Annotated in this window: 110 protein-coding genes, 3 rRNA genes, 5 pseudogenes and 1 riboswitch (2 of these 119 running past the window's edge); of the genes and pseudogenes, 22 read left to right on the top strand and 96 right to left on the bottom strand. The window is 46.5% G+C overall.

Annotated elements, in window-relative coordinates; genetic code table 11:
• From MKY75_RS12235 to MKY75_RS12190, 10 genes are all read right to left on the bottom strand, one after another.
• On the bottom strand, positions 1-375 hold the 5' portion of the coding sequence (locus MKY75_RS12235; RefSeq protein WP_340885452.1) for a tyrosine-type recombinase/integrase. It extends 660 nt beyond the left edge of the window; 375 of the gene's 1,035 nt are visible here — the first part of the coding sequence; it begins with the start codon at positions 373-375; the stop codon falls past the left edge of the window.
• A 132-nt stretch (positions 376-507) separates the two neighbouring features.
• Positions 508-855, bottom strand: a complete 348-nt coding sequence (locus MKY75_RS12230; protein WP_029515269.1) for a hypothetical protein — start codon at positions 853-855, stop codon at positions 508-510.
• Positions 856-1,173: 318 nt separating this feature from the next.
• Complete coding sequence (locus MKY75_RS12225) at positions 1,174-5,175, bottom strand: GH32 C-terminal domain-containing protein (protein ID WP_340885449.1); 4,002 nt, start codon at positions 5,173-5,175, stop codon at positions 1,174-1,176.
• 189 nt (positions 5,176-5,364) lie between these two features.
• The gene (locus tag MKY75_RS12220) at positions 5,365-7,638 is read right to left on the bottom strand and encodes a GH32 C-terminal domain-containing protein (RefSeq protein WP_069012406.1); all 2,274 of its coding nucleotides are present in this window, start codon (positions 7,636-7,638) and stop codon (positions 5,365-5,367) included.
• On the bottom strand, positions 7,635-10,103 hold the full coding sequence (locus tag MKY75_RS12215) for a PfkB family carbohydrate kinase (protein WP_340885447.1): 2,469 nt from the start codon (positions 10,101-10,103) through the stop codon (positions 7,635-7,637). The genes MKY75_RS12220 and MKY75_RS12215 overlap by 4 nt, the downstream gene beginning before the upstream one ends.
• 25 nt (positions 10,104-10,128) lie before the next feature.
• A complete protein-coding gene (locus MKY75_RS12210) occupies positions 10,129-11,754 on the bottom strand; it encodes an ABC transporter substrate-binding protein (RefSeq protein ID WP_029515274.1) in 1,626 nt (541 codons plus the stop codon).
• A gap of 125 nt (positions 11,755-11,879) precedes the next feature.
• The gene (locus MKY75_RS12205) at positions 11,880-12,776 is read right to left on the bottom strand and encodes a carbohydrate ABC transporter permease (protein WP_029515275.1); all 897 of its coding nucleotides are present in this window, start codon (positions 12,774-12,776) and stop codon (positions 11,880-11,882) included.
• Positions 12,777-12,789: 13 nt separating this feature from the next.
• Positions 12,790-13,743: an ABC transporter permease gene (locus tag MKY75_RS12200; RefSeq protein ID WP_239645119.1), complete on the bottom strand. Its 954-nt coding sequence runs from the start codon at positions 13,741-13,743 to the stop codon at positions 12,790-12,792.
• A 309-nt stretch (positions 13,744-14,052) separates the two neighbouring features.
• Positions 14,053-15,021, bottom strand: coding sequence for a LacI family DNA-binding transcriptional regulator (locus tag MKY75_RS12195; RefSeq protein ID WP_029515279.1), 969 nt, complete (start codon positions 15,019-15,021; stop codon positions 14,053-14,055).
• A 322-nt stretch (positions 15,022-15,343) separates the two neighbouring features.
• Complete coding sequence (locus tag MKY75_RS12190) at positions 15,344-16,237, bottom strand: helix-turn-helix transcriptional regulator (protein ID WP_029515280.1); 894 nt, start codon at positions 16,235-16,237, stop codon at positions 15,344-15,346.
• A 147-nt stretch (positions 16,238-16,384) separates the two neighbouring features.
• On the opposite strand from MKY75_RS12190, the gene MKY75_RS12185 reads away from it, so the two are divergent.
• Entirely contained in the window at positions 16,385-18,580 is a 2,196-nt protein-coding gene (locus MKY75_RS12185) for an alpha-galactosidase (RefSeq protein ID WP_340885445.1), read from the top strand.
• 176 nt (positions 18,581-18,756) lie between these two features.
• On the opposite strand, the gene MKY75_RS12180 is transcribed toward MKY75_RS12185, so the two are convergent.
• The 19 genes and pseudogenes from MKY75_RS12180 to MKY75_RS12090 form a co-directional block, all read right to left on the bottom strand.
• Positions 18,757-18,972: a PTS glucose transporter subunit IIA gene (locus MKY75_RS12180; protein ID WP_340885442.1), complete on the bottom strand. Its 216-nt coding sequence runs from the start codon at positions 18,970-18,972 to the stop codon at positions 18,757-18,759.
• A gap of 9 nt (positions 18,973-18,981) precedes the next feature.
• Entirely contained in the window at positions 18,982-19,578 is a 597-nt protein-coding gene (locus MKY75_RS12175; protein WP_340885441.1) for a hypothetical protein, read from the bottom strand.
• 42 nt (positions 19,579-19,620) lie between these two features.
• Positions 19,621-21,075: a sucrose-specific PTS transporter subunit IIBC gene (locus tag MKY75_RS12170; RefSeq protein ID WP_340885438.1), complete on the bottom strand. Its 1,455-nt coding sequence runs from the start codon at positions 21,073-21,075 to the stop codon at positions 19,621-19,623.
• A 548-nt stretch (positions 21,076-21,623) separates the two neighbouring features.
• The gene (locus MKY75_RS12165; protein ID WP_029515287.1) at positions 21,624-21,848 is read right to left on the bottom strand and encodes a hypothetical protein; all 225 of its coding nucleotides are present in this window, start codon (positions 21,846-21,848) and stop codon (positions 21,624-21,626) included.
• A 258-nt stretch (positions 21,849-22,106) separates the two neighbouring features.
• Positions 22,107-22,235 (bottom strand): annotated as a pseudogene (locus MKY75_RS12160) (tyrosine recombinase XerS); the annotation flags it as partial.
• A gap of 75 nt (positions 22,236-22,310) precedes the next feature.
• A complete protein-coding gene (gene narI, locus MKY75_RS12155) occupies positions 22,311-23,009 on the bottom strand; it encodes a respiratory nitrate reductase subunit gamma (RefSeq protein ID WP_069011446.1) in 699 nt (232 codons plus the stop codon).
• Between the two features lie 2 nt (positions 23,010-23,011).
• Positions 23,012-23,680 carry a nitrate reductase molybdenum cofactor assembly chaperone gene (gene narJ, locus MKY75_RS12150; RefSeq protein WP_165150653.1) on the bottom strand — a complete coding sequence of 223 codons (669 nt, stop codon included), beginning with the start codon at positions 23,678-23,680 and terminating at the stop codon, positions 23,012-23,014.
• Positions 23,667-25,181, bottom strand: a complete 1,515-nt coding sequence (gene narH, locus MKY75_RS12145; RefSeq protein WP_069011448.1) for a nitrate reductase subunit beta — start codon at positions 25,179-25,181, stop codon at positions 23,667-23,669. The genes narJ and narH overlap by 14 nt, the downstream gene beginning before the upstream one ends.
• Positions 25,171-28,857 carry a nitrate reductase subunit alpha gene (locus MKY75_RS12140; protein ID WP_165150651.1) on the bottom strand — a complete coding sequence of 1,229 codons (3,687 nt, stop codon included), beginning with the start codon at positions 28,855-28,857 and terminating at the stop codon, positions 25,171-25,173. Before MKY75_RS12140 ends, narH begins: the two co-directional genes overlap by 11 nt.
• On the bottom strand, positions 28,850-29,131 hold the full coding sequence (locus MKY75_RS12135; protein WP_029515295.1) for a hypothetical protein: 282 nt from the start codon (positions 29,129-29,131) through the stop codon (positions 28,850-28,852). Before MKY75_RS12135 ends, MKY75_RS12140 begins: the two co-directional genes overlap by 8 nt.
• A gap of 52 nt (positions 29,132-29,183) precedes the next feature.
• The gene (locus tag MKY75_RS12130; protein ID WP_039274876.1) at positions 29,184-29,510 is read right to left on the bottom strand and encodes a hypothetical protein; all 327 of its coding nucleotides are present in this window, start codon (positions 29,508-29,510) and stop codon (positions 29,184-29,186) included.
• Positions 29,500-29,940 (bottom strand): hypothetical protein, encoded by a 441-nt coding sequence (locus MKY75_RS12125; protein WP_029515298.1) that lies wholly within the window; start codon positions 29,938-29,940, stop codon positions 29,500-29,502. Before MKY75_RS12125 ends, MKY75_RS12130 begins: the two co-directional genes overlap by 11 nt.
• On the bottom strand, positions 29,922-31,511 hold the full coding sequence (locus MKY75_RS12120; RefSeq protein ID WP_165150649.1) for a nitrate/nitrite transporter: 1,590 nt from the start codon (positions 31,509-31,511) through the stop codon (positions 29,922-29,924). Before MKY75_RS12120 ends, MKY75_RS12125 begins: the two co-directional genes overlap by 19 nt.
• Positions 31,512-32,459: 948 nt before the next feature.
• On the bottom strand, positions 32,460-33,341 hold the full coding sequence (locus MKY75_RS12115; protein ID WP_039274879.1) for an ABC transporter permease subunit: 882 nt from the start codon (positions 33,339-33,341) through the stop codon (positions 32,460-32,462).
• Positions 33,338-34,321 (bottom strand): ABC transporter ATP-binding protein, encoded by a 984-nt coding sequence (locus tag MKY75_RS12110; protein WP_029515303.1) that lies wholly within the window; start codon positions 34,319-34,321, stop codon positions 33,338-33,340. Before MKY75_RS12110 ends, MKY75_RS12115 begins: the two co-directional genes overlap by 4 nt.
• Positions 34,318-35,424, bottom strand: coding sequence for a hypothetical protein (locus MKY75_RS12105; protein WP_165150647.1), 1,107 nt, complete (start codon positions 35,422-35,424; stop codon positions 34,318-34,320). The genes MKY75_RS12110 and MKY75_RS12105 overlap by 4 nt, the downstream gene beginning before the upstream one ends.
• 28 nt (positions 35,425-35,452) lie before the next feature.
• A complete protein-coding gene (locus tag MKY75_RS12100) occupies positions 35,453-35,971 on the bottom strand; it encodes a sigma-70 family RNA polymerase sigma factor (RefSeq protein ID WP_029515305.1) in 519 nt (172 codons plus the stop codon).
• 914 nt (positions 35,972-36,885) lie between these two features.
• On the bottom strand, positions 36,886-37,767 hold the full coding sequence (locus tag MKY75_RS12095; protein ID WP_029515306.1) for a hypothetical protein: 882 nt from the start codon (positions 37,765-37,767) through the stop codon (positions 36,886-36,888).
• A gap of 623 nt (positions 37,768-38,390) precedes the next feature.
• Positions 38,391-38,885 carry a MerR family transcriptional regulator gene (locus MKY75_RS12090; RefSeq protein ID WP_029515307.1) on the bottom strand — a complete coding sequence of 165 codons (495 nt, stop codon included), beginning with the start codon at positions 38,883-38,885 and terminating at the stop codon, positions 38,391-38,393.
• A 175-nt stretch (positions 38,886-39,060) separates the two neighbouring features.
• Here MKY75_RS12090 and MKY75_RS12085 point away from each other — a divergent pair, with 175 nt between their 5' ends.
• A complete protein-coding gene (locus tag MKY75_RS12085; protein WP_029515308.1) occupies positions 39,061-39,912 on the top strand; it encodes an aldo/keto reductase in 852 nt (283 codons plus the stop codon).
• A gap of 596 nt (positions 39,913-40,508) precedes the next feature.
• Positions 40,509-40,793 carry a helix-turn-helix domain-containing protein gene (locus tag MKY75_RS12080; protein ID WP_141695491.1) on the top strand — a complete coding sequence of 95 codons (285 nt, stop codon included), beginning with the start codon at positions 40,509-40,511 and terminating at the stop codon, positions 40,791-40,793.
• Between the two features lie 370 nt (positions 40,794-41,163).
• Here MKY75_RS12080 and MKY75_RS12075 read toward each other — a convergent pair whose 3' ends face one another.
• A complete protein-coding gene (locus MKY75_RS12075) occupies positions 41,164-41,814 on the bottom strand; it encodes an FMN-dependent NADH-azoreductase (RefSeq protein WP_165150645.1) in 651 nt (216 codons plus the stop codon).
• A gap of 587 nt (positions 41,815-42,401) precedes the next feature.
• A complete protein-coding gene (locus MKY75_RS12070) occupies positions 42,402-44,855 on the bottom strand; it encodes an NB-ARC domain-containing protein (RefSeq protein ID WP_340885435.1) in 2,454 nt (817 codons plus the stop codon).
• A 94-nt stretch (positions 44,856-44,949) separates the two neighbouring features.
• On the opposite strand from MKY75_RS12070, the gene MKY75_RS12065 reads away from it, so the two are divergent.
• The 6 genes from MKY75_RS12065 (at position 44,950) to MKY75_RS12040 (ending at position 50,939) form a co-directional block, all read left to right on the top strand.
• Positions 44,950-45,333 (top strand): tautomerase family protein, encoded by a 384-nt coding sequence (locus MKY75_RS12065; RefSeq protein ID WP_340885432.1) that lies wholly within the window; start codon positions 44,950-44,952, stop codon positions 45,331-45,333.
• Between the two features lie 37 nt (positions 45,334-45,370).
• The gene (locus MKY75_RS12060; RefSeq protein ID WP_029515311.1) at positions 45,371-46,006 is read left to right on the top strand and encodes an FMN-dependent NADH-azoreductase; all 636 of its coding nucleotides are present in this window, start codon (positions 45,371-45,373) and stop codon (positions 46,004-46,006) included.
• Positions 46,007-46,117: 111 nt separating this feature from the next.
• Positions 46,118-46,807, top strand: a complete 690-nt coding sequence (locus tag MKY75_RS12055; RefSeq protein ID WP_165150643.1) for a metal-dependent hydrolase — start codon at positions 46,118-46,120, stop codon at positions 46,805-46,807.
• Positions 46,808-46,990: 183 nt separating this feature from the next.
• On the top strand, positions 46,991-48,607 hold the full coding sequence (locus tag MKY75_RS12050) for a spore germination protein (RefSeq protein WP_029515313.1): 1,617 nt from the start codon (positions 46,991-46,993) through the stop codon (positions 48,605-48,607).
• Between the two features lie 9 nt (positions 48,608-48,616).
• The gene (locus tag MKY75_RS12045; protein WP_029515314.1) at positions 48,617-49,819 is read left to right on the top strand and encodes a Ger(x)C family spore germination protein; all 1,203 of its coding nucleotides are present in this window, start codon (positions 48,617-48,619) and stop codon (positions 49,817-49,819) included.
• 28 nt (positions 49,820-49,847) lie between these two features.
• On the top strand, positions 49,848-50,939 hold the full coding sequence (locus MKY75_RS12040; protein WP_029515315.1) for a GerAB/ArcD/ProY family transporter: 1,092 nt from the start codon (positions 49,848-49,850) through the stop codon (positions 50,937-50,939).
• Positions 50,940-50,946: 7 nt separating this feature from the next.
• On the opposite strand, the gene MKY75_RS12035 is transcribed toward MKY75_RS12040, so the two are convergent.
• The 12 genes and pseudogenes from MKY75_RS12035 to MKY75_RS11980 all read right to left on the bottom strand — a co-directional run bounded on the left by MKY75_RS12035 (position 50,947) and on the right by MKY75_RS11980 (position 68,502).
• A complete protein-coding gene (locus MKY75_RS12035; RefSeq protein ID WP_340885429.1) occupies positions 50,947-52,584 on the bottom strand; it encodes a glycoside hydrolase family 13 protein in 1,638 nt (545 codons plus the stop codon).
• Between the two features lie 63 nt (positions 52,585-52,647).
• Positions 52,648-53,541: a carbohydrate ABC transporter permease gene (locus tag MKY75_RS12030; protein ID WP_029515317.1), complete on the bottom strand. Its 894-nt coding sequence runs from the start codon at positions 53,539-53,541 to the stop codon at positions 52,648-52,650.
• Between the two features lie 13 nt (positions 53,542-53,554).
• A complete protein-coding gene (locus tag MKY75_RS12025) occupies positions 53,555-54,469 on the bottom strand; it encodes an ABC transporter permease (RefSeq protein ID WP_039274897.1) in 915 nt (304 codons plus the stop codon).
• A gap of 62 nt (positions 54,470-54,531) precedes the next feature.
• Positions 54,532-56,268: a sugar ABC transporter substrate-binding protein gene (locus MKY75_RS12020; RefSeq protein WP_340885428.1), complete on the bottom strand. Its 1,737-nt coding sequence runs from the start codon at positions 56,266-56,268 to the stop codon at positions 54,532-54,534.
• Positions 56,269-56,591: 323 nt separating this feature from the next.
• On the bottom strand, positions 56,592-58,250 hold the full coding sequence (locus MKY75_RS12015) for an extracellular solute-binding protein (RefSeq protein WP_318628318.1): 1,659 nt from the start codon (positions 58,248-58,250) through the stop codon (positions 56,592-56,594).
• 47 nt (positions 58,251-58,297) lie between these two features.
• A complete protein-coding gene (locus MKY75_RS12010; RefSeq protein ID WP_340885425.1) occupies positions 58,298-59,704 on the bottom strand; it encodes a response regulator transcription factor in 1,407 nt (468 codons plus the stop codon).
• Between the two features lie 2 nt (positions 59,705-59,706).
• Complete coding sequence (locus MKY75_RS12005; protein ID WP_029515322.1) at positions 59,707-61,413, bottom strand: sensor histidine kinase; 1,707 nt, start codon at positions 61,411-61,413, stop codon at positions 59,707-59,709.
• A 388-nt stretch (positions 61,414-61,801) separates the two neighbouring features.
• Positions 61,802-62,134, bottom strand: coding sequence for a hypothetical protein (locus MKY75_RS12000; protein ID WP_029515324.1), 333 nt, complete (start codon positions 62,132-62,134; stop codon positions 61,802-61,804).
• A gap of 259 nt (positions 62,135-62,393) precedes the next feature.
• Entirely contained in the window at positions 62,394-63,101 is a 708-nt protein-coding gene (locus MKY75_RS11995) for a response regulator (protein WP_029515325.1), read from the bottom strand.
• Complete coding sequence (locus MKY75_RS11990) at positions 63,094-65,790, bottom strand: sensor histidine kinase KdpD (protein WP_340885423.1); 2,697 nt, start codon at positions 65,788-65,790, stop codon at positions 63,094-63,096. The genes MKY75_RS11995 and MKY75_RS11990 overlap by 8 nt, the downstream gene beginning before the upstream one ends.
• Positions 65,791-66,105: 315 nt before the next feature.
• Positions 66,106-66,222: pseudogene (locus MKY75_RS11985) on the bottom strand (hypothetical protein); the annotation flags it as partial.
• Between the two features lie 207 nt (positions 66,223-66,429).
• The gene (locus tag MKY75_RS11980) at positions 66,430-68,502 is read right to left on the bottom strand and encodes a starch-binding protein (RefSeq protein ID WP_340885420.1); all 2,073 of its coding nucleotides are present in this window, start codon (positions 68,500-68,502) and stop codon (positions 66,430-66,432) included.
• A gap of 561 nt (positions 68,503-69,063) precedes the next feature.
• On the opposite strand from MKY75_RS11980, the gene MKY75_RS11975 reads away from it, so the two are divergent.
• The gene (locus MKY75_RS11975) at positions 69,064-71,910 is read left to right on the top strand and encodes an alpha-amylase family glycosyl hydrolase (RefSeq protein ID WP_340885417.1); all 2,847 of its coding nucleotides are present in this window, start codon (positions 69,064-69,066) and stop codon (positions 71,908-71,910) included.
• A 324-nt stretch (positions 71,911-72,234) separates the two neighbouring features.
• Here the strand turns inward: MKY75_RS11975 and MKY75_RS11970 are convergent, their stop codons facing one another.
• Positions 72,235-72,459, bottom strand: coding sequence for a hypothetical protein (locus MKY75_RS11970; protein WP_340885416.1), 225 nt, complete (start codon positions 72,457-72,459; stop codon positions 72,235-72,237).
• 308 nt (positions 72,460-72,767) lie between these two features.
• Here MKY75_RS11970 and MKY75_RS11965 point away from each other — a divergent pair, with 308 nt between their 5' ends.
• The gene (locus MKY75_RS11965) at positions 72,768-73,418 is read left to right on the top strand and encodes a helix-turn-helix domain-containing protein (RefSeq protein WP_340885413.1); all 651 of its coding nucleotides are present in this window, start codon (positions 72,768-72,770) and stop codon (positions 73,416-73,418) included.
• Positions 73,419-73,567: 149 nt separating this feature from the next.
• Here MKY75_RS11965 and MKY75_RS11960 read toward each other — a convergent pair.
• The 4 genes and pseudogenes from MKY75_RS11960 to MKY75_RS11945 all read right to left on the bottom strand — a co-directional run bounded on the left by MKY75_RS11960 (position 73,568) and on the right by MKY75_RS11945 (position 75,502).
• Positions 73,568-73,882 (bottom strand): annotated as a pseudogene (locus tag MKY75_RS11960) (DMT family transporter).
• Positions 73,883-73,885: 3 nt separating this feature from the next.
• A complete protein-coding gene (locus MKY75_RS11955) occupies positions 73,886-74,227 on the bottom strand; it encodes a DMT family transporter (protein WP_340885412.1) in 342 nt (113 codons plus the stop codon).
• A gap of 95 nt (positions 74,228-74,322) precedes the next feature.
• Positions 74,323-74,419: riboswitch (guanidine-I (ykkC/yxkD leader) on the bottom strand.
• 85 nt (positions 74,420-74,504) lie between these two features.
• Complete coding sequence (locus MKY75_RS11950; protein ID WP_340885411.1) at positions 74,505-75,023, bottom strand: GNAT family N-acetyltransferase; 519 nt, start codon at positions 75,021-75,023, stop codon at positions 74,505-74,507.
• 26 nt (positions 75,024-75,049) lie between these two features.
• Positions 75,050-75,502, bottom strand: a complete 453-nt coding sequence (locus MKY75_RS11945) for a MarR family winged helix-turn-helix transcriptional regulator (protein ID WP_340885407.1) — start codon at positions 75,500-75,502, stop codon at positions 75,050-75,052.
• Positions 75,503-75,616: 114 nt separating this feature from the next.
• On the opposite strand from MKY75_RS11945, the gene MKY75_RS11940 reads away from it, so the two are divergent.
• Positions 75,617-76,279 (top strand): YczE/YyaS/YitT family protein, encoded by a 663-nt coding sequence (locus MKY75_RS11940; protein WP_340885403.1) that lies wholly within the window; start codon positions 75,617-75,619, stop codon positions 76,277-76,279.
• A gap of 820 nt (positions 76,280-77,099) precedes the next feature.
• On the opposite strand, the gene MKY75_RS11935 is transcribed toward MKY75_RS11940, so the two are convergent.
• The 7 genes from MKY75_RS11935 to MKY75_RS11905 form a co-directional block, all read right to left on the bottom strand.
• A complete protein-coding gene (locus MKY75_RS11935; protein WP_340885401.1) occupies positions 77,100-119,267 on the bottom strand; it encodes a non-ribosomal peptide synthase/polyketide synthase in 42,168 nt (14,055 codons plus the stop codon).
• A 2,030-nt stretch (positions 119,268-121,297) separates the two neighbouring features.
• Complete coding sequence (locus tag MKY75_RS11930) at positions 121,298-121,606, bottom strand: hypothetical protein (RefSeq protein ID WP_039275163.1); 309 nt, start codon at positions 121,604-121,606, stop codon at positions 121,298-121,300.
• Positions 121,607-121,727: 121 nt separating this feature from the next.
• Entirely contained in the window at positions 121,728-123,578 is a 1,851-nt protein-coding gene (locus tag MKY75_RS11925) for an ABC transporter ATP-binding protein (protein WP_029518458.1), read from the bottom strand.
• Positions 123,571-125,334 (bottom strand): ABC transporter ATP-binding protein, encoded by a 1,764-nt coding sequence (locus MKY75_RS11920; RefSeq protein WP_039275165.1) that lies wholly within the window; start codon positions 125,332-125,334, stop codon positions 123,571-123,573. The genes MKY75_RS11925 and MKY75_RS11920 overlap by 8 nt, the downstream gene beginning before the upstream one ends.
• Before the next feature lie 73 nt (positions 125,335-125,407).
• Entirely contained in the window at positions 125,408-125,818 is a 411-nt protein-coding gene (locus MKY75_RS11915) for a MarR family winged helix-turn-helix transcriptional regulator (RefSeq protein WP_340885398.1), read from the bottom strand.
• Between the two features lie 572 nt (positions 125,819-126,390).
• Entirely contained in the window at positions 126,391-127,413 is a 1,023-nt protein-coding gene (locus MKY75_RS11910) for an NADH:flavin oxidoreductase/NADH oxidase (protein ID WP_340885396.1), read from the bottom strand.
• Between the two features lie 380 nt (positions 127,414-127,793).
• A complete protein-coding gene (locus MKY75_RS11905) occupies positions 127,794-128,666 on the bottom strand; it encodes a LysR family transcriptional regulator (RefSeq protein WP_340885394.1) in 873 nt (290 codons plus the stop codon).
• A 111-nt stretch (positions 128,667-128,777) separates the two neighbouring features.
• On the opposite strand from MKY75_RS11905, the gene dapA reads away from it, so the two are divergent.
• Positions 128,778-129,659: a 4-hydroxy-tetrahydrodipicolinate synthase gene (dapA, locus tag MKY75_RS11900; RefSeq protein ID WP_340887089.1), complete on the top strand. Its 882-nt coding sequence runs from the start codon at positions 128,778-128,780 to the stop codon at positions 129,657-129,659.
• 459 nt (positions 129,660-130,118) lie between these two features.
• Here dapA and MKY75_RS11895 read toward each other — a convergent pair whose 3' ends face one another.
• The 3 genes from MKY75_RS11895 to MKY75_RS11885 all read right to left on the bottom strand — a co-directional run bounded on the left by MKY75_RS11895 (position 130,119) and on the right by MKY75_RS11885 (position 134,681).
• Positions 130,119-130,223, bottom strand: coding sequence for a DUF6254 family protein (locus tag MKY75_RS11895; protein WP_023988604.1), 105 nt, complete (start codon positions 130,221-130,223; stop codon positions 130,119-130,121).
• Between the two features lie 235 nt (positions 130,224-130,458).
• On the bottom strand, positions 130,459-132,852 hold the full coding sequence (locus tag MKY75_RS11890) for a cellulase family glycosylhydrolase (RefSeq protein WP_340885391.1): 2,394 nt from the start codon (positions 132,850-132,852) through the stop codon (positions 130,459-130,461).
• Positions 132,853-133,766: 914 nt separating this feature from the next.
• The gene (locus MKY75_RS11885) at positions 133,767-134,681 is read right to left on the bottom strand and encodes an arginase family protein (protein WP_069011336.1); all 915 of its coding nucleotides are present in this window, start codon (positions 134,679-134,681) and stop codon (positions 133,767-133,769) included.
• Positions 134,682-134,787: 106 nt separating this feature from the next.
• On the opposite strand from MKY75_RS11885, the gene MKY75_RS11880 reads away from it, so the two are divergent.
• The gene (locus tag MKY75_RS11880; RefSeq protein WP_029518466.1) at positions 134,788-135,129 is read left to right on the top strand and encodes a winged helix-turn-helix transcriptional regulator; all 342 of its coding nucleotides are present in this window, start codon (positions 134,788-134,790) and stop codon (positions 135,127-135,129) included.
• A 122-nt stretch (positions 135,130-135,251) separates the two neighbouring features.
• On the opposite strand, the pseudogene MKY75_RS11875 reads toward MKY75_RS11880, so the two are convergent.
• Together MKY75_RS11875 and MKY75_RS11870 are read right to left on the bottom strand one after the other, a co-directional pair.
• Positions 135,252-135,763, bottom strand: a pseudogene (locus MKY75_RS11875) (glycoside hydrolase family 2); the annotation flags it as partial.
• Between the two features lie 198 nt (positions 135,764-135,961).
• Positions 135,962-138,022: a beta-galactosidase gene (locus tag MKY75_RS11870; RefSeq protein WP_340885388.1), complete on the bottom strand. Its 2,061-nt coding sequence runs from the start codon at positions 138,020-138,022 to the stop codon at positions 135,962-135,964.
• 149 nt (positions 138,023-138,171) lie between these two features.
• On the opposite strand from MKY75_RS11870, the gene MKY75_RS11865 reads away from it, so the two are divergent.
• On the top strand, positions 138,172-139,014 hold the full coding sequence (locus MKY75_RS11865; RefSeq protein WP_340885386.1) for a helix-turn-helix transcriptional regulator: 843 nt from the start codon (positions 138,172-138,174) through the stop codon (positions 139,012-139,014).
• Between the two features lie 169 nt (positions 139,015-139,183).
• On the opposite strand, the gene MKY75_RS11860 is transcribed toward MKY75_RS11865, so the two are convergent.
• Positions 139,184-140,071, bottom strand: a complete 888-nt coding sequence (locus tag MKY75_RS11860) for a LysR family transcriptional regulator (protein WP_165150619.1) — start codon at positions 140,069-140,071, stop codon at positions 139,184-139,186.
• Positions 140,072-140,181: 110 nt separating this feature from the next.
• Here MKY75_RS11860 and MKY75_RS11855 point away from each other — a divergent pair, with 110 nt between their 5' ends.
• On the top strand, positions 140,182-141,567 hold the full coding sequence (locus MKY75_RS11855; protein WP_340885383.1) for an MFS transporter: 1,386 nt from the start codon (positions 140,182-140,184) through the stop codon (positions 141,565-141,567).
• 165 nt (positions 141,568-141,732) lie between these two features.
• On the opposite strand, the gene MKY75_RS11850 is transcribed toward MKY75_RS11855, so the two are convergent.
• The 12 genes and pseudogenes from MKY75_RS11850 to MKY75_RS11795 form a co-directional block, all read right to left on the bottom strand.
• Complete coding sequence (locus tag MKY75_RS11850) at positions 141,733-162,735, bottom strand: non-ribosomal peptide synthase/polyketide synthase (RefSeq protein WP_340885381.1); 21,003 nt, start codon at positions 162,733-162,735, stop codon at positions 141,733-141,735.
• Positions 162,736-162,767: 32 nt separating this feature from the next.
• Positions 162,768-167,393 carry an amino acid adenylation domain-containing protein gene (locus tag MKY75_RS11845; RefSeq protein WP_340885378.1) on the bottom strand — a complete coding sequence of 1,542 codons (4,626 nt, stop codon included), beginning with the start codon at positions 167,391-167,393 and terminating at the stop codon, positions 162,768-162,770.
• 23 nt (positions 167,394-167,416) lie between these two features.
• Entirely contained in the window at positions 167,417-176,290 is an 8,874-nt protein-coding gene (locus MKY75_RS11840) for an amino acid adenylation domain-containing protein (protein WP_445671528.1), read from the bottom strand.
• A 706-nt stretch (positions 176,291-176,996) separates the two neighbouring features.
• Positions 176,997-183,056, bottom strand: coding sequence for an aminotransferase class III-fold pyridoxal phosphate-dependent enzyme (locus MKY75_RS11835; RefSeq protein ID WP_340885374.1), 6,060 nt, complete (start codon positions 183,054-183,056; stop codon positions 176,997-176,999).
• Positions 183,031-184,251: an ACP S-malonyltransferase gene (gene fabD, locus MKY75_RS11830; RefSeq protein WP_165150600.1), complete on the bottom strand. Its 1,221-nt coding sequence runs from the start codon at positions 184,249-184,251 to the stop codon at positions 183,031-183,033. The genes MKY75_RS11835 and fabD overlap by 26 nt, the downstream gene beginning before the upstream one ends.
• A gap of 1,002 nt (positions 184,252-185,253) precedes the next feature.
• Entirely contained in the window at positions 185,254-186,021 is a 768-nt protein-coding gene (locus MKY75_RS11825; protein ID WP_340885371.1) for an S-layer homology domain-containing protein, read from the bottom strand.
• A gap of 655 nt (positions 186,022-186,676) precedes the next feature.
• A pseudogene (locus MKY75_RS11820) lies at positions 186,677-186,812 on the bottom strand (class I SAM-dependent methyltransferase); the annotation flags it as partial.
• 58 nt (positions 186,813-186,870) lie between these two features.
• On the bottom strand, positions 186,871-187,173 hold the full coding sequence (locus MKY75_RS11815; protein ID WP_165150596.1) for a putative quinol monooxygenase: 303 nt from the start codon (positions 187,171-187,173) through the stop codon (positions 186,871-186,873).
• A gap of 92 nt (positions 187,174-187,265) precedes the next feature.
• Complete coding sequence (locus tag MKY75_RS11810; RefSeq protein WP_165150594.1) at positions 187,266-188,060, bottom strand: SDR family NAD(P)-dependent oxidoreductase; 795 nt, start codon at positions 188,058-188,060, stop codon at positions 187,266-187,268.
• Positions 188,061-188,196: 136 nt separating this feature from the next.
• A complete protein-coding gene (locus MKY75_RS11805) occupies positions 188,197-189,225 on the bottom strand; it encodes a helix-turn-helix transcriptional regulator (protein WP_165150592.1) in 1,029 nt (342 codons plus the stop codon).
• A gap of 679 nt (positions 189,226-189,904) precedes the next feature.
• Positions 189,905-190,969, bottom strand: a complete 1,065-nt coding sequence (locus MKY75_RS11800; protein ID WP_039275006.1) for a Gfo/Idh/MocA family protein — start codon at positions 190,967-190,969, stop codon at positions 189,905-189,907.
• A 117-nt stretch (positions 190,970-191,086) separates the two neighbouring features.
• Positions 191,087-191,995 (bottom strand): AraC family transcriptional regulator, encoded by a 909-nt coding sequence (locus MKY75_RS11795; RefSeq protein ID WP_029518478.1) that lies wholly within the window; start codon positions 191,993-191,995, stop codon positions 191,087-191,089.
• A gap of 510 nt (positions 191,996-192,505) precedes the next feature.
• On the opposite strand from MKY75_RS11795, the gene MKY75_RS11790 reads away from it, so the two are divergent.
• The 4 genes from MKY75_RS11790 to MKY75_RS11775 all read left to right on the top strand — a co-directional run bounded on the left by MKY75_RS11790 (position 192,506) and on the right by MKY75_RS11775 (position 197,044).
• Positions 192,506-193,714 carry an MFS transporter gene (locus MKY75_RS11790; protein WP_029518479.1) on the top strand — a complete coding sequence of 403 codons (1,209 nt, stop codon included), beginning with the start codon at positions 192,506-192,508 and terminating at the stop codon, positions 193,712-193,714.
• Between the two features lie 164 nt (positions 193,715-193,878).
• Positions 193,879-195,147 carry an aspartate aminotransferase family protein gene (locus MKY75_RS11785; protein WP_238438022.1) on the top strand — a complete coding sequence of 423 codons (1,269 nt, stop codon included), beginning with the start codon at positions 193,879-193,881 and terminating at the stop codon, positions 195,145-195,147.
• 34 nt (positions 195,148-195,181) lie between these two features.
• Entirely contained in the window at positions 195,182-196,231 is a 1,050-nt protein-coding gene (gutB1, locus tag MKY75_RS11780) for a 2-amino-2-deoxy-D-mannitol dehydrogenase GutB1 (protein ID WP_029518481.1), read from the top strand.
• 30 nt (positions 196,232-196,261) lie between these two features.
• Positions 196,262-197,044 (top strand): HAD family hydrolase, encoded by a 783-nt coding sequence (locus tag MKY75_RS11775; protein ID WP_029518482.1) that lies wholly within the window; start codon positions 196,262-196,264, stop codon positions 197,042-197,044.
• 243 nt (positions 197,045-197,287) lie between these two features.
• Here MKY75_RS11775 and MKY75_RS11770 read toward each other — a convergent pair whose 3' ends face one another.
• The 16 genes from MKY75_RS11770 to MKY75_RS11695 all read right to left on the bottom strand — a co-directional run bounded on the left by MKY75_RS11770 (position 197,288) and on the right by MKY75_RS11695 (position 216,594).
• Positions 197,288-198,889 (bottom strand): alpha-amylase family glycosyl hydrolase, encoded by a 1,602-nt coding sequence (locus MKY75_RS11770; protein WP_340885370.1) that lies wholly within the window; start codon positions 198,887-198,889, stop codon positions 197,288-197,290.
• Positions 198,890-199,066: 177 nt separating this feature from the next.
• Complete coding sequence (locus tag MKY75_RS11765) at positions 199,067-199,543, bottom strand: RNA polymerase sigma factor (protein WP_029518484.1); 477 nt, start codon at positions 199,541-199,543, stop codon at positions 199,067-199,069.
• 41 nt (positions 199,544-199,584) lie between these two features.
• Positions 199,585-200,526, bottom strand: coding sequence for a polysaccharide deacetylase family protein (locus MKY75_RS11760; RefSeq protein ID WP_340885369.1), 942 nt, complete (start codon positions 200,524-200,526; stop codon positions 199,585-199,587).
• A gap of 66 nt (positions 200,527-200,592) precedes the next feature.
• Positions 200,593-201,807, bottom strand: a complete 1,215-nt coding sequence (locus MKY75_RS11755; protein WP_029518486.1) for an ABC transporter permease — start codon at positions 201,805-201,807, stop codon at positions 200,593-200,595.
• Entirely contained in the window at positions 201,804-202,541 is a 738-nt protein-coding gene (locus MKY75_RS11750) for an ABC transporter ATP-binding protein (RefSeq protein ID WP_029518487.1), read from the bottom strand. The genes MKY75_RS11755 and MKY75_RS11750 overlap by 4 nt, the downstream gene beginning before the upstream one ends.
• Positions 202,538-203,998, bottom strand: a complete 1,461-nt coding sequence (locus MKY75_RS11745; protein WP_165150588.1) for an efflux RND transporter periplasmic adaptor subunit — start codon at positions 203,996-203,998, stop codon at positions 202,538-202,540. Before MKY75_RS11745 ends, MKY75_RS11750 begins: the two co-directional genes overlap by 4 nt.
• Positions 203,999-204,033: 35 nt before the next feature.
• Complete coding sequence (locus tag MKY75_RS11740) at positions 204,034-205,143, bottom strand: TolC family protein (protein ID WP_340885367.1); 1,110 nt, start codon at positions 205,141-205,143, stop codon at positions 204,034-204,036.
• Between the two features lie 184 nt (positions 205,144-205,327).
• On the bottom strand, positions 205,328-207,340 hold the full coding sequence (locus MKY75_RS11735; protein WP_340885364.1) for an ABC transporter permease: 2,013 nt from the start codon (positions 207,338-207,340) through the stop codon (positions 205,328-205,330).
• Positions 207,306-208,085: an ABC transporter ATP-binding protein gene (locus tag MKY75_RS11730; protein ID WP_340885361.1), complete on the bottom strand. Its 780-nt coding sequence runs from the start codon at positions 208,083-208,085 to the stop codon at positions 207,306-207,308. Before MKY75_RS11730 ends, MKY75_RS11735 begins: the two co-directional genes overlap by 35 nt.
• 100 nt (positions 208,086-208,185) lie before the next feature.
• A complete protein-coding gene (locus tag MKY75_RS11725; RefSeq protein WP_340885360.1) occupies positions 208,186-209,172 on the bottom strand; it encodes a sensor histidine kinase in 987 nt (328 codons plus the stop codon).
• Positions 209,169-209,870, bottom strand: a complete 702-nt coding sequence (locus MKY75_RS11720) for a response regulator transcription factor (protein ID WP_340885358.1) — start codon at positions 209,868-209,870, stop codon at positions 209,169-209,171. The genes MKY75_RS11725 and MKY75_RS11720 overlap by 4 nt, the downstream gene beginning before the upstream one ends.
• Before the next feature lie 486 nt (positions 209,871-210,356).
• A complete protein-coding gene (locus MKY75_RS11715) occupies positions 210,357-211,199 on the bottom strand; it encodes a carbohydrate ABC transporter permease (RefSeq protein WP_029518494.1) in 843 nt (280 codons plus the stop codon).
• Between the two features lie 28 nt (positions 211,200-211,227).
• Positions 211,228-212,106, bottom strand: a complete 879-nt coding sequence (locus tag MKY75_RS11710) for a carbohydrate ABC transporter permease (RefSeq protein ID WP_029518495.1) — start codon at positions 212,104-212,106, stop codon at positions 211,228-211,230.
• Between the two features lie 79 nt (positions 212,107-212,185).
• On the bottom strand, positions 212,186-213,487 hold the full coding sequence (locus tag MKY75_RS11705; RefSeq protein WP_069011309.1) for an ABC transporter substrate-binding protein: 1,302 nt from the start codon (positions 213,485-213,487) through the stop codon (positions 212,186-212,188).
• A gap of 199 nt (positions 213,488-213,686) precedes the next feature.
• Positions 213,687-214,793: a response regulator transcription factor gene (locus tag MKY75_RS11700; protein WP_029518497.1), complete on the bottom strand. Its 1,107-nt coding sequence runs from the start codon at positions 214,791-214,793 to the stop codon at positions 213,687-213,689.
• The gene (locus tag MKY75_RS11695; RefSeq protein WP_029518498.1) at positions 214,786-216,594 is read right to left on the bottom strand and encodes a cache domain-containing sensor histidine kinase; all 1,809 of its coding nucleotides are present in this window, start codon (positions 216,592-216,594) and stop codon (positions 214,786-214,788) included. The genes MKY75_RS11700 and MKY75_RS11695 overlap by 8 nt, the downstream gene beginning before the upstream one ends.
• Before the next feature lie 177 nt (positions 216,595-216,771).
• Between MKY75_RS11695 and MKY75_RS11690 the strand changes: the two genes are divergently transcribed.
• Both MKY75_RS11690 and MKY75_RS11685 read left to right on the top strand, forming a co-directional pair.
• On the top strand, positions 216,772-217,758 hold the full coding sequence (locus tag MKY75_RS11690) for a LacI family DNA-binding transcriptional regulator (RefSeq protein WP_340885356.1): 987 nt from the start codon (positions 216,772-216,774) through the stop codon (positions 217,756-217,758).
• Positions 217,759-217,842: 84 nt separating this feature from the next.
• Positions 217,843-220,119: an alpha-galactosidase gene (locus tag MKY75_RS11685; protein ID WP_340885353.1), complete on the top strand. Its 2,277-nt coding sequence runs from the start codon at positions 217,843-217,845 to the stop codon at positions 220,117-220,119.
• Between the two features lie 297 nt (positions 220,120-220,416).
• Here MKY75_RS11685 and MKY75_RS11680 read toward each other — a convergent pair whose 3' ends face one another.
• From MKY75_RS11680 to MKY75_RS11650, 7 genes are all read right to left on the bottom strand, one after another.
• Positions 220,417-221,139: a YjjG family noncanonical pyrimidine nucleotidase gene (locus MKY75_RS11680; protein ID WP_340885350.1), complete on the bottom strand. Its 723-nt coding sequence runs from the start codon at positions 221,137-221,139 to the stop codon at positions 220,417-220,419.
• Between the two features lie 272 nt (positions 221,140-221,411).
• Positions 221,412-222,263, bottom strand: a complete 852-nt coding sequence (locus MKY75_RS11675) for an alpha/beta fold hydrolase (protein WP_340885348.1) — start codon at positions 222,261-222,263, stop codon at positions 221,412-221,414.
• A gap of 279 nt (positions 222,264-222,542) precedes the next feature.
• Positions 222,543-222,659, bottom strand: a 5S ribosomal RNA gene (gene rrf / locus MKY75_RS11670).
• Positions 222,660-222,810: 151 nt separating this feature from the next.
• Positions 222,811-225,735, bottom strand: a 23S ribosomal RNA gene (locus tag MKY75_RS11665).
• A 395-nt stretch (positions 225,736-226,130) separates the two neighbouring features.
• A 16S ribosomal RNA gene (locus tag MKY75_RS11660) occupies positions 226,131-227,686 on the bottom strand.
• Together the 16S, 23S and 5S rRNA genes form the textbook arrangement of a ribosomal RNA operon.
• A gap of 602 nt (positions 227,687-228,288) precedes the next feature.
• Positions 228,289-229,542: an MFS transporter gene (locus MKY75_RS11655; RefSeq protein WP_340885345.1), complete on the bottom strand. Its 1,254-nt coding sequence runs from the start codon at positions 229,540-229,542 to the stop codon at positions 228,289-228,291.
• 12 nt (positions 229,543-229,554) lie between these two features.
• Positions 229,555-230,686 carry the final stretch of an amino acid adenylation domain-containing protein gene (locus MKY75_RS11650; protein WP_340885343.1) on the bottom strand. It continues 8,240 nt past the right edge of the window, so the window shows 1,132 of its 9,372 coding nt (coding positions 8,241-9,372); its start codon lies off the right edge, out of view; it ends in the stop codon at positions 229,555-229,557.

Raw genomic sequence — 230,686 nt, 5'->3', positions numbered from 1 at the left:
CAATTCAAAGAACATGTCTGCTTCGGTCTCACTAAAGACCTTGTCGTGGTTAATGGGAGAGGCTTGCCTGCTCTTCCCTCCTCCAGGTCCTGCAGTACCGGAATCTCGAGCAATATTTTCCACATCAAACACTATCCGCACCCTACTACCCGCAGTACCCGCTATTAATGAATGATTATCTCTTATTTCTTTTCTCGGAACCTGCTCTAATGGCAGGTATTTAAATCTTGTTGTTCTATCACGCAAGAACTTCAGATATGCACATGCAGTATAGATGATCGGAGCAAGTGCACCAGACGGGTACTCACACCAGTTGGTTTTCTTTAAATCGTTATGACTGCTTCGAATTACGGTTGATAGCTTCCCTTCTGCCATTGCATGTTTGTTAAGGGGATATTCTTTAACATAGACCAATGAATCCCGTGAGTCGCCACCTTTAAATCTTCAAATGGCTTGTAACCTTTTGGAATACATCGAAGGTAATCCGCAAATCCCAGTAATATTACTTCAATAGGATACGGTCTTACCTGCTTTTACTTCGATATTATGGATATGTTCAAAATCTTCCTCTAGCCTCCAGAACATCATGTAATCCAAGAACTTTTTCAGATTCTGGGCATGCCCTGTAACCGTATTCATTTTTAGCTTTTCCGTTAATAATAGATTCATTAAAAATGTTGTAGCTTCATGATGAGTACTATGATTTGGTTTAACAATAGCGATCACTTGGGTACCTTCTACTTGATGTATGTAATGTAAACCATCAATGTTAAGGGATTTGTAGTATCGGGCATACCCAACCAATCGCATTGTTTCCCCCATTAGCTGTGCTATGCTCAGAAGCTCTTTATACACACACTCCCCCCCTCTCCCAAGCATTTTTATTCATTCCTCTGTATAAGTTGAGTATAGAGGGACCACCCCCACCTCAATTATGTTTCCATAATTTTCTTTAATTCTACACAATACGTTGCATTCTGACAACAATAATTCACCCCCTATCCATAGATAAGATAAGGGGTTTCGAGATTTACATTATTTACTTCCCATTTATCAAAAGCTCAATTCCAGAATCAGATACAATACCGATGCCATTTCGAATGATAAGCTATTTGACTATTCGATTTGCTTGGAGTGACTACAGGACTCACGGGTATTCTGTATTAACAAGAGTCAGTTGTTAGTTTTCTTCTTTACCTGAACAGGTACATTAAAATCATCGACGTTAATATGTCCAAACCCGCCTTTGGAGTGGTCAACCACCTTTATATAAAGCTCCTCCCCGATATAATCCGTCGCATCCCAAATCTTACGTTGATATTCCTCATAATTGGTCGCTGTCTCTTTAAATAACTCTTTGTCGTCCGACGCCCGAACCAGCGCAACATACAGACGATCTATATCCCGGCCTCCGCTGATAAGGAAGTTGATCTTACCGTTCCCACCAAGGACGAAATTTTGAGATCTTAGCGCTCCTGTTAAGCTGTCGCCGCCGGCTTGCTCGTTGAAGCCCCACAAATGGTAGCTGCCCGGAATTTTATGCGACGGGTTGAAGAAAATGTTGTCCCAGAAGAACTGGGTATTGGTCACATGGACATTCTGGAAGGCGTCTCCTTCCGTCATCCATCCTGTTAAGTCGCCCGTAGCAAAATCATGGTTAGGCAGCTCTGTAATATCCTTATACACAGAATTATCCCACTTATCGGGTACATAGACCGGAGCAGCCGGTTTACCCGTTAAGGCATTCATATCCCATACTTGCATGGATTTGATATTGATATCGCCATCGGCCCAGATCTGTAAGCCTAAGGAGTCGTATCTGCCTACATAGACACGAGTTGTCAGCTTCTTCTTGTAATTTGCAAAGGCTTCAATGACCGAGCGATCAAGAAAGATATGGAGTTTCAAGTTCTCTCCTTCAAGATCTACATATCCTCCTTGAATGCCGTCTACACGCACATCCGGATCAATGCTGCTCTTGGTTCGATCCACATTAAACGTCCCGTTCTTCTTGTCGTAGTAAATGAGCGTCTCTTCTTGGCCTTTTTCCGAGCGTCGCACCTTGAGACCAAATTTCTGGGCTTCACGCGGATCAATCTCCATCACAATCTCTAGCATGTCGCCTTTGACATTCTTAATCAATTGATTGGCACTCTCCAAATTTTTGTCCGAAAAATCAACCCATTTTTCCCCTCGAAGGCTCTGCAGTTCTTTAATCGGTTCGATATGCAATTTATCATGCTTATCGAGGCTTAGGGAAACCGGCAAAGATAAATTATGAGCCCATCCAGATTGATATTCGGCTTGCGGTGTTCTTACATTTTGCACCATAGAGAATACGACCGTTCTTCCGTCGGGTGTGACCAGACCGCTCTCTGCGGTTAAATAGCCGTCACCTACATCCATTTTGGAGGGTGCCTCCTGATCAGGAATAAATTTAAAGTTATCCCGGTCCCAGGTCCCGATCCAGTAAAAGACCTCAACATCTCTTTGCACATCGTTCGCTGGAGGAACATGCTCCGGCTTTTCATGGGGATTAATCATGAAAATATATTTTTGCTTGCCCGTACTATCCGTGCCTAACGGCAATAACACTGGTAGCTCCCATACCGTACCCAACTCCGGATAACGGCTTCTGTCACTAACGTATAACGGCCCCTTATATTTCCAATTGTACATATCATCGGATACATACACCAAAGCTGTGCCGCTGCTGAAGTCTGGAAGACCAGATGTCACTAACTGATACCACTTGTCCACCTCTTTGTCGTACCATACAAACGGATCGCGGAACTCGTTGTGGATGCCTTTTCTGTTCTGCTCCGTTACCGGTTTAGGATATTTCTCCCATTTTTCCAAATAGGGATCGGACAAATCCGCCGGAGTTGCCAACCCTGTTCTTTGGTTCGGCGACAAGGAGTCGTTGCCAGCGGTATAGAACAGAACAGGATTGCCGTTTCGATCATACGCTGCACTGCCTGACCACGTGCCGTCCGGATCTAGGGTGCCCGCTTCGGGCGCAAGAGCAAGTCTTACATTTTCCCAGTTCACCATATCGTCACTCACCCAATGCCCCCAGTGGATTTGATGCCAGAATGGACCTTGCGGGTTATGTTGATAAAATAAATGGTATTTGCCGTTATAGTAAATCGGTGCATGTGCTTCATTCATCCAGTTTTGCGGAGGCATCGCGTGGTACTGGGGTCGGTGCTGATCTCCGTCAAACACACTTGGATCCTCATCAATGTCCGCATTCGGAATTTTCGGAATTGAACCTCCATGAAGCGCCTTCACGCTCTCATATCCAGCAAGTATCTCCTGGTTCGTAAGGGCTTTATTATGCAGCTTCACTTCATCTAGGAGTCCGCTGAACATATTGAAGGAGAACACCCCTGCTAACTCTACAGGTTTATTATTTTTCCCGATGATCAGGCTTTCGGTAGATGGTGTGATCGGAACGTTGACGGGGGTTGCTTGGGAAGCCACTTCCTCACCGTTTAGATATAACTTAATTTTTCCATCTTCTTTACTGAAAGTAGCGGCCACATAATTCCACTTGTATTTTTCCAACGGGTGATCCTTTACCCATACCTGAATCCACTGACCGCCGATGCCTACTTGCATCGACCATGTACCGTGCCGATACATACCAAGAGAAAAGCCTTCCGCTTTATCCTGGTCGGATTGGTTTACGATCGCAGACAGCTTGTTTCCGTCTCCCCACTCATAGCTACGCGGTGCAACCCAAGCTTCGATGGTTAACGCGTCGCTTACAGGCACAGTAACGCTTGCATTGACCTCAATATAATTCGAGTATCCATCGAACAATAAGGCGCCGCCTTTTATTCCACGCGGAGTCCATCTCGGATCCTTCGATGCCATATACCTGGCGTTGTTAAATACATAGTTCACATCGTGCCTAAGATTGTGTACTTTCTCCAACGCTTTCTTTCCTGCGCCTTCATCAAGGTTTAAGTAGAAAATAGTCCCCCTACCACTTGCTTGGAAACTATCAACGGCAATGCTGGCTTCATTGGAATGATCGACAACCTTTACATAGAGCTTCTTGTTGTAGTGTTCTTGCACTTTCCATGAGATTTTCTCGTTCGCACTGACATTCCCGGTTTTCATAAGCAATGTGTTGCTGTTCGCATCGAAAAGTGCAACATATGCATTTTCCGGTTTGAGGATATCCAAAACAGTAAAATTAATTGTTCCTGTTCCCTGAAGCGTGAAAGTATTAGAAGTGATGGAGCCCTTTCCTTGCAGGGAGGATTTGGCATAAAAGTTCCCTTCTTTGCTCGCATGAGCTTCATCAGTCACTTCAAAAGCATCTTCCTCAACCGTCCAGCCATCGAGATTTCCGGTTTCAAAGCTTGGATTATCGATTTCATAGCGCTTGAAATCCGGCTTGATATCCGTCGCAACAATTCCTTCAGCTGGCTCCGACTCATGGTACATGGAGAATGCGTCCGCAAAAATGACTCCCCAATCCGAGGTTGCATTATCGACGACCTCCACATACAGTTTCTTGCCCAATTGTGTGGAAAGATCCGCCTTGTATTGCACCATATTGGCAAGCCGCATGCCCTGCGCAGGATCCGGGAAGCCAACGTCGGCGAATGCGCTATTTCCGTATCGGGCAATAACTTGTCCCGTATCGACTTCCACAATATTTATAAATACCTTGTCTGGGTTCTTTGCACCGCCAAGCTTGAAGCTGATCCAGCCGCTTCCGCCCAGCTCGAAAGTGCTGGAACGAAGTACACCTGTCGCAGATTCGTCATACTTCCAGCCGTTTAAATGATAAGCTCCTTCCTGGTTATACGGTATTTTTTCTGCCCACCAAGTCGTTTCGTCGGTTACGCTATTCGGACCGAACGCATCGCCTTTGATAACGGTCCATCCCGTCAAATCTCCTGTTTCAAATCCAGGATTCCGGATTTGATAGACTGAATCTGTAACTGACAATCCCATGTCATTCTTAGGAATATTCTTGATTTGATAAATCGCATCCGTAACCGATGATTTCACATCATTCTTAGGAATGAGCGTTTCTCCAGCAACAGTTCTATTTTCGGACGCGACAGAGATTCCCGGAACAACAAGCTGGAGCACCATAGCCCATATAACCATTCCCGATATCCAACATTTTCCTCTTTTGACTTTCCTCATTCTCGAGCCTCCTTCGAAACTTGTTATACTTGCGAACATCGATACCTCATTTCGAAATGCTCTCCTTGTACAAAGATGAATAGTCATGAAGAAGGGAGAATATGAATGAAACGTTTCCAAACGGAGGAATGCAAAGTTTCTTGATCATTTGTGCATACCCCATTCGTAAGGAGCGCCTAAACAACCGTCTTACCAAACGGACTGCATATCCCATATATCCAAGGATTTAACAAACGGTTCTCCATCTCCCCAAATCTCGAGTCCCAAAGCATCCATACGGCTCGGATATACCCGGGTTGTCAGGCTTTTCAATCCGCTTGCATAAGCTTCGACCATGGAGCGGTCCAAATAAATGTGAAGCTTCAGATTCTCCCCAAGCAGCTCCAACTTACCGCCTTGAATCCCTCCGCACTTTTCTCCAGGATGCAGGGTCGTTTTCGAGCGGTCGACCATGAGCAACGCTTGATTCCAATCATAATACAGCAGAGTTTCTTCCTCTCCGTCCGGCGTACAACGGACCTTGACTCCAAATTTTTTGGCGCTGCCGGGCTCCAATTCCAATTGAATCTCAAGCATGTCACCATGAACATTCCTAAGCTGCACATTAGTTTCAGCCAATGACTGGTCCCGAAGCGATAGCCGCTTAGGGCCACGCAGCGATTGAAGCTCCTGAATCGGCTCTATTCCCAGACGTCCGTCATCCCTCAAATACACGCTTAACGGCAAGCCTCCGTTATGAGCCCAACCCGACTTATATTCCATCTCGGAGGTCCGGTCGCCTTGGGCTATCGTAAAGACGATATTTCTGCCGGTCTTCGGATCAACCATTCCGCTCGGTCCGGTAAAATGGAAATCCCCGACATCAATCAATTGAGGCTCTTCTTGATCGGGGATGAACGAAAGATTTTGCTTGTCAAGTTGTCCGATCCAATAGAACACCTCGACATCCGCTCCCTTCCCCACAGGGCTGACAAGCAGCAGATGTTTGTTCACTCCCTGCTTGTCACTGCCAAGGGGAAGAAGCACAGGGAGCTCCCAGATGGGTCCAAGGTAAGGAAACTTCTGAATATCCGCTTTAAAAAACGGCCCTTTATACGTCCAATTCAGCATATCCTGTGACGCAAATGCCAGTGCTGCTCCACCTTCAATTCCGGACCCGACCAGAGCATACCAGCCGTCATCGTCCTTCCATACGAATGGATCTCGGAAATCCCCAAATGCGCCCATTCCCTTCTTCTGCACGATCAACGGCTCTGGATGTTTGACCCACTGAACCAGATCCGGGTTTCCGTCAAGGGTATAAGTGCTTCGGGCAAGCGCTACGCTCTGATTCGGAGAAGCGCTGTCATTACCTGCCGTAAAGAACAAGACAGGAAGTCCGTCAGCATCATAGGTTGCGCTTCCCGACCAGATCCCGTCCGGTGCGAGCTGATCCTTTTCGGGCGCCAGGGCCACGGGTAGATCACGCCAATGCACCAAATCCTGACTTACCCAATGTCCCCAATGGATCTGATGAAAGAACGGCCCCTGCGGGTTATGCTGATAGAACAAATGATATTGCCCGTCAAAATAGATCGGTGCATGAGGTTCGTTCATCCAATGGGCCGGCGGGCTAACATGATATTGCGGTCTGTGCCGATCAAGTAGCAGTGGCGTTCGGTCCAGCTTGATCTCGTCATAGTTTAATTGTGGTCGGATACCTTCATGAAAGGTATCCAGCACATGCCGATAAGAAGCGGCCACTTCTTCCGCGCTCAGCGCCCGATTATAAATCTTGAGTTCATCAATGATACCGCTAAACATGTGCAGGCTGAACACTTCCGCCAGCAGGCTGCTATGGTTATTCTTGCCGATAAGAAGATCCGTGTCCGCCGCCTCAGCCAGGCGGGAACCACGAGGCACGGCAGCTGAAGCGATTTCACTGCCGTTTAAATACAGCTTGATTTCCCCTTGGTTCCCATCGAACACAGCATTCACGTATGACCATTCATTCTTGGGCAGTTCATGGCCGTCCGGCGACCAAAGTTCCTTCCAGTCTCCTCCTTCCAGCCCGACTTGGAAGGACCAGGAACCGTGACGGAACATGCCGAGCAGATAACCCTGCTTGCGATCCAGGTTGTAGCGGTTCACGATGGCGGACAATTTGCCATCATCCCCCCATTCATAGGAGCGTGGGGCTACCCATACTCCTATGCTTAACGCTGATCGATACTCTGGCTCGGTGTTCTGATTTCCCTCATCGAACGAATGCGCAATGTAAGTCGAATAACCATCGAACAGAAGCCCATTTCCAATTACCCCCTGTCTCCACCGTGGAGGGCAAGGTTGAGTAAACTCCGCTTGGTTAAACACGTACTGGATATTATCCTGGACTTGGGATACGCTCTCCAGAGCGCTTGTACCGGTTCCTTCATTGAAGGCCCAATACATAATCAATCCCCGATTATCGGTTGCATGGCTCATAATTCAACCCTCCTGGATGTCTGCTCCGTTGGACCATTAGGAATATGAATGGAGTTAAGAGCATGCATATAAAACGAGTTCACTACAACTTCCCCTGATTTCGCACTTATCTCAATACGATCCATCGGAGCATCAGGGAATATTTGATCCGTCAGTGCAACCAAGCCCTCATTCGCGTACACTTCAACCGCGTTGCGATCCAGCCAGATATGCAGCTTGATCTTCCCATTCTCCGAAACCATTCTAGCACCGTGCTTGCACGCAAACGACGGGTGGAAATCACTCAGGCCCGATTTCGAGCGGTCGATGAATAGCCATTGGCGCACAGGGTCGTAACCGATAATAGTCTCACTTTGCCCAGAGGACTTCATTTTAATATGAACCTCGTCTTCGGAACGAATGTCGATATCCGCTTCAATTTCAAGCAGAACATCATTCGTTTTTTGCGTAAACGGCACCTCTGGCGTAACCTTAACCTCATTCCAGCAGAGCGTTCCTTTCCGCAGCTGCTCTATTTCCCGAACAGGCATTTGGGTCAGAACTACGCCCTCGTCTCGACTGGTCAATGACAAGACGCGAGGCAGAGTCATTGTGCCTCTCCAGGCCCCGGTAGGCGTTTGGTTAGCATATTTCCAGTTGCTCATCCATCCGATGATCACACGCCGTCCGTCCTGCTCAGCTATATCCGACCAGGTGAACCCCGCATAATTGTCCCGGCCATAATCCAGCCACAGGATATGATCGGCCGGATGGTCATTGATGAACGTATTTCCGTCGAACTCTCCGATAAAGTATTGCGTGCGTGAGCCTTCTGGACAGTTGGGATTATCTCCGATGCTTATGATAAGTACCCATTTGGAATGTCCGCTGTCATCAACCGGCAATTCAAAGAGATCAGGGCATTCCCAAACTCCGTCATGCGAGCCTTCACTCTTTCCGAATTCGCCTGACAACGACCATTCACGCAAATTGTCGGAACGATAAAACCGAACGTGGTCTCCCGCGACAAGAGCCATAATCCAGGATGCACTTGGCGAATGCCAGAACACCTTGGGGTCCCGGAAGTCGACCAGATCATGCTCGTCGAGTATTGGGTTCTCCTCATATTTGTGCCAAGTTCGGCCTTTATCGCTGCTGTAAGCCAGGCTTTGCCGCTGGCGAGGTTGTTCGGTCTCCGGACAGCTGTCTGCATGAGTGAAGAGTGCGATCAATCCATGGGGACCATCGAACAGTCCGCTGCTATTATTCCAGTCAACCACACAGCAACCGGAGAAAATAGCGCCATGCTCATCCGGGAACAGAGCGATAGGCATATGCTCCCAATGAACCAGGTCTTGGCTTACAGCATGACCCCAGTGCATTGGTCCCCATTGGTTACTATAAGGATGGTGCTGATAAAACAGATGATAGACTCCCTCGTAATAGACTAATCCGTTGGGATCATTCAACCAATGGGAGTGAGGTGAAAAATGAAAACCCGGCCTAAATCTATCATCATCGTGCTGTTTATTTGTCTCGATTATCTGGGTAATTTCATCTGTCGTCGGCATAGATTGAAGAGCCCCTTTCCGTGTGGTTACTAATGCACCGCCGGCATTAGCAAAAGTTAGCATACCGATGATTTGCTGTTTGGTCAGCTGATTCAAATAAACACCGGCTTTCAGTATCTTATATAACAAGCAGCCCAGAAAAGCGTCGCCGGCTCCTGTCGTATCAGTGGCCTCTACTTGAAAACCCGGCACATATCCGTCATGATCAGCTAATCGGTAATAGCAGCCTTTTTCCGCTAAAGTTACGAAGATCCCGGCGATGCCGAATTGCTGTTGCAGCTCTAGCGAGCCTTTTTCCACATCAGTTGTACCCATTATAAAGTGGAGCTCATCTTCCGATATTTTCAGGATATCTGCATACTTCATGCCCCAAAGGATATTCTGTTTCGCTTCCTCTTTACTCTCCCATAAAGCAAACCGGATATTCGGATCGAATGAAAGCAGGACTCCTGCCTCTTTAGCCTTCACAACTGCCGCTCTTGTTGCCGTACGGGCCGGCTCATGGGTCATCGACAAAGAACCAAAGTGCAGTGCATGGCAGTTTTCAATCCTATCGAACGGGACATCCTGCGTGCGCAAGTATGTATCCGCTCCTGGTTTCCGGTAGAAGCTGAACGATCGGTCTCCGTTGTCATCCAGATGAACAAATGCCAGCGTTGTATTGGCTTCATCTGTAAACGTAAGCGCAGACACGTCGATGCCGCCGTTCATCAAGGTATCGTGCAGCAAGGAACCGAATTGATCATCCCCAACTTTGCTAATCAATGTCGCTCTAGCTCCTAAACGGGATAGAGCAGCTGCTACGTTAGCCGGAGCCCCTCCAGGATTGCATTCAAACTGCTCGTTGCCTCCCGTGGTACGACCTGATGGCGTAAAGTCTATCAATACTTCCCCAATGGTTATTACATCAAGCACAGTTTTCTCCCCACCTATCGTTTGATTATTTATTTTTTAAATTTGCATTATATCGATCCAACCCTTTTTGATAGATCTCCATTAATTCGTTCAGCCCCATCTTCTCGAGTGTCTTCACATAGCTGTCCCACTTTTCATCTACCTCGCCATCGACGATGAACTTGCCTCTTTGGGTATTTACATATTTAATAAGTTCTGGCTCAATCCGATTGATTTTATCTAGTTCATCCGGTTCAAAGAAGATGCTCGCATAGTTTTCCTTTTTCATATATGGAGTGTAATATTTCTCCAAATACTCAGCACGCTTCTGAGCTCGGGGTTCCATATCAACAACTTTTCCGAAGTCATCGAAAGTAATGACGCCCGGATTTCCTGTGCCTGGAGCCACTTTTTGACGGAATTCACCTGCGGAGACTCCCTTGGGAAGCGGCAGGTTCACCAATTTTCCTTTTTCGTCCTTCTTGAATACGACATCCAACGGACCCCAGTGAATTTGAGCCGCCATGTAAGGGTCATACTGTTGATCGATCCAACGCATCGTCATTGCCGGATAACGGTTCTCCTTTGTAATCACGAAGCTACCTCGTCCCGGACCGCCGCCGTTGTTGCGACCAATCATTTGATCTCCATTTGGGCCTTTAAGCGGGGGCAGCAGAGCATAATCCTTACTACGCTCCGGTCCGACAACTTCTTCGACTTCCCACCAAACGTAGGAGCCGAGCGTTTCATCTGGTGTTTTGCCTTTTGCTAAATACTGAGCGGCATCCTGGGTGAACGATTCAGGGTCAATCAGCCCCTGCTTATACCAGTTATCATGAATATATTTTAATGCTTCCTTATATTGAGGTTGCGTAGCGGTAAAGATCACTTTACCTTCGCGGACGATCCGATGTTCCAAATTATCCGGAAGACCGAAAGCTCCGAATATGCCAGCAATGTCACTACACCACTGCATGTGCATAAAGCTTAATGGGATTTCATCAGCCTTGCCATTGCCGTTCGGATCCTTCGTTTTAAAGGCAATCAAAGCCTGCGTGTATTCGTCCAGCGTTTGAGGTAATTTTAAGCCCAGTTTATCGAGCCAATTTTTATTGATGACGTGAAAGAAGGGGTTGGTATCGAGCTTATTCTCTTCCCACGACGGCAGCCCATAGATGTGACCGTCTGGCGCTGTGATGGCTAGTTTAATATCAGGCCGTCGATCGAGAAGCATCTTCAAATTAGGCGCATATTTATCAATTAAATTCTCCAGCGGAATAATGGTTCCGTCTTTACCGTAATTGATTAGATCGTAATCTGTGAATCCAGCTCCGTAAAAGGCATCTGGCAAATCTCCGCTGGCCAACAACAAATTTTTCTTCTCTGCAAAGTCAGTGTCTGGAATGTTTTCCCAATCAATTTTTACGTTTGTTTGTTTTTCCAGCCGCTTAAATATTTCCATTTTCGAGTAATCTGGCGCTAAAGCAGCTTTTGGGGATACCATCTTTAATGTCACCGCTTCTTTAACAATCGGAAGACCGGTTTTATTAAAATTTGCATCCTGATCTGGATTCACCGTCTGATTTTTTGACTCGCCTCCGCCTCCCGAACATCCGCTAAGAGCAAACATTCCAGCCAGCATTAGAATTCCAGCCCTTTTGAATAATTTCATCGTACATAACCTCCTTATGTCAGTCCACAAGCTGAGAACTTCCCTTGTCCTTGTTATTTACTTGTCTGAATGCTGAATTTAGGTATTCTGTTGCACATTCCCCCCTTTCAGGCACCATGACAATGTTAGCCTTTGATCGAGCCGATCATCACGCCTTTAACAAAGTATTTTTGCAGGAAAGGATACAAAATCAGCAACGGTAGGCTGGATACCATGATGACACCATATTTGATAAGCTCTGTAACGCGCATCTTCGCTGCATAGGATTCCACGTCTATCATCATGCTCGAGTTGGCCTGATTCTGGACAAGAATGTTGCGAAGGACCAGTTGTAATGGATACTTGCTTTCATCGTTCAAGTAAATCAAAGCGTCAAAGAAACCATTCCAGAACCCGACAACATGATACAGTACCATTACGGCTATAACGGACTTAGACAAAGGTAATACGATGCTCCAAAAAAATCTGGTATTGGAACAACCATCAATGGAAGCGGCCTCCCACATTTCATCCGGGATGGTCGACTGAAAAAAAGTCCTTACGATAATGACATTGAACACACCTCCCGCTCCAGGAATAACAAGTGCCCAGATCGTATTCAGCATGTGAAGATCTTTAATCAGCAAATAGGTCGGGATCAACCCCCCACTAAAAAACATGGAAATCAGTAAAAACCACATTATTACCGACTTTCCTGCCAGTCCTTTACGAGCTAACGGGTAAGCTGCACATACGGTCACGGCAACTCCGATTAATGTTCCTAGACTCGCATATAAGATCGAATTGGCATATCCAATCCATATAGATGAATCGCTGAATATTCGCCCGTATCCATCCAGCGTAAAACCCTTTGGAAAGAACCATACTTCACCTGAGTAGATGAGATTGGGGTCACTGAGTGAAGCAATCAATACAAAATACAGCGGGAATAATACAAGCAACATAACTATGGTCAGCATGACGTAGTTGACGATGTCAAACCACATGTCTCCCTTGCTTTTTCTCTTTAATAATTGATTCAAAATGAACTCCCCCTTACCACAGGCTGGTTTCTGTCAATTTTTTTGCGATCCGGTTGACGGTGACTATCAGGATAATATTTACAACTGAATTAAACAGGCCAACTGCTGTAGAAAAGCTGTATTGTGCTTTTTGAATCCCGATTTCATAAACATAGGTCGGAATAATATTGGAGGTGGCATAATTCAAATCGTTCTGCATAAGGAAAGCCTTTTCAAAACCGATACCCATAATGTTACCGAGTGCGAGAATCAATAAGATGACGATCGTCGGCAAAATGCTTGGAATATCCACATGCATTACGCGCTTCCATTTGCTTGCTCCATCCATGATCGCGGCTTCATGCAATTCTGGATTGACCCCTGCCAGCGCAGCAAGGTAAATGATGGTAGCAAAACCTGTCTCTTGCCAAACCCCTGATAAAATATACAAAGGGCGGAACCACCCTTCGTCGGCCAAGAACATAATGGGGTCCCCTCCAAACCAAGTGATGATGTGATTCACAATTCCGCTGTTTGGAGACAGAAAAACATTAAGCATACCGACGAGCACTACGGTCGAAATAAAGTGTGGTGCATAAATTACAGTTTGTACAATTTTCTTGTATCTCTTGGCCAGCATCTGATTGAGCATAATCGCTATAATAATCGGAGCTGGGAAGCTAAATACAAGCGATAGAACACTGAGTGTAAGCGTATTAGTCATGATCGTCCAGAAGTTATAGGAATCGAAAAAATCAATAAAGTGCTTAAAGCCTACCCACTCGCTTCCCCAGATTCCCCGACTTGGTGAAAAATCCTTAAAAGCAATTTGTATTCCATACATTGGATAGTACTTAAATACGAGATAAATAATAATGATTGGCAGCAAAAACAGATATAGTTCATAGTCACGTTTGATCTGGTTCCATATTTTGCGATTTGGCTTGATCGTAGAATGATCCCACTCACTAGTTCTTGAATCCACCATTACACTCCCTTTCTTGTAAAAGAATATTTTCATTTTTGAAACGTTTCCAATTTATTAAAAGAAAAACGTCAGCCGGTGATCCATACCATAAATCCACCGAATGAGCTAAAGTTTTTCCAAAGTCAAAAACAACCTTGCCTAAGATAGCAGGAGACGATACATTTGCTGATCCAAACTTATTCCTTGGATCTTTTAACAGAGTAGTCTGATTGTCAAATGAAACGTTTCCAATTTATTATAAAAAAAAAGGCGAGTTTGCAGATCCAGACTGAGATCCAACTGAATGAGCTGATATTTATACAATAAAACTCATGTCGTTTCGCCTTGCCTGAAGATAACGGGGAGACGATACACTTGCTGATCTAAAGTTATACCATCCATCTTTTGATACAGTAGTCTGATTGTCAGACGTGCCATCTCCTCCACTGGCTGCCTAATTGTAGACAATATCGGATGAAAATAACGATGATCCTGAATGCCGTCATAACCGATGACCTTTACATCTTCTGGAACTCGAATACCCTGCCTACCTGCTCTTTCTATATATTTGGCGGCAAACATATCGGTAATAGCGAAAATGCCATCCACATCCCGATGCTTAGATAGAAATTCGCCAAAATAGGCTTCGTCGTCCACAATAGGATCTGGTTTCTCGTATACAACATGGTCTACACCCAATTTTTTCGCCTCATCAATGAAACCTTTTCTTCGATTCATGGTTTCACTAAAAATTGAAGTTACACTTCCTATAAAGGCCGGTTTTTGGGCCCCTGCCTTAACAAGTTCCCTCAAAGCTAGACGGCCTCCCTCATAATTATCTGAGGTCACACAAGTGATTTTTTTGTTGAAATGTCTGTCAATACTTAGAATCGGAATGTCATTGCTTACGCTATTTTCTATATCATTGTAAGTAATGCCGACAATACCAGCCACTTTGTTTTGACGTAGCATATCCAGGTAATACAGTTCCTTTTCTGGCTTGCCGCCGCTATTACATAACATGAGCTTAAAGCCTTCCCGATCTAACTCATCCTCAATGTAATAAGCCAGTTCAGAAAAAAAAGGATGCCAGATACTTGGAAGCAGCAAGGCTACCATCTTGGATTTCCTCATTTTAAAATTTCGAGCGACTTCATTAGGAAAATAATTCAGTTCTTGTATAGCTTTCTCCACTTTCCTTCGTGTATCTGGTTTTACAGAGCCCGAGTTATTAATAACGCGGGACACCGTTCCCACAGCAACACCAGCTATCTTAGCTACATCTCTAATACTTGGCATTTAACCCCCCCATATCTCTTATGGGAATTATAATAGCACGAAGTTGGAAACGTTTCAATAATCTTTGAAGCGCTTTTTTTCTGACTTTTTTCATTACCTACTCCGCATATGAATTTGTGTCACCTGATTCAATCGAACCGCTGAGGAGTACCAACTCCATTCCGGCGGGACGGGGATCTTTTTGTCATTGATACTATTGAGTCAATCGACCCCCTAATCATTAACGTAGTGTTTGCGTGACCCTTCTTTTTTCTTTTAAGCCGCTTTAAAACAAGGCTGCCGAAATTTTCGGCAACCTGTTACTATCTTCAAGACCCTATTTTCATTGATCACTCCGGATCAACCGCCGAATTTGATACAAATCGCCCTCCATGCGGAATTCGCCTGGAGCCATTCCTGTATACTTTCGGAACACTTTGCCGAAATAATTCGCATTCGAGAAACCGGACTGTTCCGCCACCTGTTCCAATGTCAGATTTGCGGGCTCCAGCAGAAGAGCAGCCGCTCTTTCCAACCTCATACGAGTTAAATAGCGGCCGGGAGAGAGGCCAAGCTTGCGCTCAAACTCACGGGTGAGATGAAATTTAGAACATCCGGAGACCTCCGCCATGTCCTGAAGGCCAATGCTCCGATGCAGATTACTGTCAATGAAGGTCTTACAGCGTTCTACAATCGGAGGCAATGGGACGCTGCTGGCAAGAGTGACAAGATGACTCGCCAGTGACATGGCCAGTGAATAAGCAGCCCGTGAGCACTGATACATATCGCGGTAGCTGTTCTCAATAGCTTCCCGATAAGTCACCCACAGGAGATGCTCCAAATCGGTCCCCGGCTCAATCCGGAAAATGTAGCCGCTTATGTCCAGCCATTCCTGGAGGAGATGCAGCGCCAAGTGTGACAGTTCGAAGTAAAGCACTTCCCATCTGGGAGAATCAGAGGGGAGACGGTAGATATGGTCGCCCGGAACATCAGCCAGAAAAGCATCCCCCGGCTCGAGGGAATGTCTCCTCCCCCCCGTTTCAATCTCACCGCGACCATTCAATGTATATTGAAGCACACAATGGTCTCCGGTACGGTTCCGTCCATCCCAGATATAATCATGCGAAGTAATCAGCTCATATCCAGCACCTTTTAACAAGATATAGGGCATAGGTGTTATAAAGTGAAAAGATATCGAGGACTGCTTCTCTTTCCCGTTTCCCTCCCCATGATTCACAGCAATATTTCACCCTCCTCAATTTATAAAGTTACTCTTGTTTCGGTTCTTCTGCACCTTTACGCTAATGATGAAGACGAATTTTCTATAATCAGTTGTTTCATACGCTTACTAAATTATAACACTAAAAGGAGCACGATTTCACTTATGGGCATTCATTACGATGAGAAACGCATGGTATTTCACCTGCAAACCCCCGGTTCCAGCTACTGCATTCAGATTGTTCGCGACGGCTACCTTGGGCATTTATACTGGGGACGACGAATCGCCATCTACCAGGATTCTGTACCTTTTGATTTTATCGATCGGGGCTTTTCGCCGAATCCTGACCCTGCTGACCGAAGGTTCTCCTTGGACAACCTTCCGCAGGAGTATCCGGGTTACGGGAACGGCGATTTTGGCATACCCGCCTATCAGGTCGGCCAGTCTAATGGATCTGAAATCTGTGATTTCCGTTACCAGACTCATCGGATATTCGCCGGCAAGCCAAAGCTTCCAGGTCTTCCTGCCACTTACATCGAGAGGGAGGACGAAGCGGATACGCTGGAGCTTGTGCTTGAAGATGCACTGACCGGTCTGCGTGCTACCTTAATTTATACTGTCTTTAACAAATACGACGCCATCGCTCGGTCGGTTCGTTTCGACCATACCGGCTCCGACAATCTGGTCCTTCTTCGCGCGCTCAGCGCCAGTATCGATTTCAGAGATGACGAGTATGACATGTTGACCTTCTACGGTACGCATACCAATGAGCGAAATATTGCGCGGAGACCCCTTATGCCCGGCATCCAGAATGCGGAAAGCCGGCGAGGTGCCAGCAGTCCCCAGCAGAATCCGTTTCTGGCCCTGCTTCGTCCTGGCGCTGATGAAGACAATGGCGAGGTATACGCGCTCAATCTCGTTTACAGCGGAAACTTCATAGCCCAGGCCGAGGTTCAGCAGTACCGGACGACTCGGTTGTCGATCGGCATCAATCCGTTTGGCTTCTCCTGGCAGTTGGCTCCCGGAGAAAGCTTTCAAACGCCCGAGACCGTCATGGTATACTCTGCACAAGGCTTGGGCGGGATGTCCCGCGTCTTTAATAGGCTCTACCGCACGCGGCTCAGTCGCGGCAAATTTCGTGACGCCGAACGGCCGATTCTAATTAATAACTGGGAGGCCACCTACTTTGACTTTAACGCCGACAAGATCGAAGCGATCGCCCGCGAAGGGAAAGAACTTGGTATGGAGCTCTTTGTCCTGGACGACGGTTGGTTCGGCAAGCGGGACAATGATTTGAGTTCCCTGGGCGACTGGACCGTTGACCGTCGCAAGCTTCCGGAGGGGCTGGACAATCTGGCCCGGCGGATAACCGGAATGGGCATGCAGTTCGGTCTGTGGTTCGAACCGGAGATGGTCTCACCGGACAGCGAACTCTACCGGCGCCATCCCGACTGGTGTCTTCATGTGACGGATCGTCCCCACACGGTGGGGCGGAATCAGCTTGTTCTCGATCTGTCGCGGCGGGATGTATGCGACTATATTGTTGGAGCGCTGTCCGATGTTCTGTCTTCCGCACCGATTACTTATGTCAAATGGGACATGAACCGCCATTTGACGGAGATCGGCTCTGCCCTGCTTCCGGCGGAGCGCCAGCGCGAAACGGGACACCGGTATATCCTCGGTCTGTACAGGGTATTGGACGAGCTCACTTCCGTCTTTCCGGATGTACTGTTCGAGAGCTGTTCCAGCGGAGGAGGGCGCTATGATCCCGGCATGCTCTATTACATGCCGCAAACGTGGACAAGCGACAATACCGATGCGATCAGTCGGCTAAAAATCCAGTACGGCAACAGTATGGTCTATCCGGCTGTGTCTATGGGCGCTCATGTTTCGGGTGTACCGAATCATCAAGTCAACCGGGTTACTCCTCTTGACACCCGAGGACATGTCGCGATGTCGGGAAACCTTGGCTACGAACTCGATCTTACCAAGATGTCGCTGCAGGAAAAGATAGCGATCAAGTCCCAAGTTGCGCTATATAAAGCAATTCGCCCCCTTATCCAATTCGGAGAATTTTATCGCATTTTAAGTCCGTTCGAGGGCAACGAGGTGGCCTGGGCCTTTGTTTCTGATGACCAGAGCGAAGCAGTACTTGCTTTCTTCCGAGTGCTGAGCCAGCCGGGTGAAAGGGTGCCTATTCTGAAATGCAAAGGATTGAATTCGCGTTACCTGTACCGCCATCACGAAACTGGAAAGATATACGGAGGTGACGAGCTGATGTACGCCGGTTTGACACTTCCAAGAATAAAAGGGGATTTTATCAGCCTGTTCTGGAGGTTTAGTAAGATCGACGAGCAATGAATGTATTAAAGCAAAAAAATTAGAAGTCCAACAGAAAGCAGGGCCTGAAATCATGAGATTTCAGGCCCTGCTTTCTATGCCCCTTCGCCGTGGTTATATTATTTTGAGAAGCAAAAATCAACTGGCAAATGTGCTGTAACAGCTTGCCGGTTCTCCGATAAATCCAAGCTACACCATCATTTTAAGTGAACGCGAAGCAGTGGGACACCGTCTACCACCCCAGCGCCTTCCATCGGCTCCACCGATTTCACCATTTCCTGGTCGTCCGGGACCAACACTGGTGTGATCACCGGAAAGCCCGCCTGCTCGATTTCGGAAATATCAAATTCCAGCAGCTGTCCTTTCTTGATTTTGTCACCGGTCTGAACTCGTAGAGTAAACCCTCTTCCCATTTGTAAAGATCAATGGAGCGATAGAGCATGGCTCAGCCGGTAAGATTGGAACGTTGCGCTCCAAACGGCATAAAAGCAATCTTTCTGTTTCCATACTTTGGGGTCGCGACAATGATCGGTATACCCGGACGGAGGTCCGCTTATAACCGGGGAGGAGAACTTGTGTATACGTCCATCTCTCTCCATTTGAGCCATACACTGATAAGGCACTCGCTCCCAACTCTTATCATGTGTATTGCCGGTGTACCTGAGGTACAATCGCCCATTGTGTTCGATTGCACTGCCCGAGTATACTCCATGACTGTCAAAATCCCGGTCCGGTTTTAACGCCACTCCCCGGTTCGTCCAGTGAACGAGATCCGGAGAGCTGGTATGATACCAATATTTGAGACCATGCACAGTACCGAGAGGAAAACATTGATAGAACAAATGATACTCTTCATGAAAAAAAGCAAATCCATTCGGGTCGTTCAGCAACCCTGTCTCAGGCTGGATATGATACCCCTGGCGCCAGGGGCACCTTGCCACTCTGGCGGCCAGACCGGAGATTTCCTCCGTATTGGTATCTTCTAATCTTCTGTATCTCTCTTCTTTTGTCCACTCCACAGCAACCTCCTTACTGCAAAATAGTTCCAAGCATGCTTAAACTTACGGTCGATCCGCTGCTTCGCTTGAAGTCTCCCCTGAGGCTGACGCATTTTTCCGCTTGCCCCAGAGCAGGGTGATGAGAAACGTAACCAGAAAGCTGATGCCCATGCCGATACAGAAATCAGCGATGGACTGTGGACGGATTGCGATAATACCGGGTAGCGCCGCCGGTCCCATCGAAATGGACAGCACATGTGCGTAAGCAATATAGGCGGAAGCCAGGCCGGAACCGATCATCGCAGCAATGAACGGGGTGCGAAGCTTCAGGTTGATTCCGAACATTGCAGGTTCGGTAATACCGAGCAGCGCGGATATGCCGGCAGCTGAGGCGATACTCTTCGTCTTGCTGTTGCGTGTGACGAGAAAGACGGCCAGCGTAGCCGCACCCTGAGCGATATTCGCCATCGAGGCAATCGGAAGCAAGAAGGATCCGCCCGTCTTAGCAACGTCCGACAATAGTTGGGTATCCACAGCGAGGAAACTGTGATGCATTCCCGTTATGGCAATCGAAGAATAGAAAAAACCGAAAATACCTCCTCCAATGAAACCCGTCGTATCATAGAGCCAGAAGAGACCATCTGTCAGTCCGTTGCCCGCGGCACGAAGGACCGGTCCAACAACAGCAAAGGTCAAGAGGCTGGTAATGAGGACAGACAGCAAGGGAGTCAACAGATTATCAAGATAAGATGGAATTACCTTTCGCAAATTTTTCTCGATTACCGATAAAATATAGGATACGGCCAGTACTGGCAGAACCGTTCCCTGATAGCCAACCTTTTCAATTGAGAAACCGAACAGTTGCCAGGTGGGTACTGTCCCATCTACAAGTGCCTGGCCGTAGCTGTAACCATTAAGCAGATCGGGATGAACCATAATCATGGCCAGCGCCGCACCCAAATAAGGATTTCCACCAAACTTGCGAGTGGCCGAGAAGCCGATCAGGATGGGAAGGAAAACAAAAGGAGCGTTGGCGAATAAATTAATAATGCTTGCCCAATCGGCAATACCAGGGTACATCTCGACCAGAGACCTGGGACCAAACAGATTGCTGGCAGTCAGAACGTTGTTGATCCCCATTAATAGACCCCCGGCAACAATCGCCGGAATGATCGGAACAAAAATGTCGGAAAGTGCTTTCACAAGTCGTTGAAGCGGATTCATTTTAGCTGCTCCTGCCGTCTTTACATCGCCGGTGGACATTTCTCCGAGACCCGTAAGTTTGGCGAACTCGCCATACACGTTATTTACAATCCCGGCTCCAAGGATAATTTGATATTGCCCTGCTATAGAAAAAGTCCCTTTAACAACGTCCATTTGATCAAGCGCTTTTTGATCAAGCAAAGATTCATCTTCAAGAACGAGCCGCAATCGCGTCGCACAATGAGCAGCTGCCGTTATGTTTTCCTTACCTCCCAGGGCATCCAGGATGTCAGCTGCAACTTGCTTGTAATCCATATTTCTCTCCTCCTAATATTATGAAACCGGTTCCAATTTAATTAAAAAAAATGTTCGTTACCGACATTGGCCGGTAATTTTTGTTCGAAAACAACTGCCCTCCTATTACTTTCTCCGAAGAAGGTTATTGCCCCACTTCACCACTTCTCGCTCCCTTCAATAAGCCCCTTTTGACCACCCGTAGGATTGGATGGACATACAACCCTTGCCATAGGAAAAAAATTGCTCAATTCAAAATGTTTGTTTTATATTAAATTTTGTAAGGGGGCTGTTATTTGATAATAAAACACTATCCATGTCATCCTCAATGGTAAGTTAATGCGATGGCAGGGTAAAAAATTGCCCCTTCATTAACACAAAAATCCACCGCAGAAAATAAAGGGTCGTTGCTGCTTCCAGCCCGGTTTTCCTACACTCTGACCTGAACAGACTGAAACACGAGGATTATTTGCTAAATCCATAAGAGTGCTTGCCTGCCAATCGTCAGGAAAGAATTTAAGCATCTCTTGGCAGAACAATGTGGGTTCTTACGATATTCAGGAATCGGTTTATTGAATACTTAAAGCCTCCGTTTCGTCTCCGGTGAGTCCTTCGTCTTCATCATCTACCATCGTCTCTACCCAATTAATGTCTGCAAAAGCTATCTTCATGTACTCCATCAGTACGCGCTGAGCATTGAATCCTACCTCATCAATCATAGATTCCTTAGTAAAGTTTTCTGCAACTAACCAATCAAAAAACATAATATAGTCATGGCAATAGTTCAGAAGCACTGATAAACCTCCCCACCTATAAGTTCATCACTTTGGTCGTTTGATCAATGATGAAACTGAAATCACCTCTTGCAAGTGGGGAATTATATATTATTATACAATTTTGTCTATGTATTCCATAAAAGAATTCTCCTTGGACGCAAACCATCATTCTGAATCCATTACTATAGAAAAAAGCCGCCATTAAGGGCGACTTTCTACATCCTATGTTCTGTCCTCCAAGAGCTTCAATCTTAATTTGATCGCCCACCATCAATAAAGGTTGTTTTTCAATCTGGGCACATTAATGTTCTCTAGGTGATAACGGGTTGCAAATGAATGTCTCAGAGAATGCACGGATAAAGCTGGTTTTCCAAAAGCTGAAGCATATTTTTCAATCAGTTTCTCATTGGTTAAGCAGAGATGCTCTTCATGAACAGCTATTATTGTCATCAGAAATTTTCGTCCATATCGAAATAGAAATCAGGTTCTCTCCCGTTTCCGGTAACTGTTTCTGGAACGGTACTGCTGCGGAGATCTTGCCGGATAACGTGCGGGAAAAGAAAACATATGGACCAGATGGGTAAACGGTATGGAAGCGAACAGAAGAAACGCCAGGATGATGTGAAGCTGAAACACGAAAGGAACCATGTGCATCAACCCGTATTGCGGATTAAAGGTGAACAGGCTGCGAAACCAAGGCCCGATGGTCGTACGGTATTCATAGGCCACCACAGTCGTATTATACACGATGGTCATATAGGTACCGATGGCTGCGATGATCAGGACTAAAATCACTGCAAAATAATCACCAAAACCCGCATGGGCCCTTACCCGACGGTTAAGGATTTTGCGCATAAGCAGAAGAACCAGACCGATGACGACCATCAGACCGGCAAAGCCGCCCCCCGCGATCGCAAATATATGATAGGTCTCATCGGATATGCCGAAGAAATGATAAACACTGCGCGGGATCAACACACCCATGATATGGCCAACAAACGCGAAAATGATCCCGTAATGGAACACAGTCGAACCGATTCTGAGCCATCTTTTTTCAAAAATCTCCGTGGAAGGCGCCGTCCAGCTGACCTGACGAAAAGCAAACCGATAGAGCAAGCCAAAGATCATCACCGTCAAGGTGAGATAGGGAAACACGACCCACCAAAAGATACCAGTCATCATTATACCTCCATTCCATCGCACGTTTTGTAGACAGGTAAGCCCGAATCGCTACGAGCCGTACCGTCCATGCCAAACAGGATAGGATAAGGCAGTTCATCCAGATCGGCGCTCTCCCGCTTGCTCTCCAGCATGCGAATTTCTTCTTCCGTAGGGACCTCGAAAACATCGGTCATCAGAAAGTTCAACAACCTGGAATAGGGACTGTCTTCAGACAGATGCTTCCGAATCCGCTCTGTGGCTGCGGCCAGCCGGAGTTCAAGCGCGCGTACATGAACATTGTCGGACCTTACGGCCAGTAGCTCGTACAACAGCGGAATGAAGTCGCACAGCTCCCCGCTCGGCATCATAAAGCCCGCATCCCGGACAATATGCTGAAGCAAAATCAGAGCTGCCCCACGTTCCCGACTGTCACCCAATTCATGAGCGGTCAGATAGAGTCCGGTCTTTTCCTTCCAATCGAACGTCCAAACATAAATTTCCTGAAGCTCCTTGGGAGGAACCGAGAAGATAGCCTCGGCCGCCTGGCCAAACCTGCTCGCCAGCTCATTATCTTTCATTTCCTCTTGGACAGCTGCAAGCAGTTCCTCCTTCATTTCCTGAAAATCCTCACAGGGATATCCTAGCAATCTGGCGCAGGCCGCCAGCAAAACGGGCTTATGTTCCATCATCCATGTCCTCCCTTGCGAAAAGATGTGACGTGACCGCGCTTGACGGGGTAATGGATTCAATGCTGCAGGCCCCCTGCTTGTAATGAAGCTCTTTCGCGCCATCCATTTCCCTCCGAGCGGTTGGGATCACAAACCTTTCGTTATATTTGGCAACAGCGAACAATCGGGTCATCTCTTCAATTTCCTCCACTGTAATTCCCGCCTCTCCCAAAAGCTGGCTGTGTCTGAGATCATCCATGCCGCCAACAGCTTGCTGCCGCCTATGTACACGCATGGCGGTCATTTTAAGCAACACTCTACGGATGACGGAGGTATCCCCTGCCGTAAGCAGAGATGCCAGATACTCCATTGGAATCCGCATTTGATCGACGGCGGGAATATAGTGATCGGTCTGAAGCTCGTCTTCTTCAATATGGTTCATAATCGGGCTAAGCGGTGGAACATACCACACCATAGGGAGCGTGCGGTATTCCGGATGAAGTGGCAGAGCAACCTTCCACTTCATGGCAAGCTTGTAGATCGGCGAGCGTTGTGCCGCATCGATCCAGGAATCGTTGATCCCGCTTCTTCTCGCCTCCTTGATCACTTCCGGCTCGAAGGGGTCAAGGAACACCGAAAGCTGGGATTCATACAAATCCTGCGGATTCTCCACGGAAGCTGCCGCCTTGGCTCGATCTGCGTCATAGAAGACGACACCGATATAGCGAATCCGGCCCACACAGGTTTCCGAGCAAATCGTGGCCATGCCCGCTTCTGTCCGCGGGTAGCAGAAATTGCATTTTTCCGCCTTGTGCGTATTCCAGTTGTAGTATACCTTGTGGTAGGGACAGCCATTGGTACAGAATCTCCACCCCCTACAAGCGTCTTGATCTACAAGTACAATGCCATCCTCCTCCCGCTTGTACAGAGCTCCGGATGGACAGGAAGCCACGCAGGAAGGGTTCAGACAGTGCTCGCAAATGCGGGGCAGGTACATCATGAACGTCTTCTCATACTCCATGGCGATCTGTTCCTGAAGCTGCTTGACATTCGGGTCCAGCGGTACGATCTCACTTCCGCCAGCCAGGTCGTCATCCCAGTTCGGGCCCCATTCCGGCTTGTCCATATATTCTCCGGTAATCAGTGATACAGGCCGCGCGACCGGAAGATGCTTCCGCTTGGGGCTATGAATCAAGTTATCGTAATCATAGGTCCACGGCTCATAGAAGTTGTCCAGGCTGGCCATATTCGGATTGTAAAAAATATTCGCCAGTTTGGTGATTGGCCCCCCCGCCCGGAGTGCCAGCTTTCCGTTGCGCAGAACCCACCCGCCTTTAAATTTCCTCAGGTCTTCCCATGCCCGAGGGTAACCGGGACCCGGCCGGGTTTCCACATTGTTGTACCACATGTATTCCGTTCCGGGCCGATTGGTCCACGTGTTCTTGCAGGTCACCGAACAGGTATGGCAGCCGATGCATTTGTCCAAGTTCATGACCATGGCGACTTGCGCTTTAATCCTCAAGCCAGTCAACCTCCTTCAACGGTCGGATGATTGTCATCGTATCTCTCTGACTTCCTGTCGGCCCGTAATAATTGAACCCGTAGCTCAATTGGGCATAACCTCCGATCATATGTGTCGGCTTCATCGTAATCCGGGTCACACTGTTATGGGTACCGCCGCGCTGCTTGGTGATAGAGGTGCCCGGCACGCCAAGCGTGCGATCCTGGGCATGATACATATAAGCGATCCCCTCTGGAATCCGGTAAGTCAGCACCGCTCTTGCTGCGATGACTCCATTCCGGTTATATACCTCAATCCAATCGTTATCCTTGATCCCGATCGAAGCCCCGTCTTTTTCGTTCAGCCAGACGACCTGCCATCCGCGGAACAGCGTCGACATTTGATTGGTGTCGATGAACATCGTATGAATTCCCCATTTTTGGTGCGGGGTCAAATAACGGATCGTCATCGTTTTTCCATTCGCTGGCACTTCTTTCTCACCCTTAAAAAAAGGAACGTGCTCCAGCGGCGGCAAATAAAGCGGCAGCCCTTCACCGAAATCCAAAATCATCTCATGGTCCAGATAAAAGCTTTGTCTGCCTGTTAAAGTGCGCCATGGAATGCTGTACTCCGTATTTAAGGTAAAGGGCGAGTATCTCCGATTGTCCTTCTCCAAGCCACTCCAGACCGGAGTTGAGATCGTATGCCGGGGCTGAGCAGTAATATCCAGAAGCGTGAAAGCCTCTTCTTCCCGAGGTTTTGAGATGTCCTCCAGCTTTTTGCCGGTTTTGGTCTCTAACGAACGCCAGCCTTCCACGGCTCGTTCTCCGTTCGTGGCGCCAGACATCAGCAGAATCGCTTCGATTACCTGTTTATCCCGGAATAGATCCGGCTGTCCTTTGCCAATCCCCTCATGTTTCGATGCCCCCAGCCGCTCCATGAGCTGGCCGTACACCTTGTCGCCGGGAATTTTAATCCCCTTTGTTCCATAACCCTTTTTAATGTTCGGTCCGATGGTAATCATTTTTCCATACACGTTCGGATAGTCACGCTTCACCAATAAAAAATGGGGCATCGTTTTGCCGGGCACTGCCTCCGTCTCTCCCTTGCGCCAATCGCGGATTTTTCCGTGAACTTGGGCGATTTCATCTGGACTGTCATGTCCGAGCGGAGTCATGAGAACATCCTCGCAGGCTGGCAAATGTTTCTCCGCCAATTGGGAGAACGTTTTGGCGATTTCCCGAAAAGCGTCCCAATCGCTTTTGCTTTGCCAAGGTGGTTCAATAGCTGGATTAAACGGATGGACAAACGGATGCATATCGGTCGTGCTTAAATCGTATTTTTCGTACCAGGTCGCTGCTGGCAGCACGATATCCGAAAACAGCCCTGAACTCGTCATTCTAAAATCCATGCTGATGAACAAATCGGTTTTGCCTTCCGGCGGAACATCATCCGTCTTCACCGTCTCCGGCCGCCACGAATGGCTCGGGTCCGTCAACACCTGATTGTCCGTCCCGATCAAATGCTTGGCAAAGTATTCATGCCCTTTACCGCTATCGCCAAGCAGATTGGACCGCCAGTTGAAAAAGACACGCGGGAAATTGTTCGGATCATTGGGGTGCTCCACCGCAAAATCTAGCTCTCCCTCTTTAACCATTCTCGCAATTTCCTGTACGGCCTCCTGATCGTCCGAAAACCCTTTTTCTCGAACCTGTCTGGCCACATCGATGGAGTTCTGGTTGAATTGCGGGAATGAAGGCAGCCACCCGAGCCTTACGGCCAGAGCATTGACATCCGCAGGATGCATATGGTTAAACCGCCCGCCCCAGGATGGTTTCTGCTCCTCATTGACCTTGGCCTCATAGCGGAACTGCTCCGTCGCGAAGTAGAAGAAGGAGGTTCCGTTTTGTAAGCGGGGAGGCTTGATCCAATCTCCTGCAAATGCGATCTGCTGCCACCCCTCCACTGGCCTCACCTTTTCCTGACCTACGTAATGGGCCCATCCGCCGCCATTTACTCCCTGGGAGCCCGTGAGCAGAACCAAATTCAGAATGGAACGGTAGATTTGGTCGCTGTGATACCAATGATTCGTTCCTCCGCCCATGGCGATCATCGATTTTCCACCTGTCTTGGCCGCATTTTCGGCAAACTCCCTCGCTACCTGAATGCAATGAGATTTCTTGACGCCAGTAATCGCCTCCTGCCAAGCCGGAGTGTAAGGCTTCGGATCGTTATAATCGACCGGATAATCGCCTTGCAGTTGCTGTCTGGGTACACCCACATGAGCCATCATAAGGTCATAAACCGTCACGACTTTGAGCGTCCTGCCTTCCACACTCGGCAAATGCTTTACAGGAACTCCACGCCGAACTGTCCCTCCCTCCGATTCCACGAAATAAGGAAAGTCAACGGGAGCCACTTCATCCGCCGCATCAATAAATGACAGCAGAGGATCCACTACTGTCCCGTCAGGATTTTCGAGATCCAGGTTCCACCTGCTGTCCTGATCCCAACGGAAGCCCTGGCTGCCGCTCGGAACCATCGGCGCTCCTGATGCCTCGTCCCAGACTACCGTTTTCCATTCGGCCAACTCCTGGGCATCTCCCAAGTCGGAGGCCCGGAGGAAGCGGCCCGAACGAAACGCATCGGCATGTTTCTCTAGTATCACGAGGAAAGGCAGGTCTGTAAATTTTTTCGCGTAATCCGTAAAATAAGGGACTTGCTGATCCACGTAGAATTCTTTGAGAATGACGTGGGTCATAGCCATGGCAAGCGCGGCATCGGTCCCGGCTTTAGCTGGCAGCCAAATGTCCGCAAACTTTTCATACTCGGCATAATCGGGGCTGACCCCGACCACCTTGGTGCCGTTATAACGGGCTTCCACCATGAAATGCGCATCAGGAGACCGGGTTTGCGGAATGTTGGTCCCCCAGATAATAAAATACTTGGAGTTATACCAATCGCCGCTTTCCGGCACATCTGTTTGTTCTCCCCAAACCTGTGGCGAGGCAGGGGGAAGATCTGCATACCAATCATAAAAACTGAGGATGGTCCCGCCAATCAGCGACAGGAAGCGTGTCCCTGCCGAATAACTCACCATGGACATGGCCGGGATCGGGCTAAAACCAACAACACGATCTGGACCGTATTGTTGAATGGTATGGATAATAGAGCTGGCAATCATCTGACAGGCATCATCCCAATCCGCCCGAACGAAGCCGCCTTTCCCCCTGGCCTTGACGTATCTGTCACGCTTTTTGGGATCGCTGACGATGTTTTTCCAGGCCGTGACCGGGTCCTCAACAACTGCCAGCTCCTCACGCCACATGTCGTACAAATCACCGCGGATATAGGGATACTTCACCCGGATCGGGCTATAGGTATACCAGGAGAAGCTTGCCCCGCGCGGGCAGCCCCGGGGTTCATACTCGGGGAAGTCGGCTCCTGTGGTCGGGTAGTCCGTTTTTTGTGTTTCCCAGGTGATAATGCCGTCCTTGACGAAAACATTCCAACTGCAGGAACCGGTACAGTTTACGCCATGTGTCGACCGAACGACCTTGTCATGCTGCCAGCGGCCACGGTATAGGCTCTCCCAATCCCGGGATCTTGGGCTCTCCTCGGTCCATCCCTCGTTTATGGCCTCTCCGCGTTGCAAATATTTCAACGCATCAAGCAGCTTGTTTTTATGTTCAGCCATTGCACAGATGCTCCTTTCCCTGCTGGTTTACCGGGTTAAACCTTTCCCCCGTCAGTTTGAAGCTGTCTTGTCCCAACTGAAGCTCTTCCATAAACACTTCCCAATCCGCTGCGTTGCAAGCCGCGATAATCAGGCGCTGAAGCTCGTTCAGATCCTGCAGCCGGCAGATTTGTTCTTGCACAGGCTGCGGCACTCCGCCGAATCTCATCTCAAGCAAGGCAAGCAAATCATTCCGATCATCCCGGACAAATTGTTCCGTTTCCACCTGATTCATCTGGTTCGCCTTCTTTCGTATCCATTTTTCCAACTCATTCTGCCGACCTTTGTTAGAATTTCATCATTTTAAAATAATCGGCAATCATCGATTTCTTAATCTTTTCCGCCGACTGTTTAAAAAAGGTCAAGACCTCTTCATCGCCGTCTTCCACCAATGCCCAGGAAAATTTCCTGCTGGTGACCTGCCCCAATTCCTCGCCAAATCGGAGGTAGACGGTGATGCCGTGATCATCGGTCCGGCCACCCGCCTTCACATCATAAGGATGAAGGTGGAGCATCTCGAGCTCTTGTACCAGTAGCCGATACAGTCTCGGCTCCACAGATTGAAGTGGTTTGTCGGGAAGCATCGCCGCCAGTGTATAGGTCTCATTTTTCATGGAGCAGTCCCTCCACTTCTTTTTCCAGCATGTTCATTTCATCCCGGTTATGCAGTTCATCAACGATAATCAAAGCCTGAAAACGAGCAAGAAGCTCGCCACCCACCTTGCTCTGCGCCAGCAGTTCCTTAATCTCAGCGACAATTTCTCGCATTAATTGATGATCGCGAGTCAGGGAAATAATGACGTTCTTCAACTCCGACTTGATGCCCACAGCTTCTACATATAATCCTTCCTCTTCGCTGGCTGCGTGCTGGAGCGTACGCCCCTCCCAATGCTCCACCGTGATGTAGGCAATTTCCTCCGCTTTGTCCAATTCACCTTTTTTTATACTTCTGTCCAACAGCTCGGTAAGTTCTCTTGCTTCGCCTAAGGCCGCCTCATGAATCATCGAATGACTGTCCACATGTCTCAATGCGGGTCCTGACATGAATCCCCCGCCTCCTTTCCTGTTGCTTTTTTTGAGAAATGATTTTGCGCTAGCCCGCCGCCTTCACCTTCCTCGATTACGGAGTCAGCCTGCGAAAGGTCGCTGAATATAGCCACATAATGAGTGACATTCTGCTCGTTCGTAATTGCCGTTACCGAGAGCCACTCTCGAAAAACCTCCCCGCTTGCCTTGCGATTGACGATCTTTCCCTGCCATTTTCCGGTGGTCAGCAAAGTGACCCAAAAGGCATTATAGAAAGAGCGATCTTGGAAGCCGGAGTTGAGTATATTGGGAGTTTTTCCAATCACCGCTTCTTTGGGATATCCGGTGACCTCGGTGAAGGCGGCGTTTACGGTATGGATCACGCCCTTGGCATCAGTGACCATCACGGCATCGGCTGTGGACTTGATAATATCCGACGCAAACTCCAGCTTGTTGCTGAAAAATACCCACAGAACAAGTATCAGGCTGGCCAGCGAGGCCTCGGACAAGGCCATAAAGCCGATTGCGTAGTGGCCTGTCCACCCAAACAGCAGGGTAAGCAGCAGTGGAGGAAAAAAACCGCCCAGACCGCCCGCGGCAGAGACGATCCCGCTGGCGATGCCCCCTTGCTTTGAAAAGTATAGCGGGACCAGCTTGAACACCGCGCCGTTCCCGATACCGGCGCACACGGCTACCATCAAACAACCCAACGTAAAAAGAGGCATGGTCAATCCGAAAGAGAGTAAAACTCCTGACAAGGTTAGGCCGGCAAACACGAACATAAGAACTACAAAAGGATTGGACTTGTCGGACAGTATCCCGCCTACTGGACGGAGAAAGGTAGCCAAGGCGATAAAACCCGCCGTCCTGAGTCCGGCATCCACCTTGCTTAATTCAAAATAGCTGACCAGAAAACTGGGGAGATAGATTGTAAAAGCTACGAAGGAGCCGAAGGTAATGAAGTAAAATATGCTGAAAAACCACAGCTTTTCGTTGCGATAAACCTGCTTGAGTTGATTCTTCCAGGAGCTTCGTACACGCTCTTCGCGCTTATCCCCTAAAAACAGATTCAGCAGAGCGAAAAGGGCAAGCAAAATCAAAAAAAGCTGAAGGGCTCTTGACCAGCCGATCGCATCAGCCACCCACGGTGCGCCAAAGGTAGAGATGGCCGTACCCAGGTTCCCGATCCCGTATATCCCATTGATGGTGCCCTGCTTTTCTTTGGGATAATATTGAGGCAGTGAAGTCACACCGATCGAAAACGTAGCCCCGCCTATCCCAAGAAAGAAGCCCCCAACCGCCAAATCCAGAAAAGTATTGGCCTGGCTCAAATAGTAGACAGGAACAAGCAAAATCAAGAAACTGACTGTATTCATCAGCCTTGCCCCGAAGCGGTTGGTCAGAATCCCCGCCGGAATTCGCAGCAAAGAGCCCAAGATTACCGGGATCGCGGTAGACCACGCTCTTTGCCCAGGCGTCAGCGGAATATCCTGACTTATGTAAGAAATCAGGGAAGAGATCAAGACCCAGGCCATAAAGGAGACAACCAGACTAAGGGTTTGCAATGGCAACTGAATTTTTTTTACCATGTATAGCTCCCCTTTGGAGATTATTCGAATTGCAACTATAGGATATAATATCCATTTTTGACAAACTTCTGGCCTTTCAAACATTTGATTTGGGGAGATAACAAATGACGGCTCACTTGCAACCTGTGATGGAAGGATGCTTGCCATGATCGGCTACGATGTGGAAAAATATTTTCGGAAGATGCTGTAGCTGGCGGGCAAAAATCAGGTCAACTTTTTATGTAGAGCAATTGCATTTGTATTTTATGAAGCTCAAGCGATTAATAGTTTTTCCACGTCCATGACCAGTTCTTCGCCTGTCATATTTAAATACTTTTGGCCACATAGAAATTCTAAACCACTGTCTTTTTCTATTGTACAGGATGAAAAACTCCAACTTGACATGGTTAATCAAATTAGTAGGTTTCTATTGATTGTTACGCTGGAAAGATAAGCATCGTTTGCAGAAATGGGCATATACCCAGGTGATTTTCAAAATAAAAAAACGCTCTAGGTTATCCTAAAACGTCTTTTGAAAATAGAAATATTAGCCATAGAGGTCAACATCAAATGATTAAAGTTTGAGCTTGTACCCGATGCTCTCTAACGGGTAACATCAAACTGAAATTAAGATGCATATTGTCAGAATAGTAACTAGCAGCAGTACATCTTGTTCTGCCCCAATTAAAATATTATTATCGCTGTGTAAATATGGTTGCAATAATGTCTATCACCTTCTATAGACTTGGAGACCTTAGGCCCTTTTTGATCGCTTTAAGCGTGATTATGGCGTAAAGACGAGGCTGAAACTAATGAACGATCGAAATAGATAAACAGACTCATTGATTCATTTATTGGAATAAAGCAAGCAATTTGGCGGTCTTTTTAGACCACCTTTTTTATTCTCAGAAGGTCTTTTAAAACAATTTTTTTGAATGGCTGCTGAAGTCTGAAACTTCAAAGTAGAACCTATAAATCCTTGCGGACAAAGCGGCGCAGCCCGAGTCCAAAGAGCACAGCCGTGTAAAATGCCGCGTATATCAAAAAGGCTGTTGAAGGAATCTCGCCGATACCAAACGGTCCACTTGTGCTTACCGGGATGAGTCCATTAATATTCTCGAAGCTGAACAACACTGCCTGCATTTTACGCTGCAGTCCATCGGCAGGCATGATCAGGGACAGGACACCCGTTATATTGTTCAGGGTCTGCATGGGACCTGGCTCCAGACCCACAGAGCCGATGATTTTTCCAACCATGCCACCGAGCCAACCAGCCCCATAAAGCATCGTCATGACGACACCATTCGCAACCGATGACAAATAGCCGGATCCGAACATGGACACGGTTACAAGCAGGGGAACGACTGAAGCAAATAGCAAAAAAGACTGCACCAGCACTACCGGATCACGCGGGATCGAAGCATGCACATCGGTGATCCACAAAATCAGGCTGTACAATACCAAGGCATAGATTACACCAAGCGAAACATAGCCGAGCCAGCGGCCCGTATACCATTTCCACCTCGGAATCGGCCGTGGCAGCATCGCCTGCATGACCCCCTGCTCCGCCTCACCCGCAATCGTGGAAAATGAGCTAAAAATCGCTAAAAAGGCGAGTACAAAACTTGCGAAGAAAAAACCGAGCATCAAAATGAACATCCCGAGCGTAAATTCCTGGATCATAGTTTCATTATTCGTACCGCCTGTGATCACCCTAGAGGTAGAATCTCCTGCGATGGCGCCGGCAATAAACCAAAATCCCAGCAGGAATACAACAGTTAATAAAAGTGTCAGCAGGAGGACCCGTTTGCGCAGTAGCTCCTTCCAGGTCATGGTCCAAATAATCCTCATTCCTGTTCCCCCCTATGATTCAGCCCTGCAACAGCCTTCATGAACCACTCTTCAAGCCGTTCTCGAACTTTGGTGACTTCATATAACGTCATCCCCTGTCCGATCAGCAACGTATTGATCCAGCCTGCCTGTTCTTCGCTCTCCAGTTCCGCTTCAAGCCAGACGGTATCATCTATGCCCCTCTCTCCTGTAAATCCGCCTTCGGCTTTTCCATCTGTTATTACTCGAAAGCTGAGCTCTGTCGTATCCATAAGCCAGGACAGCAAAAAAGGCGAAAATCCGCCGACTTTAAAACGCCAGCAGACTCGCTTCTGGAGCATTTCGGCTACCCGCCCATGGCGGAGAACCTGTCCGTTATTCAAGAGTGCCATTCTGTCGCATAATACTTCCACATCCTCAAGCAGATGGGAGTTTAAGAAAATCGTTTTCCCCTGCTGCTTCAGTTCCTCAAGTATATTACGTACATGCATTCGTCCAACCGGGTCCATGGCGGAAGAAGGCTCGTCAAGAAAAATCACGGCCGGATCATTCACCAGCGCGCAAGCCAGTCCAAGCCGCTGCTGCATGCCTTTGGAATAATGCTTAACACGGTCTTTCCCCCGCTGACCCACACCTACCATGTGCAATAGCTCAGGAACTCTCTTGTCGATCACCTGCTTGTCCAAACCGCATAATCGCCCATGCAACCGGACGACCTCATCACCTGTAAGCCATTCCTGATACCGGTACAGCTCGGGAAGATACCCGATTTGCCGTTTCGCTTCGAGCGTTCCGATGGGTGCACCCATCAGGGTTGCTCCTCCGGCCGTCGGATGGATGAGCCCGACCAGCATTTTCACAAATGTGCTTTTCCCGGCTCCATTGGGGCCGAGGAAGCCAAAGGCTTCCCCTTTCCCTACGGTGATGGTCACGTTGCGGCAGCCGCGCCCGTTGCTGTATTCCTTGGTTAATCCTTTAGCGTCGATTGTCGGCTTACTCATGCCTCAACCAGCTCCTTAAGCTTGTTCATGAAATCAAACTCTGACTCATAGGCGCTCCCACCTTCAAAGGAAAAGAACTGTCCGTCTTTGATCCAGATAGCGGTACGATTCGTCATTGAGCTGTACTTCATGTTTGTAACCAGAACCTTGGTTCCTCCAACGGTAATCTCAGAAGTTTCAGCACTTTTATTAACCACATATGGCATAGGAATGGAACCTGCCAGAATGCGGCTGCGCTTTACCTTCTCTTTCAGATCGGAAGGCAGAATCGGAAGCTGAAGAACGGCATCCACCGCTTTTTCTGTATCAACGGACGGATCTACCGTAATTTCTGGAGCCTGCATCTGTGTCAGAGTTGCCCAGTGGTCCTGATCGGTACCCAAATCGTAATTTACGCTTTCATGTGTACTAAACGCTATTTCTTTACCGTCCATCGACTCCGGCAGCAGCTTCGTTGCCCCTACACGCTGCATAGCTTTATTGAGCTCATCCACATTCAGCATCATTGTAATTTTTTGCGAAGGAGTAACGTACACACTTTCCTTCGTTCCGGCCACATTTACTGGAAGAAGCTGATATCCGAGCTTAGAGACGGCTTGTTCACGCGTAAAATCCCCCTGTACGTTTCCGCTTTCCGATGTAAACTGGCCAAAGGTGTTTTCTATGTCGGCCGATTTTCCCGGAACCAGCTGATTAAACATACCTTCGAGCGTGCTTTCGTCAACTGTAGCGATATCCTGCACCCGGAATTGATTTAAAAATGCCGCCAGCGCGTTATTTCCCACAGGGGTTGTAAGTACGACGCCAAAGATAACGGCTGCCGCCACCGCTGCGGCCCACTTTCGGCCCTTGCCTGCCCGCCGGCGGAAAGAAGCAACCGGAGCCGGAGCATCAACTTTCAAACTGGATTCCGAATCCTGAATTGCAGCTGAGTCCGCTGGCGGACTAAGGGTATCGGCAAGCCTCAGAACGTCCTCTTTGTTATTTGCGTCCCCGGTCTCCCACTTGGCGTTTACCGGCTCCATGGCCAGCTTCTGTAGCAACCTCTCCCAGGCTTCATGTGTACTTTTGTCAGCTTCTGAATGCTGCAATTTAGTTGTCATATCATTTCAATCCTTTCCGAATATTTGATTAGTCCTGCCTTGCTATAGCCTTGCTGGATGTGGCCTGCAGCTTGCGTGTCGCTCTTTGGAGCAGACTGCCTATTAGCGGCGACCTGACATTAAGCTCTTCCGCGATCTCCGCATAGCTGTAGCCGGAGTAGCGCAGAAGCAGCGCTTGGCGGTCTCGTTCGGGCAGTCTGTCCAGCCAAGCCTGAACCTCTTCCTGATCCAATCGACGCATCAGCGCCTCTTCGCCGGATTCAGAAGCGACTTCCCCTTCATACATTATCTCCTGCTTATTCTGCAGCTTTCTCTCTCTTGCTCTCTTCTCTAAATAATCGTATCCGATTCTTGTCAGTACCCGGTGTAGCCATGCCCCCAGGGTTGCCGGGTTGTCCGGCGGATTTCTGTACAGCCTCAGAAATACTTCCTGCGCCAGATCGTCGGCTGCTGCTTCATCTCGCACAAGCGCAGCCAGTTTTCTGCGTACGGTTGGATAATGCTCATAAAATATGTTGCGGAATGGTGAGGATTCCGGAATACTCATTTTATAATTGCCTCCTTTTAAGCTGCAGCTATTAGGAAGACGAACCTTCTTCCTTTTTTGTATCATGCTCGGGAGATTTTCTTCGAATTTTTTTAGGCTGCACTTAATTGGACAGTCCAATGACATCAGGATTAAGAAATTGTTAGACATTAGAAAACAACTTTATTGTACAAAGAACTATTGTATTTCAGCAAAACCTATGCTCGTCGCTCTAACGAAATTTGTGTATGTACGTCGTACCGACTACATCCATCATTGTATTAATGATTCATTAAACCGGTAAAAAAGCTTTCCATAGCCACCTTTTCGGGTGATTATAAAAAGCTAATCTGCTTTGGAGCGTCTATAACGATCGCTTAAAATTTCCCAGAAAACTGTTTGACAATGCCTTTTGTCAGGTCCGCTAGAACTAAATACTGAACGACACTTAACTTTTCATTATTTAGTATGCATGGGGTTAATTGATATTGAACCTATGACTGGAATAGGAATGGAGGGAATATTATCAGTAACGATTACTAGTCAGTGTTATCACGTTGAGCGCCCTCCATCGTTTTTATTGCAATGTAAAACGCCCAATGTAACCGATATATTTGAATTGACGGCCGAGACATTAAGTCTTTGTGCTGCTGAAATGGCTTTATGAGGGCACGAAGCACCCCCTGCCTCGACACGCCTCTCCTCAATGATAGTGTTCTGTGAATTGAGTGGATATCCTTCAGAAAAATCAGTAGATTTCTAGAAGATTGTTATGATTCTTTGGAACTATTCTACCAAATAAAAACCCCTTCTTTGTAGAAGGGGTTTCAAATATACGAACCTAGCTATTCATGCCATGATTATTAAGTTGTTGGAAGCTATTCATGCCGTGATTGTTAGGTTGGATCGTTGCTGCACCAGTAGGGATGATTACGTTACCTAACAGAAACAATACTACTGCCATCATACCTAATGCCTTTTTCATCTTTTAACACCCTTTCTAGGATAGTTTTGTTCAATACATTATATTCATTCAGCTGTTCTTTAGTTGCATGAACACTAAATGAAACAAATAATGCATTGATTTTTTTATATCCAGTATCATCCTTAAGTTTATCAGACATTCGCAATCCCTTGAGGGATATATTTAATGCATTGTAAATATTACCATTAGTAAAGTGGTAAAGGGACATAAGATATAAATGATCTATATAATAACGAATATTGGCTTCCGTTTCGTACTCTCCATCCAGAGCGTCCAAATTAGGCTCAAATTCTTTTAATGCCCAATCAACGTTACAGTTATGTTTTAAAGCTGACTCCAGTATCGTAATAATCCCCGGCAACAACTCTTCTTCCTCGGCATTGTGTATAAATTGCACATATTCAGGAAGCGTCTCCATATTACCTTCCAGCAAATTCAAAACATATGTATTGGCATTTGCAATCATCCTGAAATGTGCTACATCCTCCTTCCCCTCATCGTCCAATCCAGATATCCATCCCAATTCAGAGTACTTTTCAATACAATCCCTGGCTGCTGAGTAATCGCCCATCTTTTGCAATGCGATACCTTTCGCCACCATAGAATATCCAAAATAAAAAGCAACACTTCGTTTAAGTCTTTTAGTATCAATCCTCGGCTGCCCTTTTGCTTGTCTAAGTTGGTCTTCCTCATAGAATGCGTTGATTGAGTGGTGGAGTTTATCCGCAATATGTACCATAGCATCCCAACCATCTAGTGAAAACTCTGCTTGCAGCATTTCATACAAAAGGTTTATGTCACTTATTGATTCTAAAACTGCCGAGTTAAACATATAGCTGCCTCCTGATTACATTTTTAACCAATAGTATATTATAATTGGGCAATGGTCAATTACGTAGTTAAGTGAGCTATTCACAAGTTGAATCTTCTCTGAATTTTCGCATATGATGTGAGACACTGAATCGGCTTAGCCCAAGTATTTTGGCATACTGTGCCTGTTTAAGTCTTGGACGCAGTTCCATTAAATCTTTCAGTCTGCCCCTTGTTATTTCAGACTTACGTTTCTTTACATTCTAATCTCTGTAGTAGTCAATTCTACCGCTGGCGTGGGGTGCTGCCCTCCTTTTAATCATGTGTACATACGATGCATAGAAAGCTTTCCCGAAAGTGCGTTAGCTGATCGACTGATCCCGCAAAAAGGTAAATACATACATTGGGAAGATCAGTCCGAGAACTAAGTTACCCAGACGGTTCGACTCATGTTTGAAACAACGCTACCATTTTATGATCTTTTACGATGCGTTCAGTGCTGTTATTTAGTGTAAAAACAGAGGATTTGAACGAAGGCAATGGGTCCATTTGGCCTGCTGCCTTCTCATTATGATTAAGTTATCGTCTCTCGTTAGTCCAATCTAGACTGTTCTGAATCTTGTTCATCCTAAGCCAACCAGGAATTTAAAACAGAGGATTTTCTTCGAGTGGTTGTGTCTCACGTAGATCTCTAGCCTTCCGAACAGAGGGCGAGTAAAAAACGTCACTATGCATATGCTGAATTTTATCCCAGTTGCCAGGATTGGTCGTGTCTGGAGAGCGGTGCTCCAGAATGGCCTGATATAGAGCCGTTTTTTGTTCCAAATGGGCAACGTGCTGTTTGGCTTCTTCGAGCTTAATGAGCGCCGCTTCCTTATGCTCCATCATGAGTGTGTAGCGTTGCGGAATGGTCGAATCCCCTTCGAGACAGAAATCGACGTACATTTTAATGACTTCAATCGGCATCCCGGATTGCTTGAGACATTTGACGCCATGCAACCAGTTGATCGATTCTTCGTCGAACATCCGAATGTTGTTTTGATTGCGCTGTACGCTTGGTACCAGGCCTTTATCCGTGTAAAAGCGTACAGCGTGCTCGGTGAGTCCCGTTATCTGGGCAGCTTCTTTGACTGTATGCATGTGGAATCCTCCTTGGAAAAATAAAAATTTTTGAAGATGGCTTGACTTCGTGTAACACGAAGGCGTTAGGCTTATTGTAATGCAAGTCGACCGTAAGCGGAAGCCCACTGAGGTGCCCGATTTCCGAGTTTTGCGGCCGTTTGCGTTTTACATTTGGACAATGGGAGGAAATACAATGCAAACCGTAACATTAAACAATGGTGTGAAAATGCCGATCATCGGCTTTGGTGTCTACCAAGTTCCAGATGCTGAAGAATGCGAGAACGCTGTATATGAAGCGCTGATGGCTGGTTACCGCCTGATCGACACCGCCTCCGGTTATTTGAATGAGGAAGCGGTCGGTCGTGCGATTAACCGCAGCGGCGTACCGCGTGAGCAGCTGTTCATCACGACCAAGCTCTGGGTTCAGGATGCCGGCTACGAGAGTACCAAGCACGCATTTGCCAAATCCCTGAAGAAGCTTCAACTCGACTATCTCGATCTGTACCTTATTCACCAGCCATTTGGCGATTACTACGGTGCATGGCGTGCGATGGAAGACCTGTACCGCGAAGGCAAGATTAGGGCGATCGGTGTCAGCAACTTCCTACCCGACCGCCTGATGGACCTCATCGTTCATAACGAAATCGTACCCGCCGTCAACCAGATCGAAACGCACCCGTTCTACCAGCAAACAGAGAGCGCAGCTTTTATGAAAGAGCACGGAGTTCAACACCAGTCGTGGGCCCCATTCGCTGAGGGACTTAACAACATGTTCAAAAACGAAGTGTTGCTCTCGATCGCAGAAAAATACAACAAGTCCGTCGCTCAGGTCGTATTGCGCTGGCTTGTTCAGCGTGAAGTCGTTGTAATTCCAAAATCGGTGAGAAAAGAGCGGATCGTCGAGAACTTTGACATTTTCGATTTTGAGTTGAGCGCGGATGATATCGAACAAATCTCGGCCCTCGATACGCGGGAAAGTCTTTTCTTATCGTATCGCGACCCGGAAGTCGCCAAGATGATGGGCAACTGGAGAATCGATCTGTAAACCTTGATCGAACCATAAACTTATCACTCGTTTATCCTCATCTATAAAGAAAGGGCAGAGCGGTTTAAAGTGAACCCTGTCCTTTCTTTACTTGAATTGACCCTTGGATTCGCTTTTCCGCTTTATAAGATGCCACCTTTCGCTTAATCATAATCCCCCCTATTAAAGCAATAATTCTAGTCTGTTTCTAATAGAAGATTTAGACTAATTTATTCAACAAGCATCTCTGTTAGCGCAATTCTCAGCTTGTGTTCGTAACTAGATATTTTCGGTTTTGTCAGTTGGAAGCTGGGACACACAAATATCTACGCGAAGTGCCGAGGATTCCAAGGGAATTTTCCAAGCTTGGTGCACGCTGTTTGAGTTTGGCTAAAATGTCATAGTACTGTCTAATTCCCGCATCCAGATTCCTGCGTGTCTCTGTGCAAATTGTTGGAAGGAGACAGGCGCCTTCCCAGTCACCCTCATTACAGTATCAGTACTTAGATCTTCCGCTCCTTCCTCGCGAATTTTACGGTCGAGTCCGGTCATGATCTCAGCATAATCCTTGCTTATCCCTGCTGCTAACCAGCTGCGGGTGAATTCATCATCTGATATTGATTAGTCAAATTGAGAAAGGAAATGCGATGCCCTCTTTTGAGATCATTAGCAAGCTTGCGGAGCGATTAAATTGCTCTATTACTTTTCTCTTAGAAGAAGTGGCCTCGGAAACCGTTTCTCCTCCTCCCTCCATTCCTACTCAATTGGTAAGGGCGGAACAATATCTTGAAAGCAATTTGTTAAATGAGTTTCTAAACATAATAAAGAGTATAGAAATCACAGAGGAAGAAGCTGATTTAAAAGCCCAACTCAATAACAAAAGCAAGCGCACAAAAAAATGAGTGAATTGTATATTCTTATAGCTGAAGCTTATTATCACCAAAAAGATTTTGAGACCGCTTCGTATTACTACAGGCAAGACCTCCCTGCTCAATAACAAAAAACCTCAGGGCTTCTTCCAGATGGATAAGGTCCCTGGGGTTTAACCATTATATTTCCACTTATGGCTCATAGCGCTCCATAATGATGACCGCATTGTGGCCGCCAAAACAAAGGAATTGCCTTAAGTATCAAGGATTGTAATAATGCAACTTATTTGGGTAACGTACATCAGGTGTAACAACAATACATTCCCCCATCATGGTCAAAAAAGAGAAAGAAAAACCAGAAAAAAATCCTGGAATTTTTCCGCTTTTTCTTTAGGCTGTCACATCAAAACGCTTTGGCTGCCAATATGGCTTGCCGGATTGCTGATTCCTTTATGCTCTGCGCTTGGTCCGGCTGCTCACTGATACCTTCAACAAAGATAGCCTGCACATCGTCAATGCCCAGTAAATTCATGATAGCTTTTACATAACTATGGCTGTACTCTACATCTTTGAACTTCCCATGGGAGAGAACCGTGCCGGAAGCCTGAATGTGCATCACTTTTTTGTCCTGCTGCGTCCCAATCAAACCGGACAAACCCCGCAGCCCATTATCGGCTCGCTTAATAGTCTTTCCCGGAACTATAACCGCGTCAATGTACGCTTTCAGAACCGACGGGAAAGAATAATTCCATACCGGATTGACAATGACGATTTTATCCGCAGTCATGAATTGGTCCGCAATCTCGCGCATTCGCACCGCTTTGCCCTTCGATCCCTCGCTCAGTTCATCGAAAGAAAGACCACTTGGTGGCTGCCCCCAGCGTCTTAGAAGATCGGCGTCGATTTGCGGAAGATCCATGCGATACAGGTCCAAATGAATGACCTCATCTCCTGGATTGGCCTCCTGATAGATTTCGATAAACTGTTTGCCGACTGATAAGCTGTATGTACCGTCTTTTAAAGGATGCGCGGTTACGTACAATACAGTTGCCATGATAAATCCACTCCTATGTTATGATTAAAATAATTGAGGATACAATGCTATTAATAGCAATTCTAGCTATGCTGTTCGTGGATATGAAAGAGCTTCCCCTACTCCATGACTTCCACTGTCTGGTAAACATTCAGCAGTGGAACTTTTTCGAGTCCTATTGAAAATCCGCTGAATATTATCATTACTAACTCCCTTCTTAATGTAATCATTATAGTTACAGAAAAAAATGAGTGTCAAGAGGGATCTTGAAATGCAGACACCAATTTTTTGACTTTTATTGGTCGTTCATAAACTGCATACCCCACAGGAAGACCGCTTTTCTCAAAGATGTAAAACAAAAAGAAACCGTCTGGGAAAATGGAAGTGCGACCCACCATTTACGAAAGGAACGGTTTCTTTGTACTATCAACCTTGTTCGTGCTGTCAATGAGGCCGTCCATCGTTTGGACGATCAGATTTTCAGGGAGGCTTTCACACCTAAGTTTCTAAAGAATATGCGAGAATCTGGTCTTTCGTTAGACTCTTTCCTTTGTTCCAAATATCGCGCATTTCCTGTTCAATTAAAACATGTTGAAGATCAAGAAGCACTACATTATATGCTCCACGGGAAAATTCGGAACGGCAGCACCTCCGAAGCTTTCGCGACATTTCTCAGCAGCACTCAGAAGGATGACCGCTTCTGGATAAGCCTTCTTTGCCCATAAAGCTATAGCCAACCCTTCTATTCCGCGAGAGAGAATCCATGTCCCTTTGTAAATTTGGCTGATCGCAATGCTTTTTTTGAAGCATTCAATGGATTGATCGGTCTGCCCAAGTTTCAAGGCAGCATAACCGAGGCATTCGTACGGACCGGATACTTCCCATTTATCCTGAACCGATTCGAAGAAGTACACGCTCTCTTTTAGAAGCATGGATGCTTCATGATACTCCTTTTGTTCCAGCTTTAGCTTTCCGTAAGCATGCAACGAAGCCGCCAAATTCCACATGTCCTTCGTTTTCCTGGCAATATCAACGCTCTCCTTAACGAGAGGCTCGGCATCTTTCAAAAGTAGCTGGTTGATATAAATAAATGCCATGAGACGAAGAGAAGAGGCTAATTGTGCAGAATGATTCAGATCACGGGCCAGCTCAACGCTGCGTGCAGCTGAAACCGGGGCTTCTTCAACGTTTCCTTGAACCAATTGAATGACGCCCCGCCCATGCAATGCTTTGGAAAAATCTCCACCAGGCAGTTCTTTATGAACGGTACTTTCCAGAAAACGGTTAAGCCAAAAAATCCCCTCCTTTAATCTGCCTTCATGAAGCCAGAACCAGTAAAGGTTTGAAACCATATGAAATCCGATTGAGTTGGTATGTGCATCATTCTGATAACACCATTGCATGGCTGAGCGCAGGTTTGCATATTCTTGTCTCACTTCATCAAGGCAGGCATCACGCTCTCGAGTCCTGAACTTGGCCTCGGCACGATTCAAAATTTGGCTGTAATATTGAGCATGACGTTCAAGAAGAACATGTCTGTTACGGCCGTCAGTTTCTTCCCGCATCTTCTCGCCAGCATATTCCTTAATGGCTTCCAGCATGAAATAACGGATGTAGCGGTAGTCATCACTGGTTTCGATTGAGACGAGTGACTTGTTGACCAGTCCGGATAACAGATCAAGCATATCTTCCCGAGCAAGTTTATCATCACGGGTGGGCAATGTGGGTTCGCAGCTACAGATCCGCTCCACTGCCTCCAACGTAAACCCTCCCGAAAATACACTGAGCCTTCTCAGAAGCAGTTGCTCCTTGCCGGTTAGTAGATCGTAGCTCCAATCGATTGTAGATTTCAGCGTTTTTTGCCGAGGCACAGCATTTCGTTTTCCAGCAGTCAATAATGTCAGCAGACTCGCCAGACGTTCTTCCATCTGTTCTAATGTCAACATACTCATTCTGGAAGCCGCAAGCTCAATGGCTAACGGAATCCCTTCTAATTTTTTGCATATGGCACCTACAAGCTGCAAGTTTGCCAGCGTGGGTTGAAGCTTAGGAGCAACCAAAAGCGCACGTTCCATAAACAGTTGCACGGCTTCAAATTCCTTGATTTCTTCTTCGGAAAGCACCTCCAGCGAATACTCCTCACCTGGAAAGGATAACGGGGGAATCCGATAGACGTATTCCCCCGAAATGTTCAAGGCTTCTCGGCTCGTGACCATGATGCTTAGTGTTGGCGCAGCCATCAGGAGTGATTCAGCTAAAGCCGCGCATGCATCAATGATGTGTTCGCAGTTGTCGAAAATAAACATCATTCTTTTCTCGGAGATTACATCTAATATGGTTTGGAGATCAGTTCGATTCCCTTGATTTTGCAGTCCCATAGTGGATAACAGATACTGGCCCAAAAAATGATGATCCTTTACGGCGCCGAATTCGAACATCCAAATACCGTCCGGATACGTTTCAGCAAGCGTTGAAGCGACTCGAACAGCAAGTGATGTTTTCCCTATCCCTCCGGGTCCTACGATTGACACAAGGGAATGGAACTTCAGCTGTTCTTTCAGGTCAGCCATGGATTGGTTTCTTCCTATAAAGAGAGAAGGAGGCTTCGGTAACTGACTTTGCCTTGCAAGTGAAACGGCTTGCGTGGCAACCCGACCTTCCTGCGCGGAACCTTCGAACGAAGCAACGGTTTCAAACCAAGTGACATCAAAATCCGGAAACTCCCGTTTTGTTGCAAAGCGCACTTCCGAAAAGCGTTTTACTGCAAGCCAAAGCTCCTCAGCCTCTTTCCGCTGGGCTCCCTCCAGGAAGAGTCCTTCCTCCAAAAAGACTTGAATCAAACGTTTGAGGCTGCCAACGCTGGGAAGACGATCTCCGTTCTCCCACTGTTGAACGGTTCGTGGATCGACGCCAACTTGCCTTGCCAAGTCAACTTGCCGTGTTCGTTTGGAAAGGTTATGTCTAGCGGGCCTGGAACGAATTTTTTTAATCCAATCATGGGGCCAATCTTTCAAAGATTTTTCGTCTTCCATCTTATCACCTGGCTTCAATAGTTTGAGCATCTCTGACACGAACTAACACGAACTCATGTACATTCGTGTTCTGGATTTTAACAGATAGAATAAAGCATATCAACAAAAAGAGGAGGTAATCTACATGCCTTTAACGCGTATCGTCACGTTGGAAGGACGTTCGAGCGAAGCTAAAGCCCGTATTAAAGAGGCCGTCTCGCAAACGATCGTGGACAAGCTGCAAGTGCCTGAAAATGATCGTTTTTTGATTATCGAGGAACACAACCGAGAGAACTTCAACTTTGATCCAAACTGTCTGGACATTGAAAGAAGCGATGGATTTCTCATCGTTCAAATCATTTTGAATGTCGGCAGATCGTCTGAAGTAAAAAAAGAGTTCTATGCGGCATTTGCTGAACAACTGCATGAGCAGTGCAACATTAGAACCGAGGATGTTTTTATCAATTTAATTGAAGTCACGAAAGACAACTGGTCTTATGGCAACGGCATCGCCCCTTTTATTGTTTAAATCGTAATTTTATATAAGAAGGAGAGAAAATATAATTATGTCGACTATTCTTTATATCACTGCGCATCCTGGTAATCCTGAAGCATCTTACAGCCTTTCCGTTGGCGAGCAATTTGTACAAGCCTATCAAGAAAGTCACCCAGAAGATAAGATTGTGCACGTAGATCTGTATCAACGAGACATTCCGCATATCGATGCAGATGTATTGGAGGCATGGGGCAAGCTTCAAACGGGAGCATCGTTTGATCAATTGACTGCCGCGCATCAAGAAAAAATAACCCAACTGAATCATTTGCTCGAAGAGTTTGTCACTGCGGACAAGTACGTGTTCGTTACACCCATGTGGAACTTTTCTTACCCTCCGGTATTGAAGGCATACATTGATTCCTTTTGCGTCAGAGCCAAAACATTCAAATACACGGAGAATGGCCCCGTTGGACTGCTGCATAACAAAAAAGCATTCCACATTCAAGCTAGCGGCGGCATCTATTCGGAAGGTCCTGTGGCGGAACGCGAGAATGGAAGCCGTCATTTGAAGACGGTTTTGAATTTTGTCGGCGTAACAGACTTTGATAGCCTATTTGTGGAAGGTCTGTCCACGGCGGGAGACCGCGCTCCCCAAATCAAAGCCGAAGCAATTGAAAAAGCGCGCAATGCTGCGAAGAATTTCTAAGAGTATGTTTCGATAGCGATTGGAGATTAGTCAATATCGTGGCAATGGTTTGTTACATCACATTAATCTGAATAAACCCGGCACCGCCGATTTGACCAAGGGGGAAGAAAAATGAAAGTATCTTATCATGGACATTCCGTTGTAAAAATCGAAACCCATGGCACAATTATTCTTATTGATCCTTTTATTACAGGCAACTCCAACACCGATCTGGAAGCAACCGACGTGCAGGCTGATGTAATCCTTCTGACCCATGGCCACGGGGATCATGTTGGAGATACTGTGGAAATTGCAAAACGAAATGACGCGCTGGTAATCGCATCGGCAGAGCTAGCGGATGTTCTCAGTTGGCAAGGTGTACGAACCCACGCCATGAGCATTGGGGGAGCTTATCAATTCGAATTTGGAAAAGTGAAATTAACCCAGGCTTTTCATAGCTCAAGCCTCGTTAATCTGGAGACTAAAACAATCATCTATACGGGAATGCCTACAGGGATTCTGTTCACAGCAGAGGGCAGAACGATTTACCACGCAGGAGACACAGGTTTGTTCTACGATATGAAGGTGATTGGAGAACTCAGCAATATCGATTTGGCATTTCTGCCGATCGGAGACAACCATACTATGGGTCCAGAAGATGCTGCGCTGGCAACTGAATGGCTTCAAGCGAAACAAGTTGTGCCGATCCATTTCAATACGTTCCCTCATATCAAACAAGACCCTCACTACTTCGCCTCGCTTCTAAAGGAAGGGGTAGGGAAAGTGTTGGAACCGGGAGAAGGGCTCGAGTTGATTCCCTGACCTGCTAGTTGAATTTAGTTATTTCCAAAAAATCAAAAGCGGGCGCTCTCCTCTGTTGGACGGCGCTCGCTTTTGATTTTTTAGATTTTAATGGTTAACTTTGGAATCAACTGCTCTTAAGAAGTATATTTTAGGTCTTAGAGGATAAAATATGCTTTATCAATAAAGCAAGGGGGTTAACTTGTGTTGTTAGGTTGGTTTAGAAACGTTCTGAGACCTGAAAGAAGGCGTAGACAAGATAGTGAAAAGTCCAATCAGCAAACAACTGACCCCATTAATCCGTCATTGCCCCAAACTCTGTCTTTACTCAAATCGAAACTCGGACAAGGTCCTGATTTTATCATTCGTAATTTTTCCGAAAATCCTGCCCATGCCGGTCATCTCGCAGTATGTTATATCGAGGGATTAATTGATCAAAACTTACTTTCCGATTTAATGGAAGGTTTAATTACAGAAAAACTCTCTGAATCTTCCTCTAAGCTTGGTGAAAATAGCACGGTCTCTCTATTAAAGAAGACAATTCCAGCAGGAAATATTCAAATGATACATTCGCAAAATGAGGTATATCAAGCCATTCTCTCCGGGAATGCTGTCATTGTCATCAACGGAAACAACTATGCTTTGGCAGTTTCCATCGCAGGCGGAGTAAGACGGGCTATTCAGGAACCCAGTACTCAGACCGTAGTACGGGGTCCTAAAGAAGGATTTACAGAGGATGTCTCAACTAACATTACACTGATCAGAAGAAAATTGCGGACACCTGACCTTAAATTTGAAAGTCACGTTATTGGACGATATACACAAACTAAAGTCATATTAGCTTACATTGAAAATGTCGCTAATCCAGAAGTAATACGGGAAATTACAAAACGGCTTCAATCCATTGATACAGACAGCATACTTGAAAGTGGCTATATCGAAGAATTCATACAGGATGAACCACTTAGTCTCTTTCCCACCATGCTAAACTCAGAGCGTCCGGATACTGTCGCAGGTAGCCTTTTAGACGGACAAGTAGCTGTTCTGGTTGATGGGACGCCATTCGCTCTGATTGCACCTGTAACTTTCTTCAATTTCTTTCAAACGGCCGAAGACTACTACCAGAGATATGACATTTCAACTTTTTTAAGGGCTCTTCGTGTGGTATCTTTTCTAGTCTCATTGTTGCTTCCCTCTCTATTTATAGCCTTGACGACTTTCCAACAGGAAATGATCCCCACCACGCTGTTAATTACGCTGATGGCTCAACGGGAAGGAACTCCTTTTCCTGCATTAATTGAAGCATTAATGATGGAATTGATGTTTGAAGTGATTCGTGAAGCAGGTGTGCGAATGCCTCGGGTCATCGGACCAGCCGTTTCCATTGTAGGAGCTCTGGTTATCGGGCAGGCAGCGGTGCAAGCCGGACTGGTCTCAGGTGCAATGGTTATCGTTGTTGCCTTCACTGCTATATCGAACTTTGTCATCCCGTATTTTGGTATGGCTTCAGCAGTCAGGTTGTTGCGTTTTGCACTTATGCTACTGGCGGGGGCTCTGGGCTTATTCGGTATTCTGATAGGAATTATCCCCCTTCTTGTTCATCTTGTATCTCTCAAATCATTCGGAGTTGATTATTTTGTGCCCTACAGCCCCACCTTTAAATCTAATATGAAGGACCTTATCATCAGAGCTCCGTGGTGGGCTATGAAAACCAGACCTAGCGAAAAATCAGGCCATAACCAGACAAGACAGGCAGCTCACCAATACCCTGCTAGTTCGGATGAAATCAAAAATAATGACAAGTCTGATACCCAAAAATAGGAGAGATCAATGGTGCGGCAATTAAGAGTTAGTTATGTTCTGTTTATTGCAGGGTTATTACTTACAGGGTGCGTAGATCGTACAGAATTGAACGAATTAGCCATCACAACAGCAACTGGAATTGATGGCCATAAGGGCGACTGGATCAATACCTATCAAATCATAATTCCATCAGCTATGACGACTGGATCAGGTGGTTCTTCCACCGGGGCATCGCAAAGCGCTGTACATACCTTTTCTACACATGGAAAAACATTGAGAGAAACCGTTACGAAGAGTAGCCTGGAATACCCGCGTAAACTATATTTTGCCCAAAATAATATACTCGTTATTGGAAAAAAAGCAGCAGAACAAGGCATTGAAGAGATTATTGATATTTACCTCCGCAACCTTGATTCACGAGAAACTGTAAAAGTATTCATTGCCAACGGAGAGGCTCGTGATTTTTTAAAAAAGCTTGTACCACCAGAGAAAATTCCTGGTCAAGCTTTAGAAAAGATTATAGAAAGAGATAGCAAATTAGGATCAATCTACCCCGCAATATCCATGTATGAATTTATTTCGAAAATTAGCTCCGATAGTGGCGCAGCCGGAGTTCCAGAAATATCTCTTGAGGGTTCAGAGCCGGAGAAACTAAACTCTGTTGATGTTTTCAAGGAAACCTCCGCCAAAAGTAAACTCAAGTTATCGGGTTTAAGCATTTTTCAGAAAGACAAGAGAGTCGGCTTCCTAAATGAAAAGGAAAGTATGGGGGTTTCATGGTTAAACAACCAGATTAAAAACACTACTGTAAACTATGTGGATGGAAATGTTACGTCCGCTTTCCTCATCCGGAAAGCCAAGATTAAGGCTACGCCAATCAAGAATTTAAATCATTATTACCTAAACGTTGACGTTAAAGCTACCGGTGATCTTCTGTCAGCCTCTTCCCAAAGAGAAATGAAAAATATGCAAAGTACACATCAATTGCAGATGCAAGCAGCAGAAACGATCAAATCGCAAATTCAGGAAGGCTGGAAAGCCTTACAGCAAAAGAATATCGACCTTATCGGTATTGGAAATAAAATTCATCACAAGTATCCAAAAGACTGGAAAAAAATAAAAGAGACGTGGCCTGGAGAGTTAGCAAACATGGATATAAAAATAGATGTAAAAATGAAGCTTGCACGTCCAGGATTATTCGAAAAATCTTTTAACGAACTGTTGAAATGAGATAAACAGGGAGAGGTGAATTGAAGCCATGCGTCAAAATAAAATCCGAGTATCCGAGTTGATCATTTGTATGTCTTTATTTGAAGTTGGAAGTACAACTTTGTTTTTAATGGGGGCTGAAGCAAATCAAGATGCTTGGTTAGTCATGTTGATAGGAGCTTTAGCAGGACTACTTCTGCTAAAGCTCCATCTTGTTATTCACTATCAAGATCCTGAATTAGATTTGTTCATGTTGTTTCGCCGTTACACTGGGAAATATGTGGGCACACTCATCAATTTACTTTTTGTGATGTATTTTACATATGAAGCTTCTCGGAACATACGCGATTTAGGCGAGGTGACAGTAATGACTTTGCTCCGCCAAACCCCTTTGTGGATCATCATCTTGATCACAATCGTGGTTGTATCCAACACGGTTCGTTACGGCTACAAAGCATTTTTCTTATTTTGCTTGTTCCTTTTCCCTTTTTTTGTACTTGGATACGCCATAATTAGTATATTAATTCCGGCAACTGGTCTCTTTCACTTGGAAAATTCCCTTCCAGTTTTAGAGGAAGGATGGAAACCCATATTTAAAGCCGCTATTCCTGAGCTTATCTCCTTTCCATTCGGACAAACTGTGTTATTTCTTGTATTTTATCCGCTTGTACATAAAGGCCGGAATCTCACAAAACCCGTTTTCTTTGCCTATATAATGACCGCACTTGCTCTAACATTTGTTAATCAATTGGATATTTTTGTTCTCGGACCCAAGATCGCCGCCAATAGCACACTTCCTCTTTTGGAAACCGTTCAGTTGATTGAATTAGCAGATCTGTTCGAACGAATGGATGCCCTTTTCACCTTGCTTCTTTTTCTTGGCTTGATCATCAAAATGTGTTTATTTTTTAACGGTGCAGTGATAGGACTTGAAAAAATAACCGGAGTCGGATTTAAAAAATGGATTCTTCCCCTTGCTGCACTTATTTACGGGCTTTCTTTTCTGTCGCCTAACTATACTCATCACATGGTAATCGGTCGAAAATTTGTTCTTAATTCCTGGTTTCCTATTTTTCAAATTCTTCTCCCTTTGTTACTATTTGTGGTTATTGTCATCAAAAAAAGAAATCTAAAAAGCTGAGACCTTTTCATTTATGGAGTGTATCGATAAGGTACATTCTCGCTTCATAAGGGCGCATTTCTATTTCAAACATGTTACTTGGATAATTGGATATTAGCAGCTGCTTAGTCTCTGCCAGCTCTTTCTGAAGTGGGAGATGGGTTGTGTATTTTTGAAAATTACATACTACAAGTAGTTTGGCTCCTTTCAGCGTTCGAGTGTACGCGAACAAATCTTTATTCTTGGGATATATCAGCTCATAATCCCCATATATGATCACTTCATGATCTTTCCTTAATCGGATTAGTTTCCGATAATAATGGAATATGGATTCAGGGTTATTTAAACTTTCTTGTGCATGGATGTCCTTATAATTCGGGTTTACTTTAATCCAAGGATTCCCTAATGTAAAACCAGCGTTGTTGGAAGCGTCCCACTGCATTGGTGTTCGAGCGTTATCACGACCCTTTGCAAAGACTGACTCCATAACTTTGTCTTCAGGGTATCCTTTCTCAATTCTATCTTTGTAGAAATTTAGTAACTCAATATCCCGATAGTCTTCAATTGGATATTGAACATTCGTCATTCCTAATTCTTCCCCCTGATAAATGTATGGTGTGCCTCGCATGCCATGAAGAAGGGTTGCCAACATTTTAGCCGATTCTATCCTGTATTCTCCGTCATCTCCCCAACGAGAAACGATTCGGGGTAAGTCGTGATTATTCCAAAACAAACTGTTCCAGGCATCCCCCTTCAGCTCTGTCTGCCATTTAGACAACACTTTTTTTAATTCTAGAAAATCTAGAGGCTTAAGATCCCACTTCCCTTTCCCCGCTTGTTCGTCCAAACTAATATGTTCAAATTGAAATACCATTGAGAACTCACTGCCGTCCGGGTTGCTATACAATTTGGCGATCTCTGGCGTAGCGCCCCATGTTTCTCCAACCGTCAGCAGGTCTCCAGCTTTTTGAAACGTCTCCTTGCTGAGTTCCCTGATATACTTATGCAGATTCGGCCCGTTGCTGGTAATTTTCAAATCTGGCTCTTTTCCGATTAAGTCAATTACGTCAAGTCGAAAACCGCCTACACCCTTGCTTATCCACCAATTGATCATTTCGTAAATCTCTTGTCGGACTTTTGGGTTTTCCCAGTTGAGATCCGACTGTTTTACAGAAAAAAGATGTAAATAGTATTGTCCTATCTCGGGTACCCATTCCCATGCTGAACCACCAAAGATGGAACCCAAATCGTTTGGTGGCATTCCTTCAACGCCATCTCTCCAGACATAGTAGTCATGGTACGGATTTTCTTTACTTTTTTTTGCTTCTTGAAACCATGGATGCTCATCGGAAGTATGGTTTAACACCAAATCCATTATGATTCGAATGTCACGTTTCCCAGCCTCATGAATTAACATCCCCATATCATCCAAAGACCCGAACATCGGATCAATATCCCGATAGTCCGAAATATCATAACCAAAATCATCCTGAGGGGATTTACAAACTGGTGATAGCCAAATTGCACCGACACCGAGTTGCTGCAAATAGTCTAGACGGGAAACAATTCCTTTCAAATCGCCGATTCCATCACCATTACTATCTTGAAAACTCCGTGGATATATCTGGTATACAACGATTTCTTTCCACCAATTTTTATTTTCCATTGTTCATTACAACCCTTCCAATCACAAATAGTATTTTTATCTTAATCAAGTCACATCATACAATTACTCTTTTACCGATCCTACAACAATTCCAGTCACAAAATATTTTTGAAGCAGCGGATAAATGAGCAGTAGCGGGATGACAGCGACTACGATTTTTGCCGCATTTAGATTTTTGTTTGAAATTTCAGTCAGGTTGCTGAGTTGTGCTGAGTTGGTGCCGGATTGAAGAAGTTCGGCAATATTCACGTTAAGGGACTGAATATAAGTCATTAGCGGATAATTGCTGACTTGGGTCATATAGATCAAACCGCTAAAGAAATCATTCCACGTTCCCACGATACTGAATAGTGCTACCGTCGCCAGCGCAGGGATGGACACGGGAACATACACTTTGAACAGGACCTGGAGCGGATTCGCCCCATCGATGAATGCTGCTTCTTCTAGCGCCTTAGGTACAGCAGAGAAGAAGTTCATGACAAGGATGACACTGAATATAGGGACAGCTCCCGGTAGAACAAGCGACCAAATTGTATTAAGCATATCGAGGTTTTTGATCAGTAGATAACTCGGGATCATCCCGCCGCTGAACAGCATGGCAAAAATCATGACATTCATATAAATGTTTCTACCCCTAAATTCCCTTTTCGACTTGGAGAGCGGGTATGCCATTAAAATAATAAGAATCATGTTGAGAATAAGTGTGAGCACAACACGTAGAACAGATATGCCAAAGGAACGCCAGAACTGAGCATCATCGATAATTTTCGTATACGCTGCTGTTGTAAAATTGACCGGTACGAGACCTACAGCATTAGCTGACACGGCCTCGCTGCTGCTGAATGAAATCGCAACGATATTCCATAACGGAAGAAGGCAGATCAATGCCAGAAATATGACGATGGCATTGATGACAAACCGGCCAATTCGATCTTTTAGGCTTACAGAATATGACATAGGCTTTGCCTCCTTAGAATATTTTTCGGTCGGTGTATTTCTTGGCCAAATGGTTGGCGGACAATAGCAAAACAATACCGATCACTGACTTGAACAGGCCAACAGCCGTACCGAAGCTATACTGTCGCCCAACGAGTCCAATCCGATATACATAAGTATCCAGAATATCTCCCGACTCATAGACAACCGGATTATACAGATTATAAATTTGATCGAAGCCGGCACTCAAAATATTGGTCAGACTCATCACTCCCATGAGCAGGATAATAGGCAGCATACCTGGCAATGTAATATGCCATACTTTTCTCCACCAGCTGGCTCCATCCATTCCTGCCGCTTCATACAGACCCGGATCAATCGAAGTAATTGCAGCCAAATAGACGATGGAACTGTAACCGAACTCCTTCCACACGTCTGTCCCAATAATCAGCGGCTGGAACCAGGTGTTGCTGCCGAGAAAATTAATATTCTCCAGACCGAAAAAAGCCAAAATTTGATTCACAATTCCATCCAAACTGAACATGTTAACAACCACGGATGCTAGAACTACCCAGGATAAAAAGTGTGGCAAATAAACAATTGTCTGTACGGATTTTTTAACGAATTTGATGCGGATCTCATTTAACAAGATGGAAAAAATGATAGCCATCATTGTTCCCAATAGAATCTTGGCAATGGCAATCACCAACGTATTACTAAAAACCTGTGCGATGTCCGGCAGCTTAAACATATAAATAAAATGCTTCAGCCCTACAAATTTGGAGCCAAACATCCCCTTGGCTGGTATATAATCCTGAAACGCCGTAATGACACCGACCATCGGAACATAGCTGAATACCAGTAAAAATAAAATCCCCGGAAGCATCATCAAATGATACATGGCACCCGTGCCCAACCGACCTTTTGCTCTCTCATTTCCCTGTTTCATGGATGGACCCCTTTCCTGAAGAAAGGCTGCTTATCGCAGCCCTTCTAGCAGTTCATGATTGTTTATTTTTCGGATGCAGCCTCGTCTTCAATTTCCTGAATTACCTGGTCACCACCTTGTTTCTTCCAATTGCTAACGAAAGTATCGAAGTAATCCAGAGATTCTGCACCAGTCACGATTTTGATGAAAGATTCCTGCTCCATCTTAGTCAGATTAGCCCATGTCTGTTTCATGCTTGGTGTAGTGCCAGAGAAAGCGGGTGTCATCCAAACGAATTTGTTTTCCCGTGTCAGTTTGTCGATGAGTCCCACTCCGTTGATACGCGAGTGATATTTCGCCCAGGCTGTTACGTTATCCGTATCCATATCGCTCAAGTAGGCTTGAATACTTTTAATATTGTTCTTTGATTCTGTCGTCCGGACCTGATCCAAACTAATCTCCCCTTTAATCCCGCGAACAATGTCAGAGTAATCATCCAGCAGCGAGGTAGCCGAGTTGACTTCAATATTAAAAGGTCTGGTAGAACCGTCTACGCCGTTCTCTTGATACTTGGCGGCTTCTGGCATAGATGTTTCCACATTTTTATCATTTGCCAATTTATCGTAGAAAAGGTTTACTATTTTAACGGCGAGTTCCGGGTGTTCATATCCTTTTCTCACAACGATAAACTGATTAGCTGGATTGGCGTGTGCCACGTTTACCTTTCCGTCTGCATCCTCCAAAGTGTAAGCCGTGAATTTCGCATTCTTATCCATCTGCTTCACGCTGCTCAGACCCCAGTCAGGAATATGCCATGGTCCAAAAGCAATACCGCTTTGGCCGTTGGTGTACAGTGCCGTAATATCATCAAATGTGCGTGTTCCAAATTGCGGGTCGATGAGGCCTCTCTTGAACCAATCTGCCATGACGCCTAACATCTGCTTGGTTTCCTTAGTTGTCGAGCCATAAACAATGCTGCCGTCCTTCCCCTTCAACCAGTATTGAGGGAATGCACCCTTGGTGGAGGCAACTCCGAGCATGGTATAGGCAGAACCATTATAGTCACTTGTATTCAGGGTGTTCACAAAGGGAATACCTACCGGTTTCCCGGATTGTCCAGGATCTCTTTTCAAGAATTCCTCGGCCGTTTTCTCCACATCATCCAGTTTGATGGCCCCGTCTCCGTCTGCGTCAAGTTGGATTCCCAGTAGATCCAGCCAATCCTGACGAACCCAGACCATGGTTGGCGCGGAATCTAGGGAAGTAGCCGGAAGTCCCATTAAACGTCCATCTATCGTCGCACTGTCCAATGCACGGCCCTCATAAGAGTCGTATATGTTCTTGATGTTATCTGTGGCATACTGCTTGTAAATTTCCGTCATATCTTCAATCAGATCATTATCAACCAGTTCTTTGAGTTCATCCTTGGAATCAACACGCATCATGTCAGGCAGTTCTCCAGAGGCGATGGCGAGAGAAACCTGACGGCTGTAATCTTCTCCGTTGGCTTCAAATTGGTCTTTAATCTTAGCGTTAAACTTTTCTTTGACCAGCCGAGTATACGCGTTGTTCTCATACGTATCTCCAGCCGGCAGTTTCGGGTTGGCTGTAGTCACACGCCCCATCGTTACGGTTATTTCGTCTTTATAGGCACTGAATGGGTCTCCCGGTGTTGCCTCATACTTGCCCGCTTCCTCCGCAGTGGGAGGGTTGGAGGAGCCCCCACAGGCTGCAAGGGTTGAAATCACCAGGGCAGACATCGACAGCGCAGCCAGACGTCTCGTCAACAATTTGCTTTTTATGAACCATTTAGTTCTCATCACATTCGATTCCCCTTCGTTCTGAATATTTCTCTATCATTGTTGTTTGCGCTTTCATTATAAAGCTCGGAGAAGACAAATCGAGATAGGGATTGAACGTCTGTTTGGATAGAGAAATGTATGCGGTTTCATTCGGGATCAAAAAGCCAAAGTTGGCTTGTAAGCATTTATCCTACCTACCGACATACATTTGTCTATCCTTACTTACTAATCAAAGTGAAGAACAAAAAAACCGGCAGCTCCTGAAACAGGAATCGTCGGCTTGATTAATGGAATTATAAAAGTGTCTTATAGAATTTATCGTATCACATTCATGATGGTCTTCAGCGATGGTTATGGAGTGCAGTCACCTCCACAGTCACTTGATCGCCCCCTTGTTTCTTCCATTCCTCGACAAATTGATCAAATGAATCGGTCGGTTCAGCGCCTAAAATAATTTTTAAAAATGTATCATGTTCCAGTTTTGATAGTTCACCCCAAGCCTTCTCCATCGTTGGAGTTCGTATATAGGTAAGGCTTCGAACTTTATGGATGTTTGGATCGAAAAAATTTCTTCCGCCTACTAGAAGCGAATAACCCCGCATAAAGCTGTTGCTGTGTTCATTCCAATAGGAAATACCATATTGATCATAAGGCTTCAATTTGGTTTGTTTTATTGTCGAAACCAAATTTTCCAGCAATTTGTATTCAGACTTGTCCTTGAAATCGGCGGGTGTTTTGGTTCCCATCAGAATATCCTGCGCGGCCTTTGTTTCAAATCGTGCTTCATCTGTCGGAGCTAAGAAATTGCGGCCCAGCATAAAACGCGTACCGTACTTGAACTCATCACGAAGGTACAGATTGTTAATTTTTATGATCGCTTCGGGATGAGCATATCCTTTTCGTACCACCAAGAATGAACTTGACGGATTATCCACCTTCACATGGTATGCACCGTTTGCATCCAGTGGGAGTGCGTATGCTTGCCAGTTCGCCTCCGGCTCGTTCTGCCAAGCGCTCGGAAGGGGCCAGTACCCAGCATAAAAACCTTGAAAGAACATCCCCGCCTGACCGTTAATAACTGTTTCTTCCGCTTCTTTGCGGAGACCCAGTTCTGGATCGAGAAGGCCTTTGGCGTACATTTCACGCAGTTTGACCAAGGCGTCCTTCGTTTCCGGTAGAACCGAACCGTATACAGGTTTTCCATCTTTGCTCAGCCAATATCCCGGAAAAGATCCATATGCTGCGAAGATTGGCGTTAGATCAAAAGAAAAAGCACTGTTGTTGAAATCGTTATACAGTCCAGTGCTTGAAGCAAGGCCAATCGTATCCCGCTTACTGTTTCCATCTGGGTCATTCTCCACAAAGGCCTTGGCGATAGCTTCCAGATCATCTACCGTTTTCGGCGGTTTCAGTCCAAGACGGTCCAGCCAATCCTGTCGAATCCAGAGCATGCTGAAGTCTTCCGCTGTCACAGAAGGAACAGCCATTATCTTGCCAGCGAAGGTCACTTGTTCCATAGCCAATCCGTTTGTGCTATCAATAATTTTTTTTATTTCCGGTGATGCGCTGCTATTGTATGCCTCGGTTAGATCTTCAATTTCACCAGCCTTGATCATCTCGTTCAGCTGCAGCTGATTTACAATCATGGCATCCGGCAGATCATTGCTGGCGATAGCCAGGTCGATTTTCTGACTCAGATTTTCCTTCGATACCTGCCATAATACCTGGACATCAATGTTAAGGTTTTGTTTAATCACCGTTTTCCATATATTCTTCTCAAGTGTTTCTCCTCCAGAGAGATCCGCGCCTGTTGGGTCTACCGCATATCCCAGTCGGATGGAAACGGGATGTTCATATTTCCCAAATGGATCGGCAGCGGCAGTGTCCGAGATTGTTTTCGTTGGTCCCATTGGCGATTCCCGGAAGTATGGTTTGCTGAAATATACGGTCACTGCAATTAAGCTGACGACAAGAACACATGCAGCCATCTTCTTAATCATCGCTTTCCCCTCTTTCGCCCGGTTTATTGGTCATCTGGGAGAGTACGCTATTTATCCCCTCTGCCGAGGTGTCGATATTCGCTTGGTAGCAGACCTGTCAATTCGCGAAAAATTCGGCTGAAATATTTTTCATCCGTATAACCCACTCGCTCCGCAATCCAGAAAATCGTGTTGTTTGTATTCAATAAATACTCTTTAGACTTCTCTATTCGTATAAATCGGGAGTACTCATTAAAGGTTTTCCCCATCAGATCCTTGAAGCATTGACTGAAATAGCTTCGGCTGATGTTCAGTTGCTGGGACAGACCTGAAGCTGTAAAAGCTTGGTCCAAATCATTGTGCATGATCATAATCGCTTTTTTCACGGCGTCTACAATTTCCTGTGAATACGAAGTCTGTTCATCTGACTTACGAATGCCCTCAGAGGTCTGCTTGATCCACTCTTCTACCTCGTACCAGGATTGAAAAGAATGGATCATTGAGATTCTACCCAGCGTAGTCTGGGCAAAAAGGTGATTCCATTCCATAACTATAGAGTATAGCAATCCCATCAGCTGGCCTTTATGCAGTCTTAGTGATTTGAGCTGTTCAATCAGTTGGTTGTAGTAACTATCGTTGTGGGTCCATGGTGATAGGAACCAACTTTGCTTAATACGATCCATGTCTTCATCCTTCGGTTCTATTGGAAAAGAGTCCTCCACATCCATCGAAACGGCAATGACAGGATCAAAAGGGTTGTATGCATAGAATAAGGACGTTTCTGTATAATTCATAATCCAAATTTGGATTTGCGACCATGTTCGGTCTTGTACATCGGATATAACCAGTAAGGCGCCTTGGGGAACTTGATCCAGGGATTCCTTCAGTTTATGGAACAGCTGATCCTCTACGTCCATGGGTGCCGTCCACATCCAGCAGTTCCGTTCAACCTCCCATCGGATCTCGTCTACATTGGATGTCAGTTCAATCGGCCAGCTCTGTCCTGACTTGCGATCCAGTGAAACAAGTGCATACACATGGCGATAATGGACATTGGTCTCACTTAGCAGAGGCAGCTTTCGTCTTGTATTCGCCAGTTCGTCAATCCGAGCATGTATTCGATGCAGCACGTGTTCGAATTGCTCCTTCTCGAGCTGAACTTTGGCTATATAGTCGATGGCTCCAAGTCTGAGCGCTTCTTGGATATAATCGAAATCTTGATGCAGTGTTAATACGACAATATGTAGTTCTGGATAGAGCTGCCTTGCAGCTCGCATCAGTTCAATACCTGACATCACCGGCATCGCGAGATCGGTCAACATCAGATCGACCGGTTGGGCTTTCAGAAAATCCAGTGCTTTCAACCCGTTACTTGCTTCTCCTACAACCTCCATATTGAACTCGTTCCACGGCATCGCAGAGCTTATTCCTTTTCGTACTAATTTATCGTCATCCACTATCAATACCTTAATCATCCTCAGACATCTTCTCCTTTGATAGGAAGTATGAGCAGTATACTTGTCCCTGTACCCAATTCACTTTCGATCACCAGTTGTGCTTGATCTCCGTACTGTGCCCTCAACATGCGGTGGACATAATTGAGTCCAATGCCCATCCCTACTTTTTTATGTTCAGTTATACGATTATTCAGAAGTCTTTGAATCGCTTCCTCGGTCATGCCTGCTCCATTATCCTGTATTAAAATATTCAGCGTTTTAGCAAGTGTAACTTCAATTTGAATAAAACCTTCGTCACTCAGTCCATGATAAAGTGAATTTTCAACCAACGGTTGCAAAATAAAACGAGGCACAGGTATTTGAAGCACTTGATCATCCGCTGAAATACGTACGTCAAATTCAAAGTCATATCGAATTTGCTGCAGGATTAGGTACTGTCTTAGCGCATCAATTTCCTCTTCCATCGTGGATACTTGCCCTAATTTACCCAAATTGTAATACAACAGCTTGTTTAAGGATTGCACCAACTTGTCAATCTCCCCTTGTCCGTTCATGACGGCCAGCCAGTGCACAGTATCCAGCGTATTCATCAGAAAGTGAGGATTGATCTGATATAACAATTTTTCCACTTCCAAATCTGCACGAATCTTCTCTTTCTGCTGCACTTCCTTGAACAGGTCGCCGATTTGATGCTGCATATTTGAGAATTCCCCCAATAGAAAATCAAACTCGGGAATTTGAGTGCGGGTCTGGCTGCCTGCCTTTTGTGGATTCTGAGACATTCCGTTAATTTCCGAATGGAACAGACCTAATGGTTTGTAAACCATCTTCCACAGAAGCCAAGCCAGAAATACGGTAAAGCCGAGAAAGAATAAAGCGACCAGTAATATTTGAAGCAACCACTGGTTTTTCTCCTGTTGATACTTAGCCTGCGAAATTACCGATATGACGCTCCAATTCTGACTGGAGTCCTCCTTAAACCAATGGTAATCACGGGATATTCCATCTTTTGCAGTACCTTTCGATATGCTGGAAAAATTCTCTCCGACCTTCATCGCTTCTGGAATTTCACTGTAAACAATGTTGCCCTCACCATTCAGGATTAAATGCGATAAAGCTCCTTTGTATTGATTGTAACCCAGTATATCCTGTGTAAGACGAAAGCCGGATTCGATGTAAATATATACATCGTCCCTTTGAGGCAGCTGTACCTTTCGCATAGCAGATAAAACAAGCTGATCATCAAATCGGTTCATACTCATATGGGGACCATAGTACGCAATGCCATATGATTTGGAAAGCACAGGCAAAGACTCGGGAGAAAAACGATCTTTGATGGGAAAGTTAGCGAACTGTGTAGTGCCTTCTTTCTGGAAATAGTATAAGGTCAGACCTATATTCGGATTAGTAAACGTTACGACATTTAACTCATTCTTTAATTCATCTCTAGCCTCAATCAATTCAAATATATTGGAGGAAGGCTTCAAGACTTCATCCAGTTTTTTGCCTAATGTACCACTATAGGATAATTGCTGAGTAACATGATTCAGATTGGTAATTGAATTTTCCAGTGATGAAGTTACCTGCTGTAGATTGCTCCTAATTCCATCATTGATTTTATTCGCAAAAATGGAATCAATAGTATAGTAAGAAATTGCAAATATACTGATAAAGGGAATAAACGCGCTGAGAAAAAACAATAAAAAGATTCTTTTTTTAAGTGTCATTCCGACCCATTCTCCTTAGGTAAATGAAAGAGCAAGCTCCTGGTTATGAAGCTTGCTGTTTATGAACAACAGCTCTATCAATTATCGTCTTCCTCATAGGCAGCGACCTATTTGAAAATTGGCGACATCTTAATCCGATTCAGATTGAAAAAATCAGGATACCTCCATCTCGGGGAGGTCCAATTCTGTTCATAATTATAGATTGATATTCAAATATGTCAAACGCTTTCATGGAATTCATAGAACTTATTCTCTCTTCCTCTTTGCATACAGCAACAAATAATTTCTCTCCTTCACTAAGCACTTGTAGAAATTGTTCTCTGGCCAAATTGGGAGCAAACACCAGTAACGCGGCCTAACGATTCATATTTTTCCTTCTTACTAACGTTTAGCTGTAAACCTCTTGTTCCAGCACCCGATTTACAGCCTTGATAAAGGCAAGATAACCACCATCGGTATCGTGCCGATGAGGAAGAGCCAAAAGCATTGTCTCTTCAACCTGGTTATCGTCTAACTCATAGCTGTTTGTCAGGATTTCTCTGATCTCATCGACGGGTGTACCGAGAGCAAACTTCTGAGCTGCTTTATAGATATCATAGTTCTCATAGATATCCTTCCGTGTCACCTTCTGCAAATCGATAAAATCATATATTTTTTTAACGAAATACAGCACCGCCAGCACAATTGAGATCAGACCCGCAATTGTTAAAATTTCATTCATTCCCCATACCTCTTTCCCTTTCCACTCAGTTGACAGCTTAGCCGATGAAACAGACGAACATGGGAGTGCCCATCTCACATGCCAAACCTCTTTATCCTCTCTACTTCCGAATTCAGCGTAACATTTTCACCATTAGTTTAGGATTAGGGTTTTCATATAGGTATAAAGATCACCTTAAGATTTAGATGACAGATGAAAAATAAAGAGACCATGCTCCAAAAGAGCATGATCTCTAATTACATCATTATAATATGATTACCTAGCCATCATCTCCAACCTGAAGCATACGATAACCAACTCCGATATGTGTTTGAATAAACTTAGTTTGTGATGATGTTTTTTCTATTTTTTTTCTCAGCGTTGCCATAAACACACGCAGGGCAGGAATGTCATAGCTGTGGCTGCCCCAGATTTCATGCAGAATAAAATTATGGGTCAGTACTTTGCCTACATGTTTTGCCAGCAGGCAAAGCAGTTTATATTCGCTTGGGGTCAGATGAATTTCTTCTTCACCAATCCATACGCATCCTGCTGCATAATCAATTCTCAAATTTCCATTAATAAAGCTGGAAGCATCCTTCAGGAGCTTATCACTGTCATTTCGAATTCTTCGTAAACTGACTCGAAGTCTGGCCAGCAGTTCTTCTACACTGAAGGGCTTTGTTAGATAATCGTCCGCTCCAGCATCCAGCGCATCTATTTTATCCCGATCTTCGCTGCGTGCGCTGACCACGATAATAGGCATATTCGACCATGCACGAAGCTTTTTTATGATATCTACACCGTCCATATCCGGCAGCCCCAAATCCAGAATCATTAGGTCCGGCTGCTTGGATACTGCTTCTAAAATCGATGCTTCCCCTGTTTCAGCCGTATGGTATTTATAACCCTGTGTCTCTAGGGTTGTCGTAATCAGCTTGCGGATGGGTTTATCGTCCTCCACAACAAGGATAAAAGGTTTATTCATGAACATTCACTTCCTCAGCTTGCAGGGTAAAATAAAAAGCCGTCCCTTTAGGGACATTATCCTTAACACCAATAGTACCTCCATGAGCATTCACAATTGATTTGCACAGAGAAAGCCCCAGCCCTAATCCACGGCGTCCGTCCCCATGAATGTTGTCTGCCGTATAAAACATCTCAAACAGTCTGACCTTGACTTCTTCTGAAGAAATACCGGGGCCATCATCTGAGATTTCTACAACGACTATATGTCTTTCGTGTCTTGCGGAAATCGTGATGTGAGAGCCATCTTGGGTATATTTGATTGCATTATCAATCATATTGATCAATACCTGAACAATAAGTCGGGAGTCCATTCGAGCCATCATCAATTCATCATCCAATTCCGTCTGAATGACATGCTTCACACTGTTGCGATTCACATGAAGCAGAGCCTCCGAAATGACTTCCTCCATTAATTCTGCCTGAAAATTAAGATTTAGAGTACCACCTTCGATTCGACTAATGGACAGCAAATTTTCTACTAAATTGATCAGCCACATGGAATCGTCATATATATCCGTATATAGGCCTTTTTTTTGTTCCTCGTTTAGTACCTCTGAGTTTCCAAGAAGAATCCCCGCATTGCCTGAGATGCTGGTAAGAGGAGTGCGTAAATCATGAGAAATGGACCGAAGCAGACTGGCACGGAGTTGCTCCTGCTGGATTTGCATGGAGATCTCTTGTTGTCTTTCGTTCAGTTTTTCTTTCTCCAGCGCCAGCGCGCATTCTCCCAGCATGGCAAGCATTAGGCTATTTTCAAAAACTTCTAAAGGTTCTTCCTCATCCATTACAATAGCTGCCACCGCAAGAACCTGATCTCCTCCACGCACCGCATGATATAGACACTTAGCGCCAAAAAAAGTATCCGTCGTAGCTCCTGCACGCTTGTTGTTTTTATATACCCACTCTGCAACTGCACGTTCGTAGCCTCCTGTGTAGACCCCTGGATCAACTGCAGATTCTTTCTTTGGAAAAAACTGCGGCGCCAACAGTACCCCTTGGTCAACTGAATAGAAAATGACCATTCTGTCCAACAACTTCACCATTTGATGCGCCATTTCATTAATAATAGCCGGAGAGTCTTTGGCCTGTTGCAATTTCCGGCTTGTTTCCAGAAGCACCTCGGTACGGTAAGCTTTTTGAGCGGATTGCCGAGCCTGCTCTCTTACTCGCATAGTTAGTGTACTCGTCATGAAAGAAGCAGCCAGCATGACCAGAAAGGTGACCGGATAGCCTGAATCATAAGCCTGTAAAGAATAATAAGGCTCGGTAAAGAAATAATTAAACACAAGTACACTCATAACCGAAGAAATGGCGCTATACATTCTGCCCTTGGTCACAATTGCATTTAACAATACCCCTAGAATGTACACGGTGATAATGTTAGCTTCTCGGAATTCCAAATACTTAAACCACAAGCCAATAATTGTGCACACAGCCAAGATAACAATGGTCTTGATAGTATCTGCCAACGACAGCATTGGGTATTTTTCGTAAAAAGGCAATCTTTTATATAAGAAGGACTGAGTATAGGGGATAATATAGATTTCAATATTAGGAAGCAAGGCCGTTAGTTTATCCATTACATTGGATTTTGCAAGCCCTCTCCTCTTGTAAGGGGAGCGTCCTAGGACAATTTTCGATACATGGATTGTTTTGACATATTCGGCAATCTGTCCTGGAATATCGTCTCCATACATCGTTGCGATTTGTGCACCCATTTGCTCAGCCAGCCTAAGGTTTTCCCTTAACTCCGCTTTATTTTTTGATGTCAATTCTCTCGCTTCTGGTGTTTCCACAAACAACGCGGTGAAATGACCATGAAAAGCTGCCGCCATTCTTGCTGCTGTTCGGATCACTTTCTTATTGGAAGCAGCCGAAGACAGGCAGACCAGAATATGTTCTTTCGTATCAGATTCATTTGTTATCGCCTGCTCACTGATTTGCTCCGCAATTCGGTTTAACTGACTTGCTGTATTACGCAAAGCAATTTCACGTAGAGCCGTCAGCTTCTCCTTGGTAAATAAATGAGCCTGTGTATTCTCCCCCTCAGGATAAATCTTTCCCCTATTCAAACGTCCTATTAAATCATCCGGTTCAATATCGACTAATTCCACCTGATCAGCACTGTCAAATACACTGTCCGGTATGCGTTCGTCAACGGAAATGCCAGTAATGGAGTAAACAATATCCGTTAGGCTTTCGAGCTGTTGAACATTCATCGTCGTATATACATGAATTCCTGCGCGAAGAAGCTCCTCGACATCTTGATATCTTTTTTTATGTCGGCATCCTGCCGCGTTGGTATGGGCCAAATCGTCCAATAATATAAGGTCAGGGCTTCTCTGGAGCGCTTGGTCCAGATCAAATTCCTTAGTTGAGGATTCTTTATTTGAAATTTTGATGTAAGGAAGAAGTTCAAGTCCTTCCAACAGCGCCGCAGTGTATGGCCGGGCATAATGTTCAATATATCCAACTACGATATCTATACCCTCTTTTCGCTCTTCGTGGGCGTCGCTAAGCATCGCACAGGTCTTCCCAACACCTGGTGCATATCCAACATAAACCTTCAATCTTCCTCTTCTTTTCCTTAGCGGCAAGTCAGTAATTTGATCAAATATGGACTCGGCATCGTTCTGTTTTGCTGCCATCCTGTGCCCACCCTCTATTATATATCTCTCAATCCTTAGTATATCATGGGCAAAATCAGTACCGTATTACGAATTTGCCTACAGCATTAAGATTGTATTAAGATCCGTTCTTATGTAATAACATCCTTAAAGAAGCCTCAAAATCCTGATTCTATACTAGCTTTCTCAGTGGAAGGATAGCAGCAAAATAATATAAAAAACTTTCTAAAGCTGGCTAAGTGCGAACTTAAATAAGTTTCAGTTTTTTTGAAAAGCCTATACAACAAAAAAAGCCGCCAAAATAGCGACTTTTAATAGGACTATGTTCTTGTCCCTCGACAAATGCTGATCTGAACCGCCAAGCTCAATATTGCATTCCAAAACGACCGAGCCGCAACCTTGCATTAGCGGGTAAAAGAATTCATGCAATGAGATAGGTTTCCCAAAAGCCATTCATACAAGCCGCTCCCCTGGACCTCCCGACCCAGCTGTATTTTCTTTCTTGGAAGTCAACATCTTCTCGCTTGGGCTTTGTGCTTTGGCGAAAGTATAGCTATTGTTCGTTTTCCCTATAGCGTTGCTTGCTGTCACTTTCAGCGTATAGCGGGCACCGGGCAGATCGCCCGTGCCTATCGTTAGTAAAAAACCGCCGTTCAGTCTCTAAGTACCACTGTCGACATCGGTGTAATTGAGCGTGATTTCCTGACTATCCCCTTGGAATGTTCCTTCCGGTTTATCGATCGTAACCGTCGGTTTTGTCCCATCGGGATTTTGCGGAGTAATCCGTCCTTCCTTGATCCATCTCTCGCCACTTACGGCATATCCAGGCATTTGCGATCCGGGTATCTGATTTCCACTTGAGTTGAATATGACCTTCGCCTGCGTCCAGTCCGGGGCTCTATACACATACCAGCCGTTGCCTTCATTCTGCATGGCCACGCCCGGCCAAGCTGAGCCTTCCCTGAGCGGAGTCACGGAATCATCGTAGTAGTAGATGTTCGGTACTCCCCAGCCGGAAGGCTTGTAGAAATGAACGGTCATGCCCGAGCGCGGTTCCTCCTTTGTATACCTGAACATCTTCTCTGTTTGACCAGACAAATTCGCGGCGACTATTTTCAGAACAAACGTCGATCCGATTGGAGTTCCAGCGCCAATGCTGACCATATCTCCCGAACTGAACGGAGTCACCGGCCCCCCGTTCAAAGTGTACGTTGCCGAGTCTGCATTGGAATAGTTCATTCTCACGTTAACAGAATCTGTGAAAAAGGCTCCTTCCCCAGGATCGACGGATACTGACGGAGTTTGTTGCGCTGCGCTATACAGTACGGCGATCCTGCCTCCGTCCAGATGGCCGGTAATTCTGCCGTTCGACACCGTAAACGATCCACCGCCATTGGCCTTGTTCTGGTAAACGCCGTCCTCCAGTCTGGTAGGGGAGTTGATTTGAGCATTGCCTCCAAGATTCACAATCGTCATGCCTTTGGTTCCGCGTTCAACCTGCATAATTTGATTCCCTTGCGTCCTAATGTATTCGTCTTGACCTACCATAGCATTGTGGAACTTGTTAATGGCAACGACGTCCGGGTCCTTCCAGAGCGTATTCCCCGCATCGCCGAGCCGATTCGCAAATTTCCCACCTCCTGTCGGTCTGTTGAAGAACAGAGAGGTCGTCTCCGCCCGGGAGGCGATGATTGCCCATCCCATTTTGATTTGCCAATCGTTCAACCCCGTCGATTCGCTGTTGTCGTTGGCATAAGTGTCATGCGATTCGACCCAGGTAACTAATTTGGAGGGGCTTACATTATTAGCGTTAAAAGATTTGGCCGCATCAACATTGATGCCACCGTGATAACCAACGGCGCTTCTGACACTGTCCCCATAGCTGGAGGCGGCCAAGCTGAGGTAATTGGCATAGCCGGCAAAGTTGTCAGCTCCACCTTGAAGCACTTCTCCGTAATTAAACAGTCTATCTTTATTGTTTAACGAACCCAGTACCCGGGGCCAGAAGTTGGAGCCCCCCGGATCGTTGGGTAACTCAATATGCTTGGCGGCGTCGAATCTGAAGCCGTCGGCGCCCAAGGAAATGGCGTCATTCAGGAAGCCGATAATGATATCTTGCAATTCCTGATTAGACGTGTTGAGGTCGGGCAGACCAATTCCCCACTGTGTGACTTGCCAACGGTCATTCCAGTTTTCCACACCTCTAGCCTCATGCCAGAAATAGCTGTTATTCTTGATTGCCGAATCAACATTATGCGCCGGCTGATACTGCTGATTTCCACCGCCCGCATTCCCCGTATGATTGGCGACAACATCAACAATGATACTTATGCCGTATTTATCCGCTTCCTGGCAAAGCTGTCTGAAATCATCCCTGCTTCCCAATTGAGAGTTGCCGATTTTAAAGTTGATGGGCTGGTACAAAATCCACCACTTGCTGCCTTCTGTCAACCCTTCCTTGCTGGCTTGGATTGGCGAAGTTTGCACCGCTTTAAATCCCGCCTGAGCCAGTTCCGGAAGGTTCCTGGTGATGTTGTCAAAAGACCAGTTCCACGCATGAAAAATAAGACCATCCTTCGTTCTTTCCGGGAGTTCGTAGTTTGCGACAGCCGATAGCTTCGCATCCGAACCTCCTAACTGCCGAACATCGGCATTCGCCTGTGCTTCGGGAGTAAAGCCATTCGTTTGCAACAACAATACGACAAAGAGAACGATACTCCAGGTACGCCTCAAGATGGGGCTTGTCTTCCTCCTCATACTAAACTCTCCTTTTAAATTTTATTTTACAACCAACCTCTCTTGAGAGATTAGGAGTAAATAAAAGAGGGCAAAACAACATGTATACGCTTCCAAAAAGGGCAATCGTTTGCACATAATTGAGCTCAACGACATGATTTCATTTATTTGACAATTTGTCAATGCTTATATTAAAGATAAATTTCCAACGGCCTTTTTTCCCCCTCATTATTATTCACTGTGCCTTCAAGACTTTTTGGACGTTGACTTCAATTACGAACTGGTTTTCTTAGATTTGAATAATGTCCCTGCAATTGCATTGACTAGTAAAAGTATGGTTGATATAATCATAAAAGGAAAAATCATTGGCATAGTGCCCTGTGGATGTTTTTTTCATATTTTCTTTTGTAAGCGCGTACAATGATTTATTTCCCTACATACCATGGAGGAGGCGATCAATGAATCTATTTTATCCAAATAAATGCCTTTCTTTTTTTTACTTTTAATGCAACCGGTTGCAAAATCCATTCCACTAAATATTATCAGGAGGTTGTTAACTTGCTAAGAAAAAAAACTGGGCGTTTTATTTCTTGGTTGATTATTTTATCGCTTTGCTTCAACTTCTTCGGCTTACCCGGCGTAGCTTCGAGTAACAACGATTATACAGCCACCTACACGAATTCCACAGCGACTGCTCTTCCATCGACAACCGCTTCGATCACGTCTACCGTTACCGCAACGTATGCACCTACCACAACAACTAAATCAACTCAAACTGGGTTAACGGTTCACTTTAAGAAACCTTCAAGCTGGAATTCAGCGATTCGAATCCATTACTGGAATCTGAATCCGGCAACCGTTCCGATAAGCGGGGCGTGGCCGGGAATCCTGATGAAGTCGGATGGAAATGACTGGTACAGCTACACCATTGCCGATGCCACAGGCTCAAGCCTCATTTTCAATGACAGTAGCGGCAAACAAACGGCCGACTTGTCCCGCAGTGTGAAAGAGGGCTGGTATTACACAGATAACACATGGTATGATGTCAGCCCGGAAATGCCTAAAATTCCGGCGATTTCCGCCTCTCCTGTACCCAAAACATATGATTCGTCCCAAACGGTGACGCTTTCCAGCACCAACAGTGACGATAAGATTTACTATACGATAGATGGTTCGACACCTACGACATCCTCGACCTTGTATACCTCTCCAATCCAAGTTGCTTCCTCTTTGACCATTAAGGCCTTCGGTATCAACTCAATCGGTCAAACTGGAAATGCATCCTCTTTTGATTATGTAATTGACCTGAATGCAGATCTGCAAGCTCCGACAATCACAGCGAATTTGCCTGCCGGGCATTCTGATTCCTCGGTGACTGTATCCTTTAACCTGAAAGATAACAAGGCGGCAACGACCAAGGCATACTATACGGAGGATGGTACAGAACCAACCACAAGCTCAAAAGTCTATATTCTCGGCAACGCACTGACCGGATTGACTGGACCGTCTATTCTTATCTCCAAGACTACGACATTAAAATTTCTCGTTATAGACGGCGCTGGTAATCAAACCAAGCAGAGCTTTGTTTATAATATTGGAAATAAGAAGGATTTTCGGGAAGACACCATCTATTTCGTGATTACTTCTCGGTTCTATGACGGTGATCCGAGCAACAACGTGCACGCATGGGATGATGGAAAGGCGCGCAATCCAGATTCGGACCCGGCTTGGAGAGGAGACTTTAAGGGGCTGATTCAAAAGCTCGATTATATCAAAGCCCTCGGATTCAGCGCCATCTGGATTACACCTGTTGTGCAAAATGCCAGCGGTTATGATTACCATGGTTACCATGCTTTAAATTTTGCCAAAGTAGACCCACGGTATGAATCGGCGGGAGCTTCTTATCAGGATTTGATCAATGCAGCCCATGCCAAAGGGCTGAAGGTTATTCAGGACATCGTCGTCAATCATACGGGTAATTTCGGTGAAGAGAATCTGTACCCCATGTTCAAGAAAGATCCGGCTAAACCGGATACTGCTAACAACTTGGTGAAAACTACGGATAAGCTGCCACCAAACTATGATACTATGACACCCGATCAGCAGTATCAGGCAAGGCTCGCCTTAATGAAGAACGAGGGAACGAACAATAACATTTACCATACAGAGAAAAGTCTTTCCTGGGAATCCTATACGGTTCAGACTGGTCAGATAGCGGGAGATTGCGTGGATTTGAACACGGAAAACCCTGCAGTTAACAAATATTTAATTGATACCTACAATCACTATATTGACATGGGTGTTGACGCTTTCCGTGTCGATACGGTGAAGCATGTGAGCCGGTATATTTTCAATAAATACTATATTCCTGCCTGGAAAACAAGAGGCGGCTCGGATTTCTATATTTTTGGAGAAGTAGCCACACGTTACAGAGATGTTTGGAACAGTGGAATTCCGGCGATCTCGACGCCATTCTATACTTGGAAAAGCTCGAAATCGTATCCGGGCGATGGAAAGAATGACTACGCCTCCAATAAAGCGTCAGTTGAACAAGAGTGGACGGACAACTCTACTACAGCAGGACAGCCAACCTCGAACAATGCTCTCTTAAACGGAAATACCTATCATACGCCTGACTATTCGATGAAATCGGGCATGGATGTGATTGATTTTCCAATGCATTGGGCATTCAAGACCGCGCATGAAGCATTCAATATGAGAAGTGGCGACCAATACTATAATGATGCTACGTGGAATGTAACCTATGTCGACTCGCATGACTATGCTCCTGACCAGGCTCCGGAAAATCAAAGATTCGCGGGCACACAGGACACTTGGGCTGAGAATCTCGATCTGATGTTCACCTTCCGCGGAATACCCGCTATCTTCTACGGCTCCGAAATCGAGTTTCAAAAAGGGGCAACTATTGATACAGGTCCAAACGCACCGCTAAGCAAAACGGGACGAGCATATTTCGGCGATCACGTGGAAGGCAATGTTACGGTACAAGATTATGGCAAATACACAAATGCTACTGGCACGCTTGCGGAATCGCTCAACCATCCTCTGGCGAAACATATCAGACAGCTTAATTTAATCAGAAGAGCTGTTCCCGCCTTGCAAAAAGGCCAGTATTCCACAGAGAATGTGTCGGGCAATCTGGCGTTTAAGAGAAGATATACCGACAGTGCCAAAGGCATTGACAGCTTTGCATTGGTCACGATTTCAGGAAACGCCACGTTTACCGGAATTCCGAACGGAACCTATGTGGATGCGGTGACCGGTGATTCCAAAACCGTTACTGATGGCAAGATTACCCTGACATGCTCCGGCAAAGGAAATGCAAGGGTATATGTATTGAATGGTAGAGGTGGAATTGGAGAAACGGGAACCTATCTGAAGTAAACGGTAGTATGTCTTAGATAACTGAAGCAACCTCAGTTCGGTATTGCACTGTGCTAAGGTTGCTTCCAATTAAAAAGTATATCTAAGAGAGAGAGTCAGGATATTGCTCTGAACTAAATTTTTAATGGATGGGAGTGAACCAAGATGCCCCAACGACAGCTTCTATGTGCGTAAATTCTTCCGTATATTTAATGACCAACAACCATCAAGTATTAGCGGTTATCCCGCCCCTAGAACTGATAAAGCGTGAGCACGTACCCTGCTCTCTTGTCCATTCCGTTGTTGTTTATCCCCCCTGCATTGCTCCCCGAAGGATAGAGGCTATCAGACGCTTAATGTATGAAAAAAATGATTTAGATGGTCGGCAAACAATTTAGGATTTTCCATAGCGGCGAAATGACCGCCTTTATTCGCTTTCTCCCAGTACGTAATATTATAGACGCGTTCTACCCAGCTTCGGGGAGGCGTGGGCAGCTCCTTGGGAAATAAGGAAACCCCTGTTGGAACAGTAACACGCTGACCTTCGGTGAAATGCAGTTTATTATTCACGCGATCCCGAGACCAACGACTGTTGGATAACAGCTTTGGTGTACGTACATGGTATAGAATTCGCGCAGGTCAGTGTTATGGAACTGGATCGTAAATTTACAGATATTGATTTTGAACTGAGTGCAATTTCTTTGTGAGCTGGTTTCGGTAGAATTGCAAAAGAACGACTTTTATAATTGTAGTCAAGGAATGATGCATAGCTTTTTGCTTTCCGAACTGCTCACAGGCGAGCTCAATGATGCTAATGTCATCGCAATGCGACTGGCTCATCTGGACTGGACGCTTACACCTACCTAAGAGTGATGACCTTGACAGACCTGAAGAACAGCTTTTTTGACGGGAAAGTTCAGTTAGTTGCACAGCATATGATCCAATTGCTACCGGATAGCCGCTGGATCGTATATCAGGGACGCATTGTATTTCTCATTTCCCTCGTTGATTCATCCTGTAAAATCATTGCTGAAGACAAACGATTTCTGGAATTTCTCCAAGTAAACGATCTAACTGCTTCGCTGAGTGACTGCTTTAGTCATTTAACTTTTTTGCGAAAATATTATAAGCAATGCCTAACCGCCGTCGAGATTGGTTTCCAACTTAATTCAAACAAGTCAGTGTATATGTATGAGGACTATCTCTTCGAGCATATTGGAAAGATCATATCGGAACAGAACGATCTCGCTGACTTCTGCCATCCAGTTATCCAAAAGTTAATTGCTTATGACAATGGCCACAAAACAAGTTTACTGCCCACCCTTGAAGCCTATCTTCAATATGTGGACACTCCAAATCTTGCTGCTAAAACATTTTTTATTCATAGAAATACTTTGTTCTATCGAATCAACAGGATACGTGAACTTTTCGAGATTGATCTAAGCGATGGTGATATTCACCTGAAGCTTCAAATGACTCTTCATTTTCTAAAACTGAAAACACAACGCGGCGATCCTCAAGATCAGTGATAGAAGGCTAAGAATATGCAAAAAAACATGCAGACAAAATTTCTTGTCGATACTTTGTCTGCACGCTGGTCTTTTCTAGCTACCATAAGCATTCAGATAGTTCGCTGCTGTTCTAAGATGAGCAGCAGTTTTTCTAATTCCATCATTATTCAGCTTACCAGCTTTAGGCCAACTGCTGAACCGAGTACCATCGCGATGAACAGAATTCTCGCGGTATTACGCGGCTCACTGTAGAAGATCATGCCCAATATGGCTCCTCCAGAAGCTCCAATACCGGTCCAGACAGCGTAGGCCGTTCACATTGGTAGTGTTTCCATGGCAAGGGATAGAAACAAAAAGCTCAATCCAAAGCCTGCAAGCAAGTAAAAAGCAGACAGGAAATTCCGGTCTTTATGGAGTTTATTAATCATGAGAACTCCCATCATCTCAAATACGCCTGCCAAAATAAGAAATACCCAGTTCATACGTCAGTGCACCTCTTTTCCTTGTTTCTTCTCTTTGCTCTGTATTTTGAGCCCTACAACTCCGAGCAGAAGCACCCCAATTAGCAACAATTTAGATCCCTGTACCTCAGCACCAAACAACAAAATTTCTGCTAATACAGTGCCGGCCGTTCCCAATCCGACAAATACTGCATACACCGTACCTACCGGAAGCGTACGGGAAGTCATAATCATGAGTATGAAACTTACTAAAATGGCAACTAAAGTGCCCCCCCACTCTAACCAGCCGCTGGCATGTTTCAGGCCGATGACCCATCCAACTTCGAATAATGCCGCAACTACAACAGATAACCATGTCTTGTTCATTCTGTGCTTCCTCCTTTTAGATAATGCTGCAAATGTAGTATGAATTTATAGCAGCAATAAAAAAAAGCCTGAGAGAATACTGCATACAGCAGTTTTTCTCCCAGGCTTTTATCCCTCCGTGGCACAGTACGACGACTGTGAGTTTTCTCTCGGACCAGCCGATATTATCGCGGAACCCTAGAAAACATTTTTGAATTCAATTTTATAGTTAACATTATACATATTAGTGAATAAAACACAATATAAAATCAATAAAAATTCGTATATCTCCCTAAACTTATATCATTGTTTTGGTCATTATGAAATCAATTTGTTCTTCATCACCCATATAAAAAGAGTGTGCGCCAGTTTGAACAAACCCCATTTTCTTATAAAAAGCAATGGCGTTTTCATTTTTTTCCCATACACCGAGCCAGATTTTCTTTTTATTATGTTCCATTGCAATTCCCATAGCTTTATTTAGCAGATATTTACCAAGCCCATGTTTTTGAGATCTGTTTTTTATATAAACCCTCTCAATTTCGAGCGACTCATTACCCATTTTTTCGGATTGGGCATTGTTCATATTTACCTTTAAATATCCAGCAAGTTCTTCATTGAAATAGATGAAAAAGAATTCTGAAGAGACGTTGGACAATTCCTCCTCCAACTGTTTAAAGTTAAATGCTCTTTCCAGATAGGCCTTCATATTTTCAGGTGAATTCAGATCCTTAAAAGTATCGTTGAATGTTTCAATACTTATTTTTTGGAGTATTTGTAGATCTTCACGGCTGCACTTTATTATTTTTACAGTCACTTTAAATTATCGCTCCTTCATGTAAATCAATAATTTCTCTTGTTCCCTTTTTTTACAAATTCCCATTCATCACCTATATTTTTTCTTACTCTTTGAAGAAGATTAAAAATGGTGTTTACTTCACTTTCCGAAAATCCCGCTAATGCAACATTATCCGAATAATCATGTTCTCTTTTTATAAAAGGATAGACTTTATTCCCTTTTTCTGTTGGAAAGAGTTTATTAATTTTTTTGTTATGCTGATCCTCTTCCTTTTCAATAAATCCGTTAATAACAAGTTTTTTTATAGCACGAGATGCGGTTGTTCGATCTACTTTTATCATCTCAACTAACTTTTCTTGAATGATTCCTGGGTTTTCACATATTCGTACAAGGTATAAATATTGTCCTTTTGTAAGGTCATATTCTTTGAATTCAATATTGCTTATAGAATCTAATGCTCTTGCGATCATTCCAATTTCACGAAGTACTTCCTTCATAATGGACTCCTTTACCCCTGTTTTGTTGCAAATGCAATAAAAATGATATATATTGAATTTACCTTATTTTTATTGCATTTGCAACAAAAAAATATATTAAAGAGGTCGAGTAAATTGAAATATATTTTTTTCGTATTAGGAATTTTTATATTATCCCTTGGAATTTCGTTCACTATACAATCAGACCTTGGGGCTTCACCTTTTGATGCACTTTTAGTAGGACTGTCTATAAATGTGGGGCTTACTGTGGGAAGTTGGGAAATCATAATAGCTATAATATTGATAGGTTGTAATTCGCTTTTAAAAAGACAAACACCAGAAGTTTTGGGGTTGTTAACAGCATTTATAACGGGTATTGGTATTGATATGTGGCTTTTTTTACTGCACAATTTGATAACACCTGAACTATGGTACAGCAAAGTTGTTTGTTTTGGAATTGGTTTAGTTGTTGTAGGATTAGGAACTGCAACATATTTACAGACAAATTTTGCACCCATTCCAGTTGATCGATTAACATTAATCATAAAGGAATTAACTAAAACAAATCTATTTTTTTCGAGAACATTCATCTACCTTATATTCTTGATCATAGCAGTCCTTTTAAACGGACCCATTGGCATTGGAACCTTGTTAACCGTTTGTTTAGGGGGGCTAATACTCAATTACTTTATGCCATTTACTAAAAAAATACTTGACCGCATATTAACACACTCTGCTACATCACCAAATCATGAGAAAGATAAAAGATGTAATATCCAAGTTGAGACTGAAGCTTGATGCTCATATCTCTTTGTTTCGATCTTAAGTTTCTCTTGGTCGAGCTTCAGTCATAGCATTTTTTCGGGACTAACGCCTGTGCTTGTTATCCTGCCTAGCTGCTTTGTTTTGGGAAGAGACGCCGTTTTAGTGCAGCTAGTCGGATTCTGCATCATTATCCTCTCTTAGCGTCGTTAGATACAAGCGAGATCTGCAAGTAGGACAGTATCAAGACTGGCAATGGGGCATACTGGCCATCTTGTTTTATAGCCTTTGTAATTAAGATTAGACAAGTTCCTTCTTCAACAGATGTAACTTTTAATGAGCAAAACAAAAAATCAAAAAAATGAAGGGACACTTTTAGAACGTGTCTCAATTCTATCTAAAAGAAAAAATGAGTCGTCAAGAGATATTCGGCTTAATTCTTGCATTGATTGGAATTATCGTAATTAAAATGATGGTTTAATCAAATTGGTCTTTAAACTGCATATGAATCAAACCAGCAATTTCTAACAAAAGAAGACCCGCGTTATTGAAACGCGGGTCTTCTTTTGTTAGAGTTCATTGAGCTTATTCAAAGTGGTACCTTTTAAATAATCTAAACAATTCGGAGCATAAAATGGAGCTAATCCATCTTATACTCTTCCCCTAATATATAATGTGCATAATCAACCTAAACTCGACGAATTGTTTTATAATACTTAAATTTTCAAATGGAATTGTTTTTGCTATTTTTTTAATGTTAGTAGATGATCATTGTGTCGGAAAAAGAATACTTTGCAGGCAAGGGCAGTCGGACAAGCCGCCACCCTCTGCACTCGCAAAGTGAAATCATTGCATTTTAGAAAACAAAGTCGATGGAATCCGGTGAGAAGCCTTCCGGCTGCTCGTCCGAGTTCACCTGAATATCGCTTAACAGCAAATCTGGATCGATTCCAATCTGGGACAGGATCGCTATCAAATCTCTGGTTAATCTCTCAATAGCGTCAGCCCCAAATAGCTTCGTGCAATATTCAAACGAACCCTTCATCTCCCCATCTTCATCACTCATAGACAAAGTCAAATCGAATTTGGAAATACGATGCTCCCGAACATACGGGCTGAAGGACAACGTTTCAAGCTGCGCTTCCGGCGACTCTGTGTTTTCCAGTACAAACATGGTGTCGAATAACGGGTTACGGCTTGCATCCCGTGTTACATCCAGCTTTTCCACCAACTCTTCCAGTGGATAATCCTGATGCTCGAAGGCTTGCAGCGTACGATCTCTGGCTTCCTGCAAGTAGCTGTGGAACGTTTGGTTGCCCCTCGGCTGATGCCGGATGGCTAGCGTGTTGACGAACATTCCGATCAGTGGCTCCAGCTCAGGCAACAAGCGGCCTGCTACTGGCGTACCGATGATCAAATCGTCCTGACCGCTGTATTTGGACAGCAGAACGGTGTAGGCGCTCAACAGCACCATGTACAGTGTACTTCCGGTTTGTGTCGCAATTCGGTGCAGTTGCTCGGATACATTCGCGTCCACTGTAAATTCATACATCGCACCTTCGAAGCTGCGAACAGCAGGTCTAGGATAAGCAATTGGCAAATTCAGTACCGGCAACTCTCCAGCTAAATGCTCCAGCCAGAAGTGTTCCCGGCGTTGGTATGATTCACGCTGCATCTCCTGCTGTTGCCACACGGCGTAGTCTTTGTACTGAATTTGCAGCGGCTCCAATGCCTGTCCTTCGTACAGTTGTACCAACTCCTGCACGATATTGTTCGACGATACACCGTCTGAAATAATATGGTGCATGTCGTACATCAGGAGATGGCGCTCTGGTCCGGTTTGAATAAGACGGACACGCAGCAGTGGTGCCTGGCGAAGGTCAAAGCTGCGTACAAAGGACTCGATATAGGCATCGGCTTCGGACTCCCTGGCTTGCAGGTGCTCTACTGCAAACTCCACTTGATCGTACACCCGCTGTACGACCTCGCCTTCCAGCATTTCAAAGGAAGTCCGCAGCGTTTCATGACGAGCTATTAACTGACGGAACGCATCCTCCAGCCGATCGGCCTGAAGCGGTCCCTCCACGGTTAGTACACCCGGCATATTGTAGCTGAGATCCCCACCTTCCAGATGGCTCAAAATGTACAGTCTTTTTTGAGCCGAGGAAACCGGGTAGTATGCCTGTTTCGCCGCCGCAGGAATCACCGTATAGGTGTCTGTGCCGTGCGTTGCGATGAGCTGGGCTTGCTGCTCAATCGTAAAGTGTTGGAACACCTCACGCAGCGTAATCCGGCTGTCCAGTTCCTGATGGATTTTGGCCACCAGCGTCGTTGCCCGCAGGGAGTGCCCACCCACGTCAAAGAATGAGTCGGTGACTCCTACGCTGGACAGCTTCAAGACATCCTGCCAGATTTGGGCTAGCTTGGCTTCCAGCGGCGTCCGCGGTGCAACATACTCCAGGCCTCCTTCGAGACGTGCTTCCGGTGCCGGCAACGCCTTGCGGTCGATTTTCCCGTTCGGTGTCAGCGGGAAACGATCCAGTTGTACCACATACGTCGGGATCATGTAATCCGGCAGCTTCGGCTGCAGCGCATTACGCAGCTCCGGCAAACTCAGGGACGATGAAGCTATGATGTAGGCACACAGGTCCTTGTGTCCGTCTTCGTTTTCCCATGCTGTGACGATGGCTTTCTGAATGCCGTCCACGGTCAGCAGCTGCGCTTCCACCTCACCCAGCTCGATCCGGTACCCCCGGATTTTCACTTGGTGGTCAATCCGGCCCAAATACTCAATGCTGCCGTCTGGCAACCACCGGGCCAGGTCGCCCGTTCGGTACATTCGGTGTGCGTAAGTGCTGTCCGCTGGATCGGTTGCTGCCGCAACAGCGAACGGATTCAGGACAAACTTCTCTGCCGTCAGCTCTGGCAGATTCAGGTATCCTCGTCCGACACCTGCACCCCCGATATAGAGTTCACCTGCGATACCGATCGGTACCAGCTGTTGCTGGCTGTTCAGGATGTACACCGACTGGTTCGCGATCGGCGTTCCGATAGATACCGTATGCTCCCCTTTTTCCAGTAGTGCGTTCAGGGACTCCACATCTTCAATCGTATAAGCGGTCGCATCTACCGTCGTTTCGGTCGGACCGTACACGTTCGTAATCACCGGACGATACCCGGACCACTTGTGCAGGAACACTTGTACCAGCTGCACGGATAATGCTTCGCCACCGATCAGGTAATGCTTCACTTCCGGCGCTTCCGTCACACTGACGCTTTCATTCAAAATATGCAGATGCGCAGGTGTGCCGTCCGACAGATCAATCCGGTGCGTGCGGTAGTAGGCGATCAAATGCTCTCCGCTCAGACTGACGTCACGGGACACCACATGCAGAGTGTGGCCTAACAGCAAGCTGGCAAAGATTTGCTTCACCGAAGCATCAAATACAAATGCTGACAGCCATGCGACATGAAGCGGCTGTTCGTAACGGCTGTATACTCGTTTCCATAAAGCATCTACCAGATTGCTAACACTGCCCTGCTCGATCATGACCCCTTTCGGCTGACCGGTGGTGCCTGACGTGTAAATCATATAGGCCAGGTTATGCGGGCCGGCGATAGGGATCAGGTTGCTCGCATCCTGTGCTCCCAATTGAGCTTGAATGTCCTCGTCATCCAAGACTACAGCTCGAACTGTGGATGGCAAGCTGAGTGACAGATGGGCAACTCTGCTTGTAATCACGACCTTGGCCCCACTGTCTTGGAGCATGTAGTCGATGCGCTCCTGTGGATACATCGTATCCATCGGCACATACGCGCCTCCGGCCTTCAGTACCCCCAGAATGCTCACCAGAATATCCGCAGAACGTTCCAGCAATACGCCAACCGGTTGATCTGCTTCGACCCCTTCCGCTCGTAACACACGAGCCAATTGGTTCGCACGCTCATTCAGCTCAGTGTAGGTCAGCGCGGTGGCCCCAGACACAACGGCTATCCGCTCAGGGTTGCGCTCAGCTTGCTCTTCAAAGCGTTCGCTAAGCGAACGGCCTTGTAATGCTCCAAGCACGCTATGCGCATTCGGATCATTGAATACCTTCAGAATCTGCTCGGTTTCTTCCGCCGTAATCAACTCCAGCTCTCCCAGCTTCGCATCCGGATTCGCCGCCACGGCTTCGACCAAGCGAACAAAGTGACGCGTCATCCGTTCTACCGTTTCGCGCTCGTACAACGCAGTTGCATACTGCAATCCAAACTGGATGCCTGCCTCTTCCTCTCTAGCTTCCATCATCAAATCAAACTTGACTGGCGTTTGTTCCAGGCCGTATGGACGGAAGCTCAGGTTTGCCAGTTGCAGTTCGCCTTCCTCAGTCGTTTGCAGCGTAAACATCGTATCGAACAGCGGATGGCGGCTCATATCCCGCTTCACGTTCAGCTTTTCCACTAGCTCCTCAAACGGATAGTCCTGGTGCTCGTAAGCTTGCAGGGCACGCGTCTTCACATCCTCCACATAGCTTCGGAAGCTTTGCTCTGACGTCGGATAGTTCCGCAATGCCAGCGTTCCGACGAACATCCCAATCATCGGCTCCAGATCGGCATGCGGTCGTCCGGCAATTGGTGTGCCGACTACGATATCTTCTTGCCCGCTGTATTGGTGTAGGAGTGCAGTGTACGCTGCCAGCAGCACCATATACAGCGTGGAGCCTGTGTACGCCGCCAGTTCTTTCAGCCGTTCGCTGACTTCACGTTCCAATCCGAACACCACCGTATCGCCTGCCGTACTTCGCACCGCCGGACGGGCAAAGTCCGTAGGTACATCCAGCACTGGCAGCTCACCCTGGAAGGTGCCCAGCCAGTACGCTTCCTGACGTTGCATCCACTCTTGATGGGCTTCGCTTTGCTGCCATACCGCATAATCCTTGTATTGTATCCGCAATGGTAATAGCTCTTCACCGTCGTACAAGCGGACAAATTCATCGGTCAGTACACCCATGGACACGCCATCCGAAACGATGTGGTGCATATCGAGCATGAGTAAATGCTGCGGTTCCTGCTCGGTTCCTTGTACGCCCAAATCTACCAAGCCTACTCGCAGCAGCGGAGCAGCTTGCAGATCGAACGGTCGTACAAACTGCCGCACCCGTTCTTGTACTTCCTGGCTGACCATCGTGTCCGCATCCGTGGTTGTGTCCTGGTCTGTACCCATAGTCGCAGCTTCTGCCTGTACCTTTGTATATTCCAATTCAAACGGCACAGTGTCCTCAATCCATTGCATTGGCTCACTGTCCACTAGTGCAAAGCGGGTACGCAAGGTCGCATGACGGGCGATTAATTGATGGAACGCGTTTTCTACCCGCTTCACATCCAGGGGTCCGCTCACTTGCAGCACCGACGGCATGTTGTAGTTCACATCATACGGGTCGAACTGATGCAGCACATACAGTCGTTTTTGCGCCGACGATAACGGGTAGAAGTTGCGTTCTTCCGTTACTGGAATGGACGCATATGTTACTTGATCCAGATATTCCAGTACGACTGCCAATTGCTCAATCGTTGGTGCTTCAAAAATACTGCGCAATGGAAGCGGCTTGTTCAGCTCCTTGTGAATCCTCGAGGCGAGCGTCGTCGCCCGCAGTGAATGTCCACCAATCTCGAAGAAGTTTTCCTTCACGCCGACCTGCGCCAGGCCCAGCACATCCTGCCAGATTTGCGCCAACTTCACTTCCACCCACGTCCGCGGTGCGACATAGTCGGCTACGCTTTGCAGGCTGTCTTCTGGTGCTGGTAGAGCCTTGCGGTCGATTTTACCGTTCGGTGTCAGCGGCATTTGTTCCAGCTGTACCAGATAGGAAGGGATCATGTAACCCGGCAGCTTCTGGCTCAAATCGCTGCGTAGCTCACTTGCGACAACTTCCTCATCGGCGACCACATAAGCGCAGAGCTGCTTCTGCCCTTGCTCATCTTCCCGTGCGATGACCACAGCTTCTCGCACTGCCTCCAGCTTCAACAGCTGCGTTTCTACCTCGCCCAGTTCGATCCGGTAGCCCCGAATTTTCACCTGCGCATCGATCCGCCCCTTATATTCAAGCGTACCGTCCACATTTAAGCGTACCGTGTCACCTGTGCGATAGCAGCGTTCTCCGCTGCGGAACGGGCTATCAATGAACTTTTCGGATGTCAGGTCCGGACGGTTGCGGTATCCACGTGCCACCCCGTCACCGCCTACCAGCAGTTCACCCCATACCCCGACGGGTTGAAGCCGCATCGAACGGTCCACGACGTACGCTGTTGAATTATGGATCGGTCTACCAATTGGCACCGATTCCGATTGCACACCGGTGATCGCATGCACTGTGGAAAAAGTCGTATTTTCAGTCGGGCCATAGATGTTACTGATTCGAAGGGACGGATGGGCCTCCAGCACCCGGTTCATATGTGGTACGGACATCACATCACCGCCGACCAGCAGTTCCCGTATCCCCTCGAACAGCGCCAAATCCTGCTGAGACAACTGGTTAAAGAGCGGTGTGGTCAGAAACATCGTGGTAATACCGTGACTGCGCACTGCTTCCTTAAGCTTGAGCACGTCCAAAATGATATCCTGACTCACTAGCACCAGCTGTCCACCGTTTAATAGAGCGCCCCAAATTTCGAAGGTGGATGCGTCGAAAACAATAGCCCCTGTCTGCAAAATGCGCGTGTCAGCATCCAACTGCGCGTAGTTTGTATTTTTCACCAAACGTACGACATTACGATGCTCTACCATGACACCCTTCGGCTGCCCCGTCGTACCTGACGTATAAATGACATACGTTAGATCGTTCGGACCGGACAACGGCTCCAGGTTGGAACCATCCTCGTGATACACACTTTGTGCTCCATTCAGCACCAGTAACTGACCATCAAAAGCTACTTTGTCCACCAGATGGCTTTGCGTTAACAACAGCTCTACTCCCGAGTCGTCCAGCATGTAGCGGATACGCTCCTCCGGATACGTCGGATCGATGGGGACATATGCGCCCCCAGCTTTCAAAATGCCTAAGATCCCCACGATCAAGTCTACCGAACGCTCGGTCATCAGTCCCACCAAACGATCCTTCGTCACACCTTGACTACGCAAGGTGCGCGCCAGACGATTCGCACGTTCATTCAGCTCGCGATAGGTCAGCTGTTCTCCTTCAAAGAACAATGCTGGCTGTTCCGGTGTGTGTGCCGTTTGTGTCTCGAACAGGCCATGGATCGTTTGCTCGCTCGGATACTCGGCGGCTGTATTGCCCCATACGCGGAGAATTTGCTCGCGCTCCTGCGTACTTACCATATCCAGCTCCTGCACCCGAGTGTCCGGCTTCGCTACCACCTGCTCCAATAGCTGTATCAGATGGCCCTGAGTCCGCTTCACGGCTTCACGATCATATAACTTCGCATTGTATTCAAATCGGATTTTCATCGCTTCCTGCGGCATGACAACCAGATTGAAATCATAGTTGGTTTGTTCAATCATGCCGGCATTGCGAATTTCAAAATCCGACGCTGCACCTTCCCCAAGTTGCTCGACCTGCTCCTCCACCGGATAGTTTTCAAACACGATAATGTGGTTGATCAGGTCTTGCTTTTGCTCGGTCAAGGCTTGAATTTCATACAGCGGATACGTTTCATAATCTTGAGAAGTCAGCGCCTGTTTCTGATTCGTTCTGATCAGGTCGGCAAAGGTATCGTCAGCCCCACTGCGGATACGTATTGGAATGGTGTTAATGAACAAGCCCACCATGTTTTCGATCCCCGAAATCTCCGCTGGACGACCCGACACTACACCGCCAAAAACAGCGTCGTCACTACCGTTGTACTTTTGGAGCAGCAATCCCCAAGCTGTTTGCAGCAATGTATTCGGGGTCACGTGATGCTGCTTGGCCACCATCTCCATACGCCCGGTCAAGTCTTTGCCCAGATCGCACAGCACATGCTCAAATTGTGCACCGTCCGCTTTCACGCCGACTTTTCCGGTCGGAATCGAAGTTTGCTGCTCATAGCCGAGCAAATAATCCTTCCAGTAGGAAGCTGCTGCTTCTTCATCCTGTGCTTCAAGCCACTCAATATACTGACTGTATGGAGTCACGGGGGCAAGCTTCGGCTGTCTATGCTCCACGGCTGCAAAATAAGCCTCAAACACCTCATCCGTGACTAAAGCCACACACCAGCCATCCATCAAGATGTGATGAGAGCTCCACACAAAATAATAATCCTCATCACCTGTTCGTAAAATCGCCACGCGCATCAACGCATCCCGGGACAAATCAAATCCGGCTGCCTTGTCCTTGCGAATAAATTCCTTCACATACGCGTCACGTTCCTGCTCATCCAAATGACGCAAATCTTCATATCTGAAACCAACCTCCTTGCGGCGGAAAATCACCTGCACAGGCTCATCCTGCCAACCGCTGATGAAATTAGCTCTAAAGATCTCATGCCGCTGCGCCAAATGATTCAAGCTATCTTGGAAAATATCCGCTTGGAAGCGTCCGTGCAAATCAAAGGTCGTTTGTTCAAAATAAGCCCCGGATTCTGCATCCATCAGACTATGGAACAACATGCCTTTTTGCATCGGCGTCAACGCATAGACATTTTCCAGTTCCCCGATGTCACGAGTCCGTTCTACCAATTGATCCAGCTCGGCCATCGTTACATGTTTAAGCATGACATCGCTTGGCGTCAGTTCTTGCTGTTTGCGGCCTACGCAATGCGTAATGATTTCCTGCAAGCTGGTTCTGAACTGTTCAGCTAACTGCTCCATCGTTTCATGGCGATATTCCTGCTTGCTGTAGCTGATTGTCAATTGCAGCTTGCCTTCCGAAATCAGTCCGTTCATATCCAGCGTGTGCGATCTGGCTGCATGGGCGCTAAGCTCTACACCGCTAGAGTAAGAAGAGTAAGGAGATACATCCATGGACTGGCTTTGCATATCTTGATCAAATTGTCCCAAATAGTTAAAACTGATTTCAGGTTCGGTCACAAAACGCTCTGGCTCACGTGCTGCGGACAGGTATCTCAACATCCCGTAGCCAATGCCCTTTTGCGGAATGCGGCGGAGTCCTTCTTTCACCTGTTTGATGCGCTGTGAAAGGTCTTGCCCCACGCTCATATCCAGCACCACCGGGAATTGGGTCGTAAACCAGCCCACGGTGCGCGTAATATCCAGTTCTGGCAAAATGGATTCCCGTCCATGGCCTTCCAGGCTCACGAGTACTCGTTCCAGGCCCGCCCAGCGATGAATCGTCAGTCCTAAGGCGGTAAGCAGTAAATCATTCATCTCCGTGTTGTAGGCACGATGCGCCTGTTTTAACAACTGCTCCGTTTCCTGAGCTGTCCACGTAACTGTCATGTTCTCGCTGTCCCTATTCAAGGAATGAGAAGGGGACTCGTCTTTTGGAAGCGGCTGATATACGCCATGTTCCATTTCCTTCCAGAATTCAAGTTCTGCTGCCATAGCCGGACTATTCGCATATCGAGACTGCCCATCCGCCCAGGTGCGGAACGAATCCGTTTTGTGCGGAAGGCGAGCCGTTTGTCCGTTCAATGCCTGCTCGTAGGCGGTTGTAATATCCTCGAACAAAATGCGCCAAGATACGGTATCCACCACCAAGTGATGAATCGCCATCAGCAAATGATCACCATCTGGGCAATGGAACAGCCCCAGTTTCACCAGCGGTCCTTCGCTTAACTGAATACCCGCCTGAATTTCATTCACTTTAGCCTCGATCGCCGCTGACACCTCAGTCTCATGGCTGAGGTCTATACGTTCCAGCGTATACAGCTCGCCCTCCCCAATTGCGCGATTCCAGGCTTCATATCCGTGCTCCGTAGGACGGAAAACGATCCGCAGTGCGTCGTGATGGCTAACGATTTGATCCATCGCCGTGCGCAGGGCCGGTTCATCAAAACCGTCCTTGCTATGCAGCATGATGGACTGGTTATGATGATGAGCATCCGTCAGGTTTTGCTCAAAGAACCAGTGTTGAACAGGTGTCAGCTTCACAGCGCCCACCACTTCGCTCTGATCCGCCAATCGGGTCACCGATTGAACTTTCAGTGCCAATGCAGACACGGTTGGATGACTGAACAGGTCTTTCATCTCCAGTCGATAACCTGCTTGCAGCAATCGGGAGGATACTTGCAAGGCCTTGATCGAATCGCCACCCAGTTCAAAGAAGTTATCCTGCGCACCTACCGCTTCCACGCCGAGCACCCCGGCCCATACCGCAGCCAGTACTTGCTCCACCGTGGTACGCGGTGCCACATAGGCTGCACCCGTATGGATGCTTCCTTCCGGTTCCGGCAAGGCCTTACGGTCGATTTTACCGTTGCTGGTCAGCGGGATCGTCTCCAGTCGCATCAAACGTGCAGGCACCATGTGCGCTGGCAGTCCGGCTTCCAGTTCGGCCTGTACCTCCTCGATCCGCAGCTCAGCTTCTCCTGTGATGTATCCGCACAAGTACTTGTGTCCACGCTCATCCGTCCGGTCGATGACTACCGCTTGACGTACACCCGGCACCCGCTGGATCGCCGTTTCGATCTCGCCCAGCTCGATCCGATAGCCCCGGATTTTCACTTGATAGTCCATCCGGCCGATAAAGTCCACATTGCCGTCCGGCATCCATCGCGCCAAGTCACCTGTGCGGTATAATCGTTCACCTGGCACGAACGGATTGGCTACGAATTTCTCGGCCGTCAGGTCCGCAAGGTTCAGGTATCCCCGTGCTACCCCAATTCCACCGATGCACAACTCGCCCAGTACGCCGATCGGCACCGGATTCAGCTGGCTGTCCAAGATGTAAAACCGTGCATTCAGCCACGCCTGACCAATCGGTACACTGCCACTGTCCGGCAGCTTCAACAGTTCTTCGTCGTAGAAGCTAGAGTCGATCGCCGCTTCCGTAACGCCGTAGCTGTTCATAACGCGAATATCTGCGCCAAATCGTTCTTGCAGCACCCGGTAATCCGTCACGCTGCAGCTATCCGAGCTGGTAATCAGCAATTCCAGACTGCTCATGTCCAGTCCCTGCTCATATACATGCTGCATAAACGGTACGATCAAGGCCGGTGTCGATTCGAACACCGTAATCTGATAGTCGTGAATCCAGCCATACAGACGGCTTGGGTCAATCCGGTCGTCTTTCGGACAGATAACCATTGTGCCGCCGTTATAAAGCGTCCGCGCGATATCACCGACGAACACGTCGAAGGAGAAGCTCGCCAGTTGCAGCAGTCGTACCGGGAACTGGTTCAGACGGTAATCCCGGCGATAGGCCGCAGCCGTATTCACCAAGCTGCGATGCTCGATCATGACGCCCTTCGGACGTCCCGTTGTTCCCGACGTGTAGATCACATACGCCAGATCCTGCGGTTCGTTGATGTGATTGACGTCTGTGGTATCTCCGGTGTACAGCGACTCATCGTCCAGTGCCAGTACGGTGTGCAGACGCAGCCCTGTTGCGGGTTCGGATGTAGGTTGGCTTTCCTCGAGCCATGCCTGTGCACGCTCCTGCAAGCCGATTTGGGTCAACAGTACCGTCGCACCACTGTCCTCCAGCATGAAACGAATACGTTCGGACGGATAATCTGCATCCAGCGGCACATAGGCGCCACCAGCTTTCCATACTGCCAATACACCGACCAGCATGTCCACCGAACGTTCACTCAAAATGCCAACAATCGACTCGCGTCCAATGCCTTCATTTCGCAGTCTACGGGCTAATTGGTTCGCACGCTCGTTCAGTGTGCGGTACGTCAGTTGTTGTTCCTCGTACACCACCGCCACGTGATCTGGTACAAGCTGCGCCTGTTCTTCCACATAGGTATGGAATAAGGCTCCTGCTTCAGCAGTAACATCCGATACTCCCACATCTCCAAAACCGTAGATGATTTGTGCTTTTTCCTCGACAGTTACCATTTCCAAAGCTGCCAGTGATTGCTGCGGATGAAGAGTAATGGCACGTACGAGCTCGGTAAAATGCTGTGCCAATCGCGCGATGGTCTCAGGCTTGTACAGCGCCGTGCTGTATTCCAGACTGCACAGAATGCCTTCCGGCTGCTCCACGGCATCCAAGGTCAGATCAAATTTGGCCGTATGATTGTCTGTCGGATACGTTTTAAAGGTCAGACCTTCCAGCTCGAACTCCTGCTGCTCAAATGTTTTCAACTCAAACATCGTGTCAAACAGCGCATTCCGGCTCGTATCCCGCGTTAAATTCAGCTTTTCAACCAGCTCTTCAAAAGGATATTCCTGATGTTCGTAAGCACTGAGCGCATGCTCTTTGACCTCTTGCAAGTAATCTAGGAACGTTTTGTCGCCAGCCGGATAATTGCGGATCGCCAGCGTGTTCAGGAATACGCCTACCAAGCCCTCCAGCTCCGCATGCGGTCTTCCGGCAATCGGCGTGCCGACGATAATGTCTTCCTGTCCCGAATATTTATGCAAAAGCGTGCTATACGCGGCCAGCAATACCATGTACAAGGTGGAGCCGGTTTGCGCGGACAGCTGTTTCAACTGTTCGCTGTCCTCCAGGCTGATCGCAAATTCCAATCGCGCTCCTTCCAGACGCTGTACGACTGGTCTTGCAAAATCCGTTGGCATATCCAGCGCTGGAATGTCACCAGCCATCGTGTTTAGCCAATAGCTTTCCTGCTCACGAAGCCGCTCACTTTGCATATCTGCATGCTGCCAAACCGCATAGTCCTTGTACTGAATACGGAGTGGCGGCAGTTCCTTGCCTTCATACAATTGAGAGAACTCCTGCACGATAATTCCTTCCGTGACGCCATCCGAAATAATATGGTGCATGTCATAGAGCATGACGTGACGCTCCGGTCCGGTTTCCACCAGCTGAACCCGCAGCAATGGTGCTTGTGCGAGATCAAATGCGCGTACAAAGTCTTGGGCATACTGCTGGGTCTCTTCTTCGCTTGCCTGCACATGCTCCACGCTGAATGCGACGCCCGATTCAATCCGTTGAATCACCTCACCATCCACCATCTCGAATCGGGTTCGCAGGGCTTCATGACGGGCAATCAGCTGGCGGAAGGCTTGTTCCAGTCGCATTTTATCCAAGGAACCTTCGATAATCAACGCTCCTGGCATGTTGTAGCTAACCTCTCCACCTTCCAGGTGACTCAGCACGTACATCCGTTTTTGCGCCGAGGAAACAGGATAATATTCACGCTCCTCCGCCACAGGAATAGATACATACGTTTGCTGGGTCTGATCTTCACCCATCACCTGCACCAATTGTTCAATCGTCGGATATTGGAAAATATCTCGCAGAGCCAGCTTGTAATTCAGCTCCTGATGGATTTTCGCCATCAGTGTTGTCGCGCGCAAAGAATGTCCTCCGACTTCAAAGAAATGGTCCTTAATACCGATCTGCGGATGATTCAGAACACTTTGCCAAATACGTACCAACTGCTCTTCCAGCGGTGTGCGCGGTGCCACGTACGCCGTGCCTCCTTCGAGGCGCGCTTCTGGCGCAGGCAACGCTTTGCGGTCAATTTTTCCGTTCGGTGTCAGCGGGAAACGATCCAGTTGTACGACATAGGTCGGGATCATATAGCCCGGCAGTTTGGGCTGGAGTGTGCTGCGCAGATCCGGCAAATTCAGCGCCTCCGAGGCTACGACATACGCACACAGATCCTTGTCTCCGTCTTCGTTTTCCCAGGCGGTGACGATGGCTTTCTGAATGCCGTCCACGGTCAGCAGCTGCGCTTCCACCTCGCCCAGTTCAATCCGGAAGCCCCGGATTTTGACTTGATCATCCATCCGGCCGATAAAGTCTACATTGCCGTCCGGCATCCATCGCGCCAAATCGCCTGTACGGTACAACCGTTCACCTGGTACATACGGATTCGCTACGAATTTCTCGGCTGTCAGGTCTGCACGATTCAGGTAGCCTCGTGCCACCCCGGCTCCGCCAATGCACAGCTCACCCAGTACGCCGATCGGCACCGGATTCAGCTGGCTGTCCACAATGTAGAAGCGTGCGTTCAGCCACGCCTGACCAATCGGCACATGGCCGCTGCTTGGCAGCTTCGACAGCTCTTCATCGTAGAAGCTGGAGTCAATCGCCGCTTCGGTGACGCCGTAGCTGTTCATAATGCGGATATCCGCACCAAACCGCTCTTGCAGCACTCGGTAGTCCGTCACGCTGCAACTATCCGAGCTCGTGATCAGCAGCTCCAGACTGCTCATGTCCAGCCCCTGTTCATGCACATGCTGCATAAACGGTACGATCAGGGCCGGAGTCGATTCGAACACGGTAATCTGGACATCGCGAATCCATCCGTGCAGACGGCTAAAATCAATCCGGTCGTCTTTCGGACAAATGACCATCGTGCCGCCGTTATAGAGCGTCCGCGCGATATCCCCGACGAATACGTCGAAAGAGAAGCTCGCCAGTTGCAGCAGTCGGACTGGGAATTGGTTCAGGCGATAATCCCTGCGATACGCCGCAGCCGTATTCACCAAGCTGTGATGCTCGATCATGACGCCCTTCGGCCGTCCGGTTGTCCCGGATGTATAGATCACATACGCCAAATCGTGCGGTTCGTTGATGTGATCGACGTCTGTCGTATCTCCGGTGTACAGTGACTCATCGTCCAATGCCAATACGGTATGCAGACGCAGCCCTGTTGCCGGTTCGGATGCTGCTTCGCTGTCAGACTTCGAATCTGATTTTGAGCCTAAGTTTTCATTTAGGCTGTCTCTTTCCATCGTTTCAGCACCAGCCGCTGTTTCCAACTCACCCTCAGTCTGCCCTCCGGCCAAGGCCTGTCGGCTTTCCCCAAGCCATATCTGTGCTTGCTCCTGTAAGCCGATTTGGGTCAACAATACCGTCGCACCACTGTCCTCCAGCATGAAACGAATCCGTTCAGACGGATAGTCTGCATCCAGCGGCACATAGGCGCCTCCCGCTTTCCACACCGCCAGTACGCCGACCAGCATGTCTACCGAGCGTTCACTCAAAATGCCGACAATCGACTCGCGTCCAACGCCTTCATTCCGCAATCTCCGCGCCAATTGGTTCGCGCGCTCGTTCAGTTTCCGGTAAGTGAGCTGCTCCTCCTCGTACACCACCGCCACATGATCTGGTACAAGCTGTGCCTGTTCTTCCACATAGGTATGGAACAGGGCTCCTGCTTCAACTGCGGCACCATCCGTTACTCCCACTTCTCCAAAACCGTAGATGAGTTGCTCCTTTTCCTCAACGGTTACCATATTCAAAGTTGCCAGGGGCTGTTGTGGATGGTATGCAATAGCTCGAACGATTTCCGCAAAATGCTGTGCCAATCGCGTCATGGTCTCAGGCTTGTACAACGCCGTGCTATATTCCAGACTGCACAGAATGCCTTCTGGCTGCTCCACTGCATCTAAAGTCAGATCAAACTTGGCCGTATGATTTTCCAGTGGATAGGAGCTCAAGGTCAAACCTTCCAGCAGTAACTCCTGTTGCTCCAAGGTTTTCAACTCAAACATCGTGTCAAACAGCGCATTTCGGCTCGTATCTCTCGTCAAATTCAGCTGTTCAACCAGTTCTTCAAAAGGATAGTCCTGATGCTCATAAGCACTGAGCGCATGCTCCTTCACCTCTTGCAGATAATCCAGGAACGTTTTGTCGCTGGACGGATAATTGCGAATCGCCAGCGTGTTAATGAAGATACCCACCAGATTACTGAGCTCCGCATGCGGTCGTCCTGCAATCGGCGTGCCGACAACAATGTCCTCTTGGCCCGTGTATTTGTGCAAGAGCGTAGTGTACGCCGCCAGCAGCACCATGTATAGGGTAGCGCCTGTTTGCGAAGCCAGTTCTTTCAGGCGTTCACTAACCTCACGCTCCAATGCAAATTCGATCGTATCCCCTGCCGTACTCTGCACCGCCGGACGGGCAAAGTCGGTTGACAGATCCAGTACAGGCACTCCGCCCCGGAAGGTGCCCAGCCAGTACGCTTCCTGACGCTGCATCCACTCCTGATGGGTTTCGCTTTGCTGCCATACGGCATAGTCTTTGTACTGAATCCGCAATGGCAACAGCTCTTCACCGCCATACAAGCGGACAAACTCATCGGTCAGTACCTCCATCGACACGCCATCCGAAACGATATGGTGCATGTCGAGCATGAGTAAATGCTGGGATTCTTGCTCTACTCCTTGGACACCCAGATCCACCAAGCCTACCCGCAGCAGCGGTGCAGCTTTTAGATCAAACGGACGGATAAACTGCCGGACCCGTTCTTGTGCTTCCTCGCTAATCCTCGTGTACGTAGCCGTAGTCGTACTCTCTACCTGTACCTTCGTATATTCCACCTCGAATGGCACGGTATCCTCAATCCATTGCATCGGCTCATTGTCTACCAGCTCAAAGCGGGTACGCAAGGTTGCATGACGATCAATTAGTTGACGGAACACGTCTTCTACTCGTTTCACATCCAGCGGACCGCTCACTTGCAGCACTGACGGCATGTTGTAGTTCACATCACTTGGATCAAACTGATGCAGTACATACAGTCGTTTTTGTGCTGAAGATAACGGGTAGAAGCTGCGTTCTTCTGTTACCGGAATGGACGCGTACACCACTTGATCCAGACCTTCCAGAACGGCTGCCAGTTGTTCAATCGTGGGTGCTTCAAAAATACTGCGCAGGGGAAGCGGCTTGTTCAACTCCTTGTGAATCTTCGAGGCCAGTGTCGTCGCCCGCAGCGAGTGTCCGCCAATCTCGAAGAAGTTTTCCTTCACACCGACCTGCGTGAGGCCCAGCACCTCCTGCCAAATGTGTGCCAGTTTCACTTCCACCCACGTTCGCGGTGCGACATAATCGGCTCCGCTTTGCAGGCTGCCTTCCGGTGCTGGTAGGGCCTTGCGGTCAATTTTTCCATTTGGACTCAGCGGCATTTGCTCCAGTTGTACAAAGTAGGACGGCACCATGTAGCTTGGCAGTTCCCGGCCCAGCTCACTTCTCAGCTCGCTGGCTCCTAGCTCTTGCCCCGCGACATAGTAGGCCACCATGTGTTTTTGGCCCGTTTCGTCTGCACGAGCCATGACAACCGCTTCTCGCACGGACGCTACTTGGAGCAGCTGCGTTTCGACCTCGCCCAGCTCAATCCGGTACCCCCGGATTTTCACCTGATGGTCGATCCGGCCCAAATATTCAATGTTGCCGTCCGGCATCCATCTCGCCAAATCGCCGGTGCGGTACATCCGCTCATACCCGGCTTCCCCGCCGGCAAACGGATCTTTCACAAATTTCTCGGCCGTCAGCTCCGGACGGTTCAGATACCCACGTGCCACACCGACACCACCGATGCACAACTCCCCTGCAACCCCAATCGGCTGCAATTGCTCCGTGCCTTCCTTCACGATGTACAGGCGAATGTTTTGAATCGGTTTTCCGATCGGAATGACTGCATATTCTTCCGTCGGCTCGCAATCAAAGTACGATACGTCCACCGTCGCTTCGGTTGGACCGTACAGGTTGATCAGCTTCGCTCCGGTCAGGCTCGACACGAGCCGCTGGAAGCGAGCCACATGCTGTGGCGGCAAGGCTTCACCACTGGCAAAGACATGACGCAGCGTTGCCAGTTTCGCTTGCATTACTTCCCGTGGCTGCTGCTCCACATACTCCAGGAACGCATGCAGCATGGCAGGTACAAAGTGCATCGTGCTCACGCCATCGCGGACAATGGCGTCGACGATCTCTTCCGGGTTCTTTTCCCCGCCCACGGACAACAGGCTCACCTTCGAGCCGACCAGCGACCACCAGAACAGCTCCCACACCGACACGTCGAAGGTGAAGGCGGTCTTTTGCAGGATCGTATCTTCCGCACTCAAGCCGTACCGATCATGCATCCACAAAATCCGGTTCAGAACGGAATGGTGCTCAACCATCACGCCCTTCGGTTTTCCCGTGGAGCCAGACGTATAGATGACATAGGCGACATGATGCGGCCCGGCCAGTGGCTCCAGATTCGAACCGTCTTCGTGGTAAATGTCCTTGCCAGCCTGCTCCTGACGATCCAGCACCAGCACCTTGCCGTCGAAGCTCAAGGATGCTTGCTCTGCCAGATGCGATTGCGTCAGCACCAGCTTCGCTCCCGAATCCTCCAGCATGAAGCGGATGCGGTCGGCCGGATATTCTGGATCAATTGGCACGTAGGCTCCGCCTGCCTTGAGGATCGCGTAGATGCCTACGATCATCTCTAGCGAGCGCTGAACCAGTATGCCTACCGGCTGATCCGGTTCAACACCTTCCGCACGCAACGTCCGAGCCAAACGGTTCGCGCGCTCATTCAGCTCCGCGTAGGTCAACGATTCCGCTCCACACAGCACTGCCACTTGCTCCGGTGTGCTCGCTACCTGCTGCTCGAACAGTGAACTTAACGTCTGATCTTGCGGATAATCTGCCGCCGTATCTCCCCACACCTGAACGATCTGCGCCTGCTCTTCCGGTGTCACCAATTCCAGCTCATTCACACGGATATGCGGATTATTCACGATTTGCTCGATGACATGCAGTACATGTCCCTGCATCCGCTCGATCGTAGACCGATCGTATACATTGGCGTTATATCTGAACATGATGCGGAAAAGCTCATCTGGCATCACAATCAAGTCCAGATCATAATTCGTTTGCTCAACAACCTCTACATTCGTAATTTCAAAAGCGGATGGACGAACTTCACCCAACTGCTCGACTTGCTCCTCAACCGGATAATTCTCAAATACCATAATGTGGTTAATCAGATGCTGCTTCTGCTCGGTCAGCGCCTGAATTTCATACAGCGGGAAGCTGTCATAGGCTCCTGAGGCCAGTGCCTGCTCCTGCGTTTTGCGCATGATGTCCACAAACGTGGCATTCTGTTCACTTTGAATCCGCACTGGGATCGTATTAATGAACAGACCGATCATATGCTCTACACCCGCAATATCCGTCGGACGTCCAGATACCACACTGCCGAATACAACATCCTCATTGTTGTTATATTTCTGCAAAATAAGGCCCCACACGCTCTGCATCAGCGTATTAATCGTGACCTGCTGCTGCTTTGCAATCCGGTACATCGCTTCGCTCCACGCTGGATCCAGATCTACCGTTATTTTTTCAGAAACATATTCCCTGGTTTCGTTTGCTGTAGCGAATACAGTATTAGCCGCTTGGTCTTTCGATGAAGTATCCAATCCAGGTAACAAGGTTTGCTGTTCAAAGCCTGCCAAATAGCTGCTCCAATACTCTTTTGCCGCACGTTCATCCTGACGCTCTAGCCATTCGATATATTGGCCATATGGTGTGATATGAGCAAGCTCCGGCTGTTTCTGCTCCAGCAGCGCAAAGTACGTACCAAACACTTCGCCTGTAACGAGCGATAAGCACCAGCCATCCATGACAATGTGATGGAAGCTCCAGACCAAATGATACGTTTCTTCATCGGTTTGCAATACCTGTACGCGCATAAGTGCATCCGTACCGAGATCAAAGCCTCTAGCCTGGTCTTCCTGCTTAAACGTCTGGATATACGCCTGTTGCTCCGCTTCCTGCATTTCGCGTATATCCTTGAAGGACAGATCGCTATCTTTGTGACGGAACACGATTTGCAATGGCTCCGGACCATGTCCTGTTTCAAATCGATGGAAATTCGTCCGCAGTGCTTCATGACGCTGTGTCAGTACATCTAGACTCTTGCGGAAAATTTCAACATCAAAGCTGCCTTTTTGATCAAACGACGCTTGCTGGAAGTATGCACCTGAGTCCGGCTCCATCAGACTATGGAACAGCATCCCCTTCTGCATCGGCGAAAGAGCATACACATTTTCCAGTTCGCCCACAGAAGCCGTTTGCTCCGTCAATTGCTCCAGTTGTTCCAACGACAAGCCTTTGAACAAGACATCGCTTGGGGTTAGTTCGCTCCGCTCTTGGGAGGCACAATGCGCGATCACTTCCTGCAGGCTTTCCTGCAGCAACTGCGCAAAGTTCTCTACATTTTGCTGTTGATATACCTTACTGTCATAGCGAATGTCCAGTGTCAGCCCGCCTGCTGTAATCATGCCGTTCACATTCAGCGGCTGCTCCAGAACGGTATGATCACTCATCGGCTCTCCACCTGGATGCGAAGACAGCCTGATATCCCCATTTTCCAAGTCCTGATCAAATTGTCCCAAATAGTTAAAGCTAATTTCAGGCTGCAAGGTCAAGGAAGGATGGACATCATGCTGAGACATATATTTCAAAATGCCGTAGCCAATGCCCTTATGCGGTACATGGCGCAGGTCTTCCTTCACCCGCTTGATTCGCTGCCCTACTTCTGCCTTCCCATCCACATCAAGCAGCACCGGATATTGGCTCGTAAACCAGCCCACGGTACGTGTGATGTCGATATCTGGAACAATGGCTTCCCGGCCATGGCCCTCCAGATTGACCAGTACGCGCTCCTGACCGCTCCAGTTATATAACGCGGTGCCGAGTGCAGTTAACAGCAGATCATTGACCTCGGTGTTGTACGCACGATGCGATTCCTGAAGCAGTAGCCGGGTTTCCTGTTCGCTCCAAGCCACGCTCACCGTCGCAGTGTCTCTGATTAGAGAATGTTGTCCCTCCGCTCTCTCTTGATCCTTAGGCAACGATGCAACTTCCATTTGGGCAAGATGCTGCCAATATTCGCGTTCGTTGTCGATCGCCGGACTGTTCGCATATTGAGACAACTGCTCTGCCCAAGCAGAGAAAGAGTCCGTTTTATATGGCAAGCGAATCGCTTCTCCCCGCACGGCCTGCTCATACCCAGTGGCAAAATCCTCAAACACAATCCGCCATGAAATCCCGTCTACGACCAAATGGTGGATCGCAATCAGTAAATGATCTCCATCCATGCAGCGGAAAAGTCCCAGCTTCACCAGCGGTCCTTCATCTAGACGAATAGAGCTTTGGATGGCATTGGCTTTCGTTTCAATCGCCATCGCCACCTCTGCCGTGTCTTCGACGCCTGTCAAATCAACAACGTCCAGACTGTACAGCTCGCCTTCGTTCACACCGCGATTCCACGCTTCATAGCCCTGTTCGGTCTGACGGAAGACCATACGCAATGCATCATGATGCTCCGTCACCTGGGTCACCGTTTGATGCAATGCGGCTTCAGCGAATCCTTGTGCTCTATACAGCATCACCGATTGGTTGAAATAATGTGGCTCTGCTGAGGATTGTCCAAAGAACCATTGCTGTATTGGGGTCAATTTAACTGCTCCCGAGACCACCCGCTGATCGGCTGTGCGGCTAACTTTGTGTACATGACTGCTCAGCAGTGAAATGGACGGATATTGGAACAAATCCTTCATCTCCAGCTTGTAGCCCGCTTGCAGCAAGCGGGACGATACCTGGATCGCTTTGATCGAATCGCCGCCCAGATCAAAGAAATTATCCAAAATGCCGACTCTCTTTGCTCCTAATACAGACTGCCAAATGGACACTAACGTCTGCTCCAGTGCTGTGCGCGGCTCTACATAATCCGCTCCGCTTTGCAAGCTGCCCTCCGGTGCTGGCAGTGCCTTGCGGTCGATTTTACCGTTCGGTGTCAGTGGCATCTGCTCCAGCTGGATGAAATACGAAGGCACCATATAGTTGGGCAGATCCTCACCCAGTAAGCTACGCAGCTCCCCAGCGCTTACGTCTCTTTCAGCGACATAGTACGCCACCAGTTGGTTTTGCCCCTGTTCGTCCGCTTGGGCCAGTACGATGACCTCTTGCACGTCTTCCACTTTCAAGATTTGTGCCTCGACCTCACCCAGCTCGATCCGGTAGCCCCGGATTTTCACCTGATGGTCAATCCGGCCCAAATATTCGATGTTGCCGTCTGGCATCCATCTCGCCAAGTCCCCCGTACGGTACATTCGTTCATAGCCTGCTTCACCAACCGCAAACGGGTTCGCTACAAATTTCTCCGCCGTCAGCTCTGGACGATCCAGATATCCACGCGCCAGACCTGGACCAGACACGCACAGCTCACCTGCTACGCCTACCGGAGCCAAATGTCCATGCCCATCCACCATGTATACCCGATGATTCGGCACAGGACGTCCAATGGAAATGAGTTGTCCAGCCCTTGCATCCTCGGACACCGGCCAGATGGACGTTGCAACTGAGTTTTCAGTTGGACCGTAGCCGTTGTAGTACGCCACTTGATCCTTCCACTTGTATACCAGTTCGGTGGAAGATGCTGAACCCGCAGTGAACAGAATACGCAGGTGTGGCATCCGCTCTGGCTCCAGATACACCGCATAGGTCGGCGGCAAAGCGGCCACCGTAATCCGGTGATTCGCCATATATTGCTCAAACCGCTCGTAGTTCAAAATCGTCTCTGTCGTTGGCACATATAACGTGGCTCCGCAGAACAGCGCTTGGAAGATTTCCCAGCAAGCCGCATCAAACGAATAGCTAGCGAACAGCAACGCATGATCCGACGTGCGGATTCGAAGCGTCTGATCAAAATACGTTTTCAGATTGCACAGCCCGTGATGCTCCAGCATTACACCCTTCGGCTGCCCCGTCGTCCCCGATGTATAAATCACATACGCCAAATCATTTGGACCAGACCATGGCTCCAGATTAGAATCATCCTCGTGGTACACCGTTTGCTCCCCGTCCAACACCAGCACATGACCGTCGATAGCGGCTTTGTCCACCAGATGGCTTTGCGTCAACAGCAGCTTCGCCCCCGAGTCGTCCAGCATGTAGCGGATACGCTCCTCCGGATAGGTTGGATCGATGGGGACATATGCACCCCCGGCTTTTAAAATCCCGAAGATACCTACGATCATGTCCACCGACCGCTCAGTCATCAGACCCACCAAACGATCCTTCGTCACGCCTTGACTGCGCAAGGTACGAGCCAGGCGATTGGCGCGTTCATTCAGCTCGCGATAAGTCAGCGTTTCTCCTTCAAAGAACAAGGCTGTCTGCTCCGGCGTCTGCGCGCTTTGCGCCTCGAACAAGGCATGGATCGTTTGCTCGCTTGGATAGGCTGCCGCTGTATTCCCCCAAGCCTCGACGATTTGCTCACGCTCCTGCATGGTAACCATATCCAGCTCATGTACACGGATGTCCGGATTCGCTGTCACCTGCTCCAGCAGCTGTACCAGATGACCTCGGATTTGCTCTACACTTTCCCGTTCAAAGGCCAGGGCATTATAACCAAAGCTCATGTGAATAGTGTTGCCCGGCAGCACCACCAAGTTAAAGTCATAGTTGGTCTGCTCGACAGACTCGGCTCCGGTGATCGTGAAGCTGGACTCTTCACCGCTGCCTAATTGCTCAATTTGCTCCTCTACCGGATAGTTCTCAAAAATAAGAATATGATTGATCAAATCCTGCTTAAGCTCCGACAGCCCCTGAATTTCATATAACGGATACGTATCATAGACATGGGAATCGATCGATTGCTCCTGGGTTTGCTTCATCACGTCTGAGAATAAACTGTCCACTTGACTGCGGATGCGTACAGGAATGGTATTGATAAACAGACCAATGATGTGCTCCACATTCGGAATGTCTGCCGGACGTCCAGATACCACGCTGCCAAACACCACATCATCTGTGCCATTATATTTTTGCAGCAAAAGGCCCCAAACCGTCTGCATCAACGTATTGATCGTCACCTGATAACGCTTGGCTATGCGCTGAATGCCTGCCGTTAGATCCTCGCCTAAGTCAAAGTCCAGACGATCCGCCTGATACCCCGTCTTACCCTGGATTTTTGCCTGTGGCAAGCGGGACTGTTCCTCATATCCTTCCAGAACCTTGCTCCAGTAACCTGATGCGGCCTGACGATCCTGCTGTTCCAGCCATTCGATATATTGACTGTACGGCGTGACAGGGGCCAGTTCCGGCTGCTTATGAGCCAGGATCGCAAAATAACTCGCAAACACTTCGTTTGTCACCAGCGACAAGCACCAGCCATCCATCACGATATGGTGGAAGCTCCACACAAAACGGTACGCTTCCTCACCTGTGCGCAACACAGCCACACGCATCAAAGCATCTTGCGCCAGATCAAAGCCTCTTTGCTTGTCTTGGCGCGTAAATTCGAGGATGTACTCGTATTGCTTCACTTCCTCCATATCCCGCAAATCTTCCACATACAGTTCACTGCGCTTATTGCGGTACACAACCTGAAGCGGTTCATCCTGCCAGCCGCTGTAGAAATTCGTGCGCAGTACCGTATGCCGCTGCATTAATACATCCAAACTGGCCGCAAACGCATCGATATTAAAGTGCCCTTGCAAATCAAAGGATGCCTGTTCAAAATAAGCTCCTGATTGCGAATCCATCAGATTGTAAAAGAGCATCCCCTTTTGCATCGGCGTCAGTGCGTATACATTTTCCAGCTCACCGGTATGTGCCGCCTGTTCCGCAATTTGTTCCAGTTCTCTAGTCGTCAGACCTTTGAAGGACACATCACTCGGGGTCAGTTCCGGCTGTTCCTGAGCGACGCAATGCGCAATCACCTCTTGCAAAGCGGATTGCAGCAGTCCTGCCACACGTTCCAGCGTTTCTTGGCGATACTGCTTACGGCTGTAAGCAATCGTCAAGCGCAGCGTGCCTTCCGAGATCATCGCGTTTAAATCCAGCGTATATTGCAGCGGTGAATGTGCATCCTCTGTCTCTCCTGCGCTATAGGAAGACAATGTGATTCCACTGTTTTGTAGATCCTGATCGACCTGACCCAAATAGTTAAAGCTGATTTCCGGTTCTGCTGCAATCGCATGCGCTTTACCCGATTCTGATGCATGGGACAAGTAGCGCCAAGTTCCATAGGTTAGCCCTTTATGCGGAATCCGGCGTAGGCCTTCCTTCGTTTCTTTAATCCGCTCTGCCAGCGTCAGATTTGCACCCGTATCCAGCAGTACCGGATACAAGCTTGTGAACCAGCCTACGGTACGTGTCATATCCACCTCGGGCAGGATCGCTTCCCGGCCATGGCCCTCCAGGTTCACCAGCACCTGTCCTGCGCCTGTCCAGTTGTGCATCGCCAATCCTAATGCGGTCAGCAGCAAATCATTGACCTCGGTGTTATAGGCGCGATGGGCCTGTTTTAACAACTGCTGGGTTTCTGCTTCGGTCCACTCTACCGTCAGCACTTCTCTGTCTGCATTCAAAGAGCCCTCATAGGCAAAATCCTTAGGCAGCGGCGCCGCTTCCGCTTTGGCCTGTTCCAGCTGCTTCCAGTACATTTCATCCGATGCAGCCTCAGGACGGTTAGCGTAAGATGACAACTCCCGTGCCCATGTTTGGAAGGAATCCGTTTTATATGGCAATCGTACAGGCTCGCCTTTGATCGCTTGCTCGTAACCTGTCGAGAAATCTTCAAACAGAATCCGCCACGACACTCCGTCTATCACCAAATGGTGAATAGCTATGAGCAAATGATCGCCCTCGGCTGTGTGGAACAATCCCAGCTTCACCAGCGGTCCTTCGGACAGGTGAATGCTGCTTTGAATTTCATTTGCCTTCGCTTCCAGCGCTTCCGCATAGACTACTTGTTCACGGTAGTCTGCGGTTTCCAGCGTATACAACGCGCCTTCATCTACACCGCGTGTCCAAGCCGTATAACCAGAGGAATCCTGACGGAAAACCGTACGAAGCGCATCATGATGCTTCACGATGTGATCCATGACTTGGCGAACTGCCGTCTCATCAAAGCCCTCGGCACGATAGAGCATGACCGCCTGATTAAAGTGCTGCGGACGCTCGCGCTCCTGCGCAAAGAACCACTGCTGGATCGGTAGCAACGCGGTTTCCCCGCTCACTTCTCCTTGATCTGCCATACGGCTGACCTCATGCAAATGCGGTGCCAGTGTTGCAACCGTTGGATACTGGAACAAATCCTTCATGTCCAGCTTATAACCGGCCTGGAACGCACGGGATGTAATTTGAATGGCCTTGATCGAATCGCCGCCCAGATCAAAGAAATTGTCCAAAATACCGACCGTCTGTAGTCCCAGTACCGACTGCCAGACCGCTACCAAAGCGCGTTCTGGCGTGGTACGCGGCTCTGCATAATCAGCTCCGGTTTGCAGGCTGCCTTCCGGTGCTGGCAGGGCCTTGCGGTCAATTTTTCCATTGGGACTCAGCGGCATCTGCTCTAGCTGTACAAAGTACGATGGCACCATGTAGCTTGGCAGCTCCCGGCCCAGCTCACTTCTCAGCTCACTGGCTCCTAGCTCTTGCCCCGCAACATAGTAGGCCACCATTTGTTTTTGGCCCGTTTCATCCGCACGAGCCATGACCACTGCTTCTCGTACCGATTCCACTTGAAGCAGCTGCGATTCCACCTCACCCAGCTCAATCCGGTAACCCCGGATTTTTACTTGATGGTCGATCCGGCCCAGATATTCGATGTTGCCGTCCGGCATCCATCTCGCCAAATCGCCTGTGCGGTACATCCGTTCATACCCGGCTTCCCCGCCGGCAAACGGGTCTTTCACAAATTTCTCGGCCGTCAGCTCCGGACGGTTCAGATAGCCTCGGGCTACGCCGACACCGCCGATACACAGCTCACCTGCAACCCCAATCGGCTGCAATTGCTCCGTGCCTTCCTTCACGATGTACAGACGAATGTTTTGAATCGGTTTCCCGATCGGGATAACCGCATATTCCCCATCCGGCTCGCAATCAAAGTACGATACGTCCACCGTCGCTTCGGTTGGTCCATACAGGTTGATCAGCTTCGCTCCGGTCAGGCTCGACACGAGTCGTTGGAACCGGGCCACATGCTGTGGCGGTAAAGCTTCACCACTGGCAAAGACATGGCGCAGCGTGCCCAGCTTCGCTTGCATCACTTCCCGAGGCTGCTGCTCCACGTACTCCAGAAACGCATGCAGCATAGCGGGTACAAAGTGCATCGTGGTTACGCCATCGCGGGCAATCGTGTCCACGATCTCTTCCGGGTTCTTTTCCCCGCCCACGGACAACAGGCTTACCTTCGAGCCGACCATTGACCACCAGAACAGCTCCCACACCGACACGTCGAACGTGAAGGCGGTCTTTTGCAGGATCGTATCCTCCGCACTCAAGCCGTAACGATCATGCATCCACAAAATCCGGTTCAGCACGGAATGATGCTCCACCATCACGCCCTTCGGTTTTCCTGTGGAGCCGGAGGTATAGATGACATAGGCTACATGATGCGGCCCGGCCAGTGGCTCCAAATTCGAACCGTCTTTGTGGTAAATGTCTTGGCCATCCTGCTCCTGACGATCCAGCACCAGCACCTGGCCGTCGAAACTCAGTGAGGCTTGCTCCGCCAGATGCGATTGCGTCAGCACCAGCTTCGCGCCCGAGTCCTCCAGCATAAAGCGGATGCGGTCGGCTGGATATTCTGGATCAATCGGCACATAGGCTCCGCCTGCTTTGAGGATCGCGTAGATGCCTACGATCATCTCCAGCGAACGGCGGACCAGAATACCGACTGGTTGATCCGGTTCAACACCTTCCGCACGCAGCGTCCGAGCCAAACGGTTCGCTCGCTCATTCAACTCCGCGTAGGTCAACGATTCCGATCCGCACAACACTGCCACCTGATCCGGCGTGTTCGTGGCCTGCTGCTCGAACAGTGCACTTAGCGTCTGATCCTGTGGATAGGCTACCGCCGTATCCCCCCAAACCTGAACGATCTGTGCCTGTTCTTCTGGTGTTACCAATTCCAGCTCATTCACACGGATATTCGGATTGTCCACAATTTGCCTGATGACATGGTCGATATGGCCCTGGATACGCTCCATAGTAGACCGGTTATACACCAGAGCATTGTATTCAAGCAGGATAGACATATCCTCGTCAGGCACGACAATCAGGTTAAAATCGTAGTTGGTTTGCTCGGCAAGTGCCACATTGGCAATCGAGAAGCCTGTTTGTGCCTTTGTCTCGCCGGAACCGCCTATCTGCTTCATCTGCTGCCCAATCGGGTAGTTTTCAAAGACCATGATGTGATGAATCAGGTCTTGTTTTTGTTCAGTCCGTGCCTGAATATCGTAGAGCGGAAACGTATCATAGACACTGGAGGCCAAAGCCTGTTCCTGTGTGCGCTGCAATACTTCAGCAAATGTAGCATTCCGTTCACTTTGAATCCGAACCGGTATGGTATTGATAAACAATCCAATCATGTTCTCCACACCTGGAATGTCTGCCGGACGACCGGATACCACACCACCAAACACAACATCCTGATTATTATTGTATTGCTGTAAAATAACGCCCCACACACTTTGCAGCAAGGTGTTAATCGTGACATGTTGTTGCTTGGCTATTTGCTTTAATGCGGCACTCCGTTCTTTACCCAACATAAATGGCAGCTTTTCCGAAACATAGCCAGAATTTGAACTTCCACCACTTCCGTCTGGTTCTTCATCCCGTGCGGCTACAGAAGCTTGCGCATTCTCACCAGGCAACAAGGTTTGCTGCTCAAAGCCCGCCAAATAGTCACTCCAATAACGGGTCGCTTCCTGTGCATCCTGATCTTGCAACCATTCGATATAGTCACTATACGGCTTGACAGGTGCGAGCTCTGGCTGCTTGTTCTCCAGCAAGGCAGCATAGGCACCAAACACTTCGTCCGTCATCAGGGACAGGCACCAGCCGTCCATCACAATATGATGGAAGCTCCATACAAAACGGTATGAGCTTTCACCCGTGCGGAAGACAGCTACACGCATGAGCGCATCCTTGCTTAAATCAAAGCCTCGAGCTTTGTCCTGGGCCACAAATTCAGCTACAGCCTGTTCACACCCTCTGACATCCTCATAAAAGAAGCTCGGATTTTTATGACGATAGACAATCTGCAACGGTTGACCATGCCAGCCACTATAGAAATTCGTCCGTAATATCGCATGTCGACTAACCAGCAGCTTCAAGCTTTCCTCGAATATAGATGGCGCAAAGTTGCCCTCCAGATCAAAGGTCGCCTGCTCAAAATACACGCCTGTTTCTGCATTCATCAAACTGTGGAACAGCATACCCTTTTGCATGGGGGTTAACGGATATACATTTTCCAATTCCCCAACCGTCTGGGTCTGCTCCTTAATCGTATCTAATTGCTCCAGGGTCAGACCTTTGAACAGTACATCACTTGGAGTTAATTCGATCCGATCTCGTGTAACACAATGCTCGATAACTTCAAGCAGATTGGATTTCAACAGGTTGGCTAACATTTGGACCGTATCTTTACGGAAGGCTTTGCCGTTATACCGAATGTCCAGTTCCAGGATGCCGTTCGTTACGATTCCGCTCACATTGAGCGCAAATTTCATCTTCGTCCGGTCACTAACGACCGATCCCATCGAGTAAGGAGACATACGAATATCGCTGTTTTGCAAGTCCTGATCCAGCTGTCCGAGATAGTTAAAGCTCACTTGTGGCTCGGCAAAAGCTTGATGTTGACCAAGATGCAGTGCATCTGCTTGCTGAGCCATGGCTTGGCCGGATTCACTCAAATATCTCCAGATTCCGTAGCCCATTCCTTGATTCGGAATATGACGCAGACTTTCTTTTACCTGTTTGATGCATCCCGACAAAGCGTGATCACGACCGATGTCTAGCCATACCGGATATGGTCTCGTAAACCAGCCTACCGTACGAGAAATGTCCGTATCCGGCAAAATGTTCTCACGTCCGTGTCCCTCTAAATGAATCAGACTGCGTTCATGACCCGTCCACGTATACAGCATCATGCCCAAAGCCGTCAGCAACAGATCGTTCATTTCCGTGTTATACGCACGGTGTGCTTGCTTCAATAATCTTTCTGTCTCTTCTTCCGTAAGCTGGAAGGCCACTGTATCCGTGTCAGCTAAGGTAAATGTTTCGGCCTGCGCTTGATCCTCAGGCAAACGTACTTGGTCAGCCAAAGCAGCTGCGTTCCATTGTTCCCAGTAGGCGTGTTCACTGTCCATGGCTGCGCTATTCGCATACTCGGAAAGTTTTTGTGACCAGGAACGGAATGAATCCGTTTTGTCCGGCAGCTGAAGCACTTTCTGATGAACGGCCTGTTCATAGGCAGTAGCCAAATCCTCAAACAAAATACGCCAGGATACCCCGTCCACGACCAAATGGTGAATCGCCATCAGGAGATGATCGCCATCTACACAGTGGAACAAACCTGCTTTAAACAGCGGCCCTTCATGCAGTTGGATACTCCTTTGAATTTCACTGGCTTTCGCCTCAATGGCTGCGCTGAGCGTGGCTTTATCCGTCAAGTTCGTAAAGTCCACCACATCCAGATGATACAGCTCACCTTCCTGTATTCCGCGACTCCATGCTTGATAGCCTTGTTCTGTCTTGCTGAACACCATCCGCAAAGCATCATGATGCTTTGTCAGCTTGCCAAGCGCCTGACGCAGAGCCGACTCGTCAAACCCCTGCTCCCGGTGCAGCATAACCGCCTGATTAAAATGATACGCATCCACTTGCTCCTGCGCAAAGAACTCGTGCTGGATCGGAAGCAATGCCGTTTCTCCGCTTACTTCTCCCTGATCTGCCATACGACTGACCTCATGCATATGCGATGCCAGGGTTGCGACGATGGGATAGCGGAACAAATCCTTCATGTCCAGCTTGTAGCCGGCCTGGAATGCACGCGATACGATTTGAATCGCCTTGATCGAATCGCCACCCAGATCAAAGAAATTGTCCAACATACCGACGGTTGGCACACCCAGGACGGACTGCCAGACCGCTACAAGCGCTCGTTCCGGTGCAGTGCGTGGCTCTACATAATCCGCACCGCTGTGCAGATTGTCTTCCGGTGCTGGCAGGGACTTGCGGTCGATTTTACCGTTCGGTGTCAGCGGCATCTGCTCCAACCAGATGAAATACGACGGCATCATATAGCTTGGCAGTTCTTGTCCCAGCTCCTGTCTCAGCTCACCGGCTCCCAGCTCTTGACTCGCGACGTAGTACGCCACGAGCTGTGTTTGACCCGTTTCGTCCCCACGAGCCATGATGACCGCTTCTTGTACCGACTCCACCTGCAACAGCTGCGATTCGATCTCGCCCAGTTCGATTCGGTAGCCCCGGATTTTCACCTGATGGTCCATCCGCCCCAAATATTCAATGTTGCCGTCTGGCGTCCATCTCGCCAAATCGCCTGTATGGTACATCCGCTCATGGCCTGTCTTGCCCCCAGCAAACGGATTATTTACAAATTTCTCGGCCGTCAGTTCTTCACGTTTCCAATACCCACGGGCCAATCCTTCCCCGGCAATACATAACTCGCCCGGCACGCCGACGGGCTGCAATTCCCCATTCGCATTCATGATATAGATTTGGGTATTCGCGATAGGACGTCCAATATTAATATGCTGGGCATGGGTCAGTTCCTGCACGGCCGACCACACCGTCGTTTCTGTAGGTCCGTACATGTTATAAATACGGGGACCGTTTATCTCTTGCAGTGCTGCGAGCAGCTTGGACGGAAGAGCTTCGCCCCCAACCATAATTGCCTTCACGCTTTGCAGCGCGCGCGAGCCTACTTCATGACCCAGCAGCATTTGTAGCCGGGATGGTGTCATTTGCAACATCTCAATCGAATGTTGAGTAATCAACTCACCAAGTGCCTGAGGATTCACCTGATGCTGGCTGTCGCCAAGCACAACCGTCATTCCACCCAACAGGGGGAGAATGGTTTCCAATACGAAAATATCGAATGAAATGGTCGTCAGTGACAACATGGTTTGGCTCGCTTCAAAATCAATGACTTCGCGCATCCCAGTAATAAAGTTGAGGACCGAGCGATGCTGGAGCATAACTCCTTTCGGATTTCCAGTCGAACCCGACGTATAGATGACATAAGCCAAATGCTCTGGGCGGGCAATCGTCTCCAGGTTGCTACTTTCTCCCTGATACAATGCGGCATCCTCAAGAAACAGGGTATTGGCATGGCAATGGTGTTCTTCTGCCAGTTCACGACGGGTCAGAAGCACTGCGGCCTCGCTGTCTTCCAGCATGTATGCAATACGAGAGGATGGAAATTCGGGATCAATCGGCACATAAGCACCGCCTGCTTTTAGCACGGCCAGCAGACCTACGATCATTTCCACGGAGCGCTGTACCATCAGACCGACCAGCTTGTCTGGTCCTACTCCCTGGGCTCGAAGCATTCGTGCCAATGAATTGGCCCGTTCATTCAGCTCCCGATACGTCAGACGCTGATGTCCAAACACCAATGCTACCTGATCCGGCGTATATTCTACCTGCTCCTCGAACAGCTGATGGATCGTCTGTTTGCATGGGAATGCACAAGCGGTATCATTAAAGGCCGCTGTAATCTGTTGTTTTTCTGCTGCTGTGAGTAGTTCCAGTTCTTCCACCCGAACATGCGGATTGAGCGAAATTTGCTCCAGCAAACGTGCAAAATGTCCATACAAACGCTCAATGCCTGCTTGATCAAAGCTGAGCGTGTTATACATAAAACGAATCTTGATGCCTTCTCCCGGCATCACGACGACGTTCAGATCATAGTTGGTTGCCTCTGTAGACACCACGTTCGAAATCGTAAATTTATTCTGCCCATCGCCGCCTAACTGTTCTACCTGCTGCTCCACCGGATAATTTTCAAAAATCATAATATGATTGATTAAATCCTGCTTCTGCTCGGTCAGTGCTTGAATTTCATACAGCGGGAACGCATCGTAGGCATTGGAAGCCAGCGCCTGCCGCTGTGTTCGTTTCATCAGCTCGACAAAACTTTCACCTGGTTCAGACTGCACACGCACTGGAATTGTATTGATAAATAGCCCGATCATGTGCTCCACGCCTGGAATATCTCCCGGGCGACCGGACACAACGCTGCCGAACACGACATCCGTACTGTTGTTATATTTTTGCAACAGAACGCCCCATACGGTTTGAATCAGCGTATTGATCGTGACCTGATTTTGCTTCGCCACCCGTTCGATCTGAGCAACCAGCTCTGGCTGGAATTCGCAATCCAGATCTTCAGCGACATATTCCCCGGTGTGCATCGATTTAGGCTGTGCTTTTTGCTGCGGAAGCGTAATTTGCTGCTCATAGTCCGCCAGATACCCACGCCAGTATTGCAAGGCTGCCTCACGGTCCTGACGTTCCAGCCATTCAATAAATCGACTGAACGGCGTGACAGGCTCCAGCGCTGGCTCATGACCCGCGCGCAGGGCCAGATAGCTACCAAATACCTCCTGTGTCATAAAGGACAAGCACCAGCCATCCATCAAAATGTGATGGAAGCTCCAAATAAAGTGATACGTTTCATCCCCGGTTTGTAGGATCGAGATACGAAGGAGTGCGTCCTCCGCCAGACGGAATCCTTTGGCTTTATCAGCAAGGGTAAATGCCTCCACACGCGCTTTACGTTCTTCTTTTTTCAGTCCGCGCAGGTCTTCATAGTACAACTCTCCGCTGCGGTTGCGGAAAACGACCTGTACAGGCTCATCCTTCCATGAACTGATAAAGTTCGTCCGCAATGCCTCATGACGCTGTACGAGCAGATCCAAGCTCTTGCCGAAAGTAACCACATCAAAACGACCGTTCAACTCAAAGGTGGCCTGTTCAAAATAAGCTGCCGAATTTTCATCCATCAGACTGAAGAAGAGCATGCCCTTTTGCATCGGCGTCAAAGCATACACATTTTCCAGCTCACCCATATCTTGCGTATCCTTCACCAATTGCTCCAGCTCATCCAGCGTTACATGGTTTAACAGGACATCACTTGGGGTCAACACCGTTCTTTCTTGGGCGACACAATGATGAATCACCTCACGCAAGCCGGATGCCAGCAGCTCTCCAAGTCGTGCAATCGTCTCATGACGGAATTGCGTTGTACCGTAGCGAATCGTGAAAATCAGTTCTCCATCCTCGATGACTCCATTGATATCCAGTGCAAAATCCATAGCCGCATTCGTGCTGACAGGCACACCGATGGAATAGGAGGAAGGCTCCAGATCATTGCCTTTATAATCCTGATCGAATTGGCCCAGATAGTTAAAACTGATCTCAGGCTGAACCTGTAACTGCACGCCTGGTTTCTCCAGCACATTCATATCTGACAGGTATCGTAAAATACCATAGCCGATGCCTTTCTGCGGAATATGACGCAGCCCTTCCTTGATCCGTTTGATCAGACGAGCGGTATTTCCGCCCTGGCCCAGACTTCCATCCAGTACAACCGGGAATTGGCTCGTAAACCAGCCGACCGTCCGCGTAATATCCACATCCGGTACAATGGCTTCCCGTCCATGGCCCTCCAGGTTGACCAGCACTCGTTCGGAACCAGACCAGTCATATACGGCTTTTCCGAGCGCAGCCAGCAACAGGTCATTCATTTCCGTGTTGTATGCGCGATGAGCTTGTTTGAGCAACTGCTCGGTTTCCTGCTTCGTCCAGCGGACCGTCACAACCTCACTGTCTCCGAGCAGGGCTTTATCATTCGCAAAATCCTTCGGCAAAGGCTTCGCAAGACTGGCTTCTGCTTGTTCGATATGCTGCCAGTATGCGAGCTCCCGTTCCATCGTCGCACAATTCGCATAGGCTGACAGCTGTTTGGCCCATACCTGGAATGAATCTGTTTTATGTGGCAGTCGGATAGCTGTGCCTGTTTTGCCTGCAATAGCCTGCTCATAACCGGATGCCAAATCCTCCAGCAAAATACGCCACGATACACCGTCCACAACCAAATGATGAATGACGATTAGCAAATGGTCGCCCTCAGCGCAGTGGAACAGACCGAGCTTCACCAGCGGCCCCTCGCTCAAATGAATGCTGGCTTGAATTTCACTCGCCTTGGCTTCTACAGCGGTGGATTCGTCTTCAACGCCGCTAAAATCTACAATGTCCAGTGTGTATAGCTCGCCTTCCTCTACACTGCGGTTCCAAGCGGCATAGCCCTGCTCCGTCTCACGGAATACCGTGCGCAATGCGTCATGATGCTGGACAATACGGTCCATCGTACGGCGTAGCGCGTCGACGTCAAAGCGCCCAGCTCGGTACAGCATCATCGCCTGATTGCTGTGGTGCAGATCAGCAGGCTGCTGCTCGAAGAACCATCGCTGAATGGGTGTCAGATCTACCTTGCCTACTGCTTCTTCCTGACTGGCCATCTTACCATCTGTACGAAGCAAAGGACTGAGCGCCGCTACCGTCGGATTGCTGAACAGATCCTTCATGTTCAATCGATAGCCTGCTTGCAGCAAGCGGGACGATACTTGCAGTGCTTTGATCGAATCGCCGCCCAGTTCAAAGAAGTTATCCTGCGTGCCTACCGCTTCCACGCCGAGTACTCCGGCCCACACTGCAGCCAGTACTTGCTCCACCGTGGTACGTGGTGCCACATAGGCTGCACCCGTATGGATGCTTCCCTCCGGTTCCGGCAAGGCCTTGCGATCGATTTTGCCGTTGCTGGTCAGCGGAATCGTCTCCAGTCGCATCAAGCGTGCTGGCACCATATGCGCTGGTAACCCGGATTCCAGTTCTGCTTGTACTTCCTCGATCCGCAGCTCAGCTTCTCCCGTGATGTACCCGCACAAGTACTTGTGTCCACGCTCATCCGTCCGGTCGATGACTACGGCTTGACGCACACCCGGTACCCGCTGGATCGCCGTTTCAATCTCGCCCAGCTCAATCCGGTAGCCCCGGATTTTGACCTGGTAGTCCATCCGACCGATAAAGTCCACATTGCCGTCTGGCATCCACCGCGCCAGGTCACCTGTGCGGTACAATCGTTCACCGGCTACATACGGATTCGCCACGAATTTCTCGGCCGTCAGGTCTGGGCGGTTCAGGTATCCACGTGCCACTCCAGCACCGCCAATGCACAGCTCGCCCAGTACGCCGATCGGCACCGGATTCAGCTGGCTGTCCACGATGTAGAAGCGTGCGTTCAGCCATGCCTGACCAATCGGCACACTGCCGCTACTTGGCAGCTTTGACAGTTCTTCGTCGTAGAAGCTGGAGTCAATCGCCGCTTCCGTGACGCCATAGCTGTTCATAATGCGAATATCTGCGCCAAACCGTTCTTGCAGCACCCGATAATCCGTCACGCTGCAGCTATCCGAGCTGGTGATCAGCAGTTCCAGACTGCTCATGTCAAGGCCCTGTTCATGCACATGCTGCATAAACGGTACGATTAAAGCCGGTGTGGATTCGAACACCGTAATCTGATAATCGTGAATCCAGCCATACAGACGGCTTGGATCAATCCGGTCGTCTTTCGGGCAGATGACCATCGTGCCACCGTTATAGAGCGCCCGCGCGATATCGCCGACGAACACGTCGAAGGAGAAACTTGCCAGTTGTAACAGGCGTACTGGGAACTGGTTCAAACGGTAATCCCGTCGGTATGCCACAGCTGTGTTTACCAAACTGTGATGCTCGATCATGACACCCTTCGGACGTCCCGTTGTACCGGAGGTGTAGATCACATATGCCAGATCCTGCGGCTCGTTGATATGTTCCACATCCGTGGCATCTCCGGTGTACAACGACTCATCGTCCAGCGCCAATACAGTACGCAGACGCAGCCCTGTTGCCGGTTCGGATGCTTCTTCGTTGTCAGAACTCGAATCTAATTTAAAACTTACGCCTTCACTCAGGCTGCCTCTTTCCATCGTTTCAGCGCCAGTCGCTATTTCCAACTCGCCCTCAGACTGCCCACCGGCCAAGACCTGTCGGCTCTCCTCCAGCCATGCTTGCGCGCGTTCCTGCAAACCTGTTTGCGTAAGCAGCACCGTAGCGCCGCTGTCCTCGAGCATAAAGCGGATACGTTCTGAAGGATAATCTGCATCCAGTGGCACGTATGCACCGCCGGCCTTCCACACCGCCAGTACGCCGACCATCATGTCCACCGATCGCTCGCTCAAAATACCAACAATGGATTCACGCCCAATGCCTTCCTTCCGCAATCTACGAGCAAGTTGATTCCCACGCTCGTTCAGCTCGCGGTACGTAAGCTGCCGCTCCTCGTATACCACTGCCACATGATCCGGCACAAGCTGCGCTTGTTCTTCCACATAGACGTGGAACAACCCTTCTGATTGCTTTTCATCACTCCATGCAGCTACGCCCACGGATCCAAAACCATCGATGATTTTTGCTTTTTCCGCAGCAGTCACCAGCTCAAGTTCATCTACCAGCGCATCTGGTCTGTTAATCGCTTCTTCAATCATATGCAGCAAATGCTCGCGGATTTGCTCTACAGCCGTGCGTTCCAATACTTGCGCGTTGTACTCCAAATGGACATGAATTTCATCGCCCGGCACAACCGTAATGTTGAAATCATAGTTCGTTTGCTCCGACACGGAAGCATTTGCAATCGTAAAGCCATTCGTGCCACGACTGCCCATTTGCTCCATGCGCTGTTCCACCGGGTAGTTTTCAAACACCATAATATGGTTCACCAGGTCCTGTTTCTGCTCTGTTAGGGCCTGAATTTCATACAACGGATAGGTTTCATAGGCACGGGAAGCCAGTGCCTGCTCCTGTATCTGCTTCATTAACGCAGCAAACGTCATATCTTTCTCACTGTGAACTCGTACAGGAACCGTATTAATGAACAAACCAATCATTTTATCGATGCCCGGAATATCCGCTGATCTGCCGGATACGACACTGCCAAATACAACATCCCGACTGTTGTTATACCGTTGCAGCACAACGCCCCACGCTGCTTGCAGAAGGGTATTGACCGTTACTTGCTTCTGCTTAACCAGCTTGTTCATCCGTTCCGTCACTTCGTGGCCCAGTGTAAACGAAAGCTTGTCCGCTTCATATTCTTTAGCGTGACTGTCCAGCTGTTTTACCTGCGGTAATACGGTCTGCTGCTCAAAGCCAGCAAAATAATCACTCCAGAACCGTTCAGCCTCCACGTTGTCCTGCCGATCCAGCCATTCAATGTATTCGCTGTATGGTGTTACCGGAGCGAGCTCCGGCTTGCGGTCTTCGAGGATGGCAAAGTACGTATTAAATGCTTCCCCTACAACAAGGAACAAGCACCAACCGTCCATCAAAATATGATGGAAGCTCCACACAAAACGATACGACTCCTCGCCTGTACGTAAAATAGACACCCGCATCAGCTCGCCTGAGCTGAAATGAAAGCCTTCGGCTTTGTCGCGTTCAGCAAAATCAGCAATGTATGCGTCCTGCTCACCTTGTTCCATCGAACGTACATCTTCAAAACGGAACCCGGCGTGCTTGTGACGGTACACCACCTGTAAAGGCTGCTCATTCCATCCGCTATAAAAATTCGTTCTGAATATTTGATGGCGATCCACCAGCTGATTTAGGCTTTCGGCAAAAGCCTCCACTTGAAAGCTGCCTTGCAGATCAAATGTCGCCTGCTCAAAGTACGCCCCGGATTGCGGCTCCATTAAGCCGTGGAACAGAATGCCTTTTTGCATGGGTGTGAGCGAATAAATGTTTTCCAGTTCTCCCGCATTAGCCGTCTGCTCTACAATATGATCCAGCTCTCCAGCCGTCAGTCCTTGGAAGGACAAGTCGCTTGGTGTCAGCTCCGGCAACTCTTTACCCACACAGTGAGCCAATACCTCACGTAAGCCCTCCTGCAACAGATCAGCCAGCTTTTTGATTGATTTTTTCATAAACATTTTGTTGCTGTAGCTGATCGTCAGCTCCAGTGCACCGTCCGTGATCATGCCGTTGATATCCAGAGCATACCGCTTAGTCAACGTGTCACTCATGGAAGCTCCGATGGAATAAGGAGACATGCGAAAGGCATTATTCTTTAAATCCTGATCGAATTGTCCGAGATAGTTAAAGCTGATTTCTGGCTCGGCAACAAAAGCTGCTTCTCCTTCACCGCTAGCAAGATATCTCAAAATCCCGTATCCAATCCCTTTATGCGGCAAACGGCGCAGCCCTTCTTTGACGTTCTTGACACGCCGTCCTACATTCCGGTCCTCGTCCATATCAAGTACAACCGGGAATTGGCTGGTAAACCAACCGACCGTGCGCGTAATATCCATATCCGGCAAAATGGCTTCCCGTCCATGACCCTCCAGATTTACAAGCACCTGACGGATGCCCGCCCACTCCTGAATTGCAGTGCCCAGAGCTGTCAGCAGCAGATCGTTTGCTTCCGTATTGTAGGCCCGATGAGCTTGTTTCAAGAATTGTTCTGTTTCTTCTACCGTCCACGCTACGGTCAGTGTCCGATCATCGCGAAGCTGTGGCTTGGCCTGAGATTTACGAGTGTAATCTTTAGGCAAGGATGCCTGGCTCTTCCCTACTTGCTCAATTTGCTCCCAATACGCACGCTCCTTCTCCAACGCTGCACTGCTCACATAAGCGGATAGCTGGTCTGCCCACAGACGGAAGGAATCCGTCTTATTCGGCAACCGGACAGACTCGCCCCGTAAAGCCTGCTCATAGCCGGTTGCCAAATCCTCCAGCAAAATACGCCAAGACACATCATCAACCACCAAATGGTGGATCGCCACCAGCAAATGGTCTCCATCGTTGCAACGGAACAGACCCAGCTTTACCAGCGGTCCTTCGGATAGATTCATTTTGTTTTGAATTTCAGTTGCTTTCGCCTCAATCGTCGCGCTCAGCATGGCTTCATCCGTCAAAGCCCTAAAGTCTAGCACGTCCAGATGATACAGCTCGCCTTCCTGTATTCCGCGGTTCCACGCTTGGTAGCCTTGCTCGGTCTTCCTGAATACCATCCGTAGTGCATCGTGATGCTCGGTCAACTGGATTAGCGCCTGATGCAAAGCAGCTTCGTCAAAGCCCTGCTCCCGGTGCAGCATAACCGCCTGATTAAAGTGATGCGCGTCTACATGCTCCTGTTCAAAGAACCAATGATGGATCGGAAGCAATGCCGTTTCCCCGCTCACTTCTCCCTGATCTGCCATACGACTTACCATAAACGGTGCCAATGCTGCGATGGTTGGACAGCGAAGCAGATCCTTCATATCCAGCTTGTAGCCTGCCTGGAACGCACGGGATACGATTTGAATCGCCTTGATGGAATCGCCGCCCAGATCAAAGAAATTGTCCAAAATACCTACAGTTGGCACGCCCAAGGCAGACTGCCAGATCGCCACGAGTGCCCGTTCCGGCGCGGTATGGGGCGCTTCATAATCCGCTCCGCTTTGCTGACTGCCTTCCGGTGCTGGCAGGGACTTGCGGTCGATTTTACCGTTCGGTGTCAACGGCATCTGCTCTAACTGAATGAAATACGACGGCACCATATAGCTTGGTAGCTCCCGCCCCAGCTCACTTCTCAGTTCACTGGCTTCCATTTCTTGACTGGCCACATAGTACGCCACCATTTGTTTTTGACCCGTTGTTTCGTCCGCACGGGCCACGACAGCCGCTTCTCGTACCGACTCCACCTGCAATAGCTGCGATTCGATCTCGCCCAGTTCGATCCGGTAGCCACGGATTTTAACCTGGTGATCCATTCGTCCCAAATATTCAATATTGCCATCCAGTGTCCATCTCGCCAAATCGCCTGTACGGTACATCCGTTCATAGCCCTCTTTGCCTCCGGCAAACGGATTTCCCACAAATTTCTCTGCCGTCAGATCTTCGAGATTCCAATACCCACGGGCCAATCCTTCCCCCGCAATACATAACTCGCCCGGCATACCGACTGGCTGCAATTCCCCGCTCGCATTCATGATATAGATTTGGGTATTCGCGATCGGACGTCCTATATTAATTTCTTGAGCATGAGTCAGTTCCTGTACGGTCGACCAAACCGTCGTTTCTGTAGGTCCGTACATGTTATAAATACGGGGACCATTTATTTCTTGCAGTGCTGCGAGCAGCTTGGACGGAAGGGCTTCACCTCCCACCATGATTTCCTTCACGCCTCGCAGCGCGTGGGAACCAGCTTCATGATCCAGCAGCATCTGTAGCCGGGATGGTGTCATTTGCAACATGTCTATAGAATGATGAGCAATCAACTCACCCAGCGCCTGAGGGTCCACCTGATGCTGATGGTCGCCAAGCACAACCGTCATTCCGGCCAACAGTGGCAAGATGGTTTCCAAGACGAAAATATCGAATGAAATGGTCGTGAGTGACAAAATGGTTTTGCCAGCTTCAAAGTCAATGATTTCATGCATCCCGGTAATAAAGTTCAGTACCGAACGATGCTGGAGCATAACTCCTTTTGGATTTCCGGTCGATCCAGAGGTATAGATGACGTAAGCCAAATGCTCTGGGCGAGCAATCGTCTCCAGGTTGTTGCTTTCTCCCTGATACAATGCTGCATCCTCAAGAAATATTGCATTGGCATTGCAATGATGCTCTTCCAACAGATCACGACTGGTCAGAAGCACTGCAGCCTTGCTGTCTTCCAGCATGTATTGAATACGAGATGACGGAAATTCAGGATCGATCGGCACATAAGCACCGCCTGCTTTTAGAACAGCCAGCAGGCCTACGATCATTTCCACGGAGCGCTGCATCATCAGGCCGACCAGCTTGTCAGGTCCTACTCCCTGTGCTTGAAGCATTCGTGCCAATGAGTTCGACCGTTCATTCAGTTCCCGATAAGTCAGACTCTGACTTCCAAACATAACCGCTGTCTGATCTGGTGTGCATTCTGCCTGTTTCTCGAATAACTCATGAATCCCCACATCGTCTGGAAAGGGAACTGTGGTCGCATTAAATACATTCATAATTTGTGCCCGCTCTTTGTCACTCATCAGTGACAACTCCTGAATCCGCTGCTGTGGCCCTTTCACCATATGCTCAACCACACTCAAGAATTGACGAATAATTCGGGCGATTTCCTGCTCGCTGAACAGCTCGGTCCGATAATCCAGTTGCAATACAAGTTTATCGTCATCCAGCATATCAATCATGGCAATATCAAAGTCACTCACTGTATCTCCGCAGAAATCGGTATGCACCTGCTGAACAGCTTCATCAAAACGAGAGAAGCTCAGCGTACGGTACTGAATGGTAACGCCAAACAGGCGGCCAATATCCGTGCCGCTTTGTTGTTCACGCAAATCCTGTATGATTTTGTTATACGGATAACGCTGATGCCGCAAAATGGACGACTGCTCCTTGCCAACACCCTGTAGGAAAGTAAGCAGCTCGGATTCCGGCTCAACTTGCAAACGTGTAGCCACAGTGCTGACGAACATGCCCATTGTATTTTTTTCCTTCTTCAACGTACGGTTAGCATACAATGTACCAACCGTTAAATCTTGTTCACCTGTCGTTTTATGTAAATAAATATACAGAGCAGCCAGGAAAAATGTAAAAATACTGATGTTATGCGCCTCGCAAAAAGCCGTGACACCACGATATAATTCGTGCTCCAGTGTATAGGTCTCCCGGCGTGCAGCCGTGCTTACTGTGAGCGGATTGTACGATTTTAAACCTGTAACCTCCGGCAAATTGGCAAATTTCTCCGTCCAGTACATCTTATCCTTTTGATAGCGGTCCGATTGCTCATAGCTTTGCTCCGTCTGAATAAAATCGAGATATGAGTTCGCTGGGGCCGGCGCATCTGAACCTGTACCATGCACAATATTCATATAATTCCCCGTAATTTCATTAATGGCCTGCTCCATGGTAACGCCATCCGAAATAATATGATGCATCTTGAAACTAAACCAGGTGTCTTCTGCCCCCAGCTGCAAAATAGTAAACCGATACAGCTGCGAATCCAGTAAGGGGAACGGCTGTGCGTTGTGATGGCTGACCCATAGCTCAGCTTCCTCCGGGGTAACCTGAAGCGTTTCTATGCTTTGAGCAGCAAACGGTTCCACATATTGATAGGGGATGCCATCCCGAGCCGTGATTTTGATACGAAAAGAATCGTTTTGTGCAATCACCCGGTTCATTGCCTGCTGCAATGCATTTATTCGAACCGTTCCCTTGATTTTAACAGTGGTAATAATCGTGGACGTGTTGCGATTGGGATACACAAGCTCCGTGTACCAAATACGTTGCTGTGGTTGGCTTAATGCAAACAGTTGAACATTGTGCTGAGTCATACGTATCTCTCCTCGCGAAATAGATAGAGGTAAAGTAACTCCTCATAAATGACCGCCCTTGTCAAGGAACTAGTCATGCGTGTCTTTTCTCCGGCATTAAATTGCCAATGGTAGTCGGCAAAAGCGATCACTCCTGATATACCATTGAGATATGGGTGCCTTCAAAGAGCTGAATTTGAATCGAAACAAGCGCATCTTCTTTTTCATCGCTCACACTTTCGCAGTGCAAGCTTTTTTAGTTGTGCGGACATAGCAAATAACTCTGACTCTGGATGTATGAAAATGTGCATGGAATGAGAATATTTTTGAATTATGCTGAGAGTACATCTTGGTGGTGTGGTGGGTTGTAGAATGGTTGCCACAATATTAACAACGTAGTGTATCATGATGTGTGCTGTCGAATCTTGGCTGGAGGGTATCGATGCTGTGAGATACATGAGCTGCTGCAGCGTGGTTAGGAGCGTGATTCACGACTGCGCTTATGACTTCCTGATTTTGTACATGGATGAAAAATGATGGTCATCGGACGGGCCAACGGGGTTCCCAGGCTGCTAAGGATACGTTTCACATACCTTAAAAATAATGAAGTTGTCTTTTGCAATACGGGAGATGTGGGACGGATTTACTGGATATGATGCTATGGACAGGGAATCTTACAGTTTGGCCTATACAACTGCCATGCTGTTTCAATTACAATCAGTGCCCCCATACATTGTCTAAAAAAGAGAACAGCTTATGTACTTATGAAGCCATTTCGGGAAGCAGTGAGGGCATGTTGTCCTGCTTGATGTCCATGGAGCTTCTGTTGAACAACTTCTATGTTCTGCAAGCCATTAAGCAAAGTCCTCATATCGGGCGAAAATAACTGGATCTTCTCAGTCAGATAGATCACGATTTTTAAAAACTAAGACATGATCGGAGTCGCCATATAAATTTCTCAAATCCTCTTATTGCCCAAAATTTCACAATAAATCCTTATATCCCTTTTTTCCTCCCAATACTTTCTAGCTATTTTAAATATACAAACTTTAAAACCGATTAGCATGGGACAAAAGTTCCAAATTGATAGATTTCATGAAATCCATAAATAACCCATATTATTCTATTATTTTTATATCTTCAAATACAAGAATTTCACTTTTTTATTAAATTGAATACCGATCATGACCCGTTAACGTGATTTAAGACAAAATTTTTGATTTTATAAATTGATAAAATCAAAATGACGTAGACTTGCAAAAAAGTCCAAAACCCTTGTATCAAAACAAATTTTACGTTACACATCATTAACACAAATGTAACAAATCAATTCTGACATCATCCGACAAATTTCAACTTTTTCAGCAATATTCTTTAATTACCTATATAATGGAATTTATTCACATCAAGCTGAAGTGATTCAAAATTAATAACTCTTCATTTTTTAAATAGATAGTGACTTTTCATAGCTCTTTTGAACTAATTCACATGCAAAATTTTCTTTAATTTTCTTCTGAAATTTCAGTTCAGATTAAATTTTTCTCTAATTTTAGCTAGAAACTTTGCTTTTTATTTAATAGAAACGTTTTGATCTTCCTTTAAAAGTATAAATTTTTAGAAAAATCATAACTATGGAACTATTTTTTTCGCAAAATTCAATGAACCGAAAACATAAAAATAGCAAGCCTCCATGTTGCAAGAGACTTGCTATTTTTATGTTTTGGCGACTTGACCCTTAAGAATGAAGTGAATACTGCCACAGCGAACGTACCAGAAACATTTGTTGTGTGATGTATACTGTGTACGAATCGAATCGTTTTTGTTGCCGAGCTCATCACAACCGATTGAGCTTCTGCCCTGTGATCAGACATGGAACAAATCCTTTGCAACCACTCACCAGATATCCAGACAAGCAATCGTATATCACGTCTTTTAGATGACAAGGGATTCCCGCGGCTGTCCACATTAACCGATTCAAACTGGTGCGAGAACTGAACCGGATAATCAGAGCTTGGCTTCTACGCCTACTTTGCTGCAATAAGAATCGTTCTTCACCCATCCACTACATCTGCTTGTAAATCTGTTGCAATTTCAATCATCTTAGGCACGACAGCCTCATTGGAAATAGCCACGTACACATCCCCCATGTAATGACGAAAAGGTATTTCTACGTCAGCATACTTCCACATGAAAAAATCTCCCTCGATCGACATGGTGCTCTCAGCACCTTGTATGATAAGCTCCCGTGAATACGAAAAGTCTGGCTGGGATGCAAAGTAATCTTTGCACTCCTCCAGGGAAATGGATTGCTCCACAGGATTTTCCTGCATGGAACGGGTGATTCGAAAACGCTGGTTCATTGATCTGCCTCCACAATTATGATTAAGAAATTCTGACTCTTATACCTTATAATGTCCACATGATGATGTTAATTAAGTTGGAACTATATGGATATTCATTATACTTTCAAGCAGTTACTTTTTAGGACGCATGTTCAAACTGACTGTTGTATAGATCGGCATAGAAGCCGCCTTTTGCTAGCAATTCCTCATGGTTACCCATTTCGATAATGTCACCGTCCTTCATGACCAGAATCAGATCCGCATTCTTGATCGTCGAAAGTCGGTGAGCAATCACAAAGGAGGTTTTCCCCACAGTCAGCTGGTCCATCGCTTGTTGAATCAGCAATTCCGTACGCGTATCGACCGAGCTTGTGGCCTCATCCAGAATGAGCATAGGTGAATCTTCAATCATCGCCCTTGCAATGGTAATCAATTGCTTTTGACCCGCAGAGAGATTGGCTTTGTCATCCAGAACTGTATCATATCCCTGCGGCAGTGTTTTAATGAAACTGTGCAGTCCCACCGCTCTACATGCAGCTTCTACCTGCTCATCAGTAACATGATCTTTGGAAAAGACGATATTGTCACGAATCGTTCCTTCGAACAGCCAGGTATCCTGAAGCACCATACAGAATAATTCATGAATATTCTCACGCGTTAATTGGCTGATCGGAGTTCCGTCAATGTAGATTTCTCCATCGTTCAGCTCATAAAACCGCATGAGTAAATTCACGAGCGTGGTCTTACCAGCGCCTGTCGGACCGACAATGGCGACTTTCTGACCAGCTTTAGCTTTCATAGAGAAGTCTTTGATAATCATATGGTCTTCGTTATAACCGAAACGAACATGTTTGAATTCAACATCCCCTTTGGCGTTATCCAGCTTCATAGTCTTGTCACTTTCATCCGCCAATTCTTCTTCACCCAAAAATTCGAATACACGTTCACTGGCAGCGGCCGCCGATTGCAGATTGGTTGCAGCCTGTGCCAGCTGTGACAAGGGCTGTGTAAACAGACGAATATACACCATGAAGGCGACAATAGTTCCGATGGTTATAGTCTGTTGGTTGACCAGCAAAGCTCCCACAACACAGACCGCGACATAACCAAAATTTCCAATGAACATCATGACTGGCATCATCAGACCAGACATGAACTGGGACTTCCATGCATTTGTATATAAGCGGGTGTTAATGCCATGAAACACTTCCTTGGCTGCTTGTTCCCCGTTATAGACCTTGACTACGTTATGACCAGCATAGGTTTCTTCGATATGACCGTTGATCTGGCCAAGCTCCGCTTGCTGTGCTACAAAATATTTCTGTGAATGCTTCATAATCACGCTCATCAGGCTAAAGCCGATCAGCGTAGCTACAATTCCGGTAACGGTCATGATCCAGTTCGTATACAGCATCATAATCAAAGCACCCACAAAGGTAGCCAGCGCACTAACAAGCGTGCCGAGACTGTTGTTTAGCGTTTGTCCGATGGTATCGACATCGTTTGTTACGCGGCTAAGCACATTACCGTAACTCGTAGAGTCAAAATACTTCAAAGGCATATGATCGATTTTTCGAGACAGCTCTGTTCGCATCTTCTTTGTAAGACGCTGTGAGACGGTTGCTGTAATGAAGCCCTGAAAATAGTTAAAAATAAGACCAAATCCATATAAAAGCGCTAATACAAAAACAATCTTCTGAACAGCACTTACATCAATCCCGGTTACGATTCCTTCCTGAATCAGGTTGGCAATATCACTGAGCTTATCTGGGCCAATCACGTTGAGGGTAGAGCCGACCAGGGCCAGTACCATAGCGAGTATAATCATAGGCACATAGGCCTTGCTGTAGGATGCAAGCTGGCTGATGGTCTTTTTAAAATTATTTGCTTTTTCACCACCACCCCTGCCCCCCGCGGGACCTTTGCCCATGGGACCTGGCTGATTCATTTTCATTTGCTGGCTGTCGACGGTGTGTTCATTCTTATCCATGTATGAGTTCCTCCTTCGAAAGCTGCGAATATGCGATCTCCTGATAGGTGCTGCAGTTCGTCATCAGCTCTTCATGCGTGCCACTCCCTACAATCTCCCCCTGGTCCAGCACGATAATTCGGTCAGCGTCTTTGATAGTGCCTATGCGCTGACCAACAATAAGTGTCGTAGCGTGGCCGGTTTCTTTTTTGAGAGCGGAGCGCAGAATCCGATCTGTTCTGTAATCTAGTGCCGAGAAGGAATCATCGAAAATATAAATTTCCGGCTGTCGGTAGATGGCACGCGCAATCGACAGCCGTTGCTTTTGACCACCGGACACGTTCGCTCCACCTTGCGAAATTCTACCCTGATACTGACCATCCATTTTTTCAACAAACTCCGTTCCTTGAGCAATACCAACGGCTTCTTTGACGAGTTTCTCTGAAGCTCCTGCTCTTCCGTTAACACCATACGAAACGTTGGATACCACCGTACCGTTGAACAGTACAGCTCTCTGGGGAACATATCCGATTTTGTTATGGAGTGCCTGCTGATTATAGTTCCTGACATTCACACCGTCCACGAGTACCTCTCCCTCGGTCACATCATAGAAGCGGGGAATTAGATTGATCACGCTGGTTTTGCCGCTGCCTGTAGCGCCAATAAAGGCAACCGTCTCGCCTCGTTTCGCCGTAAAGCTAATATTGCGAAGCACGGCCTCCTCCGCGTCCGGATATTTGAAGCTGACATTACGGAATTCCACTTGCCCCATAACGCTTTCTTCTCCAGTCGTCTCATGCCCGTTAACGATACTGGATTCGGTATTCAAAACCTCCATGATCCGTTTGGCAGAAATCGAAGCTCGAGGCATCAGGAAGAAAATCATACTTACCATCATAAAGGCCATGACCACCTGCACCGCATAAGAGGAGAATACGACCATATTAGAGAATAGCGTAATGCGGTCCGGCACGGCCGCTCCGTTAATCAGGTAAGTGCCAACCCAATAGATCGAGACACTCAGACCCGACATAATAAAGGTCATACCCGGGCCAACCATTGCCATTAACCGGTTCGCAAACAGGTTTGTATTCGTCAATTCGGCATTAGCCTGCCCGAACTTCTCCTCCTGATACTGATCTGCATTATAAGCGCGCACCACCCGAAGCCCGGTCAGATGCTCACGTGTTACTCTGTTCAGATTATCGGTGAGACGTTGGATTTTTTGGAAACTCGGAAGAGCGAAAATAACAATGACACTCAGCATCAGGATCAGGACAGCCACAGCCACTCCTGTAGAGGCGGTCCACTGCCAGTTTTTATCCGCAATTTTTGCAATGGCCCACACGGCCAGAATCGGCGCCTTGATGATCACCTGCAGCCCCAGCGCAACCACCGTTTGAATTTGGGTAACATCGTTCGTGGAGCGGGTGATAAGGCTGGCTGTTGAAAAGTTGTTCATCTCTTCCATGGAAAAAGATAAGGCCTTGTCAAAGACCATCGCACGCAGACGCATGGCCAGCCCTGCCGCGACCTTTGCCGCAAAATAGCCGACAATAATAGATGCAATCATACTGCCGACGGCACAAAACAACATGTAACTGCCGGGAATCAGCAGTTCGGACATAGGTGTTCCTTCTGTTTGCAGCTTGGTCGTAATTTCCGCCATATAATCAGGTAGCTTCAGATCAAGCCATACCTGCACAACGATGAAAGCCAGGCTGCAAAGCACGAGCATCCATTCATTTTTTTTGAGATATTTGAATATCTTTAGCATTCCGTTGCTCTCCTTTTATCTGATAGTCTTTGATGTCTGGTGAAGTATGGTGCTCCTGCGTCTGCATAGAAATTCAGCTTCTAGAGACAATAAGCTTAATGAGCCGGATCAGTTCTTTGGCATCCTGTTCGTCTAACTTTCGAAGAACATTCTCGGTCCATGCGATTCCTTCCTTATGCCTATCAATCATAAATTGCTTACCTGTATCCGTAATGAATACAATCACCTTACGTTTGTCATTGACATCAGTACGTCGTACAACTAGTCCTTTCTTCTCTAGGCTCTTCAGTGCCGTTGCTACCCGTCCCGTACTGACGGACAAGTATTCGCTCAAGTGGCCAGAGGTAACTCCGTCCTTATTGAAATTCAGACAAATGAGAATCCCCATTTCGCCACGTGAGAAGTGCCCTCGTTCCTCTAATGCTGGTTTCCGCGATTTGACGATATACTCGAATAGTTCTGTCGCTAGTGCTTTATAATCCAATGGTCACAACACCTTCTCGCTAATACCTTATAGTATGAGATAATTAATCTTATAGTATAAGATAATAATAATGTCGGGTTACAAAGTCAATTAGAGAAAATATGGAATACAAAAAAACGTCCGCAACCAGCTTGTATTTTCACCAAATTTTCCACACAAAAAGTTCAATGGACATGCCAAAAACTCGAGGAGTAGTTTGCAGGGCTTTTACCAACCTTCACGTCTAACATTGGAAGCTACATTGCATTGTAACGTCCATGGTATGAATAACCATCTTATAGTGCCACATATCACAACACCTAATAGCTAAAACCGAATCTCATCTTATGTATCTTCCTCTGACATGCTCTCTGTGGTCGCATAGTTCATTGAATTAGACCTTCTGTAGAGTACCTTGATAGAGTACTTTATAGAAGGTCTAAAGGACGTACTTTTTTCGCTTAATCGACCATTTCCATTTCAAAGTCTTTTATCGTTGCATTCGGTCTTAAAATCTTTTCCTGGTCAAATATAGCTAGCGGTTCACCATTTTTAACTTTGACAGGCCAATTATGATTAGCAAGAGCTCAGTCTTAGAACCCTGTAGTATACTGTGTAGGGATTGCAGTTTCTTTTTTCAATTTTGATGCGGCTTCCAGTGACCAATAAGGATTTCTCAACATCCCTCTACCCACAGCAACCAGATCGGCCTCTTCATTTCCGATAACTGCATTCGCCAATATTGGATCTTCTAGTCTTCCAACGGCCATCACCGGAATATCCAAAGCTTCTTTGATCTCTTTTGCTAAGGGGACTTGATACGCTGCGTGAGTTCCTGGTCTGCCCCATGCAGCTATAGGTCCCTCACCGCCAGATGAAATATCAAACATATCTACTCCTGCCTTTTGATATTCCTTGGCAAAAGCAATGCTTTCCTTAATACCATATCCACCTTCTACGTATTCTTTGGCAGAAATACGCATCAAGAGCGGCATATCTTCTGGCATTTCACCCTTCGCTGCCTGGATGATTTCCCGAGCAAAAAGGGTAAGGTCTTTACCATATTCATCTTCCCGTTTATTCGTAAGCGGCGAATGAAATTGATGAATCAAATAGCCGTGTGCACCATGAATTTCAATGCTGTCGAATCCAGCCTTGACAGCGCGAGCTACAGCAGCACGAAATTTCTCAACCAGTCCTTTAACCTCTTCTGTTGTAAGCGCGCGAGGTTGTTTTGAATTTTCATCAAATGCAATAGCAGATGGTGCTACAGGAACTTCAGCATCTTCCGCCTTGCGTCCGGCATGCGCGATCTGGATTCCCACTTTGGCACCGTAGCTATGACAAGCATCTACAATCCGTTTGAGAGCAGGAATCTGCTCATCTGACCATAAACCAAGATCAAAATCGGAGATACGACCATCCGGCTCTACATCTGTCATTTCAATTATGATAAAACCAGCTCCGCCTACTGCACGGCTAACGTAGTGCATATAATGCCAATCTGTGGCAACCCCGTCCTTTTGGTCAACCGAGTATTGGCACATTGGAGGCATAACTACGCGATTTTTCAATTCCAAACCTTTAATTGTATAGGGACTAAATAAATCTTTCATGTGAGAAAGACTCCTCTCTGAGTTATATTAGGAAATACAACAACAAAATGCATGCACACGCATATATACTAACATGTTTGTTTCATTTGTCAACTCTAAGCATGATTTCAGACTCTTCAAAGTAAGATTACGTCATTTACTCGTTTGTTATAGTAAGCTACTTCTTCGTCTATATCGTAAAACCGGCATTGCCTGACCACGTAGTCATCGGAGCCATACGCTATTCTTCATAGTGATCCCGCTTTTCAAATTAATTAATGCACATTTTGATTGCTTATTTTTCAAAAAAATACGTGGATGATTTGAATAAACTGTGAGCGCTTCTGGTTTCCACTAGGAAGCGCTCGTACTGTATATTAATTTTTGATATGGAGGAAAATCTACATTCTCATGCTCTCCATAAAAAAGCTCAATGCGTTGGACACCCACTTCTTGGGATGAAGAACAAGCTGAATTTCCAGCTTGAGCTCGGCATGCTCAAAGGGTAACACCTTCAGCTCTTCCCGTTCAATCTCCTCCAGCGCAGCCATTAGAGGTAGAATGGATATACCCTCTCCAGTCTTGATGCTCCGTTTGATCGCTTCCGGATTACCCAGCTCCAGGCTTACGCGATAGGTGATTCCATTTGCTCGAAGCACTCTCTCCAGCAGTTGTCTGTAGTTGCACGTATGCTCGGGCATGATCCACTCCGCACCCACCAGATCATCCAGGCCGATCCGCTCTTTAGCGATAAGCGGATGGTTCGGATGGACAATCAGCACAAGCGGTTCTTCTCGAATCGTAATCCACTGCAAGGCCGGATTGCTTGAATCGTCCGCGAGGATCAGTCCAACATCGGCCTCCCCTTCCCTGACCTGGTGCAAAATCATCTCTTCGCGATCCGTATGCAATCGTATGTTCAGATCAGGGTATTCTTTGCGAGTTGCCTGCATAAACGGCGGCAGAAAATACGAAGCGATGGAATCCATAGTACCGATCGTCATAGAGCCGCCGCCCTGCTTGGCCAATTTTTCTTTCGATTGCTCGAAAAGCTCCAGCATTTGTCCAGCAAGCTTGAACAGTTCTTCCCCGGCAGAGGTAAGACGAATCTTGTTGTTGCTGTAGCGTTCGAACAATTTGACTTGATACGTTTTCTCCAGCTTCTGAATCTGGGTCGTGACGCTGGATTGTGCGTAACCGAGCACTTCTGCTGCTCTCGTAAAGCTTTCACGAATAGCAACTTCCCGAAATGTCTGAAGATAAATGAAATCCATTCTGGCCACCCCATCGAAAATTTTGATTAGAATCATCGCTTATTATAGATAACTCCGATGCTGTCTCCTATGTTACATTAGATTTAATTCAACGGGAAGGGATAACTGATGATGATGAACGAACAACATATTCATGGGATTTTCATACCGCTGATTACACCTTTTACGCGTGACTATAAGTTGGACATCGATTCGTACCGGAAGTATGTTACCTATCTTGCAGGCCATGACATTCAGGGTCTGGTTGTTAACGGTACGACAGGAGAGTCGCCAACCGTATCCTGGGATGAAGTGAAGCAAATGGTACAGGTGACGCAGGATGTTCTGAAGAGCATGAACAAAACCATTCCGATCGTCATTGGCACTGGAACGAACGATACTTATTCAACGGTGCATCGGACGGAAATGGCGGCTGAATTAGGAGCGGATGCAGCCATGGTGGTCACTCCGTATTACAACCGACCGACGCAGGAAGGGATCTTGGAGCATTTCCGTGTCGTATCTCGTGTAGGCCTGCCTGTGCTTGTATATGAGATTCCGGTTCGTACGGGCAGTCGCATGACAATAGATACCATACGCAAGGTGCTGGACCTGGATGGCGTAATTGGGCTCAAGGACAGCACGGGCGGTCTTGATCTGCTCTTAAAATTGACCCAGTACGAGACCAAGCCTGTCCTCTGCGGAGAGGATGCCTATTTCCATGCCATGCTATGTCAGGGAGCTGCCGGCGGTATGCTTGCATCCGCTCATCTCAATATCCAGAAGTATGTGGATACGTACCAACGTTTTGTAGCTGGCGACATGAACGGATCGCGAGACAGTTTTAAGCTACTGGAACCGCTGATCCAGCATGTATTTGCAGAGCCAGCCCCGGCCGCGATCAAGTGGTGGCTTACCCAGCAAGAAATTATTGCCGCCGAGCAATTGCGCCTGCCACTTATGCCACTGTCGGATCAGGTGAAGCAGGGTCTCCTGAATTCAATCGTATCCTGATAAATCAGCTTATCTCAGACTACCCAATCATAACGTAGAAGAAGCATCTCCTAGTCAGGAGATGCTTCAATTTTTAGCCGGAACTGGCACCCTTCTGAAAAACGAATTTAAGAAGATACCTTCTATACTAGAACGCTATAAGTTACTGGTCTAAAATTGGTGAAGATGAATGTAGCACATAGCAATTTGATGTTTGAAGACATGTCTTCTATCGAGCTTAAAATGTCCGAAAGATCATTGCGTTGCTTGATCCCCACCCAATCCTAACTGTCTGTCATCAAGATACACTTTTTGCAAGTCCCTCAATCTGAAAAGCTTACAAGCAATAGCTGAATGGTTGCTAGTAAATCCAGTTGCAGCATTAAGGGAATTCTTTGTGTAAGCGAAATTATTGCAAAAAGAAGCTGCCGATGAATTTCATCGACAGCTCTTCTCTTTTAAGCAGTATACTCGTCAATCCTATTCGCTGGACAACTCCTTGAGCGATTTGACTTTACCATGGGGATGCTGTTCTTGCTTTCGTGACTTCCAGGCTGCTTCTTTCCTTTTCTTCTGGTGAGCCATAACAGAGATCCTCCTTTGGAAATTGTGATGTATACTACTTTCTTAAGTTGTCATTTCTCAGCTCTGTTCATTCATAAAACTAAATTCGCTGGATTTTTGGAATAACTCAAGGTGTAATCTGGATAAGCCAACTAGCCTTCTTGGAAGCGAGAAATGTAGCTGCATGTGGAATCGGCCGATAAGAGGATTTAGTACATATAACTGCGCCCGCAAGATTGGAAGGAGCGGTAGAAGGCTATTTGTCGGCTGAACCAATATAAACTGTGCTTAATTTCGATGTCGCCCTAATACCATTGGGACCTTCAATAATAATACGACCTTGTTCCGTAAAACTTGTTCCTTCCCAGTCAGTAGCCATATCCAAATAATCGAGACCCGCGCTGTTTCCTTTCCAAGACCATGCTAGATAACCTACCCCCTTTTGCTCAGCGTAACTCATAATGGTAGCCTCATCAACATCACCACTCGTATGCTTGATGCCGAATTCACCAATCACAAGAGCCAGGTTTTTATTCAGTACATTATCCATGTTGCTTTTTACTGTAGCAGCATTTCCACCGGCATATTCATACATATGAATAGAGAACATCGTATTTTTAAGCGGATCTGCATTAAAGACTTCTGTTCCGTAGTCAAAAATAGATTGCGGATACTGTCCCCATCCTGCTCCGTCAACCATGATTGTGTTTTTGATGCCGGCATTTCTAAGCTTGGGTATAACAGACTTATAGCCTTGCGCCCAGCCTCCGCCATCCCATGTTCCATACCATTCGTTCGCAATATTGAGGATAACGGTGCTTTCTTTTCCAATGAGTACACCTTTCATTTCAATCCAGTAATTCGCAATATTATTCAATACAGTAGCGCTATCAGACCCTGTACCATCATGTACTTCAAGGACAACAACCAATTTGTTTTGCTCTGATAAAGTGATTAAATTCTGTAGCTCAGACAGATTGTCTTTTGCCCATTGCTGACCATCCGACAGTACGATTCTGATGGTGTTCGCTCCCGTTCTCGCAATGGCAGGGATCGCTGCTGACTCTTGACCCTTATACCATGTATAAGCGTGATTGATTCCTCTCATTACGAACGGATTTCCGTTGGCATCGTACAGCGTTGTTCCGTTAATATAAAAGCCTGTATTCTCAGAGGTAGCATTTGTCGTCACATTTGTGATATTGCTTGTTGTTGAAACATTCCCTGCCGTATCCCTGGCTTTTACTGTGAAGCTATACGTTGTATTGGCGGTAAGTCCTGTCACCGTATAACTTGTCGTGTCGGTTGAATCGACTAATGTTGTTCCATTATACACATCGTAGCTGGTAACCCCTACATCGTCTGTTGAAGCATCCCATATAAGACTTACCGAAGTGTTTGTTTTGGAAAAGCTTTTCAGGTTCGCTGGTGCCGTTGGTGCTGTCGTATCAGCGGTGGATTCGACAAGCGTAAACTTCCATTTCTGCTGATCATTTCCGTTATCCACCCATTGCTGTACATTTGCCCCATCATTAGTATAACCCCCGATTACATCCAGCGCTTTACCGCTAGATTTAACGAGCAACTTATAATATCCGCCGCCGACGCTAATAATCTTCCACTTTTGATTAGATAAGTCGTTGTCTGTCCATTGCTGCACATTAGCACCATCTTCGAGAGAACCTCCAGCTACTGTTAATGCTTTACCGCTGGATTGCACAATCAGTTTATAGTATCCATCGCCAACGTCGATCACTTTCCATTTCTGCTGGGGTCTGCCGCTGTCCGTCCACTGCTGCACCTTGGCTCCATCGGCAGTGGAGTTTCCTGCTACCTCTAGGTTTTTTCCGCTATGTTGTGCTGTTAGTTTATAAATTTCACCTGAAACAATACTTGTGTCGGATGCGCTAGTGTTCACATCAATCACATTGCTTGCAGCCGACGCGTTCCCAGCAGCATCTCTGGCTTTCACATAAAAGCTGTACGCCATGTTAGCTGTTAAGCCAGTAACGATAAAGGACGTTGACGCACTGGAGCCTATTAGCTTTGATCCGTTGTAGATGTCGTATTCGGAAACCCCTACATTGTCTGTAGATTCCGTCCACTCTAAGCTTACCGTCGTATCAGATATAGAGGAACTAGTCAGACCGGAGGGCGCTGTTGGAGGTGTGTTATCCTCCGGTTCGTCGGCTGAATGCACTTCGAATTCCCAGAGAGAATATCCGTAGCTAGTAGCCCTTTCGATGCCGTTCATTCTTACATACCTTGCGTTTGTTGCTTCGAAAGATATCTTCTCGATTCCTCCCTCTCCAGTCGTAGTGGAATAGACGGTAGTCCAATGATCATTATCCGTTGATGTTTGAACTTGGAAGGACTTCGCATAAGCGGCTTCCCAGTTAAGCGTAACCCCATTGATTTCGGTAGTATTGCCGAGATCTACACTTATCCACTGTGGATCTGAATATTGTGAAGACCATCTAGTTAGTGAATTCCCGTCAATCGCAAAATCAGCCGCCTTACTCGAATCTTCGACGGAGCTTGCAGTTGCCGATTTGGTGAGAACAAGGCTTTCGGAAGCGTTCACATTTTTGATCGGCAACAGACTAATAAGCAGACCAAACAAAATCAAACATGTTATGGTTTTTTTCATCTCAAAACCTCCAATTCATATAAATAAACAACTGCTTGATTAGTCCTGTATTATTCATCTTGAAGTTCACTAATTTACCTAAATTGTCTTTTCTAGGTCGACCCTCCCTTCATAGTTTTCTATTCAAATCTTCATCCCAAAGGCTTAATAAAGGCTCCTCCTTTAACCGCTTTCATTTAGAGTTACATCACTTATTTCGCTTCGATTGATTTTCTATATCGTCCTCCAGAGATAAAATTCATCAAAGCGACCTAAAGCATATATATTTTTGTCCTCCAGCACTATTCCTTGATTAATAAAAAGTTTTAAAATCTATTTGAAAAACTCATAACAATGCGCCTGAATCATGTAAATTATTTAATTAGCTGTTATTGTAACTCCCTAAAAGAAACGTTTTTTAAAGAGACTATGAGCTAATGATCAATTATTCAGCAAATGATGCAAGTGAACCGCCTTCCCACATTTCCCACTAATTCAGTGTCAAACCATCATTATAAAGATTATAGGCACCTTTGAAGGCTTACTATAAATTTTATCCAAAACAAAAAAGCCGCCAAAATGGCGACTTCTTATGCGTATATATTGTTGTCTCTCCTTGCAGTGCTGATGATGTTAACCAAGCCATAGTGAACAAAATAGCCTATACTTAACACACTCCATTCCAGTCATCCCCTTTGTCCAAACGCTCTCTAGGCTCTAACCTCACTTCTGGCAATCCTGGATAAACAGGCATTTCTTCATATATTGGGTAACCGATTTCAACGTACTTTTACATAATAAGACGCTTCTGTAATTAGTTTTAAGATCCATTATAGGGGATATTCGCCTAATGTGCAGCTTCCGAAAAGTACAAGCGGAGTAGAACCAGACAAACTGTAAGCAGATCATTGTTCTCTTATAATCCGTGTATGAACTTAGTTATTTAATATAGGTATCTCTCCAAGCAGATTTTTTAAATTAATAGAATCCCACGGCATATGCTCCGTTATACCTAAGCCAACTACATCTGTTTCTTCAGATAGTTCTCTAATCAGATTAAGTAGTTGGGGCATTTGCATTGTTCCCGCAGGAGAATAATTATAAGGTGCTTCAGGGTTGGCGAATAATAAAGAACGAAATGCTTTTGGGTCAAGCACATCTAAATCAAGGTGAATAGCCAGATGCTTAATGCCACTTTCTTTAATCCACTCTTTTATAGATTCAGTACTGTTTGTTAACTCTTGAGCTTCTGCAGTTTTAATCCCTAGTCTTTGAATCACTTCTGTATCTGGTTCTGTTGGTGCTATACCTAGTCTTTGAAACGCTTCTGAAATCACTTCTATTTCTTGCTCTGTAGGAGTTGCTAATCCTGCGATAAAAACATTTTCTGGTTTTAGAGGGATTTTCACATGCTTTGCGAATTCCTCATCTCCTTCTCCCAACAGATTTCCGAGCGGTAATGTATGTCCGTTATCATAGCCTACATATCTAACTAAATCACTGTGAGCATCGATCCAAATTAAACCTAATTCCCCACCATATCGTTCGTTTAAATAGGCAAATGGAGCTTGTTCCACTAAGCAGTCACCACCAAACATTACAATGCGATCTGGCTTATGAGCATCAATGATATGCTGAGCAGCCTCTAATTGTTCAAGTAGCTGTGTTCTCCCATTCATACCGTTTTCGTTTTCAAGTGGAGTTCCATCATAAGCTTGAACTGGAACATGAATAAGGGGTTGATCATTATCCGGAGCTAGCCAAGCAAGCAGTTCGGCTCCAAAAGAGTAATTAGGATTGTTTCCCCCTTGCCATTGTGGCATTAACAGGCGTATTGTTTTTTTAGTCATGTTATTCTCTCCTTTACTTCAAAAGTAAGGTTAGTATAAACTGAACACAAATAAAAACGTAGTACGCACTATTTTGATAGGTACTACCCGAAAGGATATTGTAACCATGAGTATGGCTGAATTTAAAGGTAAAGTTAAAAATATTCAAGATACACCTTTTGGTTATACAGTTTCATTGATTGGTGGTAAATGGAAAATGGTTATTATTTATCTCCTAGCCGAAAACCGGACCGTTCGCTTTAATGATCTGAAAAGACAGATAGGGGCTATTACTTATAAAACATTGAGTTCACAACTAAAAGAATTGGAAGCGGATGGTCTGGTAAATCGAAAAGAATATCCTCAAATTCCTCCTAAAGTCGAGTACAGTCTCACAGATAAAGCAGAAACGCTATTACCTGTTTTGGAAGGATTATGTGAGTGGGGAACAAAAAATCAAAATAGTTAAATCCAGTTTTCTACTAAAAAGCCTATATGCGAAAAGTATGCTGAAGATGCCGTATTCCTTATTCTCCAACGGAAGAGACAGCATACAGCCGTTCTGCAAATACTATTATCTTAATTATCGCTTCAAGCCAGATTTATCTCCCGAATCACTTCAAGCGGAACCTTCGGTTTTCGGTCTTCCGTCAACAACCCGTTGACTTCCTGCTGTACATCGGTCACCTGTGTATAGCAATAGCCCGAGAGATAGGGGGTCGCTTTAATTGCTCCGGTGATTGCACGGAAACGTTCGATAGAAGCTTCGACTGAATAAAGGAAATGCTGTTGTTTACGATGCTTTCCTTTTCCTGATATCGCCCCAAAAACTCTTCGCCCGTTTCCACATAATCATGAAGAGTTAAAAATATCCGAGACCGTTTGCGTGAACTGCTGCTGGCTTACATCATGTTCAATGGTCGATATGCCACACGATTCATTGGACGGGCCCAAGTTATGATACTTGGATGATTGTACTGCTGCGGTACGATTTCCAGCCATTCCTTCGTAAAGCGGCTAACCGCCTGATCATTGAACTCAAAGGTCGACGTCATTTCTGACCAGACGAGCATGCCTTTCACATCACACCAATATAAAAAGCGTCAATAATATTGTATTAAATTATTAATTTTGTATTAAATACCGATCATGTTCGATTTCTCTGGTTCAAGAACCCATAGGAAAGACAGCGATTATTGAGCCGAACCTTGTACACAAAAACAACATGTTATTCCCTTGCTTAATACAATAAAAAGCCACTGATCTTCGGATTAAGATCAGCGGCTGATGCTCTTTTTATTTTAAACTTTCTTTAATACCCATACTCCATACGGTTCCAATGGTACGGTACCCGTAAGCTTGCTACCGGAAAGGAGATCTTCCGTCTCCACACTCAGTTTAACCTGAGCCGTTTCTCCGCTGTAATTCAATAGAAATACCAGCTCTTCTTGTACATCCGCACGAATAGCAACTTCTACCGTCGAAGGAGCTTGGCACCACCCCGCAAGCGGAGATGCCACCGGCAGCTGTCTTAGAAGCTCAGCCGCTATCGGTAAGTCAAAAGCTGCGCCCCAATAGTAGACCAGTCCCTCGCCAACACGATTGACGGTCAAGGCCGGTTTTCCTTCATAGTAGCTTGATGCGTACTCTGCAAGTACTTCTACCGTATCAGCATGAACATTCAAAATGTCGTTGAAGTCTGGAGCCCAAAAATCAAGGGCTTGTTCCTTAAACCGCACCGATACAGGTGATGCCGTCCCATTTACCATCGTAAAGTCCTCTACATGAACGCCACTCATTTCGGCTGCAGGCCCTGGGAGTAGCTGCATACGGCAGTGACCAAACTCGTTCTTATAACCGGTGCGGCAACCGAAGATCAGGATGCCCCCATCCTCTACATACTTCTGCAACATAGCTGCTGTACTGTCTCTTAGGATCGCCGGATGTGTGTATACTAATACCTTGTAATTTCCCAGTTCCGGCAGCTGCTCTGATTCCATACCCGGACGGATTGTAACCATATTCGAAGGTATATGTCCATACTGCAGTGCCTTGTACCAGCCGAGCTCACTTTGCTTTTTCAAGGGACCATACCATTTATCCAACTCGCCATCCCACTCGTTATCATAATCACGAAGTAGAGCAACTTCTGCCACGTAGCGTTTGCCAAGAATCCGTCCTCCGACCTTTTGCAGCTCCTTTCCGACGCGGCCTGCTTCAGCGACCCGACGATTCGGCTGATTGTGATAATCATTAATTCCATGCCAGTACATTTCCGTACCAAACGTTGCCGTTCTCCAGCGGAAATACAAAATCATATCTGCCCCGTGAGCAATGCTTTGGTAGGTCCACAATCGCATCTGCCCCGGACGCGGGGATGGCATCTCCATCCTGTTCACCCATCCTCCCGGACCGGATTGCTGCTCCATCACGCAGAAATTTGGTGACATCCCTCTGACGTTACTTAAAGAAAGCCCCCACTTGCGATCTAGCAATGGCTTCTCCCCTTGGTCCGGATAAATGGTACTGAATTGAGGGTAAGAATCGTACGAGAAAAAATCAAGTAGTTGATCCGTCATCCTATGGCTATCCAAATGCCCGAACACACCGTTGGTTGTCACCCACTGATTAGGCGCCACTGACCGAAGTATGTCCACTTGTAGCTTGGCAAACGTAATGGTGTTATCGGATATAAATCGTTTCTCGTCCAAAGCCTGATGAGGATTCGTTGACCCGGATACGGTTGGACGAGTTAGATGAACCTGCTTCCAGCTGTCATAAGTTTGATTCCAGAATACAGCACCCCAGGCCTTGTTGAGCTGCTCCAATGTACCGTATTTTGCCTCTAGCCAGCGCCGGAAAGCCTGATGATCTGCCTCGGCATAGAAGACGTTTATCTCGCAGTTCAGCTCATTATCAATTTGCCACCCAATGATGGCCGGATGATCTTTGTAATGTTGTGCTATCTCTCTTGTAATACGTGCACAAAGCTCCAAATAAATGGGACTGCTATAATTATAATGCCGACGCTGACCGTGTTGGAACGTGACCCCCTCCATGGATACGTTCAGCACTTCGGGATACTTATAAGTAAGCCATGCCGGTGGCGTGGCTGTTGGAGTGCCCATGATCACTTGAATCCCGATCGAGTCTGCCTGCTTCAAGAAACGGTCAAACAGCGTGAATTCGAATTTTCCTTCCTCCGGCTCGAAGATCGACCAAGCAAATTCTCCAATCCGAATGATGCTGAAGTCCAGTTCTTTCATTCTTATGAGATCGTCCGACCACAACGATTCGTCCCAGTGTTCAGGATAATAACAAGCTCCCAAATGAAAGCGATCTAAAGATAAGGATTTCGGCATGCTCCAATTCTCCTTCAGTAGAAGTGATAGTACAAAAATGTGATTCGCTTATAATTGTATCTATTGTAATATAAGAATAAATGGATTTGAATAACTCGATTTTGCTAATTGAATTACTTTTTTGCTAACTTACTCAAGGAGATGGATACATGATTAAAATAGATTGTTATCTTCCTTCACCCATTCTAAATAAAGGTATACTGTTTCCCGAATCGTTAGGGCATTACAAGAATTTCCCCAATCATGGGGAGCGAAGGAATCCAGGATTACTGATAGAATACAATTTACATATCATTTTTGCAGGGAAAGGCGCTATTGTGCATGATGGGAAGGAAATCGAGCTTACGCCTGGTATGGGCTTTCTTTTCGGCAAACATACGACGCAGCAATATCGAACTAAACCCGAGGATCCCTGGGATGTCCGATGGATTCATTTTGACTGGCAAGATGTAGATTCGCTATTACAAGGCCGAAGCATGCACGAACCGTATCTGTTCTCGCTCCATCGGCCAGAACATTTAAAACCGCTGATGGAAGAAATGTTGCAACTTGCCCAAGCTTACCGTCACGACTATGATGTACGGATCTCTTCCCTGCTTTATGAAATTCTTCTGGAGATCGTCCACCATTCCAACCAAATTTTCGGCACCTCTCCCGGCGGCACCGTCCATGAAAGGATTCGTCATACGGCGGAATTTATTCGTGTGCATTGTCGGAACATGCTCGATTTGAAGACAATGGCTGCGACGTCAGGTTATAGCTCCTTTCATTTTAGCCGGCTCTTCCATCAGATCATGGGCAGTACCCCAGCTCAATATTTACTCCAATGTCGAATAACGTTGGCCAAGCATCTCCTTGTATCCACGGCACTCACTGTAAAGCAGATTGCACTGGAAACTGGCTTTCATCAAAGCAGCTATTTTATCAAGAGGTTTCGGGAGCAAACAGGTATCACACCGGAGCAGTTTCGTCAGCTAAGAAGGATGGGTTAGTACAATCCAAAAACTTCTTCAATAGCTGGGCGTGTGTGTATGGTAGCATACAAATTGAAATTACAAATTTTACAGTTGAATAAAAGAATAAGCGGCCGCTTAGGACGTTTGGTTAACATGTCCTACGCTACCGCTTCTGTTAATGTTTTTATTTCGCTTATATTTGGGATTAAATTGTCTGTTGGGATATCGCTCCGAAATATTCTACAACTACCTCACGGAATTCCAGAGCAGCCCGCGAAATATACCGACTCCTATGCCATAATAAAGCGATCTCCCGTACCAATTCGTGATTTTCTACTCGGAGATATCTAAGATGTTCCCGTGAATTCCTTGCCGTGCTTGGTATGAAGGCTATGCCAATTTCAGCTTCCACAAGCGTACTAAGCCTTGCAGGTTCATCCCCCTCATACACATATCTAGGTACAAATCCTTCCGATTTGCATACAGAGTCCACTAAATCGCGAGTACCGTAGCCTTTCTTTACACCGACAAACCATTCATCCCTTAGATCTGTCAACGTTACACTGCTTCGATCTGCCAGCCGATGCCCCTTTGGAACAGCTACAAGGATTGGGTCGATAAACACGATCTGGCATTCGATGTTATCCCCCTCTATTGGAGGTGAGGACAAGCAAAAATCGACCTCGCCTCTATGAAGAAGCGTTACCATTTCCTGTGTGGTCAGCATTTGCACATGAAAATGAATATAAGGTCGCTTTTTCCGAAACTCTCGCAGGATATTGGGTAATGTGCTTGCGGTGGTCACCGCCAATTCGAGAGTGCCATATTCCGGGCTGGAAAAATCGCTAAGCTCCTGCTTCCCCTGCTCCAATTCAAATAAAGCCCTCTCTGCACGGTGAAGGAATCTGCTTCCGAACTCATTCAATCGCAGTTTCCTCCCTGTTCGATCGAATAGAGGAACCCCCAGATCTTCCTCCAGACGCTGAATCGTTTTGCTCAGCGACGATTGAGTAACGTGCAGACTTCGTGCAGCTTCGGTCACATGTTCCAAACGAGCTACCGTCAGAAAATATTGCAGTTGAAGAAGTTCCATTATGCCCTCCATTCATTCCCTCAAGTCAATGAGATTATAACATCAAATGCGTTGGAATAAATAATCGATTTCAAGTACGATGACATTAATTCGCTATGGGGGGACCAGAAATGAGCGTTCGCAGCTGGTGGTTAATGATTTCAGTTGGTCTAGGGATACTATTGAACCCATTAAATTCTTCGATGGTTTCAGTTGCTATTCCAAGTCTACAAAGTGTGTTCCATCTTGACTTTACAGGTGTTTCCTGGATTATTTTTTCTTTCTACATTGCAAGTAGCATCGCTCAACCTGTCATGGGTAAGGCCAGCGATTTATTTGGTCGTAGGAAGATATTCCTTACCGGGCTTGTTGTAGCCTTCATTGCATCATTATTAGCTCCATTATCACTAAATTTCGGGTGGCTCATCATGTTCCGCATTGTGCAATCCATCGGAACAAGCATGATGGTTGGAGTTGGAATGGCTATTGTTCGAATTCATATTACAGAGAAACAAGCAACTGCGTTGTCTGTTTTGTCCATATTCCTATCTGGAGCAGCAGCAATTGGCCCCTTTATTGGCGGGGTCTTGATTCATTGGTGGAATTGGCCTGCTATCTTTTTCATCAATATTCCGTTTGTGGTGGCCAGCTTTGTATTGGCTTGGAGGAATATTCCTAAGGACGAACTGCCAACATCCGTAGCACGCAACATGTCTTTTCGTAAATGGTTTGATTTGATTGATGCAACAGGGATTCTGCTCTTCACATTGGGTCTGGTTGCCCTGCTAGTTGGGTTACTCTCGGCAAAATCATCTGGGCATATCTCATTAGGAAATGTCATTGTCGGGCTGATAGGCTTCGTTGCGCTGGGGGCATTCGTACGACATGAGTTAAAAGCGACATCACCCTTTATTCCTTTACGCACATTCGCCAGTTACCCTGCAATGATTTGGATTAATGTCGAATTCATGCTCGTTAACGTACTATATTACTCGCTCTTTTTCGGGCTTCCGTCCTACTTGCAAATGGTACGTCATGTCAGCGAGTTCCAAACAGGCATTCTCATGCTAAGCTTAGGCTTGTGCTCGCTAATTACTTCTCCCATTGCAGGACAATGGATCGATAAATCAGGACCCAGACCGGCATTGCTGGTGTCCGCAATTCTGATGACATTGGGGTCAGTGTGGCTCGTGACATTGAATCCAAATTCACCGGTTATCAGCGTGTGTTTGGCTTTAGCTGCATTCGGTATTAGCAACGGTTTGAACAATGTAGGTATGCAAGCAGCCCTGTTCCAAAGTTCTCCAAAAGAAATAATCGGTGTAGCATCCGGATTATTTAGCACATCAAGATATCTGGGAACCATTATCTCTTCATTATTGATAGCTATCGTAATGGGAGGTACATTTAGCTTCAAGGGATTTCAAATGCTTGGGATTATCCTCACGGTAATTGCATTGTCTTTGGTATTCATAAGTCGGCGGCACCAGAAGCCAGCGCAATTGCATGAGTCATAGGTTCACCAAGTTCATAATTCAAACCACAAAAGCCGTAAATATCCGAGGTTAATGGAGACTTGCGACTTTTGTGGTTTGTTCAGATTACCCCAAAGCCATTTGAAAGCTTTGGGGCAGTTTCCCTATTTTGAACTCGGAGCCTGTTATTAATGTCTAATGTGAAGATTAGGTGGACATTATCCCATCTCCGTCTGTTACTAGTAAGTTCGCTAGCTCTGTTTCCAACATCGCTTTAACGGTTTCTGGATTTTCTTCAAAAGGAAGTTCTAACGAGATTTGCAATACGTTCTCCACATGCTGAACAGTAAAGAAAATGATTGAATCCCGATAGATGTCCCTCTCTTCTGGCTCGATATTTTTAAACAGCTGATATTTATCCGACGCTTCGCCAAGGTAATTGAACACAATAGGCAGCTTATTCAGGCTATGCTTCAGATACTGGTTAGACTGCGGATACAACGATGCCATTTCATCATTGTATATGAGATTTAGAAAATTCAAATTATGCGATACGGCCAACTGCATACTATTTCTGATCTCATGTCCATGTTCATCCGCATCTGTAAGCAGTACAGGGATTTGGTCTATAAATTCACCTATAATATCAAAATACTGCTTGTCCTCGTATGCCCGGCCATAATTAGTGAGAAGAATAGGAATCTCGTCCACTTGTAAATATCTGCGGAAAAAGCGGTTAGCCAGGCATATAGCCAAGTCCCACATGTGTCCGACCGCGTTGGAGTCATTCCAATTTGCAAGTTCTACTGTCACATCTGTACCCGTTGTATGGTTGCGCTCATCAATTGCGAGAACTACAGCATCCGAAGCAGCAGCAAATGCGGACAAGCGAAATTTGTCGACAATCTCTTGATCACCTATGCCCTGAGGTCCTTTGCGGACCTGACTCACATAATCACGGTAGCTTCCTGCTAGTTGCCCTTTTACATTGCTCATGTCATCATATGCACGGTACAACTCACTCTTAACGACCTCTCCGCTCATGCCATCATAGATGAGATGTGAACAAGGGAGCAGCAGCAAATGATCCCGTAAATTGAGGCGAACAAGCGCAATACGATATAACAAGTTTCCGGTTGTTTCATAAGGGTTCATAAAGAATGCAGGCAATATATGTGAGAGTATACGATTTTGCATCTCTGCACCGTAGTTCGATAAATCTATCATTGGAATATCCATGCGCTTCTTCATGGACAACATTTCCCATTCCCATCCGACATCCGTTTGGACCAACACACTTCTAAAGAGTTCATGGCGCTCTATCAGGCGTTGCATAATTGCAGATAACCGTTCTACATCCAGCAGGTAACTATCAAAAGGAATGACACCTCCTGAGGATTGCGGATGCTCCAAATGATAATACTGAGCGGGAGCAAGCGCATAGCGTTGTAAAGGCTCTCCTGCCAGCATCGTGCTGTTCCATTGGTCATTCATCCGCAGCAGATGTTCCAGCCACTCCTCAGCATGCCGCTTCACAGCTTCATCGTCTACCATCGTATCTGTGTATAGCTTTTCACAGTCAGGTACTTGAGCAGCTGCTTCAAAAGGAAGCAAATGATGTGGATGAAGGTCAGGATGAAGACGTGCCAAAATAACTTTCTTCAGGGCCTCTGCTTGTATAGAATCGAAAGGATCTATGTGCAAAGTTAATTGATCTCCCCCTTCAACAGCTGTTGATTGGAAATGAGCATGTACGTCATAAGCCTCTTCGATGATGTCGATTGCCTCGGCAATAGCACGTGTTAACATACCCGACATCGAAGTGTCTGCTCGCATATACTCTGATATTTGGCGAATAGTCTGATATTGAAACACCTGATTAATCCCTATTTCAATGCCAACAGCCTGAGCCTGTGAAACCAATTGAATGGCTTTTAGCGAGTGTCCGCCTAAATCAAAATAGTTATCATCAATGCCAACCATACTGACACCCAGATTTTGCTTCCAAATATCTACCATATGCTGTTCCATGCCGTTTCGCGGGGCTGCATATTCAACACCTGTTTGAATGTCTCCGTCCGGCGCAGGAAGCGATTTACGATCAATTTTTCCGTTAGTGGTCAACGGCATCTTCTCCAATTGAACAAAATAGCTTGGCAGCATGTACATCGGAAGATTTGGAACCAACGCTGTTTTAAGTTCCTTAATGGTCAGATCGCTATCAGCCACAAAATAAGCACATAAATCTTTTTGTCCTGATTCATTCTCACGAGCAATAACCACCGCTTTACGGATCGCAGGCAGGTTCATTATTTGCGCTTCCACTTCTCCAAGTTCAATTCGGTAACCCCGAATTTTTACCTGATGATCCATCCTGCCTAAATATTCAATATTTCCGTCTGCCATCCATCGCGCCAAATCTCCTGTGCGGTACATACGTTTTCCTGGTTTGAAGGGGTCTGCTATAAATTTCTCATCTGTCAGCTCACGATTTCCCATATAACCTCGCCCTACTCCATCACCACCGATGTAGATCTCGCCTGCAATTCCTATCGGAACCAACTTCCGATTCATATCCATAATATATACGTGCTGGTTAGCCATTGGCTTGCCAATCGGCACCGTATGTGTCCAAGCTGTCATCGTTTCCCCGTCAATGTCGTATGCAGTTGTGTCTACACAGCACTCAGTAGGACCATAAACATTAGTTATTTGCGGACGATATCCGGGTCGGGTGCTCAAAAATGTTTTAACGAGATGACCGGGCAGCGCCTCTGCTCCAAAAATAAAATGCTGTACATTCAGGTCTGCAACGGAGTCTTGCATTTCCGTCAACATATGCATGTGTGCCGGTGTACCATCAGTAAAATCAATCCGTTGGGATCTGAAATAGTCAGCCAAACGATGACCATTGGTGCTAATCTCTCTCGGCACCACGTGAAGCGCATGCCCAAGAAGCAGACATGGGAAGATTTGTTTCACTGATGCATCAAATACATACGGCGATAGCCATGCCATCCGCATTGGCGAGTTGTATTTCTTATATACTTGTTGTCTAAATGCAGTTGTCATATTAACAACATTAGAGTGTTGAATCATCACTCCTTTGGGTTTGCCCGTCGTACCTGAGGTATACATCACATAAGCCAAATGGCCAGGGTCACAAACTTCAGCCAAGTTGGAACAGTCTTCTGCGGATAGCCTGTGACTATCAGGTGAAATGACCAGCACATCCGACGGTACCTTCGTGGCCATTTCTGGCTTGGCAATCATAAGCTTAATATGGCTGTCTTGTAACATATAGAGCATACGTTCTTGCGGAAACTCAGGGTCGATAGGTACATATCCCCCACCAGCTTTTAAAATACCAAAAATCCCTACAATCATTTCGATAGAGCGTTCCATAATCATTCCGACCAAATGATCTGCCTGGACTCCCTCTGCTCTTAGCACGCGAGCCAGTTGGTTTGCACGCACATTTAATTCGTTATATGTGATCTGGCTATCTCCAAAAACTACAGCTACTTGATCTGGAGTCTTCTCTACCTGTTCTTCAAATAATTGATGAATGGTTTTTTCACATGGGTATTTCACCGCGGTATTTCCCCAGACATCTAATATCATTTCGATTTCCTGTGGCGTAATAATCTCAATTTCAGATAGCTTTGTCTGTGGTTCATCTACAACAGCTTTAATCAACTGGATGAAGTGATCGGCCATTCGTTTAATCGTGCTTCTCTTGTAAAGGCTATCGGCATATGTGAAGCTGAAAACCAAACCTTCAGAGCTTTCCATGGCCGTAAGTGTCAAATCGAATTTTGCTATATTCTGCTCGCCTGGGCACAGAGTAACTTGCAAGTCTTGGAATTCCGTCGTACCAGAGTCCATGTTATCTAGCTCAAAAAGAGTATCAAACAACGGATTTCGGCTCAGATCCCTCTGTACATTCAGCTTCTCTACCAGCAATTCAAACGGATAATCCTGATGTTCAAAGGCGTCAAGCACCTGACCCTTTACTTCCTGAACATATTCGTTAAATGACTTATCGCCTTCAGGAAAGCTCCGCAATGCAAGCGTGTTGACAAACATGCCGACGACAGACTGCAAATCATGATGCTGTCTACCTGCAATAGGTGTTCCAACAACGATATCCTCCTGACCGCTGTACTTGAACAATAGGGTCTTGTATGCCGCCAGTAACACCATAAATAAAGTAGCTCCCGCCTGCAAACTGATTTGTTTCAAACCACTCACGTCCTGAGGTGAAATGGCAAAGGAAACGGTGCTGCCCGAAGTGCTACGTGTTGCAGGTCTTTCAAAGTCGACTGGGATACCCAAAATCGGAATGTCGCCGCTCATTTGCTTAAGCCAGTATTCTTCTTGTTTTTCCATCCATGAGCTACCAATGTCTCCTTGCTGCCATACCGCATAATCCTTGTATTGAATTCGCAAGGCCGGCAACGTTTTTTCTTCATATAGTGCGGGCAGCTCGTTCAGCAATATACTCATGGATACACCATCTGAAATCACATGATGCATGTCAAACATAAACCAATGGCGCTGTGGAGATTCTTGTAACAGAGCAGCTCGAAGTAACGGTGCCTTCCCAAGATCAAAAGGTCTGATAAATTGTCTCATCATTGCTCTTGCTTCGTTCTCGCCATGTCCCTGCATAACCTCCAAATTGAAATCGACATGGTCGTGAATCCGTTGTACCAATTTATCATCTACGAATTCAAAAGAGGTTCGCAATGTATCATGACGCTGAATTAATTGCTTAAGCGCTCTTTCTAATCTTAAAAAATTCAGTTCTCCTTCCATCAAAAGCATGGCAGACATATTGTAGTTATTCATGCTGCTCAAAACGTATAGTCTATTTTGAGTTATAGATGCTGGATAACTGTCTCTCAATTCGGCAACAGGAATCGCTGCAAATGGATTGGGAGACAATTCATGAACAGCCTGCGCCATTTGCTCAATTGTTGGAAAGTCAAATACATAACGCAACGGTAGCTCAATATTCAGTTCTTTGTGAATTTTTGCGGCCAACGCAGTCGCACGAAGTGAATGTCCGCCAATGGCAAAGAAATTATGATGAATCCCAACGGACGGAACGCCGAGTACCTCTCTCCAGATTTGTGCTAACTTCACCTCCATGGCAGTGCGCGGCGCTGCATATTCTGCAGTCAAATCAGCATGTTCCTCGAATGCTGGCAGTGCCTTTCGATCAATTTTTCCGTTCGGTGTCAGCGGCATGTTCTGCAGCTGTATAAAATACGACGGTATCATATAGTTCGGCAATTTTTCATTCAGCAAATTCAACATCATACTGCCGCTGATTTCTTTTTCAGCTACGTAGTAAGCAGCCAAATGGTAGTCTCCCTGCTGATCTGCACGAGCTATGACAATGGATTCTTTAATACCGTCCACCTTGATAATTTGCGCTTCAATCTCACCGAGCTCAATCCGATACCCGCGGATTTTGACCTGATGGTCAATCCTACCCAAATATTCAATGTTCCCATCTGGCAACCATCGTGCCAAGTCACCTGTACGGTACATTCGCTCATAGCCAACTTCCTCTGCTGCAAACAGATTGGCTACGAATTTTTCTTTTGTCAGCTCTGGACGGTGCAGATAGCCGCGTGCCAGCCCTGGGCCGGATACACACAGCTCACCAGGGACTCCTGCAGGTGAAAGATTTCCGTGTGTGTCTACCATATACACGCGGTGATTAGATACTGGCCGTCCGATGGATATGATTCCACCTAGCTCAGAATTTTCTTCCGATACCGGCCAAAGAGACGTTGCAACGGAATTTTCGGTAGGACCATACGCATTGTAATAAGCCACCCGGTCCTTCCATTTGGACACCAGTTCTGCGGTAGAGGCCGATCCTGCTGTGAGCAGAACACGCAAATCAGGCATGCGATCCGGGTTCAGGTATACAGCATAGTTTGGCGGCAGCGTTGCAATTGTAATTCTGCAGGCAGCCATGTATTGCTCGAAACGTTCATAATTCAAAATAGTCTCGGAGGAAGGTATATACAATATCGCTCCACATAGTAAAGACTGGATTATTTCCGAGCATGACGTATCAAACGAGTAACTGGCAAACATGACCACCCGATCGGACAAGCCAATACTCAACTTTTGCTCGAAGTAGGTTTTAAGATTACTAAGACCGCGATGCTCAAGCATTACTCCCTTAGGCTGACCCGTCGTCCCGGACGTATAGATGACATATGCCAGATCGTTTGGACCAGATACAGCCTCCAGATTCGAACCGTTCTGATGATATACGGACAGCATTTCCCCTCGTACATCCTCTTTTCTTGTATCGGAAGCGACTCCGTCCTGTTCATCGTCAAGCACCAGCACCTTGCCTCCAAACAGCACCTTTTCCGTCAGGTGCTGTTGCGTTAACAACAGTTCCGTATCTGAGTCGTCCAGCATGTAGCGGATGCGTTCCTCCGGATAGGTTGGGTCTATCGGGATATATGCTCCCCCCGCCTTCAAAATTCCCAATATGCCCACAATCATATCTACGGAACGCTCTGTCATCAGACTAACCAGACTATCGGCTTTCACACCATAGCTGCGTAAAGTACGGGCCAGACGGTTTGCGCGCTCGTTCAATTCATGGTAGGTCAATTGTTGACCTTCAAAATATACCGCTGTCTGATCCGAAGTCTGCAAAACCTGTTCCTCGAACAGTCCGTGAATTGTTTGTTCACGCGAATATTCTGCCGTGGTATTTCCCCACACCTGGATGATGTGCTCCCGTTCCTGCTTAGTCAACAGATCCATTGACTCAATTAAACTATCCGGATTCGCTATAATTTGATCCAGCAACTGCAGTAAATGTCCTTGAATCTGCGACACACTCTGATGATTAAATACCTGGGCATTGTAGGCAAAATCAATTCGTAGCGTATCTCCCTGAATTACTATGATGCTTAAATCGTAGCTTTCTTGCTCAGTATTGGCCTCTTCCAAAGTAGTCTCAAAGACCATTCTATGGCCAAAAAGTGCCAGTTGTTGCACGTTCGTTGTAACCATTTCAGACATTGGCAAATGTTCATATACCGCAGATTCATCGGTTTGCTGCTGCACATTTCTCATTAACCCGATAAAGTTAGCTCCTGCTTCGGTTTGAATACGAACGGGTAAGGTGTGGTTACCCAGTCCAATTGAATGCTTCGATTCCAATATATCTGTCAAAGGACTTGATATGGAGCAAGCGAACACCACATCATCTGTACCGTTATACTTTTGCAATAAAATTCCCCAGGCTGTCTGCAGCAGCGTATTTGTCGTCACCTGCTCATTCAGTGCAATTCGCTGCAGTGCCACCGTTCGTTCAACATCCAAATTAATCTCCAGATGCTCTGTCTGATATGGACTGCGCCCCATCAGATTGGCATATGGCAATTGAGGTGCTTCTTCATAACCCTTGAGCAGAGTACTCCAGTAGCGAGAAGCCTTTAGGGTGTCCCTATGTTTTTTTAGAATCCCTTTATCTTCTTCCGAAATCAGCGTCAATTCGCCCAGCTTAGTATTGGGATTGGCTACAACGGTTTTAACCAACTGTACAAAATGCCTTGCCATGCTTTCTACCGTTTCCCGTTTAAACAAAGATGTAGCGTACAGAAATTGGAGCTGAATAGATGCTTCCTCCTCACTGACTTCAAGCGTCAGGTCGAATTTCGCAGAAACCTGCTCTATCCCAAAAGAGCGGAAGAACAACTTGTCCAACTTCACTTCCTTTTTCTCCACATTCTGCAATACAAACATCGTGTCGAACAACGGATTACGGCTCATATCTCGTTTCAGGTCGAGCTTTTCCACCAGCTCCTCAAACGGATAATCCTGATGCGCATATGCTTGCAGTGCACACGTCTTGGCGTCCTCAATGCAGTTATAAAACGTCTGTTCAGCGTGAGGATGATTGCGTAATGCGAGCGTGCCGACAAACATACCGAGCATAGGCTCCAGGTCAGCATGCGGTCTACCTGCAATCGGAGTACCGACAATGATGTCTTCCTGCCCTGTGTAATAATGCAGCAATGCTGTGTATGCAGCCATAAGTACCATGTACAGCGTAGAATCCGTATGCACCGCCAGTTCTTTTAAACACTGAGTCAATTCCTGTCCCATTACAAATTCAACAGCGTCACCTTTCGTACATCGTGTTACCGGACGCTCAAAATCAGTTGGCAAATCCAGTTGAGGCAAATCACCACTAAATCTATTCAGCCAGTACTCTCCCTGACTCTTTATTCGCTCCTGCTGAGTTTTGCTATGCTGCCACACAGTATAGTCCGTATATTGAATACGCAGCGGAGATAATACTTCACCGCTATATAAGCGGGCAAAATCACCAGCTAATATTTCAATGGATACCCCGTCTGAAACGATGTGGTGCATATCAAGCATCAATAAGTGCTGCGGCTCCTGTCCTTCTTCGTCCAATCCCAATTTGACCAGCTTTACACGTAGCAACGGAGCGATCCTCAAGTCAAATGAGCGCACAAAGGAACGGGCATGTTCTTTTGCTAAATTTTCAAGCATAAGTTCATTGGATTCTGTCCGCAGTTCTGATATTGTGGCATATTCCAACTCAAAGTGAATCGTATCGTGCACCCGCTGCATCGGCACACCATTTACCAGCTCAAAGCTTGTCCGGAGGGACGCATGACGTGAAATTAATTGACGGAATACCTCTTCCACCTGGTTCACATCTATCAGACCAATTACTCTCAGTGCTGATGTGGTGTTATAGCTTATCCCTTCCGGGTCCAGCTGGTGAAGCACATACATCCGTGTCTGTGCGAAAGAAAGCGGGTAAATGTCACGTTCTTCCGCCACCGGAATGGATGCATATGTGATTTGATCCTGTTCTTCAAGCAAGACCGCCAATTGCTCGATCGTCGGTGCCTCAAATATGTTTTGCAAATCCATAGGTTTGTTTAAATCTTTGCGAACTCTAGAAGTCAGTGTCGTCGCCCGCAGCGAATGACCACCAATTTCAAAGAAATTTTCGTTGATGCCTACTTGCGGTAGATCCAGTACATCCTGCCAGATATCTGCCAATTTTATTTCCATCCATGTTCGCGGTGCAACATGGTCGGCCAAACGACCTTCTGGTATCGGCAGCGCCTTACGGTCAATTTTACCGTTTGGTGTAAGAGGTACGTTCTGCAACTGAATGAAATGTGAAGGGACCATATAATTCGGGAGTTCTTCATTTAACATCTTGCGAAGCCCGCTCCCCGTCACTTCCCGTTCCGCCACATAATAGGCAACGAGTTCGTGTTGGTTTTGGCTATTCGCATGTGCCAGTACGATGACCTCTTGCATGCGATCTGCCTTCAGCATAGCCGCCTCAACTTCGCCCAGTTCAATCCGGTAACCGCGAATTTTGACCTGATGGTCAATCCGACCCAGATACTCAATGTTGCCATCAGGCAACCATCTTGCCAGGTCGCCTGTCCGATACATGCGTTCATAGCCCGCTTCCCCACCTGTAAACGGATTGGTCACAAATTGTTCAGCCGTTAATTCCGGACGGTGCAGGTATCCGCGTGCCAGTCCTGGGCCGGATACACACAGTTCACCTGGGATTCCTGTCGGTGCAAGTTGCCCATGTGCATCGACCATATACACGCGGTGATTTGGTACAGGACGTCCGATTGAGACGGATACCCCTGCTTCGGAGTCTCCTGGTACTGGCCAGACAGAGGTTGCTATGGAATTTTCCGTTGGACCGTAGGCGTTAACATAGGTCACACAGTCTCTCCATTTGCTGACTAGCTCAGTGCTGGTCGCCGATCCGGCCGTAAACAGGATGCGTAGTTCTGGCATTCGTTCAGGGCTCAAGTATATGGCATAGGTTGGGGGCAGCGTTGCAATTGTAATGTGATGATCCGCCATATACTGCTCAAACTTGTCATAGCTGAGAATGGTTTCTGATGTCGGGATACATAAAGTGGCCCCGTTGAAGAGCGCCTGAAGCATTTCCCAGCATGCCGCATCAAAGGAAAAACTGGCGAACGATACAACACGGTCGGAACTGCTGATCCGCAATGTCTCCCTGAAATACGTATGCAGATTGCAGAGTCCACGATGCTCGAGCATTACTCCCTTAGGCTGACCAGTCGTTCCAGACGTATAAATCACATACGCTAGGTTATGAGGACCGGATATAGCGTCCAAATTCGTACCATCCCTGTGATATACGGACACGGGTTCTCCTTTTGCTTCAGCCGTACTTGCATCCGCAGTGGCTTCGTCCATTTCTGCATCCAGCAGCAGTACCTTGCCCCTAAATTCCACTTTTTCAACCAAATGCTGCTGCGTTAACAGCAGTTCCGTACCTGAATCGTCCAGCATATAACGGATGCGGTTCTCCGGATAAGTCGGATCGATCGGAATGTAGGCGCCCCCTGCCTTCAAAATACCCAAGATGCCGACAATCATGTCAATTGATCGCTCTGTCATCAGACCGACTAGGCCGTCTGCCATCACACCATTACTGCGTAAAGTACGCGCCAGATGGTTCGCTCGCTCATTTAATTCACGGTAGGTCACTTGCGCTCCTTCAAAATATACCGCTACCCGCTCCGGTGTCTGCTTGACCTGTTCCTCAAACAATCCGTGAATCGTCTGCTCACGTGGATATGCTGCTTTCGTGTCACACCAAGCACCCAGCAGTTGCTCGCGTTCCTGAGGCGTTAATATATCCATCTCGCAAATCCGACCAGCTGGATTGATCTTGATTTGCTCCAGCAGTTGCAGCAAATGCCCCCGGATCTGTTCTACCCTTTCATAGTCATATACCTGGGCATTGTAACCAAAATGAACTCGTAGCGTCTCTCCCGGTAACACCACGATGTTAAAATCATAATTCGTCTGCTCAACCGCTCCTGCTCCGGTTATTTTAAAATCAGCTTCCTCTCTTTCACCTAATTGCTCAATTTGTTCATCCACCGGATAGTTCTCAAATACCATAATATGATTAATCAGTTCCACTTTTTGCTCTGCCTGTGCCTGAATCTCATAGAGTGGGAACGTTTCGTATGTTCCCGAAGCAAGCGCCTGTCGCTGAGTTTGCTTCATCAGCTCTGTAAATGCAGTTGCTTGTCCGCCTTGAATACGGACGGGGACCGTGTTAATGAATAGTCCAATCATCTGCTCTACTCCGGCAATGTCCGCTGGGCGTCCAGAAACCACGCTCCCGAAAACAACATCCTCTGTGCGATTATACTTTTGTAATAAAACACCCCAGGCCGTTTGCAGCAGCGTATTTATCGTTACCTGTTCTTGCTTTGCTAGTTGCAGCAAGGCCCTTGTCAGGTCTATACCTAAATCAAATTCCAGATATTCGGCCTCATATCCCTGGGTCTTCCCTGTTTTGGCCTGCGGCAAGACCGCCGTTTCCTCATAGCCCCACAGGTAACCGCTCCAATACTCCGCTGCTTCCTGACGGTTCTGCCCCTCCAGCCATTCGATGTATCGACTGTATGGTGTTACCACCGGCAATTGCGGTGGCTTCCCCTCTGTAAGAGCGGTATATCCTCCAAAGACCTCATTGGTGACCAGTGACAAGCACCAGCCGTCCATTATGATGTGGTGGAAACTCCATACAAAATGGTATGAATCGTCTGATGTACGCAAGATAGATACACGCATCAGTGCATCCTTTGCCAGATCAAAGCCTCTCTGCTGATCTCGACGCGTGAACTCCTCAATATACTGCTCTTGCGCCGTCTTCTCCTTCTCACGTATATCCTCTACGTACAGTTCTCCGCGTTTATTCCGGTACACCACTTGCAACGGCTGGTCCTGCAAATCGCTCCGGAAGTTGGTCCGAAGTGCTGAATGACGCTTTACCAGCAAGTCCAGACTGGCAGCGAATGCAGTGAGATCCAGCGTTCCCTTTAGTTCAAAGGTGGACTGCTCCACATAGGCGCTCGATTGGAAATCCAGCATGTTGTGAAACAGCATGCCTTTTTGCATCGGCGTCATAGGGTATATATTCTCAAGCTCTCCGTCAGGCTGAATTTGCTCCATCATCCGGTCTAATGTTTCCAGGCTTAGACCCGGAAGCAGCACATCACTCGGCGTCAATTCGGAGTGCTCCCGAGATGCACAATGCTGAATCACTTCCAGCACGTTCTGCTTGAATTGCTCTGCTAGTTGCTCGGCAGTATTTTGTTGGAGTGCCTTATTGTTGTATTGAATGCTTAGTTCCAGCATGCCATCTGTAACGAGTCCTCCCACGTCCATAATACAGGACATTTGGGTCAGTTCATGAGTATTAGCTCCGCTGGAATATGGAGAAAAATGCATGCCGCTATGCTGCAATGTCTGATCAAATTCGCCTAAATAATTAAAGCTGATCTGTGGCTCGGCATATGTTGCCCGGGACGGTCCATTCTGGCTGAGATATCTCCAGATGCCGTATCCAATTCCTTTATGTGGAATGTTGCGCAGCATCTCCTTCATCCGTTTAATGTGCCCGGAGATATCTTCTTCCTGGTTAATCCGCAGTAGCACTGGGTATTGGCTTGTAAACCAGCCGACCGTTCGTGATATATCCGTATCCTTCATGATATCTTCCCGGCCATGGCCTTCGAGAAGAATCGCAACCTGCTCACTGCCAGTCCAAGCGCTTAGCGTCTTGCCGAGTGCCGTCAACAACAGATCATTCACTTCTGTGTTGTACGCGCGGTGGGCTTGCTTCAGTAGTTGATCAGTCTCTTCCTTCGTAAGCCTCACATTTACGATACCCATGTCTTGCTGCATAGACCTACCACTATGCTCTTGGGACGCTGGAAGTTGGGACGAATCGTATGCCGCCGATTCGTTCACTTGCTTCCAGTATGCGTGCTCACTTTCCATCTCAGGGCTGTCGGCATAGGCTGACAACCGCTCCGACCACACCCGGAAGGAGTCTGTTTTGGCCGGGAGCTGTATGACTTCTCCACGTACAGCCTGCTCATAGGCATTCGACAAATCTTCCAACAGTACCCGCCACGATACGCCATCTACCACCATATGATGAATAGCCAGTAGCAGATGGTCCCCATCAGCGCAGTGGAACAGACCCACTTTCAGCAAAGGTCCTTCATCCAGTCGGATGCTACTCTGAATAGTGTTGGCACTGGCTTCTATAGCTTGACCCAATGTGGGACCGATTGGCACGTCTTTGAACTCGACCACTTCTAGATCATACAGCTTCCCTTCCTTCACTCCGCGGTTCCACGCTTTCCAGCCTTGATCCGTCTGGCGGAACACCATCCGCAACGCATCATGGTGCACCACCAACTGCGTCAATGCCTGGCGTAGCGACTCTTCCTCGAATCCTTGCTCCCGCTGAAGCATAACTGCCTGATTAAAGTGGTCCGGCACAGGCTGCCCTTGCTCCACAAACCACTCCTGAATCGGTGTCAGCACCACGGCTCCGCTGACCTCTTCCTGATCAGCTAATTGGCTATCCGACACACGCAGATGCGTCGCTAGCTCAGCAACCTCAGGATACTTAAACAAGTCTTTGATATCCAACTTGTATCCTGCCTGCAGTAGGCGTGAGGATACCTGAATCGCCTTGATCGAGTCCCCGCCCCGATCAAAAAATTGATCCGTCAGTCCGACCGGACCGCCGCCCAGCACAGCCTCCCATACACTGGCCAGAGCCTGCTCCGCTGCTGTCTGCGGAGCCCTATATTCCTGCGTGGAGCGGGAAATCTGCTCCGGTGCCGGCAATGCCTTACGGTCAATTTTACCGTTGGGTGTGAGCGGCATTTGCTGCATCTGAACAAAGTACGAGGGAACCATATAATTCGGGAGTTCTTCACTCAGCAGCTTGCGAAGCTCACTCCCCGTCACTTCCCGTTCTGCCACATAATAGGCAACCAGTTCGTGTTGGTTTTGGCTGTTTGCATGTGCCAGTACGATGACCTCTTGCATGCGATCTGCCTTCAGCATAGCCGACTCGACCTCGCCCAGCTCAATTCGGTAGCCGCGAATTTTAACTTGTTGATCCATCCGTCCAGCGTATTCTAATGTACCGTCTTCACGCCAGCGAACAAGGTCTCCCGTGCAGTACAGGCGATCTCCGTCCACCCACGGATTGGCAAGGAATCTCTCAGCCGTCAAATCAGGACGGTTCAGGTAACCGCGTGCGACTCCGTCTCCGCCAACAACCAGCTCACCCCATGCTCCAATCGGCTGCAGGTTAAACGCCGAATCGACCACATACGCCGTCGAATTGCGGATAGGACGCCCGATCGGCACAGAATCAAGCTGTTCTTCCTTAATATGATAAGTCGTCGAAAAAGTAGTATTTTCCGTTGGTCCATAGCCGTTAATGATATTCATGTCCGGATTATCACGCAGCACCCGGTTGATATGCGGTGCAGACAGCACATCACCTCCGACCAGCAAATACTTCACATCTCCGAACAATTTACTGTCCTGCTGCGAAAGCTGATTAAATAGCGGTGTAGTCAGCCACATCATAGTAATGCGATGGTCCCGTATGGTCTCCTTGAGCTTATCTACGTCCAAAAGATTATCCTTATGCACGAGTACAAGCTCACCGCCGTTCAGTAGCGCCCCCCAAATTTCAAACGTAGACACATCAAATACAAACGCGCAAGTCTGCAACATTCGGATCGATTCATCGAACGGCACATAATCCGTATTACGCACCAAGCGCACGACACTTTGATGCTCAACAACGACGCCCTTAGGCTTGCCTGTTGATCCCGAGGTATAGATGACATAAGCAGCATGTTCGCCTGATCCATCTATTCCCAAATTGGAAGTATCCGGACTGTAGGACGTATCATCATTCAGATTGACAATCTGTCCATCAAAATAGCAACGTTCCAGTAAATCTTGTTGAGTCAGCAGCAGTTTGGCTCCCGAGTCCTCCAGCATATAGCGGATACGGTCCTCCGGATATTGAGGATCTATCGGCACATACGCGCCTCCAGCCTTCAAAATAGCCAACGTTCCGCTAATCATATCCAACGAACGCTCCGTTAGAATGCCGACAGGCTCATTGGCCTTCACTCCAGCAGTCTGTAGTGTATGCGCTATTCGGTTAGCCTTCTCATTCAGTTCCCGATAGGTTAGAGATTGATGCCCCAAAGCTACAGCAATATGATCAGGCGTACGCGCAGCCTGCTCCTCAAACAGCTTTTGGATCGTCTGATTGCGCGGATATACAGAAGCCGTGTCGTTAAACTCGCCTGTAATCTGTTGTCTTTCCGCCGTTGTCACCAATTCCAGTTCTTCAACGCAAACATGCGGGTTGAACGAAATTTGCTCCAGCAGACGAGCAAAATGACCATGCAGACGCTCAATGCCGGTTTGATCAAAGTTCAATGCGTTATACATAAAACGAATATTTATGCCTTTTCCCGGCATCACGACGACGTTCAGATCGTAGTTGGTTTGCTCTGTAGCCACCGCGTTTAAAATTGTGAATGCATTCTGCCCATCACTTCCCAGCTGCTCTACCTGCTGCTCCACCGGATAATTTTCGAATATCATAATGTGCTTGATTAGATCCTGCTTCTGCTCGGTCAGTGCCTGAATTTCATACAGCGGGAACGTGTCATAGGCATTGGCAGAAAGCGCCTGTCGCTGAGTTTCCTTCATTAATTCAGTAAATGCAGTTGTTGGTTTACCTTGAACACGGACTGGGATGGTATTAATGAAAAGTCCGATCATTTGCTCTACTCCGGCAATGTCTGCTGGACGTCCCGATACCACACTACCGAAAACAACATCCTCTGTGCGATTATACTTTTGCAGCAACACACCCCAGGCTGTTTGCATCAGCGTATTTATCGTCACCTGTTCCTGCTTTGCCAGCTGCTGAAGTTGCGCCGTCAGGTCTATACCTAAATCAAATTCCAGATATTCAGCCTCATATCCCTTCGCTTTCCCTGTTTTGGCCTGGGGCAAAACTGTAGTCTCCTCATGGCCCTGCAGGTAACCGTTCCAATACTCCGCTGCTTCCTGACGGTTCTGCCCCTCTAGCCATTCGATGTATCGGCTATATGGTGTTACCACAGGTAATTGCGGTGGCTTCCCTTCTGTAAGGGCGGTATATCCTTCAAAGACCTCATTGGTGACCAGTGACAAGCACCAACCATCCATAATGATGTGGTGGAAGCTCCATACAAAATGGTATGCATCGTCTGATGTACGCAAGATGGATACCCGCATCAGCGTATCCTTTGCCAGATCAAACCCCTTCTGCTTATCCCGACGCGCAAATTCCTCGATATATTGCTCCTGCGCCACCTTCTCCTTCTCACGTATATCCTCTACGTACAGCTCTCCGCGTTTATTCCGGTACACCACTTGCAGCGGCTCGTCCTGCAAATCGCTCCGGAAGTTGGTTCGCAGTGCTGAATGACGCTGTACCAGCAAGTCCAGACTGGCAGAGAATGCAGCGAGATCCAGCGTTCCCTTCAGTTCAAAGGTGGACTGCTCTACATAGGCGCTCGACTGGGAATCCAGCATGTTGTGAAACAGCATGCCTTTTTGCATCGGCGTCATAGGGTATATATTCTCAAGCTCTCCGTCAGGCTGAATCTGCTCCACCATCCGGTCTAATGTTTCCAGGCTTAGACCCGGAAGCAGCACATCACTCGGCGTCAATTCAGAACGCTCCCGTGATATACAGTGGCGGATCACTTCCAGCACGTTCTGCTTGAGTCCCCTGGCTAGTTTCATTACATTATCTTCCTGTAATACTTTTGTGTTATAACGAATATCCAACTCAAGCATTTCATCCGTTACAATGCCCCCCACATCCAGGGAACACGGCATTCTCGTCTGTTCGTTAACATCTGCTCCACTGGAGTACGGTGACATGCGCGTTTCGCTGTGCCGCAGCGTCTGATCAAATTCGCCCAAATAATTAAAGCTAATCTGTGGCTCGGCGTATGCCCCTCTAGATACTACGTTCTGACTGAGATATCTCCAAATGCCGTACCCAATTCCTTTATGTGGAATGCTGCGCAACATCTCCTTCATCCGTTTGATGTGTCCGGATATATGATCTTTCCCGTTAATCCGCAGCAGTACCGGATATTGGCTCGTGAACCAGCCAACTGTTCGTGAAATATCCGTATCCTTCATGATATCTTCACGGCCATGGCCTTCCAGAAGAATTGCAACCTGCTCACTGCCAGTCCAAGTGCTTAACGTCATGCCGAGCGCCGTCAGCAGCAGATCGTTCACTTCTGTGTTGTACGCGCGATGGGCCTGCTTTAGCAGTTGATCAGTCTCTTCTTTCGTGAATTTCAAGCTCAAAGTAGCTGTGTTATTTATGGTCAATGGTTTTTTAGAATCCAGCAATTCTGTAAGCCTTAAAGACTCGTATACTTCCAATTCATTCAATTGCTCCCAGTATGCGTACTCACTTTCCATCTCAGGACTGTCGGCATAGGCTGACAACCGTTCCGACCAGACCCGAAAAGAGTCTGTTTTGGCCGGGAGCTGTATGACTTCTCCACGTACAGCCTGCTCATAGGCATTCGACAAATCCTCCAGTAGTATCCGCCACGATACGCCGTCTACCACCATATGATGAATAGCCAGTAGCAGATGGTCCCCATCAGCGCAGTGGAACAGGCCCACTTTCAGCAGAGGTCCTTCATCCAGTCGGATGCTACTCTGAATAGTACTGGCCCGGGCTTCTATAACTTGACCCAATACGGGACCGATCGGCACGTCTTTGAAATCGGCCACTTCCAGATCATACAGCGCCCCTTCCTCCGCTCTGCGGTTCCACGCTTCCCAGCCTTGCTCCGCCTTGCGGAACACCATCCGCAACGCATCATGATACACCCCCAACTGCGTCAATGCCTGACGTAGCGGCTCTTCCTCGAATCCCTGCTCCCGGTGAAGCATAACCGCCTGATTAAAGTGGTCCGGCACAGGCTGTCCTTGCTCCACAAACCACTGCTGAATCGGCGTCAGCAGCACAGCTCCGCTAACCTCTTCCTGATCAGCTAATTGGGTATCCGACACACGCAGGTGCGTAGCTAGCTCAGCAACCTCAGGGTACTTAAACAACTCTTTGATATCCAGCTTGTATCCTGCCTGCAGCAAGCGTGAGGATACCTGAATCGCCTTGATCGAGTCCCCGCCCCGATCAAAAAATTGATCCGTCAATCCGACCGGACCGCCGCCCAGCACAGCCTCCCATACACTAGCCAGAGCCTGCTCCGCTGCTGTCCGCGGAGCCCTATATTCCTGCGTGGAACGGGAAATCTGTTCTGGTGCAGGCAATGCCTTACGGTCGATTTTGCCGTTGGGTGTGAGCGGCATTTGCTCCATCTGAACAAAGTGAGAGGGAACCATATAATTCGGGAGTTCTTCACTCAGCTGCTTGCGAAGCTCGCTCCCCGTCACTTCGCGTTCCGCCACGTAGTAGGCAACCAGCTCGTGTTGGTTTTGGCGGTTTGCATGTGCCAGTACGATGACCTCTTGCATGCGATCTGCCTTCAGCATAGCCGCCTCAACTTCGCCCAGTTCAATCCGGTAACCGCGAATTTTGACCTGCTGGTCGATCCGGCCTAGGTACTCAATGTTGCCGTCCGGCATCCATCTTGCCAGGTCGCCTGTCCGATACATGCGTTCATAGCCCGCTTCCCCGCCTGCAAACGGATTGTTCACAAATTGTTCAGCCGTTAAATCCGGGCGGTGCAGATAACCGCGAGCCAATCCTGGGCCGGATACACATAACTCTCCTGCTATTCCAGCAGGTAAAAGATGACCAAAAGCATCGATCATGTACACCCGGTGGTTGGGCACGGGACGTCCTATGGAAACGGTATCGATTGCTCCGGGGTGTTCCGACACTGGCCAAATGGACGTTGCTACCGAGTTTTCTGTCGGTCCATAGCCATTAAAATAGGTGACCTGATCCTTCCATTTGGTTACGAGCTCCATCGAGGAAGCCGAACCAGCGGTGAACAGAATACGCAGATCCGGCATTCGTTCTGGATTTAGATACACGGCATAGGTAGGAGGTAATGCAGCCACCGTAATTTTATGATCCGCCATATACTGTTCAAACTGGTTGTAGTTCAGTATGATTTCCGAAGTAGGCACGTAAAGTGTCGCGCCACAAAATAGCGCCTGAAATATTTCCCAGCAAGCAGCATCGAATGCGTAGCTCGCAAACAGTAGGGCATGATCTGACGGACTTATCTGCAATGTTTCATCAAAATACGTTTTTAGGTTACACAATCCATGGTGCTCCAGCATTACACCTTTAGGCTGTCCTGTCGTACCTGAAGTATATATGACGTAGGCTAAATCATTCGCTCCTGATACGGCCTCTAGATTTGATCCTTCCATGTGATACACAGTTGGATCTTCATCCAATACTAGGACTTTTCCTCCAAAGGCGGCCTCTTTGACCTTTTCCACAAGATGGCTTTGCGTCAAAAGCAGGTCTGCACCGGAATCATCCAATATATAACGGATACGTTCCTCTGGATATGACGGATCAATGGGTACATATGCCCCTCCTGCTTTAAGAATAGCGAGGATGCCGACCACCATATCTATAGAACGATCAGTCATGAGTCCAACCAGCCGATCAGTTGTGGTGCCGTAACTACGCAGGGTACGAGCCAATCGGTTAGCACGTTCATTCAGCTCAGCATAAGTCAGACTGGAGTTCTCACAGACAACTGCTGTTGTCTTCGGTGTCTTTTCTACTTGTTTTTCAAAACAAAGATGGATGGTATCACTAGAAGGATATGAGATCTGTACTCCGCTAAATTCGGATAAAACCTGACTTTTCTCTTCTGTCGTCAGAAATTCCAAATCGGAAATCAGTAGATCCGGCTGTTGAACAATCTGCTCCAGTCCCCGTTTAAGATGAGCTGCAATTAGCTTAATCCAATTTTCATCGTAAACCAGACGATTGTAACTAAATGTAACTTCATACTGTGATCCAGGAACGACAATCACATTAAAATCATAGTTGGTCTGTACAATATCCTCTACGTCGGTAACCTGAAGTGTATCAGGCCCTTTTTCCGCATGAATAAGCTCCTCTGAATAAGGATAGTTCTCAAAAACAACAATATGACGGACTAAATTTTGTTTCAAATCCGTGTGATTCTGAATATCTGCTAGGGAAGAATAAGAGTACTGAGCAGACTCGATGTGGGAGTTCTGCACAGATATAAGCAGATTCGAAAAACTCTGGTCCGCATAACTGGTTATGCGTGTTGGTATTGTGTTAATGAACAATCCAACCATATTTTCAATTCCCGGAACTTCATCTGGTCTGCCGGATACTACAGACCCGAACACAACATCCCGGCTGTTGTTGTACATTTGAAGCAATAATCCCCATACCGTTTGAAATACAGTGCTGACTGTCGTGTGGTAGTGTTTAGATATTCTCTCCATTCCTTGAGTTAGTTCTTTTCCCAGCTTGCATGTGTAACGGTCTGCCTCGAAGATTGGATTCAATGGACGGTTATAGCCCGGTAAAATCGTTTCATTTTCCAGCCCATTTAAATACCCCTGCCAATAGGCTGTCGCTTCTTCCTTGTCCTGTTGCTCCAGCCACTGAATAAAACTGCTGTACGGATATACCGTATCCAATTGCGCAGGCACTCCAGACCGAAGGGAAGTATACATAGTAAAAAATTCCTGGGCCACCGTTCCCATGCACCAACCATCCATTATAATGTGATGAACACTCCAGACAAGTCTGGAAGACTCATCATCCCATTCAAACAGGGCAAGCCGAATCGGAACATCTTTTTCCAAATCGAAACCAGCTTGGCGCTCTGCCTTTAAAAAGGCCGTAAAATGCTCCCTTTTCTCAGCTGCGGGAAAAGCACTGATATTCTCGAAATGAACAGGCAACGCATCACGTTCTTCCAGGACAATTTGAAGCGGACGTTCTGTTTCTTTATACATAAAAATGGTACGGAATATGTCATATCGGTTCATGAGCTGCTGCAAGCTTTGCTGAACCAGATGAACATCCAGCACTTCATTAAAGGTAATAACGGTCTGCTCAAAGTAAGCTTCTGATTTTGCGTCGAGGATGGAATGAAACAACATTCCCTCCTGCATCGGGGACAGCGGATAGATATCTTTAATATTTACCTGTGCCAAATCGTTCACCTTTCCTTTATCCATGCAGAATTTGAGTTTCCACTTGCGGATATTCTTTATTTCAACAGATTTCCCAGCTTATCCGATAATCGGCTTGATATGTGTTCAAATTGCCCCATAGACAATTGATTATAGGTAAAATCCGTAGGGCTGCGCTCCGCCTGATCCTTAGTGCAACAATGATGGATAAGATTTAATAGATGTTTTTTAAAGCCGATCGTTAATCGCTCTACCGTTGCTGCACCATATTCAAGCCCGTTATATTCAAATCCAAACCGAAGGATTCCGTTCGTGATCATGCCGTTAATGTCAAATGTATTCGTCTTTTCCGCACGCGGGCTTCTCTCACCATTGGCTAAGTCTGCTAATCTGGAAATACGCCAAGGCATGTCTGCGCTGTTTTCTTCGTCGAATTGTCCCAAATAATTGAAGCTAATTTCCGGGAATGGTGCTGCGACCAGAGAAGCCGCATTAGTCTGGTCCTTGGTCAAATAACGTAAAATACCATAACCGATGCCCTTATTAGGCACCCGCCGCAGCTTATCTTTAACCATTTTGATCTGATAGGCCAAGTTCTCAGGTCTGTTGATCTCGATTACAAAAGGATACAGAGAGGTAAACCAGCCGACTGTACGAGAGATGTCCAAATCTTTAATGATCTCCTCCCTGCCGTGCCCCTCCAGCAAAATCGGGATTTCGTTATAACCGCTCCATTCATAAAAAGCCAGACCTAAGGCTGTAAGCAACAGATCATTCATTTCCGTATGATAGGCATGATGTACATGCTTCAACAGCTTTTCCGTCTCATCCCTGCCGAGTATCACCTCCACTAGGCGTCGATCTTGTATCAGGCTAACCGCGATTTCATGATCCCTTGGCAATCGACGCATCCTGCGTGAATCTACATGGTTCCAGTAGCTGATTTCTTGGCGTACCTGTACGCTTTCGGCGTAAGTAGTCAGTCCTGAAGCCCACTCTTTGTAAGCATCAGTCTTGGCAGGCAGATTCGGCATCTCACCCCGAGCTACCTGATCATAGGCTGTACCCAAATCTTCCAGTAAAATTCTCCATGACACACCGTCTACAATAAGATGGTGGATAACGATCATCAGATGATCTTCACCGGATAAATGGAATAAGGCCAAACGTATGAGAGGACCTCGTTGCAGATCCAAACTGCTTTGCAGCTCATCACCAATGTGTCGAATTTCTTCTTCAGGCTGGCTTGATTGTGTCAAATCATAGCTCGTTAATGTAAAGAACTCACCTTCGTTCACTCCCCTGTTATAGGCGGAGGCTCCCTTTTCCTCTTCCACAAAAATGAGCCGTAATGCATCGTGATGGGCTACCAGCTTGTCCATGGCGTTTTTCAGCCATAATTCATTCCATCCTTCATCATTTTGCAGCATGACCGCCTGATTATAATGGTGACGATCTCTCCGATGATGCTGAAAAAAATCGAGTTGAATGGGTGTCAATTCTACCTCACCCTCTACAATCCCTTGGGGAATGATACGGGTGATTTTTTTTATAAACGGCGCTATCAGGTGAATTTCAGGGTAACGGAATAAGTCCTTTACTTCCATTTTCAGGCCTTTGGCATTTAAGCGGATTGCAATTTGCAATGCTTTAATCGAGTCCCCACCAAGCTCGAAAAAGTTGTTGTGTAATCCAATTGGTTTAACACCGATCACTTCTTCCCAGATCAAAGCAATTGTTTTTTCCAATTCATCCTGTGGTGCTTCATATACGGTATCCAACGGTGCTATTTCATCCGGTTCGGGCAGATTGGATCGGTCTATTTTCCCGTTATGGGTCAATGGCAACTGTTCCAATACAATGATTTGGGCTGGAACCATGTAGACTGGTAACTGCCGAGCCAGTTTATCCCGCAGCATGTCTTTCTCAGCTGCACCTGCAACATAGGCACATAAATACTTTTGTCCCGCTGTGTCCAGTCGATCAACAACAACCGCCTGGCGTACTCCTTCCGTTTCGAGCAAAATAGATTCGATTTCTCCAGTCTCAATCCGGTATCCGCGAATTTTATATTGGTAGTCAGCTCGCCCGATAAAATCAATATTCCCATCTGGCTGCCAGCGTGCCAGATCCCCCGTACGATACAAGCGTCCACCGGGCAAGAACGGATCAGACACGAATTTCTCAGCCGAAAGCTCCGGCCTATTAAGATATCCCCGCGCTACAGAAGCTCCACCAATACACAGCTCGCCCGTTACACCGACAGGGACCGGACGCATCCTGTCATCAACAATATATAACTTATGATTAGGTAGAGCTCTGCCGATAGGGACAATACCGGACAGAGGCAATTTTTCCAGCTCGTCCTCATAAAAACTAGATTCGATTGCGGCTTCGGTAACTCCATACGTATTAATAATCCGCATTTTGCTGCCAAAGCGGGTCAACATCTTACGGTAATCAGCAACAGCCAAGCTATCTGCTCCAGTAGTAAGAAGCTTTAGAGAACTGATATTTGTACCATGCTCATAGATGTAATTCAATAGCAGAGCTAAAAGCACAGGCGGCGTCTCAAACGTAGTAATCTCCTGCTGCTCCAACAGTGTAGCCAAGGCAGCTGGATCATTTCTCACGTTTTCAGGACAAATGACCAAGGTACCTCCATTGACAAATACCTTGGCCAAATCGCATGCAAACACATCAAACGACATGCTGGCAATTTGCAGTAGCTTAATAGGGAAATCTTTAAATCCTTGGCTGTGTCTGTAACCGAGTGCGGTGTTGACATATTGTTGATGTTCAACCATAACGCCTTTGGGCTTACCTGTGGTACCCGATGTATAAATGACATACGCCAAAGAGCTGGGCTCATATGTGGAGATATACTGCTTGTTCGAATCCATCTCGGACTGGAGTGGCAAGGTAGCGAGATCGACTACCTCGCCCATAAAATCCATTGTTTTCAGCCAGCCCTTCAGGTGAGATTGCGTAAGCACAATCGTCGTTCCGCAGTCACGCAGCATATATTCAATACGTTCTTCTGGATACACGGGATCTACTGGCACATAGGCAGCTCCGGCTTTCATAATGCCCAGCACCGCCACTATCATCTCAACAGACCTGTCAACCATGACAGCGACCAGACTCTCCCGTGTAATTCCACGCTTCTGCAAAAGATGGGCAAGAGCGTCTGCTCTATCATTAAGTTGTCTGTAAGTGAGCATCGTATCTTCATATATGACGGCCGCTTGTTCTGGTGTACGCTCCGTCTGCGCTTCGAATATCCCGTGAAAAGTAAGTGCAGGAAACTGGACAACGGGTCCGCTCCATAATTTCGTCATATTAGCCTCTTCTTCGGTTGTTAACAGCCGAACGTCACGGAGGCAAACCTCTGCATTACTGGCAATTTGCAGGAAGACATGCTTCAAATAATGGGCCAGATGCTTCATCGCTTCACTGCTATAGACCTTGCCGTTATAGGACAATATGAAACTCATTGCCTTCTTATCTTCAACCTCAATATTAAAGTCATACGGTATTTCTTCGAATAACCGAGCGTCCTCAATAATGAATCCGAGTTTGTCTTGCCAGTCCCGTCTCCCGATCATGTTTTCCAGCGGATAGTTCTCGAATACAACGATATGATCAAGCAAGCGTTGCTTGAGTGCAGATTGCGACTGGATTTCAGCAAGTGAACAGTATCCGTTCCTCCTTCCTTGGACAGAGGCTCTCTGGACATCGCGCAATAATTCAACAAAACTCTTTTCTTCATTTAATCTAATTCGTAATGGAATGGTATTAATGAACAATCCGACAATTCGCTCTACTTCATCCAATTCCGACGGGCGGCCAGATACCACCGTGCCAAAAACTACGTCTTTGCTTCCGTTGTAACGACCAAGTACAATTCCCCAGGCGGCCAGAAAAAGACTGCTGAGCGTGGTCCCATTGCATTCAGCAATCGCCCGCAAAGTGCTGGTCTCTGTTTCCGTCAGCGTCGTTCTATATTCCTGCAGCAGATAGCCGCCTTTTTCAGGAGTTGTAGCTGGAGTTTTTAGCATCGGAAGTCCAGCCGTTTGTTCGTAACCTTGTAATTCAGAACTCCAGTAGCCCTTGGCCGCCTCCTGATCCTGTTCTTCAAGCCAGTCGGCATACCCGGTGTAAGGTCGTGGTTCAGGCAATTGAACGGGACGGCCTGTACGATAAGCCTCATAGGCCGTTAACAACTCGTCCATTATGATGCCAAGACACCAGCCGTCCATAATAATATGGTGAAAACTTACAAGTAACGTATAAGCATCTTTATCCGTTTGAAGTACAGCCATCCGGATGAGCATATCCCTGCTCAAATCGTAATGGGTGTTACGGTCCACATCCATAAATCTACGAATAGCATCGGCTTGCTCCTTTCCGGTCAGCTCTGTCATATTCTCGTAAGTAATCGCCGTGTTTCGCTTCTTAAAGACAATCAGCCGCGAACGAGAAGCGGATTTATGATAAATGTTCGAGCGCAGTGTTTCATGACGCTGAACCAACAGCTGAAAGCTTTCTTGCAGGGCATTCCAATCCAGATCTCCCCGAATAGAAATACGTAATTGCTCGTAATAAGCCTGTGATTCTGGTTCCATCAGCGCATGAACGAGCATTCCTTCCTGTAAGGGAGTCAAGTTGACCACTTTTTCAATTTCAAGTCCTTTGATCATGGATATCCTCCTCGGACGAATCGTTATAGATTCTCATAAAACTGCTTCATGTCTTCAAACTCATCTAGATCCAAACCACGTGCTCCCACATCCGATGGTGTTAGTTGCCGTCTGGATTGGTCCAGACAATGCTGAATAATGCCCGACAAATGATGTTCAAAACGCAACTGAAGCATTCGGATAGTATCTGCTTCAAACGCGTGACGGTTATAAAGCATGCAGATGGAAAGCTTACCGTCTTTCAGCCGCCCATCCAGATAGAGGGGATAGGCTAAATCAGAAACGCTACAATTCTGGCCGGACCATAATTCAGCATCCATAGGCGAAGTATGAAAGTGAGAGGAACTGACCGGTTCAGAATGAATCAAGCGGAAGCCAATTTCCGGGTAATACTGAGCATTAAATTCTGATCTGCCAGAGGATGCAGCTCCATATTTTAGTAATCCATATCCTAAACCCTGGTTGGGTACTTGCCGGACCGTCTCCTTTACGTTTCTGAGCAAAAGAGAACTGTCTTCTCCAGGCTCCATATCCAGAACAAGCGGATATATGGAACCGAATTGACCTACGGTTCTTGAAAGGTCCGGTTTGTCCGAAGTCACAGTTTGTTGCTCCCGATCATAATGCTCAAATCCAATGGCAATCTTAGACTGTCCAGACCATTCCACTATAGTCAGTCCCAATGCAGCAAGCAGTAACTCAGCGGTCACCGTATTATAGGTTCGGTTAGCCCGTGTTAACAGCTGGCTTGTTTTCTCGTCCGAAAGCTGTATGATGCAATGCTCTACTGGACGAAGTGCTTCTGAATGTACAGGTGCCTTATGATCCTTCGGTATAAATTCGCCATCGAAATTAACTTTATCCAGCCAGTAGAGTTTCTCTTTGGCCAGCTTTTTGCTGTCTGCATAGTCTTCTAGCCACCGCATCCAGGAGCGGTAAGAATCTGTTTTGTCAGGAAGCACTATCGGTTCCCCGTTAAGAGCTTGTTCATAGGCAGTTGTGAAATCCTCAAGCAGGATACGCCAAGATGTAGGATCAGCCACTAGCGGATCTACAGAAAGAAAGAACTGGTCGGAGCCCGACATCCGGAATAAGCCTGCGCGTACTCTGGGTCCCTCAAACATTCCATAACTATTTTGAATCCGGAAGCATTCGCTCTGTAATTGCTTGCTAGCTTGATGGTCATCATCTGCAAGTGAGAACACATCAAGTGTGAACCATTCTTCATTTTCATCTCGGTATACAAGGGTTGACGGTTCGTCGATCGACGCCTGACCAAGCCGTAATCCCTCGTGATGAGTAGTTAATGTTTGCAGCACAAACCGTAACAGATCCTCATCGAAATGCGGGTTGCCTGCAAATAGCATGGATGTTGCCGTCCGTAAGGTGTAAAATGTACCCAGTTCATGCATCTGCCGTTGAATCGATGTTATTGGAATCTCTCCATGTATTGAATTCTGGTCTGTGTAGCGGAATAAAGTTGTCACAAGCTTGCTGAGATCCTCAATGAACGGGTGCTCCATCAAGAGAGAAATGTCAAGGGAATAACCATGCTGACGCAGACGTGAGGCAACCTGAACGGCCTTAATAGAATCGCCGCCAAGCAGAAAAAAATGATCTCGAACGCCTATATGATCACTTCCCAAAACGTCTTGCCATACCACGACCAGCGCCCTTTCCACATCTGTTCTCGGAGCAACATAATCCGTCTGTAAAGAGTCATGTCGGTCCGGCTCAGGTAAAGCTTTTCGGTCCGTTTTTCCATTGGCCGTAAGGGGAAGCTGCTGCATAGGCACCACATATGCTGGAATCATATAAAACGGTAGCTTCTGCTTGAGCGCATTCTGCACGTTCAGCGGACTTAATGGCTCAGAAGCCACAAAGTATGCACACAAATCCTTGTAGCCGTCTTTGTTCTCCCGTGCTATGACTACTGCTGACTGGATTCCGTCTACAGACAGCAACTGCGCTTCAATCTCGCCCAGTTCAATACGATATCCTCTTACTTTAACCTGTTGATCGATCCGCCCCAAATATTCAATGTTGCCGTCAGGCATCCAACGCGCCAAATCTCCTGTGCGGTACATCCGCTCATAACCCTCCGCTCCGCTATTAAACGGATTAGTAGCGAACTTCTCCTTGGTCAATTCCGGTCTATTAAGATAGCCACGGGCTACTCCTATACCACTGATACAAAGTTCTCCCGCCACTCCAATCGGCTGCAATCGCTCCGTACCTTCCTGTACAACATACAAATGAATATTGTCAATCGGTTTACCGATCGGGATCACCGAGTGCTCTTCCACAGGCTCGCATTCAAAGAATGAAACGTCTACAGTAGCTTCTGTTGGACCATATAAGTTAATTAGTTTTGCGCTTCCAATCCCTGACATAATTCGATAGAAACGCGCCACCTGCTGAGGAGGCAATGCTTCACCGCTGGCAAATATATGTTTTAACGTTTTCAATTTTGCTTGCACTGTTTCCCTTGGCTGCTGCTCCAGATATTCCAGAAAAATATGCAGCATCGCGGGTACAAAATGAAGGGTGCTTACCTTGTCTTCATTAATGGTGTTCAAGATCTGTTCGGGAGACTTTTCTCCGCCGATTGGCAATAAGCTTACTTTAGAGCCTACCATCGACCACCAGAACAACTCCCATACGGATACGTCAAAAGTAAAGGCAGTTTTTTGCAAAATCGTATCTTCTGCGCTTAGGCCGTATCTATTGTGCATCCAGCAGAGCCGATTCACGACTGAGCGGTGTTCAACAATAACCCCTTTCGGTTTCCCTGTAGAACCGGATGTATAAATGATATAGGCCGCATGGTTGGGTTCTGCTATAGGTTCAAGGTTGGTGGCATCTTCATGCCAGCTACTCATGCAGTCGGTCGTAGGCTCCGTCGACCTGGATGCTTGCAAAGCCATGATCGTGGAAGCATAATCCAACACCATTACCTTGCAGTCCGCATATTGCTCCAGCTCTTCTGCAAACTGTGGTTGTGTCAGCACCAGTTGTGTTTTCGAATCTTCAAGCATATATTGAATTCTTTCCTGTGGGTATCCCGGGTCAATGGGTACATAAGCTCCACCTGCTTTTAGAATTGCATAGATGCCAATCATCATCTCAGGTGAACGCTGAGCGATAATCCCTACCGGCTGATCCGGTCCCACTCCTTCCGCCCGCAACGTTCGCGCTAAACGATTCGCCAGCTCATTCAACTCTTGGTAAGTCATACACTTATCTCCAAATATGATTGCCATTTCATTTGGAGTCCTGCTAACCTGCTGCTCAAACCTTCCGTGAATCGTTGCATCCCGCGGAAAATAGGCGGAGGTGTTGTTGAACTCATATAGTAATAAGTGCTTATCTTCTTCTGTCAGCATATCCATATCAGCCAAGCGAATTCCGACATCTTGAGTTACGATTTCCAACACTTTTATATAATGGAGGGCAAATCGCTCAATTGTCTCCAGCCTAAACAGGCTGGTCGCATACTCCCAGGTGAAAGTTAACTGGTCTTGAGTTTCCGTTACATGTAATGAAAGATCGAACTTCGATACACCTGCATTAAACTCATTCGGTCGCAAACGAAGTCCGCTGAGTTCAATGACCTCTGTTCCCTTATTTTGCAGACTGAACATCGAATCAAAGATGGGATTGCGGCTTACATCGCGTACTCGATCTAGTTTGTCGACCAGTTGGTCAAATGGATATTCCTGGTGCTCCAACGCAAGCAGAGTGTTATGTTTTACGTCCTCCAGAAAAGCACTGAATGGCTGAGACGCCAGCGGTCGATTACGGATAACTAAAGTATTCACAAATATGCCGATCATCGCTTCCGTATCCGCATGCCCTCTACCCGCTGCCGGTGTACCTACGAGGAAGTCCTCTTGCCCGGAGTATTTGCTTAACAGCACATTATAAGCTGCCAAAAGCACCATAAAGAGCGTTGCTCCCGTGTCTCTTGCCAATTGATTAAGTCTATCCGTCAGCTTGGATTGCACAATGAAGGTAAGGCTGTCCCCTGCGAAGCTCTGACTTGACGGACGAGCAAAGTCAGTTGGCAGGTCTAATACAGGGAGCTCGCCGTCCAACGTGTCTAACCAAAATGCTTCATCCTTTGCTTGGCTGTCTCCGGCATAATGTTGTTTTTGCCAAACGACATAGTCCTTGTAGTGAACGTCAATGGGGGCAAGTGGCATACCCTGATACCGCGTGCTGATCTCATCCATTAATACTGCCATTGAGAAGCCGTCTGAAATGATATGGTGCATATCGATGAGCAACATAAACTGGTCACGATGGATTGCGAATAACTCAGCACGAATTAAAGGAGCCTTACTGAGGTCAAATGGCTGAATAAACAGTTCACGGGCGTGATTAGCATCCTCTTCGGAAATTGGAGTAACAGGAATGTCCAGTGAAAGCACATCCTGTACCTTCTGCACGGTTTCCCCGTCTACTATCTCAAAATACGTCCGAAAGGATTCATGCCGTGAAAAAACCTCCTTCACTGCATCAATGAACTTGGAAACGTGTAACTCTCCCTCTATATGCAGTTGACCCGATACATGATACGCTGCACCTCCACCCAGTTGATCCAGCACATACATTCTTTTTTGAGCGGGAGATACCGGATAAAAGGGCTGTAAATCTGCCGGAACAAGCGGCTCAAACTTTCGCTTTTGTCCTCCTTTTACATGTGCCGCCAGTTGTGCAATCGTTTGCAAATGTAAAATTTGTACCAGCGGAATATATACTTCGAATTCCTTGTTAATTCTGCTTAGAAGAACAGTCGCTTTTAAGGAGTCTCCACCCATTTGAAAAAAATTTTCGTTGTATCCGATATCAGATACATTCAGAACTTCCTTACATATGGATATCAGTTTGTCCTCAGTCATATTGCTGTCAGAAACCTGCTTCTGCGAGTCCTCTATCCTGATATCTTCTGGTTTCGGCAATAATTGAAAATCCGGCTTCCCATCAGCCAAAAGAGGGATGCTATCCATCAGAACCCAAAAGCGAGGTTGCCCATAATCAGGAAGTATTGAGCTAACACTCTCTTTCAGCTTCGCTATATCCCACGAATTAGAATTATTGTCCACTATATAAGCCACTAGATACGAAGAGTTACTGCTTTCACCGTCTTTCCGTGCCGTCAAAACACAGGCATCCAAATCTAGTGCTCGCAAAAGATGTTTCTCTATCTGCTCAAGATTCACTTGATGACCGCGAATAAGAACATCTCGGTTGGCTGCACCGATATGTCGAATTCTCCCTCCAACCTCGATATAAGCCCATTCCAGCGTCGTTCCCAGTAAACCAGCGGATGTGGCCAAATATACTTGTCCGATGGTACCCGTAGGAGACGGATGTTTATATTTGTCAAGGACACAAGGATAATTCCCTTTAGAATCCGCGTATGTCCCCCACACTTCCAAAAGCCGCTCCCTTTCCGTACTTCGAAGCAAAGACAGCGCAGATATCCGCATTCCGTCTTCCTGCACAACCGAGCTCAGCAGATGTAAAAAGTATTGTGCCCATACTTCCAGAGTGTCTTGTTGAAAAAGACTCGCAGCATAGTCGAAATCAAGCCGCAACTGCTGACCAGACTCCGTAACATTCAGAAACAACTCATATTGAGTGGACAATATTTCATGCTCCAACAATTCTGTTTCCAGTCCGTAATAGTGAAACTCTGGAATGGGCCTATCCATATTGAACAACACCTTAAGGACGGGCAAATGCCTTAATCCTATCTGGGCAAGTCCGGCAAAGCTGTATTTCTGATAAGCATCCAGCGTATGCATTACTCGCTTGACCGTCTGTGTGAATTCCGTGAACGTTGCTCCAGAGTCTACCTCACAAATCACTGGGAGCAAGTTAACGCAGTTGCCAATTAGCGGGGACACACCCATATGAGATTGCCCTGCGGTTGGAATACCTACCATGATTTGATTCTGGCCTGTCACTCTGTGTAAAAAAAGCTGGAAAACAGATAATAAAGTCACAAACATGCTGTTGCCAAGCCGAATACTGACTGATTTCAGTTGCTTCACCAGAGGTGCATCCACCACAATGGTGTATCGTGCTCCGCGCGAAGAAGGAGAGCTGATGTTGCGTTGGAGAGACGGCAAGTCAAGGGCGGGCAATGGCTTCGCAAGTACATCTGACCAAAAAGCAAGGGCAGCCGCTCCACCTGCCTCTAACTGGTTTTGCTGCCATGCTGCGAAATCTCGAAACGGAACAGGGTCGGGAAGCGTGCAGTGTTCCCCCTGTACACAAGCGGAATAAAATTGTTCCAATTCATGGAAAAACACTCCGATGGACCAGCCATCTGCAATCAGATGATGAAATGTAAATGCAGCGATGTGCTTCTCATTCGACGTTTTTAAAAGCCGGATACGGAATAAAGGTTCGCCTGCACTTATTGGGAATACGGTCTCCCTATCCTTCTCCATCCAAGCACGGATATCGTGTTTCTGCTCCTCTACAGAAAGACTGCTGATATCATGCAGCGGAATGCTGAGGGTCATTGCCGGGGCGATGATCTGCGTTTCTCCATCCTCTCCCATGAAGGTGCGTAAGGCTTCGTGACGTTTAACAATGCGATGGACAGCTTCATTAAATTCCTTAAGATGTAGCGGACCCCGGTAGCGCAGTAAAACAGTCTCATGAAGCGACTGCGATTCCTTTGAATCCGAGACCGAGGCGAACCATAACTGCTTCTGATCCGGAGTCAGCATAATCGTCGATTCCTTAAGGTCTGCAGTTGCAGTTTCAGGAATAAAAGGCTTGTTTAGATGGTTTTCATGAGGGTACAGATCCGGCAGAAATCCTCCTTTGCGCAGCTCATTAACACTCTCTTTAATTGCCTGTACAATCCGCTCTATGTCTTTCGAAGTATGAGCCGTTGACAAAAAACAGTTCCGGCCTTCCCATATATAAATTCCTTTATCCAGCATGTGATAGAAGAATAGTTCCAAGTCACCTTTAAGGATGAAACGGAACAAGGAACCGAAGTAAACGACCTTTATAGGTATCTGTTCCTCCGTAAAATAGTGATTCAGTTCTGCTGCGAACGCCTTCGTACGACTATTCAGCTCGTTATGCAATTGCCCCCTGTCCTTCTCCAACTGCTCTAGTACGGCCAGGGAAGCTGCCATAGCCAGGGGGTGATGGCAAAAAGTTCCCGCTACAAACGTCCGCTGTTGCTCATGCGGTGGATAAGAGTCATCTCCGAAGCTCCACACTCCTCCATCAATTCCATCCATGAACGATGCTTTCCCTGCCACGATACCGATGGGAAGCCCGCCCCCAATGATTTTACCGTAAGTTACAAGGTCGGCTTCAATCCCGTACCACGCCTGCGCGCCCCCCGGCTGAATACGGAAGCCTGTAATTACCTCATCAAAAATGAACGCGGTCCCGGATTGCTCCGTAATCTGACGTACTTCCTTCAGAAAAGCTGCGGGCTGGAAATCAGGGCGACGACTCTGCACTGGCTCTATGAGAACAGCAGCCAGTTCATAGGCATGGGAGCGGATATATTGGAGTGACTCGTCCGTTCCATAACTGAGCACAACGACATCGTCCACCATGTGCTGTAGTACACCAGGTGCCAGGGGAGTGGAATGTTGTTCCCTGTCATCCGTTGTCCCCCCCAATGCCAATATTCCATCAAAAGTACCGTGATAGGAACCAGAAAAAATCACCACCTTATCCCGTGCGGTGGCAGCCCGAGCTAACCGAAGAGCGACCATGATCGCCTCTGTCCCCGAGTTATATAGCGCAATTCGTTCCATGCCTGTCATCTTGCAAATCTTTTCGGCAATCTGCCCGGCCATATTGGACATCGGTCCAAGGCACATTCCGTTATGTATTTCCTTTTCTATCGATTCACGAATAAAGGATGGGTTGTGACCAAACAAATTGACCCCAAACCCCATCGTCAAATCAATATATTCATTACCGTCCAAATCCCAAATTTTAGAACCCTCTGCACGCTGAGATATAATCTGATACACCATTTCCTTGAGAGCAAGCCTAAATCCGGCCACATTCCGGTTATTGGCGTATACAGACCTGTATTGCTGAGTATACTCTTTAGTCTTTCGTGTGCGCATCGTGTAATGTTCAATCAGCTTTTGCAGATGCTTTTCCTGCCTAAGTGAAAGTGAATTATGGGCTTGCACATTTATTTTTTGATAGGGAACAAATGCTTTCGATTCTTTTCCGTCTGGCAAAACAGCTGAGACGGAAGCCTGGACGGAGGAAATAGAAGTAACTGTGGCAGCTACCTCCTGCATCGCGGATGTCTGAGGCTCGACAGCAGTTTGTAGTGAATGCGATTCAGACATTGCCACTGGTGCAAGACGAGACTGACGTAGTATTTCCATCTGCTGCGACATGAGTTGAAGTTGCATTTCTAAAATTCGTTCTCTCCCCGCAAATATATCCTCATTTGATAGCTTGCTTTCATGGGATGCGGGATCTTCTATAGGGGTAGTGGATTTTTGACTCCAGCCCGGCAAGACGGAAGGCACCGAAGAGGTGACACTGGACGACGCAGTCAACTGAAGCTCCTCCGAATTCCGGGTCAATTCTTCAGAGGTCGAGGCTACCCTATCAGCAATATAGTTTGTCAGCAACTCTAGCGTAGTCAGTGATTCAAAAAATTCGTTCATCGGGATTTCCAAGCCAAACGTACTTTTAATGCTATGTCTAACCTGAGACAGAAGAATAGAGTCTAAACCCAGTTCTAAAAAATGTTTTTGCGGCTCTAATTCGTCTGGACTGAGTTGGGATACACTTTCGATTATTTTTGACAGTTTATTAGTAATCGTAGATTTTTGCGGATTGGAAGCAGATTCCGTCGAGAAATACTCATTCACCATCTTTTCAGACTCCTTTACTATGGGGTATTCAAGGAATTAATTTTATCCTTTCCAACTATGGGCTAGCCTAAAAAACACGATATGACCTAGCTATGGGTACAAGATAAAGTTCTCATAAGAAGGTAAATATGAACGGTCCACTGTATAAGAAAACTATCTTCATACTAATAAAATATAATTATCCATCTGTTAAAGCGAGGATCTAATTTGTTTTATTAAACCATCAATGGCTAAATGCGCTTATCTAACTTATTATGCAGGATATAGTTTTTTTCCAGTTTTGATTCTTAAAAACTCATTTTTTTCTTTTACTCGCTGGCATGCATCCTCATAAACTTTAAAATTCACGACATTCAAAGCTCAAATTAAAGACTCAAAAGCTTTAATATGGTTGCTCTGCCCTTTACGAGCGATTACAACCACCTGCAAAATATGACCTTTGTTGGCTCCTGTCGATTCAGCGCTGCCTCACAGTCCAATTGTGATTTTCTCCGATTGGCTTTTACATAACTGATGCCCTCACTACTAAAAATGCCAAGTCCTAAGAATAGAACCTGACATTTCATCAAATTTGAAGCGTAAAGACGTCGAAGTGCACTTTATTCAATTTTTCGGCAAAATCAATACGGGATTGGCCAATTCACTTAACGTCTCACATTAATGTGTTCGCGTGTCAGAACGGGAGTCACTTCGTTTCTTGGCATTAAGCGAACCAGAACTGCTTTTGATCCGGGGTTAGTGGGATGACCATTTCATCCGCGTCCCTTGTCGATGCTTCTGAAGGGTCGGATATAGGCAATCTTTGCTTACCTGGACCTGGGCCTTTCCCGTTCGGGGTCAGATCGGGCAAGAAGCCCCCTTTACGCAGTTCATCTACACTGTCCTTGACAGCTTGTATGATCAACGCAATATCTTCCTCCGTATGAGCGGTCGACAAGAAGCAGTTCCGCCCTTCCCAGATGTAAATACCCTTTTCCAGCATATGATAGAAGAAAAGCTCCAGATCGCCCTTGAGTACGAAGCGAAATAGTGAGCCAAAGTGAACAATTTTTATGGGTATCTGCTCATCGGTAAAGTAACTATTTAACTCTGCTGCCAACGCCGAAGTATGGCTGTTCAACCGATTTTGCAGCTGCTCCCCGTGGTTTTCCAAATAATCCAACACCGCCAAAGATGCCGCCATCGCCAGCGGATGATGACAGAACGTACCGGCTACAAAGGTTCGGCGATGCTCATTCTGAGGATAGGAATCGTCTCCGAAGCTCCAGGAGCCTCCGTCAATCCCATCCATAAAGGCGGCTTTCCCTGCTACGATACCGATTGGCATCCCTCCGCCAATAACTTTACCGTAAGTCACAAGGTCAGCTTGTACCCCAAACCACGCTTGAGCGCCTCCCGGTTGAATTCGGAAGCCTGTAATCACTTCATCAAAAATAAAAGCTGTACCAGATTGCTCCGTGATCTGGCGAACCTCCTGTAAAAAGGCCTTCGGCTGAAAATCAGGACGACGACTTTGCACCGGCTCCACTAGCACAGCAGCCAGCTCCTGCCCATGGGTACGTATATAATCCAGCGATTCGTCCGTTCCATAGTTAAGTACAACGATATCATCAACCATGTGCTGCAAAATGCCAGGAGCAAGAGGTGTGGAATGCTCCTTATTGTTGCCAGCGCTACCCAACGCAAGCACCCCATCGAATGTACCGTGATAGGAGCCAGCAAAAATGGCTACTTTAGCTCGCCCGGTGGCAGCACGCGCCAAACGGAGGGCAACCATAACCGCCTCGGTGCCGGAATTGTACAAGGCGATCCGTTCTACACCGGTCAGCTTGCAAATCTTTTCGGCGACTTGTCCTGCCATGTTGGACATGGGTCCGACACACATGCCGTTCTTTAGCTCTGCCTCAATTTTTTCACGAATAAAGGCTGGATTGTGTCCAAACAGATTAACACCAAAACCCATGGTCAAATCTACATATTCATTCCCATCCAAATCCCAAATTTTGGACCCGTCTGCACGTTGAGATACAATTTGATAGACCATTTCCTTTAAAATAGGCCGGAAGCCAGCTACATTACGGTTATTCGCGTAGACAGACCGATACTGCTGAGTGTATTGCTTGGTGCTTAGCGTCCGAGCAGTATAGCGCTCAATCAGCTCTTGCAGATGTTGTTCTTGTCGGTGTGAAAGCAATTCATGGGCTTTGACCTCCAGCTTTTTATATGGCGTAAACGGTTTTGCTTCATGGACTGCCTTCTTCGGAACAGCTAGTACCGGTGGAACAGTAGCTAATGCAGTTGCGACTTCCTGTTTGGTTTCAATGCTCTCTGCGCTTTCTATATTTTCTGACGGTAAAGCCCTTCCCGGTTGAGTTCGGAGCACATCAAGCTGCTGTGACATCACATGCAGCTGCTGCTGCAAAATCTTCTCGACACTCGCAGAAGTCTCTATAACCGTTGTGCTTTGAGATGGCTCTTGCCCGGACGTAACTATTCCATGAGACGATGTACCAATTGCGCTGGATTCCTGCCCTGTCCAAGTTGATACTGTAGTAGCATCTACCCGATTAAGGGGTATTTTCGGTTGTCTTTCCACAGCACCAACTGCTGCTGTCTCGTCTGAATAGGAAATACTCACCTGATCTGCAACGTAGCTAGTCAACAGTTCGAGCGTGGTCAGCGATTCAAAAAATTCATTCATTGGGATATCCAGGTCGAATGTATCCTTGATACTGTGGCGGACCTGGGACAAATTAATGGAGTCCAGCCCTAGTTCTAGAAAATGTGTTTGCGGTTCCAGTTCCTCAAGACTAAGTTGTGATACATTACCGATCATTTTCGCTAACTTTTGTTGAATGGAAGATTTATGCTGTTCAGTAAACGACGCTGACGTCGAATACTCATTCTCCATAATTTCAGACTCCCTTACTATTGTATTTTTATAAACGGATGCAGTCTGCTCCGCTCGAATCTGTTCTGGCACATGAATCCAGCACCTTTTCTTTTCAAACGGATACGTAGGCAAAGAAACCCTTTTGTACGAGTGACCTGCGTATAGCGTGTCCCAGTCTATCTGTGCCCCCTGTACGTACTTCACTGCTACTTGTTCCAGTGCTTGCAAAGTGTCTGAGCTTCCGACGGCTGTTTTTGTACCACCACTGCTATCTACTTTTCCAATGTATACACCTTCAATGGCCTTGCCCTGCTCATGAAGCTGAAGTAATTTCGCTTTCAGAGCCTCCGCTCCTTCGGCTATCACAGCCACTCGGTATGTTAAGTGGCTTCTGCCCGTGTTAGCCGTATAGCAGACATCCTCCATCTGCAATTCTTCCTCATGTTCAAAGCGATCCACGTACCGTGCAATCAACTCGCTTAAAGCTCCTTCACTTCGCGCGGACAGTGTCAGCAGCAATGGCGATGATTCATTTTTTCGGTCGGTGGCTTCTTGATCCGCACCCTTTTTCGCTATATATTCTTCCAGCACCACGTGGCAGTTTGTCCCGCTGAAGCCAAAGGAACTCACCCCGCATCTTCTCGGAAATCCGTCTGTCTTCCATTCCCTTAGTCTAGTGTTGGCATACACCGGAGATTCTTCGAAATGGATGTTCCGGTTGGGTGTGCGAAAATGAACGAGCGGTGCAATCTGCTGATGCTTCATCGACAGCACACATTTGATCAATCCCGCAATCCCAGCAGCTTCGTATAAATGCCCAATATTCGTTTTGACCGTGCTTATCGCCACAAACTGCTTGCGCTGTGTAAATCTGCGGAAAGCCTGGGTAATGCCCTTAATCTCAACGGGGTCACCCAGCTTGGTGCCAGTACCGTGAGCTTCAATATAACTCACTGTCTCGGGATCAATCCGTGCATCACGCCACGCCTGCGAAATGACTTCTGATTGAGCCAGCGCATTGGGCGCAGAAATTCCAATCGTACTGCCGTCCTGATTAATCGCGCTTCCTTTGATCACACCCAGAATGTGATCTCCGTCTTTTTCCGCTTGACGAAGCGGCTTTAAGAGAACGGCTCCAACGCCTTCTCCCCAGCCTGTGCCGTCCGACTGATCGTCGAATGCTCGTGCCCGGTCATCGGAGGATTCCATGCCAATACCAGCTTTCAACGGCAGCAAAATAGTCTTCACTCCACCGGCCAAAGCCATCTCACAGTCTCCATTTAAAATCGACTTACATGCCAGGTGCACCGCCACGAGTGACGAGGAGCATGCCGTATCAATGGTCAGTGCTGGGCCTTTTAAATCAAGCAAATACGCAATCCGGCTGGAAATAATGGACGATAAATTACCAATGGCAAAGTTTGGAATCGCGCCTGGTTCCACCTCGGACAACAAACGCTCGTATTCAAAGCTGGTTTTGGAAAAACCGACATACACACCGACCTTTTTGCCAGCCAGCTGCTTCCCTCCATACCCCGCATCCTCAATCGTACTCCAGGCTGTCTGTAGAAATAAACGTTGATTCGGATCCATGAGTGAGGCTTCCCGTGGAGTCAACTTAAAGAAGGAGTAATCAAACTTGTCTACTTCATCCAGATAGCCGCCTTCTGCGATTTGCATATTCCTTCCTTCCGTATTCAGACGGGAAATGAAATCTTCGGCATCTTTTCTTCTTTCGTCGCTGTACGGGCCGATATTGTCAACGCTTGATGCCACATTCGTCCAAAACTGCTCCAATGTTTCCGCTTGAGGAAACTTACCTGACATACCGATGATGGCGATATCCCGGTCCTCCGACTCCTCTTTGGATTCCAGTTGCGGTGCTATAATCACCTTATGACCTAAATTCTGACTGGATATATATCCAGCTAGCTTGGCGATAGTCGGATAAGAGAAGAAGTCCGTTACCTCAATATGAATCCCGAGTTGTTCCTCTAATTGGTCCACGATCTGAACGAGTTGTAAGGAAGTTACGCCGATATCAAAGTAGCTGTCTTCCTTCCCAATTGATTGTACATTTAAAATAGCTTGGCAGATCCCAATCAGTTTTTGCTCGATTTCACCCTGAGGCACAGGGGCATAGTTCCCTTCCTGTATATTTCGAGCGGCCTCGGTCAGGGATGCCAAAACTACATCAAATTCTCCCTGCTCGTAGCTCTGAGCCAGCTTGTAGCGCTGAACCTTTCCACTAGTAGTTTTGGGAATACGGCGGATTGGAACTACATCTTGAATATGCCATCCTCCCCGATAATTCAAATGGCTTTTCAGCCTTTGGACTAGTGGCAAAAATAACTCTATTTTTTTCGTGTGCATCACAAAAACAACAATACGATCCTGTCTAGTTTGTGCATCATGTACACCGCAGACGGCTACTTTCCCTAGATCCACCCCGTCCAGTTCCTCCGCAATCCTTTCGATATCATGCGGATAAATGTTCTGGCCGTTCACGAAAATAATATCCTTGGCTCTGCCTGTAATCACCAATCGTCCGTTTCTCATAAAACCCAAATCTCCGGTAATGAGCCAGCCATCTTCTGTCTTGACCTTTGCGGTAGCCTCGGGATTGTTATAGTACCCGGCAGTCACATTTTTGCCGCTAATTTGGGTGTATCCGATTACATCATCCTTTAGCACCTGATTTTGCTCATCACAAATACGAACAGAGGTGCTGGCCATGGGGTAGCCCAAATCCGCAAATGTAAGACAACGTTTATCAGTTGAATCTACTTCTTCTATAGGTTCACCTACATGCAGTTGCTGCCGATTTAAATGAATAGTAACAAAATTATCTTTATCCAAAGGTGGAGTAGAAACACCTACGCTTGCCTCTGCCAAGCCGTATACAGGATACATGATATTTTTTTTTAATCCATGTGCACTCATGGCTTCCATAAACACATGGCAAAGCTCCACCGATATGGGCTCAGCCCCATTTAAAATCATGCGAACACTTGACAAATCCCAGTTATCCGCCGTTTTAGATTTATATTGATCCAGGAAAAATTTAAAGCCAAAGTTAGGAGAGCAGATTTGAGTCACCTTATGTTCCGACACCTTTTTTAGCCATAAAGACGGACGTCTTATAAAAAGTGCTGTCGGCATAATAAGCTGCTTAGCATGAGCAATGACACAGGTTAAATGGAAAGCGATCAATCCCAAATCATGTGTGAGCGGCATCCAGCCTAGATACGCGTCACTTGAAGTCATTCCCGTTTGACTGGCGATATCCCGAATATTGTATACGAGATTCTCATGCGTTAGCATGACTCCCTTGGGATCACCTGTCGAACCAGAGGAAAATTGAATAAACGCCAAATCTTCCGGTCTGGAATCATGAATGATCCCTTTGTTCTGATCGGAATAATCAAAATCATGGCTAGAAAAGGTCGCTTTTTTTACAGAATCAAAGAAATCCAGCATCTCATGCTGGTGAGAATACTTTTCTAGCTGCTCTAATACCTTATGATCCGCAATCATGTAAGGGGAAGTAAGGGTACTCCAGATTTTAAACAGCTTCATTTTATGTTCATCATTATTCCCGATACTTACAGGTACGGGGACGATTCCTCCGAGCAGACAGCCCCAAAACACATTCACAAAGGTGTGATTTTCTTCAATTTGCATAATCAGCTTATCTCCAGGCTGTACTCCTTTTTCCTGCAATTGATAAAGCACCTGCAGTGCTTGCTCCAGAAGTTGACTGTAGCTTACATATTCCTCCTGTGTATCACCCGAAATGAAAATAATCCCGTTTTCAGCTCTACTGGCTCGGTCCTGAATGATTTCAATTAATGTTTGAAACTGCTCCATTCTGATCCCTCCTTAAAAGGTCTAAAACTTGCTCCTGCTCTCCTGCAGATACTTGTTTGGTTTGCAATATCAGGCGAATACACTCCAGCGCTTCGCGTCTTAGTTTATAAGCAGAAGAAGATCTGCCCGATTCTATGCTTTTGAGTAACTCCTCCAACCTGCGAATAGGTAAAATAACCCCATTATGATACTCATCCTCATTCCAATTAGCATTGGGTGTAGACACCGCCACCGCCAGTGGTTTGACCAACCAATCACGGAGCGAAAAACGACGTTCCAGTTCAATCCGATCCAAGTCTCTGTCCAAGGAAAGAACTTCAAAAGCGATGTTGGTTTCCTTCGCCAAGTTTTTCAGCACCGTTCGCGGTCCTAATTCAATTCCCTGCTTCACCCCATGTTTCTCCATATACTGCATCGTTTGTATCCAACGCACTGGATGGATCATTTGCAAATGCAAACCTTGACGAATGCTGTTGGCATCCGTATATGGCATTGCTGTAACATTAGAAATGACAGGCCACAGCGGTTCATGAAACGTATATTTTTGCAGTTCCAATGCTAATCGATCAGCAGCATGCTGCATAAGCGAGCTGTGAAAAGGGCCGCTTACCTGCAAACGGGTAATTTGGAACCCACGTTGCTCTAATTGCCCTTCCACCGTAGCAACAGAGTCATGATGACCAGAAACGACGTATTGATAAGTAGAGTTATAACAAGCGATGGTAATAGGCTGACTGGTTACTGCATAGTGATCGCACAGCTCTTCTAGCAGCTTTAAATTAGCTCCCCGAACAGCAATCATGCAACCCACTCCGGCCTCTGAGGCTTCTTCCATAAAGCGCCCCCGTTCTTGTACCACCCGCAAAGCATCGCCAAACGACAAGACTCCGCTGCTTACCAATGCAGAATACTCACCCAAACTATGCCCTGCCGCAAATTCGGGAATAATCCCAACATCGTGCATGTAACGTTTGAATGCGATTACACTGATCGTGAGTAGTGCAGGCTGGGTGTAAGATGTTCTTGATAATTGGGAGATGGGTCCTTCCATACATAAAGTTTTCAAATCATATCCCAAAATATCAGCAGCTTCTTCAAAGATGAGATCTGCCTCTGAAAAACCTCCTTGCCATGCCGCTCCCATCCCGACATACTGAGACCCTTGTCCCGAAAAAAGCAAAGTCATGCTACTCATGTCTAACCCCTTTCCTCACCATAAAAGGCGGTAAAACAAAAATGTTTTTTGGGATTCAGATGTTCACATTCCTATGTATTTAAGATAGATACAGCAAAACAGTAATTGACTGTAAAAGTGAATCGTTTTTGAGTTTCAAGATGTAGTTAGAAATAAAAGTGTGTTTGTAGTCTGGGAAGTGTAAAAAAAAACTGGAGTGTGCTGGAAGTTCAGACTTGATACTTAGAAACTTCAGCATCATAGATGAGTGTAGTAAAATATAGATTAAGGCTATTAATTTAATATAAACATTAAAATGAATTAAAGTACAGTGATATATAATACATATATTTTATAAACGCAAGTAATAGATTGTGATTATATTTCTTGCTTGGCAACCAACTTGTAATGCGTTGCAGTCATTCCGCGCGAAACTGCGGATGCTTTTTTCGTGAAAGCTAATAACTGGCATCTGTCGTTAAAATAAAAAAGCCGCCAATTTGGCGACTTCATATACATAGTTATTGTCCTTCCAGTAATCGACGTTTAGGCATCGTCATAGATACGTAGCTAAATAAGTAGAAAACTGCAAAGCCGTTTATCTCCTTATGTAGTTTCCTTAATGACTACAATGAGCAAGCGGATAGTGTCGATCATCCACTGACCTCCTTGGTTAAGATTTGGCTTAATCTTCGCCTCAATGGCGGGTAGATGGACTCTTTGTCAGCAGATGTGACATCCAAGAGCATCCTTGATCCAGTGCAAGGTGCATTGGAGAACACAGCGTCAAACTGAACATCTGTCCGAAAATGACAAGCCTCTTGCAGGTAGATATTCAGTTCAGATCAGCGGTTTGAAATCTCAATTTTCCCACATATTCATCAACATACTTTTAGATTTGTTTATTTTCTGAATTCGGCTTATCAAAACCTAACAGCACTACCCTTTGAGGTGTAGAGGTGTAAATGAAGGCATTTGTTGAATCTTTTTTTGCTTTTATCTGATCATCATTGATCCTAAAAATCACTTCGTTGTGGCCTCGTACAAACGCTGTAAAATGGTAACAGCTTCAGCCCGTGTGACTAGCGCTTTTGGGTGAAGGTATCCTTCATTAGCGGTAAGGACCCCCATCTTGGTTAGGGTGTAGAATGCTTCTGCCTTTTGATCCTGGGAATCTCCATCATAGGAGTACTCTTCTCCAGTCTTGTCGATGTACAGCACCGGATAGTAGGCCGAGAAATTATCATTGTAATTGGCTTGACGAACTTTCATATCCTTGTACTGCGCAGCTGCGGAGATCACTTCCTCAATCTCAGGATGAAGCGTCTGATTGGTATAATTCGTCCGAAGAGAGGCAATCATCATCACATCCCAGCGGGTCAGTGGTTTGTCAGGCTTGACATAGAATTGATAGTTTGGATATTTTCCCCCAACACTTTCAGCATACGGCCAAACATAGTCCCCGTTGAATATTGCTGCAAAATCTTTATTCGCCCAGTGTTTACGCGCATCCACAAAATCGGAAGATTCGCCGGAAGAACGATCAATTTCTGGAAAAAGCTTGTGAAACATATGTACAAATTCCGCTTTCGTTATGGTTTTGCTTGGCTTGAAGGTCCCATCTTCATAGCCCTTGACAATGCCCTTATCGACCATGGAACGAATTGATTCGGCAGCCCATTCATATTTTGTTCCTTCCACATCAGAAAACGTGTTTGCCGCGAAGGCAGATTGACCGAAAAACAGTGTCGTCGCAACCAACGGGGCGATAAGCCATTTCTTTTTCAACATCTCTTTCCACTTCCTTTAGGTAAAATTTATGTATAAAATAGTTCTCTAGACTCAATTTCATATCGGCATTTCAAAAGAAAATGATGATATTAATGAGAAAATAGCGTTGAACTATCGTTCTCAGTTACTTTAGCGAACTTCACCCTCCAGTATTCGCATTCCTTTCTGCTAAACCCCTCCTACTTTCTTCATTTGATATTTCCAATAAAGCAATTCTTCATCCTTGTGACAAATTTGAAATCCTAACTTCAATAACAAATTCTTAGAACTGATGGAGTGAGTAATTCCCTTCTATCCCCCTTTGCTAAAAATTAGAAAAGGGCAGGAATGAACATACGTCATTCCTACCCTCATATCAACTGCTATTTGGGCCACAAAAAAATCCGCGCTGAAACAACACGGATTGGACTCATTATAACAGGTATCCCTAAGGACCTGGTAATATCCGTTGTTCTTAACTAATTCCGAAGCTTTCAAATCCCACCCGTAATACAAAAATTGGGCAGAGAAATAGTAAGTACATGAAAATCCCTTTTTATGGAATTGGATTAGTAAAGAACAGCTCTAGACAATAAAATCTCTCCTTAGTGAATTACCCTTATTATACCAAGGCCAATTTTATCTGCTGACCTTTCACTTGTTACAAAAGCGTTTTCCCAGGTCCTCCGATTTTGACTATATTTTGATACCATTCATCCGGAAAGTAACCATCTGGGATTGCACATCGAATGTAGCCTCCGACCTTTAAATATCTAAAAACATAACTTAGCTGCTTGAACTCCTTCAGCGTAATATGCAACAATAATTTTCATTAATGTGATTAGAATACTCGTTATTTGAGTGATAACCCTACAGGCCTTTTCCGCCTAGGGCACGCAGTTTAATAGGCTCCGCTCCGACAATCAACGGTCGGCCGCGTTGTATCGACGCCAGTACCTCTTCGTTCTTAAGACTGGCTGCATGAGCATCTGCATCTTTCCACACTTCGGTCACATACACCGCATTCGGGTCGTCGTCTGACACATTGACTATATACAAATAGCAGTCAGTATTCGACTTCAACAGATCGGCCGCTTCTAGCAAGATGCCTGCAAGAGCATCCCTTTGCCCTGGAAGTGCCATCAACTTTCCATACATAGCAAATTGGTTCATGATCCTCATCCTACCCTCGAGTGAAATTTGACTTCATCTTATCATAATGTTCCGCAATGTCAGCGTAATTTCAGCAAGTTTCTCCACAAACGCTAAAAAATAGTCGGTACCATTCCTCCATCCATACGGATTGGAGAACCTTTAAATGCAGATGCATAAGGGCTACATACAAATGTAGCTAGTCTTCCTATTTCAATAGGCTTGATAAATCGCTGTATTTCAGATTGAGGCAGGTTTGTAACCATAAAATCTTTCTCTTTTTCTGAAAAAGTCATATCTTCATGAGGATACATACTCTCAATTATTTGGTGCACATTCTCAGAGAGCGTTGGTCCCGGCATGATCGTATTGACTGTAACTTCTGTTCCTATTGTTAATTTAGATAAGCTTTTTGACAATGACAACAACATAGATTTTGTCATACCATACTGAGGCATTTGTCCTGAAGGCATAATTGCTTCTTCACTCGCAATAAAAATAAGGCGACCATAATCATTTTTCAACATTTTAGGTAAATAAAATTTTGATAGTCCATTTGCAGCAAGAACGTTAGTGCGGAAGTATTTTTCCCATACTTCATCGTCTACGTCCACATATTGCATAATTTCATAAATACCCATATTGTTAACTAAAATATCAATTTCGGGGTATTTTTCAAATAAGGCTTCTCTTTGTCCAATATCCACAATATCGGCTGTAGCATTTTGAGGGGAGGTAGCTGGGAAATCTGACTTAATTTCATTTACAGTTCGTTCTACCTCTTCATAATTTCGTCCATTAATTAGTACATTAACACCTTCTTTGGCTAGTTCAATGGCAATTGCTTTACCTATGCCTTTCGTTGATCCTGTAACTAAAGCTGTTTTATATTTTAATCCCATATCCATAATACACTTCTCCTTTTTTAAACAGTCTCGTGCTCCGGATAGTGATTATATTATCTTGTCTGGATTGTCCAGTAACTAGCATATTGCGCCAAAGTTCTTGTTTAACACGCCAAATGACAAAACTCATTAGGCAGTCCTAGTGTGCTCCTGATATCGAGTTTGTACCTAAATGTTCAGTTCGCCAATTTGAAGGTGTATCCCCCTCCCATAGGCGGAAGGCGCGGTAAAACGAGTTTTGATCTTCGTATCCAATCAAGAATGCTACCTCTTTAATATCGAGCGAGGGGTCTGCCAAGTACTCTCGTGCCTGCTCATGTCTAGCTTTTGTCAATAGAATCTTGAAGCTCGTATTTTCGTCAGTAAGCCGGCGCTGCAAGGTACGATCGCTCATACTGAGCTCCTTCGCCACAGCCTGAATGTCGGGGCGCCCTCTTGTAAGGCTGCGTTTCATGATCCATTTGACCATCTCGGTAATTGAACGGCTGCGCTGCTGTTCATCCAACGATCGGTCCAGAACAGGAGTCAAGATTTCCAGCAACTCTTCGTTGTACGAGACAAAGGGGCGGTCCAGGTCTCTTCGATGTAGCGTCAATCGGTTACATTTTGCACCAATCCGGATACGACAGCCGAAATAAGCTTCAAGGGCTTGCATATCGCCCATGTAGTGCGAAAATTCAACAAGCTGCGCTTTCAAAGGTTGACCTGTGCCCCGGCGCCCAATCTCCAGAAGACAAGCCAGCGTGCTACCAACCAGCATCGGCGGACCAGACTGCTCGGGAGATAGCCACTCCAGATCAATTGTACAGTGCTCGCCCTCCTCCGTGATATGTAGGTTTTCCGGGGGACACAGTTGTTTGTACCGAGCCATTCGGTTTAGAGCGTCGCGGTAGTCCCGAGCGTGGTAAGTCGCTAAGACAGTCGGTGGGTACTTCGCTGTATCAAAGACGGTCACAAGCTTGATGATTCCTTGGGCTGTGTCACCAATGAGATCAGAATATGCCTGCCAGATCGCGAAATATTGGGCGGTGGTGACTACTGGTTCAGTAATAATGGTGATCGGCAGTCGTGCTTTACGTGCTACGTCGTGGGCGCCAAACCCTAACTGACATAATCCTGTCCACAATCCTGGCGGGATTTTAATACGGTCAGAGGTATGAGACTTCATATATATGGGCCTCCTTTATATACTTACATATTCATTGGTTTTGGTTGCGATGGGATCCCTCTTAAGTACACATAAGAATACTCTTAAGTACGTTAAGGTGTCTACATTAACGTAATAAGCTGTGGAAAATGTTACATCATCTTGTTACCTGGGCTACTTTCAATCAATGATGAGTGATTTGGCGAATTACTTAATCATGATAAAATTCTGTTAATGCATGAACGACTCATTCTCAACACCAAAAAACACACCCATATGTTTATGAGTGTGTTTTTAAAACCCCAAATCACCGACACTCCTAGGAATGTCATTATCTTAATACTGATTATTCTAGGTCTTTCATGGATTATTTTATGTTTACATGGAAGATTTAGAGTGAAATGTGTTGATTTATAAGGAGGAAATAGCGGATTTAATTTTTATGTAAAAACATCTTCTTCTCTTTACGTGTAAATTAAACCTATTCGAAATCTCAGCAACTTAAAAATGATCAAGCCATAGAATTCGGTTGTGGAGCGGTACCCGCTTGAGTTTTATGGTGGGCAAAATTATTTTGCTCACCATTTCAAAGGTTTACTGATTACTTAAATGCATCCCAAAATTTCATTGAATAAATCTGTTTGGTTCTCTCCAGGTTCCTATATATCTCTCTTATGATGGATCGAAAAATAGAGCAAATCTAAATAGTTCTTCGAATCACGCTTTTGGTTGCTGCCGCCTCAAAAATCGTCTCAATCAGCACCAATACACGGTGTACTTCTTCATTTTTGATCGCAATCTCCGCTTTTCCTTCGATGGTGGAGACAAAATTCTCATAAAAGCTTTCTGCAGCAGCAGGTATTTTCTCAATCGGGAACTTAAGGGTAGATTCCTCAGACGGCGGCGCCATCGTTTTCGTCAATCCTTGACCTGCTTGAATCGGCTTGGGTTCCACGTGAGCAACATCTGGATTTCGGGTGACGATCTCTCCACTCAAATCCCAATCTCGAATCACTGCGGTTCCTTCGGTTCCTTTAATATACCAGCGTGGCAGCTTTACGTAATTGGTTGTACCCACTTCAATGACTGCGGTCAGGCCGTCCTTGAACTCAATAAAGCTGGCAAAGCCGTCATCCACTTCAGTCCCCAAAATATAGCTTAGGGTAGCAGCTACGCTTTCTATTTTGCTGTCCGTAATCTGAAGCAGCTGGTCCAACAGATGTACTCCCCAATCCAGTAGCATTCCTCCTCCATACGCCTTTAGTTGCCGCCAGTCACCTGGAATGCCATTAGCTCCCTGAACTCGCGATTCCAGCTGGAAAAGCTCGCCCACGGTCTTATTGCCAATTATATCTTTGATAATTCGGAAGTCTTCATCCCATCGACGGTTCTGATGTACCGTAAACACACGATTTTCTTTCTTTGCCACCTCAACAATATCCAAGAAATCCGCGCTCGTTATCGTAACCGGTTTTTCGCAAATGACATGCTTTCCGGCTTGTAGCGCCTGGATCGCGATTTCCTTATGAACATCATTAGGTGTTGCTATCAAAACAATATCGACGGCCTCATCGGCCAGAACGGCGTCCAGGCTCGCGTAGGTTTTATAGCCGGCAGCCGCAGCCAGTTCCATCCGGTAATCGACAATATCATATACACCGCCAACGGCAAGTTGCTGATTAGATTCGATCAATTGAACATGGTAGCTTCCCATGCCTCCATAACCGATGATGACTACATTGTATATACGATTGTCCATTTTCATCTTCCTCCACTCCTGATTTAAGCCCACCGCATATCAATCGGTTGCTCACGTATCCATAAATCTTAATGTCTTCGTAACTCACCCTTCACTTCGTCGGATAGCTCTATCATACAAATCTCATGAAAAGCTTTCCTCCTCATTTCTTGCTGTTTTATTCCCGAATATTGTCCTGCGGTATTTCAATGGTGATGTTCCTGTCGCTTCCTTAAAGAGATGATGAAACGTCTTTACACTACTGAACCCTGCCGCCTCTGCGACCTCAGTAATCGGATTGTTTTCATTCAACAAGATCCATTTTGCCTTATTTAGTCTGTAATCATTCAAAAATGCTACAAAGGTCATCCCCGTATTCTTCTTAAACAGCCTGGCGAAATAATAAGGACTGAACCCCATATAATCAGCGACATTCTTCAGCGAGATGGTTTCATGATAATGACATTCCACATACTCAAAAATACGTTCCAGTTTATAAAGAGTGTCCTTGGATTGTGTTAAGGTTCTTTCTGAGAGTTCAGGAAGCCTTGGGGTTATGCTTCTCGGCACTTCACGCATAATAAGAGTCAACATCTCAAACACCTTGGCTTTGATCATATAAGCATGGCCTTCGTGTCGGTTGACGTTCTCATCATAAATGCTTTGAATCAGAGGAAGCATTTTAGCTGCTGTTTCTTCTGGCCAGTTCCAGCTTGATTGCTCCATCTCCGTAAATATATATCTTAGAGGGCGTTTCTGATCACTTAATGTGGAAACCTCTTGAAAAAAGCTCAGATCAAATTGAATAACCACCCGTTCGCTGTCGGGAGAGGCCAAGAAATAATGAACATCCCCCCCATTTATAAACTGAACTTCACCTTGTTTCATGCGTATCGAAATATCGTTAATTCCCAGATCCAAGGTTCCCTGGGTCACATAAATAATTTCAATTTCTTTATGCCAATGAGGATAGCAAAGCACGTCGCCTTTATTAATAAAACTCCGGAAAGGAAAATGTCGGTCAAGCTCCGGGATTTCTAAATAAAAATTCATTTTGGTAGACTCCTTTTGCAGTAAAGTTCAAAAAGCCGTGCACATGACTAATGATAATTATGCTGCACTGCATTCCTTTCTTCCCTTCTTTATGCTTCTCCTTCTCAACTAGCGAATAAAATTCCCTCTCCCTTTTGAATTGTAAGCGTTTAACATTCGTTTTTCTACCCTATCAATCATAGTTGCTATGAAGTAAAGCAACTGTTAGGCATCTTTACTAGGTATCCTTACTAACATTATTGCAAACTCAAAGTTATGACTTAATTATGAGCCGTTTGGCGTTCGAGAACAATTTGGACTGATCTTATTCCCTCCTGCCGCTTGCAGTTTCTTTAGATAAAGGTTTCACCTTAACTGGATTAAACATAATTGAAGTTAAATACGTGTAAAATTGTCAAATTAATTTTTTACATTTCCTATATAAAAATATATATACATTTCCAATGTGATGGTATATTCTAGTAAAAAAAATACTCATATAAAAAATATGACCTACTGGAGGGACAGGCCTTGAAGAGACTATTCGCTTTAAGTTGTGCTTTCTATCTGTTAATCGGCGTCACCAGTGTGGTGCTTGGGGCATTACTGCCGACTTTACTATCTCACTATGGACGGGGGTACAGCGATGGTGGATTACTGCTGTTCCTGCAGTTTTTCGGATTTCTTGTCGGTGTTCTGCTCACCCCCTTCATGGCTCTGCATCTGGGTCGCAAGTCCATGTTATCCATAGCCCTGGGTAGTATCGTGGCAGCGTGCATTATCTTGGGTGTACTACCCTCATGGAATTGGGTCATCGCAATGGCCATCTGGGTTGGTTTCGGCTCAGGCATCATTGAATCGTCCATCGGAGCGTTTACCATTGAGTTCACGGAGGAGCAAAAAGCCGTGGCCATGTCTAAGCTGGATGTCTACTTTGCACTTGGTGCACTGCTTATTCCGGCGATCGTTAGCCTGTATATCTGGCTTGGAATGTGGAATCTAACCTTTTACACCATCTCCCTTCTCACTTTTGTCTTAGCGCTGTTGTGGCTTACCATGCCTACATCCGCCTCCTCTCACCTTACCCAAGCAGACATCCGAACTACTGAACGTTCAGTTGAACAAGCCCGTTACTCTGGACAGCATCGTGTATTGCTAGGAATCTTCATTATATTCTTCTTTGTTTATATGGGTCTTGAACTGGGGCTCATGAACTTCCTACCTTCTATTCTGACAGAGACGCTACATCTTCAAGGATCCGTAGCCTCGCTGGGTGTCAGCGTGCTTTGGATTGCAATGATCATTGGTCGTATGTTCTCAGGAAGGATTGCAGAGTCAGCAGGATATATTCCTTACCTGCTATGGAGTGCAATCGGTACTTTCTGTTTCCTGGTTGCCATGGTGTTTATATCCAGCCAATGGGCTACATACCTAATAATTTTCGGTGCAGGTCTATTCATGTCTGGACTCTTCTGTATCGCGCTTGTCTATGCCAACGTGCTGATTCCAGGAATGACCGAGCGGACGACCAGCATTCTGATTGCGTCGGGCGGAATTGGCGGCTCGGTGCTTCAATATGTAATTGGCTGGAGCATGAGCGAATGGCCAGTGGCGGCTAGCCTCTGGATTTTAGGAGGGTTTACTCTGATTTTGCTGCTGGCACTTATTCTCACGCATCTGTGGAATGATCGGGGCAGCCGAGTCGTTGACTCTCTTGCCCATCAGGGCAAGGAAGGATGATATTGTTTTAGTTCTTAGGGGAGGTGAGGCCTATCGCAGAAGCACCGGATTATGCTCCCTTGTCCATGAGGGCAAGGAAGGTGGATTTCTTATTTTGGGGAGGTGAGTTCAGCCTCGTTATGCTCTGATAGGGTGGTAGACTTTATAAAGATGACTTAATAAGAATGTATATTCTGATATGGAGGGGAAATATCGTGCATACGTTGACCAAAGAACGTTTCAGATATGGTAAAGGCATTACTCTAATTGACGATTCGGGTAAGGAGTATTTGGATGGCGTATCCGGCACCTTCAACTTGTCGCTCGGTTATAACCACCCTCATGTCGTAAGCAAAGTACAGGAGCAAGTCGGCAATCTTGCACACATGTCTTCTACTTTTACAGAGCCTTATGTCGAAGAAGTCCTAGATCATCTAATCCAGTATGCCCCGAACGGCATAGACGCCGGATGGATGAGAGATATTACCGGCTCCACAGCGAACGAATGTGCTGTGAAGCTGGCCCAAAAATACACCGGAGCAACCGATATCATCAGTCTGCATCTGTCACATCATGGACAAACCCAGTTTGCAACAGGCATTTCCGGTAATGCCTTTCGTCGCAAGAATTTCCCTAACTCAGTTGCAGCAAATTCTCTGCATGTGCCTGCCCCCTACTGTTATCGCTGTCCTTTTAATTCTTCACCAGACAAGTGTGGTCATCATTGTATTGACGCTATATCGGACGCCATTGAGTATGGAAGCTCAGGGTCTGTGGCCTGCATGATTATTGAACCCATTCTGGGCAACGGAGGTAATATCATCCCGCCTGCAGGATATTTCAAGCGCCTCCGTCAGCTATGCGACGAGCATGGGATGATTCTGATTGCAGACGAAGTGCAGACCGGAATCGGGCGGACAGGTTACATGTTCGCAAGTGAACTGTTTGACATCCAACCGGATATTATTACTCTCGCTAAGGGTCTGGGTGGTATTGGAGTCCCGGTTGCGGCGGTATTGATGCAGTCTCGTCTCGATGTCCTGGAGAAGCACGAACATTCCTTTACTTCGGGCAGCAATCTGATCTCGGTCACGGCAGCCAAATCCACATTGGAGGTTGTAACCGAGCCCGGTTTTCTGGAAGCCGTCCGGTCCAAAGGAAGCCTGCTCGGATCCCTACTGACGGAGATGGCCGACAAGTATGATTGCATTGGTGAGGCTCGTGGCGTCGGACTGATGTGGGGACTGGAAATTGTAGACGAGGACGATGCCCCGGATGCAGTGAAAAGCAACGGGATTATCGATCGCGCATTTGAGGAACAACAATTAATTCTGAGAGGTTCCCGTTACGGTTATGGGAATGTGGTCAAAGTCAGACCTTCCCTCACGGCTACCGAAGATGAGATTGCCGAAATTGTTAAACGGCTTGACGCCGTTCTTGCTACCCTTCACTAACGATCTGCCCAATAAGCAAAAGGAGGAATTATACATGCTCGCACTTGTATATAAATCAGCTTGGGATGTCGCACTTGAGGAAAGACCTATCCCGGAGATAAAAAAAGATAACGATGTACTCGTCCGGATTCGGGCGACTGGCGTATGCGGTACGGATCTAGGTATCATCAGTGGCAAATATCATGCCGTGCCTTCTACGATTTTGGGGCACGAATCAGCGGGGGATGTGATCGCTGTAGGACCAGCCGTCAGTTCACTGCAGCCTGGAGACCGAGTGGTGATTGATCCAACTTACTACTGCGGCCAATGCGAAATGTGCCGGACAGGAAGACAAAATCATTGCACACACAAATCCGTAACAGAGACCGGAGTCAGCGCAGACGGTACGTTCACCGATTATTATGTGACTGAGGACCGTTTTTTGTACAAGTTGAAGGACCATATCAGCTACGAAGAAGCGACGCTGACCGAGCCGCTGAGCTGTATGCTGACCGGAATCAACCAGATTAACCTGCTGCCGAACTTCACAACCGTTATTATAGGCGCAGGTCCGATCGGGATTCTGTACAGCTATGCTCTTGCTTCGAAAGGCGTAACTGGTTGCCTTGTTGACATCTCGGAGGAACGGCTCGCCATAGCGGATTCTATTGCCCCCGAACGGTGGTCCGCGCACGCCACACTGGAATCGGCCATTCATAAGCTGGCTCCGTTAAAAAATCAGGTGGACATGATTGTGGACACCACAGGAGTGGTCGGCACTGAGGTACTAAGCCAGCTTGCGAGCGGCGGGTATTTGATGCTGGTGGGGCTGAGAGATGGGATAAGCTCGTTTAATCCGAAAGAGGTAGTTGACCGTAGCCTTAAAATCATCGGTTCGATTGATTCTCTGGGCACGTTCTCCACGGCGCATTACCTGATTGAGCAGCAAATCATTCCCGCCAAAAAAATCATTACCCACTCGTATCCGCTGGATGACTACCATGAAGCCTTTAAGACGCTTGGATGCAATATCAGCGAGCGGACACTTCAGCCCTCGTCTCAGGCGATCAAGATTGTGCTGCAATCTAGTGGCTCCGACAACTAAATTTAGCTACTAACAAGGGGGAGAATGGACATGACGAGCATCCATCATGTTACACCGACGAATAATGAATGCACAGGAGACCTATCCGCGTCCGTTCCAGTCAAAGCGGTCATTTTCGACATGGACGGGGTGTTAGTAGACAGCGAACCGATCTACTTTGAGGTCGAACGCAGCTCCTTTGCCCATTTCGGTGCGCCCATGACGGAAGAAGAGCATCACACCTATGTCGGAGTGACACTCGAATCCATGTGGCGTCAAGTGCTGGACAGGCATCAGCTCACCAATACGGTGGAAGAGGCCTTGTCCTATCACCGAAAAAATGTGATGCAGACAATGATTGCACACGAGGGCCTTGCGGCGATCGATGGACTGGAGCGGTGGCTGGACTGGCTGCAAGAGAAAGGGATTCCGGTCGCGGTGGCCTCTTCCTCTCCGCGGGCGCTGATTGATCTCATTATGGAAAAGACAGGACTTGGCCGTTACTTTGACATTCGAATCACCGGTGAAGAGGTACTGCAGGGTAAGCCGGCACCGGACATCTTCTTATACGCCGCCGAGCAGCTAGGCATTGCACCAGCCCATTGCATCGTTATTGAGGATTCACATAACGGGGTCCAGGCAGCCAAAAGTGCAGGAATGTACTGTATCGGCTTCCATAACCCCGGCTCCGGCCGGCAGGATCTGTCCAGAGCTGATCGCTGTATTCTCAGCTATGACGATCTGTGGGCGATCAAAGAGAATTTGCCGTTTGATGAGCAGTTGCTTGCCAAGAGCAAGAGTCGAAACATACCGGAAGGCATACCCCCTTTATAATCATATGGAATCGTCCGATCTTTACTATGATTGAGGGTATTAAATAATGCCCCTTGGAATATACACTGGAGAATGTCATTTTTCCTTCCCTGTGTGTACTCTAAGGGGCGTGCTTTACGTCAAATCGGTATAGTTAGAACACGTACGTTTCCGGTTCAATAGAAAAAAGGGGTGCTGTTAACACCCCAAACTGGATTCAACGATATATGTCCTGCTTCATCTGAACGGTAATTTTGCGTATATTCAGCTCTTTCTGTCTTCTTCGGTAATCAGAGAACTGTAAGCCGGAATTTTAACTGTTCCTTTCTTCACCTTCACATCCTTTGAGGTGGAGAAGACCACTTTCCATTTACCCTTATCGGGATCTTTCATCTGCAAGGTAACCGGCTCTCCAGACAGGTTATGATATACATACAGTGCTTCTTTGCCTGAAGTACGTTTAAATGCGGCCACGCTGGCAGAGCCTGCTTGTATAGGTTGCAGACTGTCGCTGCGTAAAGCTTCATGTTTTTCCCTCAGACGGATGAGTGTGCGATAGCTTTCCAGCAGGGAATCATCGTCTCTCAGCTGCGCTTCCACTGATACCTCGCCTTTGTTGTATTTGGGTTTCTCCCATGTCGTTTGACCAGGGCCCTCTCCCTTGTACCAGCGCATAGGCTCACGAAGAAACTCATCAGGCTTCTCTCCCTTCATACCAATTTCTTCGCCATAATAGAGGAACGGCTGACCCGGAAGCGTTAAAAGAATGGAAGCGGCCAGCTTGGCTTTTCGCACATCCCCGCCTAGCTCGCTCATGACACGAGTCTGGTCATGGTTGCTCAGGAACGGAGCATCGAGTGCCGCCTTATTATATGATTTGTACAGTTGCAGCGTTTTCTCGGCGAATGCCGCGATACCCTGATCTCGGCCGTTTTTCACGGACTTCAAAATCGTTCCGCCCAGGTCAAAATTAAACAAGGAGTGGAGCTGTCCGTAATAAGGAGCTATGGTCTCCGGTTTGTCCCATACCTCTCCTGCCAGATATACATTTGGATTTACCTTCTCCATCTCGGAACGAAATTCACTCCACCAGGCAATGTCCTTATCCGCACCATCTTTCGTCTGTCCTCTAAAAATATGCATCGCCGCGTCAAGTCGGAACCCGTCTGCACCTTGCTGCAGCCAATACTTGCCGACTTTGATCATTTCTTTGCGGACTTCGGGATTGTCAAAGTTCAGATCCGGCATGCCCGACCAGAACGTACTGTAGAAATACCCTTCGCCATTCGGATTCTTATGCCATACCTGCTGACCCCACGAGCCCTTTTCTTCCAAATCTGTGTTCTCATCCGCCCATACGTAATAGTCGTGGAATTTGCTTTGCGGGTTGGCACTGGCCTCCTTGAACCATGGATGCTCGCTGCTTGAATGATTGATAACAAGGTCCATGATCACCTTAACGCCCTTTCGGTCCGCTGCTTTCATCAAGGTGCGGAAATCATTTAGACTCCCATACTGTGGGTCCACCTGATAGTAATCAGTTGCATCATATTTATGGTAGCTTGGAGATGGATTTAGGGGCATAAGCCAGAGGCCGCTGACCTGCAAATCCCTACCCGAATGGGGTTTTCCATCGTTTAAGTAATCAAGCTTTTGTGTGATTCCTTTCAAATCACCATGTCCGTCTCCATTCGAATCATAAAAAGAATTGATATAAATTTCATAAAATACGCCGCTTCCAGTAGAAACCGGAGGCTTATGTCCGTTCGATTCCTGCTCTGCCATTGCGCTTGAAGCGAACATCGTGAGCATAGGCACCGTTAACATGGCGGTGGACAATCTTCTTAAGCGTTTGTTACGTGTCAAAACAAATCAGCTCCTTTGATTGTTATGGGTGCGCTTTCATTATAAATAGAAACAATCCAAAAAAAGGGGATATTTATTATCTATTATGGTGGAAAATATCGATCTTATTGTTTTATCTCTGTATTGAGCGAAAAGAGGAGCAGACTCTATGTCTACTCCTCTTTTCATCCAATCAGTTCAAGAAATATATCTCAATTTAATACGTTGGGAAGCTCTGTGAAGCGAAGACTTCACTGCATTCTCACTCTTGTTTAAAATTCTAGCCGTTTCCTTTATGGAGTATCCTTGGACTAATCGCAATTCAAGTACCGTTCTTTGCTCGGTATTACTTGCCATCAAGAGAATTTGATTGACCTCCTCCTGAATTTCAAAATCAAGGATATCCCAGTGATAGTGGAGCAGCCCCTTACGTAAAATGTATTCCTCCATCTTTTTTCGTTTTCTGATTAAATCTATAGCTAAATTTTTGGCAATTCTCAAAAGGTAAAACCGAATACGATCTTGGGGCAAGTCAGGCGAAGCTCTTATAAACCGAATAAAACACTCATGCAACAAATCTTCAGCATCCTGTTTGTTATGCAATATCCTCAATAGATAGCCAAAGAGGTCTGATTTGCAAGATAAATATAGATCCTCCAGATCTTTAACATCCATATTATTGCGTATCCCTTCATGCTTTGATTGAAATCGGTACGTTACTTGATAGTCTTAAATTCATATCCCTGCTTTTTTAAATATCTTATGATTTCAGGCAAGGCTTTGGCTGTTTCTTCCTTCCCATAAGTGTCATGCATGAGTACCACTGCTTTTTCTCTAGTCCCAATATTTCTCATGAATTCACTAATTAATTGCTCAGCATTCTTACGTGCACCCTCTGCATCTTTAGGTAACACATTCCAGTCAATCTGATGGTAATCCTTATCCTGTAGTTCTTTGTCCAGTACTTCCATACCATCGGGATCATTTCTCTGCCATATCATGTGGCCGCCTGGAAATCGAATCGCTCTTGTGGAAAAATTCTGCCCCAATATTTGCTTTAAAACTTGATTTGTTTTTTCAATATCATTCATAAAACTGCTCGAATTCACAGTCTGATTCGGATACAAATAACTGTAGTCATGTGAGTAGGTATGATTTCCGATCGCATGTCCTTCCTTAACCAATCTTTTTGTTATTTTTTTAGTCACTTCATTTTCCTCTACTGCTTTTCCTACCACAAAAAACGTTGCTTTCACACTTTCTTTTTTAAGAATATCTAATATTTTAGGCGTTACGGTAACCGATGGACCATCATCAAAAGATAAATAGACTACTTTTTTACCGTCGATCCCCTCAGGTCGCTGCCCTTGCATTTGCTGATTTAAGTACTTTTCAACAAATGCTGCATCTTCAACATCCGAAACATTTTGTAGAGAAGATTCGCTCCCTTTGGATTTGTTATTTAGTTTGTCGGTTGATACTGATTCTATTTTTTCTGCATATTCAATCGTTTTTACTGGCTGTGGTTTACTACTGAAGATGTCAAAGAGTTTTATAATCATTAGAACCATACAAATGAGAATAATAAACAGTAGTCTTCTTCTCTTCCTCTTCATTCGATGAGCTCTGGTTCTATTTTGCACATAGCTTTTTTCCATAGTATATATTCCTCCAAAAATCTAGAAGCAGTTCACGTTTTATGTTGCGACCATGTGCCCATTCAATTATTCGTATCTCAATGCATCTATTGGTTTTAATCTTGCTGCTTTATAAGCCGGATATACCCCAAATAGAATGCCTGTACCTGCAGAGCTAAGAAACGAATATAGGATCGGCGAGATTGTAAATTCAATGGTCATGCGTGCTGTTGCTTCGATTATTTTGGAGGCGCCTACGCCTGTAACAACCCCGAGCATCCCCCCTAGCAGACCAAAAATGACCGCTTCGGACAGGAATTGAATCATAATATCTCTTGGCTTGGCACCAATAGCTTTTCGAATACCAATTTCTTTCGTGCGCTCTATAACCGACACCATCATAATATTCATAATTCCGATTCCCCCTACCACAAGTGAGATCGCAGCTACACCTCCCAGCAAGCTGGTCATGATATTATCTACACCGGATGCTGCACCTGCTGCTTCGGACAGACTCATTACTTGAAATTGATCCGGTTCCGAAGGTTTTAGCTGATGCGTCACACGCAAGCTTTCCAATATGTCTGATTGAGCCTGACCCATCAAGCCTGGTGACTTGGCGGATACCTCCAGACCAGTAATGTTTTTCTCACCCAGACGGTTCATCATGGTTGTAGCCGGGATGTAGATTTGATCATTTGTACTGTAGCTTAAATTCGTAACAGGCTGAGAATTCAATACTCCGATTACTTTGAAAGGGATCTGTTTGATTTGAAACGTTCGTCCCAATACGCCTTTGGTATCTCCACCAAAAAGACGCACAACCGCTTGGCTTTCCAGAATGGCAACATTCCTACGTTTATCCATCTCATCGTTGGTAAATGTTCTGCCCTCGGCAAAGGAAAACTTTTTGGCCTTGTAAAATGAAGCAGATGTCCCTACAATGGTTGCATTATAGTTATATCGCCCCCATGCAGCTTTTGAACTGCTTGAAATACGGGGCATCATTGCTGCAATCGAACTCTTTTGTTCCAATGCCTCGACATCTGTCCACGTAAATGAGGGCAAGGTATCCTGATTTATTTCTTCCTCAGTCATTGGCATGACGGGAGCAACCAAAAGTACGTTATTTCCTAACTTATTGATTTCCTCCTTAATACTGGCCTTTGAGCCATTCCCGATGGCCATAATGGCAATCACCGCTGCCACCCCGATAATAATACCGAGTATCGTTAAAAATGAGCGCATCTTGTTGGTAGTTAAGCTGTTCATCGATACACGGATCGTTTCCATCAGATTCATAGACTTACCACCCTTGATGAAATTCGTCTATTTGCAATAGGCTCATCTCGCTCAATGTTACCATCCCGAAAGCTGATCAATCGTTTGGCATATTCCGCTACTTCCAGTTCATGAGTAACCAGGACAATGGTTTTTCCTTGCTCATTCAAGCCTTGGAACAGCTCCATAATCTCGATGCTCGTCTTCGTGTCCAGTGCACCCGTAGGCTCATCTGCCAGCAGAATGACCGGATGATTCACCAAAGCTCGGGCGATGGAAACCCGCTGCTGCTGACCGCCAGAAAGCTCGTTAGGCTTGTTATACATCCGTTCTGCAAGGCCCACCATCCGAAGCGCCTCTATAGCTCTTTCCCGACGCTCCTTGGCAGGAACACCTGCATACATCATAGGCAGCTCCACATTTGCTAAAGCTGTAGTACGAGGCAGGAGATAGAATTTCTGAAACACAAATCCTAGCTTCTGATTTCTAATCTCTGAAAGTTCGTTCTCACGAGCATCCAATATGGAGTAACCATCCAGATAGTATTTACCGGTATCCGGATGATCCAGGCAACCAATAACATTCATCATGGTGGACTTGCCTGAACCAGAGGGCCCCATGATAGCAACAAACTCCCCTTCGCTAATAGATAAGTTCACACTGCGTAGAGCCTGAATCTCCTGACCGCCTACTTCATACCTTTTTTTCAGCTCTTTAATTTCAATAACGGTGTTATTGGATTGAGTTTCACTCATTGTGTCTGCCCCCCTCCACTGCCATTCGGGTCAGCACTGCTGTTCTGAGGAGGAATAACAATGGTTTCACCTTCCTTGACACCGGACTTGATTTCGGCCTGATCCGCTGTATAAACACCCAGTTTCACGGGTCTAAACTCATAATCGGCCGGATTCGCTGTGTTCTTCGCCACATATACTCCATCCACACCGCCTTCAGACCTCAAGGCAAACAATGGCACAGACAGCGCATTTTTGTGTTCAGCTAACAGTAGAGATACATCCATATTCATCCCCGGTTGCAGCCTTATGTTTTGGCTATCCAAAGACAATTCAATTTTGTATGTAGTCACATTGGCTTCCGTCACCGGCTCTGGAGAAACAAAGCGTACTTCGCCTTTAAATTGTTTGTCCGGGAATGAATTCGAGTGCATTGTCGCCTGAAGTCCGGTCTTTAATTTAGCAATATCACTTTCGTTCACCTTGGCAAGAACCTTCATAACCCCTGTGTTGGAGTTATTCATGACAATAAAAGGTGCAGTAGGACTAGTGCCCACATCGCCGTTGACCTTCAAAATAATCCCGTCCCACGGCGCCGTAACCTGTAATTTACTTAGAACACTTTTCTTCTGCTCTAATGCCGTTTCAGCCTGCAATAAAGAAGCTTGTGCAGATTGGATGTTGGAAGCTTCAGGTGGGGACTGTGCAGCCTTTAATTGTATTAATGCTGTTTTATAGCCCATTTCCGCCTCTTCGATCGCCTCAGTTTGCTTGGTCTGTGCCTTCTTGTACTGCAGCTCTGCATTGCTCATATCCAGTTTTGCCTTATCCAGATTTTGCTTGGCTGTCGCCAGGTCACTTTCTGCTGCCGCATCATTCTGAACCAGATAAGCCTGGTCATCATAATCCTTCTGGGCTTTATCCAAAGTCACCTTGGCTGCCTCCTTTTGCGCAGCAGCTTCCTCTAATTCCATCGCGTTCTTGGCTGTTTTAATCGCCATCTGTGCCTTTAAGACATTTGCTTTCTGTAGCTCGATATCATTTGTTTTGGGTCCGCGCTTGGCTTCGTCCAGTTTGGCCCTTGCAATTGCGACATTAGATTCGGCATCCTTAATTTGCAGCCTGGCATCTGAATCATCTAGTCGTGCTAGCACCTGACCTGCCTTGACGCTATCTCCTGCTTTGACATTGACAGCGACGAGCTTGGCACCCTCGATATTTGTAAAATTAATATTTACTTCCTTGGAAGCCTGAACGGTTCCAGTCACGCTAAGCGACTCGGTTATGTTAGCTTTCTGTACCTGTACGACCTGATTCGCCGGAGCCTCCACAGGTTTTTCCTGGCCCCTTTTCATGTAGAGCGTACCGCCAATTCCCGCTATAATGAGCAAGATCAGAATACCTATGCTCCTTTTCACTCTTCTTTTCTTTCTTAATACTTGTAATGAATTTTTATCTTTCTTTTCTGTTTCCGACAATGTTATATCCCCTTAAATTGTATTTTTGCTAAATCCTATACACTCCACGGCTTGTTTAAAGCATGTTGCAGCAGCGTCATTTGAACAATGAGTTCATCCATATTCCGTTCGATTTGCTTTACTTTCAACTGATTCGTGGCGACCTCCGTACCTGTTGCAAATCCACGTGCCTTTCTTTTGCGAGAAATGTCCAACACTTTACTAAGGTTCTGTAGATTACTTCGCATTTGTTCGTATTGTTCTTCATTTTGCTGTAAATTAAAGTACATACTTTTCAGTGTTTCTGCCAGTTGATCCTTGGTATTTTCCAGTCCACCTTGTGCTGAATCTACATCTATCTGTTTAATTTCATAGTCATCCGTTCCCGAGTTCCACGTGTAATATTTAATTTCCATTTTTGCTAGCTTGACTGCCTCCTCCTGTCTCCATACCGAAGGACTCGCTGAGATGGCACGCGACACTAGCGTATCCAGATTCGTGTTATCCATTTTCCGGTAAACGGGTCTGTCCACCAGTTCATATAAATTTCCTTGTGACTGTCCCATTTGTGTATTAAGCGAATCCTGCGCTTTTTGCAGTGCAGCTTTAGCAATGTCTACATTCTTTTGAGCCTCTATACGAGTCTGAAAAATCGTACTTCGATCACCTGGAGAAATTTTCCCACGGTTAGCCTTCGCTTCAGCAGCTTTTTCCTCCAATTGCGCGAGCAAAAGTGCATCCTCACTACTCTTGACTTTGTTATCAGCCAGAAGTACGTCATAGTAATTCTTCATTGCAGTGTAGTCTGCCTGATCTTGGGCAAGCTCGATTTGCTTTTTGGATTCCAAATAAGAAACTGTCGATGAAGCATACCCCTTCCATGCTGAACTACTAGCCACATCTTCTTCGCCGTTGCCTTGACCTGCAGGAATGAAATCCAGATTCTTGCCTGCATTTTTCAGCATAATTCGGTTACGATCTATCGTTTGCTGGGCTTCCTTCAAGCTAAAGCTATTGGATCGTGCCCATTGCTGAGCTTGACTCAGTGTTAGTTTCACACTTGCTTTGGTAACCTGCTGCTGCGCCTCCTCTGCTTGAACAAAGGACTCTAATAAAGAACTGGCCGACAAGGCGAGCAGCAATAAAATGAACATACGTTTTTTCATAGATATCCCCACTTTAAAAATATGGTATCGATTTAAATATAGTTTTATAATTACGTTGTTATACGAATTATGTGTTTTCTTCTGTATCCCACTTGAGACTTTATCTTCTTTTCAGTGCAAAATTCCAGAAAGGAGGAACTTCATCCTACCCTTCTGCAAATTTTTACACACAACTTATCCTTCCTTACAATATCTTTAAATCTAATTGACGGAGATACAGTGAACGTACAATAAGAAAGGAAAGGAATTGGATGGCCCAGAAGCACAGCATAATCTGAATCAGCGTAAGGTGAACGGGTACTCCATATATTCCAGATGGTTCTGAAATCACTAAACAAAGCACCATTCCTATAGACGATACGACTAATGGCAGAAGAAATATGAATGCAATTTGTCTGGAAGCCGATTGTCTCATTTCCCTTGAGTTTAGTCCGATTTTCGATAAAGCTCGGTATATTTCTTCATCTCGCTGAAGATCTACATACAATCTGAAATACTGCAGACTTACTGTACTTGCCAACATAATAATGGCGATAAATCCGCCAATAAATTCACTAATAACTAGATCCATCTCCGATGTCAAATAGTCTACTGCCCTAGAGTTAAGCACCCCTTTATTCACCTTATTGGCCAACACGGAATACAACCATACCTCTTGTTGAGTTTCAGAAGTTTCTAAGGAAAGTTGGCCATTTTTCCATTTTGGCACAAAATAATAAGTAGATTTATATGCCAATGGATCATTGAAATACCGTTGTTCAATTAAATAGTCGTAAGTTCGATCAGAAACAACAAGTAGCCTTCCTAGTTCAGAGACGATATTTCCATCAAACTTCAGGTTATGATCTATCATCTTAGTATCCATAATCTGAAGATTCATCATATGATATTTCCCTTGCTTGTAAGTTAGCTTTTTTTCAAAAAAGGTTTTCTTTTCTTCGAGAGACATCTCGTTTGGATCGATAATGAAAAAACCTTGATTCTCCCGAAGCGCAGGTATCTGCTTCAGCTTCTTAAACTTGGAAGCAAGTGCTTCATAGTTGGAATGTTTCATCACTGGCGCGAGTTGTTCACGAAAGGGAAAGATCAACACTTCACCTTTCGCATAATCCACCCCAGCCGTATACAGATTTTGGTCAATCTCTTTTTCAAGCTCGTTAGAACTTACAACATCAGAAGTAAATGCAAATGAATAAGATTGCTCCTTAAGAAATCTTTTTTGCTGCTGCATGGAGTCAAAAGTTGATGCGGCTCCTACACAGGAAATGATAGAAATGAGGGTAATCAATGAAAAAAGCCCGGCATTATTCCTCATTTTATATGTGATCTCAGATAACCATAACAAACGCGATCCGCTCCAAGACCATTTCCTGTTAGCTCTAAGCAATTGAATGAATAGTACACATGATTGATTATAAAATAAGTAAATACCCAGAGATCCCATTATAATTGTATATTTAAAGGTGTCTCCGACCGAATAGTGCAATATATAAAAAGAAAGGGTCCCTAAACGATACGGTGCCAGATAAATGTATGGTGAAAAATCAAGCTTCATTAAATATACAGCTGCTCCGATTAATACTATGGCAAGAATGGACAGACTCCATAAAGCTTTAGGTTCTTTGTTAAGCTGAGGAACCTTGCTAAAAAGCTGCTGTAGTTTAAAACGTCGGATAAAGAAAACAGACACAAGTGAGATCAATATAAACAAAAACATAAAGCCGATTCCTGTAAAAGCCAGTGCTTTCCAGGGAAAATAAAATCTTAAATAAATTCCTGTGACATGGGAACCCATAAGCAGGAAAAACTTCGCTGAAGCAAATCCTCCGATCATCCCGGTCACCAATGATAAAAAGCCTATAATTAGATTTTCAAAAGCTACCAAAAAACAAATTTGCCTATGACTCGCTCCTAAAATGGTGAGTATACCAAATTCTTTCTTACGTGCAGCAACAAAGATATTGTTTGTGTATAATACGAAAAAAAAGGAAAATATAAAGATTAACAGATCCGCAACCTGTAATCCCTTTTTTACGTTAGCTGCTGTGATTACATTCGAGACATCCGGGTGAAAAATAAATACCGCATATACGAAAAAAATCGTAATCATCAAGGAGCTGCTTAAATAATAAGGAACGTAAGCACGCGCATTGCGTTTGAGATTATTCCATGCTAACAGACGAAAGCTCATGTGCATGTCTACTTCCCCCCAAAAAGGAGAGCATATCTATGATTTCCTGAAAAAATATTTGCTGACTATGACTACGACGGATTTCATTATATAACTCACCATCTTTAATAAAAATGACCCGATCGCAATAGCTAGCTTCCAAGGCGCCGTGTGTTACCAGCACAATTGTAGAATAGTCTACACGGTGAACAAGGCTCAGCATTTCCATTACAACACGCGAAGACTTGGAATCGAGATTTCCGGTTGGTTCATCTGCAAGCAGGAGCGAAGGAGAATGAATCATAGCCCTGCCTATGGCTGCACGTTGTTTTTGTCCCCCCGATACCTCATAAGGCCGTTTGTCCAAAACATCTGAAATATCCAGTTTTTTCGCTACTTCTTCCAGTTTGTGCTCCATTTCCTTTAACCCTTTTTTATTCAGCATCAGAGGAAACAGTATGTTTTCTCCCAAAGTGAGGGTTTCCAGCAAATTATAATCTTGAAATACAAGCCCCAGTTCTTTGCGGCGAAATAAAGCCAGCTTATCCTTCTTGAGCAGATGTGGATTTTCCCCTTTAATGCTAACCTCGCCAGAAGTCGGCATATCAATGGTCGAAATCATATTTAATAATGTTGTCTTCCCACTACCAGACGGCCCCATAATACCAACAAACTCGCCTTGTTTGATCGTTAAATGGATATTGTTAAGAGCTCGGTAGGGAACCTTGCCATAGTATATTTTGGTAACTTGATCCATTCGTACAATCTCCATCGTTCATTCCTTTCTTTTCCTATGCTATGATCATAATCCATCCAGATAAGTGAAGCGACCGATTAACATTACAAAAACCTTAAATGTGTTGTAAGGTTTCTCATTTGCCAATGGAAAACAGGATTTGAACCGTCGTCCCTTTACCAACCGTCGATTTCAATTGAATGTCGTGATTCAGCCTTTTGCAGACTTCTGCCACTAAATAGAGCCCCATCCCGGTAGATTCACTATACTTCCGTCCGTTTTCACCTGTGTAATAAGCCTCAAATACCCGCTCTATATCTTTTTTTGGGATACCAATCCCCTCATCCTGTACTTTCAACACAATCACATGATCCCTCACGTCAGATATTAATTTCAGACTGTGAGCATGACCTGAAGAGTACTTTATCGCATTAGTCACCAATTGATTAATGATAAATCTTAGCCATTTGGCATCAGTAATCACACTCAACTGCTCGTCCACTTCATTGGAAGGATAAATTTCGTTGCGGATCAATAATCTTTTGTTATCATAAATCACATCACTAATCAGATTTCGTAATACAACAGGCTCCACATGAAAATCTGGTTCAAAGGATTCCAATCGTGACATATACAAAATCATGTCCAGTCCTTTGCCCATTCGATCAATCTCATCGTGAATCTGATCCGATTCGGGGTCTATTCTTCCTTTGAGGATTAAATGAATAACAGAAAGAGGAGTTTTCATCTGGTGAACCCACTGATTGATAAACGTAATATGATCGCGCTGCTGATGCTCTAACTGATGTATTCGGGACTGATATAATCGATAATATTGTAAAAGCAAATGTTGTAAAGAAGAGGCTAGCGGATTAAGTACCTTCATTTGAATAAGCTCATCTAAATCTCTAATGTTTGTAGCGGATAATATGCGATATAAGCCAGAATACATAACGTATCGGAACAGCAAATAGACTACCAATAGGATGGACCCAAAAAAGACGGAATATAGGGCCGTCGACCAGTTACGATAACCATCCATCCAATAGATACTTAACACAAGAAAAAGTTGGATGATATTAAAAATGACCAGCGAAAAATGGTCGCGCCAAAAAAGCTTCACCGTTCTTCCTCCTCAGTCAAGTGAAGCCGATAGCCAGCCCCTCGAACCGTCTCTATGATATCCCCTAGTCCCAGCTCGCTCAGTTTTTTGCGTAACCGAGTGACATAAACATTCAGTGTGTTTTCGCCCACATATTGGTGATCGTCCCATAAAGCCTCTAAAAGATGAACTCTACCCACAACCTGCTTAGGATACGTCATCAATAGCTCTAGCAGTGCTGCTTCTTTCTGGCTCATCTCTGCCTGCTTGTCCTGGAACTCAAGTTCCATAATATCGGGATATAGCGTCAAACCTGACACTTTTAAAGAACGTGATTTTGGAGCAACGGCATAAGAACCATAGGCACGTCGCAGATTGCTTTCTACTTTGGCTAACATTACTTCGGGATAAAATGGTTTCGTAATGTAATCATCTGCTCCGTTTTGCAAAGCAATGACCTGATCCATTTTATCATCGCGTGCAGACACAAAAAGGATGGGGCACGTAGACTGAGTCCGTATTTGCCTGCACCAATAAAATCCATCAAAACGAGGTAGATTCACATCAAGTAGTACCAAATCAGGCTTTACCTCTTGAAAGATAGCCAGAACTTGATCAAAATTTGAAACAATAATTCCTTGATAACCATATTTCTCAAGATAGGATTGGAGCAAGGAGCTGATTTGAGGGTCATCCTCTACTATTAATATCTTCTGCATCGTGTTTTCTACCTTCTTAGTGCTTGAATTTTTAACAACTGATTTCTCTATAATGCCTTTATTTGATCATTCAAGCAATAACAACAATCTAATCCCCTTTGGTTGTAGATTTAAGAGGTTTTCGTGGTAGTGTATATAGAACCCCGGATAATATGCATGGTGCCAAATACCAGAGTGATTAACAATGTAATTATAATAACGACAACTATGACTGTTATAATAGTTCTTTTACGATTTTTTAATATTTCATTGAAACTTTGCTTTGGATCTTTCAAACTGCTCACTTCTTTCCTTGCCTAGCTATTTACCAGCATAATTAGCTTCTACATAACGAACAACAGTTGAATCTTACAAAAACATTTCTTTGCTGTAAGGTTTCTGATTACCTACAGACCATCGTCGGATTGAACTAACGTATGTACATAACAAAACTGCCCGGGGTTGAGAATCTTTTTCTGATTCTCAACCCCGGGCAGTTTATCCTTTCTATCCTTTTACAGCGGAACCTACCGTCATCGCCCGCTCCACTTGTTCACTCAAGAACAGGTAGACAAGTACCATCGGTAAGGAGGCCATAGTCATAACAGCTCCCATGGCTCCCCAATCCGTACTGTAGGAACCCTGGAAGAAAAGTAAGCCTAGAGGCAATGTTTTCATATTTTCATCAGAAATTAGAATATAGGCCAAAGTGAACTCATTCCAGTTGTTCAAGAATTGAAAAATGGCTACCGTCGCAATTGCAGGCAATGCAAGTGGCATAATGATTTTCAGGAACAGTCTATAAATATTAGCTCCATCCATGCATGCCGCCTCTTCAATCTCTTTAGGAATTGCTGTTAGGAATCCATAGAAAATCATTGACGAGAAAGGAAGCCCAATTGCGATATAAGGAAGAATAAGAGCTCCGTACGTATTCGTAAGATGAAAATCGCGAACCAGAATCGCCAGCGGTATCATGATAACCTGCAGTGGCATAAACATTCCTATGATCATATAAGTTCGGACAGCAGAACGAAACCTCCATCTCATACGAGCCACTGCGAAGGCAAACATCAGAGCCAGCAAAAGGATGAACAAAGTCGAAATCGTTGACACAACCAGACTGTTCAGAAAGTAACGGGGAATATTAAATTGCGTCCACGCATTGATGTAATTTTCGTAACGAAAATGCGTTGGCAGTCCAAATGGGTTAGAGACAAAGATCTCATCGTTGTTCTTGAACGAGTAGGAAACCATCCAGAACAACGGGTAGACCGAGACAATAAAATACAACCACAGCGGTATCTGCAGAACAGCTTGTCTGAACTTGCTCAAAGCAGTTTTACTCATTTCGTTCTCCTTTTCAATACACGCCTTATCAGGCGGTTTGTCCGCGGTCGAACAGCTTATTGATAACTACAGTTGCCAGTAGTGAGATTAGTACAAGCAGCACGGATACAGCACACGCATACCCATAATTGCTTTCCATAAAAGCATAACGGTAAATCATGAATGTCAATGTATAGTTTGTAGTGCCGGGCCCTCCGTTTGTCATAATCAGCATCTGCACAAAGGCCCCTATTCCAGAGGTAATCGCAATAATGAAGCAGAATTTGTACGTTTCCCTCATCAGTGGAAGCGTGACATGCCAGTGCGCTCTCCATTTGCTGCAACCGTCAATCGTGGCGGCTTCAAAGTAGTCTTCGGGTATTGACTTAACTCCCGCATATAACAACGCAAATTGATAACCCATAAACTGCCAGGCATTAACGAAGGCAATGGCAATAATCGATGCTGTCGGGGAGCTCAGCCAATTTTGCTGGTACGGGATGTTCAAGAGATCAAACAGTCGGTTGATCAATCCGTTAGTTGGGTCATAGATTGCGATCCACAGCTGGCACACCACGGTTACCGATAGGACAACTGGGATAAAATAAGACGTTTTCAGTATTTTTCGCCCGCGTGTGCGCGGGTCAGCACAGATTAGCGCTAATAGTGTTCCCAGTCCGATCTGAAAGACCGCCAGAACAATGGCAAATATTAATCCGTTCTTAAGCGAAGTAGCAAGTAGAGGATCGGAGAACAGTTCCCGATAATTACTCAGTCCCGAAAAGGTCAGCGTACTCAGTCCATCCCAATCATAAAAGCTGCGAAGAACGGTTTGCAGAACGGGATATATCAAAATTACGCTATACAGTATCAAAGCAGGGAGGAGAAACAGTGCGAGTGCCGGTTTGTTCCCCAAATATTTATTCATGTCTTGCTTCCACCCCTTATCTTCGGAACAGCATCCCCTAGCGACTTATGCCGCCAAGGGCAGCCGAGTTCCTGAATTCTCAGTTTTCTTTATCCAATGTGCTATTCAGATTGTTCACAAAATCGTTTTCAGAAAAGTTGTCTACCATCAAATTCTGAGTATTGTCATTAATAGTGTTCTGAATTTTTGTACTACTCAGAAGTTGAGCATATTCCTGCGCATTTGGCAGCAACTCTTTGACAACTCGCTGCATCATTGCTGGAACATTGGAGGCGATTGGCTTATCCACTTTCTGCGAAACAATTGGGCTTCCAAGTTGAGTGTATCTGTATTCGGCTGACTTTGTGGCAAGGAACGCCGCTACCTTTACGGCTGTTTCCTTATTTTTGCTACTTGATGATACTGCGTAGCCCTGCGGAGAACCTGAGCCGTCAATGAAATATTTGGATTTCTCGTAGGTTGCTTCATCCTTTGCAGGCCAGTACATCCAGTCGACCTGGTCGCCCAGCTTTTCCTGTGAGCTGTAAATTTCCCATTGTCCATTCACGAACATGGCAGCTTTGCCCTGATAAAACAGGGACGAAGCCTGATCATAATTGGTGTTCGTCGCGTTTGCATCGAATAATCCGGCTGCTTGCAGTTGCTTCATCTGCTGTGCCGCTGTTACGAATGCTTCCGGCAATGCTTTTACACCCTTCTCATCAAGTGCTCCAAATCCACGCGGCTGCTCCCTTGTAACCAGCCCATTATAGAAAGCGGTCGTAATCCATTTTTCTTTGGCAAAGATTGACATAGGTACGTAACCAGCAGCTTTCAACTTTTTCGCTGCATCGGTCATCTGGTCAATCGTCTTAAGCGGTGTTTTAATTCCTACCTTCTCGAAAATTGACTTGTTGTAATAGATCATTTGGAATTCAATGCCGGTTTCGGGATAAGCATATACATGATTGTCTGGAGCTACTAAACGCGATTCAACACCCGGATTAAGATTCTTCTTGAATTCGGCCGTTGTGTCATAGTTGTCCAGCACCTCAACATTTTTCGATTTTGCGAAAGTTTGCAGGACAGCCCAATCCGCTAAATAGACATCCGGCATATTGCCCGTTGCCGCATAGGTTTTAAGCTTCTGTCCTCCGTCCTGTACGGCAGGATCCAGTTCAATTTCTACGTTTGGCATCTTCTTTTTAAGCTCTTCCACCGCATAATCGAACGGCTTTATGGTATCGTCATCAAAATGTTGTGCATACACCTTTAATTTGATCGTACCGTCCCCTGCCTCGCTCTTGGAAGAGGTCGAGTTATCTTCCCCACAAGCAATCAATCCAATCGACATAGTGAGCACTAGCAAAGCTGCACTCCAACTTTTGTAAGTTTTTTTCATTTGCTTAATCCCCCTCATGCAGTGTGTTTTATGTTTGCGCTTTCATTTGCATGACTACAGTATACTGCCGCTTCTATTCTTGATTAAGGAATAAAACGGGCATAACCAGTAAAAAACGGGACAAATAGAGCAGCGGTTCTCCGTATATAGGAAAACCGCCAGGCTTAAATCGAAGTTGTCCTGCCTCGCAGGACAGGCGCTACCTTTTTTTGAGTTGCTCATATTCAGTGGGTGTCATGCCAAAGCGTTTCTTGAAGCATTTGCCAAAATAATTGGGGTCACTGTATCCTACACTTTCAGCGATTTCTGACAGCTTCCGATTTCCTTTCAGCAAAAGCTCCTTAGCCTTCTTCATTCGGATGTGTGTAATATGATCCACTATGGAAAAGCCAGACTCCTTGCGAAATACGCGGCGCAGGTAGCTGGGATCGACGAATACTCCGCACGAAACCTGCTCAGCAGACAGCTCTGAGTCTGCATAATGTTCCTCAATATAGTTGATCGCCGCCACAAATAAATTGGAAGCCTTCGTAGGACGCATATTCTCCATCAGTTGGATCAGCTTGCGGTATAGAGCGAGCATCCAACCTTCAGCAGCCTCCCAGGAATCTAACTCTCGCAGCCGTTCGTAAGGAGAATTGTCTCCTCCATTTTCCCATAGCCGGTCATAAGGAATGCCTCGTTCACTGGCAAAGGAAAGGGCTAAAGATACGATTCCCATAAGCATCGCATCTGCGTATTCGTCTCCCCATTTATATTTACTAAGCTGACGGATTGCCTTACGGACCTCCTCTAGCGTTTCACTGTCTTTCATTCGGAGGTCAAGCACAACCGCATCGCGTAGATGGCCCAAATCAGGCATACCTGCTCTGCTATGCAACACTTCGCCGCCCTGTCCCCTTAACTCTGCACTTTCGCTCTCCTGTGGAAGCACCGGTAGCTTCGGCTTAATGCGTTCCAACATCGAGAGCATTTCTTCTGCATTGAACGGCTTCAACAAATAATCCTGTACTCCGGTTCGAACCGCCTTCTGTAGGTATTCAAATTCGTTATGTCCAGATATGAATACAATAACGATGCGTTCGAACTTGACTTTCAATCTCTTGGCTAATTCAATTCCGTCAATGAAGGGCATATTGATATCTACGAGGGCGAGATGTGGCTGATGCCGCTCGGCTTCCTGAAGTGCTTCCTGTCCGTTCCTTGCTTCGCAGCAAACCCGAAAACCATGAATTTCCCAATCTATCTTCATACGCAGAAAGTCTCGGAACAGCGGTTCATCATCGACAATCATCACTTTATACATTTTGGTGTTCACTCCCCTTTGGCAGCATCGGCAGCGACAGGTCAACAGTTGTTCCCTTCGTGAGCACACTTTGCACGGATATCCCATACTCCTCGCCAAAATACAGGCTCAGCCGCTGCTGAACGCTGTAGGTGCCGATTGATCGTATTCCTTCTTCCGGCAAATGTCTGGACATAATGGTCTGAACCTGTATTTCGTTCATCCCCACGCCGTTGTCCTCCACTCTAACGACCACCTTATCGCCCTGTCTAAAGGCAAAAATGCGGATAAAACCTTTTGTTCCTTTCTTCTTAAGGCCATGGTAAATCGAATTCTCGACAAGCGGCTGAAGCGAGAGCTTCGGGATCGGTGTACCTTCAAACTCGGGAGGAATATCCACTTCATAGCGAAACACATCGGGATAACGGATTTGCAGAATCGTCAGGTAATCATCAGTAATCTGAGCTTCCTTTTCTAAAGTGATTAGTTCCCGTCCCTTGTTCAGCACCATTCGATAAAAATCTGCCAGCGCTTTTGTAGTATCTCTAGCCTCCTCATTACGATCTAACTCATTGAGTGCATAAATGGTATCTAAAGTGTTGTACAGAAAATGCGGTTTAATTTGGGCGCTTATCAGTGCAAGCTCATATTCACGCTTACGGTTCTGTTCCTGCCTTACCTCATCCAGCAGCTCCCGAACCCGTCTTACCATAAAGTTAAACGCCTCTGCAATGGTACCGATTTCATCTTCAGTACGGACTGTTGCAACAGGTTGCAAATCACCAGTTACTACTTTTCGCATGGCCTTAGTCAATTGTTCGAGAGGACTAACGACCATTCTGGACAGAAAGCTAGCACCCAGCCAGGAAAAAACAAGGCATAACACACCGATTAATAGCGACAATCTAACATTTTGCCGGACATCAGCTGTAAGCAGGCTAAGAGAAACAATATTGACCAACTTCCATTCCATTCGGTTATAATCAGTGACCGTTATCAGGTTGCCCTCATACTCGAATGAGCACGTTCCATGGGATGCATTAGGGGCACAACGTTGGATGGCCTCACCCAGCTGTGGATTCACCGGATTCATCAGCATCTCATTGTCTTCTGCCACAGCCACGCGCATTTCGTTATCTAAAAAATAATAAGATTTGGGTGCATCTGGATCGCTGGAACGAAAGTAATCGGACAAACCTTCTTCCTTCACTAACAGAAAAAGCGTTCCATAGGGTTCGCCGGTGTCTATATTAATGACCGTCTTCCCCAGTGTCAAAACGGGAGAGCTCGGATCTGGAGTTAGGAAATCCCTCTTCTCCATATCAAACCAGAGGGCCTGTCCATAACTTTCAGATTCCCTTACCCGCTTAAGCATGCTATAGATCTTGCGATCATCCCCGCTTTCGGTATAAGAGGCGAAAATCTTCCCTTCGTTATCAATGAAGACAGCGGCATCCACCTCACGAAAGATTGACAAATCAATGGACAGGCGGCTCTGCATCAAGTTTCCAAACTGAATAGGCTCCATGGCAGTATCAGGTTTGGCACCGTATGAATCATACATCCGGTTAATATTCGTGACCATAATATTGGCCGCCGTCTCCACACTCCTGAATATGTAATCGGTCCTAGACAAGATAAGCTGAGACTCATCGACCACATTGCTGGTAGTTTGGTCTATCAAAGAACGGCTGAAAAGTTGGTTGGACAATAGTCCAAGAATAAGCAGAGAAACAATAATTAGCGGAAGAAATACCGCTATAACCTTGCTTTTAAAGCGAAGTCGACCAAACCACTTACGAGCTAGTGACAGAATATTCACCTAGAACCCCTCCGTCATCAAGAGAATATCCATCATGTTAACACAAACAATCTCTACAGTAGTAGATCAAAAATAAAGTTTAAAAAATTCAACCGTCCATCTTGAAAGTACTTTAGAGATGTGTTAGGATAAAGTCGATTTTTAGTAAAATTATTAACTAAAAAGGTGTGAGCTCTTTTGGCAACCATTAAAGACATTGCCCGCGAAGCGGGTGTGTCTGCCGCAACCGTTTCAAGGGTTTTAAATAACGATCTGTCACTGTCCGTAAGCTCAGACACCAAAAACAGAATTTTTTTGGTTGCCGAGCAACTCGGGTATAAGCCTACCCGGCTGAGGCAATTAAAGCAGAATACGGAACGGGCCGGGAAAACGGTCTCCCTCCTGCTGTGGTGTTCTATTGAGGAGGAAAGAGACGATCCTTATTACGCCTCGATCCGCCGTGGAATCGAACTGCGCTGTGAAGAGCTTGGCCTGACGTTGGGACAGACCTTGCGAGGCCGCTCGTCCATCGGCACCTTACAGAAGGCGGATGGTCTGATTGTTGTGGGCGGCGTTGATCCTGAAGAGGTATTCAAGCTTCATCCTGACAAGAACACCATTGTTCTTGTCGACCAGTACCATGAACAGTTGGAGTATGATTCTGTACGACTTCATTTCAGACAAGCTGTTGATCAGGCACTCGGACATCTACTTGAGCTTGGCCATCGACAAATCGGATTTATCGGCGGTAAGAGCGACGGTGAGCGAAGGGCGCATTATTTTGAACGATTCATGCGGGAACAAGGGTTGTACAATCCTCAATTCGTCCGTATAGCTTCCTGGAGTACCGCGGATGGTTATCTCATGATGAACGAACTCCTAGCCCAACAGGAACGACCGACAGCCTGCTTCGTCGCAAGCGATCCGCTCGCTATTGGTGCCCTCCGCGCCCTTCATGGACTTGGAGTCAAGGTACCAGAGGATATGGCTGTTGTTGGCTTCGACGACATTGAGATGGCAGCCTTCGTGCAGCCTCCGCTAACCACTATCCGTGCATATCCCGAACAGATGGGAAAGGCTGCCGTGCAACTGCTCTCTGAACGGTTTGAGGGGCGTGAACCACCTGCGTATAGCGTGATCGGGACTAAGCTTGTCATTCGAGAAAGCTCATGCAAAAAAGGCTAAAATTAGTACTTGAGAGTCTTATTGTCATTGATTAATATCCTTTCGTAAAACAATCAATATGATAACCCCTGAGGAGTGAATATCATGAACATTCATGTTAACGAAGCGCTTGGTTTGTTTCATTTGCAGTCCAAGGATTGCAGCTATATTATCCAGCTAGTAGAAGGATATCCCGCACATGTCTATTGGGGAGCTCAACTTCATCATGACCAAAGTCTCGCAAGTATATTGGAACTTAGGGAGCGTTGCTCCTTCTCTCCCACTCCCGTTTCTTCCAGTCGTATAATTTCTTTGGACACGCTTCCTCAGGAATACCCCCAGTATGGAACAAGCGACTTTCGTCAACCGGCTTACCAGGTTGCACTTGCGGACGGAACTCGAACTACTGAGCTAAAATATAGTGGTTACCGTATTGAACCGGGTAAACCCAAGCTCGAGGGACTTCCTTCCGTCTATGCCGAATCGGATGATGAAGCCACAACCCTCTATTTGATCCTTGAGGATCAATACTCGGGGCTTAAGACTACACTGCTCTATACTGTATTTGCGAACCACAGTGCCATTGCTAGATCTACTCTTTTTGAACAAAAGGGAAGCGCTACCATGAATATTGAACACGCCATGAGCGCCTCTGTCGACTTCGCCGATTCCAACTACCAAGCCCTCTACTTACCTGGAGCCTGGGTTCGGGAAAGACATATCCAACGCCGCGACCTCGGACCTGGCTCCATTCGGCTCGAGAGTAGACGGGGCTCCAGCAGTCACCAAATGAATCCCTTTCTGGCACTGCTTCGGCCTGATGTGACTGAAGATCGTGGGGATGTGTACGGTTTCAGTCTAATCTACAGCAGCAACTTCGTCGCACAGGCAGAAGTAGAGCAGTTCAGTCAGACTCGTGTAAGTATCGGAATCAATCCCTTTGACTTCTCCTGGCGGCTTGAGCCGGGTCAGTCATTCCAGACTCCTGAAGCCGTATTGGTCTTTTCCGAAAAAGGTCTTGGGGGCATGTCACGCACCTATCACCGACTCTATCGCACACGTCTGTGCCGAGGGGCTTACCGTGACAAAGAACGTCCGATTCTCGTGAACAATTGGGAAGCCACATATTTCGACTTCGACGCCGATAAAATCGAGGCGATTGCCAAAGAAGCGGGGCCTCTTGGAATTGAGCTGTTTGTTCTTGATGACGGTTGGTTTGGTAAGCGAGACAACGACAACAGTTCGCTTGGGGACTGGTTCGAAGACCGCCACAAGTTGCCCGGCGGTCTTACTGACCTGGCCAAACGGGTTAATGAACAAGGATTACAGTTTGGTTTGTGGGTTGAGCCGGAAATGGTATCACCTGATAGTGAACTGTACCGCAACCATCCCGACTGGTGCCTGCATGCGGAAGGTCGGCGGCGGACGGAAGGCCGATCCCAACTGGTGCTCGATCTCTCCCGCAAGGAAGTATGCGACTACTTGTACGAGACGCTTAGCTCCGTATTTTCGATCGCTCCAATCACTTATGTCAAGTGGGACATGAACCGTAACATGACGGAGATTGCTTCGGCTACAGCCCCTAGCGAACGACAAAAGGAAACTGCGCACCGTTATATGCTCGGACTTTACGATCTGTTGGAACGTCTGACCTCCCAGTTCCCGGACATCTTGTTCGAAAGCTGTTCTGGAGGCGGTGGGCGATTTGATCCCGGAATGCTCTACTATATGCCGCAGACATGGACCAGTGATGATACCGATGCCATTGAAAGATTGGCTATCCAGTATGGAACAAGCATCGTGTACCCGGCCAGTACCATGGGCGCACATGTATCGAACGTGCCGAACCACCAGGTGGGACGAAACACCTCCCTCGCCATACGCGGCGACGTGGCAATGAGCGGGAATTTTGGCTACGAACTCGACCTTACTGCATTTACGAATGAAGAAAAAGAACTCGCTGCCAAACAAATTGCCCAGTATAAAGAAATCCGTTCCCTTGTACAGCAGGGAGATATGTATCGACTGCTTAGTCCGTTTGAAGGCCGAGGCGACACGGCCTGGATGTTTGTTAGCGAGGACCAATCCGAAGCGTTTGTCGCTTACTTCCGCGTACTTGCTGAACCAAATGGGCCCATCCGGCGACTAACTCTAAAAGGACTTGACCCAGATAAAAAGTATATAATCGAACACGGGGCGACAGGCAGCACTGCAGTCCATACGGGTAATACCTTAGTGGAAGATGGCGGTTCCCCCTTCCGCGTAGCATTTGATGGCGAAATTTTTGGAGGCGACCGCCTAATGAAAATTGGGCTTGTTGTCTCGGATCTCTCTGGAGACTTCACCAGCTCTACTTTCCGCCTTAAAGCTATTTCCTGCTAATTGTGAATCTGGCCAGTGACGATAAAAAAATCAAAACAAGGCAGACCGATTTTCCGGCCTGCCTTGTTTAATCACTATGGTGCCCGTGTTGCTAACCGTGACTCTCCATGTCACTTACCAAATACGCTCGCTTAGTCTCAATTTCGTCCTCTATATCTTCCAGCATATGACCAATGCCTTCTTAAGTGAACGTGTCTGTAATCACAACTCTAAACAATTCATTCAACTTTTCGGTGTCTTTAACTTCCGTCTTCTGATTTCGACATTATTCATCCTGATTTCCAATTTCTCATTCATCTAGATTTCCGCCGATGTACGATTCAGGATGGGACGCTTTGAAAGCACACGATTCGATAACTCCATCAGGCTTTTTATTTCATAAGTAGGTTGAATGCCAGACGCGTTTGTTTTCCCAGCAGGGTTGAACCAACAGGTATCCATTCCGTATTTGTTGCCTCCTTGAATATCGGAGGTCAAAGAATCACCAACCATGAGAACCTTACTCTTATCTGAAATGTCTAGCTTAGTAAATGCGTAATCGAAAATACCAGCTTGTGGCTTTTGGCAACCCACTTCCTCTGAAATAATTATCTGTTCAAATACATCACGCAGCGGTGAAAGCTGAATTCTGGAGGTTTGCACCTCTTTGATTCCATTCGTAATGATCGCCAATCGACAATCAGACAGCATATCACATAATTCAACCGCTCCGTCCATTAAAAAAGTACCTTCACCCAAATAACGTAAATATGCAGCACTAAAAGCATCTGGATTAAAGTCTAGATCATGAAAAGTAAATAATCGCTTAAACCGCTCCACACGCAGTTGCACTGAGGTAATATGTCCTTCCTCTGCCTCTCGCCACAATACGCTGTTGATTTCATCATAACTAGCTTTATACTCCGTGGCCCCTTGTGGCAAGCCAAATTGGGTAAACGTATTATGTAGCGCATAACTCTCTGCCTTTTTAAAATCAAACAGCGTGTCATCGACATCAAATAAAATAATTTCGTATTTCATAACAGCCTCCATATCATTGCTTCACGACTATTGTTCAGTTCCATGAGTCTTAGATTGTTCCTGATAGTAGTACAACGAAAAACTAACAATACATTATTACCTTTCGGTTATTATACAGAACCTAGTTAAACCGTCAAGTCACTAATAACAAAGTCATAGTATTTTGTCATCGGAGCAAAAGGTAAATAACGCTCAATAAGAATGCCCGTAAAATGAAGGTGATTCTCATTTTACGGGCTTCTGAGCATCTAAGAGATGATTTAGCAAAAATCCTAGTGATCTTCATTAATCCATTTAGCTAATGTTTGATCAAAACAATGAGGTTCTTCAAACATTGGGTTATGCCCACTATATTCAAAAATCACTTTTTTCACGTTCTCGTAGGTGTCATCGACCCTATCCCATAAAGAAACTGGCGCAACTAAAAAATCATACCTTCCCAAACCAATATATACAGGTTTATGGATATCCGCCAAGGATTGTATTAAATTCATGTTACCGAAAGCTTCTCCCCATAAATAATCAATGATAGGCATATTCGTGTATACATCCTTCCACATATAAGCCGCATCGTAAGCATAATCATAAAAGGTTTGGGCTCCCATTCGTATACACATGTGAACAAATCTTCTATCTGGGTCTCTTTTGATATCTTCCTCTAATAAAACAATGTCCTTTTCAAAACGTTCCTTTCTTTCTGGGCTGGCCGTTTCATAAAAGAATGAAGAGCTTTGCCGCTGTCTTTCTTGGCTGTTCGTAGGTGCTGAATTTAATAGCACCACTTTTTGAACATAATCCGGGTATTGTTTAGCATATTCCAAAGCCATAAAGGCATGCCCGGAATGTCCTAATATGATAAATTCATTTAGATGAAGGCATTGTCTTGCTGTTTCTATATCATTAATAACTTTATCCAAAGTATAGTCTTCTGGTTTTAAAGCTCGAGTCGGTTTTGCAAATCCTCGATGATCCAGAAAAATAAACTGAAACTTTTTATATAAATGGTCTGAAAATAAACGAGGATAATATACACTACTGCCGATCACCAATATCGGCCTTCCGTTACCTCTTATAGCATATTTCAGCTCAAATCCATCACTAATAACTGTTTGATAAGTGCTCATTTATAATCACCTTTTCTTTTTTCAAATCACTCCCTTTCCTTTGTGTAATTCCCTTGTATTCTCCATAGAACGTTCCAACACTTCAACTCACCTCAGAAAGTACATTTATTTTTATGAGAAAAGTTTAACATGTTTTTTTCAAAAACAAAACGGGTTTACTTTTGTCTTACTTGTCTTGACTTATGGCATTCATACAGGATTTTTGACAAACACATCTTTTTGGAAACAAAAAAACCGCGATAATCGCGGTTTTTTATATAGAGGTCATACTTTTATCGTGCTTGGCGACGTCCTACTCTCCCAGGACCCTGCGGTCCAAGTACCATCGGCGCTGGAGGGCTTAACGGTCGTGTTCGGGATGGGTACGTGTGGAACCCCTCCGCTATCGCCACCAAACATGAATTTGCTATGCAAATTCTTCCGTAAGGTTATTCGGTTCACCACATATCGTGTGAATGAATAGCCATGCGCTTGTCGTATGTCACTTGTACATACCTTCAAGGTTACACCCTGAAAACTGGATCCGAAACTCATTTGCGTTTTATTTTAGGATAAGCCCTCGACCGATTAGTATTGGTCAGCTCCATGCATTACTGCACTTCCACCCCCAACCTATCTACCTCGTCGTCTTCAAGGGGTCTTACATACTGGGAAATCTCATCTTGAGGGGGGCTTCACGCTTAGATGCTTTCAGCGCTTATCCCTTCCGTACATAGCTACCCAGCGGTGCTCCTGGCGGAACAACTGGTACACCAGCGGTACGTCCATCCCGGTCCTCTCGTACTAAGGACAGCTCCTCTCAAATTTCCTACGCCCACGACAGATAGGGACCGAACTGTCTCACGACGTTCTGAACCCAGCTCGCGTACCGCTTTAATGGGCGAACAGCCCAACCCTTGGGACCTACTTCAGCCCCAGGATGCGATGAGCCGACATCGAGGTGCCAAACCTCCCCGTCGATGTGGACTCTTGGGGGAGATAAGCCTGTTATCCCCAGGGTAGCTTTTATCCGTTGAGCGATGGCCCTTCCATGCGGTACCACCGGATCACTAAGCCCGACTTTCGTCCCTGCTCGACTTGTAGGTCTCGCAGTCAAGCTCCCTTCTGCCTTTGCACTCTTCGAATGATTTCCAACCATTCTGAGGGAACCTTGGGGCGCCTCCGTTACTCTTTAGGAGGCGACCGCCCCAGTCAAACTGCCCACCTGACACTGTCCTCGCACCGGTTCACGGTACCAAGTTAGAACCTAGATACGATCAGGGTGGTATCCCAAGGATGCCTCCCTTCAAGCTGGCGCTCAAAGTTCTACGGCTCCCACCTATCCTGTACAGATCGTACCCAAATTCAATATCAAGCTGCAGTAAAGCTCCATGGGGTCTTTCCGTCTTGTCGCGGGTAACCTGCATCTTCACAGGTATTAAAATTTCACCGGATCTCTCGTTGAGACAGCGCCCAAGTCGTTACGCCATTCGTGCGGGTCAGAATTTACCTGACAAGGAATTTCGCTACCTTAGGACCGTTATAGTTACGGCCGCCGTTTACTGGGGCTTCGGTTCATAGCTTCGCCCGAAGGCTTACCACTCCCCTTAACCTTCCAGCACCGGGCAGGCGTCAGCCCGTATACTTCGCCTTGCGGCTTCGCACAGACCTGTGTTTTTGCTAAACAGTCGCTTGGGCCTTTTCACTGCGGCCCCCTCGGGCTATTCACCCTACCGAGGCACCCCTTCTCCCGAAGTTACGGGGTCATTTTGCCGAGTTCCTTAACGAGAGTTCTTCCGCGCGCCTTAGAATTCTCTTCTCGCCTACCTGTGTCGGTTTGCGGTACGGGCACCTTCTCCTGGCTAGAGGCTTTTCTTGGCAGTCTGAGATCATGACCTTCGCTACTACAATTTTCGCTCCCCATCACAGCCCAGCCTTACGATGTGCGGATTTGCCTACACATCAGCCTCACTGCTTAGACGGACATCCATCAGTCCGCGTCACTACCCTACTGCGTCACCCCATCGCTCATAACGGATTACGGTGGTACAGGAATTTCGACCTGTTGTCCTTCGACTACGCCTATCGGCCTCGCCTTAGGTCCCGACTTACCCTGAGCGGACGAACCTTCCTCAGGAACCCTTAGGCTTTCGGCGGATCTGATTCTCACAGATCTTTTCGTTACTCATACCGGCATTCTCACTTGAATGCAGTCCAGCGCTCCTTACGGTACACCTTCAACCCGCATTCAACGCTCCCCTACCCCTGATGCAAGCATCAAGCCATAGCTTCGGTGGTGTGTTTAGCCCCGTTACATTTTCGGCGCAGAGTCACTCGACCAGTGAGCTATTACGCACTCTTTCAATGGTGGCTGCTTCTAAGCCAACATCCTGGTTGTCTGTGCAACTCCACATCCTTTCCCACTTAACACACACTTGGGGACCTTAGCTGATGGTCTGGGCTGTTTCCCTTTCGACAATGGATCTTAGCACTCACTGTCTGACTCCCGGAACTAAATCTATGGCATTCGGAGTTTGACTGAGCTTGGTAACCCTTGCGGGCCCCGCACCCAATCAGTGCTCTACCTCCACGATTCTTCTTTCCGAGGCTAGCCCTAAAGCTATTTCGGGGAGAACCAGCTATCTCCGGGTTCGATTGGAATTTCTCCGCTACCCCCACCTCATCCCCGCATTTTTCAACATGCGTGGGTTCGGGCCTCCAGTGCGTGTTACCGCACCTTCACCCTGGACAGGGGTAGATCACCCGGTTTCGGGTCTACGTCCACGTACTCATTCGCCCTATTCAGACTCGCTTTCGCTGCGGCTTCAGCTCTTCACCTTAACCTTGCACGGGAACGTAACTCGCCGGTTCATTCTACAAAAGGCACGCCATCACCCATAAATAGGGCTCTGACTTCTTGTAAGCACACGGTTTCAGGATCTATTTCACTCCCCTTCCGGGGTGCTTTTCACCTTTCCCTCACGGTACTGCTTCACTATCGGTCGCCAGGGAGTATTTAGCCTTGGCAGATGGTCCTGCCGGATTCATACGGGGTTTCACGTGCCCCGCACTACTCGGGATCCGTCTCGGAGGGAACAAGTTTTGAACTACAGGGCTTTTACCTTCTCTGGCGGGCCTTTCCAGACCTCTTCATCTAACTGGTTCCTTTGTAACTCCATGTGAGACGTCCCACAACCCCAAGGAGCAAGCTCCTTGGTTTGGGCTAATCCGCGTTCGCTCGCCGCTACTGACGGAATCACTATTGTTTTCTCTTCCTCAGGGTACTTAGATGTTTCAGTTCCCCTGGTCTGCCTCTATTCTGCCTATGTATTCAGCAGAAAGTGACTGTCGATGAAGACAGCCGGGTTTCCCCATTCGGACATCCCCGGATCAAAGCTTGCTTACAGCTCCCCGAGGCCTTATCGTTGTTCGCCACGTCCTTCGTCGGCTCCTGGCGCCTAGGCATCCTCCGTGTGCTCTTTGTAGCTTAACCTAGTATTTACATCGTAAATACGATTTGCTTTGAATTTCGGTTCAACACTTACGTGTGAATGAAATTCAAGGCAGCTACCTTTATTTCACTTGTTTACACAAGATCAGCTTAAAGGAATATTCTAAAACGCAATTTCGTTTCGGTATCCAGTTTTCAAGGTACAATTCGCTTCATCGAAGCGAAACCCGATGAATATTTCGGTTCCACACGAACGTGTGAATGAAGTATTCGTCGAAGCTTGAGAGTTTGAGCTCTCAAAACTGAGCAACGAGTGAGTAAGTTCAGGATATTCATTTTATTCACACGAATGTGATGAACCGAATTGAATATCCGGTCGCAGGTACGTTATACCTGCTAATTTGAATGTTTCCATCGCAGGAAACGATTCTCCATAGAAAGGAGGTGATCCAGCCGCACCTTCCGATACGGCTACCTTGTTACGACTTCACCCCAATCATCTACCCCACCTTCGGCGGCTGGCTCCCTTGCGGGTTACCCCACCGACTTCGGGTGTTGTAAACTCTCGTGGTGTGACGGGCGGTGTGTACAAGACCCGGGAACGTATTCACCGCGGCATGCTGATCCGCGATTACTAGCAATTCCGACTTCATGTAGGCGAGTTGCAGCCTACAATCCGAACTGAGACCGGCTTTTCTAGGATTGGCTCCACCTCGCGATTTCGCTTCCCGTTGTACCGGCCATTGTAGTACGTGTGTAGCCCAGGTCATAAGGGGCATGATGATTTGACGTCATCCCCACCTTCCTCCGGTTTGTCACCGGCAGTCTGCTTAGAGTGCCCAGCTTGACCTGCTGGCAACTAAGCATAAGGGTTGCGCTCGTTGCGGGACTTAACCCAACATCTCACGACACGAGCTGACGACAACCATGCACCACCTGTCTCCTCTGTCCCGAAGGAAAGCCATATCTCTACAGCGGTCAGAGGGATGTCAAGACCTGGTAAGGTTCTTCGCGTTGCTTCGAATTAAACCACATACTCCACTGCTTGTGCGGGTCCCCGTCAATTCCTTTGAGTTTCAGTCTTGCGACCGTACTCCCCAGGCGGAATGCTTAATGTGTTAACTTCGGCACCAAGGGTATCGAAACCCCTAACACCTAGCATTCATCGTTTACGGCGTGGACTACCAGGGTATCTAATCCTGTTTGCTCCCCACGCTTTCGCGCCTCAGCGTCAGTTACAGCCCAGAGAGTCGCCTTCGCCACTGGTGTTCCTCCACATCTCTACGCATTTCACCGCTACACGTGGAATTCCACTCTCCTCTTCTGCACTCAAGCTCCCCAGTTTCCAGTGCGACCCGAAGTTGAGCCTCGGGATTAAACACCAGACTTAAAGAGCCGCCTGCGCGCGCTTTACGCCCAATAATTCCGGACAACGCTTGCCCCCTACGTATTACCGCGGCTGCTGGCACGTAGTTAGCCGGGGCTTTCTTCTCAGGTACCGTCACTCTTGTAGCAGTTACTCTACAAGACGTTCTTCCCTGGCAACAGAGCTTTACGATCCGAAAACCTTCATCACTCACGCGGCGTTGCTCCGTCAGGCTTTCGCCCATTGCGGAAGATTCCCTACTGCTGCCTCCCGTAGGAGTCTGGGCCGTGTCTCAGTCCCAGTGTGGCCGATCACCCTCTCAGGTCGGCTACGCATCGTCGCCTTGGTAGGCCTTTACCCCACCAACTAGCTAATGCGCCGCAGGCCCATCCACAAGTGACAGATTGCTCCGTCTTTCCTCCCTCTCCCATGCAGGAAAAGGATATATCGGGTATTAGCTACCGTTTCCGGTAGTTATCCCTGTCTTGTGGGCAGGTTGCCTACGTGTTACTCACCCGTCCGCCGCTAGGTTATGTAGAAGCAAGCTTCTACATAACCCCGCTCGACTTGCATGTATTAGGCACGCCGCCAGCGTTCGTCCTGAGCCAGGATCAAACTCTCCATTAAAGACCAACCGAAGCTGGTTTATAGAAAGAGCGATAAGCTCATGTTGAAACTGACGAGATAAAAATATCTCTTGTTTGATTTTGCAAGCAAAATCGTTTTACTCACTCGTTGTTCAGTTTTCAAAGATCAATTTTCTCATTCGGCTTTTCTTGGGCCGGACAATTAATATATCATACTTTGGTGATTCATACTACTGGTAAATAATAACTCATAGACGATCTTTTGAATTTTTGAACCATTACATCACAGCCTATCTTACGGCCGGATGAATAATATATCATTTAGGTTTGCTGAATACTACATGTAAATTATACCGATTTATTCGTTCTTTTAGCTCCAGCCCATCCCACGTCTCGTCCATGATTTGAAGAATAAATCCCTGGGTATCAAACGAGCTATAAGCTGTTTATACTTCTTTCACCGAAAGAGCGAAGAAAATTCGCTGTGTATATTTTTTTAAAAGACTCAGCCATCTTGTATCTCCTTTGGTGTCCAAATGTAACGATAGTTTTACCTTTGTCTATGATAAAGCCTTATCATGGCGAGGCCAGACATACAAAAATGCCAGGTTCTATGATGAGAACCTGGCATTGGCACATGGCTTATGAATTCTGGGAAGGGGCAACTCTTCCAATCTCTCCAGAAGGAATCTGATACTGGCGGATATCCTTAACCAGAAACATAATCAATCCGCATAGTACAGTAATCAGTCCACTGAAAAAAAGAACCTCACTCAGAGAAAACCGTAAAGCTAGCGCCCCTCCAATCAAGGCCCCTAATGGCAGAGCCGCATTCGACAAGGTGTTTAAAAAGGCTGTAACACGTCCCAGTAACGGCAGCGGTGTAATAATTTGAATCAAAGACGTTTGCAGCACATTGATGATGCCAGTAAAAATGCCTAATAACAGAGCTGCCAGCAGCTTCATCCACATCTCGGGCACAAGGGAAAAAACATAGATTGCCAGTCCCATGGCTACCCAGGAAACCGCGATGGTAATGCCGTTCTTTTTCAATACACTGACCAGAAAGGAACCGATGAAAATACCGATAAAGTAGGCTACATACAGCAAGCTGTAATAGATTGGCGAGCCATAGGATACTGCGATAGAAGGCATGGCAATGACCAAGATCGCCATCGAAAAGTTTGTCAGCGCAAAGAACGGAAGCATAATTCTCAGGAAGGTGTGCCGTTTTACAAAAAGATACCCTTCTTTCAATTCGTTCAAATAGTACACAAGCTTTAGCGAACTCCTTCCGTTCGTGTCTTCCACCGGAGGAGCATCAATTTGCTTGTTGAGCCTGACATATACAAAGCCTGCCAGAAACAGCATCGCGCCGGCTAGAAAAAACGTGTTTTTCATCCCCATTGCGATGATGAGCGAGGCTCCAGCCAGATATCCGACAATATTAATAACCTGATCCGTCGACAAAATCATGGAATTCGCCCGGACAATCAAATCCGGCGAGCCTATCAATTGCGGCAGCATTTTACTATTGGCCGGATAAAACAGTGTGGAGAAGCAGGATGCAATGAAGACAATAACAAGGATAGCGACCAGATTGACCATCCCGTCCTGAATGAGAAATGGGACGACCAAAATTAGCACAGCCTGCGTAAACAAGGCGATACTGGCTAACAAAGGCGGTGAATAACGGTCCACCACAGGACCCACGAGAAAGCTGAAAATCGACGCCGCAGATACGGCCGTATACGTGAAGCTGGTCATCGCCACCGACTGTGTCGATTGCTGAACAAAATACAGCAGGACGATAGAATAAATGCTGTCTGCGATATTGGCAAGAGTACGAGATGCAAAAAATCGGATAAAACGGCTATCCTTAAACAATGGATTCACATCTTCATCTCCTTACTGCAAAATGGTCAAAGCATTCAAGAGCCTGTCACTAGCAGTCTGGAAGATTTGATGAATATACTGGTCGTTCTCATGATATGGAATGGTAAGTGAGATTTTCAGAATATCCCCTACATGCTCTGACTCAAAAAAAACAACCTTGTTGACATTGGCCTGTGTGCCTTCGGTATGCAGATTGTCGAGCAATTCTGCATCCTCTCGTCCCTCACCCAAATAGTTGAATACGATAGGCAGCTGTTCAAGTCCTTTTTTCAAAATGCTGCTGGATACCGGGTAAGCTTTCTCCATTTCAGCATTGAAAATCAGATTGAAAAAGTTCAAATGATAGCGTGAAGCAAAGTCCAGGTGGGTATGGATACTCTTTTCATAGGATTCAGAGTCATCTTCCTGCAGCACAACGGGTATATGATCAATACACTCGCCTACGGTTCCAAAATAGTTTCGGTCGCCATATTGTCTTCCATAATTAGTAATCCAAAGCGGAACATCAGAGAGTTGGAAATAGCTGCTGAAAAAACGTACAGCCATTTGAAGCGAAATATCCCACATATTCGCAGCGCCGTGCTGCTCTGAAATGTCGCTTAAATTCAGCTCCCAACGATATCTGGTAGTGTCCGCATAGTTGCGTTCTTCGGTCAGCACATGGATACGATCATTATTCTCACCAAACATTTGGAGTTTGAATTGCTCGCTGATTTCCTGATCCCCGATTCCTTGAGGGCCTTGGCGGATATGGTTTACATATTCCCGGTATTGCACCTCTTCTGTCGCATGTGCCGTCTGCTGCGGACGATAATATTCATCAAGGAGTTGTCTGCGCAGGATGTCGCTGCTCGTAGCATCAAAAATGATGTGCGAGCAAGGGAGCAATAGCAGATGTTCCCGCAAATTTAAGCGAATCAGGACGATCCGGTACTGCAGCGACTGTGTAAGTTTATAAGGTTCTAAAAATAACTTAGAAGCAATGGAAGAAAGAAGCCTGCGTTGTGCTTGTACCGGCTGACCGGAGAGATCAACAGTCGGTAAAGAAAAATGCTCTGGAACTGGACGCAACTCCCATTCCCATGCTCCGGATGATTGAACAAGTACGCTTCTTAGCAATTCATGGCGTTCAATAAGCCGCTGA

Source organism: Paenibacillus sp. FSL L8-0663, assembly GCF_038008125.1.
Taxonomy (GTDB): domain Bacteria; phylum Bacillota; class Bacilli; order Paenibacillales; family Paenibacillaceae; genus Paenibacillus; species Paenibacillus polymyxa_D.
This window is presented reverse-complemented; position numbering and strand designations above follow the sequence as displayed.

Bases quoted from the DNA above. Each gene is read 5' to 3' on its own strand.
- MKY75_RS12100 (WP_029515305.1), bottom strand. From the start codon at position 35,971: ATGAGTATTCCGGAATCCTCACCATTCCGCAACATATTTTATGAGCAT.
- MKY75_RS12015 (WP_318628318.1), bottom strand. From the start codon at position 58,250: ATGATTAAGAAGATGGCTGCATGTGTTCTTGTCGTCAGCTTAATTGCA.
- MKY75_RS11885 (WP_069011336.1), bottom strand. From the start codon at position 134,681: ATGACTAAAAAAACAATACGCCTGTTAATGCCACAATGGCAAGGGGGA.
- MKY75_RS11720 (WP_340885358.1), bottom strand. From the start codon at position 209,870: ATGCAGAAGATATTAATAGTAGAGGATGACCCTCAAATCAGCTCCTTG.
- MKY75_RS11785 (WP_238438022.1), top strand. From the start codon at position 193,879: ATGTATATTCTGATATGGAGGGGAAATATCGTGCATACGTTGACCAAA.
- MKY75_RS11735 (WP_340885364.1), bottom strand. From the start codon at position 207,340: ATGCACATGAGCTTTCGTCTGTTAGCATGGAATAATCTCAAACGCAAT.
- MKY75_RS11930 (WP_039275163.1), bottom strand. From the start codon at position 121,606: ATGAACCAGCGTTTTCGAATCACCCGTTCCATGCAGGAAAATCCTGTG.
- MKY75_RS11955 (WP_340885412.1), bottom strand. From the start codon at position 74,227: ATGAACAAGACATGGTTATCTGTTGTAGTTGCGGCATTATTCGAAGTT.
- MKY75_RS11805 (WP_165150592.1), bottom strand. From the start codon at position 189,225: ATGAAGTCTCATACCTCTGACCGTATTAAAATCCCGCCAGGATTGTGG.
- MKY75_RS11730 (WP_340885361.1), bottom strand. From the start codon at position 208,085: ATGGAGATTGTACGAATGGATCAAGTTACCAAAATATACTATGGCAAG.
- MKY75_RS12120 (WP_165150649.1), bottom strand. From the start codon at position 31,511: ATGGTAAAAAAAATTCAGTTGCCATTGCAAACCCTTAGTCTGGTTGTC.
- MKY75_RS11815 (WP_165150596.1), bottom strand. From the start codon at position 187,173: ATGAACCAATTTGCTATGTATGGAAAGTTGATGGCACTTCCAGGGCAA.
- MKY75_RS11715 (WP_029518494.1), bottom strand. From the start codon at position 211,199: ATGAGTAAAACTGCTTTGAGCAAGTTCAGACAAGCTGTTCTGCAGATA.
- MKY75_RS11710 (WP_029518495.1), bottom strand. From the start codon at position 212,106: ATGAATAAATATTTGGGGAACAAACCGGCACTCGCACTGTTTCTCCTC.
- MKY75_RS12170 (WP_340885438.1), bottom strand. From the start codon at position 21,075: ATGGATTACAAGCAAGTTGCAGCTGACATCCTGGATGCCCTGGGAGGT.
- MKY75_RS12005 (WP_029515322.1), bottom strand. From the start codon at position 61,413: ATGACACTTAAAAAAAGAATCTTTTTATTGTTTTTTCTCAGCGCGTTT.
- MKY75_RS11920 (WP_039275165.1), bottom strand. From the start codon at position 125,334: ATGCTAAAGATATTCAAATATCTCAAAAAAAATGAATGGATGCTCGTG.
- MKY75_RS12220 (WP_069012406.1), bottom strand. From the start codon at position 7,638: ATGAGCCATGCAACCGATAATCGGGGATTGATTATGTATTGGGCCTTC.
- MKY75_RS11850 (WP_340885381.1), bottom strand. From the start codon at position 162,735: ATGGATAAAGGAAAGGTGAACGATTTGGCACAGGTAAATATTAAAGAT.
- MKY75_RS11680 (WP_340885350.1), bottom strand. From the start codon at position 221,139: ATGAAATACGAAATTATTTTATTTGATGTCGATGACACGCTGTTTGAT.
- MKY75_RS12035 (WP_340885429.1), bottom strand. From the start codon at position 52,584: ATGGAAAATAAAAATTGGTGGAAAGAAATCGTTGTATACCAGATATAT.
- MKY75_RS12135 (WP_029515295.1), bottom strand. From the start codon at position 29,131: ATGAATCAGGTGGAAACGGAACAATTTGTCCGGGATGATCGGAATGAT.
- MKY75_RS12055 (WP_165150643.1), top strand. From the start codon at position 46,118: ATGAAAGTATCTTATCATGGACATTCCGTTGTAAAAATCGAAACCCAT.
- MKY75_RS11895 (WP_023988604.1), bottom strand. From the start codon at position 130,223: ATGGCTCACCAGAAGAAAAGGAAAGAAGCAGCCTGGAAGTCACGAAAG.
- MKY75_RS11835 (WP_340885374.1), bottom strand. From the start codon at position 183,056: ATGGAGCAGTTTCAAACATTAATTGAAATCATTCAGGACCGAGCCAGT.
- MKY75_RS11880 (WP_029518466.1), top strand. From the start codon at position 134,788: ATGAGTATGGCTGAATTTAAAGGTAAAGTTAAAAATATTCAAGATACA.
- MKY75_RS11925 (WP_029518458.1), bottom strand. From the start codon at position 123,578: ATGGATAAGAATGAACACACCGTCGACAGCCAGCAAATGAAAATGAAT.
- MKY75_RS12125 (WP_029515298.1), bottom strand. From the start codon at position 29,940: ATGTCAGGACCCGCATTGAGACATGTGGACAGTCATTCGATGATTCAT.
- MKY75_RS12090 (WP_029515307.1), bottom strand. From the start codon at position 38,885: ATGCATACAGTCAAAGAAGCTGCCCAGATAACGGGACTCACCGAGCAC.
- MKY75_RS12085 (WP_029515308.1), top strand. From the start codon at position 39,061: ATGCAAACCGTAACATTAAACAATGGTGTGAAAATGCCGATCATCGGC.
- MKY75_RS12070 (WP_340885435.1), bottom strand. From the start codon at position 44,855: ATGCTCAAACTATTGAAGCCAGGTGATAAGATGGAAGACGAAAAATCT.
- MKY75_RS12225 (WP_340885449.1), bottom strand. From the start codon at position 5,175: ATGAGGAAAGTCAAAAGAGGAAAATGTTGGATATCGGGAATGGTTATA.
- MKY75_RS12040 (WP_029515315.1), top strand. From the start codon at position 49,848: ATGCGTCAAAATAAAATCCGAGTATCCGAGTTGATCATTTGTATGTCT.
- MKY75_RS12185 (WP_340885445.1), top strand. From the start codon at position 16,385: ATGGGCATTCATTACGATGAGAAACGCATGGTATTTCACCTGCAAACC.
- MKY75_RS12025 (WP_039274897.1), bottom strand. From the start codon at position 54,469: ATGAAACAGGGAAATGAGAGAGCAAAAGGTCGGTTGGGCACGGGTGCC.
- narI (WP_069011446.1), bottom strand. From the start codon at position 23,009: ATGACTGGTATCTTTTGGTGGGTCGTGTTTCCCTATCTCACCTTGACG.
- MKY75_RS11800 (WP_039275006.1), bottom strand. From the start codon at position 190,969: ATGAAAATGGACAATCGTATATACAATGTAGTCATCATCGGTTATGGA.
- MKY75_RS12180 (WP_340885442.1), bottom strand. From the start codon at position 18,972: ATGGGAAGAGGGTTTACTCTACGAGTTCAGACCGGTGACAAAATCAAG.
- MKY75_RS11775 (WP_029518482.1), top strand. From the start codon at position 196,262: ATGACGAGCATCCATCATGTTACACCGACGAATAATGAATGCACAGGA.
- MKY75_RS11855 (WP_340885383.1), top strand. From the start codon at position 140,182: ATGAGCGTTCGCAGCTGGTGGTTAATGATTTCAGTTGGTCTAGGGATA.
- MKY75_RS11810 (WP_165150594.1), bottom strand. From the start codon at position 188,060: ATGGATATGGGATTAAAATATAAAACAGCTTTAGTTACAGGATCAACG.
- MKY75_RS11760 (WP_340885369.1), bottom strand. From the start codon at position 200,526: ATGGAAAAAAGCTATGTGCAAAATAGAACCAGAGCTCATCGAATGAAG.
- MKY75_RS12045 (WP_029515314.1), top strand. From the start codon at position 48,617: ATGGTGCGGCAATTAAGAGTTAGTTATGTTCTGTTTATTGCAGGGTTA.
- MKY75_RS12105 (WP_165150647.1), bottom strand. From the start codon at position 35,424: ATGACAACTAAATTGCAGCATTCAGAAGCTGACAAAAGTACACATGAA.
- MKY75_RS11945 (WP_340885407.1), bottom strand. From the start codon at position 75,502: ATGAAGGAAGTACTTCGTGAAATTGGAATGATCGCAAGAGCATTAGAT.
- MKY75_RS11865 (WP_340885386.1), top strand. From the start codon at position 138,172: ATGATTAAAATAGATTGTTATCTTCCTTCACCCATTCTAAATAAAGGT.
- MKY75_RS11990 (WP_340885423.1), bottom strand. From the start codon at position 65,790: ATGGCAGCAAAACAGAACGATGCCGAGTCCATATTTGATCAAATTACT.
- MKY75_RS11905 (WP_340885394.1), bottom strand. From the start codon at position 128,666: ATGGATTTCATTTATCTTCAGACATTTCGGGAAGTTGCTATTCGTGAA.
- MKY75_RS12115 (WP_039274879.1), bottom strand. From the start codon at position 33,341: ATGAGGATTATTTGGACCATGACCTGGAAGGAGCTACTGCGCAAACGG.
- MKY75_RS11755 (WP_029518486.1), bottom strand. From the start codon at position 201,807: ATGAATCTGATGGAAACGATCCGTGTATCGATGAACAGCTTAACTACC.
- MKY75_RS12065 (WP_340885432.1), top strand. From the start codon at position 44,950: ATGCCTTTAACGCGTATCGTCACGTTGGAAGGACGTTCGAGCGAAGCT.
- MKY75_RS12200 (WP_239645119.1), bottom strand. From the start codon at position 13,743: ATGGTGGATTCAAGAACTAGTGAGTGGGATCATTCTACGATCAAGCCA.
- dapA (WP_340887089.1), top strand. From the start codon at position 128,778: ATGATGAACGAACAACATATTCATGGGATTTTCATACCGCTGATTACA.
- MKY75_RS12075 (WP_165150645.1), bottom strand. From the start codon at position 41,814: ATGGCAACTGTATTGTACGTAACCGCGCATCCTTTAAAAGACGGTACA.
- MKY75_RS11910 (WP_340885396.1), bottom strand. From the start codon at position 127,413: ATGAAAGATTTATTTAGTCCCTATACAATTAAAGGTTTGGAATTGAAA.
- MKY75_RS12130 (WP_039274876.1), bottom strand. From the start codon at position 29,510: ATGAAAAATGAGACCTATACACTGGCGGCGATGCTTCCCGACAAACCA.
- MKY75_RS11705 (WP_069011309.1), bottom strand. From the start codon at position 213,487: ATGAAAAAAACTTACAAAAGTTGGAGTGCAGCTTTGCTAGTGCTCACT.
- MKY75_RS11825 (WP_340885371.1), bottom strand. From the start codon at position 186,021: ATGTTGAAAAAGAAATGGCTTATCGCCCCGTTGGTTGCGACGACACTG.
- MKY75_RS11750 (WP_029518487.1), bottom strand. From the start codon at position 202,541: ATGAGTGAAACTCAATCCAATAACACCGTTATTGAAATTAAAGAGCTG.
- MKY75_RS11860 (WP_165150619.1), bottom strand. From the start codon at position 140,071: ATGGAACTTCTTCAACTGCAATATTTTCTGACGGTAGCTCGTTTGGAA.
- MKY75_RS12140 (WP_165150651.1), bottom strand. From the start codon at position 28,857: ATGGCTGAACATAAAAACAAGCTGCTTGATGCGTTGAAATATTTGCAA.
- MKY75_RS11740 (WP_340885367.1), bottom strand. From the start codon at position 205,143: ATGAAAAAACGTATGTTCATTTTATTGCTGCTCGCCTTGTCGGCCAGT.
- MKY75_RS11765 (WP_029518484.1), bottom strand. From the start codon at position 199,543: ATGGATGTTAAAGATCTGGAGGATCTATATTTATCTTGCAAATCAGAC.
- MKY75_RS12000 (WP_029515324.1), bottom strand. From the start codon at position 62,134: ATGAATGAAATTTTAACAATTGCGGGTCTGATCTCAATTGTGCTGGCG.
- MKY75_RS11675 (WP_340885348.1), bottom strand. From the start codon at position 222,263: ATGAGCACTTATCAAACAGTTATTAGTGATGGATTTGAGCTGAAATAT.
- MKY75_RS11700 (WP_029518497.1), bottom strand. From the start codon at position 214,793: ATGTATAAAGTGATGATTGTCGATGATGAACCGCTGTTCCGAGACTTT.
- MKY75_RS11870 (WP_340885388.1), bottom strand. From the start codon at position 138,022: ATGCCGAAATCCTTATCTTTAGATCGCTTTCATTTGGGAGCTTGTTAT.
- MKY75_RS11935 (WP_340885401.1), bottom strand. From the start codon at position 119,267: ATGACTCAGCACAATGTTCAACTGTTTGCATTAAGCCAACCACAGCAA.
- narJ (WP_165150653.1), bottom strand. From the start codon at position 23,680: ATGATGGAACATAAGCCCGTTTTGCTGGCGGCCTGCGCCAGATTGCTA.
- MKY75_RS12010 (WP_340885425.1), bottom strand. From the start codon at position 59,704: ATGATTAAGGTATTGATAGTGGATGACGATAAATTAGTACGAAAAGGA.
- MKY75_RS11795 (WP_029518478.1), bottom strand. From the start codon at position 191,995: ATGAATTTTTATTTAGAAATCCCGGAGCTTGACCGACATTTTCCTTTC.
- MKY75_RS12110 (WP_029515303.1), bottom strand. From the start codon at position 34,321: ATGAGTAAGCCGACAATCGACGCTAAAGGATTAACCAAGGAATACAGC.
- MKY75_RS12210 (WP_029515274.1), bottom strand. From the start codon at position 11,754: ATGAAATTATTCAAAAGGGCTGGAATTCTAATGCTGGCTGGAATGTTT.
- MKY75_RS11995 (WP_029515325.1), bottom strand. From the start codon at position 63,101: ATGAATAAACCTTTTATCCTTGTTGTGGAGGACGATAAACCCATCCGC.
- fabD (WP_165150600.1), bottom strand. From the start codon at position 184,251: ATGAGTAGCATGACTTTGCTTTTTTCGGGACAAGGGTCTCAGTATGTC.
- MKY75_RS12195 (WP_029515279.1), bottom strand. From the start codon at position 15,021: ATGCCAAGTATTAGAGATGTAGCTAAGATAGCTGGTGTTGCTGTGGGA.
- MKY75_RS12095 (WP_029515306.1), bottom strand. From the start codon at position 37,767: ATGTTTAACTCGGCAGTTTTAGAATCAATAAGTGACATAAACCTTTTG.
- MKY75_RS11845 (WP_340885378.1), bottom strand. From the start codon at position 167,393: ATGATCAAAGGACTTGAAATTGAAAAAGTGGTCAACTTGACTCCCTTA.
- MKY75_RS12060 (WP_029515311.1), top strand. From the start codon at position 45,371: ATGTCGACTATTCTTTATATCACTGCGCATCCTGGTAATCCTGAAGCA.
- MKY75_RS11685 (WP_340885353.1), top strand. From the start codon at position 217,843: ATGAACATTCATGTTAACGAAGCGCTTGGTTTGTTTCATTTGCAGTCC.
- MKY75_RS12020 (WP_340885428.1), bottom strand. From the start codon at position 56,268: ATGAGAACTAAATGGTTCATAAAAAGCAAATTGTTGACGAGACGTCTG.
- MKY75_RS11890 (WP_340885391.1), bottom strand. From the start codon at position 132,852: ATGAAAAAAACCATAACATGTTTGATTTTGTTTGGTCTGCTTATTAGT.
- MKY75_RS12030 (WP_029515317.1), bottom strand. From the start codon at position 53,541: ATGTCATATTCTGTAAGCCTAAAAGATCGAATTGGCCGGTTTGTCATC.
- gutB1 (WP_029518481.1), top strand. From the start codon at position 195,182: ATGCTCGCACTTGTATATAAATCAGCTTGGGATGTCGCACTTGAGGAA.